The 230,686-nt window shown below is 67.6% G+C and carries 164 protein-coding genes, 2 tRNA genes, 3 rRNA genes, 2 pseudogenes and 1 riboswitch (1 of these 172 cut by a window edge); of the genes and pseudogenes, 107 read left to right on the forward strand and 64 right to left on the reverse strand.

Features of this window, described 5'->3' with window-relative positions; all coding sequences use genetic code 11:
* From NRY95_00505 to NRY95_00550, 10 genes are all read left to right on the forward strand, one after another.
* Positions 1 to 1,286, forward strand: the 3' portion of a protein-coding gene (locus NRY95_00505; protein UYC16505.1) for a TonB-dependent receptor. The gene continues 1,882 nt to the left of window position 1, outside the view; the window shows 1,286 of its 3,168 coding nt (coding positions 1,883–3,168); its start codon lies off the left edge, out of view; the stop codon is at positions 1,284 to 1,286.
* 137 nt (positions 1,287 to 1,423) lie between these two features.
* Entirely contained in the window at positions 1,424 to 2,188 is a 765-nt protein-coding gene (locus NRY95_00510) for a SapC family protein (protein UYC16506.1), read from the forward strand.
* Positions 2,189 to 2,193: 5 nt separating this feature from the next.
* The gene (locus NRY95_00515; protein UYC16507.1) at positions 2,194 to 3,213 is read left to right on the forward strand and encodes a cupin-like domain-containing protein; all 1,020 of its coding nucleotides are present in this window, start codon (positions 2,194 to 2,196) and stop codon (positions 3,211 to 3,213) included.
* Between the two features lie 34 nt (positions 3,214 to 3,247).
* The gene (locus NRY95_00520; GenBank protein UYC16508.1) at positions 3,248 to 4,771 is read left to right on the forward strand and encodes a tryptophan 7-halogenase; all 1,524 of its coding nucleotides are present in this window, start codon (positions 3,248 to 3,250) and stop codon (positions 4,769 to 4,771) included.
* Positions 4,772 to 5,063: 292 nt separating this feature from the next.
* Positions 5,064 to 6,314: a dipeptidase gene (locus NRY95_00525; GenBank protein UYC16509.1), complete on the forward strand. Its 1,251-nt coding sequence runs from the start codon at positions 5,064 to 5,066 to the stop codon at positions 6,312 to 6,314.
* Positions 6,315 to 6,466: 152 nt separating this feature from the next.
* Complete coding sequence (locus tag NRY95_00530; GenBank protein ID UYC16510.1) at positions 6,467 to 7,618, forward strand: glycerate kinase; 1,152 nt, start codon at positions 6,467 to 6,469, stop codon at positions 7,616 to 7,618.
* 231 nt (positions 7,619 to 7,849) lie between these two features.
* On the forward strand, positions 7,850 to 8,251 hold the full coding sequence (locus NRY95_00535; protein ID UYC16511.1) for a DUF2628 domain-containing protein: 402 nt from the start codon (positions 7,850 to 7,852) through the stop codon (positions 8,249 to 8,251).
* 185 nt (positions 8,252 to 8,436) lie between these two features.
* Positions 8,437 to 9,648 carry an MFS transporter gene (locus tag NRY95_00540; protein UYC16512.1) on the forward strand — a complete coding sequence of 404 codons (1,212 nt, stop codon included), beginning with the start codon at positions 8,437 to 8,439 and terminating at the stop codon, positions 9,646 to 9,648.
* Positions 9,649 to 9,789: 141 nt separating this feature from the next.
* Positions 9,790 to 10,068, forward strand: coding sequence for an antitoxin of toxin-antitoxin stability system (locus tag NRY95_00545; protein UYC16513.1), 279 nt, complete (start codon positions 9,790 to 9,792; stop codon positions 10,066 to 10,068).
* Positions 10,065 to 10,349: a type II toxin-antitoxin system RelE/ParE family toxin gene (locus tag NRY95_00550; protein UYC16514.1), complete on the forward strand. Its 285-nt coding sequence runs from the start codon at positions 10,065 to 10,067 to the stop codon at positions 10,347 to 10,349. Before NRY95_00545 ends, NRY95_00550 begins: the two co-directional genes overlap by 4 nt.
* 110 nt (positions 10,350 to 10,459) lie before the next feature.
* Here NRY95_00550 and NRY95_00555 read toward each other — a convergent pair whose 3' ends face one another.
* The 7 genes from NRY95_00555 to NRY95_00585 all read right to left on the reverse strand — a co-directional run bounded on the left by NRY95_00555 (position 10,460) and on the right by NRY95_00585 (position 16,736).
* Positions 10,460 to 11,179 (reverse strand): hypothetical protein, encoded by a 720-nt coding sequence (locus tag NRY95_00555; protein ID UYC16515.1) that lies wholly within the window; start codon positions 11,177 to 11,179, stop codon positions 10,460 to 10,462.
* The gene (locus NRY95_00560; protein UYC16516.1) at positions 11,176 to 12,600 is read right to left on the reverse strand and encodes an amino acid permease; all 1,425 of its coding nucleotides are present in this window, start codon (positions 12,598 to 12,600) and stop codon (positions 11,176 to 11,178) included. The genes NRY95_00555 and NRY95_00560 overlap by 4 nt, the downstream gene beginning before the upstream one ends.
* A gap of 142 nt (positions 12,601 to 12,742) precedes the next feature.
* Positions 12,743 to 13,354 carry a response regulator gene (locus NRY95_00565; GenBank protein UYC18673.1) on the reverse strand — a complete coding sequence of 204 codons (612 nt, stop codon included), beginning with the start codon at positions 13,352 to 13,354 and terminating at the stop codon, positions 12,743 to 12,745.
* An 8-nt stretch (positions 13,355 to 13,362) separates the two neighbouring features.
* Positions 13,363 to 14,445, reverse strand: a complete 1,083-nt coding sequence (locus NRY95_00570) for an ATP-binding protein (GenBank protein ID UYC16517.1) — start codon at positions 14,443 to 14,445, stop codon at positions 13,363 to 13,365.
* 34 nt (positions 14,446 to 14,479) lie between these two features.
* Entirely contained in the window at positions 14,480 to 15,208 is a 729-nt protein-coding gene (locus NRY95_00575; GenBank protein ID UYC16518.1) for an MgtC/SapB family protein, read from the reverse strand.
* The gene (locus tag NRY95_00580) at positions 15,208 to 15,573 is read right to left on the reverse strand and encodes a hypothetical protein (protein ID UYC16519.1); all 366 of its coding nucleotides are present in this window, start codon (positions 15,571 to 15,573) and stop codon (positions 15,208 to 15,210) included. The genes NRY95_00575 and NRY95_00580 overlap by 1 nt, the downstream gene beginning before the upstream one ends.
* A gap of 539 nt (positions 15,574 to 16,112) precedes the next feature.
* Positions 16,113 to 16,736 (reverse strand): glutathione S-transferase, encoded by a 624-nt coding sequence (locus NRY95_00585; protein ID UYC16520.1) that lies wholly within the window; start codon positions 16,734 to 16,736, stop codon positions 16,113 to 16,115.
* A gap of 198 nt (positions 16,737 to 16,934) precedes the next feature.
* Between NRY95_00585 and rmuC the strand changes: the two genes are divergently transcribed.
* From rmuC to NRY95_00600, 3 genes are all read left to right on the forward strand, one after another.
* The gene (gene rmuC, locus NRY95_00590; protein UYC16521.1) at positions 16,935 to 18,527 is read left to right on the forward strand and encodes a DNA recombination protein RmuC; all 1,593 of its coding nucleotides are present in this window, start codon (positions 16,935 to 16,937) and stop codon (positions 18,525 to 18,527) included.
* A 233-nt stretch (positions 18,528 to 18,760) separates the two neighbouring features.
* Positions 18,761 to 19,132, forward strand: a complete 372-nt coding sequence (locus NRY95_00595; protein UYC16522.1) for a hypothetical protein — start codon at positions 18,761 to 18,763, stop codon at positions 19,130 to 19,132.
* Between the two features lie 245 nt (positions 19,133 to 19,377).
* Positions 19,378 to 19,923: a glutathione peroxidase gene (locus NRY95_00600; protein UYC16523.1), complete on the forward strand. Its 546-nt coding sequence runs from the start codon at positions 19,378 to 19,380 to the stop codon at positions 19,921 to 19,923.
* A gap of 453 nt (positions 19,924 to 20,376) precedes the next feature.
* Here the strand turns inward: NRY95_00600 and NRY95_00605 are convergent, their stop codons facing one another.
* The 7 genes from NRY95_00605 to NRY95_00635 all read right to left on the reverse strand — a co-directional run bounded on the left by NRY95_00605 (position 20,377) and on the right by NRY95_00635 (position 25,120).
* Positions 20,377 to 20,643 carry a hypothetical protein gene (locus NRY95_00605; protein UYC16524.1) on the reverse strand — a complete coding sequence of 89 codons (267 nt, stop codon included), beginning with the start codon at positions 20,641 to 20,643 and terminating at the stop codon, positions 20,377 to 20,379.
* Positions 20,644 to 20,905: 262 nt separating this feature from the next.
* The gene (locus NRY95_00610) at positions 20,906 to 21,961 is read right to left on the reverse strand and encodes a VacJ family lipoprotein (protein ID UYC16525.1); all 1,056 of its coding nucleotides are present in this window, start codon (positions 21,959 to 21,961) and stop codon (positions 20,906 to 20,908) included.
* 5 nt (positions 21,962 to 21,966) lie between these two features.
* Complete coding sequence (locus NRY95_00615) at positions 21,967 to 22,281, reverse strand: STAS domain-containing protein (protein UYC16526.1); 315 nt, start codon at positions 22,279 to 22,281, stop codon at positions 21,967 to 21,969.
* Positions 22,271 to 22,933, reverse strand: a complete 663-nt coding sequence (locus NRY95_00620) for an ABC transporter substrate-binding protein (GenBank protein UYC16527.1) — start codon at positions 22,931 to 22,933, stop codon at positions 22,271 to 22,273. Before NRY95_00620 ends, NRY95_00615 begins: the two co-directional genes overlap by 11 nt.
* Positions 22,930 to 23,478 (reverse strand): outer membrane lipid asymmetry maintenance protein MlaD, encoded by a 549-nt coding sequence (gene mlaD, locus NRY95_00625; GenBank protein UYC16528.1) that lies wholly within the window; start codon positions 23,476 to 23,478, stop codon positions 22,930 to 22,932. Before mlaD ends, NRY95_00620 begins: the two co-directional genes overlap by 4 nt.
* A 101-nt stretch (positions 23,479 to 23,579) precedes the next feature.
* The gene (locus tag NRY95_00630; GenBank protein ID UYC16529.1) at positions 23,580 to 24,329 is read right to left on the reverse strand and encodes an MlaE family lipid ABC transporter permease subunit; all 750 of its coding nucleotides are present in this window, start codon (positions 24,327 to 24,329) and stop codon (positions 23,580 to 23,582) included.
* Positions 24,329 to 25,120, reverse strand: a complete 792-nt coding sequence (locus NRY95_00635; GenBank protein ID UYC16530.1) for an ATP-binding cassette domain-containing protein — start codon at positions 25,118 to 25,120, stop codon at positions 24,329 to 24,331. Before NRY95_00635 ends, NRY95_00630 begins: the two co-directional genes overlap by 1 nt.
* Before the next feature lie 405 nt (positions 25,121 to 25,525).
* On the opposite strand from NRY95_00635, the gene NRY95_00640 reads away from it, so the two are divergent.
* Positions 25,526 to 25,813: a hypothetical protein gene (locus NRY95_00640; GenBank protein UYC16531.1), complete on the forward strand. Its 288-nt coding sequence runs from the start codon at positions 25,526 to 25,528 to the stop codon at positions 25,811 to 25,813.
* Here the strand turns inward: NRY95_00640 and NRY95_00645 are convergent.
* The 4 genes from NRY95_00645 to NRY95_00660 form a co-directional block, all read right to left on the reverse strand.
* Complete coding sequence (locus NRY95_00645) at positions 25,806 to 26,378, reverse strand: GNAT family N-acetyltransferase (GenBank protein ID UYC16532.1); 573 nt, start codon at positions 26,376 to 26,378, stop codon at positions 25,806 to 25,808. The genes NRY95_00640 and NRY95_00645 overlap by 8 nt on opposite strands.
* Before the next feature lie 7 nt (positions 26,379 to 26,385).
* Entirely contained in the window at positions 26,386 to 26,922 is a 537-nt protein-coding gene (locus NRY95_00650) for a tail fiber protein (GenBank protein ID UYC16533.1), read from the reverse strand.
* Between the two features lie 60 nt (positions 26,923 to 26,982).
* Positions 26,983 to 27,510 carry a tail fiber protein gene (locus NRY95_00655; GenBank protein UYC16534.1) on the reverse strand — a complete coding sequence of 176 codons (528 nt, stop codon included), beginning with the start codon at positions 27,508 to 27,510 and terminating at the stop codon, positions 26,983 to 26,985.
* A 72-nt stretch (positions 27,511 to 27,582) separates the two neighbouring features.
* Positions 27,583 to 28,134 carry a tail fiber protein gene (locus NRY95_00660; protein ID UYC18674.1) on the reverse strand — a complete coding sequence of 184 codons (552 nt, stop codon included), beginning with the start codon at positions 28,132 to 28,134 and terminating at the stop codon, positions 27,583 to 27,585.
* Between the two features lie 300 nt (positions 28,135 to 28,434).
* Between NRY95_00660 and NRY95_00665 the strand changes: the two genes are divergently transcribed.
* From NRY95_00665 to recD, 4 genes are all read left to right on the forward strand, one after another.
* Positions 28,435 to 33,165 (forward strand): putative Ig domain-containing protein, encoded by a 4,731-nt coding sequence (locus tag NRY95_00665; protein ID UYC18675.1) that lies wholly within the window; start codon positions 28,435 to 28,437, stop codon positions 33,163 to 33,165.
* A gap of 345 nt (positions 33,166 to 33,510) precedes the next feature.
* The gene (gene recC, locus NRY95_00670; GenBank protein ID UYC16535.1) at positions 33,511 to 36,924 is read left to right on the forward strand and encodes an exodeoxyribonuclease V subunit gamma; all 3,414 of its coding nucleotides are present in this window, start codon (positions 33,511 to 33,513) and stop codon (positions 36,922 to 36,924) included.
* A complete protein-coding gene (gene recB, locus NRY95_00675; protein ID UYC16536.1) occupies positions 36,921 to 40,781 on the forward strand; it encodes an exodeoxyribonuclease V subunit beta in 3,861 nt (1,286 codons plus the stop codon). The genes recC and recB overlap by 4 nt, the downstream gene beginning before the upstream one ends.
* Positions 40,782 to 40,962: 181 nt before the next feature.
* Positions 40,963 to 42,990 (forward strand): exodeoxyribonuclease V subunit alpha, encoded by a 2,028-nt coding sequence (recD, locus tag NRY95_00680; GenBank protein ID UYC16537.1) that lies wholly within the window; start codon positions 40,963 to 40,965, stop codon positions 42,988 to 42,990.
* A gap of 74 nt (positions 42,991 to 43,064) precedes the next feature.
* On the opposite strand, the gene NRY95_00685 is transcribed toward recD, so the two are convergent.
* From NRY95_00685 to NRY95_00710, 6 genes are all read right to left on the reverse strand, one after another.
* Positions 43,065 to 43,373, reverse strand: coding sequence for a type II toxin-antitoxin system RelE/ParE family toxin (locus NRY95_00685; protein UYC16538.1), 309 nt, complete (start codon positions 43,371 to 43,373; stop codon positions 43,065 to 43,067).
* Positions 43,370 to 43,555 (reverse strand): hypothetical protein, encoded by a 186-nt coding sequence (locus NRY95_00690; protein ID UYC16539.1) that lies wholly within the window; start codon positions 43,553 to 43,555, stop codon positions 43,370 to 43,372. The genes NRY95_00685 and NRY95_00690 overlap by 4 nt, the downstream gene beginning before the upstream one ends.
* 197 nt (positions 43,556 to 43,752) lie before the next feature.
* On the reverse strand, positions 43,753 to 44,085 hold the full coding sequence (locus NRY95_00695) for a hypothetical protein (protein ID UYC16540.1): 333 nt from the start codon (positions 44,083 to 44,085) through the stop codon (positions 43,753 to 43,755).
* Between the two features lie 155 nt (positions 44,086 to 44,240).
* Complete coding sequence (locus tag NRY95_00700) at positions 44,241 to 45,524, reverse strand: type II toxin-antitoxin system HipA family toxin (protein UYC16541.1); 1,284 nt, start codon at positions 45,522 to 45,524, stop codon at positions 44,241 to 44,243.
* Positions 45,521 to 45,838: a helix-turn-helix domain-containing protein gene (locus tag NRY95_00705; protein UYC16542.1), complete on the reverse strand. Its 318-nt coding sequence runs from the start codon at positions 45,836 to 45,838 to the stop codon at positions 45,521 to 45,523. Before NRY95_00705 ends, NRY95_00700 begins: the two co-directional genes overlap by 4 nt.
* Positions 45,839 to 45,977: 139 nt before the next feature.
* Entirely contained in the window at positions 45,978 to 46,424 is a 447-nt protein-coding gene (locus tag NRY95_00710; protein ID UYC16543.1) for an HIT family protein, read from the reverse strand.
* 264 nt (positions 46,425 to 46,688) lie between these two features.
* Between NRY95_00710 and NRY95_00715 the strand changes: the two genes are divergently transcribed.
* Positions 46,689 to 47,099 carry a hypothetical protein gene (locus NRY95_00715; GenBank protein UYC16544.1) on the forward strand — a complete coding sequence of 137 codons (411 nt, stop codon included), beginning with the start codon at positions 46,689 to 46,691 and terminating at the stop codon, positions 47,097 to 47,099.
* A gap of 192 nt (positions 47,100 to 47,291) precedes the next feature.
* Here the strand turns inward: NRY95_00715 and NRY95_00720 are convergent, their stop codons facing one another.
* Positions 47,292 to 47,534: a type II toxin-antitoxin system RelE/ParE family toxin gene (locus NRY95_00720; GenBank protein ID UYC16545.1), complete on the reverse strand. Its 243-nt coding sequence runs from the start codon at positions 47,532 to 47,534 to the stop codon at positions 47,292 to 47,294.
* 62 nt (positions 47,535 to 47,596) lie between these two features.
* The gene (locus NRY95_00725) at positions 47,597 to 47,851 is read right to left on the reverse strand and encodes an antitoxin (GenBank protein ID UYC16546.1); all 255 of its coding nucleotides are present in this window, start codon (positions 47,849 to 47,851) and stop codon (positions 47,597 to 47,599) included.
* 174 nt (positions 47,852 to 48,025) lie between these two features.
* Here NRY95_00725 and NRY95_00730 point away from each other — a divergent pair, with 174 nt between their 5' ends.
* On the forward strand, positions 48,026 to 48,169 hold the full coding sequence (locus tag NRY95_00730) for a hypothetical protein (protein UYC16547.1): 144 nt from the start codon (positions 48,026 to 48,028) through the stop codon (positions 48,167 to 48,169).
* Positions 48,170 to 48,394: 225 nt separating this feature from the next.
* On the opposite strand, the gene NRY95_00735 is transcribed toward NRY95_00730, so the two are convergent.
* Positions 48,395 to 50,233 (reverse strand): hypothetical protein, encoded by a 1,839-nt coding sequence (locus NRY95_00735; protein UYC16548.1) that lies wholly within the window; start codon positions 50,231 to 50,233, stop codon positions 48,395 to 48,397.
* 131 nt (positions 50,234 to 50,364) lie between these two features.
* Positions 50,365 to 50,811, reverse strand: a complete 447-nt coding sequence (locus NRY95_00740; protein UYC16549.1) for an HIT family protein — start codon at positions 50,809 to 50,811, stop codon at positions 50,365 to 50,367.
* Between the two features lie 329 nt (positions 50,812 to 51,140).
* On the opposite strand from NRY95_00740, the gene NRY95_00745 reads away from it, so the two are divergent.
* Positions 51,141 to 52,121, forward strand: a complete 981-nt coding sequence (locus NRY95_00745; GenBank protein UYC16550.1) for a hypothetical protein — start codon at positions 51,141 to 51,143, stop codon at positions 52,119 to 52,121.
* Positions 52,122 to 52,708: 587 nt separating this feature from the next.
* Here NRY95_00745 and NRY95_00750 read toward each other — a convergent pair.
* Positions 52,709 to 54,031 (reverse strand): hypothetical protein, encoded by a 1,323-nt coding sequence (locus NRY95_00750; protein UYC16551.1) that lies wholly within the window; start codon positions 54,029 to 54,031, stop codon positions 52,709 to 52,711.
* Between the two features lie 175 nt (positions 54,032 to 54,206).
* The gene (locus NRY95_00755; protein UYC16552.1) at positions 54,207 to 55,031 is read right to left on the reverse strand and encodes a restriction endonuclease; all 825 of its coding nucleotides are present in this window, start codon (positions 55,029 to 55,031) and stop codon (positions 54,207 to 54,209) included.
* Between the two features lie 252 nt (positions 55,032 to 55,283).
* Here NRY95_00755 and NRY95_00760 point away from each other — a divergent pair, with 252 nt between their 5' ends.
* Both NRY95_00760 and NRY95_00765 read left to right on the forward strand, forming a co-directional pair.
* On the forward strand, positions 55,284 to 55,613 hold the full coding sequence (locus NRY95_00760) for a hypothetical protein (protein ID UYC16553.1): 330 nt from the start codon (positions 55,284 to 55,286) through the stop codon (positions 55,611 to 55,613).
* Positions 55,606 to 55,962, forward strand: a complete 357-nt coding sequence (locus NRY95_00765; GenBank protein UYC16554.1) for a type I toxin-antitoxin system SymE family toxin — start codon at positions 55,606 to 55,608, stop codon at positions 55,960 to 55,962. Before NRY95_00760 ends, NRY95_00765 begins: the two co-directional genes overlap by 8 nt.
* Before the next feature lie 293 nt (positions 55,963 to 56,255).
* On the opposite strand, the gene NRY95_00770 is transcribed toward NRY95_00765, so the two are convergent.
* The 4 genes from NRY95_00770 to NRY95_00785 form a co-directional block, all read right to left on the reverse strand.
* Entirely contained in the window at positions 56,256 to 57,518 is a 1,263-nt protein-coding gene (locus NRY95_00770) for an alpha/beta hydrolase (GenBank protein ID UYC16555.1), read from the reverse strand.
* Positions 57,519 to 58,243: 725 nt separating this feature from the next.
* Entirely contained in the window at positions 58,244 to 58,675 is a 432-nt protein-coding gene (locus tag NRY95_00775) for a hypothetical protein (GenBank protein ID UYC18676.1), read from the reverse strand.
* Between the two features lie 475 nt (positions 58,676 to 59,150).
* The gene (locus tag NRY95_00780) at positions 59,151 to 60,041 is read right to left on the reverse strand and encodes a type II toxin-antitoxin system RelE/ParE family toxin (protein ID UYC16556.1); all 891 of its coding nucleotides are present in this window, start codon (positions 60,039 to 60,041) and stop codon (positions 59,151 to 59,153) included.
* A gap of 420 nt (positions 60,042 to 60,461) precedes the next feature.
* A complete protein-coding gene (locus tag NRY95_00785; GenBank protein UYC16557.1) occupies positions 60,462 to 61,460 on the reverse strand; it encodes a retropepsin-like domain-containing protein in 999 nt (332 codons plus the stop codon).
* 442 nt (positions 61,461 to 61,902) lie between these two features.
* Between NRY95_00785 and NRY95_00790 the strand changes: the two genes are divergently transcribed.
* The 6 genes from NRY95_00790 to NRY95_00815 all read left to right on the forward strand — a co-directional run bounded on the left by NRY95_00790 (position 61,903) and on the right by NRY95_00815 (position 71,032).
* On the forward strand, positions 61,903 to 63,285 hold the full coding sequence (locus NRY95_00790; protein ID UYC16558.1) for an MFS transporter: 1,383 nt from the start codon (positions 61,903 to 61,905) through the stop codon (positions 63,283 to 63,285).
* 145 nt (positions 63,286 to 63,430) lie between these two features.
* Positions 63,431 to 64,033 (forward strand): GTP cyclohydrolase I FolE, encoded by a 603-nt coding sequence (gene folE / locus NRY95_00795; protein UYC16559.1) that lies wholly within the window; start codon positions 63,431 to 63,433, stop codon positions 64,031 to 64,033.
* 71 nt (positions 64,034 to 64,104) lie between these two features.
* Positions 64,105 to 65,574 (forward strand): DUF3375 domain-containing protein, encoded by a 1,470-nt coding sequence (locus tag NRY95_00800; GenBank protein UYC16560.1) that lies wholly within the window; start codon positions 64,105 to 64,107, stop codon positions 65,572 to 65,574.
* Positions 65,575 to 65,611: 37 nt separating this feature from the next.
* Positions 65,612 to 66,265: a DUF4194 domain-containing protein gene (locus NRY95_00805; GenBank protein UYC18677.1), complete on the forward strand. Its 654-nt coding sequence runs from the start codon at positions 65,612 to 65,614 to the stop codon at positions 66,263 to 66,265.
* Between the two features lie 78 nt (positions 66,266 to 66,343).
* Positions 66,344 to 69,814 (forward strand): AAA family ATPase, encoded by a 3,471-nt coding sequence (locus NRY95_00810; GenBank protein ID UYC16561.1) that lies wholly within the window; start codon positions 66,344 to 66,346, stop codon positions 69,812 to 69,814.
* Positions 69,815 to 69,841: 27 nt separating this feature from the next.
* Entirely contained in the window at positions 69,842 to 71,032 is a 1,191-nt protein-coding gene (locus tag NRY95_00815) for a DUF2220 family protein (protein UYC16562.1), read from the forward strand.
* 23 nt (positions 71,033 to 71,055) lie between these two features.
* Here NRY95_00815 and NRY95_00820 read toward each other — a convergent pair whose 3' ends face one another.
* Positions 71,056 to 71,829, reverse strand: coding sequence for a TSUP family transporter (locus NRY95_00820; protein UYC16563.1), 774 nt, complete (start codon positions 71,827 to 71,829; stop codon positions 71,056 to 71,058).
* Positions 71,830 to 71,927: 98 nt separating this feature from the next.
* Here NRY95_00820 and NRY95_00825 point away from each other — a divergent pair, with 98 nt between their 5' ends.
* From NRY95_00825 to NRY95_00850, 6 genes are all read left to right on the forward strand, one after another.
* Entirely contained in the window at positions 71,928 to 72,320 is a 393-nt protein-coding gene (locus NRY95_00825; GenBank protein UYC16564.1) for a YchJ family metal-binding protein, read from the forward strand.
* A 199-nt stretch (positions 72,321 to 72,519) separates the two neighbouring features.
* On the forward strand, positions 72,520 to 74,115 hold the full coding sequence (locus NRY95_00830) for a GGDEF domain-containing protein (GenBank protein UYC16565.1): 1,596 nt from the start codon (positions 72,520 to 72,522) through the stop codon (positions 74,113 to 74,115).
* Between the two features lie 295 nt (positions 74,116 to 74,410).
* Positions 74,411 to 76,651 carry a lytic murein transglycosylase gene (locus NRY95_00835; protein ID UYC16566.1) on the forward strand — a complete coding sequence of 747 codons (2,241 nt, stop codon included), beginning with the start codon at positions 74,411 to 74,413 and terminating at the stop codon, positions 76,649 to 76,651.
* A gap of 408 nt (positions 76,652 to 77,059) precedes the next feature.
* Positions 77,060 to 78,304: a TCR/Tet family MFS transporter gene (locus NRY95_00840; GenBank protein UYC16567.1), complete on the forward strand. Its 1,245-nt coding sequence runs from the start codon at positions 77,060 to 77,062 to the stop codon at positions 78,302 to 78,304.
* A 199-nt stretch (positions 78,305 to 78,503) separates the two neighbouring features.
* Positions 78,504 to 79,109: a biliverdin-producing heme oxygenase gene (locus tag NRY95_00845; GenBank protein UYC16568.1), complete on the forward strand. Its 606-nt coding sequence runs from the start codon at positions 78,504 to 78,506 to the stop codon at positions 79,107 to 79,109.
* Positions 79,106 to 81,010 (forward strand): GAF domain-containing protein, encoded by a 1,905-nt coding sequence (locus tag NRY95_00850; protein ID UYC16569.1) that lies wholly within the window; start codon positions 79,106 to 79,108, stop codon positions 81,008 to 81,010. The genes NRY95_00845 and NRY95_00850 overlap by 4 nt, the downstream gene beginning before the upstream one ends.
* 22 nt (positions 81,011 to 81,032) lie before the next feature.
* On the opposite strand, the gene NRY95_00855 is transcribed toward NRY95_00850, so the two are convergent.
* Complete coding sequence (locus NRY95_00855) at positions 81,033 to 82,214, reverse strand: benzoate/H(+) symporter BenE family transporter (GenBank protein ID UYC16570.1); 1,182 nt, start codon at positions 82,212 to 82,214, stop codon at positions 81,033 to 81,035.
* Between the two features lie 742 nt (positions 82,215 to 82,956).
* Here NRY95_00855 and NRY95_00860 point away from each other — a divergent pair.
* The 5 genes from NRY95_00860 to rrf all read left to right on the forward strand — a co-directional run bounded on the left by NRY95_00860 (position 82,957) and on the right by rrf (position 88,145).
* Positions 82,957 to 84,501 (forward strand): 16S ribosomal RNA (locus tag NRY95_00860).
* 86 nt (positions 84,502 to 84,587) lie between these two features.
* Positions 84,588 to 84,663, forward strand: a tRNA-Ala gene (locus NRY95_00865).
* 16 nt (positions 84,664 to 84,679) lie between these two features.
* Positions 84,680 to 84,756: transfer RNA gene (locus NRY95_00870), tRNA-Ile, on the forward strand.
* 226 nt (positions 84,757 to 84,982) lie between these two features.
* Positions 84,983 to 87,862 (forward strand): 23S ribosomal RNA (locus NRY95_00875).
* Positions 87,863 to 88,030: 168 nt separating this feature from the next.
* Positions 88,031 to 88,145, forward strand: a 5S ribosomal RNA gene (gene rrf, locus NRY95_00880).
* Together the 16S, 23S and 5S rRNA genes with 2 tRNA genes alongside form the textbook arrangement of a ribosomal RNA operon.
* Positions 88,146 to 88,780: 635 nt before the next feature.
* On the opposite strand, the gene NRY95_00885 is transcribed toward rrf, so the two are convergent.
* The 7 genes from NRY95_00885 to NRY95_00915 form a co-directional block, all read right to left on the reverse strand.
* On the reverse strand, positions 88,781 to 90,142 hold the full coding sequence (locus tag NRY95_00885; GenBank protein ID UYC16571.1) for a substrate-binding domain-containing protein: 1,362 nt from the start codon (positions 90,140 to 90,142) through the stop codon (positions 88,781 to 88,783).
* A gap of 544 nt (positions 90,143 to 90,686) precedes the next feature.
* The gene (locus NRY95_00890; GenBank protein ID UYC16572.1) at positions 90,687 to 91,565 is read right to left on the reverse strand and encodes a methylglyoxal synthase; all 879 of its coding nucleotides are present in this window, start codon (positions 91,563 to 91,565) and stop codon (positions 90,687 to 90,689) included.
* A 151-nt stretch (positions 91,566 to 91,716) separates the two neighbouring features.
* Positions 91,717 to 92,772 carry a glycoside hydrolase family 5 protein gene (locus NRY95_00895; GenBank protein ID UYC16573.1) on the reverse strand — a complete coding sequence of 352 codons (1,056 nt, stop codon included), beginning with the start codon at positions 92,770 to 92,772 and terminating at the stop codon, positions 91,717 to 91,719.
* Between the two features lie 203 nt (positions 92,773 to 92,975).
* Positions 92,976 to 93,965 (reverse strand): glycoside hydrolase family 5 protein, encoded by a 990-nt coding sequence (locus NRY95_00900; GenBank protein ID UYC18458.1) that lies wholly within the window; start codon positions 93,963 to 93,965, stop codon positions 92,976 to 92,978.
* 358 nt (positions 93,966 to 94,323) lie between these two features.
* On the reverse strand, positions 94,324 to 95,382 hold the full coding sequence (locus tag NRY95_00905; GenBank protein ID UYC16574.1) for a glycoside hydrolase family 5 protein: 1,059 nt from the start codon (positions 95,380 to 95,382) through the stop codon (positions 94,324 to 94,326).
* Between the two features lie 514 nt (positions 95,383 to 95,896).
* Entirely contained in the window at positions 95,897 to 98,569 is a 2,673-nt protein-coding gene (gene plsB, locus NRY95_00910) for a glycerol-3-phosphate 1-O-acyltransferase PlsB (protein UYC16575.1), read from the reverse strand.
* Positions 98,569 to 99,516 carry a hypothetical protein gene (locus NRY95_00915; GenBank protein UYC16576.1) on the reverse strand — a complete coding sequence of 316 codons (948 nt, stop codon included), beginning with the start codon at positions 99,514 to 99,516 and terminating at the stop codon, positions 98,569 to 98,571. Before NRY95_00915 ends, plsB begins: the two co-directional genes overlap by 1 nt.
* Positions 99,517 to 99,889: 373 nt before the next feature.
* Between NRY95_00915 and NRY95_00920 the strand changes: the two genes are divergently transcribed.
* From NRY95_00920 to NRY95_00935, 4 genes are all read left to right on the forward strand, one after another.
* Positions 99,890 to 102,955 carry a discoidin domain-containing protein gene (locus NRY95_00920; protein UYC16577.1) on the forward strand — a complete coding sequence of 1,022 codons (3,066 nt, stop codon included), beginning with the start codon at positions 99,890 to 99,892 and terminating at the stop codon, positions 102,953 to 102,955.
* Positions 102,952 to 104,013 carry a LacI family transcriptional regulator gene (locus NRY95_00925; protein ID UYC16578.1) on the forward strand — a complete coding sequence of 354 codons (1,062 nt, stop codon included), beginning with the start codon at positions 102,952 to 102,954 and terminating at the stop codon, positions 104,011 to 104,013. The genes NRY95_00920 and NRY95_00925 overlap by 4 nt, the downstream gene beginning before the upstream one ends.
* Positions 104,014 to 104,104: 91 nt before the next feature.
* Positions 104,105 to 107,152 carry a TonB-dependent receptor gene (locus NRY95_00930; GenBank protein ID UYC16579.1) on the forward strand — a complete coding sequence of 1,016 codons (3,048 nt, stop codon included), beginning with the start codon at positions 104,105 to 104,107 and terminating at the stop codon, positions 107,150 to 107,152.
* A gap of 119 nt (positions 107,153 to 107,271) precedes the next feature.
* On the forward strand, positions 107,272 to 108,789 hold the full coding sequence (locus tag NRY95_00935; GenBank protein ID UYC16580.1) for a tryptophan 7-halogenase: 1,518 nt from the start codon (positions 107,272 to 107,274) through the stop codon (positions 108,787 to 108,789).
* A gap of 201 nt (positions 108,790 to 108,990) precedes the next feature.
* On the opposite strand, the gene pyrF is transcribed toward NRY95_00935, so the two are convergent.
* Together pyrF and NRY95_00945 are read right to left on the reverse strand one after the other, a co-directional pair.
* The gene (gene pyrF / locus NRY95_00940; protein UYC16581.1) at positions 108,991 to 109,725 is read right to left on the reverse strand and encodes an orotidine-5'-phosphate decarboxylase; all 735 of its coding nucleotides are present in this window, start codon (positions 109,723 to 109,725) and stop codon (positions 108,991 to 108,993) included.
* On the reverse strand, positions 109,722 to 110,618 hold the full coding sequence (locus NRY95_00945) for a 5'-nucleotidase, lipoprotein e(P4) family (protein ID UYC16582.1): 897 nt from the start codon (positions 110,616 to 110,618) through the stop codon (positions 109,722 to 109,724). Before NRY95_00945 ends, pyrF begins: the two co-directional genes overlap by 4 nt.
* Before the next feature lie 343 nt (positions 110,619 to 110,961).
* Between NRY95_00945 and NRY95_00950 the strand changes: the two genes are divergently transcribed.
* The 16 genes and pseudogenes from NRY95_00950 (at position 110,962) to NRY95_01025 (ending at position 141,295) form a co-directional block, all read left to right on the forward strand.
* Positions 110,962 to 112,692, forward strand: a complete 1,731-nt coding sequence (locus tag NRY95_00950; GenBank protein ID UYC16583.1) for a ShlB/FhaC/HecB family hemolysin secretion/activation protein — start codon at positions 110,962 to 110,964, stop codon at positions 112,690 to 112,692.
* Positions 112,693 to 112,785: 93 nt separating this feature from the next.
* Entirely contained in the window at positions 112,786 to 127,074 is a 14,289-nt protein-coding gene (locus NRY95_00955) for a hemagglutinin repeat-containing protein (protein ID UYC16584.1), read from the forward strand.
* Between the two features lie 8 nt (positions 127,075 to 127,082).
* A complete protein-coding gene (locus NRY95_00960) occupies positions 127,083 to 127,463 on the forward strand; it encodes a hypothetical protein (GenBank protein ID UYC16585.1) in 381 nt (126 codons plus the stop codon).
* Between the two features lie 226 nt (positions 127,464 to 127,689).
* Positions 127,690 to 128,403 carry a transposase gene (locus tag NRY95_00965; protein ID UYC16586.1) on the forward strand — a complete coding sequence of 238 codons (714 nt, stop codon included), beginning with the start codon at positions 127,690 to 127,692 and terminating at the stop codon, positions 128,401 to 128,403.
* Positions 128,404 to 128,521: 118 nt separating this feature from the next.
* Entirely contained in the window at positions 128,522 to 129,733 is a 1,212-nt protein-coding gene (locus tag NRY95_00970; protein ID UYC16587.1) for an IS4 family transposase, read from the forward strand.
* A gap of 1,153 nt (positions 129,734 to 130,886) precedes the next feature.
* Positions 130,887 to 131,234 (forward strand): type I toxin-antitoxin system SymE family toxin, encoded by a 348-nt coding sequence (locus NRY95_00975; protein UYC16588.1) that lies wholly within the window; start codon positions 130,887 to 130,889, stop codon positions 131,232 to 131,234.
* Positions 131,235 to 131,272: 38 nt separating this feature from the next.
* Positions 131,273 to 131,506, forward strand: coding sequence for a hypothetical protein (locus NRY95_00980; GenBank protein ID UYC16589.1), 234 nt, complete (start codon positions 131,273 to 131,275; stop codon positions 131,504 to 131,506).
* A gap of 75 nt (positions 131,507 to 131,581) precedes the next feature.
* Positions 131,582 to 134,132 (forward strand): annotated as a pseudogene (locus NRY95_00985) (hemagglutinin repeat-containing protein).
* A gap of 105 nt (positions 134,133 to 134,237) precedes the next feature.
* Positions 134,238 to 135,098: a hypothetical protein gene (locus tag NRY95_00990; GenBank protein UYC16590.1), complete on the forward strand. Its 861-nt coding sequence runs from the start codon at positions 134,238 to 134,240 to the stop codon at positions 135,096 to 135,098.
* Positions 135,085 to 135,687: a hypothetical protein gene (locus NRY95_00995; GenBank protein ID UYC16591.1), complete on the forward strand. Its 603-nt coding sequence runs from the start codon at positions 135,085 to 135,087 to the stop codon at positions 135,685 to 135,687. Before NRY95_00990 ends, NRY95_00995 begins: the two co-directional genes overlap by 14 nt.
* Before the next feature lie 282 nt (positions 135,688 to 135,969).
* Positions 135,970 to 136,344, forward strand: coding sequence for a barstar family protein (locus tag NRY95_01000; GenBank protein UYC16592.1), 375 nt, complete (start codon positions 135,970 to 135,972; stop codon positions 136,342 to 136,344).
* Between the two features lie 208 nt (positions 136,345 to 136,552).
* A complete protein-coding gene (locus NRY95_01005; GenBank protein UYC16593.1) occupies positions 136,553 to 137,665 on the forward strand; it encodes a hypothetical protein in 1,113 nt (370 codons plus the stop codon).
* Between the two features lies 1 nt (position 137,666).
* On the forward strand, positions 137,667 to 138,197 hold the full coding sequence (locus tag NRY95_01010) for a contact-dependent growth inhibition system immunity protein (protein UYC16594.1): 531 nt from the start codon (positions 137,667 to 137,669) through the stop codon (positions 138,195 to 138,197).
* Between the two features lie 182 nt (positions 138,198 to 138,379).
* Entirely contained in the window at positions 138,380 to 139,591 is a 1,212-nt protein-coding gene (locus NRY95_01015; GenBank protein ID UYC16595.1) for an IS4 family transposase, read from the forward strand.
* A 114-nt stretch (positions 139,592 to 139,705) separates the two neighbouring features.
* A complete protein-coding gene (locus tag NRY95_01020; protein UYC16596.1) occupies positions 139,706 to 140,185 on the forward strand; it encodes a DUF2247 family protein in 480 nt (159 codons plus the stop codon).
* A 519-nt stretch (positions 140,186 to 140,704) separates the two neighbouring features.
* Positions 140,705 to 141,295 carry a hypothetical protein gene (locus tag NRY95_01025; GenBank protein ID UYC16597.1) on the forward strand — a complete coding sequence of 197 codons (591 nt, stop codon included), beginning with the start codon at positions 140,705 to 140,707 and terminating at the stop codon, positions 141,293 to 141,295.
* Between the two features lie 189 nt (positions 141,296 to 141,484).
* On the opposite strand, the gene NRY95_01030 is transcribed toward NRY95_01025, so the two are convergent.
* Positions 141,485 to 142,573, reverse strand: coding sequence for an alginate lyase family protein (locus NRY95_01030; protein ID UYC16598.1), 1,089 nt, complete (start codon positions 142,571 to 142,573; stop codon positions 141,485 to 141,487).
* Between the two features lie 248 nt (positions 142,574 to 142,821).
* Between NRY95_01030 and NRY95_01035 the strand changes: the two genes are divergently transcribed.
* The gene (locus NRY95_01035) at positions 142,822 to 143,475 is read left to right on the forward strand and encodes a DUF480 domain-containing protein (protein UYC16599.1); all 654 of its coding nucleotides are present in this window, start codon (positions 142,822 to 142,824) and stop codon (positions 143,473 to 143,475) included.
* A 191-nt stretch (positions 143,476 to 143,666) separates the two neighbouring features.
* Here NRY95_01035 and NRY95_01040 read toward each other — a convergent pair whose 3' ends face one another.
* Entirely contained in the window at positions 143,667 to 144,209 is a 543-nt protein-coding gene (locus NRY95_01040) for a DinB family protein (GenBank protein ID UYC16600.1), read from the reverse strand.
* Positions 144,210 to 144,211: 2 nt separating this feature from the next.
* Entirely contained in the window at positions 144,212 to 144,754 is a 543-nt protein-coding gene (locus tag NRY95_01045) for a GNAT family N-acetyltransferase (protein UYC16601.1), read from the reverse strand.
* 422 nt (positions 144,755 to 145,176) lie between these two features.
* Here NRY95_01045 and NRY95_01050 point away from each other — a divergent pair, with 422 nt between their 5' ends.
* The 8 genes from NRY95_01050 (at position 145,177) to NRY95_01085 (ending at position 160,527) form a co-directional block, all read left to right on the forward strand.
* Entirely contained in the window at positions 145,177 to 146,958 is a 1,782-nt protein-coding gene (locus NRY95_01050; protein UYC16602.1) for an autotransporter assembly complex protein TamA, read from the forward strand.
* Entirely contained in the window at positions 146,955 to 150,794 is a 3,840-nt protein-coding gene (locus NRY95_01055; protein UYC16603.1) for a translocation/assembly module TamB, read from the forward strand. Before NRY95_01050 ends, NRY95_01055 begins: the two co-directional genes overlap by 4 nt.
* Before the next feature lie 107 nt (positions 150,795 to 150,901).
* A complete protein-coding gene (locus NRY95_01060; protein UYC16604.1) occupies positions 150,902 to 155,110 on the forward strand; it encodes an RHS repeat protein in 4,209 nt (1,402 codons plus the stop codon).
* A 313-nt stretch (positions 155,111 to 155,423) separates the two neighbouring features.
* On the forward strand, positions 155,424 to 155,738 hold the full coding sequence (locus NRY95_01065; protein ID UYC16605.1) for a hypothetical protein: 315 nt from the start codon (positions 155,424 to 155,426) through the stop codon (positions 155,736 to 155,738).
* A 226-nt stretch (positions 155,739 to 155,964) separates the two neighbouring features.
* Positions 155,965 to 156,954, forward strand: coding sequence for a toxin C-terminal domain-containing protein (locus tag NRY95_01070; protein ID UYC16606.1), 990 nt, complete (start codon positions 155,965 to 155,967; stop codon positions 156,952 to 156,954).
* 2 nt (positions 156,955 to 156,956) lie between these two features.
* A complete protein-coding gene (locus NRY95_01075) occupies positions 156,957 to 157,151 on the forward strand; it encodes a hypothetical protein (GenBank protein UYC16607.1) in 195 nt (64 codons plus the stop codon).
* Positions 157,152 to 157,525: 374 nt separating this feature from the next.
* Positions 157,526 to 159,673, forward strand: coding sequence for a S46 family peptidase (locus NRY95_01080; protein UYC16608.1), 2,148 nt, complete (start codon positions 157,526 to 157,528; stop codon positions 159,671 to 159,673).
* A 236-nt stretch (positions 159,674 to 159,909) separates the two neighbouring features.
* Entirely contained in the window at positions 159,910 to 160,527 is a 618-nt protein-coding gene (locus NRY95_01085) for a DNA-3-methyladenine glycosylase (protein UYC16609.1), read from the forward strand.
* Between the two features lie 529 nt (positions 160,528 to 161,056).
* Here the strand turns inward: NRY95_01085 and NRY95_01090 are convergent.
* Positions 161,057 to 161,617, reverse strand: coding sequence for a gluconokinase (locus NRY95_01090; GenBank protein UYC16610.1), 561 nt, complete (start codon positions 161,615 to 161,617; stop codon positions 161,057 to 161,059).
* Positions 161,618 to 161,767: 150 nt separating this feature from the next.
* Between NRY95_01090 and NRY95_01095 the strand changes: the two genes are divergently transcribed.
* Together NRY95_01095 and NRY95_01100 are read left to right on the forward strand one after the other, a co-directional pair.
* The gene (locus tag NRY95_01095) at positions 161,768 to 163,147 is read left to right on the forward strand and encodes an MFS transporter (GenBank protein UYC16611.1); all 1,380 of its coding nucleotides are present in this window, start codon (positions 161,768 to 161,770) and stop codon (positions 163,145 to 163,147) included.
* A complete protein-coding gene (locus NRY95_01100; protein ID UYC16612.1) occupies positions 163,144 to 165,543 on the forward strand; it encodes an NdvB protein in 2,400 nt (799 codons plus the stop codon). Before NRY95_01095 ends, NRY95_01100 begins: the two co-directional genes overlap by 4 nt.
* 300 nt (positions 165,544 to 165,843) lie before the next feature.
* Here NRY95_01100 and NRY95_01105 read toward each other — a convergent pair whose 3' ends face one another.
* A complete protein-coding gene (locus tag NRY95_01105) occupies positions 165,844 to 168,270 on the reverse strand; it encodes an AAA family ATPase (GenBank protein ID UYC16613.1) in 2,427 nt (808 codons plus the stop codon).
* Positions 168,271 to 168,588: 318 nt separating this feature from the next.
* On the opposite strand from NRY95_01105, the gene NRY95_01110 reads away from it, so the two are divergent.
* The 5 genes from NRY95_01110 (at position 168,589) to NRY95_01130 (ending at position 179,145) form a co-directional block, all read left to right on the forward strand.
* Positions 168,589 to 172,029, forward strand: a complete 3,441-nt coding sequence (locus tag NRY95_01110; protein UYC16614.1) for a hybrid sensor histidine kinase/response regulator — start codon at positions 168,589 to 168,591, stop codon at positions 172,027 to 172,029.
* Positions 172,030 to 172,209: 180 nt separating this feature from the next.
* A complete protein-coding gene (locus tag NRY95_01115; GenBank protein ID UYC16615.1) occupies positions 172,210 to 174,063 on the forward strand; it encodes a sulfotransferase in 1,854 nt (617 codons plus the stop codon).
* A gap of 286 nt (positions 174,064 to 174,349) precedes the next feature.
* On the forward strand, positions 174,350 to 177,106 hold the full coding sequence (locus NRY95_01120; GenBank protein UYC16616.1) for a TonB-dependent receptor: 2,757 nt from the start codon (positions 174,350 to 174,352) through the stop codon (positions 177,104 to 177,106).
* 97 nt (positions 177,107 to 177,203) lie between these two features.
* Positions 177,204 to 178,508 (forward strand): aspartyl/asparaginyl beta-hydroxylase domain-containing protein, encoded by a 1,305-nt coding sequence (locus NRY95_01125; GenBank protein UYC16617.1) that lies wholly within the window; start codon positions 177,204 to 177,206, stop codon positions 178,506 to 178,508.
* Between the two features lie 43 nt (positions 178,509 to 178,551).
* Positions 178,552 to 179,145, forward strand: coding sequence for a 2OG-Fe(II) oxygenase (locus tag NRY95_01130; GenBank protein ID UYC16618.1), 594 nt, complete (start codon positions 178,552 to 178,554; stop codon positions 179,143 to 179,145).
* 26 nt (positions 179,146 to 179,171) lie between these two features.
* On the opposite strand, the gene mntP is transcribed toward NRY95_01130, so the two are convergent.
* The 5 genes from mntP to acs all read right to left on the reverse strand — a co-directional run bounded on the left by mntP (position 179,172) and on the right by acs (position 186,028).
* On the reverse strand, positions 179,172 to 179,747 hold the full coding sequence (gene mntP / locus NRY95_01135; GenBank protein ID UYC16619.1) for a manganese efflux pump MntP: 576 nt from the start codon (positions 179,745 to 179,747) through the stop codon (positions 179,172 to 179,174).
* A gap of 17 nt (positions 179,748 to 179,764) precedes the next feature.
* A riboswitch (yybP-ykoY riboswitch) is annotated at positions 179,765 to 179,924 on the reverse strand.
* 201 nt (positions 179,925 to 180,125) lie between these two features.
* Positions 180,126 to 181,004, reverse strand: coding sequence for a hypothetical protein (locus NRY95_01140; GenBank protein UYC16620.1), 879 nt, complete (start codon positions 181,002 to 181,004; stop codon positions 180,126 to 180,128).
* Positions 181,005 to 181,051: 47 nt separating this feature from the next.
* A complete protein-coding gene (locus NRY95_01145) occupies positions 181,052 to 183,169 on the reverse strand; it encodes a hypothetical protein (protein ID UYC16621.1) in 2,118 nt (705 codons plus the stop codon).
* 96 nt (positions 183,170 to 183,265) lie between these two features.
* Positions 183,266 to 183,931, reverse strand: a complete 666-nt coding sequence (locus tag NRY95_01150) for a response regulator transcription factor (GenBank protein UYC16622.1) — start codon at positions 183,929 to 183,931, stop codon at positions 183,266 to 183,268.
* Between the two features lie 153 nt (positions 183,932 to 184,084).
* A complete protein-coding gene (gene acs, locus NRY95_01155) occupies positions 184,085 to 186,028 on the reverse strand; it encodes an acetate--CoA ligase (GenBank protein ID UYC16623.1) in 1,944 nt (647 codons plus the stop codon).
* Between the two features lie 214 nt (positions 186,029 to 186,242).
* Between acs and NRY95_01160 the strand changes: the two genes are divergently transcribed.
* The 9 genes from NRY95_01160 (at position 186,243) to NRY95_01200 (ending at position 196,754) form a co-directional block, all read left to right on the forward strand.
* On the forward strand, positions 186,243 to 187,649 hold the full coding sequence (locus NRY95_01160) for a DcaP family trimeric outer membrane transporter (protein ID UYC16624.1): 1,407 nt from the start codon (positions 186,243 to 186,245) through the stop codon (positions 187,647 to 187,649).
* A 132-nt stretch (positions 187,650 to 187,781) separates the two neighbouring features.
* A complete protein-coding gene (locus NRY95_01165) occupies positions 187,782 to 189,440 on the forward strand; it encodes an MHS family MFS transporter (GenBank protein UYC16625.1) in 1,659 nt (552 codons plus the stop codon).
* Positions 189,441 to 189,590: 150 nt separating this feature from the next.
* Positions 189,591 to 190,274: a pyrimidine 5'-nucleotidase gene (gene yjjG / locus NRY95_01170; GenBank protein ID UYC16626.1), complete on the forward strand. Its 684-nt coding sequence runs from the start codon at positions 189,591 to 189,593 to the stop codon at positions 190,272 to 190,274.
* A gap of 502 nt (positions 190,275 to 190,776) precedes the next feature.
* Complete coding sequence (locus NRY95_01175; GenBank protein ID UYC16627.1) at positions 190,777 to 192,213, forward strand: coniferyl aldehyde dehydrogenase; 1,437 nt, start codon at positions 190,777 to 190,779, stop codon at positions 192,211 to 192,213.
* A 383-nt stretch (positions 192,214 to 192,596) separates the two neighbouring features.
* Complete coding sequence (locus tag NRY95_01180; protein ID UYC18459.1) at positions 192,597 to 193,610, forward strand: glycerophosphodiester phosphodiesterase family protein; 1,014 nt, start codon at positions 192,597 to 192,599, stop codon at positions 193,608 to 193,610.
* Between the two features lie 96 nt (positions 193,611 to 193,706).
* Positions 193,707 to 194,576: a peptidyl-prolyl cis-trans isomerase gene (locus NRY95_01185; GenBank protein ID UYC16628.1), complete on the forward strand. Its 870-nt coding sequence runs from the start codon at positions 193,707 to 193,709 to the stop codon at positions 194,574 to 194,576.
* A 58-nt stretch (positions 194,577 to 194,634) separates the two neighbouring features.
* The gene (locus NRY95_01190) at positions 194,635 to 195,459 is read left to right on the forward strand and encodes a hypothetical protein (protein ID UYC16629.1); all 825 of its coding nucleotides are present in this window, start codon (positions 194,635 to 194,637) and stop codon (positions 195,457 to 195,459) included.
* An 87-nt stretch (positions 195,460 to 195,546) separates the two neighbouring features.
* Positions 195,547 to 196,326: an exodeoxyribonuclease III gene (xth, locus tag NRY95_01195; GenBank protein UYC16630.1), complete on the forward strand. Its 780-nt coding sequence runs from the start codon at positions 195,547 to 195,549 to the stop codon at positions 196,324 to 196,326.
* Positions 196,323 to 196,754, forward strand: coding sequence for a GFA family protein (locus NRY95_01200; protein ID UYC16631.1), 432 nt, complete (start codon positions 196,323 to 196,325; stop codon positions 196,752 to 196,754). Before xth ends, NRY95_01200 begins: the two co-directional genes overlap by 4 nt.
* Before the next feature lie 66 nt (positions 196,755 to 196,820).
* On the opposite strand, the gene NRY95_01205 is transcribed toward NRY95_01200, so the two are convergent.
* A complete protein-coding gene (locus NRY95_01205; GenBank protein ID UYC16632.1) occupies positions 196,821 to 197,072 on the reverse strand; it encodes a GlsB/YeaQ/YmgE family stress response membrane protein in 252 nt (83 codons plus the stop codon).
* A gap of 129 nt (positions 197,073 to 197,201) precedes the next feature.
* On the opposite strand from NRY95_01205, the gene NRY95_01210 reads away from it, so the two are divergent.
* Positions 197,202 to 197,825 carry a 4'-phosphopantetheinyl transferase superfamily protein gene (locus NRY95_01210; GenBank protein UYC16633.1) on the forward strand — a complete coding sequence of 208 codons (624 nt, stop codon included), beginning with the start codon at positions 197,202 to 197,204 and terminating at the stop codon, positions 197,823 to 197,825.
* Positions 197,826 to 197,886: 61 nt separating this feature from the next.
* Here the strand turns inward: NRY95_01210 and NRY95_01215 are convergent, their stop codons facing one another.
* A complete protein-coding gene (locus NRY95_01215; protein UYC16634.1) occupies positions 197,887 to 199,497 on the reverse strand; it encodes an alkaline phosphatase D family protein in 1,611 nt (536 codons plus the stop codon).
* A 99-nt stretch (positions 199,498 to 199,596) separates the two neighbouring features.
* Between NRY95_01215 and rsmG the strand changes: the two genes are divergently transcribed.
* The 19 genes from rsmG (at position 199,597) to uvrD (ending at position 222,093) form a co-directional block, all read left to right on the forward strand.
* Complete coding sequence (gene rsmG, locus NRY95_01220) at positions 199,597 to 200,238, forward strand: 16S rRNA (guanine(527)-N(7))-methyltransferase RsmG (GenBank protein ID UYC16635.1); 642 nt, start codon at positions 199,597 to 199,599, stop codon at positions 200,236 to 200,238.
* A 97-nt stretch (positions 200,239 to 200,335) separates the two neighbouring features.
* A complete protein-coding gene (locus tag NRY95_01225) occupies positions 200,336 to 201,136 on the forward strand; it encodes an AAA family ATPase (protein UYC16636.1) in 801 nt (266 codons plus the stop codon).
* On the forward strand, positions 201,133 to 202,056 hold the full coding sequence (locus NRY95_01230) for a ParB/RepB/Spo0J family partition protein (GenBank protein ID UYC16637.1): 924 nt from the start codon (positions 201,133 to 201,135) through the stop codon (positions 202,054 to 202,056). The genes NRY95_01225 and NRY95_01230 overlap by 4 nt, the downstream gene beginning before the upstream one ends.
* A gap of 122 nt (positions 202,057 to 202,178) precedes the next feature.
* Positions 202,179 to 202,913 carry a suppressor of fused domain protein gene (locus NRY95_01235; GenBank protein UYC16638.1) on the forward strand — a complete coding sequence of 245 codons (735 nt, stop codon included), beginning with the start codon at positions 202,179 to 202,181 and terminating at the stop codon, positions 202,911 to 202,913.
* 40 nt (positions 202,914 to 202,953) lie between these two features.
* Positions 202,954 to 203,919, forward strand: coding sequence for an NAD-dependent epimerase/dehydratase family protein (locus tag NRY95_01240; GenBank protein UYC16639.1), 966 nt, complete (start codon positions 202,954 to 202,956; stop codon positions 203,917 to 203,919).
* A gap of 109 nt (positions 203,920 to 204,028) precedes the next feature.
* A complete protein-coding gene (locus NRY95_01245) occupies positions 204,029 to 204,751 on the forward strand; it encodes a glycosyltransferase family 2 protein (GenBank protein ID UYC16640.1) in 723 nt (240 codons plus the stop codon).
* 1 nt (position 204,752) lies between these two features.
* A complete protein-coding gene (locus NRY95_01250; protein ID UYC16641.1) occupies positions 204,753 to 205,094 on the forward strand; it encodes a lipid-A-disaccharide synthase N-terminal domain-containing protein in 342 nt (113 codons plus the stop codon).
* 198 nt (positions 205,095 to 205,292) lie between these two features.
* A complete protein-coding gene (locus tag NRY95_01255) occupies positions 205,293 to 205,808 on the forward strand; it encodes a transposase (GenBank protein ID UYC16642.1) in 516 nt (171 codons plus the stop codon).
* A gap of 430 nt (positions 205,809 to 206,238) precedes the next feature.
* Positions 206,239 to 208,068 carry a DUF885 family protein gene (locus tag NRY95_01260; GenBank protein ID UYC16643.1) on the forward strand — a complete coding sequence of 610 codons (1,830 nt, stop codon included), beginning with the start codon at positions 206,239 to 206,241 and terminating at the stop codon, positions 208,066 to 208,068.
* Positions 208,069 to 208,342: 274 nt separating this feature from the next.
* Positions 208,343 to 208,717 carry a hypothetical protein gene (locus tag NRY95_01265; protein ID UYC16644.1) on the forward strand — a complete coding sequence of 125 codons (375 nt, stop codon included), beginning with the start codon at positions 208,343 to 208,345 and terminating at the stop codon, positions 208,715 to 208,717.
* Positions 208,718 to 208,772: 55 nt separating this feature from the next.
* Complete coding sequence (locus NRY95_01270) at positions 208,773 to 210,044, forward strand: TolC family protein (GenBank protein ID UYC16645.1); 1,272 nt, start codon at positions 208,773 to 208,775, stop codon at positions 210,042 to 210,044.
* Positions 210,045 to 210,442: 398 nt separating this feature from the next.
* Positions 210,443 to 211,711: an efflux RND transporter periplasmic adaptor subunit gene (locus tag NRY95_01275; protein ID UYC16646.1), complete on the forward strand. Its 1,269-nt coding sequence runs from the start codon at positions 210,443 to 210,445 to the stop codon at positions 211,709 to 211,711.
* Between the two features lie 452 nt (positions 211,712 to 212,163).
* The gene (locus NRY95_01280) at positions 212,164 to 215,382 is read left to right on the forward strand and encodes a CusA/CzcA family heavy metal efflux RND transporter (GenBank protein UYC16647.1); all 3,219 of its coding nucleotides are present in this window, start codon (positions 212,164 to 212,166) and stop codon (positions 215,380 to 215,382) included.
* A gap of 3 nt (positions 215,383 to 215,385) precedes the next feature.
* A complete protein-coding gene (locus NRY95_01285; protein UYC16648.1) occupies positions 215,386 to 216,051 on the forward strand; it encodes a cation transporter in 666 nt (221 codons plus the stop codon).
* Between the two features lie 218 nt (positions 216,052 to 216,269).
* Positions 216,270 to 216,506: a 50S ribosomal protein L28 gene (rpmB, locus tag NRY95_01290; GenBank protein ID UYC16649.1), complete on the forward strand. Its 237-nt coding sequence runs from the start codon at positions 216,270 to 216,272 to the stop codon at positions 216,504 to 216,506.
* A gap of 10 nt (positions 216,507 to 216,516) precedes the next feature.
* Positions 216,517 to 216,684 carry a 50S ribosomal protein L33 gene (gene rpmG, locus NRY95_01295; protein UYC18460.1) on the forward strand — a complete coding sequence of 56 codons (168 nt, stop codon included), beginning with the start codon at positions 216,517 to 216,519 and terminating at the stop codon, positions 216,682 to 216,684.
* Between the two features lie 219 nt (positions 216,685 to 216,903).
* Positions 216,904 to 218,322, forward strand: coding sequence for a cardiolipin synthase (gene cls, locus NRY95_01300; protein UYC16650.1), 1,419 nt, complete (start codon positions 216,904 to 216,906; stop codon positions 218,320 to 218,322).
* Positions 218,323 to 218,437: 115 nt separating this feature from the next.
* Complete coding sequence (locus NRY95_01305; protein UYC16651.1) at positions 218,438 to 219,844, forward strand: FAD/NAD(P)-binding protein; 1,407 nt, start codon at positions 218,438 to 218,440, stop codon at positions 219,842 to 219,844.
* 47 nt (positions 219,845 to 219,891) lie between these two features.
* Entirely contained in the window at positions 219,892 to 222,093 is a 2,202-nt protein-coding gene (gene uvrD / locus NRY95_01310) for a DNA helicase II (protein UYC16652.1), read from the forward strand.
* Between the two features lie 314 nt (positions 222,094 to 222,407).
* On the opposite strand, the gene NRY95_01315 is transcribed toward uvrD, so the two are convergent.
* The 6 genes from NRY95_01315 to NRY95_01340 all read right to left on the reverse strand — a co-directional run bounded on the left by NRY95_01315 (position 222,408) and on the right by NRY95_01340 (position 228,345).
* Positions 222,408 to 222,794: a VOC family protein gene (locus NRY95_01315; GenBank protein ID UYC16653.1), complete on the reverse strand. Its 387-nt coding sequence runs from the start codon at positions 222,792 to 222,794 to the stop codon at positions 222,408 to 222,410.
* A gap of 113 nt (positions 222,795 to 222,907) precedes the next feature.
* Positions 222,908 to 223,309 (reverse strand): hypothetical protein, encoded by a 402-nt coding sequence (locus NRY95_01320; GenBank protein UYC16654.1) that lies wholly within the window; start codon positions 223,307 to 223,309, stop codon positions 222,908 to 222,910.
* A gap of 530 nt (positions 223,310 to 223,839) precedes the next feature.
* Positions 223,840 to 225,249 carry a hypothetical protein gene (locus tag NRY95_01325; protein ID UYC16655.1) on the reverse strand — a complete coding sequence of 470 codons (1,410 nt, stop codon included), beginning with the start codon at positions 225,247 to 225,249 and terminating at the stop codon, positions 223,840 to 223,842.
* A gap of 121 nt (positions 225,250 to 225,370) precedes the next feature.
* A complete protein-coding gene (locus tag NRY95_01330) occupies positions 225,371 to 225,874 on the reverse strand; it encodes a hypothetical protein (protein UYC16656.1) in 504 nt (167 codons plus the stop codon).
* A gap of 167 nt (positions 225,875 to 226,041) precedes the next feature.
* On the reverse strand, positions 226,042 to 227,979 hold the full coding sequence (locus NRY95_01335; protein ID UYC16657.1) for a peptidase M61: 1,938 nt from the start codon (positions 227,977 to 227,979) through the stop codon (positions 226,042 to 226,044).
* A gap of 150 nt (positions 227,980 to 228,129) precedes the next feature.
* Complete coding sequence (locus NRY95_01340; GenBank protein ID UYC18461.1) at positions 228,130 to 228,345, reverse strand: hypothetical protein; 216 nt, start codon at positions 228,343 to 228,345, stop codon at positions 228,130 to 228,132.
* A 268-nt stretch (positions 228,346 to 228,613) separates the two neighbouring features.
* On the opposite strand from NRY95_01340, the pseudogene NRY95_01345 reads away from it, so the two are divergent.
* A pseudogene (locus NRY95_01345) lies at positions 228,614 to 229,275 on the forward strand (sugar O-acetyltransferase).
* Entirely contained in the window at positions 229,257 to 229,703 is a 447-nt protein-coding gene (locus NRY95_01350) for a universal stress protein (GenBank protein UYC16658.1), read from the forward strand. Before NRY95_01345 ends, NRY95_01350 begins: the two are co-directional and overlap by 19 nt.
* A gap of 471 nt (positions 229,704 to 230,174) precedes the next feature.
* Here NRY95_01350 and NRY95_01355 read toward each other — a convergent pair whose 3' ends face one another.
* Positions 230,175 to 230,462: a DUF2782 domain-containing protein gene (locus NRY95_01355; GenBank protein UYC16659.1), complete on the reverse strand. Its 288-nt coding sequence runs from the start codon at positions 230,460 to 230,462 to the stop codon at positions 230,175 to 230,177.
* Positions 230,463 to 230,686: the final 224 nt, after the last annotated feature.

The following is a 230,686-nucleotide window of genomic DNA, read 5'->3' on the forward strand; positions in this document are numbered from 1 at the left end:
ACATGCAGCTGGAGTTCGACGGCGAACTGGGCGGCATGACCACCAATACCCGCATCGGCGTGCGCTACGAGAAGACCGACGTGGTCTCCACCTCGCAGGTCGCGACCCCGACCGCGCTGGAGTGGCAGGCCAACAACGACTTCCAGTTGTTGCGGTCCAGCGAAGTGCAGCCGTTCAGCGAGAAGCACAGCTACAGCTACGTGCTGCCGAACCTGGACTTCAGCGTCAACCTCACCGATGAACTGAAGGCCCGCGCCTCGTTCGGGCAGAGCATCGCGCGCGCGCCGTACAACAACCTGATCGCCGGGCCGACGCCGGGCACGCCGAGCGGCTCGATCCTGATCAATCCCTCCACGCGCGCGTCCGGCAGTGCCCAGAACCCGAGCCTGGATCCGCTGGAATCGAACAACCTGGACCTGGCGCTGGAATGGTATTTCGCCGACGCCAGCTACGTGTCGCTGACGTTCTGGGACAAGCGCGTGTCCAACTTCATCGGCACCAGCGTCACCCGCGAAAACCTCTACGGCCTGCGCGATCCCACCTCCGGGCCGGACGCGCAGGCGGCGCTGGCGTTCCTGCAGAGCGGCGCCTGCGCCGCGCAGGTCGGCGCCGCCGGCAACGACGTGGCGGCGGCCTGCTCGGCCAACGACACCTCGCTGTTCTCGGCGGTGGCGATGCTGCGCAACGCCGCGGCCACCGGCGGGCTGGGCGCCTACAACGGCAGCTCGGCGCAGACCCTGGCGCTGGAGAACGCCTACGACCTGGTCGGCGAGGCCGACGATCCGCTGTACGAGTTCGACGTGTCGCGCCCGGTCAACCAGAACAAGGCCAAGATCCACGGCTGGGAAATGGGCGGGCAGTACTTTTTCGGCGACACCGGGTTCGGCGTCTATGCCAACTACACCATCGTCAAGGGCGACGTCGGCTTCGACAACACCGTGCTGGACCGCGACCAGTTCGCGCTGCTCGGCCTCAGCGACACCGCCAACGTGATGCTGATGTACGAGAAGTACGGCTGGAGCGCGCGCCTGGCCTGGAACTGGCGCGACGAATACCTGATCGCGGCCAACCAGGACGGGTCCAACCGCAACCCGTACTACGTCGAGCCGTACCAGCAGCTGGACCTGAGCGTGAGCTACGCCATCACCGACAACCTGTCGATCGGCTTCGAGGCGATCAACATCACCAGCGAGGACGTGCGCTGGCACGGGCGCTCGAAGAAGCAGGTGATCAAGGTGCTGGACCAGAGCCCGCGCTACACGCTGGGCGTGCGTTACAACTTCTGAGCACGGCAGGCCGTGCGCGGCGGCGGCCGCGCGCGGCAGCGCACCCCACGCCGCACCGCGTCTTGCGGGCGCGGCGCTTTGCTGCAATGGTCGCGTGGCGCCCCGCCCGGTTCCGCCACCGATCCGCTGGAGTCCAGATGGCCCGATACGAATTGCTCAACAACGTGGCCCACCAGGACCTGCGCGTGATCCTGCGCTTCGGCCCGGAATTCGGCGACGCCACCGGCGTGGTGCAGGCGTTCCCGACCGAATACGCCGAGTTGCAGCGCGAGTATCCGATCCTGCTGCGCAAGGACCCGGGCGGCGGCGGTTTCCAGTCGGTGGCGCTGCTGGGCTTCGAGCAGCACGAAAATCTGTTCCTGCAGGACGCGCGCTGGAATGCGGCGTACCTGCCGGGCATCGTCGCCAAGGGCCCGTTCCTGATCGGATTCCAGGAGCGGCTCGAGGACGGCGCGTTGCGCCGCGAACCGGTGATCCACGTCGATCTCGACCATCCGCGGGTCAGTTTCAGCGAAGGCGAGCGGGTGTTCCTGCCGCAGGGCGGGCACAGCCCGTACCTGGAACACATCATCACCGTGCTGCGCGGCATCCGCGACGGCGTGGAAGGCGGCGACGCCATGTTCGCCGCGTTCGATGCGCTGGGCCTGATCCAGCCGCTGCGCATCGACGTGCAGCTGGGGCAGGCGCACAACGTGCATCTGGCCGGGCTGTACGGCATCGACCGCGAACGGCTGGCCGCGCTGGATGCGGCGTCGCTGCATGGGTTGCACCGCGCCGGCTATCTGGAAGGCGTCTACCTGCTGCTGGCCTCGCTGCACAACATGCGCCGGCTGATGGCCGAGAAGCAGCGCCGCCTGCAGCAGGCCGGCGCGAACGCGGTCGCCTCCGGGCAGGCTGCCTGAGCGGCATGGAAGCGTTGGCGGCGATTGCCGAGCGCAGCGATTGCCGGGCCGGCGCATTGCCGCTGGCCGACCTGCTCGATGCCGGCGAGCCGGTGGTGCTGCGCGGCGTGGCGCGCGACTGGGCGCTGGTCCAGGCCGGGTTGCGCGGCACGCGCGCGGCGATGGACACGCTGCGCGGGCACAGCAACGGCCGCCCGCTGCAGTATTCCTACGGTGCGCCGGAGATCGCCGGCCGGCCGTTCTACAACGACGACTTCACTGCGTTGAACTTCGAGGTGCGGCGCGGCGATCTGCACGGCCTGCTGGACGCGATCGCCGCGCACCTGGACGATCCGCAACCGCCGGCCTATTACCTGGCCTCGCTGCCGGTGGACGACAGCCTGCCGGGGTTCCGCGACGGCAACGATGTGGACTTCGCCGCGCACGGCGTCCAGGCGCGGCCGAGCATCTGGATCGGCAACCGCATCACTGCGTCCTGCCACTACGACGCGCCGAACAATCTGGCCTGCTGCGCGGTCGGCCGGCGCCGCTTCACGGTGTTCCCGCCGGAGCAGATCGGCAATCTGTATCCCGGCCCGCTGGAGCCGACGCCGGGCGGGCAGGCGATCAGCGTGGTGGATTTCGCCGCGCCCGATGTCGCGCGCTACCCGCGCTTTCGCGATGCGCTGGCGCATGGCCGCAGCGCGGTGCTGGAGCCGGGCGATGCGCTGTTCCTGCCCAGCCTTTGGTGGCACCACGTGGAGGGGCTGGAAGCGTTCAACGTGCTGGTCAACTACTGGTGGAGCAGCGCGCCGGCGTACCTGCCGGCGCCGATGCAGGCGCTGCATCACGCGCTGTGGGCGATCCGCGACCGGCCGGACGCGGAAAAACAGGCGTGGCGCGCCATCTTCGACTACTACGTGTTCGGGCCGGCCGAGCGTGCCGGCGCGCACCTGCCGGCGCAGGCGCGGCAGCTGCTCGGGCCGATCGACGACACACGGGCGCGGCAGCTGCGCGCGATGCTGCTGGCCAAGCTCAACCGCTGACGCGGCCATTCACGACCGCAGGAGAGACGAGGCAATGGGCCAGATACGCAAGGTGGTGATCGCGGGCGGCGGCACGGCGGGCTGGATCGCCGCCTGTGCGCTGGCGCACCAGTTCCGCGAGCTGCTGGACATCACCCTGATCGAGTCCGAGCAGATCGGCACGGTCGGCGTGGGCGAATCCACGGTACCGCCGATCCGCAGCTTCCACCGTTTCCTGCAGATCGACGAGCAGGACTTCCTGCGCGCCGTGGCCGGCACCTTCAAGCTGTCCATCTCGTTCGAGAACTGGCGCCGGCATGGCGAGCGCTACCTCCATCCGTTCGGCCTCACCGGACAGAGCACCCTGGTCTGCGCGTTCCACCATTTCTGGCTGGAAGCGCAGCGCCGCGGGATGCTGTCCGACCTGGGCGACTATTGCCTGGAGACGGTGGCCTCGCGCGCGGACCGTTTCGCGCTGCAACAGTCGCCGCCGGTCAACTACGCCTACCACCTCGATGCCGGGCTGTACGCGCGCCTGCTGCGCCGCCACGCCGAGCGCCATGGGCTCAAGCGCGTGGAGGGCAAGATCCAGCAGGTGCGACAGCACGCCGAGAGCGGCTTCGTCGAGGCGTTGCTGCTGGAAGACGGCACGCCGATCGAAGGCGACCTGTTCATCGACTGCACCGGCTTCCGCGGCCTGCTGATCGAGCAGACCCTGCACACCGGCTACGAGGACTGGACGCAGTGGCTGCCATGCGATCGCGCGGTGGCGGTGCAGACCGAGGCGGTGGCGGCGCCGGTGCCCTACACCCGCGCCATCGCCCATGCCGCCGGCTGGCGCTGGCACATCCCGTTGCAGCACCGCGTCGGTTGCGGACTGGTGTTCTCCAGCGCGCACCTGTCCGACGACGAGGCCCGCGCCAAGCTGCTGCACGACGCCGCTGCGCCGCCGATCAAGGACCCGTGGCTGGTGCCGTTCCGCAGCGGCCGCCGGCTCAAGGCCTGGAACAAGAACGTGGTCGCGCTGGGCCTGGCCAGCGGCTTCATCGAACCGCTGGAATCGACCAGCATCCACCTGACCATCGCCGCGGTGATGCGGCTGATCACGCTGTTCCCCACCGAGGGCATCGCCCCGGCGATGGCGGACATCTACAACGAGGTCAGCCGCGCCGAGATGGAACACGTGCGCGATTTCATCATCCTGCACTACCACGCCAACCAGCGCGACGAACCGATGTGGCAGGCCTGCCGCGAGATGGCGCTGCCCGAGTCGCTGCAGCAGCGGCTGCGCGCCTGGCGCGAGCGCGCGCATGCCTGGCAGGGCAGCGACGAACTGTTCCGGGTGGATTCGTGGATCCATGTGCTGCTCGGCCAGGGCATCGTGCCGGCGCAGCACCACCTGCTGGCACGCGCGCTGCCGGACCAGCAGTTGCAGCAGTTCCTCGACACGATCCGCCAGCCCATCGACCGCGCGGTGGCGCAGATGCCGTCGCAGGAGGCGTTCATCGCGCGCTATTGCAAGGCCGAGCCTGAGGTGTGGGCGGGACGGACCCCTGTCGCGGTGCCGGCGCCGGCATGATGCGCAGTGGCGTGCGTACCGGCGCGCATGCCGCGCCGATTGCGTCACGCGCGCACGGGATCGGTCGGTAGCGCCGGCACGGCCTGCGCTGCTGCTGGCGGGGGCCTCGCCTGGCGAGCGGGGCATGCCGGATGCGCGTGGCGGACCGGCATCGGCCAACGTTGCGCGGCTTGATCGCGCCGGGCGGCAAGCGTGGCGCCACCCCGATGCGTGCACCTACCCGCCGCGACGCGGCCCGGAGGTCGCGGCATGGCTATCATCGGCTCGACGCCCTATCCGAGAGTTCTTGCGCATGACGCTGCGAGCCCTGTGTCTTTCCCTTTCGCTGGCGCTGGCCGCGGTGCTGCCGGCGCATGCCGTCGACTTCAGCAAGGCCGAGCTGGCCCGCGCCACGGCGTTGCAGCAGCGGCTGCTGACCCTGGATTCGCACCTGGATACGCCGGCCAATTTCGAACGCGGCGATTTCGACATGATGACCGCGCATGCCGGCAATCGGCTGGCGCAGGTGGACTATCCGCGCATGGTCGCCGGCGCGCTGGACGGCGGCTTCTGGGCGATCTACACCGGCCAGGGCGACCGCAGCGCGCAGGCGCACCTGGACGACCGCGATGCCGGGCTGCAGCGCCTGATGGCGATCCACGCGCTGCTCGCGGCGCACCCGCAGCAGTTCGGCCTGGCCACCACGCCGGCCGATGCGGCGCGGATCAAGGCCGCCGGCAAGCGCGTGGTGTACCTGAGCATGGAGAACGCCAGCCCGCTGGTCGCCGATCCCACGCTGCTGCGCTTCTACCACGCGCAGGGCCTGCGGCTGATGAGCACGGCGCATTTCCTCAACAACGAATTCGCCGATTCGGCCACGGACCCGAAGGGACCGGAATGGCACGGGCTCGGTCCCGCGGGGCGCGAGCTGGTGCAGCAGGCGCAGAAGCTGGGCATCGTCATCGACCAGTCGCATGCTTCCGATGCGGTGTTCGACCAGTTGATCGCGCTGTCGCCGGTGCCGATCCTGCTCTCGCACAGCGGCGCGCGCGCGGTGCACGCGCATCCGCGCAACCTCGACGATGCGCGGCTGAAGGTGCTGGCCGCGCACGGCGGGGTGATCCAGATGAATTCCTACGGCGGCTACCTGATCGACAACGGCGCCAGCCCTGAGCGCAAGGCCGCCGAGCAGGCGTTGATCGCCAGGTACGGCGGCTGGGAGCATCTGCAACTGGCCGACGGACCCAGGCTCGGCGAGGAGATGAAGGCGCTGGATGCCAGGTACCCGGTGCGGCAGGCGACGCTGGACGACTTCTTCGCGCACCTGGACCACGTGCTGGCGCTGATCGGCCCCGAGCACGTGGGCATCGGCATGGACTGGGACGGCGGTGGCGGCGTGATCGGCATGGAGGACGTCGGCGACCTGCCCAAGATCACCGCCTGGTTGCTGCGCAAGGGCTACAGCGAGCAGCAGATCGCCGCCATCTGGAGCGGCAACGTGTTGCGGGTGATGCAGCAGGCGCAGGACTGGGCGGCCGCGCAGGCGCGCAGCGGCGCTTCCTGAGCGCTGCGCCGGCGGGGCCGTGTCGCGCTGTCGCGCTTGGGCGTGGCGCCCGGCCTGGCGCTCGCCGATGGCCGAAGACCGGCTCGGCATCGGATCGCGCAAGGCTGCACGCGCCGAACCGGCGCCGCCGCATCGGCTAGCATCGGGGCGACATGAAGATCGTCATCGCCCCGGATTCGTTCAAGGAAAGCCTGTCCGCGCTGGAGGTGGCCACGCAGATCGAAGCGGGCTTTCGCGCCGTGTTCCCGGCGTGGAGCTACCGCAAGGTGCCGGTCGCCGACGGCGGCGAGGGCACGGTCGCCGCGCTGGTCGCGGCCACCGGCGGGCGCGTCGTCGCCCGCACGGTGACCGGGCCGCTGGGCGCGCCGGTCGAGGCCTTTTTCGGCATCACTGGCGATGGCGGCACCGCGATCGTGGAGATGGCCGCGGCGAGCGGGCTGGCGCTGCTGTCGCCGGCCCGGCGCGACCCGCTCGCCGCCACCAGTTACGGCGTCGGCGAGCTGCTCCTGGCGGCGCTGGATGCCGGCGCGCGGCGCATCGTCGTCGGCATCGGCGGCAGCGCCAGCAACGATGGCGGTGCCGGCATGGCGCAGGCCCTGGGCGTGCGCCTGCTCGACGCGCAAGGCCGCGCGCTCGCCGCAGGCATCGGCGGCGGCGCGCTGGCGGCGCTCGCGCGGATCGATGCGAGCGGCCTGGATCGGCGATTGCGGCAGTGTGTGATCGAGGTCGCCTGCGATGTCGACAACCCGCTGACCGGGCCGGCGGGCGCCTCGGCGGTGTTCGGGCCGCAGAAGGGCGCCGCGCCGGCGCTGGTCGCGCAACTCGACGCCAACCTGCAGCACTACGCCGCCGTGATCGAGGCCGAGCTGGGCATCGCGGTCGCCGCGGTGCCTGGCGGCGGTGCCGGTGGCGGCCTGGGCGCGGCGCTGGTCGCCTTTCTGGGCGCGCAATTGCGCCCGGGCGCGGACATCGTTGCCGAGGCGGTGGGGCTGGACGCGCTGGTGGCCGAGGCCGATCTGGTGATCACCGGCGAGGGCCGCCTCGACAGCCAGAGTCTGCACGGCAAGACGCCGCTCGGCGTGGCGCGTATCGCCAGGCGCCACGGCAAGCCGGTGATCGCGATCGCCGGCGGGCTGGGTGCCGGCGCCGAATTGCTGCATGCGCATGGCATCGACGCGATGTTCGGCGCGGTGCAGCGCGCCGGCATGCTGGAGCAGGCGCTGGCCGAGGCGGCGGCGAACCTGCGCACCGCGGCCAGGAACGTGGCCGAGGCGATCAGGATCGGACACGGCCTGGGACGGTGACCGGAGCGTGGCGTCGCGCGCGCCTGTGGCGCACCCATGGCATCTGCCGCGTCCGCAAGCCGGGTTGCGGACGTGCACCGGCACCGATGCGGATCGGACGACCGGCTACGGCGCAGCCCGCTTCAGCGGTGAACCATGCGCGCCGCATTGGTGCCAAGCAAGGCGGCGTATGGTGCGGGGCTGGCCTGTTCAGCTACAATGAAAACGATTACAAAAAGGAATTGCGTCTACATGAACAACCAGAACCTCCCCGAGCGCGCGCCGCTCAGCCCGAAGTGGCAGTTCCGCTTCGATTTCTTCGACCGCCATGGCGGTCCGACCTCGCCCGACTTCAAGCCGGCGTTCAAGGCGCTGTCGTTCGGCGAGCGCCTGAAGATCAACATGAACTTCTTCGCGTTCTTCTTCGGCTGGATCTACTTCTTCATCCTCGGGCTGTGGCGCAAGGCGATCGTGCTGATCGGCATCTCGGTGGCGATCGGCGTGCTGTCGTTCTTCCTGCCGAAGATGGTCGTCAACGGCCTGGGCGTGGCCTATTCGCTGCTGGTCGGCATGATCGCCAACTACGCCTACTACCTGGAGCGGAAGAAGGGCAGCACCAGCTGGAACCCCTTCGAAGGCATGCGTTGGTGGTAATCGATGGGTCGCGCCGCGCCGGCTGAGTCCGCGCGGCGTGCACCCTGGGGTATCCCCCATTCCCGCGGCGATCTGCTCGGGATTGACGGCACGCCCCGCCACGGCGCAACGCTGTGTCGTGGCGGGACGGCTTGAGTCCGCCGGTGTCGGCGCCTACCGTGGCGCCTTCGCTGCCAGGCTCCCCCATGTCCCCACTCGCTTCCAAGGCCGATGCGGCACCCGCCGGCCTGTCCTCCGGCCTGATCGCGCTGTTCGCCGCCGCTTGCGGCCTGGCGGTGGCCAACATCTATTTCTCGCAACCGCTGATCGGCATCATCGCGCCGGAACTGCGCCTGCACGCGGGCCTGGCCGGGCTGATCGTGGCGCTGACCCAGCTCGGCTACGGCGCCGGCCTGCTGTTGCTGGTGCCGCTGGCCGACGTGGCCGAGAACCGGCGCCTGGCGATCGCGCTGCTGGGCGGGGTGGTGCTGGGCCTGCTCGGCATCGGCCTGTCGCAGTCGGCGGCCAGCTTCCTGGTCGGCTCGTTCGTGGTCGGGGTGTGCGCGGTGGCCACGCAGATCCTGGTGCCGTTCGCCTCGCACCTGGCCCCGGAAGCGAGCCGCGGCCGCGTGGTCGGCACGGTGATGGGCGGGCTGTTGGCCGGGATCATGCTGGCGCGGCCGTTCTCCAGCTTCGTCGCCGCCACCCTGGGCTGGCGCGCGGTGTTCTTCCTGTCCGCCGGCATGATGCTGCTGCTGATGGCGGTGCTGCGCTGGCGCCTGCCGCAGCGCCGGCCCGCGCAGCGCGCGTCCTATGCGGCGGTGCTGGCCTCGCTGCCGCGCCTGTATGCTGCCACGCCGCTGCTGCGCCGGCGCGCGTTCTACCAGGGGATGATGTTCGCCGCCTTCAACGTGTTCTGGACCGGCTCGCCGCTGCTGCTGGCGCAGTCCTTCGGCATGGACCAGCGGCACATCGCGCTGTTCGCGCTGGCCGGCGCCGCCGGGGCGTTGGTCGCGCCGCTGGCCGGGCGCATGGCCGACCGCGGCTGGACCCGCCCGGCCACCGGCTGGGCGCTGGCCGCGGCGGCGCTGTCGTTCGGCATCGGCGCCTGGGCCGCGCACGCGCATGCGCTGCTGTGGCTGGTGGTCGCCGCGCTGGTGCTGGATGCGGCGGTGCAGGTCTGCCAGGTGCTGAGCCTGCGCAGCATCTACATGCTGGCGCCGGAGCAGCGCGGTCGCCTCAACGGCCTGTTCATGACCTCGGTGTTCCTGTGCGGCGCCACCGGCTCGGTGCTGGCCGCGGCGGTGTTCGCCTATGCCGGCTGGTCGGGGCTGTCGCTGCTCGGCGCCGGCTTCGGCGTGGCCGCGCTGCTGTTCTACTTCAGCGAATTCCGGCGGGCGGCGGCGCCGGCGCGCTGAGCGCGTATAAGCGTGCGCTCGCTGATGGCTGACGGCGATGCTTTCAGTCTTGCTATGAAGCCCTTGCCCTTGCCTGCGGTGTCGCGGCTCTGGTCATGACGAGGTATATACTTTTGCAGTACCTCAGGCCGGAGATCAGCCATGTCGAAACAAGCCGTGTTCACCATGAAGCTTGAGCCCGAATTGCGCGACGAATTCGTTGCCGAGGCCGAGGCAGTGCATCGGCCGGCCTCGCAGGTGCTGCGGGAACTGATGCGTGAGTTCGTGCAACGTCAGCGCGAATCGCGCGAGTACGAAGCGTTCCTGCGCAGCAAAGTGGAGGCCGGTCGCGTCTCGATGCATGCCGGACAAGGACAGCCGAACGAGGAGGTCGAGGCCGCGTTTGCCGCGCGCCGGGCCAGCGTGACGCACAGCAGATGAGGGTCGTCTGGACGCCCGAGGCGCAGCAGGATCGCGGCGATATCTGGGAGCATATTGCGGCCGATAACCCGAAGGCGGCTGTCCGGTTGGACGAATTATTCAGCGAGGCGGCGCTTACCTTGGAGCGTCACTCCATGCTCGGTCGAGCGGGAAGGATCGCGGGCACGCGCGAACTGATCCCGCACGAGCATTATTGCCTGGTCTACGAGATAGATGGCGAAACGGTGTGGATACTGGCGTTGATCCACACTGCGCGCCTGTGGCCACCCTTACGGGATTGAGCCAGGGATTGGGAGGTGCGGCGCAGCCTCGTACCCAAACCCAGCGAGACGCTTCGCGCCGTACCCTCACCCCAACCCCTCTCCCAATGGGAGAGGGGCTAAGGCGGCTGTTACTTTTTCCAGAACTGCCATTTCGGCGCCGGCTTTTCCGCCGCCGTCGTGGGGGCTTGCTGCGGCGCCAGGCTGCCTTGTAATTGGGTCAAGCGATCCAGCGCATCGAAGGCAAGGGTGATCCGGCTGCCGCCGCGCGTGGCCACGGTCTGCCCGGGCTCGCGCCGCAGCGCATACCCCTGGTCGTCGAGAAAGCCTTCGGTCATCGCCCGATGATCGAGCGGGAACTGCGCGACCAATTGCCCGAGCAGGCTGAGCACGCGCGGATCGTCGCATGGCGCGAACACCGCGGCGGGGACGTCGTCGAGCACGAAGAACAGCGCGCCGCCGCGGTACGGGCCGCGGTAATAGCAGCGCGCACTCAGCGCGGCGGCGAGCAGGGCAATCGTATGGCCGTCGTCGTCCAGCGGCAGCGACGCGGTGGCCAGCTCGGCCAGACCGTCGCGCTCGCCGCACTCGCGCAGTGCGTTGGCCGCGACCAGCAGGTTCTCCGGCAGCTCGCTGGCGGTGTTGGCCCAGGCCCACAGCCAACTGGCGCTGTCCTCGGCGGCGCTGCCCAGCAATTGCACCGGGAAGTGCAGGTCGTCGCCGAAGTGCGCGATCCCCTCGGCCAGATCCAGGCGCCAGCCGCGTTCGCCGAGCAGGTCGGCCAGCGCCATCTGCCGGGCGAAGGCGGTGCCGATGTGGCGCGCCAGCAGGGCCTGGAAGGACGGCGTCACTGCCGCGTCTGCTCGCCTTGCAGCAGGCTGTGGCGCCGCCCGTACAGCAGGTAGGCGACCACGCCGATCGCGTTCCACAACGCGAACCACTTCTGCGTGGTGTGCGGCAGGCTCCAGAACAGGTACAGGCAGCCGCCGATCGCCAGCGGGGCGACCACCCAGGCCAGCGGCGTGCGGAACTTGCGCTCGCGGCCGGGCTCGCGCACGCGCAGCACCAGCAGGCACGCGGCCACCGCGATGAACGCGGCCAGGGTGCCGGCGTTGGCCAGCGCGGCGATTTCGTCCAGCCGCGCCACGCCGGCCAGCGCCGCGACCAAAATCGCGGTGAACAGCGTGGTCGCCACCGGCGTGCCGGTGCGCGCGCTGACCTTGGACAGGCCGCGCGGCAGCAGCCCGTCGCGCGACATCACGAAGAAGATCCGGCTCTGTCCGTACAGGAACGCCAGCAGCACCGTCGGCAGCGCGATCACCGCCGCCGCGGCGATCAGCGTAGCCGCCTTGCCCTGGCCGAGTTCGCGCAGGATCAGCGCCAGCGGCTCGGCGCTCTGGCCGAACACCGTGTAGCTCATCGCACCGACCGCCGACAGCGCCACCAGCACGTAGATCAGGGTGCAGCCGACCATCGAGCCGAGGATGCCGATCGCCAGGTCGCGCTCGGGCTTCTTGGTTTCCTCGGCGGCGGTGGAGATCGCGTCGAAGCCGTAGAAGGCGAAGAAGATGATCGCCGCGGCGGCCATCACCCCGCGCTCCACGCCGTCGGCGCCCATCGATTTGGCGAAGCCGAACGGCATGAACGGCTCCATCCGCGCGCTGTCGAAATGCGGCAGCGCGATCACCACGAACACGGTCAGGGCGACGATCTTCACCGCCACCAGCACCGCGTTGACCGTAGCGCTGGCCTGGGTGCCGAGCATCAGCATGCCGGCGACCACGAAGGTGATCAGCACCGCCGGCAGGTTGACCACGCCGCCGGCGTGCGGCCCGGCGGTCAGCCACAGCGGCAGGTCCACGCCCACGCCCTTGAGGAAGCCGACCGCATAGCCCGACCAGCCCACCGCCACCGTGCTGACCACCAGCGAGTACTCCAGGATCAGGCTCCAGCCGACCACCCAGGCGATGCTCTCGCCGAGCGCGATGTAGCTGTAGGTGTAGGCGCTGCCGGCGGCCGGCATCAGCGTCGCCATCTCCGCGTAGGCCAGCGCGGCGCAGGCGCAGATCGCCCCGGCCACCGCGAACGACAGCAGCACCGCCGGCCCGGCCAGGTGCGCGCCGACCCCGATCAGGGTGTAGATGCCGGTGCCGACGATCGCGCCGATGCCCAGCGCCACTAGGTGCGGCCAGCTCAGCGTGGGCACCAGCCGGCGCCCCGCTTCGTGGACGGTGACCAGATCGAGCGACTTGCGCCGGAACAGGAACGACATGCGGGCCTCGGGGAGCGACAGGACAAGCCGGCGAGTGTCGCCCAATGCGGTGCAGCAATGCTATGCCCGGGCATCTTGTGCGGCGCCGAGGTGGCCGCCGTTGTCGCCCTCGCGGCATGCGGCCGCCGCGCTGCGGCGGGCGCTACAGCCCGATCCGCTCGGCCAGCCGTACCAGTTCGGCGAGCGAGCCCGCTTTCATCTTGCGCATCGCCTGGCCGCGCCGCACCTTCACCGTGATCTCGCTCAGCTGCAGGCGCGCGGCGACCTGCTTGTTCAGCAGCCCCTGCACCACCAGCCGGGTCACCTCCTGCTCGCCCGCGGTCAGCGTCGCCCAGCGCCCGCGCAGGTCGGCCAGCGCGGCCTCGCGCTGGCGGCGCTCGCGGTCGCGGGCGATGCCGTGCTGGATCGCGTCGAGCAGGTCCTGGTCGCGGAACGGCTTGGTGAGGAACTCGATCGCGCCGTTCTTCATCGCTTCCACGCTCATCGCGATGTCGCCGTGGCCGGTGATGAAGATGGTCGGCAGGTTCAGTCCGGTCTCGAGCAGTTGCCGGTGGAATTCCATGCCGCTCTGCCCGGGCATGCGGATGTCCAGCACCATGCAGCTGGGCGCGTCGGCCAGCGGGTGCTGCAGGAATTCGCGGCTGGAGCCGAACGCGTGCACCTGCAGGTCGACCGAGGCGAACAGGTCTTCCAGCGCGGCGCGGATCGAGGCGTCGTCGTCGATCAGGTACACCACCGGGCGCTGTTCGGACAGCGGCAGGTTCATGGGCGTGCTCCCGGTTTTGCGATCGGCAGGCAGACGCCGAACACCGCGCCGCAGGGGCTGCGCGGCGCGGCCCAGATCCGCCCGCCGCTGGCCTCGACGATGCTGCGGCTGATGCTCAGGCCGATCCCGATGCCGTCGGGCTTGGTGGTCCAGAACGCGTCGAACAGGCGCGCCTGCGCCTCGGCCGACAGGCCGACGCCGGCATCGGCCACGGTCAGCCGCACCGAACCGGCATCCTCCTGCGCGGAGCCGATCAGGATCGACCGCGCATCGGCCGGCGTGCCCGCCATCGCCTCCATCGCGTTCAGCAACAGATTGACCACCACCTGCTGGATCTGCACCCGATCGGCCAGCACCGGCGGCAGCGCCGGCGCCAGTTCCACCCGCACCGCGATGGCGTTGCGCTCCAGCTCGCCGCGCGACAGCGCCAGCACGTCCAGCACCGCGGCGTTGAGGTCGAACGCGCGCTTGCGTGGCGCCTCGCCCTTGCTGAGGCTGCGGATCCGCGCGATCACCTCGCTGGCGCGATTGGCGTCGTCGAGGATCCGCTGCAGCGCCGCCTGCGCCCGCTCCAGGTTCGGCGGCTGCTGGCCGAGCCAGCGCTGGCAGGCGTTGCCGCTGGTGACGATGGCGGCCAGCGGCTGGTTGACCTCGTGCGCGATCGAGGCGGTCAGGCTGCCCAGGCTGCGCGCGCGCGCCAGACGCAGCAGCTGCGCCTGTGCCGCGTGTGCGGCGGCCTTGGCGCGCTCCATCTGCACCGCGATGGAGGTGGTCACCGCCACCACCACGATGCTGATCACCGAGTTGATCACGCCCACCCGGTACGCGCCGGCGGAGCTGAGCTGGAAGCTGAGCACGATCAGCACGATGCAGGCGCCGGCGAGCAGCAGCATGCCGAGGCGGGTGAGCAGCCGTACCGCGACCAGGATGACCACGGTATAGAACAGCGCGGCGGCGACCCCGTAATCGGTCAGCGTATCGGCGGCGAAGATCGCGCCCAGCGCCAGCAGCAGCACCGCCAGCGCGAGCAGGCGGCGATGCGGCGAGGGCGAGGTGAAGCAGCGGGTCATCGGCGTCATGGCGGTGGGCAGGGGCTGGTGCGGGGCCGCGCAATCAGCCTTCGGCGCCGGCGTTCCAGAACGCCTGTTGTACACCGGCTTCGCCTTCCAGGTGCTGGATCACCGCATCCAGCTCATCGGCGCGCACCGCGGTCGCGTACAGCGTCGCGGCGATCTCCACGTCGTGCTGGCCGAACGGATGCTGGTCCACCTCGCGCGCCGGGTAGTGCGCGGCCTCCAGCAACTCGATCAGCCGCTCGCGCACCTCGCCGTGCACGCCGCGGGCGCAGATCACGTAGAACACGTAGGTCGCCTCGATCGAGGATTCCTCCAGCGGGCGGCGGTTGATCCGGTTCACCACCGGGCGCAGCAGGGTGTTGCTGAGCAGCACGAACACCGCCGCCAGCACCGCCTCGGCGACCAGCCCGGCGCCGGCGCAGGCGCCGACCGCGCCGGACCCCCACAGGGTGGCGGCGGTGTTGAGCCCGGTGATGTTGGCGCCTTCCTTCATGATCGCCCCGGCGCCGAGGAAACCGATGCCGGAGACCACGTAGGCCACCACCTGCACCGCACCCTGGGTGCCGCCATGGATCTCGAACAGGCGGTCGCCGAGCGAGACGAAGATGGCTGCGCCGACCGCGACCAGGGTATTGGTGCGCAGGCCGGCGGTGCGCTGCCGCACCTGCCGCTCGAAGCCGATGAGCGCGCCCAGCGCGAAGGCGGTGGACAGGCTCACCAGGGTGTCGAGCAGCGAGGCGAGATTGAACAGGCGCAGCGCTTCCATCAGCGCGGCGACCGGGGGCGGATCGAATGGGTCATCGCAATGCCTGGGGAAATGTCGGGCGACAGGGACCGGGCATGATGCGGCAGATGCGTGGCAATCGCGCGTCGCAGCGCCGCCGCCGAATCCGACCACCACCCCAGCATCCTCTGCCGCCAGCCCGGCAGCATCGCCACGGCGGGACCGGGCTGGCACAGGCGCCGCCGCGCCGGCCGCGACAGGCGCACCAGCACGCGGATGCGGTCCTCGCCGGGCAGCAGCGACAGCGCATCGGCGAGCACGCGCCCGGGGAAGCGGGACAGGGCCTTGGCGAACGCGCGCACGCCATGGGTGGCGAGCAGCTGGCACAGGATGTCGGCGCGGTGCATGGCCACCGCCGCGCGCACGGCGCGGTGCAGGGCACGTTGGAAACGGGACGTGTACAGCAGCATGAGAACCTCCTTCCGGCGTGCTGCCGGAAGGGGCGCCTCACCCTTGCGGATGGGCGGACGTCTCCGCGGCGGGACCGGGCAAGCGTGAAAAGGACAGCGCAGGCGGGAGCGTGGCGATGGCGCCACGCGGATGCGGGTCGGGGTCCATGGCGGTCTCCGGATGAGGGCGGACGTGCGCGGTTGCGGCGTCGGCGGCGGACGCAGGCGTTGCGGGCGTGGACGCGGCGGTGGCGCTGGCGCTGCGACAAGACACGGCATCCTCACCCCGCCAACGCTGGCGGCAGTGGGGATGCACGAGGTCTTGCCGCGGTGGCCGGGCTGCAGCTTCGCGACGCGGCAAAGCTTGGCATACGTGGCCTGGCGACGGCCACCGCGCATGCGGCGCTTTTTCATGGCCATGCGCATCGCCCGCCTATACCAACGTATCGCCATGGGCAAACACAGCGCCGCGGCGGCACGCGCTGCGCGGGGAACGGTTACGGCATGCCGTTGCGCCCGTGCGCCAGAAAGCCCGGGCGTGCCGACAGCCGTTCGTAGTACGCCGCCACTGCCGGCAACGGCGGCCGCGCCATCGGCGTGGCCATCCAGCGCTGGGTGGACAGGCCGAGCACGATGTCGGCCACGGTGAAATCCGCGCCCGCCGCGTAGGCGCCGGTACGTTGCAGCTGTGCGTCGAGGATGCCCATGTGCCGGTGCCAGCCGGCCACGCCCTGTGCCAGCGCCTGCGCATCGCGATGCGCGGGGCTGTCGCGGACCAAGGCCATGAACGCGTAGCGCCACGCGTTGTTGAGTTCGCTGGCCTGCCAGTCCATCCACTGCTCGACCGTTGCCCGCGCTTGCGGCGCGGTCGGCAGCAGGTCCGCGCGCTGCTGGCGTGCCGCCAGGTAGCGGCAGATGCTGTTGGATTCCCACAGCACGAAGTCGCCGTCGCGCAGCACCGGCACCAGCGCGTTCGGGTTCAACGCGCGGAACGCCGGCGTGTCCACCGCGGCGAAGCCGGCGCCGTAGGGCAGCTGCTCGATCTGCAGGTCCAGCTCCGCGCACAGCCACAGCACCTTGCGCACGTTGATCGAGGACGACTTGCCGTAGAGGGTGAGCATGGAGCGCGGGGCCAGGCGGAGCGGCCGAGCGTGCATCAGGACGCGGCCCTGTGCAATGCAGCCGCGGAGCGGTCGCCGAGATGGCACGTCGTGTGGCGCGCCTGGCTTGCCCCAGCGGCGGGCCATCCGCGCAGGCACGGCAGTGTGCAGGTCGCCGCATGGCGCAGCGCCTGAGACGCAGCCGGCTACACTGGCGGCATGCAAACCGATTCCCATTTCCTGATCCTGGCCGGCCTGCTGTGCGCCGTCATCGTGCTGGTGCTGGCGTTGCTGCTGCGCCGGAACAACCACACGGCGCTGGAGCAGGCCCTGCGCGAGGAACAGCGCGGCGGCCGCGGCGAACTGCGCGAGCAGCTCGACAGCCTGGCGCGGCAGCAGGATGCGCGCAGCGAAGGTTTCGCCCGCCATCTCGCCGACCTGTCCACCCGCACCGACCAGCGCCTGGACCTGCTGCGCGAGGCCTTGACCGAAGACGCGCGGCGCGGCCGGGTCGAGGCCGGCGAGGCGCAGCAACGCGTGGCCGAGCTGCTCAACCAGCGCCTGGTCGAGATGCGCAGCCAGCTCGATGCGTTCGGCCAGCAGCAGGATGCGCGCATGCTGCAGTTCGGCCAGCAGCAGAGCGAGCTGATCGCGCGCATCGACGCGCACCTGACCGCGCTGCGCGAGACCCTGGTCGAGGACGCACGCAAGGGCCGCCTGGAAGGCGCCGAGTCGCAGCAGCGCTTCGCCGACACGCTCGGCCAGCGGCTCAACGAACTGATCCAGCGCAACGAGCAGCGCATCGGCGAGATGCGCAGCACCCTGGAAGAGCGCTTGAAGGAACTGCAGGCCGACAACGCGGCCAAGCTCGAGCAGATGCGCGGCACCGTCGACGAGAAGCTGCAGACCACCCTCAACACGCGCCTGGACGCCTCGTTCAAGCTGGTCTCCGAACGGCTCGAGCAGGTCCAGCGCGGGCTGGGCGAGATGCAGCAGCTGGCCACCGGCGTCGGCGATCTCAAGCGCGTGCTGAGCAACGTCAAGAACCGCGGCGGCTGGGGCGAGGTGCAGCTGGAGAACATCCTCGAGCAGACCCTGACCCAGGAGCAGTACGCGCGCGGCGTGCGGGTGCGCCCGGAGCGCAACGAGGCGGTCGATTTCGCGGTGCGCCTGCCCGGCCGCGGCCACGAGGACACGCCGGTGTGGCTGCCGATCGATGCCAAGTTCCCGCGCGAGGACTACGAGCGGCTGCTCGACGCGCAGGAACAGGGCGATGCGGACCAGGTGCTGGCGATGGGCGCGCAGCTGGAGCGCGCGATCCGGGTGCAGGCCAAGTCGATCAGCGACAAGTACATCGCCCCGCCGCACACCACCGATTTCGCGGTGATGTTCCTGCCCACCGAGGGCCTGTACGCCGAGACGCTGCGCCGGCCCGGCCTGGCCGACCTGCTGCAGCGCGAGCACCGCATCGTCATCGCCGGCCCCACCACCGTCACCGCGTTGCTCAACAGCCTGCAGATGGGCTTCCGCACGCTGGCCATCGAGAAGCGCTCCAGCGAAGTGTGGGGCGTGCTGGCCGCGGTCAAGAGCGAGTTCGGCAAGTTCGCCGGCATTCTGGAAAAGGCCGAGAAACAGATCGGCACCGTCGGCAAGAGCCTGGGCGATGCCAGCCGCAAGACCCGCACCATCGAGCGCCGCCTGCGCGGGGTGGAGACGCTGGCCGATGCGCAGTTCACGCCGCTGCTCGATCTCGAACTGCCCAGCGCCGATGCCGAGGCGGACGAGGATCCCGCGCGCGACGAGCAGGAATAGGCGGCACCGCGCACGCCATGCACCTGGCTGCGCTGCGTGCGGCGCAGAGGCTGGCCGATGTGCCGCGCGCTGTTTCGGGTTGCCGTCGCTGCTGCCGGCGACGGCGATCTCACACGCCAGGACAGGGAATCGGCGGTATCGCGCACGCCCATGCACCTGCCAGCGACGGCGCATTGCGATACTGCGCGCCGGAACCTGGCCGAATGGAGACGCCGATGTCGATGCGATGGTGCATGCCCCTGTTGTCCTGCCTGTTGCTGGCTGCCTGCAGTAGCGGTCCAAACCCGCAGGCGACCCCCGCGGCATCCGCGCCGCAGCCGGGCGGCGATGGCGCCGCTGCGGCCGATGCCGCGACGTGTAAGGCGCAAGGCGGCAGCCTGCGTCCGCTCGGCCGTCGCGGACTGCTCAAGTGCGTGGTCCCGTTCGCCGATGCCGGCAAGGCGTGCAGCGACAAAAGCCAGTGCCGCGGCGATTGCCTGGCGGTCACGCCGGTGGCCACCGGCACTGCCGCGCAGGGCGCATGCCAGCGCGACATCAGCGAGAACTACGGCTGCCGGCAGGTCGTCCAGGGCGGCGTGGGCGGATCGCAGATCTGCATCGATTGAGGGCGTGCGCTCCAGTCCCGAGCGGGGTGTGTTGGATCTGCCATCGCCAACCCGCAGGGCCGCTCCTGCGCACGTGCGGGCCGGCGTCATGATGCCGGCGTGGACGCATGTGCGCTTGCTCCCCCGTGCATGGACAGGAGCGGCGCGGCTTGCTCCGGCTGAAGGACACGCCCAGGCCGTCGCGCGATAGCCGTTGCGTGGCCATGCGCCTATGCTTGCGCTCCATCTTGTTGCAGGAGCCGCACGTGAGCCAATCGATCTATGACCTCCCGTTGACCACCATCGACGGCCAGCCCGCATCGCTGGCCGCGCATCGCGGCAAGGTGCTGCTGGTCGTCAATGTCGCCTCCAAGTGCGGCCTGACCAAGCAGTACGAAGGGCTCGAAGCGCTGTACCGCGAAAAGCGCGCCGACGGACTGGACGTGCTCGGTTTCCCGGCCAACGATTTCAAGGGCCAGGAGCCGGGCAGCGAGGCGGAGATCCAGCAGTTCTGCCAGCTCACCTACGATGTGACCTTCCCGATGTTCGCCAAGATCGCGGTCACCGGCGAGGCGACGCATCCGCTGTACCGCGCGCTGATCCAGGCGCAGCCGCACACCGAGGGCGAAGGCCCGATGCGCGAGAAGCTGGTCGGCTACGGCATCGAGCCCAATCCGGCGCCGGGCGTGCTGTGGAACTTCGAGAAGTTCCTGGTCGGCCGCGACGGCCAGGTGCTGGGCCGCTTCGCCCCGGACGTGACCGCCGAGGATCCGCGCCTGCGCACGGCGATCGAGGCGGCGCTGGCCGCCTAGCCGCCCGGGATGTCCACTGCGCGCTGGGATGCCGCAGGCGATGCAGGACTATCCGGATGCACTGCAGGAGGGGCTTCAGCCCATGCCTTTCAACGTCTTTGATGTCCCACTTTTGTAACCCGCTGATGTCCTGCTGATGGTGTTGGAAGACGCAACAGGTGTAGCGAATTGCGCTCGCGCGTCGCAGCTGTAATCAATTGATTTTTATTGGCTCTGGCCAAAGACGTTGAAAGGCATGGGCTTGAGCCCCGACAACTCGCCGAGGGCCTAACGATTCCCGGCTCCGTTCGTCGCGGTTGAAACCGCTCCTACAGGGGAGCGCGGCTGGCTTGCTGAGTGCGCGGCAGGAGGGACGCTGGTCATCGGCTCCGGCATCGGCAGAGGCCGGAGCTACTTTCGTTCGCTCATCGCGGCGGAAGGCCGAGCGCATTCGGAGTCGTTTCACGGTGGCAGTCAGGCATTTTCACGGCCAGCGATCTGATGCCAGGGCGTCCCGATGGTTGCTGCGATGGCGCGCAGTCTGCCGCGGTTCTTGCTGGCACCCTCGCCTTTGCCTTTGCTTTTGCCTTTGCAGTTGTAGTTGCTTTGGCTTTGGCTATTGCTTTTGATTTTCCGGGTTCCCTTCCGCAGCGCGCCCTCCGCGCTGCGCGCTCCGGGTCCGCAGCCCCGACGGGCATTTTTCGATGGCACATCCATGTGCCAGCGAAAAACGGCGCGCATCCTGCGCGCCGCCCTTCGGGTATTCGCCCGCCGGGGCTGCCGTGCCTAGGGGGGCCCGCTAAATCAAAAGCAAAGCAACAGCAGGAGCAACAGCAGGAGCGGGGGACTGCTGGATGCAGGGCGTCCGCCGTCATCGGGCGCGTCGCGCTACGCGGCGTGCGGCAATCCCGCTTACGATCACGGTGCAGATGGCAGGAAAAAGCCAGCCACAAAAAAACCCGGCCGAAGCCGGGTTTTTCGTACCGCCACCAACCCGCGCGATTCAGCGGTTGCCGCCGCGCCACTCCGGGATCGGCATTGCGTCCACCGGCACCGTCGGATTGGTCTCTTCCTCGCGCAGATAGTCGGGCAGGTCGTTGTCCTGGCGCTTGTTGTGGCTGCGCAGGTCGCCTTCGATCTGGTAGGCACGGCGCTGCATCCACGCGTCGCGGGTCAGCTGGTACTCGTCCGGCGCGTTGTCGCGCATGCTGTCCAGCGACAGCAGCTGCGCGCGCGTATCCACCAGCTGCAGGCCCTGCAGGCCGATGCGCACGGTGTCCTCCTCGATCTGCCGCAGCGGCGACAGCGGCGCGTCGCCGGCCAGGCCGAACACGTCGCGCACCGTGCGCGGCCCGAACAGCGGCAGCTCCACGTAACGCGAACGGCGCCAGCCCCAGGCGCCCAGGGTCTGGCCGAAGTCCTCGCTGCGCCGCGGCAGCTTGGCGTCGCTGGCCGGGTCGAAGATGCCGCCGATGCCCAGGGTACTGTTCATCACGAACCGGCCCAGGGTCTGCCCGGCCTGCAGCGGGCGGCCCTGCAGCAGCTGGTTGACCATGGTCAGCGGCGAGCTGAGGTTGTCGAAGAAGTTGGTCACGCCCAGCCGCACCGGCCGCGGCACCACGTTGACGTAGGCGCGCGCCAGCGGCCGCGCCACCGTGCGGTCGACCACGTTGTTGAACTTGTGCACCTTGCGGTTGTACTTCTCCCACGGATCGTAGCTCTGCGGCACGGCGACGCCGGCCGGCAGGGTCGGATCGGCGACCGGGTTGTACGGGTCGCTGCCGTACAGCGCGGCGTAGTCGTCTTCGGCGGCGGTGGCGGCGCCAGCGGTCGGCGGCACGCTGGCCGCGGCGGCCACCGTGTCGCCGGCGACGGGAGCCGGCGCATCGGCGGCCGGCGCCGCGTCTCCGACGGTGCCGCTATCGGCCGCGGCCGTGTCGGCAGGTGTCGCCTGCACCGCGGTCGCGGCGGGCGGCGGCGGGGTGCGCTTGGGGGCGCCGGCACAGGCGCCGAGCGCGGCGGCCAGCGCCAGGGAGGTGAGGATACGCAACACGTTCATGGGGGTCAGCTCGCCGCCGGGGGAGATTGGAAATCCAGGGTCGGCGCCAGCCGGTAGGCGGCGCTCAATTCGGTCAGGCCGGCCGGGGCGCCATGGATGGCGACCTCGGCCTGGCCTTGCGCACGCAGGCGTGCGGCCAGTTCGGCGAGCAGCGCCAGGCCGGCGCTGTCCACTTGTACGACGTCGCGCAGATCCAGCGCACGCGCGCCGGCCAGCAGCGGCAGCGCCGCCGGCCACAGCGCGGTGGCCGCGGCGCGGTCGAGCACGCCGCTCAACGCGAGCGTGTCGCCGTCGCGACGCAGGCGTGGCTCACTTGCCACTGCCGCTCGCCGGTGCGACCTGCAGCGCGCCGTTGCGCAGATCGGCCGCGACCTGCGGGATCGACTTGGTGCGCAGCGGCGTGTCGAACTGGTTGCGGAAGGTCTGCACGTACGACACGCCTTCCACCATCACGTCGAAGATCTTCCAGCTGCCGCCGACGTTGCGCACCAGGTAATCGACCGGGATCGGGTCGCCGCCGCTGCGCAGCAGCTCGGTGGACACCTTGGCGCCGCGGCCGCCCGGCAACGGGGTTTCCGACTTCACCCGCACCTGCGGCTTGCCTTCGAAGGTCAGCAGCGAGGTGCCGTAGCGCTGCATCAGGTTGTCGGCCATCGCATCGGCGAACAGCTTGACGTCGGCGTCGGAGGCGCCGCGGCCGTGCACGCCGAGCACCAGGCGCGCGGCGTAGTCGCGGTCGAAGGACTTGTCCATCTCGCTGTTGATGAACTGCTTGAGCGCGGCGTTGTTGCTCTTGAACTCGGCGCGGCGCTGTTCCAGCGTGGTCAGGATGCGGGTGCTGTTGTCGAGCACGACCTTGCTGGCCGACCCCTGCTGGGCGGCGGCGGCAGGCGCGGCCTGGGCCAGCGCGACGGCGGGGGAGGCGACGGCCAGGGCGGCGGCGAGAGCGGCGGAAAGCAGTGTGTTGGTCATGGCTTGGGTTCCGTTTCCGTAGAGGGAGTGGCGGTGTTGGCGGAGGATGCGGCAGCGGGCGTTGCGCCGGCGTTGCCGCCGCTGCCGCTGCCGCCGCCGAACATGTACTTGCCGACCAGCTGGATCAGGTCCACCGCCGGCTGGGTGAAGGCGATCTCCTGGCCGGGCTTGAGCGTGTCCGGATCGCCGCCGGGCTGCAGGCCGACGTAGCTTTCGCCGAGCAGGCCGCTGGTCAGGATGCCGGCCGAGGTGTCCGCCGGCAGGTCCTTGTAGCGGTCGTCGATGGCCAGGGTCACCACCGAGTCGAACTTGGCCGGATCCAGCTCGATCCTGGCCACCTGGCCGATGATCACCCCGCCGATCTTCACCGGCGCCTGCTGGCGCAGCTGGCCGATCTGCGAGAAGCGGGCGGTGAGCTCGTAGCGCCCGCCGCCGAAGCCCCACTGGCGGTTGGTGGAGGCGAGTGCCAGTACCAGCAGCGAGGCCAGGCCCAGCAGCAGGAAGGCGCCGACGGCGAACTCGAGACGGGGACCACGGATAGCCATAACGTGTCTACCTTGTTGATTCATCTGGGCCGCGGCGACAGTGCCGCGGCCGGTGTTGCGCAAGCGCCCGCCGCCGAGGGCGGGCTTTGGGCATGCGGTCCCTACTGGAACAGCAGCGCCGACAGGACGAAATTGAACATCAGCACCAGCAGCGAGGCGTTCACCACCGCGCGGGTGGTGGCCACCGAGGTGCCCTCGATGGTCGGCTCGGCGTGGAAGCCCACATACGAGGCCACCAGCGCCGCGGTGCCGCCGAACACCGCCGACTTCAGCATCGCCACGCCGAAGTCGTCCCAGAAATCCACGCTGCTCGACAGCGCCGACCAGAACGTGCCGCGGTCCAGGCCGAGCACGTGCACCGCTTCGAAGTAGCTGGCGCTGATCGCCAGCGAGCAGAAGATGCCGGTCAGCAGCGGCACGGTCAGCACCGCCGCCCAGAAGCGCGGCGCCACCGCCTTGGCCACCGGGTCGATCGCCATCAGCTCCAGCGCCTTGATCTGGTCGGTGGCGCGCATCAGCCCCAGTTCGGCGGCGATCGAGCTGCCGGCGCGGCCGATGAACAGCAGCGCGGTCAGCACCGGCGCCAGTTCGCGGTACAGCGACAGCCCCAGCAGCGTGGACAGCGCATCGGAGGCGCCGTAGGTCTGCAGCGTGCGGTAGCCCTGCAGGGTCAGCACCAGGCCGACGAAGGCGCCGCCGACGGCGATGATCGGCAGCGAGCGCGCGCCGACCTTGTAGATCTCGCGGACCAGTTCGGCCAGGAAATCGCGGGTCGGCAGCGAACCGCGCAGCACGGTGATCGAGAACAGCCCGGCGCGGCCCAGCGCGCGGATCGAGGCGACGGCGCCCATCAGGCGGCACTCCGCGCGCGCGGCGGCGCATCGAACGGGATCGGGCCGTCCGGACGGCCATGCAGGAACTGCTGCAGCAGCGGATCGGCGCTGGCCTGCAGCGCATCCGGGGTGCCGGCGAAGACCACGCCGCCGTTGGCGATGGCCACCGCCTGGTCGCAGATCGGCAGGGTCTCGTGGACGTGGTGGCTGACGATGATGCTGGTCAGGCCGAGGGTGTCGTTGAGGCGCTGGATCAGGCTCATGATCACCCCGGAGGCGATCGGGTCCAGGCCGGTCAGCGGTTCGTCGTAGATCATCAGCGGCGGGTCCAGGGCCAGCGCGCGGGCCAGCGCCACGCGCCGCGCCATGCCGCCGGACAGTTCGCGCGGCCAGGCCTCGGCGGCGGCGAGCAGGCCCACCGCATGCAGCTTCAGCGCCACCAGCCGTTGCAGCACCGGCTCGGGCAGGCGGGTATGGGCGCGCAGCGGCAGCGCCACGTTCTCGGCCACGCTCAGGTCGGTGAGCAGGCCGTTGCCCTGCAGCAGCACGCCGATGCTCTTGCGCGTCTCGCGCAGCGCGCGGCTGCCGCGCGGCAACGGCTGGCCGAACACCTCGACCGTGCCCGCGACCGGGACCAGCTCGCCGGTCAGCGCCGCCAGCAGGGTCGACTTGCCGCTGCCCGACGGGCCGAGCACGCCGGTGATGCTGCCGCGCGGCACCGCCAGCGAGACATCACGCAGGATCGCGCGGCCGCCACGGTCGATGCGCACCCCCGACAGCTGCACCACATTGGATTCGGAAGACGCCATCGCGGCCTTTAACGAAAAATCAACACAGGATTGAACCAGTCCGCTGAACTTAACCGAACTGGGCCGTGCAGTATTGTCGCATCCGTGAAGCCCGTGTGCGCGTGGTCTGGGAACGCCGTACATGCAACAGCGTGTATTGGACCTGGGGCTGTCCGGTTTGCCGGTGCGGGTGACACAGCGCCGGCGGCTCCGGCGCGGGTGTCCGCAGGCCGGACGATCCCGCGTCGCGGCAGGAACCGCATGGCCGTCGCCGCCGCCGCTGCGCGCGGTCCGGTGCCGCTCAAGCCAGGCCGCCTCCATCGCCGAATCGTTGGATCCGGGGGCCGTCGCGGTGCCGGTCTTGTATGCAGTGCCGGGTCGCGCCACGATGCAGGGCGGCGATGGCGCCGCGACAGGGAGTCGTGCATGGAATTGCTGACGTTGGAACATTTCGCCGGGAGCGTGAACGAGACCTTCGCGGCGGAGTTGAACGAGGGCGAGATTTCGTTCGTGCTGGTCGAGGCGCGGCCGTTGCCGGCCAAACCAGCCGCGTTGCGTGCGCCGTTCTCGCTGCTGTTCCGCAATACCTCCTCGTTCCTGTTCCCGCAGCAGACCTACCGGATGCGGCACGCGCGGCTGGGCGAACTGGGGATCTTCCTGGTGCCGGTGGCGCGCGAACGCGACGGCTTCCTGTACCAGGCGGTCTTCAACTGAGCGCCGGCGCCGCGCAGGCGGCGCGCCAATGCATCTCCAGGTGGGTGTCGCTGGCGTCGCCGGCGACGAAGCCCAGTCGCGCATACAGGCGCTGCGCGTCGGGATTGGCATGCAGCACGTGCAGCGACAGCGCGCATCCGGCCGCGGCCGCCAGCGCTTGCGCCAGCGCGATCAGCGCCGTGCCCACGCCTTGCCCGCGCCAGGCCGGCAACAGGCTGATGTCGACCAGCACGTGTTGCGCCGCGCCGCGCTGCAGGTAGAGTCGGCCCAGCGGCGCCTGCGCGGTTTCCACGATCAGGAAGTCGGCGTCGGCGAAGTGGCGCAGGTAGTGCGCGTGCTGCAGCGCGAACTGCTGGTCGAGGAACGCGCGCTTGGCCGCCTCGGGCCATGGCACTGCCGCCAGCTCCGCGCTGCGGGTGCTGGCGTACAGGTCGCGCAGCCAGGGCAGGTCCGCCGCCCGCGCCGGTCGCAGACCGAGGCCATGCGTTTGCAACGCCGCCGACGGGGCGAAGGAAACAGCGCGGTCCGGAAAGTCCGGCGCCTGCGCGGCGGCGCTAGCGCTCATTTGCGCCTCAGTTGAACGCCGGGTAGTTGCCCTGCAGCGCGATGCAGAAGTTCACGGCCAGATACGGCTGCCGGTTTTCGTGCGCCTGGCCGGTGCCGGTAGGCAACAGCATGGCCGGGGAAAATTGCTTGTCCGGCGCGCCCCCCAGGAACGGACGCTCGTTGGAGAGATTCAGTGACGATAGAGCGGCACCACTGAGAGGGGTGCCGGTCTTCTTGGTGGGGTCCGCTTGCGAGAACGCATTGACGCCGTGCTGGTGCATTGGGATCTGCGTGCTCAGCAAGCTTTCCGAGGCGGAGCCGAAGTTGCTGCCCAGCGTTTGCGGGGTCAGCCCTGGCCCTGCGCCCTGTTGGCAACCGGCGCGTGCAGTGAAGTTCGGCAATTGGAAGGTGCTGCTGCCATTGCCGCCATAGGCCACGCCGAGCAGGGAGTACAGCGTGGTGTTCTGCGCGACCGGCAGCGTGGCGCCGTTGCAGAATGCCCAGCCGTAGGGATTGTAGTCGAAGCCGAACAGCTGGATTTCGCCGATATAGGGTTCGGTCATGAGCGGATTCCTCCGATGGAGCGGATGCGTGCCGCAGCGATTCCGGCGCGGCGCATGGGATCAGGCCTGTTGTGGGAAGATGCCGGTGGTGGCGATGCAGTACTGCACCGTCAGCGTCGGCATGACATTGTCGTGCGGCTGGTTGCCGCCGGCGAACGAGGTGCTTTGCGTAGACATCGCCACCATGGTGGCGCCGGTGACGTCGCTGGCATAGAACACACTGCCGTTGACGGCACCCGGCAGCAGCCCGGCCGGCGCCGGCGCGGTCGCCGCGGCGGTGGTGGCCTGGGCGGTGTGCGTGTGCGCCGGCATCTGCAGTTCGGTCAACGTCACCGTCTCGGTGCCGGCGCGCTGGGCGAGCACGTAGTTGCTCAGGCCCGGTCCCTGACCTTGGTGGATCGGCAGGCGGCCGCGCAGATCCGGTACGCCGAAGGTGGTTTGCCCGTTGCCGCCGTAGACAGTGCCGAGCAGGACGTACAACGGTTCGTATTCGGAGATTGGCAGCAGCGAGCCGTCGCATGCCTGCCAGCCCTGGGGAGTGCGGCCGAAGCCGAACATGCGGATTTCGCCGATGAAGGGAGTACCCATGAAATTCTTCCTGGTCGATGAGGCGCCCTGCGCAAGGCTGCGTGCGCTGCGCGCGCCTGGATGCGGATGCGCCTAGCTGCGAGAAGGGAAGATGCCGGACAGCGCGATGCAGAAATTGATCGTGGTGTAAGGCTGCAGGTTCGGATGCGCCTGGCTGCCGCCGCTGTTGGCGATGGTGGACTGCGACAGGGGCACCGTCGCGCCGGGCGCGGCATACAGCGCATGCGGCGTTCCCGGACCCGGATTGACGACGTTGTTCGCGAACAAGCGACCCGCGGGCACGCGGTTGTCGCCGTTGCCGCCGCTGCAATCCATCAGGTGGGTGTGCGCGGGAAGGTTGTCGACCACCAGCGTTACCGTCTCCGCACCAGCGGCCTGGCCCATCGGCATTGCAGGCGGCTGCCAACTCGGATCGGCCGATGGCCCATAGCCCATCGGTGTGCGCCCGCGCATGTCCGGCAATGCGAAATTGGTCTTGCCGTCGCCGCCGAAGCGCGTGCTGAGCAGACTGAACAGGGCCTGGTTCTGATTGATCGGCAGCAATTGCCCGTTGCACTGCGCAAAATACTTCGGCGCAAACGCGAAACCGGTCAGCATGATCTGACCGATGAAGAACTCGCTCATGCGGATCTCCCCCCGGAGTTGGTAACGCCAGACCTCGTGTCTGACGCGGGAATACTTAAGCACGACGCTGGCGACATGCAAGCGACGATTTCGCTGAACCAGACAGACGTGACGCATTTGTTGCTTTACGTGGCGGATCACTTGTTGTTTCAATAGTCGCGCAACGCGCATGCCGATCCTTATGCGGTCGATATTCCGCGTTGTCCGAGGCACCAGGATGGCTGCCAGCGCCCATGGGGTGGCGCGTTTTGGGGGAATCGAAATATGTCTACGAAATGCACCGCGTCGAGCGGCGTGCGCCTGACCTTGCGCTGGCTGATGGCGCTGTTGTGTCTGGCGATGTCGCAAGTCTGTCTGGCTGCCGGACCGTATTGCACGACGCCTCAGACGGCGACCGTGAACTCGGGCGGCTCGGTGACCTTCGACGTCAGCGGCTGCGACGGCCCCAGTAACTTTGGCATGGCCGACGGCGCGCAGCCGTCGCATGGCACGTACTCCCTCACCGGTCAGCTCGATGTCGCCGGCACCGAACGGGTGACCTATACCAACAACGGCGATGGTGCGACCTCGGACTCGTTCTATCTATTGGACCAGGACAACGGCCAGGTAGTTTTCAACATCACCATCAACCCTGCGATCAGCGCCAGCATCGCGGTCTCGCCGTCCAGCGCCAACGAAGACAGCGGCACCGTCTTCACCTACACGGTGACCCTGAGTCAGACCAGCAGTTCGGCGACCACGGTGAACCTCACCCGCAGCGGCACCGCGACCAGCGGTACCGACTACACGGGTGCGGTGACCAGCGTCGTGGTGCCCGCCAATACCGCTTCGGTCAGCTTCAATGTCACCCCGGTCGCCGACACCACGGTGGAGGCCGACGAGACGGTCGTGTTCAATGTGGCCAGCGGCAGCGGTTATGGCATCGGCAATCCGTCCAGCGCGACCGCGACCATCCTCAACGACGACCTGCCCACCGCGTCGATCACGGTGTCGCCCTCCAGCGTGGCCGAGGACGGCGCCACCAATCTCACCTACACCGTCACGCTCGACCAGGCCGCGCAGAGCGCGGTGTCGGTGGCCTTCAGCGTCGGCGGCACCGCGACCTCGGGCACCGACTACGCGGCCGTGAGTTCGCCGCTGGTGATCGCCGCCGGCCAGACCAGCGGCACCATCACCATCAATCCGACCGCCGACAGCACCGTCGAAGACGACGAGACCGTGGTGATCAGCCTCGCCGCGGGCAGCGGCTACAGCGTGGGTTCGCCGAACAGCGCCACCGGCACCATCCTCAACGACGACCAGCCGTCGCTGTCGATCAACGACGTCTCCCTGAGCGAAGGCGACGCCGGCACCAGCAACGCGACCTTCACCGTCTCGCTGAGCCAGCCGGCCGGCGCCGGCGGCGTCAGCTTCGACATCGCCACCGCCGACGGCACCGCCACCGCGGGCGTGGACTACGTCGCCGCCAGCCTGACCGGGCAGACCATCCCCGCCGGCAGCAGCAGCGCGACCTTCACCGTGCTGGTCAACGGCGACACGCTCAACGAACCCAACGAGACCTTCTTCGTCAACGTCAGCAACGTCACCGGCGCCACCGTCGCCGATGCGCAGGGCCAGGGCACCATCGTCAACGACGATGCGCAGCCGGCGTTGTCGATCGACGACGTCAGCGTCAACGAAGGCAACAGCGGTACCACCACGGCCACCTTCACGGTGAGCCTGAGCGCGGCCAGCGGCCAGACCGTGTCGGTCAACTACGCCACCGCCGACGGCAGCGCCACCGCCGGCAGCGACTATGTCGCGCGCTCCGGGACGCTGACCTTCGCGCCGGGCGTCACCGCGCAGGGCGTTGCGATCACCGTCAACGGCGACACCGCGGTCGAGCCCAACGAAACCTTCAGCGTCGGCCTGTCCGGCGCCAGCAACGCGAGCATCGCCACGGCCACCGGCACCGGCACCATCCTCAACGACGATGCGGTGGTGACGGTCAACCCGGCCTCGCTGCCGGCGGCGACCGCAGGCAGCGCCTACAGCCAGACCCTGAGCGCCAGCGGCGGCACCGCGCCGTACAGCTTCGCCGTCAGCGCCGGTACGTTGCCGGTCGGAGTGCAGTTGAGCCCGGGCGGCGTGCTGTCCGGCACCCCGACGTCCAGCGGCAGCTTCAACTTCACCGCGACCGCCACCGACAGCGGCAGCAGCCCCACCAGCGGCAGCCGCGCCTACACGCTGACCGTGGCCAGCCCGACGATCGCCCTGCCGGCCACCACCCTGGCGGGCGGCACCGCCGGCCAGGCGTATACGGCCGCGATCAACCCGGCGACCGGCGGCATCGCGCCGTACACCTATACGCTCAGCGCCGGCGCGTTGCCGGCCGGGGTCACCGTCAACAGCGCGACCGGTGCGCTCAGCGGCACCCCCACCGTGGCCGGCAGCTTCGCCTTCACCCTGACCGCGACCGACAGCACCACCGGCACCGCCGGCCAGGCGAGCCAGAGCTACAGCCTGAGCATCGTGTCGCCGACGCTGGCCATCGCGCCGCCGACCTTGCCGGCCGGCGCCATCGGCACGGCCTACAGCCAGACCCTGAGCGCGAGCGGCGGCACCGCGCCGTACGGCTACGTGATCAGCGCCGGCGCGTTGCCGGCTGGCATGACCCTGGCCACCGGCGGGGTGCTGTCCGGCACCCCGACCGTCGCCGGCAGCTTCGCCTTCACCGTCAGCGTCACCGACGCGCACGGCTTCAGTGCCGCGCAGGCGTATACGCTGGCGATCGCCTCGCCGACGCTGACCATCGCGCCGCCGACGCTGCCGGCCGGTACCGCCGGCAGCGCCTACAGCCAGACGCTGAGCGCCAGCGGCGGCACCGCGCCCTACTCCTTCGCCGTCAGCGCCGGCGCGTTGCCGGCCGGGTTGACCCTGACCACGGGCGGCGCGCTGTCCGGCACCCCGACCGTGGCCGGCAGCTTCGCCTTCACCGTGACCACGACCGACAGCACGGCCGGCGTGGCCGCGCGGGTGAGTTACGCCTACACCTTGAGCATCGCCTCGCCGACGCTGGTCATCGCGCCGCCGACGCTGGCCGCCGGCACGGTCGGCAGCGCCTACAGCCAGACGCTGAGCGCCAGTGGCGGCACCGCGCCGTACAGCTATGCGATCAGCGCGGGCACCTTGCCGGCCGGCCTCACCCTGACCGCCGCCGGCGTGCTCGCGGGCACGCCGACCGCCGCCGGCAACGCCGCCTTCACCGTCAGCGTGAGCGACGCGCGCGGCTTCGGTGCCGCGCAGGCCTACACCCTGGCGATCGCCGCGGCGGTGCCGGCACCGGTGGCGGTGAACGACACTGGCGGTACGCTGGTCGATACCGCGCTGACGCTGGCGGTGACCGGCAACGACACCGGCAGCATCGACACGATCGCGGTGACCACCGCGCCGACCCACGGCACCGCAGTGGTCAGTGGCGTGCAGTTGGTCTACACGCCGGCGGCCGGCTATGTCGGCGCCGACACCCTGAGCTATACCGCCACCGGCGCCGGCGGCACGTCGGCGCCGGCCACGGTCACCATCACCGTCAATGCGCGCCCGGTTGCGGTTTCGGCGACGGCGCAGGCGGTACCCGGCGAAGCGCAAACGGTCGACCTGACCCGCAACGCGACCGGCGGGCCATTCGTGGCCGCCGCGCTGGTGGCGATCATGCCGGCCAATGCCGGTAGCGCGACCATCACCCGCAGCGGTGGCGCGGCGGCGGCGGGCGTTCCGACCGCGGCTGCGGCCGATGGCCCCAGCTTCATCATGACCTTCACCCCGAACCCGGCGTTCTCCGGCCAGGCCACGGTGCGCTTCACCCTGTCCAACGCGTATGCGACGTCGGCCGAAGCGGCCATCGTGTTCGTGGTCGCGCCGCGTCCGGATCCGAGCCTGGATGCGGAAGCGCGTGGGCTAATCGATGCGCAGGCCGAATCGACCCGGCGCTTCGCCAAGGCGCAGATCGACAACTTCCAGCGTCGGCTGGAGGCGACCCATCGCGGCGATCGCGGCTTCGACAACAACCTGAGCTTCCAGGCCACCTCGCAGTCGCATTGCCGTGAAGCCGAACGCGGCGTGGGCGCACAGCCGTGCAGCCAGCCGACCTGGGATGCGGATACCGACACCGGCGATGCGGCGGCGCCGCCGTCGACCGGCAAGGCCGCGGTCAACGGCGAACTCGGCCTGTGGGTGGGCGGTGCGATCCGCTCCGGCAGCCTGGACAAGCAGAGCCAGCGTGCCGGCGTGGACTTCCAGAGCGACGGCCTGAGCATGGGCGCCGACTACCGCGCGTCGGATGCGCTGGCGCTGGGTGCGGGCGTGGGCTGGGGCCGCGACGACAGCGATGTCGGCAACAACGGCAGCCGCAGCAAGGCCAGCGCCTACACGCTGGCGCTGTATGCCAGCTTCCACCCGGGCCGGCATTTCTTCTTCGACACGTTGGTCGGCTACCAGCTGCTGTCCTACGACCTGCGCCGCTACGTGACCGGCAACGGCGAACTGGCCGAAGGCCGCCGCGACGGCAGCCAGTGGATCGGCTCGGTATCCACCGGCGCCGACCTGCAGCATGGCGATTGGCAGATCACGCCGTACGCCCGTGTGGACATGGCCCGCGCCAGGCTGGACGCGTACAGCGAAGCGGCGATGGTGCCGTACGCGCTGCACTATGCGGACATGGACGTGTCCACCACCACCGGCAACCTGGGCCTGCGCCTGGAGTGGCGTCGCGAGATGAGCTGGGGCCAGTTCACCCCGCAGCTGCGCGTGGAATATCAGCGCGACTTCCAGGGCCGCGGCGACGCCACGCTGAGCTACGCCGACCTGGTCGACGGTGGCCCGCTGTACCGCACCGGGCTGAGCGTGTTCGACCGCAACCGGCTGATGCTGGGGCTGGGCGCGGTGTTCACCACCGAGCAGGGCCTGTCCACCCGCGTCGAGTACCGCGGCGTGACCGACGGCGACAGCGGCAGCGACCAGACCTGGATGTTCAACGTCGAGAAGAAGTACTGACGTATAGCCCCTCTCCCACCGGGAGAGGGGTTGGGGTGAGGGTCCGGCGCGAAGCGTCTCGCGGAGTTTGGGTACACGAGGCTGCGCCCGTACCCTCATCCGCCCCTGCGGGGCACCTTCTCCCGGTGGGAGAAGGGAGCAGCCCTAGCCCCTCTCCCCCAGGGAGAGGGGTTGGGGTGAGGGTACGGCGCGAAGCGTCTCGCGGAGTTTGGGTACACGAGGCTGCGCTCGTACCCTCATCCGCCCCTGCGGGGCACCTTCTCCCGATGGGAGAAGGAACAACCGTAGGCCACCACCATCGCACAAACGACGCCACACCCGCGCATCCGGCACAATGCCGCACGCATGCACGCCCCTTCCGCGCCCGATTTCCGCCTGTACCCGTCCAACGCGCTGGATACCCTGGCCGCCCTGCTCGCCGAGGAACTGCGCCGGCCGGTGCCGGAGCAGCCCCTGCTGGCGCCGGAGGTAGTGCTGATCCCGCAGGTGGCGATGCGGCGCTGGCTGCAGTCCACGCTGGCCGCCGCACACGGCGTCGCCGCCAATCTGGAATTCCTCACCCCCGGCGAATTCGTCGCGCGCGCGCTGGACGCCAACCTCGGCGCGGCCACCGACGATCTGGACATGGCCACCACGCAGTGGCGGCTGTACGCGGCGCTGCAGGCCGATCTCGGCAGCGACGCGGCGCTGGCGCCCTTGGCCGGCTACCTGGCCGACGGCGACGCGCTCAAGCCCTGGGCGCTGGCCGGCGAACTGGGCAACGTGTTCGAGAAATACCAGGCCTGGCGCCGCGACTGGCTGCTGCGCTGGGAAGGCGGCGCCGACGCCGACGACCCACAGGCGCGCTTGTGGCGCAGGATCGCCAGCGGCCGCCAGTACCGTGCGCGCCGCATCGGCCAGTACCTGGACCGCTACGCGCGACCCGACGGCCCGTTGCCGCAGGGCCTGCCGAAACGGCTGTTCGCCTTCGCCATCCTCAACATCTCGCCCGACGTGCTGCGCGTGCTCGCCACCCAGGCGCGGGTGGGCACGCTGCATTTCTACCTGCCCACGCCGACCCAGGGCTACTGGGGCGATCTGCAGACGCTGTGGCAGCGCCGCCGCGAGGACGGCGCGATCGACCTGTTCGCCGAACAGGTGCAGGAAAACCCGCTGCTGCAGGCCTGGGGCGCGGCCGGGCGCGACTTCATGGCGCTGGTCGGCGACTACGAAGTGGTGCATCCGCTGGCCGAGATCGCGGTCTACGCCGATCCGCTGGCCTCCGGCCAGCGCCCGCTGGCCGACGGCGGCCTCGGCGACAGCCTGCTGCGGCGCATGCAGAGCGACCTGTTCCACCGCCGCGCGCCGGCCGTGCCGGCGCCGCTGCCGCAGGTGGACCTGGCCGACCCGAGCCTGCAGGTCCACGCCTGCCATACCCGCCTGCGCGAGCTGCAGGTGCTGCACGACCAACTGCGCGCGCTGCTCGACGATCCGCGCTTCGACCCGCCGCTGCAGCCGCGCGAGATCGCGGTGCTGTCGCCGGACATCGATCCCTACGTGCCGTACCTGGACGCGGTGTTCGGCGGCCACGGCCGCGAAGACGCGCTGCCGTACGCGCTGGCCGACGCCAGCCCGCTGGCCAGCGAGCCGCTGGCCGAAGTGTTCCTGAGCCTGCTCGGCCTGCCGTTGTCGCGCTTCGGCCTGCACGAGATCCTCGACCTGCTGGCCAGCGCGCCGATCGCCGAGGCCGCCGGGCTGGACGAGACCGGGCTGGAGCGCCTGCGCGGCTGGCTGCACGCCGCCGGCGCGCGCTGGGGCCTGGATGCGGCGCACCGGTTCCACCACCAGGCGCCCGCCGACGACGCCTACACCTGGCGCTTCGCGCTGGACCGGCTGTTGCTCGGCCACGCCAGCGGCGCCGAGGACGATATCGCCGGCGTGGCGCCATGGCCGCAGCTGGAAGGCAGCGCACTGCTGGCGCTGGATACGCTGCTGCGGCTGCTGCGCGTGCTGGACCGCCACCAGGCCATGCTGGCCGAGCCGATGACCCCGGCGGAGTGGCGCGAATGCCTGCTCGGCCTGCTCGATGCGTTGATCCCGCAGGCGCCGTCGGCGCCGCGCGCGCAACGCGCGCTGGAACGGCTGCGCAGCGTGATCGACCAGTTCGCCCGCGACGCCGCGCGCGCCGAATACGCCGGCAAGGTGCCGGCCGAGGTGGTGCGCGCGCATTTCGCCGCGGTGCTGGGCGAATCGGACACGCGCGCGCCGCTGCTCACCGGCGGCATCAGCTTCGGCCGCATGGTGCCGATGCGGCTGCTGCCGTTCCGCGCGATCTGCCTGCTCGGCATGAACGACGGCGACTTCCCGCGCCGCGACCCGGCCGCCGGCCTCAACCGCCTCACCGCCGAACTGGGCAGCGAGCGCCGCCGCCACGGCGACCGCTCCACCCGCGAGGACGACCGCTTCCTGTTCCTGCAGCTGTTCGCCTCGGCGCAGGACGTGTTCTACCTCAGCTATCTCGGCGCCGATGCGCGCGACGGCAGCGTGCGCGAGCCGTCGGTGTTGGTGAGCGAACTGTTGGCCAGCGCTGCGCAGTACCACGCCGATCCCACAGCCATCAAAAAGCTCGTGGTGCGCCACCCACTGCAACCGTTCGCCGCCGCCGCGTTCGGCGCGCTCGGCGAGGACGGCGCCGATCCGCGCCGCTTCAGCTATCGCCGACAATGGCGGCCGGCGGTGGACAGTTTGGCCGGGCAGCGCCAGCCGCTGGCGCCTTGGGTGGCCGCTGCGTTGCCCGCGGACGACATGGCGCTGCCGACGAGCATTTCGATCGACGACCTGCGCCGGCTGTTCACCGATCCGGCCGGGCAGTTCCTGCGCCATCGCTTGGGGCTGCGCCTGCCCGACCCGGCCGGCGAGGACAGCGATCTGGAACCGTTGCTGGCGCCGGGCAGCGGCCTGGAACAGCACGACTTGCAGCAACAGGTGCTGGAGGCGGTGCTGAGCGGCGCCACCGATGCGCTGTATGCGCGCCTGCGCGCGCGCGCGCTGCTGCCGTCCGGGCCGCTGGGCCGGCGCCTGCTCGACGAACGCCTGCGCCAGCTGCGCCCGTACGCGCAAGCGTTCGCGCAATGGCGTGGCGACGCGCCGGCGCGATCGCAGCGGCTGCAGCTGCACCTCGATGGCACCGACCTGCATGGCCGCCTGCCCGGCTGGTACGCCAACGGCGTGGGCCGGGTGCAGGTCGGCGCGATCGGCGGCCGCGCGGCGATCCGCCACGGCCTGGAATGGCTGCTGCTGCGCGCCGCCGGCGAGCGCGCGCCGTTCGTGCGTTTCTTCGAAGGCGACGACGGCCTCGGCCCGCATCCGATGGACGCGAATGCGGCCGAACCGCTGTCGCCAGCGCAGGCGCAGGCGGCGCTGGCCGGCCTGCTGCGGCTGTACCGGCAGGGCCTGCAGGCGTCGCTGGCGTTCGCGCCCTACAGCAGCTGGAAGTATTACCAGGCCGCGCGCAACGACGACCTCGACAAGGCGATCAAGGACGCCGCCGCACAGTGGCAAGCCAGCTTCGGCTGGAGCGAAGCGGCCACGCCGGAACTGCGTCTGGTGCACCGCGGTCGCGATCCGTTCGCCGACGCGCAGCGTTTCGCCGCCTTCGCCGCCACCAGCCACACGCTGTATTCCCTGCTGGAACGCGGCAGCGCCGACAGCGCGCTCGATCCGGCGCGGCTGGCCGAAAGCTGGCGGCAGTGGCGCGGCGCGCAGGAGGACGCCGAATGAGCGCTCCCGCGCACGACCCGTACCTGAGCCTGCCGCTGCACGGCGTGCGCCTGATCGAGGCCAGCGCCGGCACCGGCAAGACCTTCACCCTGGCCACGCTGTTCACCCGGCTGGTGGTCGAGCGCGGCCTGCGCATCGGCCAGATCCTGGCGGTCACCTTCACCGAGGCCGCGACCCAGGAACTGCGCCGGCGCATCCGCGAGCGTTTGGCGCTCGCGGCGACGCTGGTGCCTGCGGCTGCTTCTGTAGGAGCGGCTTCAGCCGCGACAGAAATCGCAGAAGACCTGCTGCCGACCGCGATCGCCGACGACCCGTCGCGGCTGAAGCCACTCCTGCAGGAAGCGCCCGACGTCGTTCTCACCCGCGCCATCCTCGCCGCACACCTGGCCGCCGGCGAAGAAACCCCCGCCGCCCTGCGCCGCCGCCTGCAACAAGCGGTGGAGGAAATCGACCTCGCCGCCATCTTCACCATCCACGGCTTCTGCGCGCGCGTCCTGCGCGAGCACGCGCTGGAGAGCGGCCAGACCTTCGCCGCGCCGGAACTGCTGGCCAACGAGCGCGACCTGCTCGGCGAAGTCGCCGCCGACCTGTGGCGTCAGCGCGCCGCCGACGCAGCGATGGCCGACGACCTGGTCGCGCTGTGGCCGGGTGGACCCGACGCGCTGGCCAGCGACCTGCGCGAGCTGGTGCGGCATCCGCACCTGCTGCCGGCGGCACCGGCGCTGGCCGACGATGTCGCCGCGGCCACGCAGCAGGTGCAGGACGCGGCCGCCGCGCTCGCCGCCGCGTTCCACGCGCACGGCACCGCGTTCTTCGACGCGCTCGCCGCCGCCATCGAAGACGGCGTGTTGAGCAAGGTCAGCTACAAGCCGGAATGGCTGGCATCGCTCTGGCATTGGTGCGACGGCTTCGCCGCCGCGCCTGCGGCGGGCCTCGCGCCGCATGCCAAGCTGATCAAGCTCACGGCAGCGGAGCTGGCATCCGGCACCAACAAGAAATTCGTCGGGCGCACGCCGGCCTCGCCGATGACGCACGAGGTCGGTGGTTATCTGGCTGCGCTGGCGCGGCTGGAGGAAGCGCACGCCAGGCGCCGCATCCGCCTGCTGCACGCGCTGCGTGGCGATGCAGTGAAGCGACTGGCCTTGCTCAAGCGCCAGCGCCGCGTGCAGACCTACGACGACCTGGTCGATGGCGTCGCACACGCGTTGCGGCCCGACAGTGCGCAGGCCGAACCGCTGGCGCGGCGCTTGCGCGCGCAATACGCCATCGCGCTGGTGGACGAATTCCAGGACACCGACGACCGCCAATGGGCGATCTTCTCCAACGTGTTCGGCGAAGGCGCGCTGGCGCGCGAGGCCGGGCTGGAACCGGCGCTGTTCGTGATCGGCGATCCCAAGCAGGCCATCTACGGCTTCCGCGGCGGCGACGTGCAGACCTACCTGGCCGCGGCCGCCAACGCCGAACCGGCGCCGCCGCTCGGCCACAATTTCCGCTCGCGCCCCGCGCTGCTGGCGGCGCTCGACGCGCTGTACGCGCAGGCCGGCTATGCGCAGGCGTTCGTGACCGACGGCATCGCCTTCCATCCGGTGCAGCCCGGCAGCAAGCGCCACGACGCCGAGCTGCAGCGCGACGGCGCCACCGCCCCGGCGCTCACGCTGTGGCGCGCGCCGCAACCGCCGCCGCCGCCGGCCGCGTCTGCGGCCAAAAACACATCCGCAGGCAAGCCCAAACCGTGGAGCGCCGGCCGCGCGCGCGCGCTGTGCACCGCCGCCTGCGTCGCCGCGATCCGCGACTGGCTGGCCGGCGGCCGCGCCGGCACCGCCACGCTTGGCGGCCGCGCGGTGCAGGCCGGCGACATCGCGGTGCTGGTGCGCAGCCATGGCGAGGCCACCCGCATCCAGCAGGCGCTGGGCGCGGTCGGCATTCCCGCGGTGGCCGCCGGCCGGCAGAGCCTGTTCGCCACCGACGAAGCGCTGGAACTGCTGACCCTGCTGCAGGCGCTGCTCGACCCGGGCGACGACAGCCGCCTGCGCGCGGCGCTGGCGACGGTATTGATCGGCGAAGACGCCGCCGCGATCGCCGCGCTCGAACACAACGGCGACCGCCACCGCAGCTGGCAGCAACAGGCGCTGGACTGGCGCGAGCGCTGGCAGCGCGGCGGGCCGCTGGCGCTGATCGGCGACCTCGGCGCCGCGCACGCGCAACGCCTGCTGGCGCTGGTCGATGGCGAGCGCCGCCTGACCAACTACCTGCAGCTGGCCGAAGCGCTGCAGGAAGCCGACACCCGCGCGCTCGGCCCGCACGGCCTGGTGGATTGGCTGGCGCGGCGCATCGCCAATGCCGACGACAACGACGAAACCCAGCAGCTGCGCCTGGAATCGGACGCGCGCCGCGTACAGATCGTGACCCTGCACAAGAGCAAGGGCCTGGAGTATCCGCTGGTGTTCCTGCCCTACATCGGCATCGGCCGCAGCGAGCGCGGCGCCGGCCGCCACTGCGTCGTGCACGCGCCGCCGCTCGGCCGCCAGCTGCACTGGAACACCTCGAAGTGGGGCGGCGGCAAGGACGACCCGGCCTGGAGCGCCGTCGAAGCGGCCTGGAAACAGGAACAGCGCGCCGAGGACGCACGCCTGCTCTACGTCGGCCTGACCCGCGCCGAGCACGCGCTGTGGATCGCCACCGGTCCGTTCCACCAGCACGAGCGCAGCGCGCTGGCGGCGATGGTCGGCGACCTGGACGCGTTGCAGGCCGCCGCCGGCGAGGGCGCGATCGCCATCGACGCCACGCCGCCGCCGGCCACCCTGCCGCGCCTGCCGCTGGCCGACGCCATCCAGGTGCCGCCGGCGCGCGTGCCGCAGCGCCATGTCGCGCCGGAGTGGTGGGTGTACAGCTTCACCCAGCTGGCCAACGCCGACGCCGGCAGCGCCCCCGACCCGATGGCCAGCGCCACCGTGGTCGGCAGCGGCGGCAGCGACGAGCCGTCCACCAGCGAGGCCGTCGCGACGACGCTGGACGTGGAAGCGTTCGACCGGCGCTTCACCGGCAACCGTTTCGGCGTGGCCATGCACGACGTGTTCGAACGCTGCGACTTCGCCGCCTGGCGCGATTGGCATCCCGGCCAGCCGGCGCCGGACGGGCAGACCGCGGCGCTGATCGAAGCCCTGCAACGCGGCGGCTACGCCCAGGACGAACTGGAGGACGGCGCCGCCATGCTCACCGCCCTGGTCGGCCACACCCTGACCGTCGCGCTGCCCGAAGGCACCCGCCTGGCCGCGGTGCCCGAACCGCAGCGCCGCAACGAAATGGAATTCCACTTCGCCATGCGCCCCACCCGGGTCGATGCGCTGCTGGCGCTGCTGCACCGCTTCGGCGTGGTCGGCGAGCGCCAGGCGTTCGGCGCGCGCCAGCGCCTGGAAGGGCTGATGACCGGCCTGATCGATCTCACCTACCAGCACGCCGGGCGCTGGTACGTGCTCGACTACAAATCCAACCGCCTGCCCAGCTACGACCCCGACGCGCTGGCGCGGGCGATGGCGCACAGCGAATACGAACTGCAGGCGCTGATCTACACCGTCGCGCTGCACCGCTGGCTGCGTTTCCGCCTGGGCGAAGCCTACGACTACGCCCGCGACTTCGGCGGCGTGCGCTACCTGTTCTGCCGCGGCCTGGACGCCACCCGCGACCCCTCGCCGGGCGTCCACGCCTGGCGTTTCGACCCCGACCTGGTCGCGTCCGTCGACGCCCTCTTCGCCGGCGCCCCGCTCGAGCCCCTCTCCCCTCGGCGACCGCAGGAAGTCCCCGTGGGAGAGAGGGGTTGGGGTGAGGGTCCGTCCGCCCACGGAGCCCCCACCCCGTGAACCAGCCCAACCTCCTGGCCGCCCTGCACCGCAACGGCACCCCGCATACCCTCGACCACGCCTTCGCCCAGCGCCAGGTCGAAGCCGCGGACACTCAGTTCGCCGGCGCTCCGCTTGAGCCCCTCTCCCCCCGGGAGAGGGGTTGGGGTGAGGGTCCGTCCGCCCACGGAGCCCCCACCCCGTGAACCAGCCCAACCTCCTGGCCGCCCTGCACCGCAGCGGCACCCTGCGCACCCTCGACCACGCCTTCGCCCAAACCCTGAGCCGCCTGGACGCAGAAACCCCCGACCTGGTCCTGGCCGGCGCCGCCCTGGCGTCCCTGGCCGTCGCCAGCGGCCACGCCGGCCTCGACCCGGCGCGCGGCAACGTCCTGCTCGACCCGCGCGACGGCCCACCGCCCACGCTGCCCGATCCGGCCGACTGGCAACGCGCCCTGGCCGCTTCGCGCTGGATCGCCCAGCCCGCGCCCGAGGCGCCGGCCGCCGCCGACTGCCCCCTGGTCCTGGAACACGGCCTGCTCTACCTGCGGCGCTACCGCGAATACGAGCGCCGCCTGGCGCAAGGCCTGCGCCGCCTCGCCGCGCAACCGCTGCCGCCCTTCGACGTCGCCGCACTCGCCCCACTGTTCGCCCAGTTGTTCCCGAAGGCAGGCGCTTCCCCTCTCCCATCGGCGACTGAAGGAAGTCCCCGTGGGAGAGAGGGTGCCCGAAGGGCGGGTGAGGGTACGTCCGCGCTCGACCCACCCACCGACCGCCAAGCCCAGGCCGCGGCGTTGGCCCTGCGCCGCGCCCTGCTGCTGGTCACTGGCGGCCCCGGCACCGGCAAGACCACCACCATCGCGCGCCTGCTGCTGCTGCGCATCGCGCAAGTGCAGGCCACCGCGACCGCCGCCCCGCGTATCGCCCTGGCCGCCCCCACAGGCCGCGCCGCCGAACGCATGGCCGAGAGCCTGCGCGCGGCGGTGACACGCGCGCTCGACAACGGCATCGACCCGGCCCTGGCCGCCGCATTGCCGGCCGGCGCCAGCACCCTGCACCGCCTACTCGGCGTCATCCCCGACCTGCCGCGCTTCCGTCACGACGCCGACAACCCGCTGCCGTTCGACCTGATCGTGGTCGACGAAGCCTCCATGGTCGACCTGCCGCTGATGTGCAAACTGGTCGAAGCGGTGGCCGACGGCACCCAACTGATCCTGCTCGGCGACGCCGACCAGCTGCCCTCGGTCGAAGCCGGCGACGTGCTCGCCGCCATCCTGCAGGCCGCCGGCCCCGGCGACGCCCTGCAGCCGGACGACGCGCAAGCGCTGCACCCGCTGCTCGGCCACACCTCCAGCGACACGCACAGCGGCGGCCTCGCCGGCCACCGCGTGCACCTGCTGCGCGGCTACCGCCAGGCGCAGGGCTTCGAACTCGCGCCGCTGGCCGACGCCGTACGCGCCGGCGATGCCGACACCGCCCTGGCCCTGCTGCGCAGCGGCGAACTGGCCGGCGTGCACTTCCACGAAGACAGCGAGGACCCGCTCGCCATCCGCCGCGACGCCCTGCTCGCGCACTGGCGCGCCCTGGCCGACGCCGAAGATCCGGCGGCCGCCCTGCGCGCCGCCGCGCGCCTGCGCCTGCTCACCGCCGTGCGCGCCGGCGCGCAGGGCGCGCGCGGCCTCAACGCCCGCATCGAACAACTGCTGGCCGACAGCGGCGCCGGCGCGCGCCGCCTCGGCGCGGCCTCGCCCTGGTTCCACGGCCGCCTGCTGCTGGTCACCGAGAACAGCTACCGCCACGGCCTGTTCAACGGCGACGTCGGCATCTGCCTCAGAGAGAAGCAGGGCGCCCTGGTCGCCTGGTTCGAAGGCGAGGGCGACGGCCAGGTCCGCGGCTTCCACCCCGCCGCGCTGCCCGCGCACGAAAGCGCCTTCGCCATGACCGTGCACAAGGCGCAGGGCAGCGAGTTCGACGAGGTCTGGCTGCAACTGCCCAACCGCGACGCCCGCGTACTCAGCCGCGAGCTGGTCTACACCGGCATCACCCGCGCGCGGCAGAGCCTGCACTTGGCCGCCAGCGAAACCGTGCTGCGCGCCGCGTTGGCAAGGCACGCCGCGCGGATCTCGGGATTGGCGTGGCGGTTGGGTAGGGTGGAACAGGTTTCTGCACCGCCGTCGTTAACACTTCAAACAGAAGGCCAGCCGTTCCCCGTCCAAGGCGCATTGTTCTAACCTATTCGGGTGAGCCACAACGTTGATCTGATCCGCGTGCCGCAAGAGTTATGGAAACACTCTCATCGCACAGATCAGCCGGCTTCCCACGGCGGACGGGGCATCAGCGACAGGTCGCGCGCGCCATGCACGATGGCGAGAATTTCGACAACTGCCGCGTGCGAGCGATAGATGATGCGGTAACTCTGGAAAAGCAACTCGCGCACTGCAGGATTACCGGCCTCAGGCACTTCTCGGCCGCGCTCGGGGAACGCCTGCAGCGACTCCGCTGCGTCGATGAGGCGATTGACGAAGAGGTCGGCGTAGAAAACGCTGTCGTGGGCGACATAGTCGCGAATGGCTTGCAGGGAATCGACGGCAGGTTCGGTCCAGACGATGTTCATCGGTCGAGAGCGAAGCGCCTTCTGACTTCATCATGCGGGACTACACGACCTTCTTCGGCTGCACGCAAGCCTTGTTCGATCTTCTGGCGAACGTAGATTTCGTACATCAGGTCGTCCCAACTGGCCTGCTCCGGCAGGCTGCGCACCAGTTGTTCGGCTTCGGTTTTCATGCTGTTGGGCATGGGTGTGCTCCGTTATAGGGACAGGCCTACTTTAGCGAAGAACGGGAGAGGGGAGAAATGGAGCCCCGGCGCAGTTAGCCGCATTACCCGAGGCACGCCCGTTGCACGGTGCTCCATCGCGACGCGTGGAGCCGCCGCGCCGGCCCGAGAGGCAGCGGCGCGGCGTTCCTTCCAGACCTAGTGCCCGGGCGACGCGCTCACTTGGCCGGAATGCGCTGGTACTCGTCGCTGCCGGTGCGCAGGTGGCCATTGGCCTGGTCGATGGCGAAGTTCACCGTTTCGCCGTCGTTGGAGACCTGCAGCACGTCGTCCTTGTAGATGGCCGGGTAGCTCTCGGTCTTGGGCTTGCGGCTGAAGAACCGCGGCGTGGTGTTGCGCACCATGAAGGACTCGCCGTTGCGCTCGATGTCCATCGTGTCGTCCTGCGATTCCACATTGACCCAGTGGCCGACGAACTTCTCGCCCTCCACCTTGGCGCAACCGGCCATCAGCATCGCCGCGGCCAGCGCGGCACCCATCCACTTCGTCATCTCCAGCGCTCCGGTGTTGAAGTCCGGGCAAGGATGAGGCGTTGCGGATGTATGGAAGGTCAAGAGTCCAGGGGGCACGCCGTCAGCGCTCGTAGAGAGCATCGGTGACGGCCGAGCCGGCGAGGAAGGGTGGAAGTGCATGCTTGCGTGGCATCTCAGCGTTCCGTGTCGATGACCGCGTCCATCGCCGCGATCTCCGCGCCGCGCGCGCCGCAGCGCCGGGCCTCCGCTTTCCAGCCGCGCACGGCCGTGCGGACCTGCTCGATGATTTCGCCCGCCTGCGTCTTGCGCAGGCGGTAGTACGCGCAGGTGTCCAGCAGCAGCCGCAGGTCGGGGGTCGGATCGTCCAGGCCGATGCCCAGCACGTGGGCGTCCTTGTTCGGATTGGGGTTCACGTCGAAGGCCGGCGACAGCCGCCAGCCGCCCGGTTCGCGCAGGAATCCGTGGTTGCGCAGGTGGTCGTCGCGGTTGCCGACCAGCACATTGAACGCCACGCGGCGGAACAGCTGCCGCAAGTCGTCGGCGATCGCCGAGGCCACGCCGTGGTTCTCGATGGCATGGGCAAGATCGGCGTAGCTGCTGCCCTCGCTGTCGTCCACGTCCAGCAGGGTGAAGGCGGACGCGTAGGCGCGGCGCTCGGTGCCGGCCCGGTCGAAGCGCTGTACCGCGTACGTGGTGCCAAGCGCGGACAGGGCGAGCTGGCGTGCGGCAGGCATGGCGATCCCGGCCGCCAGCGACAGCCGGTAGGTCACGAATTCCCACAGGCCCACGTCGTGGCGATCGTCGCTGGAGGGGAACTTGGCCAGCCACAGCGTGCCATCGGTGTCGCGCACGCTGGCCTTCGGCCTGGCGCCGCCCAGCGATGCGCCGGGCGCCACCAGTTGCTTGATCCATCGGATGTCATGGTCGCTGTCGTCGATGTCGCCGCGTTCCACGCGCACCGCAATGGCCTCCAGCGCGCGCAGCTCGGTCATCGGCGGCGCGCCCAGCGCATGGTCGTCGAGATAACGCCCGTCGCGCGAGCGCAGGCGCAGCGCGCCCATCCGGGACGCATCGTTGACGCCGATCAGGTAGTCCCACGGGCGCAGCGCGCGCACCCGGCGATTGTGCTCGCGCGCATCGATGACTTCGCGGCGGTCCATCAGGCGCTTGCCCCAGCGATCGGGCGAGCAGTCCACGAACGCGCCGGTCAACGCGCTGGCGTCGTCGCGCGCGACCAACGGGCGGCGGTGCAGCGGCAGCTGCGGGTCCAGCGCAAAGGCGCGGATCGGCGCGGCCTGGTCCACCCAACTGTCGGTGTAGTGGAACTGGAGCGTGTCGCCCGTGCGGCTTTGCCGGCGGCTCAGGTGGCCGACCAGGGCGCGGCCGCCGAGTGCGGCGTCGTCCAGCCAGACCTCGACCTGGCCGAGGTCCTGTACCTCATTGGCAGCGCGGCTCACGGCGTGGGCTCCCGCTTCGTGTTCGTGCGCCGCAGCTGGCTGTCCTGCAACTGGCGGCCCACTTCATCGTCCCGGGCCAGCAGGTCGATGTCCTTGTCCAGGCCCAGCGCGGTCAGCACGCGCAACATGGTGGACAGGCTGAGGGCCGGATCGCCGCGCTCGAGTTTGCCCACGGTGGGCACGCTCACGCCCACCCGGGCAGCGAGGTCGGCCTGGGTCATCTGCCGGCGCAGGCGCGCGGCGCGCAGGCGCTCGCCCAGCTCGCGGATCTGGCGCTGGGCACGGGGCATGGTAGGTGGGGTGCGCTTGGCCATGGAAGATTAAATTACATTTCCCGAGCGGAAATGCAAATTTATTTACTATTCGGCCGCGCGGCCGTCAGCCTTTGCGCCTCGATGCAGCGCGGCAGGGCGGCAGCCAGATTGGGGAATGCAGCCGGTGCCTAAAGCGCGCTTACGGCAACGCGGCCCGAAGACGGGCGGCAAGCGCAATGCGCTGCTCGGGGGCGTAGGGCACCTTCTGCCCCGCATGCAGCCCGTCGTTCGCGTAGCGCGGGAACACGTGCAGGTGGTAGTGCCACACATCCTGATTGCCGGCCGGCCCGTTGTGCTGGCGCGTGGAGATGCCCTCGCAGCCGAAGGCCGCCAGCATCGCGTGCGCCAGGCGCCGCGTGGCGCGGAAGACCTCGCGGCCCAGGTCGTCGGGCATGTCCAGCACGTTCTCGTAGTGGCCACGCGGGATCACCAGGCAGTTGCCTTGGATGCCGGCGTAGTGGTGCGTGGGCACCAAGGCGAACACGTTGGCATCCATCAGCACAACGGCCGATTCCGGCGCAGGCGAGGGCAGCGTGGCGGCAATACCGCAGAACGGACAGTCGTAGCCAGGGGGAGCGTGCTGCATGAGGCGCAACGGCGAAGCGAACCCACTGTGGGGCGGGAGCGGATTCTGTGGTGCGCTCTGGCGACGCGTCAATCGGACAACGTAATTGGTGGGCTGGCGCCGATCGCCATACCGCTCGGGCAGTGGATGGCGGCCGGGAGAAATGCGCGCTGACCTCAAGCTTCGTCTTACCATCCGCCTGTCGCGTCCGCTCTCTGACTTGAGCGCCGATAGCACACCCACACCAGCCACCCTGCGGAAAGGATCGCTCAGATGGTATCCGGCATGCGTAAGTTCATCGTCCTCCCCGCGCTGTTCGCTGTCGCGACAGGCTGCGCCGTCTTTGCCGCCCCGAAACACGGGGTCATCACCTTCGTCGAGTCGTCGGACAAGGGACAGGTGCGGACGCTGAAAATCGGTCTTACCGATACGCCGGCAAAAACGTGTCTCTCCGGAGACTGGAGGGTGGCCAAGGTACTGGAAGACCCCTCCGGGTATACCCGCAAGCCTGCGTACGAGCTCCAAGGCAACAACCTGGAACTTCTGCTGGTCAATGGAGTCTGCGACGGCTACGACTCCTATATTGGGAAACTCGAAGGCACGGCGTTCAAGGGGGAGCACGTTGCCTACGGCCTCGGCCACAATCGGACACTTGGCGCCGTCTCGGGAACGTATGCAGGGGCAGAAGCGCGCTAGAGGCTTCTGTCATCCGCCACCGCGATGCCACTTGGCAAGTCGCCCCAAATCCTGGCTGCAGCGCATGTGCATGGCTGCTGGTAGACACGGCGAGAAGTCGGCCGGCGGCCGCAAATGTCGGCCCGGTTCGGGCGATGGGGCACGGGCTAAGCGGAGCGGATTGGATGGCCCGACGGTGGCTCGGAAGTGGAACTACAGCCTGTCGGCCAGGCGAGCCATCAAGTCCATGCGTTCGTGAAAGATCGCCACGATCAACGCCGGGGCGTTCTCACGTGGCAAGCAGAAGACGTAGTGGTGTGCGCAGTGCGCCACCCGCAGCGCCGGGTAAAGCGCGCCTAGCTCCTTAAAAGGTCCTTCACCCTCTGCGAGGCGAGCAATGCCCTGTTCCAGGTCTGCGATGTACCGGCGAACCTGTGGTTCTCCCCAGCGTTGCATCGTGTAGCGGACGACCCCGCGCAGATCGGCCTCCGCCGCCTAGGTGAGGACGTAGCGCTTGGTCAAACGCGGCGACCCCCGGCCAGTTCTTCATCGAGAATGTCGCCAATGCTCTTGGCGGACACCTTGCCCGCAAGTCCCTCGTCAATGCGCCCTCCCAACACGGCTTTCAATTCCTGCCACGTCCGATCGGCGTCAACATCGCCGGGGAACAAGCGTTCGAGCGCGTATTGCTTGATGGTCTTGCCCTGCAACGCGGCCAGCGCCTTGAGGCTCTGGTGCTGCTGATCGCTGAGATCGATGGTCAACCGACTCATGGAGGCCTCCAAAAACACACAAACCCACATTAGCACATGGGGATTGACTGCCAGAGATGGAGGCGTCAATCGCTACGGTTCGCATGGCGCAGGGCCGTGTTCAACGCCATGCCGGTAGGCGAGGCGGACCTAGCTAGGCTACGGCGCGTGCCAGCAAATACAGAGCCAGGGGAAATGCTTTCAAACAGATACTTCCTCTGGCCCCGTTGTTGGTGGCAGCTGATCAGCCTGGCGCCGGTCGCAGGCATCCTGGTCCTTCTCTACCTGCTGACCTATCCGACCAAGCAGGGCGAACCAGGCAAGGCGGTGACGAACTGAGCCGGTATCGCCGGCAGAGGGGCATCGCCACGTCGTGACCCGGGCGAGGTCGGCTGGTGGCGGGCGGTGAACCTGGCCGGGCGTCGTCCCATCATCGCCCGATGCGTCCCGCGGGAATGGCGACCCCATGAGCCAGGCCGCGGATGGCTGGCAAGTTGGCGCCGATGGATCGCCATCGGCGCGCGGAGGAATGGCCTGCGTTTCCGTTGCACCAGCGCGGCACCTTCACTGCGGGGCTTGCTGGCGCGCCTCGATCAATTGCGGGCGTTCGGGGCGATCCGCGTGCTGCGCCATGGCCAGCAGCTTCTGGAAATAGGCGTGGGCCTTCGCACCGTCGCCCGCCTGCCTGGCCGACGCGGCCGCGCCGTACAGCGACCAGAAGCGGTTGGGCTCCTGCACCAGCGAGGCTTCGAACGCCGTCAGCGCGTCGGCCGGTTGGCTGTGTGCCAACAGCATCTCGCCCAGCATTTCCCGGGCCGGCGCCAGCGGCCCGGGCGTGACCGAGGCCAACTGGGTCTTGTCTTCCAGGTCGGCGGCCTGACGCATGCCCGTCAGCGCGTCGGCGACATGCCCTTCCTGCAGCGCCAGGAGCGCGGCCACTTCCCGTCGCTGAATATCCGTCTGCTCAGCCCAATAGTCCTCGCCCTGCTTGGCCAACGTGGCGTGGAGTTTGTCCAGCGATGCGATCGCCGCGCGTGCGCCGTCGCCGTCGTGCAGATGCGCCGCGCCCAGGCCGCGGGCGAAATAGGTGATCGAATCGGCATAGGGAAAGCGGCTGGGCACGGGTGCGAGTTTGGCCGCCTGCGCCCAATCGCGGCGCTCCAGCGCGTAGCGCGCCGGAATCGCGGCGCGGGCGTAATAGGCGGCCGAGGCCGGCGCCGCGCCGTTCGCCTTGGTCGGATCGAACCGCGCGAAGACCTGCGCCGACGCCTCGGCCAATTGCCCCGCGGCCTTGTCCTGCCCGGTCTGCAGATAGCCGTAGATCATGTAGTCGCTGGCATGCAGTTCGTCGGCCGGCTGGCCTGCGGCCCGCGCCGACGCGGCCGAGGCCAGGTTGGTGTCGATGGACGCCTGCCAGTCGCCGATCCGCGTGAAGGTATGCGAGGGCATGTGCAGCGCGTGCGGCGTGGAGGGCGCGATCGCGCCGTAGCGCTTCGCGGCGGCGGCGGCGCGCGATGCCAGGGCCGGCTCGTCGTAGGCGTGGATGATGTAGTGGGCCAGGCCGGGATGATCGGGATACTTGGCGAACAGCGTCTCCAGGATTGCGCCGGCCTTCAGCTGTTTCGCATAGGTCTTGTCGGTGGGATCGGCGGCCGCGGCCAGCGCCAACGCGTAGAAAATGCGCGCTTCGATGTCCTTGGGGTAGGCGGCGGCCAGCCGCGCCATCGCCTGCTCGTAGGCGAGGGCGCGCGTGTCCTGGTCCAGAAGGTCGGCGTCCACATACAGATGCGCCACCGCCTCCAGATAGGCCTGCTCGCGCGGGGTCTTGGCCTTCAGCGCCCGCCCCGCGTTGACCGCTTTCAACCCCTGCTGCAGTTGCGCGGGAGATTTGAACCCGGCGAACGGATTGCTCCAGCTACTCAACGCGATGCCCCAATAGGCGATGGCGCAGCTGGGGTCGGCCTCCAGCACCGCGCGATAGCCCTCGATGGCCGGGCCGAACTGGAAGGAGTGCATCAACGCCACAGCACGATCGAACCGCGGCTGCGCCGCCGCATTGCACGAGGTCGCAAAGCTGACGCTGCCCAGCCGCTCCATCGCGGCATGGTCGTGCATGGGGTCGTGGGCCGATGCATCGGCCGCAACCACGATGGCCAGGAGGTATGCGACAACAAAGCGTTTGGCGCTCATGACACCTGGCCGTTGAGAGACGGAGCTCGCTGCATCTTTCCCCTGTCCTGTTCGAAAGTCCATCGCGATGCGCCTGGCAGGCAGCAGCGCCGACCCCGCAGTGCGCACATCGGGGGCGGAGCACCGGAGCGCGCGCAAAACCCGCTCCTGGCGCATTGCCATCACGTCGAAACTGGCGGCAACCGGCCACGGGAAGAGCGCGGTGCGGGACACGTGGCCCGCCGGTTACCGAGGAGGCACGCCCTGCGCGGCGTCAGCCGGCGAGCGGCGTCATCGCGTAGCCATGATGTTCCAGCACGCGCCGGCACAGCGACACGAAGTCCGGCATCACCAGGGCGGGCACGCTACGGCAAAGCAGCCCGGAGACGTGCGGCCAGCGCAATGCGTTGCTCGGTGGCGTAGCGCACTTTCTGCCCCCCATACAGCCCGTCGTTCGTGTAGCGCGGGAACACGTGCAGATGGTAGTGCCACACATCCTGATTGCCGGCCGGCCCGTTGTGTTGGCGCGTGGAGATGCCTTCGCAGCCGAAGGCCGCCAGCATCGCGTGCGCCAGGCGCCGCGTGGCGCGGAAGACCTCGCGGCCCAGGTCGTCGGGCATGTCCAGCACGTTCTCGTAGTGGCCACGCGGGATCACCAGACAGTTGCCTTGGATACCGGCGTAATGGTGCGTCGGCACCAAGGCGTACACGTTGGCATCCACCAGGACAACGGCCGATTCCGGCGCAGGCGAGGGCAGCGTGGCGGCGATACCGCAGAACGGACAGTCGTACCCGGTGGGAGCGTGCTGCATGAGGCGCAACGGCGAAGAGAACCCACTGTGGGGCGGGAACGGATTCTGTGGTGCGCCCCTGCGACTCGTCAATCGGACAACACAGCTGGTGGGCTGGAGCTGACATCCATGCCGTCAAGCGATGGTGGCTGGGAAGAAGTGCACTCTGACCCTGGTTTCCCAGGAAAAACCTCCGGTAGCGGGGTCAGGTTCACTTGGCGGCGGCCGTGGTGGATTGCATGGCCGGTGCGCATGACCCACACCCGTCGCCATGGGCATGGCGCAATGCGTCCTATGCCATTGGGCCTCTATGCATTGGGCCATTAGGAGGTGAAGGCTAGAATCGCCAGATGGTCACATCGCATCAGCTTCTCCAGCCCGAGATTGCGCATCCGTTCGTCTGGCGTCCTGGCGACGGGCTGAATTCCGGCTGTGTCCAACGCATGCGCCATCAGGTGCGCCGCCCAGCACATCCGATGGGCGAAGCGTGGTTCATGGGTGAAGATCGGCGCATGTTCGACTTCCTGCTCGCTGATCTTGAGGGCTTTTCGCTCGAGGAGCTGCGCGTACCGCTTGAGGAAATCGCTTCCGGAAATTCCAGTTTCGGCCCCATGGACGAGTGGACCAATTGGTATCGCTACTTGTTGGCTCAGCTCGTTCCCCGCCACCTGGAACAGTCGTTCGACAGCCTGTATCAGCACCTCGTCACGGCGTTCATGGCCGTGCATCCGCGCGGTATCGATGAGCCATACCCTGGGTTCGCAGATGATGCGAGGCAGACGTTGGGCCGCTGCCTGATGGACCCCTCTCGCTGGGCCGGAGAGCGGCTGGCGGTCTCTGCGCCGGAGGATCCGTTCACGGGTGGGGAGCGCACGGCGTGGAGCGTGGCGTGTGGCGATTTCTCGGCGGGCATGTTCTTCTGTGCGAAGTACCTGACCAACCACGAACTCGCTGACTGGCTCGATTCGGTATTCGCCATCCGTTGTCCGCTATGGACTACGCAGTTGTATGGCTGGTTGCTAGCCGCCCAACCTTTGCTGTCGGGGCGTGTGGTGGAACTGGCCGACCTCGATGCCGATACGCCAGCAGAGGTTCTGTGGCATGGAGCGCACACGTTGAAGGGCGATTTCTCTGGCGTCTACGAGCCAGAGTCGCCGCCACTGCCATTCCTGTCACCGGATCGTTGTCAGGCGGTCCTGGCCAGCGTGCGCAGGCACGTGTCGGAGGCAAGCTATTTCACCTGGCTCGATGCGATCAAGCCCTACGTCTATCTGGAGGCGCTGCTTGGCAGCATGCCGAGTCGCTTTGCCGACACTTTCGATATCGACTAGAAGCTCCGCTTCTGTCCGAAGCGGAGTGAGGTAACGGGGTCGGGCAGTAGGAAATGAACCTGACCCCTTTTTTGGGCACCGGCCATCGCATTGCTGATCGACGTGTGCATCCGCGGCTTCCAGCGGCACTATCTGAATCCGTTCCATCAACCCGTGATGCGGGGCGGCAGTTGGTTCGGCAGCATCAGCGTGCGACTCGATCTGCATAGCAGTCGGGCAGCTGAAAGTGATGGGGGCGTCTGCTTAAGTGCACTCTGACCCAGTTTTTCGTCTGCGTAAGTGCACTCTGACCCCTGTTTTTGCCGATTCCGGCGCAGGCGAGGGCAGCGTGGCGGCGATGCCGCAGAACGGGCAGGCGTACCCAGGGGGAGCTTGCTGCATGAGGCGCAACGGCGAAGAGAGCCCACTGTTGGGGGGATTCTGTGGCGCGCTTCGGCTAGCCGTCAATTGGACACGCGGGTGGTGGGCTGGAGCCCCGTCCATGCCGCCAGGCTATAGTGGTATGAAAGAAGTGCACTCTGACCCTGGTTTCCACTAAAGAAGTGCACTCTGATCCCGGTTTCCACTAAATTTTGGCATTAGGCTCTTCAAGGCCTCTGTTTAACAGCGGTTTCTGCAATCTTGACAATTGGGTCGCGCAACTCCTTTAGGAGCTCAATAACTTCCTTCTTTGTCAGTGAATTATCTGCATGCCCCCTTATCGGATTCATGTGAATCTCTGATAGAACATTTTTTATGTAATGAGAATGATCTTCCCCTTTTCCGTCTCCGCCTGACACCTGCTCAGAGAATCCAACCATTGAGCGAACTAACACACTTTTATAGGCATATTCTTCCGCAAGATTTCTTTGTTTTATGTATTGAGATGCAGAAAACCAAGCTGCTCCGATCAATATGGGGATGAGTGAAATTCGGCCTATGACGAGTTCGATTGCAGTTCCTGAGTCAATTGTGACCCATATGCCAATACCAATTGCGCCTAAAATAAAAATTGCCGCTGCGAAAATCCATCTGATAGTGGTCTTGTCAGATTCTGCTTTAATCTGCTTCTCGGTAAATGCTGCACTTAGTCCTTGTGCTGTCTTATAGCCGAGGGCGACTCTTGCGCTGTTGATAAGCGACTTCGCTTCGTCGAGAAGTACGACTCTCTCGGATGTGAATTCATCTAATAACGCCCTATATTCGTCTGATTTTGCATTTTGATTATCAATTTGAAGTTCGCGCGAAGAGATTTTCTTGAAGAAATCTTCTATTCCAGCCGTGAGATTTCTAACATCGTTTTTACTCTTTTCTATTCCAGTGTATGAGTCTTCGCAATCTTTCTTAATAGAGCTTATCAATTCTAGTGCGCTGGTTGATTCCTTTAGGTTTTGAGATATCGAATCTTTCGACGAGCTTATTTTTTCTATAGTATTTCGCGCATCAGTGAGAGTGAGCTTCATTTCCTCTAGCGCAGATTCCGTTGCTTCCTTTGTTGATCTTAGATTTTCAATTTCTATCGACAATTCAAGGGATTTCTTTTGAAGAGTGTCTATGTGATCTTCAAATGCGATTCTTCTCTCATCTAAATCGCGGACACCATAAGATCGAATGATGGGCTTTATTTGTTCTAAAATATTTCCTGCGCTTGTCAAGTCTAAGTTATTGCAGTAGGTGACAAGGCTACCTAGGTTGGAGCTAATTAAGGTTCTTTCTGCGCTAGTTGATTTCTTTAGAAATTTTGTCGGCGCAGAATAGAGGGTATGCAAGTCAATCAAAATTGACTCGATTCCTGCGATTATCGACTTGTCTGAATACTCAGATTCATTGCCAAACCGGAGACCCGCGAAATCATGAGATTTAACTTTTTTTAAAGATTTCTTTATTTCGGAAGATTGATCTTTAATTTGCTTTATGGACGGGGTTTCCATTTTTGGTCAGTTCCATTTCTAGGCGATAATTTTAGTGTAGTAAAGGCGAATCTTGACGCTGATAATGTCGCGAGTGGACTGCATTTGAAAACTGGATCGTTCAAGTCAAATTTCGAATGCCTGGAGTCTCTGCATTTTAGGGATTATATGGCTGAAGTAACGGGGTCAGGCTCACTTACCCGGTTCCTTGGCAATGCGGAAACTGGCTGCAGCCAAGAAATACCTTACCCGTGCGCTTGTTGGTCCGCTGTACGAGTACGCTTCCGCACCGTCGGCAGGTTGGTGATTGAGAGGGAGTTTCGATCGCCGAGCCGAGCGCCGGTTCGATACGGGAATCGAGAGGTATTCCAATAGCGCTACCACGTTGCGCCGTTTGGATCATGTCCAGTAACTGTTCTCCGCCGATCAGCTTGATCGGCTTACCAAACGCAAACCGTGCTGCATCGGCCGTGTATCCACCCACACAAACGATCTTCACCGCATCCGCCTGGTGATGCGCCAGCAGCCCATACATTTCGCGTACGACGCTGACGCCGACCTGTTGCCGCTTCCATTGCTTGCACTGCACCAGCGTGCGATGGCCGTCCTTGCGCAGGATCAGGTCGATGCCGCCGTCGGCGCCGCCTAGGCCGGTTTCTTCCACGCTGTAGCCCTGGCGGCGGAAGGCTTCGCCGACGAGCAGTTCGAATTGGCGCCAGCCACCGGCGGCAAGGCTTTCCAGGGTGGTACGAGTATCCAGTAGGCGGCGACGATGGCGTGCGCCGAGGAAGGAGAAGAGCGCAGCGATCCAACAGACGATCAGCACGATCCACGCAAGCGGTGCGAGCGTGCTGTCCGAGTGCTGCGCGATGCCTTGAGCCAGCATGCCGCCGTGCTGGGAGAGCCACCAGGCGAGTCCATAGCGCACGGCAAGAAAGCCAGCGATGCCCATGGCTAGCCCAAGCGGCCACGGCAACGCAGCCAGCGCGTCAAAACCGGTATTTCCCCGTTTGCGTCCCATGCGACCCCCGTCCCAGAACCAAACATAGCGCCAGAATCGGCAGCTGTCCGCCTGGCGATTGCGTCGTCTACGAAACGAGACATGAGGTGCTTCAGGGCAGCGGTCGAGCAGACGGCACCGGCCCGAAGTTATGGGTACGACTGTCGTTGCGCGGCTGAAGCTCTCAGTGAATATCTGATTTTTGGATATCAAAAAGAGCGCGCTACGTTGGCTGCGCGGACACCCCGTCCGCCCACGTCGAGGACGGATGCCATGACGACTTCGAAAGCCCGCACCACCGCCGCCGCGCGGCACACCGCGCCAACGGCCACGCTACAAACGCAGGAAGAGCCCTTCACCTTCGGCGTCACCCTGCAACAACTCGACCAGTTCCACGCGCTGTTACGCACCATCACCGCGCAGAGCGACATGGTGGCGGTGTGCAGCGGGGCGCCGCTGGACGACAAGAGCGTGTCGATCCTGGGCGAGAGCATCTTCACGGCCGCCCGCGCGGTGCGCGGGATCGTGGACGAGATCCACGCACAGCGGCTGGGCGGCGATGGTCTGGCGCCGGTGTCGCACGGGGAGCCGCGCCATGCGTAAGCCGCCTTCCCGTCCCGCTGCCACCTCGCGCAAGCGTGCGCCGCGCCAGACAGCGCAGTTCCGCGACTGGACCATCGTGGAGCCGACGCTCACGCCGATGCTGACGCCCGAGCAGATCGCCGCCGAGCTTGCCGCCGAGGCAGCCCGCACGCCGCGCGCGCCCCGTCGCCGGCGCCCGCCGCAGCGCTGCAAGATGGGCTACGGCTATTACCCGGCCAGCAACCAGGTGGTGCCGGCGCTACGCCTGCGCGGGCGCTGGCTGGAACAGCTGGGTTTCGCCATCGGCAGCACGCTGCGCATCGAGGTGCGCGCGGGTGAACTGGTGGTGCGCGTGGCCGGCGCGGACTGAGGCCTGGGGCGCGGTGCGGTGCGGCCGCGCCGATGGATGGAGCCGTTGCAGGGCACGCAGGATGCGGCGCGGTGGTGCGTTCGGGTGCTTCCCGACCACCAGCGGCCGGATGCCGGTGGCGGCATCGATGCCGGCGCAGGCGGAAGCCGGCGTATGGGGTGCCGGCACCGTGGCGGTGCGCCTGGGCAAGGTGATTTACCGGCGCGGCCGCGCCTGTTGCCAGGCACGGCCGCGGTGGGGCTGACGATCGTAGCGGCGCCGTAGCGGGCGCCGCGCGATCGCGTTGCCGGCGCTTAGCGGTACTTGTCCAGGAACTGCTGGCGCACGGCGACGGCGCAGGCGTCCTCGGTCAGCAGATGCTCGACGGCGCTGTTGTCGCTCGGATCGCCGGAGCCCAGGTCGAGTACGGCCACCTGGTTGCTGCCGCGACGCTTGAAGGCGGCGATGGCGGTGTGGGCGTTCTTCAGCGGCACGGTAGCGTCGTTGTCGGAGCCGCACAGCAGGGTGGGGGTGCGCGGGGCCCAGCTGAGCAGGTCGTTGCGCTCCAGGTCGCGCAGGAACGGGTCGTTGGGGTTGTTGCCGAAATCGTTATAGAACCCGGGCTGGAAGTAGCGGCGGATCTTGTCGACGCCCGGCAAGGTAGTGCCGGTCGCCAGATCCTCCACGTCGTGGGTGCCCGGGAACAGGGACTCGACCTTGCCGGCCCACGGATCCTGGAAGACCTGCGAGGGAGCCAGATAGATGTTGTGGTAGGTCCGCTGCATCGCGATCACGGCGTAGCTGGCCAGCACGATGTCGAAGGTGCTTTCGCCCACGCTGTTGCGACCGCTGCGGCTGTCCAGGAAGGTCTGGCTCAACGCATACGGCCCGGAGACCGGGGCGCTGGCGACCAGGTTGAACTCGTCCGACAAATGCGCTTCGATCTCGCGCTGGGTGGCCATTGCAGCATGTCCGCCCTGCGAGAAGCCGGTCAGCATGACCTTGCCCGACAGCGGCGTGTTCAAGCGCTGCAGCAGCTGACGCGCTGCGCGCATGGCATCGATGGTGGCGCTGGCCTCTGACGCGCTGTGCAGGAACGGGTGGAAGGGATAGTTGGACTGGCCCAGGCCCAGATAGTCGGGGCTGACCACGACATAGCCCTGGCTGGCAAGGTGGGTGACCATGGTGTCGTCGCCCTTGTCGTCGCGGATCTCCTTCGCCTGCTCGGCGCGGCGCAGCGTCTCGGTGCCCTGGTCGTAGCTCAGCAAGGGGTAAGGGCCGGCGCAGTCCTTGCCGCCGGGGACGAGCAGCACGCCGGACGCGGTCGCCGGTTCGCCGTTCACTCCAACCGTCGCATACGCGAACTCGGCGACGCGAACGTCGCACTTGGCCTGCTCGCTGGGTTGCTCTTCGGCCATCAAGGCGGTGATCGCCTCGCGGGTGTAGCTGGACAACACCGCGCTCTTGAGCAGGGTGCCGCGCGCCGGGGTCGCGGTGGCTGCCATGGGCAGCAAGGCGCCGGCCACGCCGAGCAGGGAGACCAGTTGAAACGCCAGTGTGTTGCGGATCGTGACCATGAAACGTCCTCGCATGTCGTACGCCCGTCGCCGGGTGTGGGGTGGGTGGGGCGCAAACACTACTATGGCAGCGAGGACATTTCTGCGAAAAAGATTCGATATGTTTATCTGCGGTAGTTATTGGGTCCGCTGCGTCCTGAATAACGCGATCGGCTGCGCCGTTGCAACGTGCTGCATATCGCTGCGCGTTCGTGAGCAAAACGGATTTTGTGCGGAAATCAGCTTGGAAAAGCGGTTTTTTCGATTATTCGCGTCGTTTCCGACGGGCGCACGAGGCGAGGGTGCGGAATGTTTCCGGGCAGAATTTTTATCCGCATGCTCTCAATTTGCAGATATTAAATAATTGAAATATCCGCAACTGAAGATAATCGTGGCCGCACGCGATCCTATATGGGGGCGCGTGCGCGGCGCTGGAGGATATGGCGGGGTGGCGCTGATGGCGTCGGCGGCCATGCGCGGTATTCGCTGCCGATCGCGGTGCCGCGGTCAGGCTGCGGCATGGTCGGCGGGTAGGCACGCTGGTCGGCGTGCACACGCGGGCCGCGTGGTCGGCTGCCTGGCGTTGCGCCCGGCGGCGGGCGCAACCCGGCCGGCCGCCGGGCGGCGCAGGTCAGCGCGGGGAATGCGCGGCGGCGTGGACGCGGCGCCGGGCGTGACGCAGGCGCGGCGCCGCAGGGCAACCGGGCAGCGCCAACGCGGCCTGGCCTGCCCGGGAATCGATGACGCTAGCGGACCTTGTACAACACCGCCGCGCCGGGCTTGGGTTCGAACATGGGCACGGTCTGCTGCTTGAGCGCGGTGCCCTTGGCGTCCCACACCAGGGTCTCGGCGGGGTATTCCTCGTTGCGGGTCATGGTGTCGATCTGCTTGACGATCACCGTCGAGCCGGCCTTCACTTCGGGATTCCAGGCGAACACGCCGAGCCTGCCGTAGAACACGGCCGGCGCGTCGGCATCGAGGCGGCGGTCGGGGCACATGACCAGGCCGCGGTCGAGCATCACGCGCAGCGCGCCGACGGGCACGGCTTTCACGGTGGGCGCGGTGCGGTCGGTGCTGTGGCCGGGGCAGACATTGGCCGAGCGCAGCAGCATGTCGTCGACCACTTGCCGGTCGGACTGGGCGAAGGCCGGCAGGGCGGCGGCGGACAGGGCGAGCATTGCGACAGTGGACTTCCAGTGCACGTGACACCTCCTATTGAATGAATTGCTCCGGCGTCGCGGTCGGCCACGTTGCACAGGTGGGCCGTCCGCCAGGGACGCGCGGCGACTCTATCAACAAGGCCGATGGGCAATTGCAAATGGAGCGTGATGGCGTGCGCCCTCGTGCACGCTTCCATTCACGTTGCATGTGCCGATCGATGGCGGTGGCGAAAAGGCGTTTGCCCAGTGGCGGTAGGCATGCGGGGAGCGCGGCGACACGCTCGTGCGCATTGCCTGGCGCGCTCACGTGTCGGCATCGCTGCGGAGGGTGAGCGAACGTTTCGAGCTGCTGCACTGCGCATCGGGGTAGAAGCGCTGTCGTCTCTGTGCAGCAACGCCGGATGCAGGGACGGCGCAGCCTTGCGCACCCAACTCCGCGAGTCGCTTTCGCGCCGGACCCTCACCCCAACCCCTCTCCCGGGGGGAGAGGGGCTTACTTGTACGGCCCCGGGCCGCGCCAGACCAGTTCGCCCTGCTTGTAGACCTGCAGCATGGTGATGACTTCGCGGGCGTCGCCGATCGCCTTCAGTTCCGGGGAGTCCGGTGGCAGCGCGCGGCATTTGCCGGAGCCGCGCTTCATCGCGATCTCCAGCGGGCAGGCCATGCGGTACTGGGTGCCGGGCAGCAGGATGAAGAATTCCTTCATGCCCTGGTCCATCCACGCGCGCAGCAGGGTTTCGCTGCGCAGGTCGTAATAGACCAGGTAGCCGCCCAGTTCCATGCTGGGGCCGGCGTCGCTGGGGTCGCTGCGGCGGCCACCGCGGCCGGCGCCGTCGCGGACCAGCCCCGCTTCGTTGGCACCGATGTCCTGGTCGATGGCGCCCGGCGGCCGCCCGGTCCAGGTCTCGCGGCGCTGGGTCGGTTCGGGTTCGCTGGCGGCGGCCTGGGCCTGCTGTTGCGCGGCGGGGTCCGGTTGCGGCGGGGCCGGTCGCTCGGCGGGCGTGGGCGCGGGCGGCGCCGGGATGCTGGCCGTGGCGGCCGGATCGGGCGGCGGCACCGGATGGTCGGACTGCGCGACCAGGGTGGACTGTACCGGCGAGGTGGCGCGCCGTTTCTTGGCCGCGACCGGCTTGTGCGCGGGGGTGGGGCTGGGCGGTGTCTTGGCCGGATGCACGGGCTGGCGCGTGGCGCCGACGAAGTCCACCTTGGTCCGGCCGCCGCTGGCGGCGCCTTGCGGCGTGCTCATGGTGGGCGGGTCGGCCAGCAGCAACAGCAGCACCATCAGCAGATGCAGCAGGGCGCTGACGAGGGCGGCAATCCAGGGCTCGAGGCGTTCGTCCCAGGTGTTGGCCCGGGGGGCCGCGCGATGCGACGCGTTGCTCATGCCGCCGCGGCTGCGTCGGGAGTGCGGGCCTTCATGGGGGGTCTGCAGGGTGCGGCCAGTGGGGGCGCCATCGTAACGCGTGCAGGGCTCCATTCATTTGCTGGGTCGCCGCATGCTTAGGGTCTGTTGGTGTTGGCGGGACAGGGGGCGGCCAAGCCGCGCCTGCGCGCGGCTGGCGCGTTCGCCGCGATCGGAAGAACGCAGTGGATGGGCACGGCCCGCTCGGCAGGGCGCTCGCGGCTTGGCCGGGACAACACGCAGGCGGGCAGTGCCATCTTCCGTGTCCCTGTCCCAGGCCATCGCCAGGATCCGCTTCGAGCGCGGCCGCAGCGGCCGGTGCGGCCGAAGGCGGCGGTCCTGGTCCTGCCGGCCGAAGCGAGCGCCAAGCTGCCGCCGCGGGCCTGCGCCCAGCCCTGGTCGTCAGCGCTGCTTCGCGGGCGTCTTCGGCCTGGTGAAGAGCAGCCCCGATCCGAAATCGATGACGGCGTCGTTGGCGCGCATGAAATCGCAACCCAGATACCCATCGACGACTTCGGACGCCTCGGAAGGCCGTTCGGTGCCGTCGTACGCGTACAGGTCGTAGCTTTGCGCCTTGATCGATTGCAGCGGCTGGCCATCCACCACGATCGCGAACGGTTCGGCGGTCTCGCGCTCATCGCCGGTGGCCCCGGTTGGCCCGCCGTAGTGGTCCACGACCGGCCCCAGCCCGACGGCGGCCCGCGACGCGAATGCGGTATCCATCGAGATCGACGCCACGGTGGACACCGCAAACCTGGACTTGACGCCGTTCACCGTGGGGAAGACGTAGTAGCGATCTTCCTTGGCGTCCCAGGTCATCGGATGGGCGGTGTAGCCTTGCTGGCGCAGGCGGCGGTGCTCGGCGGCCACGTCCTGGTCGCTTTCCGGAAGCACCAGCCGATCGTGGCGGTAGTCGACCAGGACCTTGGAAGCCTTGAGCCACTCGATTCCGATCATCCCGTCGACAGGGGGCGTCTGCGGGATCTCGAACACCAGGATGCGCAGGTCCTTGTCGCTGCGGCCGCCGACCACGAATCGTTTCGCGACCGCCTTGGCGCTGCCGAGCTCGCTCACTTTGCCCGGCTCGGTGATGCCATAGGCGCCGAGCGGCACCAGATTGCCGATGCCCGCTTTCTTCGCATTGGCATGCGTGGTCATGGCGGAGAAGCTGGCGTTGGCATGGACCATGAAAAGGAGCCTGGTGCCGTTCAGTTCGACCGGGACGTAGGGCCGCGTGCCCGAGGTCTGGCGATAGGTGAACGGCGCATAGTGGGTTTTCGCCTCGCTGGCGGGGACGGCGCCGGCAAGCAGCAGGCACGCGAACAGCGCCGAGCGCGATCTGGACCAGGGGCCCGCGCTGGCGCGTTCGCGGATGGACGTGGGACGGGCGGCAGTGGTCATGGTGGTCACTGGATCTGGAGGGGCAGCGGTGGCCATGACGCGGATGGCGTCGCACGGCGGCATCGCCGGTGCGAAAGCATGTTTGAAAACGGCAGGCGAGTAAAGAAGAACCCGCCGCCTCTCCTGGGTCGACTGCAGCCGTGTTCCGGCGCGGGGGCTGCCCGACATGGCGACGGGCCGCCCGCGGTCTGCGCCGGGACACGCCGCCGGCACGCAGTGCTATCGTCCGCGCCATGTCCAAGGCCTCCGCGCCAGCATCCGCTTCAAGGCGACGTTGCGGCGGCCTGGACCTTCCTGCTGCTGCCTGCCGCGGCCAGCGCCTGCGACATGCTCGCCGTCTCGCCGCGGGCAAGCGCCGCGCGCCGCCGTTCGCGACAGCGTCCTCGCAAACCGCCACCTGTACTCTTACTCTGGCGGTGTCCATCTGCTGAAGGGTCATCGCATGAGCGCACCCGCATCCCCGATCGCTGCCGGTTCCGGCGCCGCACCTGGCAGCCTTCGCCGCTCGGTGTCCAATACGCTCAAGGGCTCGGCCGGCAATCTGGTCGAATGGTACGACGTCTACGTCTACTCGGTGTTCGCCACCTACTTCGAATCGCAGTTCTTCTCCAAGGAAGACAAGAACGCCACGATGTTCGTGTGGGCGATCTTCGCGATGACCTTCCTGATGCGGCCGATCGGCGCGTGGTACTTCGGCCGCTTCGCCGACCGCTACGGCCGCCGCCTGGCGCTGACCATCTCGGTGTCGCTGATGGCGCTGTGTTCGTTCGTCATCGCGGTCGCGCCGACGGTGCACACCATCGGCATCGCCGCGCCGATCGTGCTGCTGCTGGCGCGGCTGCTGCAGGGCTTCGCCACCGGCGGCGAGTACGGCACCAGCGCCACCTACATGTCCGAGGCGGCGATCCCGGGCCGGCGCGGCTTCCTGTCCTCGTTCCACTACGTGACCCTGGTCGGTGGCCACGTGCTGGCGCAGGCGACCTTGCTTGTGATGCTGCATTTCTTCGATACCTCGCAGGTCTCCGCGTGGGGTTGGCGCGTGGCGTTCGGCCTGGGCGGCATCGGGGCGCTGGTGGTGTTCTGGCTGCGCCGGTCGATGGACGAGTCGCTGGGCTCGGACGCCATCGCCGAGGCCAAGCAGGGCGGGGCGCGTTCGGCCGGTTCGCTGCACGAGCTGTTCGTGCACCAGTGGCGGCCGCTGCTGCTGTGCTTCCTGGTCACCGCGGGCGGCACCATCGCCTTCTACACCTACTCGGTGATCGGGCCGAAGATGATCCAGAGCGCCTTCGCCGGCGACGACGTGATGGCCGGCACCATCATCAACCTGGTCGCGCTGACCGTGCTGATGCTGATGCAGCCGGTCGGCGGCTGGCTGTCGGACATCGTCGGGCGCAAGACCCTGCTGGTGTTCTTCGGCATCGGCGGCGTGCTCTACACCTGGTTCCTGGTGCTGGAGCTGCCCAGGCAGAGCGATTGGCTGACCGCGTTCGCGATCCTGACCGGCGGCTTCGTGATCCTGACCGGCTACACCTCGATCAACGCGGTGGTCAAGGCGGAGCTGTTCCCGACCCACATCCGCGCGCTGGGCGTGGGCCTGGGCTACGCGCTGGCCAACTCGGCCTTCGGCGGCACTGCGCCACTGCTGTACCAGGCCTCGCTGAAGACCGGCCACGTGACCACCTTCGTCTGGTACGCCACGGCGGTGATCGCGGTGTCGCTGGTGGTGTACATCTTCTTCCTGACCAACAAGGGCGCGAACTGGCTGGACGACGAGCGCGCGATGCGCGAGCGCAAGGCCGCGAAGGGGGCGGCCGGGCGCGGCTGAGGCCGGTGCGCCTTGCACGGGCGTGGCCTCTGGCCATACCCGTGCAAGGCGCACTGCGATCCCCGCTGGCAGGGCCGCGCCCGGGGTTCTGCGGCGCGCGTGCGACTCGGGTACCATGCAGCCCCCCTCACGGGCGTTTTCGCTTATGGCCGACTCCAAGAAGACCCACGACTCCCCTGTGACCCAGGACCAGGCCGAAGCCGCCGTGCGCACCCTGCTGCGCTGGGCCGGCGAGGACCCGGACCGCGAAGGCTTGCTGGATACCCCGCGGCGCGTGGCCGAGGCCTATGGCGACTGGTTCAGCGGCTACCAGGCCGACCCGCGCGAGTACCTGCTGCGCACCTTCGAGGAAGTGGCCGGCTACGACGAGCTGATCGTGCTGCGCGACATCGAATACGAAAGCCATTGCGAGCACCACATGGCGCCGATCATCGGCAAGGTCCATGTGGGCTACCTGCCGCGTGGCAAGGTGGTGGGCATCAGCAAGCTGGCGCGCGTGGTCGAGGCCTATGCGCGGCGCTTCCAGGTGCAGGAGAAGATGACCGCGCAGATCGCGCAGTGCATCCAGGACGTGCTGCAGCCGCTGGGCGTGGGCGTGGTGGTGGAAGGCGCGCACGAGTGCATGACCACCCGCGGCATCCACAAGCGCGGGGTCAGCATGGTCACCTCGAAGATGCTCGGCACCTTCCGCGAGGACGCGCGCACCCGCGCCGAGTTCCTGCGCTTCATCGACGGCGGCAAGCGCTGAGCGTGCCGCATGCGGTGCCGCGCTAGCATTTCCGCGTCTTCGACCCGCCGGTCGCGCCCGGCAGGATCGGCATGAAGCACCGCGCCCGCATCGCCCGCTACCGCACCCTGCGCGAGCAGCCGCTGTGGAAGCTGCTGGCCGCCGACCATGCGCCGGAAGTGATCGGCCTGCTGCAGACCCTGTTGCTGGAGTCCGAACGCCGGCTGCCGGCGGCGGTCCTGCACGAACGCCTGCAGCGCATGCTCGACGAACTCAACGCCGACCAGCTCTCGCGCGAACTGCCGCGCACCGCGCAGGCCTATGTGGCGCACTGGCTGGCGCAGGGCTGGCTGGAGCGGCGGCTGCCGGAGGGCGCGCAGCAGGAGGAATACGAACTCTCCACCCAGGCCACGCAGGCGATCCGTTTCGCCGACGGCCTGGAGCACGCGCGCGGCGCGGCCACCGAGAGCCGCCTGGCGTTGGTGATGCAGCAGCTGGCGCAGCTGGCGGCGCTGACCGAGACCAATCCCGATGCGCGGCTGTCGGCATTGCGCGACGAGCGCGACCGCATCGATGCGGAAATCGCGCGGGTGTCCAAGGGCAAGGTGGCGGCGCTGGACGGCAAGCGCGCGCTGGAGCGCGCGCGCCAGGTGATCGCGCTGGCCGACGAACTGACCGAGGATTTCCGCCGCGTCCGCGACGACTTCGAGCAGCTCAACCGCGACTTCCGCGAGCGCATCATCGACGACGAGGGCGAGCGCGGCGAGATCCTGGGCAAGCTGTTCGAAGGCGTGGACGTGATCGGCGACAGCGAGGCCGGCCGCAGTTTCCAGGCGTTCTGGGCCTTGCTCAACGATGCCGAGCAGAGCGCGCAGCTCGACGCGGCGCTGGAGACGGTGCTGGCGCGCGGCTTCGCGCGCAAGCTCGACCGCCGCGAGCGCGGCTTCCTGCGCGGGCTGACCGGCACCATGCTCGAGCGCGGTGGCCAGGTGCACGACGTGATGCAGCATTTCGCGCGCAGCCTGCGCGGTTTCGTGCAGAGCCGCGGCTATCTGGAGCAGCGCCGGCTCAACCAGCTGCTCAAGCAGGCGCAGGCCGAAGCCCTGGCGTTGCGCGACCACATTCCCGCCCAGCGTGGCATCGGCCGCGACCTCAAGCTGACCACCAGCCGCCTGCGTTCGTTGGCGCAGTGGCGGCTGCACGACCCGCGCCAGCAGCAGGTGGAGGGCGGCATCCAGCGCAACGAGGCGGCGGCGATTTCGCTGGACAGCGTCGGCGACCTGGTGGCGCAGTCGGAAATCGACTTCCGCAGCCTGCGCCGCGATCTGTTCGAGCTGCTCGGCGAGCAGCCGCAGCTGACCATCGCCCAGGTGCTGGCACAGCGCGAGGCCAGCCAGGGCCTGGGCAGCGTGATCGGATATCTGTCGCTGGGCACCCGCCATGGCGTGGTCGCTGCCGGGCAGCAGGAGATCGCGCAATGGCGCGGCGGCGACGGCCAGTGGCGCCGCGCGCGCATTCCGTTGGTGTGGTTCACCCAGGAGAAACGCCATGAACTGGCATGAACACGATCCGGATCCCGAGCAGGAACAGCGGCACGGCATGGCCGACAGCGCCGCACCCGACGCCGGCACCGGCCTGTTCCCCGGCGACAGCGGGCGCCTGCCGGTGGAGGCGCGGCGCGCGCTGTGCCAGCTGCTCAGCGGCCCCAGCGTGGACGCGCAGCGCCACAGCAAACTGTGGCCGGCACTGCTGCGCAGCGAGGCGGCGATCCGCAGCGCCCTGGCCGACCTGTTCCTGGAACTGGTGCTGGATCGCGAGGCCGGCATCGCCTTCACCCGCCAGGCCGATACCGGCGAACTGGAAGCGCCGGTGCTGCTGCGCTCCTCGCCGCTGACCTTCATCGACTCGGTGTTGCTGCTGCACCTGCGCCAGCAATTGGCCGAAGCCGATGCGCGCGGCCTGCGCGCGGTGGTGGAGGAAGCGCAGCTGGGCGAGGCGCTGGCGGTGTACGAGAAGAACCTGTCCACCGACCGCGCCGGCTTCCTGCGCCGGGTCGGCAACGCGGTGCAGAAGATGAAGGACAACCACATCCTGACCCGCCTGCGCGGCGAGGACGAACGCTACGAAGTCTCGCCGGCGCTGAAGCTGCTGTTCTCGGCCGAAGACGTCGCCGCGCTGGCGCTGGTGTACCGCCAGCTGCGCGAAGGCCCGGGCAGCGGCGAGGACGACGCCGAGCCGGCGCAGGATGCCTAGGACGCGCTTTGGCCGGCGTGGGCTGCCGCCGCTGCGCGCCGGCTTGGTTCCGCGCGTCCCCGTCCCTAGACTGTGCGGATGAAATCCTCCGCTTCCACGCCGGGCCTGTTCGCCGGCGATCTGCCCGATCCGCGTCTCCAGCAGTTCCGCATGCGCCGCCTGCAGGTGCACAACTGGGGCACGTTTTCCGGCCTGACCGAGATCCCGATCGCCGCACGCGGTTTCCTGTTCGTCGGCCGTTCCGGCTCGGGCAAGTCGACCCTGCTCGATGCGATGTCGGCGTTGCTGACTCCGCCGAGCATCGTCGATTTCAACGCCGCCGCGCGCGAGGCCGAACGCAGCGGCCGCGACCGCAACCTGGTCTCCTACGTGCGCGGCGCCTGGGCCGACCAGCAGGACAGCGAATCGGGCGAGATCGCCACCCAGTACCTGCGCAAGGGCGCCACCTGGACCGCGCTGGTGCTGGAGTACCGCAACGGCGAGGACCGCGTGGTCAGCCTGGTGCGGCTGTTCTGGATCGCCGGCAACGGCACCGCCGCGGCCGACGTGCGCAAGCACTACATGGTGGCCGAGCGCGCGTTCGACATCGCCGCCGACCTGGACGGCTTCGACCTGGACCTGCGCAAGCTCAAGCAGCGCCTGCACGACGTGCACCATTTCGACAGCTTCGCCGGCTATGCCGAACGCTTCCGCCACCAGCTCGGGATCGGCAACGAGATGGCGCTGCGGTTGCTGCACAAGACCCAGTCGGCGAAGAACCTCGGCGACCTCAACGCCTTCCTGCGCGGCTTCATGCTCGAGGAGCCGAAGACCTTCGACGCCGCCGAGCGCCTGGTCGGCGATTTCGCCGAACTGGACGGCGCGCATCAGGCGGTGGTGACCGCGCGCCGCCAGGTCGAGACCCTGCTGCCGGCGCGCGGGCACCACGCCGAGCTGATGGCGGTGCGCCGCCAGCGCAGCGAACTGGACGAACTCAAGCTCGGCATCGACAGCTACCGCGAGCAGCGCCGGCTGGCGTTGCTGGATGCGCGGCTGCAGGAACTGGATACGCAGGATCGCGGCCTGGCCGGCGAGGAAGGGCAACGCCGCGCCGCGCTGGAGAACCATCAGCGGCGCCTGGACGACCTGGAAGCGCAGCGCCGCGCGCAGGGCGGCGAGCGCATCGATGCGCTGGAACGCGAGCGCGGCCAGCAGGAAGCCGAGCGCGACCGCCGCGCCGGCAAGCGCACCCGGGCCGAGCAGGCCTGCCGCCAGCTGGAGCAGGTGCTGGCCGGCAGCGCGCAAGGCTTCGCCGAGCAGGCCGCACAGGCACGCGCGGCGCTGGAAGACGGCACGCGCGCGGCCGCCGAACTCGACGAAGCGATCGGCCAGCGCATCGCGGGCAAGGCCGAGGACGCCAAGCGCTTCGCCGAGGTGCGCGCCGAGATCGATGCGCTCAAGCGCAACCCGTCCAGTATCCCGGCGCCGCTGCAGGCGCTGCGCGCGCGCCTGAGCGCCGACACCGGCGTGCCCGAGGCCGCCTTGCCGTTCGTTGGCGAGCTGCTGCAGGTGCGCAGCGAGGACTCGGACTGGCGCGGCGCCATCGAGCGCGTGCTGCACGGCTTCGCGCAATCGCTGCTGGTGGACGAACGCCACTACGCGGACGTGGCCGACTGGGTCAACCGCACCCATCTGGGCATCCGCCTGGTCTATTACCGGGTGCGCGACAACGAGCACGCCCTGCCCGGGCGCGCGCCGGCCGCCGGCTCGCTGCTGCACAAGCTGGAACTGCGCGAGCACGCCTTCGCCGGCTGGCTGCGCCGCGAACTGGGCAAGCGCTTCGACTACGACTGCGTGGACAACGCCAAGGCGCTGCGCCATGCCGAGCGTGCGATCACCCGCGAAGGCCAGGTCAAGCATCCCGGCGAGCGCTACGAGAAGGACGACCGCCATGCGGTGAACGATCGCCGGCGCTGGCTGCTGGGCTTCGACAACCGCGACAAGCTGGCCCTGTTCGAAGAGGAGGGCCTGGCGCTGGCGCAGCGCATCGCCGCCTGCGACGCCGACGTGGCCGCGCTGCGCGCGCGCCGCGAACGCGACGGCGCGCGGCGCCTGGCCCAGCACACCCTGGCCAACCTGGCCTGGGACGAGATCGACGTGGCCGCGCCGCTGCAGCGCCTGGACGATATCGCCACGGCGCTGCGCCAGTTGCGCGAGGGCGATGCCAACCTGCGCGCGTTGGGCGAGGCGATCGACTTGGCGCGCGGCAACGTCGAACAGGCCGAGCGCACCTATGAAGGCGTGCGCAAGGAGCGCGCGAAGCTGGAGGGCGAGCGCGAACGCTGGGAGAAGGTCAGGGTCGGATGCGCCGACGCCGGCGCACGCATCCTGACTCCGCTGCAGGAGCGCGGCCTGGGCGAGCGGGTGCAGGGCCTGGGCGTGCTGAGCCTGGAAAACCTGGACGCGCATTTCCGCGAGATCACCAAGGTGCTGGAGGAGCAGCGCACCGAGTTGATCACCGCACAGAACCGCATCGAGCAACTGCTGCTGGAGTGCTTCAAGCGCTACTGCCGGGCTTGGCCCGAAGACAGCGGCGACTTCACCGTCAGCGTGGACAGCGCCGAGGACTTCCTCGCCCGCCTGCAGCGCCTGGAGCGTGACGGCCTGCCGCAGCACGAGGCGCGCTTCTTCGACCTGCTGCAGAGCCAGAGCAAGAACAACCTGCTGGCGCTGCAACGGCATACCGCCGAGGCGCGCAAGTCCATCGCCCAGCGCCTGGACGAGGTCAATGCCAGCCTGGAGCAGGTGCCGTTCAACCGCGGCACCTTGCTGACCATCGAGTTGGGCGACCGCCGCCTGCCGGAAGTGATCGAGTTCCACCAGCGCCTGCGCGACGTGCTCGGCCACCACCAGACCGAGCAGCGCGAACTGGCCGAGCAGCAATTTGCGGTGTTGCGCGAGCTGGTGCGCCGGCTCGGGTCGCAGGACGGCGAGGACAAGCGCTGGCGCGAGCTGGTGCTGGACGTGCGCCTGCACGTGGAGTTCGTCGGCGTCGAGCTGGATGCCGCCACCCGCCAGCAGGTGGAGATCTACCGCAGCGGCGCCGGCAAGTCCGGCGGCCAGCGGCAGAAGCTGGCCACCACCTGCCTGGCCGCGGCGCTGCGCTACCAGCTCGGCGGCGAGGACGGCGAACTGCCGCGTTACTGCGCGGTGGTGCTGGACGAAGCCTTCGACAAGGCCGACAACGAGTTCACCGCGCTGGCGATGAACATCTTCGAGAACTTCGGTTTCCAGATGGTGGTGGCCACGCCGCTGAAATCGGTGATGACCCTGGAGCCGTTCATCGGCGGCGCCTGCTTCGTCGAGATCAGCGGCCGCCACGATTCGGGCGTGCTGCTGATCGAGTACGACGAGCAGGCGCGTCGGCTCAAGTTGCCTGAGCGCGAGCGGGGCGGCGCGGTGCCGCCCGAGTCCGCGTCGGAATCAACACCTGCCGAACCCGCCCGTGCGCTCACCGAGAAGGCGCCAGCCCCGGCAGTGCGGCGACAGCCCGCTCGCCGCAAGCGCTGAGTCCTCGCCGTGGCCCGTCGCGCGTCCATGCTCGTCCCCGATGCCGCACGCGCGGAGCTGCGGGCGACATGGACGCGCCAGCGCGGGAACTGGCTGGCCGGGAATGGCGATTGGCCACGGAAAGTGTCGCTGCATCCACCGACCGAGGCGCATGCCGCTGCCGAATGGGAGGACTTCAGCCGCTGGCTCAAGCAATGGCGCGATGTCGGCGAGCCGGGACGCGTGGAGCCACTCGCACGCCGGTGGCCGCGCCTGGGTGTGCAGACGCTGCCGTGGCGCTGGTGGCTGGATACTCCGGCCGATGTGGCTGAGGCGATCGGAGAAGGGTCGGGCTGGACACGCGCCACCCACCGCGCACGGGATTTGCTGACGCGCTGGCCGCACATGGCGGCCGTGGCCGCGCGTCTGCGCCGCAACTATCGCGCACTGGCCGACTGGCCGCAGACCGAGTTCCAACGCCTCGTCGACGTCGTGGCCTGGTTGCAAGAACACCCGGACAGTGGCCTCTACCTACGCCAGTTGCCGATCGCCGGCATCGACAGCAAGTGGATCGAGAAACGGCGCGGCGTCGTGGCGGATCTATTATCGGGCGTTCTTGGATTTGCCGGCAGGCATGGATTGGAGGATCTAGTCGCGCTGCGCACCGCGCCGGACAGGGTACGTCTGCGCCTGCTCGACTCGGCGCTGCGGGCCGCGCTCGATGGGCTGGAGGACCTGACCGTGCCGGTGACCCAGGTCGCGGCGATGCAACTGCCGGTGCGGCAGGTGCTGATCGTGGAGAATCGGGAAACGGGCTTGGCCAGCGAGGATCTGCCGGGCACCCTGGTGCTGATGGCGCGTGGCTATGCGGTGTCCTACGTCGAGCGCATTCCCTGGCTGCAGCCGTTGCCGCTTTACTACTGGGGCGATATCGACACCCACGGCCTGGCCATTCTGGATCGCCTACGTCGCCATGCCCCGAAGGTCGTCTCGCTGTTGATGGACGAGCAGACCTTGCATGCAACGCCGCGCGATCTGTGGGCCAGCGAGGCCAAGCCTCACGACGCCGACGCCGAGGAGCTCGATGCCCTGACCGACGCCGAGCGCGACTTCTACGCCCGCCTGCGCAGCGGCCGTTTCGGACCCGCCCCGCGCCTGGAGCAGGAGCGCATCGCCTGGGACTACGCGTGGCCGCGCATCCGCGCCGCGCTGGCGGAGAACGCATCCAGCCCGGCGTGATCGCACGTTGCCGCCGCCGCGCCTCAGCGCAGCAGATCCCAGCCCATCTTGCCGATCAGCACCACCACCAGCACCAGGAACAGCTGCCGGATCAGCGGCGTGCCGCCGCGCAGCGCCAGCCGCGTGCCGGCCACCGCGCCGGCGATGTTGGCCGCGGCCATCGGCACCGCCACCGCCAGCAGCACCTGCCCGCTGGGCACGAAGAAGCACAGTGCGGCCAGGTTGGTGGCCAGGTTGACCACCTTGGAGGCGGCCGAGGCGCGCAGGAAGTCCAGGCCGAAGAAGCGGATGAACAGGAAGATCAGGAAGCTGCCGGTGCCGGGGCCGAAGAAGCCGTCGTAGAAACCGATCGCCGCGCCCATCGCCAGCGCGATGGCCAGTTCGCGGCGGCCGACGTGGCGCGGCCGGTGCAGCGCGCCGAAGTCCTTCTTGACCAGCGTATAGACCAGCATCGCGATCAGCAGCGCCAGGATCAGCGGCCGCACCGCCTGTTTCGGCAGCAGGCTGACCGCGGTGGCGCCGAGGAAGGAGAACGCGAACGCCGCCGCGGTGGCGTACAGCACCGGCCGCCACGGGAAGCGCACGTTGCGCGCATAGCGCCAGGCCGCCGCGCCGGTGCCGGCCATCGCGCTGAACTTGTTGGTGCCCAGCAGCACCGCCGGCGCCTGCTGCGGCAGGGTCGCGAACAGCCCCGGCAACTGGATCAGGCCGCCGCCGCCCACCGCCGCATCCACCAGCCCGGCGACGAAGGCGATGCACAGCAGCCAGGGCAGTTCGGTCGGGATCAGCTCCAGCAAGGCGGCGCTCCGGGCGATGGGCGCGCAAGCATAGCCGGGGCCGCCGCGCACGGCAGCGCCGGCGTGCGCCGCGCCGCCGCAGCCGGCACAATCGGCGCATGTCTCCGTCCGCCCCGCGCCTCGCCGATCCCTGTCCCTGCGGCCGCCCGCGCGATTACGCGCAGTGCTGCGGGCGCTACCACGCCGGCGCCGCCGCGCCCGACGCCGAAACGCTGATGCGCGCGCGCTACAGCGCCTACGTGCGCCGCGATGCCGACTACCTGCGCGCCAGCTGGCACCCGTCCACGCGCCCGGCGGAACTGGAACTGGATACGCACACCGCCTGGCTCGGCCTGACCGTGCAGCGGGTCGTCGCCAGCGGCGCCGACAGCGCCGAGGTCGCCTTCCTGGCGCGCTATCGCATCGGCGGCGGCAGCGCCGTGCGCATGACCGAGCACAGCCGCTTCGTGCGCGAGGACGGCCGCTGGTACTACCTGGATGCGCTGGACTGAACCGATGGGCAGGGGCCGGCATCAGGGTTGCGCGGCGCTGGCCGACGACGTCGCCGTGTCCGCCGTCCCCGCAGTCGCGATGTCCTTCGTGATCACCGCGCTCCTGGCCCGGTTGCGTCGCTGGCGCCGCTGTGGCCCGGTATTGCTGTCGTGCTGGCTTGTGCTCGCCTGCGCCATCGCCGTGGCAGCGCCCGCGCCCATGCCGGCGTTGCAAGGCGCCTGGCGCCCGATCGCCGCCGCCGACCGCGGGGTGCCGCCTTCGCGCGCCGATCCGGCGCTGCAGCGTTTCGATCCGAACCGGATGACCCAGCTGCACGGCGGCGACGCCGGCGCCTGGGTGCTGTTGTGGCCGGCGCAGGGGCAGTGGCCGCTGGCGCCGTGGGTGCTGGAAGTACCCAGTCCTGCGTTGCAGCGGGTCACCCTGCTGGCGCCGGTCGCCGGCGCGGCACCGCAGCAGCGCGGGCTGATGCGCGACGACCCGCAGGCGCTGCCCGGCAACGGCCGCCTCGGTTTCCGCATCGATGCCGCACCGGCCGCCGGGCAGCCGCTGCGGCTGTGGGTGGATCAGCGCGGGGTCATGGCCGCTTCGCTGCGCTTCCAGCTGCGCAGCGAGTCCGACTACCTGCGCCAGGACAGCCGTTGGCTGGTGGTCGCCAGCCTGAGCTTCGCGATCATGCTGAGCATGGCGGCGATGGCGCTGGTGTTCGCCTGGCGGCTGCGCGAGGCGACGTTCCTGTACTACGCCGTCTACGTGCTCGGCTACGGCCTGGTGATGGCGCTGGAGACTGGCTACGTGGTGCATCCGCTGGGCCTGGAAGCGATCGGCCAGGCCGCGCGGTTCTGGGGCCGCCTGGGCGTCACCACGTCGATCGTGGCCGCGGTGCTGTTCCTGGAACGCTTCGCCGACCTGGCGCAGTACCTGCCGCGCGCGCGGCGCTGGCTGCGCGGCTATGCGCTGCTGGTCGCGTTGATCGCGCTGCCGGCGCTGCTGCCGCTGCCGTGGCTGGACGCGCTCGGCCGGGCGCTGGTCAACCCGCTGCTGATCCTCGGCGGGCCGCTGCTGATCGGCATCGCCGTGGTGGCGGCATGGCGCGGCTCGCGCTATGCCGGGCTGTTCCTGCTGGGCTGGACGCCGCTGCTGCTGGTCACCGCGCTCAGCAGCCTGCAAGGCTTCGGCATGGTGGCGCACTGGACGTGGAGCGAAGAGGCGGCACTGGCCGCCGGCGCGTTCGAGGCGCTGGTGCTGTCGCTGGGCCTGGCCGAGCGCAGCACCGCGCTGCGCCGCGACCGCGACCAGGCGCGGCAGCTGGCCGATTTGGATCCGCTGACCGGGCTGCTCAACCGCCGCGCCTGGCACGAGCGCCTGAGCCCGCTGAAGCAGGCCATGCGGCGGCGGCGCCAGCCGCTGGCGCTGATGTTCCTGGACGTGGACCATTTCAAGCGGCTCAACGACCGCTACGGCCACCGCGCCGGCGACGACGGCCTGCGCATGCTGGCGCAGGCGTTGCGCGAGGAGCTGCGCAACGACGACCTGGTCGGCCGCTATGGCGGCGAGGAATTCGTGATCGCGCTGCCCGGCACCGACGCGGCGCAGGCCACCCCGATCGCCGAACGCATCCGCGAACGCTTCCGCGCGCAGGCCGCGCTCGTCTTTCCAGGGCTGCAGCCGACCTTGAGCATCGGCGTGGTCCAGCTGCGCCCCGGCGACGACGCCAACGGCCTGGTGCAGCGCGCCGACGAAGCGCTGTACGCGGCCAAGAGCGGCGGCCGCAACCGCGTGGTCGCGGTGCATTGAGAGATGGGCGCCGTGCGGCAGCGGATCGGCGCAGCCACCGCGATTCCCTGTGGGAGCGACTGAAGGGCACCTCTAATAACCTCGATTCTAAAAATTTCGCACTATGCGCATCAATGACTTGCGAGCGTTTTAGTCGAGTTTTTTGGGGTTATTAGCGGTGCCCTGAAGTCGCTCCCACAACAGCTCAGTCACCCTGCAAGACCGCCACCGCGCGGCCACCGCCCCACCCCGTGAGCGGCCCATTGCCCCCGGTTGTTTATGATGTCCAGCCTGCTGTCGGCGAGGAAATTCGATGATGCGTTTCGCCTGGGCCCTGCTGCTGGCCGCGCCCTGCGCCGCCGCGCAGACCCTGCCCGCGCCGCCCGTGGCGCCGGACCCCGCCTTCGTCGGTTGCCTGTCCACGCTGCGCACCGCCGCCGCCAAGAGCGGCGTGGCCGCCACCGCGTTCGACCGCTTCACCGCCGGCGTGCAGCCGGACATGAGCGTGCTGCCGCTGCTCGACGCGCAGCCGGAGTTCACCACGCCGATCTGGGACTACCTGGCCGGGCTGGTGGACACCCAGCGCGTCGCCGACGGCCGCGCGATGCTGGTCACCCACCGCGCGTTGCTGGCCCGGGTGGCGCAGCACTACGGTGTGGACGCGGAAACGGTGGTCGCGGTGTGGGGCGTGGAGAGCGACTACGGCCGCGTCTCCGGCAAGCGCCCATTGCTGGTGTCGCTGCTGACCCTGTCGTGCAACGGCCGCCGCCAGCCGTTCTTCCGCGGCGAACTGTTCGAGCTGCTGAAACTGCTGCAGGCCGGCGACCTGCAGCCCGACGGCCTGAGCGGCTCCTGGGCCGGCGCCTTCGGCCACACCCAGTTCATGCCCAGCACCTATGCCCGCGTCGCCGTGGACGGCGATGGCGACGGCCGCCGCGACCTGGTCGCCAGCATTCCCGATGCGCTGGCCTCCACCGCCAACTACCTGAAGCTGGCCGGCTGGCAGAGCGGGCAGCCGTGGGGCATGGAAGTGAAACTGCCGGCCGGTTTCGACCCGGCCCTGGCCGGGCGTACCCAGCGCCGGCCGCTGTCCGACTGGCGCGCGCGCGGCCTCACCGCGACCGACGGCGGCGCGCTCGAGCTGCCCGCGCTGGCGCCGCAGACCCCGGCCGCGGTGCTGATCCCGGCCGGCACGCAAGGCCCGGCGTTCCTGGTGTTCCGCAACTACGACGCGATCTACGCCTACAACGCCGCCGAAAGCTATGCGCTGGCGATCGCGCTGCTGTCCGACCAGCTGCGCGGCAAGCCCGGCCTGGTCACCGCCTGGCCCACCGACGATCCCGGCCTGGGCCGTCCGGAGCGGCGCGAACTGCAGACCCTGCTGCTGGCGCGCGGCCACGACATCGGCCAGGCCGACGGCATGATCGGCAGCGCCAGCCGCCGCGCGATCCAGGCCGAGCAGCTGCGCCTGGGCCTGCAGCCGGCCGACGGCCGCGCCGGGCAGCGCATCCTCGATGCGCTGCGCCGCGAGGCGTCCGGCGCACCCGCCGCTGCACCCGCCACGCCGCCCGCGCCTGTACCGGCACCCGTACCCGCCACGCCGTTCGGCGGCAAGCCCGCCACCGCGTTCCGCGTGCCGGCGCGCTACCCGGCCTTCGTCCAATCCCCCGCGCCACGGAGCATCACCCCCATGTCCGAGATCCCCGGCCTGAGCACAGGCGATTTCCACGGCTATCCCTCACTGCTGGTGGAGACCCCGCACTCCACCGCCGCGATCAGCCTGTTCGGCGGCCAGTTGCTGTCGTTCGTGCCCAAGGGCGGCAGCGAGGTGATGTGGCTGTCGCCGAGCGCGCAGCCCACGCCCACCCCGATCCGCGGCGGCACCCCGGTGTGCTGGCCGTACTTCGGCCGCCAGGACCAGAGCGCCGACGTGCCGGCGCACGGCTTCGTGCGCACCGTGCCGTGGCAGCTGCAGGACGCGCGCCGCGAGGCGGACGGCAGCATGCTGCTGACCCTGGCGCCGCCGGACTTCGACGACCTGCCGCTGCGCCTGCGCATGCAGCTGCGCATCGGCGCGACCCTGGAGCAGCGCCTGATCACCGACAACGTCGGCCGCGAACCGGCGCGCTTCACCCAGGCGCTGCACAACTACTTCCACGTCGCCGACGCCACCCAGGTGCGCGTGCAGGGCCTGGACGGACTCGACTACCTGGACAAGTTCGAAGGCTACGCCACGCCGCATCGCCAGCACGGCGACTGGAGCCTGCAGGACCCGCGCGATCCCGGCCGCAGCGACCGCATCTACACCGGCGCCGGCGGGCGCTACACGCTGCTCGACCCGGGCCTGCAGCGTCGCATCGAGATCGCCACCGTCGGCAGCCGCACCCTGGTGGCCTGGAATCCGGGCGAAGCCGGCGCGCAGAAGATGGTCGACGTCGGCGCCCACTGGCGCCAGTTCGTGTGCCTGGAAGCGGCCAACGCCGGCCCCGAGGTGATCGAACTGGCCGCCGGCGCGCAGCACGTGCTGCAGCAGACCATCGCCGTCGCGCCGCTCTGACGGCGGCGGGCTGCAGCGACCGTTCGGCCCTTACAGGCAGGGGCGCCGGTGGCCTCAGGCCATCGGCCCCAAGGTTTTCTCGACCAGGCATCAGGCCGACGCGAGCCCCCGTGGGAGGGACTCCAGTCCCGACGCGCCCTGCCGGCAAAGCGTCGGGACCCCATCTTCCCGCGGCGAGTGCCCCCTCCGCACGGATGCCTTGCGGGGCAGACGCCATCAATGGCGGATACCGATCCGGCGCGCTCTGGCCTTGCGCCATCGGCCCCGATCCACGGTTCTGGCGCCGGACCAGCGGCCGTTTCCCGGTCGCCACCGCAGCCATTTCCACGACCGCCGCCGCGAGCTCAACCCCACCCCGAAACCCCACGCCTGCCGATTACACTGCCGCCTCCATCGGGAGACCATGCCGTGCATTCCTCGCCCCCTGCCGCGCGCACCCGTCGCGCCGCGCTGGTGTTCATCTTCATCACCCTGCTGATCGACGTGCTGGCCTTCGGCGTCATCATCCCGGTGCTGCCCGGTCTGGTGCGCGGCTTCACCGGCGGCGATTTCGCCGCGGCCGCCAAGTGGGTCGGCTGGTTCGGCTTCCTGTTCGCCGCGCTGCAGTTCGTCAGCTCGCCGCTGCAGGGCGCGCTGTCCGACCGCTACGGCCGGCGCCCGGTGATCCTGGCCTCGTGCCTGGGCCTGGGCGTGGACTTCGTGGTGATGGCGCTGGCGCAGAGCCTGCCGTTGCTGCTGCTGGCGCGGGTGGTGTCGGGCGTGTTCTCGGCCAGCTTCACCACCGCCAACGCCTACATCGCCGACATCACCACGCCGGACAGGCGCGCCCAGGCCTACGGCATGATCGGCGCCGCGTTCGGGCTCGGCTTCGTGATCGGGCCGCTGCTCGGCGGCTGGCTCGGCAGCTACCACCTGCGCGCGCCGTTCTGGTTCGCCGCGGCGCTGGCGCTGCTCAACGTCCTCTACGGTTTATGGGTGCTGCCCGAATCGCTGGCGCCGGAGCGGCGCACCCCGCGCCTGGACTGGAAGCACGCCAATCCGTTCGGCGCGCTGCGGCTGCTGCGCAGCTACCCGCAGGTGTTCGCCCTGGCCGCGGTGATCTTCCTGGCCAACCTGGCCCACTACGTCTATCCGAGCATCTTCGTGCTGTTCGCCGAGTACCAGTACCAGTGGGGACCGAAGCAGGTCAGCTGGGTGCTGGCCCTGGTCGGGGTGTGCAGCATCGTGGTCAACGCCTTGCTGGTCGCGCGCGTGGTGCGCCGGCTCGGCGAACGCGGCGCGCTGCTGTTCGGGCTGGGCTGCGGTGTGGCCGGCTTCGCCATCTACAGCGTCGCCGGCAGCGGCGCGATGTTCCTGCTCGGGGTGCCGGTCAGCGCGCTGTGGGCGGTGGCCTCGCCGTCCGCACAGGCCATCGTCACCCGCCACGTCGGCGCCGATGCGCAAGGCCGCGTGCAGGGCGCGCTGATGAGCCTGGTCAGCCTGGCCGGCATCGTCGGGCCGCTGCTGTACACCTGGGTGTTCGCGCTGTTCATCGGCAAGCACGCACCGGCGCATCTGCCCGGCGCGCCGTGGCTGCTGGCCGCGCTGTTGCTGGCTGCCGGCTGGGTCGTGGCCTGGCGCCGCGCGCGCCTGCCCGACAGCGCCACCGCGTAGCACGCCTGACCACGTTGCGGCGGACCGTTGCCGCATGGGCGGCGTGGTGCCGCGGGCGGCGGATGAATTGCTCAGCTTTGAGCCGGCGCGGCGTGCTGCGCGGCCGCCGCCGCGCCGGGCGCTGTGCATCCACGATGCTACGCTGTGCGACCTCTCCGCTGTCGCGGCCGGTCCGGCTGCTGTAGACCGCACGCCCTTCATGATGTCGCCCCCCGACGGTTCCGCCGTGCCCCTCACCGCCTCGCGCCTGTTGCGCGAAGCCACCGTGCAACAGCATCTGGCCGTCGAACAATTGCCGGCGATGCGCGCGCTGATGCGCGAGCGCCTGTCGGTGGGCGATTACGTCCAGGTGCTGCGCCGCCATCACGCGGTGCTGGCCGGCTGGGAGCAGCGCGAAGCGGCCTGGCTGCACGCCAGCGGCGATGTCCACTGGCGCTACCAGCCGCGCAGTCCGCTGCTGGAACAGGATCTGGCCGCGCTGCGGGCGACGTCGCCGCTGCCGGCACCGGCGCCGCTGCCGGTGGCGCATGCGAACGGCAGCCGCTGGGGCATGCTCTACGTGGTCGAGGGCTCGCGCCTGGGCGGGCGGGTGATCGCCCGGCAGCTGCGGCAGACGCTGCCTGGCGTCGCCCCGGCACTGGCCTACTTCGAGCTCGGCGATGCCGATCCGGCCAGTTGGCGGCGTTTCCAGCAACGCCTGGAGCAGGCCCTGCCGACGCCGCAATCGCGGCAGGCCGCCGTCGACGGCGCACGCGCGATGTTCGCGCACTTCCACACCCACTTTGCCCTGGAGACAGTCGCATGAGCGAGACCGCCGTGCCCCTGGACATGGACGCCTGCGCGCGCGAGCCGATCCATATTCCCGGATCGATCCAGCCGCACGGCGCGCTGCTGGTGATCGACCCCGGCGATGGCCGCATCGTGCAGGCCAGCACCAGCGCCGCCGACCTGCTCGGCGTGCCGCTGGCGGAGCTGCTCGGACAGCGCTACGACGCGCTGCTGACGCTGCAGGAACCGCGCCTGTCGGCGGACGCCTCCGAACGCACCCAGCTCGCGTACGTCGACGTCGGTTTCCCGCGCCGCGCCACGGCTCCGCGCCAGCGCTGGGTCGGCGCCTGGCATCTGTACCCGGAGCAGTGGCTGCTGGAACTGGAGCCGCGCGATGCGCCGCTGGCCGACGCCACCTTGCGCGAGGCCTTGCCGTTGCTGCGCCGGCTCGAGACCGACAACAGCATCGACGAAGCCTGCCAGCGCGCGGCCAAGAGCCTGCGCACGCTGATCGGCTACGACCGGGTGATGATCTACCGCTTCGACGACGAGTGGAACGGCGACGTCGTGGCCGAGGCGCGTACGCCCGAGCTGGAGTCCTATCTGGGCCTGCACTATCCGGCCAGCGACATCCCGGTGCAGGCGCGCACGCTGTACCTGCGCAACCGCGTGCGCCAGATCGCCGACGTCGGCTATGTTCCCTCGCCGATCGAGCCGACCCTGCATCCGCGACTGCGCGCGCCGGTGGACCTGAGCGACGTCAGCCTGCGCAGCGTCTCCCCGGTGCACCTGGAATACCTGGCCAACATGGGCGTCACCGCGACCCTGGTGGCCTCGATCGTGGTCAACGACGCGCTGTGGGGGCTGATCGCCTGCCACCACTACCGCCCGTACTTCTGCAACCACGAGATGCGCGACGTCACCGACGCGGTCAGCCGCGCCCTGGCCGGGCGCATCGGCGCGCTGACCGCGGTGTCGCGCGCGCGCGTGGAAACGGTGCTGCTGACCGTGCGCGAGAAGCTGATCACCAACTTCAACGAAGCCGAGACGCTGACCGGCGACATGCTCGACGACATGGCCTCGGACCTGCTCGACGTGGTCGATGCCGACGGCGTGGCGGTGTTCCACGGCGACCACGTCACCCGCCACGGCATGGTGCCGGCGGCCGCCGACCTGGCGCGGATCCGCGAACAGATCGAGTCCAGCCATCACGAAGCGCTGCGCCACGACGCGGTCGGCGCCTTGCATACCGACCAGATCGGCGCGACCTTCCCGGAACTGGCCGACCTGGCGCCGCTGGCCGCCGGCTTCATCTTCGTGCCGCTGATGCCGCAGGCGCGCAGCGCGCTGCTGTGGACCCGGCGCGAGCAGGTGCGCACGGTCAACTGGGCCGGCAACCCGCAGCTGTCCAAGCTGCAGGACATCCCCAACTCGCGCCTGTCGCCGCGCAAGAGCTTCGACCTGTGGCAGGAAACCGTGCGCGGCCGCGCGCGGCCCTGGTCGCCGCTGAGCCTGGAATCGGCGCGCAGCCTGCGGGTGCTGATCGAGCTGATGGAGCGCAAGCGCTTCCAGCACGATTTCGCGCTGCTGGAAGCCTCGTTGTCGCGGCTGCGCGAACCGGTGGCGATCATCGAACGCGGCAGCGACGGCCGCCCCAGCCGGCTGGCGTTCGTCAACGACGCCTTCGCGGTGCTGTACCAGCGCGAGATCGCCGAGCTGATCGGCTGCGAACTGGACCAGCTGTACGCCAGCGACGCCGCGCCCGCCGAAATCCAGCGCATCGCCACCTTGCTGCGCCAGGGCCGCGCCGCCTACGTGACCTTGCCGCTGCGCATCGAAGCCGCCGCGCCGGTGCATCGCCAGTTCGATTTCGAACCCTTGCCCAGCCCGTCCGGCGTCTCCACCCACTGGCTGCTGCAGCTGCGCGACCCGCGCTGAGGAAACCCGTGGCGGCGCACGCTCAGCGCGTGCGCCGCCACAGCAGCGACGTCGCCGCGCCGGCCAGCAGGCCCCAGAACGCGGCACCGATGCCGAACAGCGACAGGCCCGAGGCGGTGACCAGGAAGGTGATCAGCGCCGGCTCGCGCTCGCCCTCGTCCTTCAGCGCCATCGCCAGGCTGTTGCCGATGGTGCCGAACAGCGCGATGCCGGCGATCGCCATCACCAGCTCCTTCGGGAACGCGGCGAACAGCGCGGCCACGGTCGCGCCGAACAGGCCGATCAGCAGATAGAACAGGCCGGCGAACACCGCGGCCATGTAGCGCCGCTGCGGATCCTCCTGCGCCTCGCGGCCCATGCAGATCGCCGCGGTGATCGCCGCCAGGTTCAGGCCATAGGCGCCGAACGGCGCCAGCAGCGTATTGACCACGCCGATCCAGCCGAGCGTCGGCGAGATCGGCACGGCATAGCCGGACGCGCGGATCACCGCCACCCCGGGCAGGTTCTGCGAGGCCATCGTCACCACGAACAACGGCAGCGCGATGCCGAACAGCGCCTGCCACGACAGCGTCGGCCACACCAACACCGGCCGCGCCAGGCTCAGCTGCGCGGTCTCCAGATGCAGCGTGCCGCTGCCGGCGGCGATCGCGATGCCCACCGCCAGCGTCGCGATCACCGCATAGCGCGGGAACGCGCGGCGTCCCAGCAGATAGACCGCGAACATCGCCAGCACCATGCCCAGCCGGCTCTGCATCGCCACGAACACGTCCAGGCCGAAGCGCAGCAGCACCCCGGCCAGCATCGCCGACGCCAGCGACACCGGGATGCGCCGGATCATCCGCTCGAAGATGCCGGAGAATCCGGCTGCGGTGCCGAGCAGCGCCGCCACCACGAACGCGCCGATCGCATCGGACAGCGGCAAGCCGCCGCCGCTGCTGATCAGCATCGCCGCACCGGGCGTGGACCAGGCCGTCACCACCGGCATCCGGTAGCGCAGCGACAGGCCGATGCAGGTGACGCCCATGCCCAGCCCCAGCGCCCACATCCATGAGGCGATCTCCGCCTGCGAGGCGCCCAGCGTGCGCGCCGCCTGGAACACGATCACCGCCGAACTGGCGAAGCCGACCAGGACAGTGACGAAGCCGGCGACCAGCGCCGGCAGCGAGGCGTCGCGCCACAGGGAGCGTCCGGCAGTGGAGGGCATTGCGCGGTCCTGCAGGGGGTGAACCCGCATTCTCGACGAAGCGGCCGCCAACGGCAGCAGCGGTGTGCGGCCGTCACGTCCCCGCGCGGGTGGCGCGCACGCGCGTTCTACTGATGGGAACGCTGCCGGGGCGCGCCTGCCGATGCTTCATGCAGGCCAAGCGCAAGAAAGCGGTTGACGTTTTTTTCTGGCCCGGTAGACTGCGCGGCCCGCTACGCAGTTGCCGCTCTTCGGCGCGACAGCAGCAGAACGGGGCCGGAAATACCTAGCGAACATCGGGTGTTGACGGCGTGAAAAAAACGGCTAATATGGCCAGCTCGCTTCGACAAAAAGACCTCCGGGTCCTCATCAAGAAGCGGCGTCAACCTCCTGATAAATCAGGGTATTGACGGCAACAAAAAAGCCGCTATGATGGGCGGCTCGGTTCGGCAGAAAGCCTTCGGGCTTGAGCGGAGCCGGCGTCAACCACCTCGAAACGAGGTGTTGACGGCAAGAAAAAGCCCGCTATAATGGGCGGCTCGCTACGACGGAAACGTCGCAAGCGAAACGGGAAAGGCGCTGAGGCCGGCCCCAATGTTCTTTGACAGTGTGCGCAGGTAACTTGTGAGGGCGCCTGCAGGTGGAAGTATGTCCATCTTGCAGACGTTCGAATCAAGAGCAACAAATCAATTGCTAAGCAAGCGATACGTAAGCTTGGTTTGAACTCTGCATATCAAAGTATTGACCTTCGGGTCTGTAATTTTAAGTGAAGAGTTTGATCCTGGCTCAGAGTGAACGCTGGCGGCAGGCCTAACACATGCAAGTCGAACGGCAGCACAGTGGTAGCAATACCATGGGTGGCGAGTGGCGGACGGGTGAGGAATACATCGGAATCTACCTTTTCGTGGGGGATAACGTAGGGAAACTTACGCTAATACCGCATACGACCTTAGGGTGAAAGCGGAGGACCTTCGGGCTTCGCGCGGATAGATGAGCCGATGTCGGATTAGCTAGTTGGCGGGGTAAAGGCCCACCAAGGCGACGATCCGTAGCTGGTCTGAGAGGATGATCAGCCACACTGGAACTGAGACACGGTCCAGACTCCTACGGGAGGCAGCAGTGGGGAATATTGGACAATGGGCGCAAGCCTGATCCAGCCATGCCGCGTGGGTGAAGAAGGCCTTCGGGTTGTAAAGCCCTTTTGTTGGGAAAGAAAAGCAGTCGGTTAATACCCGATTGTTCTGACGGTACCCAAAGAATAAGCACCGGCTAACTTCGTGCCAGCAGCCGCGGTAATACGAAGGGTGCAAGCGTTACTCGGAATTACTGGGCGTAAAGCGTGCGTAGGTGGTTGTTTAAGTCCGTTGTGAAAGCCCTGGGCTCAACCTGGGAATTGCAGTGGATACTGGGCAACTAGAGTGTGGTAGAGGATGGCGGAATTCCCGGTGTAGCAGTGAAATGCGTAGAGATCGGGAGGAACATCTGTGGCGAAGGCGGCCATCTGGACCAACACTGACACTGAGGCACGAAAGCGTGGGGAGCAAACAGGATTAGATACCCTGGTAGTCCACGCCCTAAACGATGCGAACTGGATGTTGGGTGCAACTTGGCACGCAGTATCGAAGCTAACGCGTTAAGTTCGCCGCCTGGGGAGTACGGTCGCAAGACTGAAACTCAAAGGAATTGACGGGGGCCCGCACAAGCGGTGGAGTATGTGGTTTAATTCGATGCAACGCGAAGAACCTTACCTGGTCTTGACATCCACGGAACTTTCCAGAGATGGATTGGTGCCTTCGGGAACCGTGAGACAGGTGCTGCATGGCTGTCGTCAGCTCGTGTCGTGAGATGTTGGGTTAAGTCCCGCAACGAGCGCAACCCTTGTCCTTAGTTGCCAGCACGTCATGGTGGGAACTCTAAGGAGACCGCCGGTGACAAACCGGAGGAAGGTGGGGATGACGTCAAGTCATCATGGCCCTTACGACCAGGGCTACACACGTACTACAATGGTCAGGACAGAGGGCTGCAAGCTCGCGAGAGTAAGCCAATCCCAGAAACCTGATCTCAGTCCGGATTGGAGTCTGCAACTCGACTCCATGAAGTCGGAATCGCTAGTAATCGCAGATCAGCATTGCTGCGGTGAATACGTTCCCGGGCCTTGTACACACCGCCCGTCACACCATGGGAGTTTGTTGCACCAGAAGCAGGTAGCTTAACCTTCGGGAGGGCGCTTGCCACGGTGTGGCCGATGACTGGGGTGAAGTCGTAACAAGGTAGCCGTATCGGAAGGTGCGGCTGGATCACCTCCTTTTGAGCATGACAGCTACGCCTGTCAGGCGTCCTCACAAGTCACCTGCATTCAGAGAGTTCCGCCACAGGGCGGGGCACCCCGATTTCGGGGCCATAGCTCAGCTGGGAGAGCACCTGCTTTGCAAGCAGGGGGTCGTCGGTTCGATCCCGACTGGCTCCACCACTGAACTGAAGACTTTGGGTCTGTAGCTCAGGTGGTTAGAGCGCACCCCTGATAAGGGTGAGGTCGGTGGTTCGAGTCCTCCCAGACCCACCACTCTGAATGTATGAGCACACTAAGAATTTAAGATGCGCCAGCACTGAGGCTGGGGTATGTTCTTTTAAAATTTGTGACGTAGCGAGCGTTTGAGATCAAACTATCTTGACGTGTCGTTGTGGCTAAGGCGGGGACTTCGAGTCCCTAGAAATTGAGTCGTTATAGTTCGCGTCCGGGCGTTGTACCCCCGGACTCAGCATGACCTCGAGGCAACTTGAGGTTATATGGTCAAGCGAATAAGCGCACACGGTGGATGCCTTGGCGGTCAGAGGCGATGAAGGACGTGGCAGCCTGCGAAAAGTGTCGGGGAGCTGGCAACAAGCTTTGATCCGGCAATGTCCGAATGGGGAAACCCACTGCTTCGGCAGTATCCTGCAGTGAATACATAGCTGCTGGAAGCGAACCCGGTGAACTGAAATATCTAAGTAACCGGAGGAAAAGAAATCAACCGAGATTCCCTAAGTAGTGACGAGCGAACGGGGACTAGCCCTTAAGCTGGTATGGTTCTAGAAAAACAACCTGGAAAGGTTGGCCATAGAAGGTGACAGCCCTGTATTTAAAAGGGCCATTCCAGTGAAGACGAGTAGGGCGGGGCACGTGAAACCCTGTCTGAATATGGGGGGACCATCCTCCAAGGCTAAATACTCCTGACCGACCGATAGTGAACCAGTACCGTGAGGGAAAGGCGAAAAGAACCCCGGAGAGGGGAGTGAAATAGATCCTGAAACCGTGTGCGTACAAGCAGTAGGAGCTCGCAAGAGTGACTGCGTACCTTTTGTATAATGGGTCAGCGACTTACTGTTCGTGGCAAGCTTAACCGTATAGGGGAGGCGAAGGGAAACCGAGTCTGATAAGGGCGCATAGTCGCGGGCAGTAGACCCGAAACCGGGTGATCTAGTCATGCCCAGGGTGAAGGTCAGGTAACACTGACTGGAGGCCCGAACCCACTCCCGTTGCAAAGGTAGGGGATGAGGTGTGATTAGGAGTGAAAAGCTAATCGAACCCGGAGATAGCTGGTTCTCCTCGAAAGCTATTTAGGTAGCGCCTCGGACGAATACTGCTGGGGGTAGAGCACTGTTATGGCTAGGGGGTCATCGCGACTTACCAAACCATTGCAAACTCCGAATACCAGTACGTACTATCCGGGAGACACACGGCGGGTGCTAACGTCCGTCGTGAAAAGGGAAACAACCCAGACCCACAGCTAAGGTCCCAAATTCACTGCTAAGTGGAAAACGATGTGGAAAGGCACAGACAGCCAGGAGGTTGGCTTAGAAGCAGCCACCCTTTAAAGAAAGCGTAATAGCTCACTGGTCGAGTCGGTCTGCGCGGAAGATTTAACGGGGCTAAGCAGTGAACCGAAGCTTGGGGTGCATCGCGATAAGCGATGCGCGGTAGAGGAGCGTTCCGTAAGCCGTTGAAGGTGGATTGAGAAGTCTGCTGGAGGTATCGGAAGTGCGAATGCTGACATGAGTAACGATAATGCGGGTGAAAAACCCGCACGCCGAAAGCCCAAGGTTTCCTTGCGCAACGTTAATCGGCGCAGGGTGAGTCGGCCCCTAAGGCGAGGGCGAAAGCCGTAGTCGATGGGAAGCAGGTTAATATTCCTGCACCTCGCGTAAGTGCGATGGAGGGACGGAGAAGGTTAGGTGTACCGGGCGTTGGTTGTCCCGGGGAAAGGCGGTAGGTTTGGATCTTTGGCAAATCCGGGATCCTTTAAGACCGAGCACCGAGACGAGTCTTTTAGACGAAGTCACTGATACCACGCTTCCAGGAAAAGCTCCTAAGCTTCAGCTTACGCAGACCGTACCGTAAACCGACACAGGTGGGTAGGATGAGAATTCTCAGGCGCTTGAGAGAACTCGGGTGAAGGAACTAGGCAACATGGCACCGTAACTTCGGGAGAAGGTGCACCCTTTTTGGTGGCTCATGCGAGCTAGAGCTGAAGAGGGTCGCAGAAACCAGGCCGCTGCGACTGTTTATCAAAAACACAGCACTCTGCAAACACGAAAGTGGACGTATAGGGTGTGACGCCTGCCCGGTGCTGGAAGGTTAATTGATGGGGTCAGCCGCAAGGCGAAGCTCTTGATCGAAGCCCCAGTAAACGGCGGCCGTAACTATAACGGTCCTAAGGTAGCGAAATTCCTTGTCGGGTAAGTTCCGACCTGCACGAATGGCGTAACGACAGCGGCGCTGTCTCCACCCGAGACTCAGTGAAATTGAAATCGCTGTGAAGATGCAGCGTTCCCGTGGCAAGACGGAAAGACCCCGTGAACCTTTACTATAGCTTTACACTGAACGTTGAGTTCGTCTGTGTAGGATAGGTGGGAGGCTATGAAACTGTGGCGCTAGCTGCAGGGGAGCCATCCTTGAAATACCACCCTGTCGTGCTTGACGTTCTAACCTAGGTCCGTAATCCGGATCGGGGACCGTGTATGGTGGGTAGTTTGACTGGGGCGGTCTCCTCCTAAAGAGTAACGGAGGAGCACGAAGGTACGCTCAGCGCGGTCGGACATCGCGCACTGTGTGCAAAGGCATAAGCGTGCTTGACTGCAAGATCGACGGATCAAGCAGGTACGAAAGTAGGTCTTAGTGATCCGGTGGTTCTGTATGGAAGGGCCATCGCTCAACGGATAAAAGGTACTCCGGGGATAACAGGCTGATACCGCCCAAGAGTTCATATCGACGGCGGTGTTTGGCACCTCGATGTCGGCTCATCACATCCTGGGGCTGTAGTCGGTCCCAAGGGTATGGCTGTTCGCCATTTAAAGTGGTACGCGAGCTGGGTTCAGAACGTCGTGAGACAGTTCGGTCCCTATCTGCCATGGGCGTTGGAAGTTTGAGAGGGGCTGCTCCTAGTACGAGAGGACCGGAGTGGACGAACCTCTGGTGTTCCGGTTGTCACGCCAGTGGCATTGCCGGGTAGCTATGTTCGGAAGCGATAACCGCTGAAAGCATCTAAGCGGGAAGCGCGCCTCAAGATGAGACTTCCCGGGGCACAAGCCCCCTTAAGGAACCATGTAGACTACGTGGTTGATAGGTCAGGTGTGTAAGTGCAGCAATGCATTGAGCTAACTGATACTAATGATCCGTGCGGCTTGACCATATAACCTCAAGGTGCTTCCAGGCATCCCTTAGCACGACACACGTCGATGGCTATCCAAACGTTCGCTACGTCACACCCTATGAGAGGCTGGCGCCAGGTGCCGTCCTTCCCACACCGCACACCCGTGCGCTGTCCGAAGACGCAACCCGGCGACACTCCAACCGTCTCCCTGGTGAAATTAGCGCTGTGGAACCACCCGATCCCATCCCGAACTCGGAAGTGAAACGCAGCTGCGCCGATGGTAGTGTGGCTCAAGCCATGCGAGAGTAGGTCATCGCCAGGGGCTTTACCCCAAATCCCCGTCCCACAAGGACGGGGATTTTTTATTGGCCGAAAAAAGACAGCACCTCAGTCAACCAACTCCTCCGTCCCACTCCGCGCTCACCACGCTCCCGTCCAACGGATCCGCGTAACCTCCTGCCGATCGCCCGTGGCACTGTGCGCCTGCGCTTCCCACGACCCGTCGTCGTACTTCAGGTCGTGGACCAGCGAGTAACCCCGCTGCCGTCAGCGCCACCCGTATCTCCGCCTCGCTCAGCTTCGACGGTACCCCTTCCGCGTAAATGCGACCTCTGTGTGCACCCACGCGCACATCGCCGCGCTTGCCGTCGCCGCTGGCGGCTTCGGCCTTCCAGAGACCGTCTTCGAATTTCAGCCTGTCCAGCTTGGTGCCGCCCTGCTCGCTCAGCAGGGCTCTACCTGCGACTGGGTCAGTGCCACGCCACCCCACCCGGCGCTTGCGCATGGGCATTGCCGACGGCCAGCGCGAGCGAAAGCGACATGGCCAGCAGCGGCCGCGACAGGATCTCGTGGTGGCGTTCATGCCGTTCTCCGCTTGAGCAGAATCGTCATGCGCCCAACGGAGGGTTCTGCCACGAGTGAACGCGCTCGCGCCGCGCTCAGCTTGCGCCGTGTCCGTCAGCGCCCGGTATCCAGCAACCAGATTTCGACCCGCTCGTTGCGCGCCTTGGCCGCCGCATCCTCGCCGCCGACCAGGGGGCGGGCGGCGCCCAGTCCACGCGCGCGTTTGACCACGATGCCGCGCTGGGACAGATAGGCGGCGACCACGTCGGCGCGGTCGTTGCTGGCGATGGTCGGATACAGGCGGTTGGCCGTGTCGGGCGTGGCGAAGCCGATGACGCCCAAGGCACGGCCGCGCATGGCCGGCTGATGCAGGTAGGCGACCAGCCGGTCCAGGTCCTGCGCGCTGCGCGCCTCGAACATCGAGTTCAGCGACTGCAGGCTGAAACGCAAGGTGGTGGTCAGACGCTGCGCGCCAGCGCCGGCCTGCAGGTAGGCATCGGTCTGCTGCGTGTCGGGACCCGCGTGGGTCGACCGGGTCGGGTCGGGCGCGATGGTCATCGGGATCGGCCCGATCCGGCGCACCACCTGCTGCGCCTGCGCACCGACCGAGTACAGCGCCAGGCTGCGGCCGAGCGCCGACATCATCTGCCCGCCGTACAGGCTGTAGCGCTGCACCAGCGGATAGTCCTCGCCACGGACGCTGGCCGGCGTGGGCAGCACGGCGATGCCGCCGTCGGCGATGGCGAGCGCGCGGGTGCCGGCCGGCAGCGGCGTGGTCAGCGCGACGATCGCCAGCGCCGCCGGGTGTCCAGCCACGGCCTGCGCCGCTTCGACCAGGCTGGGATGGATCTGTTGCGAGGCGGCCCGCGCGGTTGCCGGCAGCGGCAGGCGTTCGCGCAGGAAGTCGCCCAATCCGCTGCGTTCCGCATTGCGCTGCACCTCGATCGGCAGGTCGGCGCCGCCGAGTTGCGACCAGCGCGTCAGCCGCCCGCTGAGGATGTCGCGCAATTGCGCGACGCTGAGCGAGGCCAGCGGATTGTCGGCGGTGACCAGGACGCGCGCGCCTTCCAGGGCGAGGACGAAGTTCTGGTCCGGCGAGGACAGATCGCCAAGCTGCCAGGCGGCCTCGCGTTCGCGCGCGTCGGGGACCCGCGCCAGCATCGCCAGCTCGGCGTCACCGCGGACCAGATCGGCGAAGCCGGCGGCCGAACCGGCGCTGCCGATCTCCACCACCAGCGGTGCTTCGTCGCGCAGTGCGGAGATTTCCAGCGTCGCCGCATCGACGCGGCGGCGCTGGATCTGCCGATAGCCGATGCTGCGCAACCAGGATTCGACCAGTGCCGGCATCAGCTGCGCACCGACGCTGTTGGAGCCATGCACGCGCAGGCGTTCGGCCTGCTGCTGCGCGGCGGCGGACGGGATGGAGCACAGCACTGCGGCACCGACCAACAGCAGGTGCAGGATGAAACGCGACATCGGATCCCCCCAGGATCTGGACAGGCGGCAGTGTTGGCGACAGGCGTGACATGGCAGTGACTGTGAGCGCAGTCACGCGATGTGTGCGGGGCAGATGAAGTGTGGCGATCGCGCGTGCGGATCTTTTCGCGGCTATGACCGGCGTTGCTGGCTGCGGTGGCCTAGCGGGTCACGGAACGGAGCATGCAGATGGGTCATCCAGTCTGCACAAACCTGCTGCCATCACGTGTGCTCGAGAGCGAAGCGAGGGGGCAAGAAGAAGTGCGCAGGTCAGCACGGAAAGAAAGCACTTGGCAAAGGTGACTGCGAACGGCAGAACCCAGCGCGGCACAGACGATCTCTTCCTGGAGCCGGGCACCCGACCCGGAGCCCGGCGACGTCCGGATCCCGCCGGGAACATTTCGACTTGAAGACGGCAATGGTGGGAGCGACTCCGGATGTCGTCGCGCCAAAGTCGCGACGGGCGTTCCCGGTACCGCGCGTCGCGACTGAAGTCGCTCCCACAAGGTGCCAATGGCGCGGAGAAACCGCTCGCACGCGCCGCTCAGGCCGGCGGTGCGGCCCGCTTCGCCGCCGCCTGCGCCCAGCGTGCGGCGACCAGCGGCGAGGTGATGCACACCGCGCTGTCGGTCACCGTGGTCACCGCGCGCTCCAGCAGCTGGATGTCCGCCTCGTGCTGGCGCGCCACGTGCGGATCCTCGAAGAAGATCGCGCGTTGGCAGCGCCGTTCCAGCACGCGGTCGGCGATCTGCGCATCGCCGCCCATCGGCCCGCTCTGGTAGCGATGCACCCAGTCCTGGCCCTGCGGCCAACCGCGGCTCCAGGCCAGTTCGTTGAGCCGCTGGCCGGTGGTGCCGGTGGCCACGCGCTCGGCGAAGCGCGACAACAGGTCGAAATGTTCGCTGGCGAAGGCCAGCATCTGCGGCTTCATTGCATCGTGCGCGATCAGCGCCAGGGTGTGCCGCTCCAGCGCGTGCAGGTCGTCGGCACCGGCATCGGCGGCCAACCCGGCGTGCACGCGCTCCATCTCGATCCAGTCGCGGGCGCTGGCCACGGTGGAGATGAAGGGCTTGCCGTGGATCACGCACTGGCGCTTGAGCGCGATCGCTTCGGGAAAGATCGAGGACGGATCGACCGGATCGATGAAGTAGATCGCCCCGTCGAGCGTGCGTTCGGCGCCTTCCAGGCCCACCACTTCGGCAACCAGTTTCATCAGCCCGCCTTCGCGGCCGAACGGATAGCGCTTGAGTTCCGCGTAGCCCGGCAGCCAGCCGGCGCGCGCGATCGCCTCGTGGGTGCGGCCGACCGCGTGCAGCCCGAGCTGCAATTCGCGGATGCCGGCCTCGCAGGCGCGCAGCCAGCGGAACAGGGCGGCGTCCTTGCCCTGGTGGTGCAGTCGGTTGGCGGCCAGGCCCAGGCGCATACGTCGATCCGTGCGGAAGAGGAACGACAGTCTGCGCCGGATCGCGGTACGGACTCAATCGCCTGCTATCGCAACCGCCCGACGTTCGACGCCGCCGAACCCAGCCGTCCCGCGCTCCACCAATCCCGACATCCCGAATCCCGAATCCCGGCTACTGAACGATCTCCCGCGCCCGCGCCGACAGCACGCTCATCTGCGGCTTGTCGGTGCCGTCCTGGTTCGGTTGCAGGTTGAAGGCGTAATCGGTCTTCCACCAGGCGCCGGCGGCCCACGCGGTCCAGCCCAGCCACACGTCGGCGTTGTCGTGCACGTAGCCGAGCATGTCGTCGAGCGCAGCCATGCAGGTGGCGTTGCTGCTGGCGCCGAATTCGCCGAGGAAGCCCTTGTAGCCGTTGGCCCGCAGCCACTGGGTGAAGCCCTGCAGTTTCTCCGAGCCGATCGTGGCGCTGACGCAGTCGGCACTGGTGCCGCTGTAGTCCTGGTCCAGGTACTGGTGGACTTCGAACACCAGGTTTTCGACGGGATCCTCGATCGACACCAGCGATGCCGCGTTGGACACGCCGTACCAGGTGCTGTTCCAGCTGTGCGCCCCGGTATACGCGGTGCCCGGCACCATGATCAGGTTGTAGGCGCCGGCGCCGCGGATCGCATCGATCGCCAGTTGCGCGGCGGCGGTCCAGTCGCCGGAGGAAATGCCGTTGGGCTCGTTCATCAGCCCGAAGATCACCGCGTCGTCGTTGCCGAAGACGATCGCCAGGCGCCGCCACAGGTCGGCCAGCACGCTGGCGGGCGTGCCGTCGCTGCCGATCCGCACGCCGTCGTACTTGGCGTAGTTGTGCAGGTCCAGGATCACGCGCAGCTTGTGGCTTTTGGCGCGGCTCACCGCGGTCTGCAGATAGCCGAGCTGGGTGGCGTCCAATTCGCCGTCGGCGGTGGGCTGCAGGCGTTCCCACAGGAACGGCAGGCGCACGATGTTCATGCCTTGCGCGGCGACGTAGGCATAGTCGCTGTCGCGGGGATAGAGGTAGTCCTTGAAGACCACGCCCGGTTTCCTGGCCGAATTGAATTCTGCGCCGGCCAGGTTGAGGCCGGCGTAGTGCACGCCGTCCTGGGCGAGAGCGGTGGACGTACCGGTGGCCAGCAGCAGGCACAGCGCTGCGCGCAGCAGCCAACGTGAGGAAGCAAGCAGGAGAGAATGGCGTTGCATGGGATTGCCTTCTTCGTGGGGGAAGAGCGAATGGGCGCCGCCGCGCACCAGGTGTGTGGCGCGGGCTGTCCCCATCCGTTGCAATCGGCATGCCAGCGGTGCGCGCGGGTGGCGCCGGAGCGTCGACAAGACGCATGCCGTGGCCGCCGCTCAGGCTTCGTTCGGCCCGCGCTGCGATGTTCTCTCTCGCAGGAAACGCGGTGTCAGCGCGCGATGCGCTTCGCCCTGGCCGACAGGATCGACATCTGCGGTTTGTCGCGGCCGTCCGCACCGGGTTGCACGTTGAATGGATAGTCCGCGTTCCACCAGGCGCCTCCGGCCCAATAGCTCCAGCCCAGCCACACCGCGCGGTGCTGCTCGATGTAGCCGAGCATGCCGTCCAGCGCCTGCCGGCATGCGGCATTGTCGGCCGCGCCGAACTCGCCGAGGAAGCCGATGTGTCCGGTCGTGCGCAACCAGTCGGTGAAGCCGGCCAGGCGCTCGGCACCGATGCTGCCGCTCACGCAGGTGGCGCTGGTGCCGCTGGAATCGACGTCCAGATACTGATGCACTTCGATGGCGCTGCGCCGCAGCGGGTCGTACAGCGCTGCCAGCGCGGTGGCGTTGGATTCGCCGGCCACGGTCGAATACCAGCTGTGCGCGCCGCTCCACAGCGCGCCCGGCACCAGGATCAGGTTGCGCGCGCCGGTGACGCGGATCGCATCGACCGCGGCCTGCGCGGCAGCGGCCCACAACCCGGGCGCGATGTTGTTCGGCTCGTTCATCAGGCCGAAGACCACGGCGTTGTCGTCCTTGAACTCCAGCGCCAGGCGCTGCCACAGATCGCTGAAGGTCTTGATCGGCACGCTCGCGCTGCCGATCTTGTTGCCGTAGTAGCTGGCGTAGTTGTGGATGTCCACGATCAGGTGCATACGCTGCGCCTTGGCCTGTTTCGCGGCTGCCTTGATCAGCGCCAACTGCGCCGCATCCAGCCGGCCCTGCGGGGTAGGCTGCAGCCGTTCCCACAGCACCGGCAGGCGCACGATGTTCATGCCCTTTCCGGCGAAATAGGCATAGTCGGCATCGCGCGGATAGAAGTAGTCGACGTTGAGCACGCCGGGCTTCTTACTGGAGCTGATTTCCGCGCCGGACAGATTGACGCCGGCGAATTTGAGCACGCCTTGCGCATGCCCCTGCGGCAGCACCGCGAGCAGGATCAGCAACAGCGTCAGACGCAGCGCACGCAGGCGCGGCGACGCTTGAACCATGGGGAGCCTCCTTCTGCATCAGCGGGGGAGACTCGACCAGGCGGATCGCGGGCTGGCCGAGCTGATGACAAACGGTGTGCTTGCTTGCACCGTAATGCATTCCCGGTTCCGCCACACGCTCGGCATGCGTGCATGCGCGAATCTGTGCGTGGCTTGGCATTGCCAACGCGCACTGGTTCTCTGTCGGCCATCGCCGCCGCAATGCATGCGGCGGCGTATGCGATGCGGTAAGGCTTTTCTGCGCGACCGCGAACACGCTTGCAGGAATGGCGCGCCGGGCGATCGCCCGGCGGCGCCTGCGCGCCTACTTCCCGGTCACCTTGCGCGCGTGCTTGGACAGGATCGACATCTGCGGCTTGTCGCTGCCGTCCTTGTTCGGTTGCACGTTGAACGGATAGTCGTTCTTCCACCACGCGCCGGCCGCCCACCAGGTCCAGCCGACGATCACGTCGTTGTTCTGCTCGATGTAACTGAGCAGGCCTTCCAGCGCCTGGTTGCAGACGGGGGTATCGGCGGTGGCGAACTCGCCGATGAAGCCGACCTTCTTGTTCTCGCGCAGCCAGCTGACGAAGCCGGCCAGTTTCTCGGCGCCGGCGGTGGCGCTGACGCATTCGCCCTTGGTGCCGCTGTTGTCCTTGTCGAAGTACTGGTGCGCTTCGAAGGCCATGCGGTTGCCCGGATCCGTCAGCGGCTGCAGCGCCACCGCGTTGGAGGTGCCGTAGTAGGTGCTGCGCCAGCTGTGCGCGCCGGTGTAGGCGGTGCCTGGGACCAGCACCAGGTTCTTGGCCCCGGCCTTGCGGATGGCATTGATCGCCGCTTGCGCGGCCGCGGCCCAATCGGTGGAGGAGACGGCGTTGGGCTCGTTCATCAGGCCGAAGATCACCGTGTCGTCGTCCTTGAACTCGCTCGCCAGGCGCCGCCACAGATCGGCGAACACGTCGGCCGGCGCACCGTCGCTGCCGATCAGCGCGCCGTTGTACTTGGCGTAGTTGTGCGGGTCCAGGATCAGGTGCAGGTGGTTGACCTTGGCCTGTGCCACCGCCTTCTTGATCTGCGCCAGCTGCGCCGGGTCGAACTCGCCCTTGGCGGTGGGCTGCAGGCGTTCCCACAGGAACGGCAGGCGCACGACGTTCATGCCCTTGCCGGCGAAGTAGCTGTAGTCCGCCGGGCCCGGATAGGTGTAGTCCTTGTACAGCGTGCCCGGCTTCTTGCCGGAATTGAATTCGGCACCGGACAGGTTGACGCCGGCGTACTTGAGTACGCCTTTGCCGTTCTGGGCGGATGCGCCGAAGGCAAGGGCGAGCAGGAACACGGCGGGAGCGACGGGGCGCAGCCGCGACGACCAGAAAGAGGAAAGCGACATGGGGAGCGTCCTTGGGGGAGGGGAGGATGCCGTTTTGCCATCGGGGAAGCAGCCGGCGGTGCAAGGGTGCGCGGATCGCAGCCGCGCGGCCAGCCTAGGCGCTCGTGCGTTAGCGCCCCATTCACTCGCGCGAAAAACGGCGTTGCGCGCGTGGCGGCTCAGAAAAGATTGCTGCTGCGTGGCGTATGGGTGGTCGGCGTAGTCTGGGTTGCTTACGAGAGCGGCCGAGGCACCCTGGGCGCTTTTGTAGGACGGACTTCAGCCCCATGACGGCGCAATGTCTTTGGCCGGACCCAATAAAAATCAATTGGTTACAGCTGCGACGCGCCAGCGCAATCGCGATACCGTGTTGCGTCTTCCAATACGGTTTCCAACACGATCGGCAGGAAATCAGCCGGTTCCCCAAGCGGGGCATCGAAGACGTTGAAAGGCATGGGCTTCAGCCCCGACAGAGGGCCGAAGCCGCATGGTTTCCGACTACGCTCGTCGCGCCTGAAGTCGCTACAGCTCTGTTTCAATCCTGCGGCGCCACCGGCTCTTCCGGCTTCGCCGCTTCCGGGCTGACCCGCTCGATGGTGTGGCGCAACTCGCGGCCAAGAATGAACTTGGCGTCTTTCGCCCACGCATCCAGGCGCTCGTCGAACATCAGCTTGCTGTTCTCGTCCGGCCACACCAGCTTCAATTCGCGCAACTTCTGGATGAAGCCGCGGAACAGGGTCTTGTCGAAGAATTCCGGCGCGGCCGGGGCGTACAGCAGGCTCAGGCGCTGCGCGGCCTGTTGGCACAGGCTTTCCAGTTCGCCGGCGCCGAGCTTGCCGGGGCCGTTCTTGACCAGCACCGAAATGGCGATGTAGTAGCGCTCGAACGCCTGCTGCAGCGAATGCCCGATCGCGCGCAGGCGGAACACCTCGTCGGTCTGTCCGGTGTTGCGCGCCAGCACGCCGCCGTCGTCGTCGTTGACCTGCAGCAGCAAGCCTTCGCGCACGAATACCTCGATGGTGCGCTCGATGCGTTCGGCGAACTGGTCCTCGCTCCAGGGCAGGAACAGTTCGGCCTGCAGGAACGGGTACACGGTGCGGCCCAGCCGCAGCAGGCCGGAGCGGCTCATGCGCCGGTTGTTCTGGAAGCAGCACGCCACCCACGAGGAGGCGGTGAACAGGTGCAGCACGTTGTTGCGGAAGTAGCTCAGCAGCACCGCGTTGTCGCCGTTGACGCTGAGCACATCGCCGAGCGGATGCGGCGTGCGGGTCAGCACGTTGATCTCCTCGGCGTGGGCGATGATGCGCTCGGGCGAATGCGGGGTGACGGTGACCCGGTCCGAGTACGGCAGTTCGGCCAGCAGTTTCTTGCACAGTTCGATCTGCGCGATCAGGTCGGCCTCGCCCATCGCGTGCTTGGGCGTGGACAGCAGCGCCAGCGCCAGCAGGTTGACCGGATTGACGTCGGCGGCGGCGTTGACGTGCACCTGGATCTGCTGCGCCAGCGCATCGACGGTGCCGTTCAACCAGCTCGGTTTCTCGTCCTCGCCCAGCGGCTGGCCGTCCCAGTCCGGCGCGCGCTGCGCCAGCACCTGGCTCAGCGCGATCGGCTCGCCGAAGTTCACCACCACCTGGCCGTAGTTCTGCTTGAGCACCTTGGGGATGCTCCACAGCAGGCCCCAGATCGACTCCTTCTCCTTGGGCCGGCCGCTGAGTTCGTCGAGGTAGCTGTTGCCTTCCATCAGCTTCTCGTAGCCGACGTAGATCGGCTGGAACAGCACCGGCTTGCGCGGCTGGCGCAGGAACGCGCGCAGGGTCATCGCGATCATGCCGCCCTTGGGCTGCAGCAGGCGGCCGGTGCGCGAGCGGCCGCCCTCGACGAAGTATTCGATCGAGTAGCCGCCGGCCACCAGCTGCGCCACGTATTCGCTGAGCACCGCCGAATACAGCGCGTTGCCCTTGATCGAGCGGCGGATGAAGAACGCGCCGCCCTTGCGCAGCAGGGTGCCGACCACCGGCAGGTTGAGGTTGATGCCGGCCACGATGTGCGGCGGCACGATGCCGCGTTCGTACAGCAGGTAGGACAGCAGCAGGTAGTCCATGTGGCTGCGGTGGCTGGGCACGTAGATCACTTCGTGTCCGGGCGCGGCCTCCTTCAGCTTGTCCAGGTGGTGCACCAGCACGCCGGCATAGATGCGGTTCCACACGTGGCTGAGCAGGAAGCTGGCCGAACGCACCACCGGGCTGGAGTAGTCGGCGGCGATCTCCCAGGCGTAGGCGTGGGCCTTGCGCCAGGCGTCCACCGGCTTGCTGTTGTCGCGCTTGGCCTGCGCGGCGATGGCCTCGCGCACCGGCTCGGCGGCCAGCACCTGGTCCACCAGCAGCCGGCGGGTGGACAGGTCCGGGCCGATCACCGCCTCGCGGATGCGCCGGAAATGGGTGCGCAGCACGCGCTGCAGCTTGCGTACGGTGCGTTCCGGCGGCAGCCCTTCCTCGATGGTCAGCCGCATCGACACCGGCGGGGCGAAGCGCACGATGGTGCTGCGGCCGTTGAGCAGCACGCCGAGCAGGCGGCGGAAGCTGCCGACCAGCGCCCAGTTTTCCGAGAACAGCACCGCGAACCAGCCGCTCTGCTTGTCCGGGGCGCGGCCGACGAAGATCGACACCGGCACCAGATGGATGTCCAGGTCCGGGCGTTCGCGGTGCGCCTGCAGCAGCTTGGCCAGCGAGTCGGAGTGGGTCTTGGCGCCGCGCTGCTCGGGGATCAGCGCGTTGTTGCTGCTGCGCCGCGACAGCGCCAGGTAGGCGCGCTTGCGCCCCAGCGGGTCGCCGGGCAGCGGCACCAGCGGCGACGGCAGGCCGGCCTCGCGGCAGGCCTTGTCCAGGATCAGCGCGTTGGACAGGCCGTAGTCCTCCAGCACGTAGACCACCGGGCGGCCGTCGTCGTACTGGCCGGGTTCGGCCGGTTCGATGTTCAGGCCCAGCCACGGATCGGCCACGCGCCCGAGCAGGCGCGCCCACAGCGGCCGCTTGGCGGTGCGCGCGGCGAGCGCCGGGCTCGGCAGCGCTGCAGCGCCGGCGGCCGGCGGCACGCTGCCGGTGGCAGCGCCGCTGGCCGCAGAGGCGGGCGCGTGCGCCGGGTCCGAGGCGCGCGCAGCCGCGGCGTCGTCGGGGAAGGGGAGTGGGTTTTGTTCTGGCATCGGCGTCATTATCGCTTAGCCGGCGGTGCGGGGGCGGCGGCAGGCGCCGTCGCGGTCTCGGCCGGGGCGGTGAGCGGTGCCGCGGCGGCGGCCAGCACCATGTCCACTTCGTGCAGGGTCTCGCGCAGGTACCAGTGGCCCTGGCGGCGCACCAGGACCGCGGTGGTGTCGATCTGCGCGCTGCCCAGCGGGTACTGGATGCGCACCACCGCCTGATCGCCCTGCTGGCTGACCAGCCCGGTGCGCAGTTCGCGCGCGCTGGCGTCCAGGTCCAGGCCGTAGCCGGCCAGCACCGTCTTCAGCTCGCCCAGGAACGGCCCGAGCCGTTGCAGGCTCTGCTCCATGCCCAGGCCGTGCAGGTCGGCGTCGCTGCGCAGGCCGGTGCGGCGCGCGGCGGTGCTGAGCTGGGCGATCGCCGCCTGCGCGCGCTTGCGCTCGGCCAGCGGCGCGTGTTCGGCCCAACCGCTCAGCGCCTGCACCAGCTGCACGTAGTGGCCACGCTGCTGCGGGGTGTAGTCGCCCTGGTTGCGCAGGTATTGCACGCCGAACAGGCCCAGCGAGTGCGCGGCCTGGCGCAGGCTGGCGGTCTGCCCGCCGAACTGCGCGTCGAAGGCCCGCTGCAGCTGGCGCTCGGCGTCCGCCGCGGACAGGGTGTCGAGCACTTCGGGCAGGCGTTCGGCCAGCGGCAGCTGGGTCAGCGGCCAGCGGCTGCGGTCCTCGCTCCAGGCCTGCTGCAGCCGTTGATAGTACGCGGGCGGCACCGCGGCGCGGGCATAGCCGGCCAGGTCGTTGCGCTGCAGCGTATGCGCCAGTTCGCGCACGGCCGCGGCCGGTTCGGCGCTGGCGCCGGGCAGTTCGGCGGGGCTGCGCTTGCACCCGGACAGGGCCAGCGCGGCCAGCAGCAGCGCGGGAACGACATGCAAGGGCGTGAGCCGGGTCGGACGTGGCGGCGACATACTCAATTCGGCTCGTTCCCCAAAACGTTCCGCATCTTGCTGGGCGCGCGCGATTCGGGCAAGCCGCGCGCCCGCGGCGGCGCGGCGCCGGGCGCCCATGTCACGCCGGGACAATTCCTGGCCCGATCAGGGCTGTCGAGACAACGATGTCGCCGCCATGTTGGTGGATCGCACAGTGTGCCGCCACATTGTGCAATGTTGCGTCGCATCATGTAACCGCTTGCAGTTGCTGTTACCGTCCGCCCACCTTGCCTCGAGGCGGTACTGGACGGGGGTCCCAGTGCGCTACATATCCGAAATCTTCCGCGCACTGCGTCACGCTGACATCGGCCGCGGCGGATCGGCCCTGGCCGGCATCCTGTGTGGCCTGGTCATGACGCTGCCCGCACAGGCGCAGGACGGCCGGTTGCCGCCGCGCGAGGCATGGCATGCCTCCAGTTCCTCCAGCCAGGTCAAGGCGCAGGCGATCGGCTACCTGATCGACGGCGATGCCAGCACCCGCACTGGCGGCGCGTTCAGCCCCGGCCACTGGTTCCAGGTCGACTTGGGCCGCGAGGCGCGGATCGGCGGCGTGCGCCTGCAATGGGACAGCGCCAATCCGGAGGGTTTCCTGCTGCAGACCTCGCACGACGGCCAGCGCTGGGACACGGTCTACACCATGGCCGATTCGATGGGCGGCACCGAGACGCTGTTCTTCGCGCCGCGTAGCGCGCGCTACCTGCGCCTGGCCAGTCCCGAGCGTACCGCCGACTGGGGCATCTCGATCTACGAGATGGAGCCGCTGGGCGCAGCGGACAGCGCGCGGCTGCGCGGCGTGCCGGCGGATGCGGCGGCGGCGCTGTGGCAAGGCGGTACGACGCTGACCCTGCCCGGCAAGGGCGCGCAGGCGCGGCAGCTGGACATCGCGTTCCCGCGCGCCTTCGCCAGCGCCGGGCTGATCGTCGAATTCGCCGGTGCGCATGGCGCGGCGCGGCTGCAGGCGCAGGACGCCGCGGGCCGTTGGCGCACGCTGGCCGAGGATCCGCAGGCCGGGCAGAGCTACAGCGCCTATCTGGCCGGTACCGCGCCGGTCGAGGCGCGCGCGCTGCGGCTGAGCGTGGATGCCGTGCCGGGCGCGGCCGCACCGGCGCTGCGCCGCCTGCGCCTGCTCGGGCCGAAGGCGGTGATGACGCCGATGAAGCGCTACCAGATCGCCGCGCAACGCGGCCAGGGCGCGCTGTTCCCGGCCTCGCTGCACATGCAGCAGACCTACTGGACCGCGGTCGGCATCCATGCCGGGCGGCAGAAATCGATCTTCGACGAATACGGCAACCTGGAAGCGTGGAAGGGCGCGCCGCTGGTGCAGCCGCTGTGGCGCGACGCCTCCGGCACCGCTGCCGGTGCCGACGGCCACGCGCTGACGCATGCGCTGCGCGATGGCTGGAAGCCGATGCCGTCGCTGAGCTGGTCGCCGCAGCCGGGGCTGGAACTGCGCAGCGAGACCTTCACCCTCGAACACGGCGGCCAGCCGGTGACGTTGCTGCGCCATCGCCTGCGCAACACCGGCAGCAGCCCGGTCAGCGGCACGCTGTCGCTGCTGGTGCGGCCGATGCAGATGAACCCGCCGTGGCAGAACGGCGGCCTGTCGCCGATCCACGACGTGGCCGTCGAGGACGCCGCGGTGCGGGTCAACGGCCGCCTGCTGCTGGAATCGCTGAGCGCGCCCAGCGGCGCCGGCGCCGAGGCGTTCGGCGCGCACGGCGAAACCGAGATCACCCGCCACGTCGCCGCCGGCACGTTGCCGGCGCAACGCCAGGCGCACGACGCCGACGGCCTGGCCGCGGCGATGCTGGATTACGCGGTGACGCTGGCGCCGGGCGCGCAGCAGGACGTGGTGCTGGCATTCCCGCTCGGCACCGCCGGCGCCGATGCGCAGGGCCGGCTGCCGCCTGCACCGGCGCTGGATCGCGCCGCGCTGCTCGGCGCCGAGGCGCGCGACCCGGGCCGCCGCTTCGATGCGCTGGCCGAGCGGGTGTCCGCGGATTGGCAACGGCGGCTGGGCAATGTCGGCCTGAGCCTGCCCGACGCCAGCCTGGTCGACATGCTGCGCGCGCAGGCCGCGTACATGCTGATCAACCAGACCGGCCCGGCGATGCAGCCCGGTCCGCGCAACTACAACCGCTCCTTCATCCGCGACGGCATGGCCACCTCGGCGATCCTGCTGCGCATGGGCCAGGCGCAGGTCGCGCGCGACTACCTGCAGTGGTACAGCGACCACGCGGTGCACCCGAACGGGCTGGTGTCGCCGATCCTCAACGACGACGGCAGCGTCAACGACGGCTTCGGCTCGGACCTGGAGTACGACAGCCAGGGCGAATACATCACCCTGGTCGCCGACGTGGCGCGCCTGGACGGCGGCCCCGACAGCGTGCGTGCCTACCTGCCGAAGGTGAAGCTGGCGATGCAGTTCATGCAGGAACTGCGCGAGCGCACCCTGGTGCCCGGCTACATGGGCGAGCAGCCGGCACCGGAACGCTTCCGTGGCATCCTGGCGCCGTCGATCAGCCACGAAGGCTATTCCAGCCCCACCCACAGCTACTGGGACGACTACTGGGCGCTGAAGGGCTGGCACGACGGCGCGTGGCTGGCCGAGTCGCTGGGCGACGCGGCGACCGCGGCCTGGGCGCGCGAACAGTACGCCGCGCTGCGCACCTCGCTGGCCGCCTCGATCCGCGCCACGATGGCGTGGAAGGGCGCCGACTTCATCCCCGCCGCGGCCGACCTGGGCGATGGCGATCCGAGCAGCGTGTCGATCGCGCTGGATCCCACCGGCCAGCAGGACCTGCTGCCGGAGCAGGCGCTGCGCACCACCTTCGCGCGCTATCTGGACGACGTGCGCAAGCGCAAGCAGCCCAATGCGCTGTGGGCGTATTCGCCGTACGAGATGCGCAACGTGCTGACCTACGTGCACCTGGACCAGCCGCAGGTCGCCGACGAACTGCTGCAGGACATGCTGCGCGACCGCCGCCCGTTCGAATGGCAGGTGCTGGCCGAAGTGGTGCATTCGCGGCCGCGTTTCCCGCGCTATCTCGGCGACATGCCGCATACCTGGATCGGCGCCGAGTACGCGCGCACCGTGTTCGGCATGCTGATGCACGAGGACGACGACGGCCTGGCGCTGCTGCCCGGCACGCCGCCGGCCTGGGTCGAGGGCGAGGGCCTGGCGGTGCAGCGCCTGCCGACCGCCTATGGCCAGTTGAGCATGCGCGCGCGCCAGCGCGGCGACGTGCTGCGGATCGATCTCGGCAGCGGCTTGCGCGCGGGCACCGCGGTGCGCGTGGCCTGGCCCTCGCGCACGCGGCCGACCCAGGTGCGCGTGGACGGGCGGCGCATCGACGCCTACGACGCCGCCGGTGTGGTGCTGGCCAAGCCGTTCCGGACCCTGGAGGCACGCTGGTGAATCCGCGCAGCGCACACGCGCCGGAACAGCGCGCCAGCATCACCATCAAGGACGTGGCGCGCCTGGCCAACGTCTCGGTGGCGACGGTGTCGCGCACCATGAACGGCCACCAGCACGTGGCCGAGCCGGTGCGCGCGCGCGTGCTGGAAGCCGCGCGCACCCTGCACTACGTGCCGCACCATGCCGCGCGCAGCCTCAGCAGCCGCCGCACCCACACCATCGGCGTGGTGCTGCCCGACCTGCACGGCGAATTCTTCTCCGAACTGATCCGCGGCATCGACACGGTCGCACGCGAGCGCGGCCTGCACCTGCTGGTGTCCAGCTATCACGGCGAGCCGGAGGAGCAGCGGCTGGCGGTGCGGCGCATGCCCGGGCGCGTGGACGGGCTGCTGCTCATGTCGCCGTACCTGAGCACCGACGCCGGCGATGCCGCCGACATGCTGCCCGGCACGCTGCCGGCGGTGCTGATGAACTGCGCCGAGCGCATCGCCGACGCGCAGGTGCTCAACGTGGACAACTACGGCGGCGCGCGGGCGATGACCCGCCACCTGCTCGACAGCGGCCACCGCCGCATCGCCTTCATCGCCGGGCCGGACGACAACTTCGACGCGCGCGAACGCCTGCGCGGCTATCGCGACGAACTGCGCGAGCGCTGCCCGCAGGTGCCGCCGCGGGTGCTGCCCGGCGACTTCGACGAAGCCTCCGGCTACCGCGCCGGGCAGGCGCTGTTGCAGCAGGGCCAGCGTCCGGACGTGGTGTTCGCGGCCAACGACATGATGGCGCTGGGCTGCCTGTTCGCCTTCACCCATGCCGGTCTGCGCGTGCCCGACGACATCGCCCTGGCCGGCTTCGACGACGTGCCGATGGCGCGCTACGTGCACCCGGCGCTGACCACCATGCGCGTGGACATCGCCGGCTTCGGCGCGCGCGCGATGCAGCTGCTGCTCGCCGCGCTGGAGCCGCAGACCGCGAGCGTGGATGCGCCGCTTTCCACCGATATCGCTCCGCAATTGATCGTCCGTGCGTCCAGTGCCCAGCGAGGAACCGCCATGGACTGACACCGCCCGTCGTGCTCCGCCTTCACCGTCTGCATCCAACTAGAAGAAACAACGAATGAACCCGTTTACTGCCCTGGGAGGGGTTTCTGTCATGAAGAGAAAGCGTTCCGCTTCCACTATGCCCGCACGCAGCCTGCTGTGCTGCGCCCTGGCGACCAGCCTGTTCGCGGCGATGCCGGCGATGGCGCAGACCAGCACCGCGATCCTGCGCGGCCAGGCCCAGGCCGGCGCCGAAGTGGTCGTCACCAATACCGCCACCGGTTCGGTGCGACGCACGCCGGTCGGGCCCAACGGCAACTACACCGTGATCGGCCTGCCGCCTGGCACCTATACGGTCGAGGCCAACGGCGTCAAGCGCAGCGTGACGCTGCAGGTCGCCTCTTCGTCCACGGTCGATCTCGATGCCGGCACGGCCGCCGCGCCGGGCGGCGCGGCGACCACGCTGGACACGGTCACCGTGACCGCGCCGATGCTCAAGGACGTCAAGACCTCCGAGGTCGGCAACATCGTCTCGCTGCACCAGATCCAGCAGCTGCCGCAGGCCACGCGCAACTTCCTGGAGTTCGCCGACACCGTGCCGGGCATGGTGTTCCAGATCGACGGCAACGGCAACACCAAGCTGCGCGGCGGCGCCTCCAACGCCAGCGCCGGCAACCTGTACATCGACGGCGTCGGCCAGAAGAGCTACGTCAAGGGCGGCGGCATCGCCGGCCAGAGCGATACCCAGGGCAATCCGTTCCCGCAGCTGGCGATCGGCGAATACAAGGTCATCACCTCCAACTACAAGGCCGAGTACGGCCAGATCAGCGGCGCGGCGATCACCGCGGCGACCAAGTCCGGCACCAACGAGTTCCACGGCGAGGCGTTCTACCGCTATACCGACCAGGATCTGCGCGACAAGCGTCCGGATGAAGAGGCCAACGGCAAGATCGATTCGCAGACCAAGGAATACGGCTTCGCCCTGGGCGGCCCGATCATCCAGGACCGCATGCACTTCTTCGTTGCCTACGAGGGCAAGGACAACATCGCGCCCAAGAGCATCCAGGCCGATGCGAATGCGGGTTCCTACACGGGTTTCCTGCCTTCCAACCTGAGCAGCCAGTACGGCGCGGCGAACATGCCGTTCTCGGAAGACCTGTATTTCGGCAAGATCGATTTCGAGCCGACCGATCGCGACCGCATCGAGCTGAGCGGCCAGTACCGCGACGAAACCCAGGTCGCCAACGTCGGCGGTACCAGCGCCACCGACCATGGCACCAACAAGATCAACAAGGACAAGCGCGCCAGCCTGCGCTGGCAGCACAGCGCCGACAACTGGTTCAACGAGCTGATCGTCGGCACCGAGAACTCGGAGAACAATCCCACGCCGATGAGCATCGGCAACGGCATCGCCTACAAGTACCTCAACTACAACGACCCGAACATCGGCGAGTACACCTTCCTCGAAACCGGTTCGGCCGGCGGCTTGAACGTGCAGCGCAAGAGCCAGAAGGGTTGGTCCCTGCAGGACGACCTGACCTTCACCAGCTTCCAGTGGCACGGCGAGCACACCATCAAGATGGGCGTGAGCTACAAGGACATCAAGCTGACCTCGCAGGACGCGGCCGCGCTCAATCCGCAGTTCAGCTACTCGGTCGATGCCAATGGCATCGCCTCCATCCCTTATCGCGTGGATTTCGTCGCGCCGTACACCACGCCCGGGCAGAAGGCCACGGTGGAGTCGCCGTCCAAGCAGTACGGCATCTACCTCCAGGACGACTGGGCCGCGACCGACAAGCTGATGATCAACGTCGGCGTGCGCTGGGACTACGAGAAGAACCCGGCCTACACCGACTTCGTCACCTCGCAGGACTTCGTCAATGCGCTGTACGCCGACGATCCGGAGAACCCGGGCCATCCGTGGGCCGACCGCCTGCTGCCGAGCGGCATCAACGTGGCCGACTACATCAGCACCGGCAACAACCGCAAGAACTTCAAGGATGCGTGGGCGCCGCGCCTGGGCTTCTCCTACGATTTCTTCGGCGACGAGAGCGCGGTACTGCACGGCGGCGCCGGCCGTTCCTACGACCGCAACCTGTTCGAGCAACTGGCGCTGGAGACCAGCAAGGCGGCGCTGTCGCCGGTGGTGGTGTACTTCAAGGATTCGGCCACCAGCTCGTGCTACAAGGCCGACCGTACTTGCGCCGTGTGGGATCCGAAGTATCTGCAGGGCGTGGATCAGCTCAATACCATTCCCGGCGTCAGCGGCAGCGCCGAATTGTTCATGTTCAACAACAAGATCAAGACCCCGTACAGCGACCAGTACAGCATCGGCATCAGCAATCAGGTCGGCGACTGGCTGACCGATGTGACCTTCCAGCGCATCCTCAGCTACGACGGCTTCGCCATGTCGCTGATCAACCGCTATCCGGACGGTTCGTATTTCGATGCCAGCGGCAGCGCACCGTGGGGCGAGCCGGTGCCCGGCTACCAGAACACGATCCTGGGCAGCAACGGCCTGGAGCAGCGCAGCAGCCAGGTACTGTTGTCGGCGGAGAAGCCGTACACCAAGGAATCGGGCTGGGGCCTGACCCTGTCGTACACCCACACCAGCGCACGCCAGAACCGCAACATCGACGAGCCGTACGCGTTCGACAAGGCGACCATCCACGACTATCCGTTCGTGAAGTCCGATGCTGCGGCATCGCACCGCTTCGTCGCCTCCGGTTCGATCGACGGGCCGTGGGGCATCACCTTCGGCGCCAAGGTGGTGCTGGCCACCCCGGAGCCGGTCAACACCATCGCCTGCTTCGGCCACACCGATGCGGATGGTGCCACCTGCCAGCAAATCGGCTTCGTGCCGCCGGGTAGCGGCAAGTTCCTGGTCGGCGGCAAGATCTGGGGCTACCGCACGGTGGACTTCCAGGCCACCAAGGACTTCACCGTGTACAACGACTTCAAGCTGTCGGCGCGCATCAACTTGCTCAACGCCTTCAACTTCAAGAACTACTCGAGCTACATCTATGGTGGTCCGGACGGATCGGGCAACTACTTCGGAACCGATGGGCGGTTGGACACCAGCTACGTGGGCTTGAACACCACCGGCGACATCAACTACGTGCCGCGCACCGTGACCTTCGAGATCGGCGCCAAGTTCTGATCCACTGCAAAGGCCCACGCGCGTGCCCGACCGGCGCGCGTGGGGTTTTTCCGGACGGGGCCGCTTGGCCCCGTTCGCGTCTCGGATACTCCCTTCTCTCCGCACAGGACCGCGCACGCATGATCGCCGCCCCTCTCCGCAACCTGGTCATCGTCGGCGGCGGCACCGCCGGCTGGATGGCCGCCGCCGCGCTGGCGCGCGTGCTGGGCCCGGACTACCGCATCACCCTGATCGAGTCGGAACAGATCGGCATCGTCGGCGTCGGCGAGGCCACCGTGCCGCACATCAAGGCCTTCAACAATCTGCTCGGCATCAACGAGGCCGAGTTCGTGCGCCAGACCCAGGGCAGCTTCAAGCTCGGCATCGAGTTCGTCGACTGGCACCGGCCGGGCACCTCCTACCTCCACGGCTTCGGCAGCGAGATCGGGCATTCGCTCGGGCTGCTGCCGTTCCAGCAGTACTGGTTCAAGCAGGCGCTGGCCGGCAAGGCCAAGCCGCTGGGCGCCTACACGCTCAACACCGTGGCCGCCAAGCGCGGCAAGTTCATGACCTCGGCCAGCGACGCGCCGCCCAATTCGCCGCTGGCCAACATCGCCTACGCCTACCATTTCGACGCCTCGCTGTACGCGGCGTTCCTGCGCCGCTTCTCCGAGCAGCGCGGGGTGACGCGGCGCGAGGGCATCGTCGAGCAGGTGCAGCTGCATCCGGAATCGGGCGACGTGCTCTCGGTGCGGCTGGCCTCCGGCGAGGTGATCGCCGGCGACCTGTTCATCGACTGCTCCGGTTTCCGCGGCCTGCTGATCGAACAGGCGCTGCACACCGGCTATCACGATTTCACCCACTGGCTGCCGTGCGACCGCGCGCTGGCGGTGCCCTGCGCCAAGGTCGGCCCGCCGGCGCCGTACACCCGCGCCACCGCGCGCGCAGCCGGCTGGCAGTGGCGCATCCCGCTGCAGCACCGCACCGGCAACGGCTACGTGTATTCCAGCGCGCACCTCAGCGACGACGAAGCCGCGGCCACGCTGCTGGCCAACCTGGATGGCGCGGCGCTGGCCGATCCGCGCCCGCTGCGCTTCCTTACCGGCCGCCGCAAACAGGTGTGGAACCGCAACGTGATCGCGCTGGGCCTGGCCAGCGGCTTCATGGAGCCGCTGGAATCCACCAGCATCCACCTGATCCAGTCCGGCATCTCCAAGCTGCTGGAGCTGTTCCCGCGCGAGGGCATCAGCCCGGTGCTGGTGCAGCGCTACAACGACCGCATCGCCTTCGAGTTCGACCGCATCCGCGATTTCCTGGTGCTGCACTACACCGCCACCGAGCGCGACGACAGCGACTTCTGGCGGCAGTGCCGCCACATGGCGATCACCCCGGAGCTGCAGGCGACGCTGGACCTGTTCGCCGACAGCGGCCGCTTCTACCGCAACGGCGAGGAGATGTTCGCCGAGATCAGCTGGGTGCAGGTGATGGTCGGGCAGGGCATCCTGCCGCGCGCCTACCACCCGCTGGTGGACCAGGTGCCGGCCGCGGACATCGAACGCTTCGTCGCCAGCATCGAGCAGACCATCGGCCATTGCGTGGACGCGATGCCGCCGCACCAGGCCTTCATCGACCGCTACTGCGCCGCCGCGCCGCGCTGAGCGGGCTGCCCGGATCGCGTGCCGGGCAAAAAAAGAGGCCTCGCGCACCAAGGCGCGGGCCTCTTCAAAATCCGACCGAAGCCGGAGAACGGTTTGTGGCGCATCTCCGGCAAGGCCGGACGCTGCGCATGCTACCGGCAGTGCGCAGCTAATGCAATGGTTTAAGTTTTATTGGCTAAGTTATTGATATTTATTGATCGATCAGCGCGCCGCCGCATGCGCCAGGGTGGCGGCGATCTCGCCCTGGATCGCTTCGGCCGCGGCGCGCGGGTCGGCGGCCTGGCGGATCGGGCGGCCGACCACGATCGCATCGGCGCCATCGGCGAAGGCCTGGGCCACGCCGACGGTGCGCTGCTGGTCGTCGCCGACCGGGCCGCCGGGGCGGATGCCCGGACACACGATCGAGAAGCCGGCGCCGGTGGCGCGGCGGATCGGCGCCGCTTCCTGGCCGGAGGCGATCACCCCGTCGATGCCGGCGGCCTGCGCGACCAGCGCACGTTCCACCACGACCTCCTGCGGGTCGCGGTCGATGCCCATCGACGCCAGGTCGGCGCGGCCCATCGAGGTCAGCACGGTCACCGCCAGCAGGCGCATGTCGCCGCCGTTGGCGGCGGCCGCGGCCTGCATCATCGCCGGGTGCCAGCCGTGGATCGTGCAGTAGTCCACCGGCCACTGCGCCAGGCGCCGGATCACCCCGCCGACGGTGGCCGGGATGTCGAAGAACTTCAGGTCCACGAACACGCGCTTGCCGCGTGCGGCCAGCGTCTCCAGCACGTCGAAGTACTCGCCGGAGGCCAGCAGCTCCATGCCGATCTTGTAGAACGCCACCGCGTCGTCGAGCCGCTCGATCCACGCGATCGCCTCGGCGCGGCTGGGCACGTCCAGGGCGAAGATCAGCCGTTCGCGCGCCTCCAGCGCCAGCGGCGCGCGGCTCACTGCGCCAGCTCCAGCGCGTCGCGCTTGGCCTGGTGGCGCGCGGCCCGCGGCTGCGCGAAGTCGTTGTTGAACAGCGCCGGTTCCCAGGAGCCGTAGCTGGGGTTGGGCAGCATCCACCAGCGCTCGCCGAACCAGTCGTGGTACTGCTGCAGCAGCTGTGCGCGGCCGTCCGGGGTATTGGCCACGACCTGCACGAAATCGCCGAGCTGGTCGCCGAACTGCATCAGCACGCGGTACTGCTGGCCGACCAGCTTGCGCCGGCAGTTCTTCTCCGAGCCGTTCTGCTCGCAGTCCTTGACCACCGTGCCCAGGCCCAGCAGCACGCTGTTGTCGGCCACCGGCAGGCCGGCGCTGCGCAGGTTGGCCAGGGTCGCGTCGGTCAGGTGCACCGCGCGGTTGGACACGTACAGCACGGTGATGCCCTTGGCGGTGGCCGCCTTGGCGAAATCGACCACGCCCGGGATCGGCCTGGCCTTCTTCTCGGCCACCCACTGGTCCCAGCTGACCTCGTCGTATTCCTTGCCGTTGCGGATCAGCCGCGCCTGGTACGGCGAGTTGTCCAGCACCGTCTCGTCCACGTCCATCACCACCGCCGGCTTCAGCCCGGCGGCGGCATTGCCGCGCTCCTCCGGCACCAGCGCGTCCCAGTTCGGCGCCTTCAGCGCGGCATCCAGGCGGTCGGCGGCGGCGCGATAGGTCTGCTCGGCGACGGCGCGGTACTCGGCCGAGCGCTGCATCCACAGCACCGCGTTGAGGTTGTCGTCGCCGGCCAAGGCGGCGTCGGCGGTCTTGGCGGCCGGCGGCGCCGCGGCATCGGTGGCCGGCGCCTGCGGCTTGCAGGCGGACAGGGCGAGCACGGCGCAGGCCAGTGCGGTGCGGGCGATCGGGGTCATCGGGCGCGGGAACCTAGGCGGGGAATCGGCCGATTTTAGCGGGTCGCGGCCGTTGCCGTGGCGGGACGGACACGCCCGCGCGGCGTTCGGGCCAACGCGCCCACGCCCCGCCACGGGCGTACACAACCGTAGACAAATATGGCCAACGGAGACACGGTTCCGAATCGAACGCGGTCTGCGTCACGCAACGCGGCAGGCGTTAGGGGATTTCCCGACATCCTGTAGGGGAAACCCGGATTCTCCAGCCATGTGGTGTCCACCACAGTTCGCCCCGCATGCACGCGAGGTGCAGCGCCAGTCGGAAGGATGCGATCGACGCCCTGCGCAGGCAGGGAGACGCCGGATGCGTAACAGGGGAACTACCGTGGTGTCGTTGAGAAAGGGAACCGTCCTTGCCGCGTTGGCGGTGTGCGCCTGCGCAGGCCGCGCGTTGCCGGCGCAGGCCCAGGACCTGCCGACCACGCTGGACCGCCAGGAACAGCTGCGCCAGGCCGAACAGGTGCAGCGCAAGCAGGAACAGGACCGGCAGGCGCCGTTCGCCGGCCCGCGCGAGCCCGTGGCGCCGGCCGACATGCGCAGTACCGCGCTGCCCACCGAAACCCTGTGCTTCCCGATCCAGCGCATTCACCTGAGCGGCGCCGGCGCCGATGGCGCGCGCTTCGCCTGGCTGTGGCTGTCCCTGCGCCAGTACCAGGGGCGCTGCATCGGCCGCGAGGGCATCGATCTGATCCGCCGCCGCGCGCTCGACCAGCTGGTCGCACGCGGCCTGGTCACCACCCGCATCGGCGTGCCCGAGCAGGACCTGTCCAGCGGCCGCCTGCGCCTGGAGCTGATGCCCGGCCGCTTGCGCCAGGTCCGCGTGGAATCTGCCGATGGGCGTGCGTTCTGGCGCAGCGCCTTGCCGCTGCGGCCGGGCGACCTGGTCGATCTGCGCGCGATCGAGCAGGCCGTGGAGCAGTTCAAGCGGGTGCCCTCGCAGGACGCCAAGATCGACATCGCCCCGGGCGAGCAGCCCGGCGAATCGGACCTGGTGATCACCCTGCAGCACAGCCGGCGCTGGCGCAGCGTGCTCAACGCCGACGACTCCGGCGTGCGCGCCACCGGCCGCGCGCAGGGCGGCATCGACGTCGCGCTGGACGCGCCGCTGGGCATCAACGACCTGCTGTCGATCGGCTACAACCACGACCTCGTGGACAACGGCGCCGAGCGCGGCACCCGCGGCAACAGCCTCAGCTACAGCGTGCCGTGGGGCTGGTGGACGTTCGCGCTGTCGCTGTCGTCCTACCGCTACCACCAGCGCGTGGACGGCTACCTGCAGAGCTTCCAGTCCAGTGGCGAATCCAACAGCGCCCAGCTCGACCTGCAGCGGGTCATCCACCGCAACGGCAGCAGCAAGACCACCGCCGGCGTGGTCGTGGCCAAGCGCGAGGCGCGCAGCTACCTGGACGGCATCGAGATCGGCATCCAGCGCCGCCACACCACCAGCGCCGAGGCCTACCTCAGCCATCGCCGTTACCTGGGGCCGATGCAGCTGGACCTGCGCCTGGCGCACCGCCGCGGCACGCCCTGGTTCGACGGGCAATGGAGCGGTTACGACCCGGCAGTGGGTTTCCCCAGCTTCCGCTACGGCGTCACCACGCTGGACGTGAGCACCGGGCTGCCGTTCAAGCTCGGCGGCATCGCCGCCAGCTGGGACAGCAGCCTGCATGCGCAGACTGCCTCGCAGCTGTTGCTCGGCTCGGAGTTCATCAGCATCGGCGGGCGCTACAGCGTGCGCGGCTTCGATGGCGAACGCACCCTCGGTGCCGAACGCGGCGCCTACTGGCGCAACACGCTGAATCTGCCGGTGCAGCGCCTGGGCATCGTCCCGTACCTGGGCGTGGATGCCGGCCGCATCGGCGGGCCCAGCGCCAGCGGGCAGGACGGACGCAGCCTGGTCGGCGCCTTCGTCGGCGTGCGCGGCGCGCGCGGCGGACTCACCTGGGACGGCTTCGCCGGCTGGGATCTGCACGCGCCACGCGATTTCGATACCGCGCAGCCGGCCTACGGCGTGCGTGTGACCTATCAGTTCTGACCCTGGGCCGCCGCTGGGCGGACCGGGTTTTTGTTTTTTGAGCGCCCATGGCGCGACGAGAGAGAAATGGCGATGGACAAGGATTCCGCTGGGATGCGCACCACGATGGCCGACCGCTTCAAGCGCGGCGTGGCGATGCTGTTGTGCTGCACCGTCACCTGGACCTCGCTCCCCCTCTACGCGCAGGTCGTGCCGGTCGCCAATCCAGGCGGGCAACAGCCGGGCCAGCAGGCGGCGGCCAACGGCGTGCCGGTGGTCGACATCGTCGCCCCGAACGCGCGCGGCGTCTCGCACAACCGCTATTCGCGCTTCGATGTCGGCGCCAACGGCCTGATCCTCAACAACAGCGGCAACATTTCCAAGACCGAACTCGGCGGCTATATCGCCGGCAACGACAACCTGAAGAACAGCGGCGCGGCCACGCTGATCCTCAACGAAGTCACCTCCAGCGCCAGCCGCCTGCAGGGCTATACCGAAATCGCCGGGGCCAGGGCGCAACTGGTGATCGCCAACCCGAACGGCATCAGCTGCGACGGCTGCGGCTTCCTCAACGCCGCGCGGGTCACCCTGGCCACCGGCACGCCGCAGCTCGGCAGCGACGGTGCGTTGAACGGTTTCGGCATCACCGGCGGCGTGCTCAGCATCGGCAGCAACGGCCTGGACGCGTACAACGTCGATCGCCTGGATCTGCTGTCGCGGCAGCTCAGCGTGGACGGCGCGGTGTGGGCCAAGGACCTGCTCGCCAGCACCGGCACGCAGCGCATCGGCTACGACGGCATGCTGCTGGAGCTGCTGCCGGCCAGCGATGGCGCGGTGCCGTCGATCGGCATCGACGTGGCCTACCTCGGCGGCATGTACGCCGACCGCATCCGCCTGATCGCCACCGAAGCCGGCGTCGGCGTGGTCAGCCGCGGCACCCTGGCCGCGCAGAGCGGCAGCCTGCAGATCGACAGCGCCGGCCAGCTCAGTCTCAGCGGCACCACGGTTGCCCGCGACGACGTGGACCTGCATGCCGCAGGCGCGTTGACCCAACAGGGCACGCTCGGCTCGCAGCAGGCCGGCGTGCGCCTGCGCGCCGCGCAGCTGAGCCTGAGCGGCGACACCGTCGCCAGCGGCCTGCTCGACGCGCGCGCCAGCGGCAGCTTCGACCACAGCGGGCGCAGCAGTGCCGGCGCGATCAGCCTGTTCGGCTCCGAACTCGATGCCGGCGGCACGCTGTACAGCAGCGGCGCGTTGAGCCTGGACGCGAGCGGCAACCTGCGCAACAGCGGTGTCGCCTACGCCGGCGCCGCGCTGGCGTTGCATGCCGGCGGCAGCTGGCTGCAGAGCGCCGGGACCTTGCAGAGCGGTGGCGCGATGAGCGTGCAGGCGGCGCGGATCGATGCCGCAGGAACGCTCGATGCGGGCACTGGCCTGGACTTGCGCAGCGACGGCGACACGCGTCTGTCCGGGTTGGTCCAGTCCTGGCAGGATGCCGCGCTGCAGGCCGGCGGCCGCCTCGACAACGCCGGCCAGCTCAGCGCCGGCGGCCGCGTGGACATCGCTGCGGCGGCGATCGGCAACAGCGCCAACGGCGTGCTGTCCGCCAGCGGCGACGTTGCCCTGGCGACCGCCGGCACGCTGGACAATGCCGGCACCGTGTACGCCGGGCGCGATCTGCGGATCGACGCGGCGGCCTTCGCCAACGACGGCAGCAGCTATGCCGGCCGCAACGCGGACATCGCCAGCAGCGGCGCCACCCGCAGCGGCGGCAGCCTGGTCGCCGGCGACGCGCTGCGCGTGGACGCGGCGCAGATCGCCAGCAGCGGCGAACTCGGCAGCCAGCGCGGCACCACCAGCCTGTACAGCCGCGGCGATCTCGCGCTCGACGGCGCCGTGGCGGCGAGGGGGGCGCTGACGGCGCAGGCCGCGGGCGACCTGCACCAGTCCGGCACGCTCAGCGCGGCCAGCGCACAGCTGCAGGCCGGCGGCGACGCGCTGCTGGACGGTACGCTGAAGACCGACGGCGCACTGCAACTGAGCGCCGACGGGCAGCTGCGCAGTTCCGCCACGATCGCCGCGGGCGGCGACGCCGATTTGCGTGCGCAAGGCACGCTGCTGCAGGCCGGACAGATCCAGTCCGGCGGCGCGCTGCGGCTGCAGGGCGCGGACATCGACCAGTCCGGCGTGCTCGATGCGGGCGCCACGCTGTCCCTGCGCAGCGCCAACGCCATGCGCCTGGCCGGCACGCTGCAGGCGCGCGGCGACGTCGCGCTGGACAGCGCCGCAACGCTGCAGAACCAGGCGCAGGTGATCGCCGGCGGCAACCTGGCGGTGGCCGCCGGCAGCCTGGACAACGCCAGCGGCGCGGCATTGTCGGCGAGCGGCGATGCCGCCATCGCCAGCGTCGCCGCGCTGCGCAACGCCGGCAGCCTGCATGCCGATGGCGCCCTGCGCCTGAGCGCCGGCAGCTTCGCCCAGGCCGAGACCGGCAAGGCCTATGGCGGCGCAAGCCTCGACCTCGCTGCGGCCGATGCGGTGGACAACCGCGGCGATCTGGTCGGCGGTGGCGACGTGCGCATCGCCGCCGGCAGCATCGCCAGCAATGGCCAGCTCGGCAGCCAGCGCGGCGAGCTCGCGCTCGACAGCCGCGGCGATCTCAACCTGGACGGCGTCGTGGTCGCGGCCGGTGCGTTGCGCGCCGCTGCGTTCGGCGACTTGCAACAGCGCGGCAGTCTGCAGGCGCAATCGGCGCAGTTGCAGGCCGGCCGCGATCTGACCCTGGCCGGCGCCCTGCGCAGCGCGACGACGCTGCAACTGCAGGCGCAGCGCGCGTTGAACATGGACGGCCAGGCCGTCGCCGGCGGCGATCTGGGCATGCGCGGCGCCAGCATCGCGCTCGGCCAGGACGCGGTGGCGCAGACCGTCACGGCGCTGCAGGTGGACGCCGGCATGATCGACAGCCGCGGCGCGCTGGATGCCGGCACCGATCTGAGCCTGCGCAGCAGCGGCGCCCTCTCTCTGTCGGGCATCGCCCAGGGCGGGCGCGATGTCGCGCTGCAGGCGGATCAGGCGTTGGACAACCAGGCCCGCGTCTTCGCCGGGCGCGATCTGAACTTGAGCGCGGCCACTGCGACCAACCGGGCGCAGGGCGAACTCTCGGCGCAGGCGGTGCTCGACGCCAACGTACAGGGCGCACTCGACAACGCCGGCACGCTGCGGGCCGGGCAGGCGCTGAGCCTGAGCGCAGGCAGCCTGCAGCAGAGCGGCCGCGCCTACGCCGGCGACACGCTGACCGTGCAGGTCGATGGCGCCCTCGACAACCGCGGCGACCTGATCGCCAAGCGCGATGTGCACGTGGCGGCCGGCAGCGTCGCCAGCAGCGGCCAGCTCGGCAGCCAGGATGGACAGCTGCTGGTCGATAGCCGTGGCGACGTACAGCTCGACGGCAGTCAGATCGCGGCGACCGCGCTGCGCGTGCAGGCCGTGGGCGATCTGCAACAGCGCGGCATCACCAAGGCGCAGTCGCTGCAGTTGAGCGCCGGGCGTGACCTGGGCGTCGCCGGTTCGCTGCAAAGCGCAGCGGACCTGCAAGTGCAGGCGCAGCGCGCGTTGCGCCTGGATGGCCAGGCCGTGGCCGGCGGCGCTGCCCAATTGAGCGCGGCGAGCATCGCCACCGGCGGCAACGCCGTGTTGCAGAGCGCCGCGGCGATCACGCTCGACGGCGCGACGATCGACAGCCGCGGCGCACTCGATGCCGGCACCGATCTGCGCCTGCGCAGCCAGGGCCAGCTGACCCTGGCCGGCATCGCCCAAGGCGGTGGCGATGTCGTGCTGGACGCCGGCGCTGCGCTGGACAACAGCGCCCAGGTCGTCGCCGGTCGCGATCTGCAGCTGAGCGCTGCCAGTGCGGTCAACCGCGCCACCGGCACGCTGGCCGCGGCGGGCACGCTCGACCTGCGCGTCGCCGGCCTTTTCGACAACGCCGGCCGCCTGCGCGGGCAGACCTCCCTTCTGTTGCAGGCCGGCAGCTTCCAGCACAGCGGCGAGCTGTACGCGGGCCAGTCGCTGGATCTGCACAGCGCCGGCGCGCTGGACAACCGCGGCACGCTGATCGCTGGTGGCGACCTGCGCATCGATGCCGGCAGCCTCAGCAGCAGCGGCCAGCTCGGCAGCGAGACCGGAAACGTGTCGCTGGCCAGCCAGGGCGACATGCAACTGGGCGGCAGCGTCATCGCCGCGCAGGCGCTGAGCGCCAGCGCGCTGGGCGATCTGCAGGTGGATGGCGCGCTCAAGGCGCAGTCGGCCACGCTCGCCGCCGGCCGCGACCTGAGCGTCGCCGGTGGCGCACAGACCGCTGCCGCGCTGGAGCTGCAGGCACAGCGTGCGCTGCGCGTCGATGGCCAGGCATTGGCCGACGGCGATCTGCGCCTGCGCGGCGCCAGCATCGCCACCGGTACGGCCGCGGTGCTGCAAGGCGCGGCGGCCGTGACCCTGCAAGGCGGCGCCATCGACAGCCGCGGCACGCTCGATGCCGGCACCGACCTGACCTTGCGCAGCGACGGCGCGCTGGCGATCGCCGGCGTGGCACAGGCCAGGCGCGACATCGCGCTCGATGCCGGTGCAGCGCTGAGCAATGCCGGCCAGATCGTGGCCGGCCGCGACCTGAACGTCGCCGCGCAGAGCATCGACAACGCCGCCAGCGGCACGCTGGCCGCGCAGGGCGCGCTGCAACTCGCCACGCCTGGTACGGTCAGCAACGCCGGCAGCCTGCAAGCCGGCCAGGCCATGACTCTGGAAGTGGGCGCGCTGCAACACAGCGGCCAGGCCTACGCGGGCGATCGCCTGACGTTGCGCGCCAACGGCGCGGTGGACAACCAGGGCGAACTGATCGCCAAACATGATCTGCAGGTGGACGCGGCCAGCATCGCCAGCAGCGGCCAGCTCGGCAGCGAGACCGGCCAGGTCGCGCTGACCAGCCAGGGCGACCTGCGTCTGGGCGGCACCGTCGCCGCGGCGACGCAGCTGAAGGCGCAGGCGCAAGGCGATCTGCTGCAGTCGGGCACGCTCAGCGCGCAAGTGCTGGACCTGCACGCCGGGCGCGATATCGCCATGACCGGCCAGATCACGGCCATGCAGTCGCTACAGATCCAGGCGCAGCGTGACCTGCGCGTGGACGGCCAAGCCAACGCCGGCCAGGCCGCGTCGCTGGGCGCGGGCGCCGCATTGAGCACCGGCAGCCAGGCCGTGCTGCACAGTGCCGGCGCGCTCGCGCTGACCGGCGCACGCATCGACAGCCAGGGCACGCTGGATGCCGGCACCACGCTGGCGCTGACCAGCAGCGGCGATCTCGCGCTCGCCGGCATCGCCCAGTCGGCGACCACCTTGAACCTGAGCGCAGGCGGTGCGCTCAGCAACGCCGCCCAGGTCGTGGCCGGCACCGACCTGACGCTGACCGCGGCCAGCGTCGACACCGCCGCCAACAGCCTGCTCGCCGCGCAGGGCGATGCGACGCTGACCGTGAGCGGCGCGCTGACCAACGCCGGTGCGCTGCGCGCGCGCCAGCGCCTGCAACTGGACGTCGGCTCGCTGCAGCAGACCGGGCAGAGCTACGGCCTGCAGCGCCTGGGCCTGACCGCCAGCGGCGCCGTCGACAACCGCGGCGACCTGATCGCCGGCAGCGCGCTGCGCGTGGAAGCGGCCAGCGTCGCCAGCAGCGGCCAGCTCGGCAGCGAAAGCGGCGATGTCGCGCTGGTCAGCCATGGCGATCTCGCGCTGGGCGGCACGCTGGCCGCGGCCGGCGCATTCAGCGCCCAAGCCGGCGGCGCACTGTCGCAGAGCGGCGCGCTCAGCGCCGCGAGCACGCTGCAACTGCAGTCGCACGGCGACCTGACCGTGGCCGGCACGCTGTCGGCCAACCAGCTCACCCTGACCAGCGACGCCGCGCTGCTCCAGCGCGGCACCGTCAACGGCAGCGACGTCGCCTTGCAGGCGCAGCGCATCGACAACGCCGGGCAGACCCTGTCCAGCGGCAACCTGAGTCTGCGCGGCGGCGACATCGCCATCGGCGGCGTCGCTGCGGCCGGCGTGCGCAGCGACGGCAGCCTCGGCAGCAGCGGCGCGCTGGATCTGCATGCGGACCGCACCCTGAGCGCCAGCGGCAAGCTGATCGCCGCCGGCAACCTCACCGCGCAGGCCACCCAACTCAACCTGGCCGGCAGCACCGCCCGGGTCGGCGGCGATACCAGCCTGACCGCGAGCAACGGCCTCGATCATCGCGGCGCCGATCTGCTCGCCGGCGGCCTGCTGACCGTGCGCGCCGGCGGCAGCCTCGACAACGGCACGCTCAACGGCGTCGGCGGGCAGATGCAGGCCGCGCGCCTGGATCTGGGCGCAGCGTCGTTGCGCAACACCGGCGGCACCCTGGTGCAGAGCGGCGGCGGGCAGACCCGCATCGCCATCACCGGCGCGTTCGACAACGGCAACGGCAAGCTGGCCACGAACGGGCAGGATCTCAACCTCAGCGCCGCGTCGCTGAACAATGCGCAGGGGCGCATCGAACACGCCGGCACCGGCACCGCTGCGCTGAGCATCGGCGGCGCCGTCGCCAATGCCGGCGGCCGCCTCCTGACCCAGGGCCAGCTGCAACTCGGCGCCACTGCCGGCATCGACAACCAGAACGGCGCGATCGCCGCCGCCGGCGATGCCACGTTGACCGCGGCCAACCTGAGCAATGTCGGCGGCAGCGTGTCGGCACGCGGGGTGAACACCCAGCTCGGCGGCGCGCTCGACAACCGCAGCGGCGTGCTGCAGGCCGCCGGCGGCACCCTGACCGTCCGCGCCGACAGCCTCGACAACCGCAGCGGCACGCTGCAGGCGGTCGCCAGCGGCGGCGCCGGCGGCGACCTGCGTGCCGACATCGCCCACACCTTGAACAACGACGGTGGCCTGCTAGGCGCCAGCAACGACGCCACCATCGGCGCCGAGAACCTCAGCAACAGCGCCGGCACCGTGCAGGCCGGACGCGACCTGGCGCTGACCGCGCGCGGCCAGCTCGACAACCACCAGGGCGGCCGCATCGGCGGCGGTCGCGATCTCACTGTCGCGGTCACCGGCGCACTGCTCAACAGCGGCGGCCAGCTCGACAGCGGCAATGCCATGACCGTCTCCGGCGGCCGCATCGACAACAGCCAGGGCAGCATCGCCAACAACGGCGGCGGCCTGACCCAGCTCACCACCGGCGGCGAACTGCGCAATGCCGGCGGCAGCCTGGGCGGACGCGGCAGCGTCGTGCTCAACGCCGCCAGCGTGGTCAACAGCGACGGCCAACTGGTGGCTGGCGGCGACCTGGTCGCCAACACCAACAGTTTCGACAACCAGCGCGGCAACGTCTACGCCGGCAACAGCTTCCTGTTGCAGCGCTCCGGCGCCACGCTCGACAACCGCAGCGGCACCATCAAGGCCGAGCAGGCGGTGCGCCTGAACCTGCAGAGCCTGAGCAACAGCGGCGGTCGCATCGGCGCCGGCAGCACGGCCGGCGGTGCCGGCGACGTGGTCATCGACACGGTTGGCTTCGACGGCAGCGGCAACATCCTCGCGCAGAACCTGCTCGACCTGACCGTGCGCAGCGACTACACCCACACTGCTGGCGCCGACATCACCAGCAACGGCGATTTCCGCCTCAGTGTTGGCGGCAACATGACCAACGCCTCCGCGCTCAAGGCCGGGCGCAGCCTGAGCGTGACCGCCAACAACATCAGCAACGGCGCCGGCGCGACGATGCAGGCGGGCACCATCCAGTTGAATGCCGGCGGGACCATCGACAACGCCGGCGACATTTCCGCCAGCAACAATCTGCAGCTCACGGCCGGCAGCGTCACCAACACCGGCAGCCTGGTCGGCGGCAACGTACTGGTGGACACCGGCACCCTGGTCAACGGCGCCGACCTGGGCAGCGCCACCGACAACGCCGCCTACGGCTCGGCGCTGATCGGCGCTACCAACGGCATGACCCTGCTGGTCCGCGACCAACTGCTCAACCGCGACGCCAATATCTTCAGCCTCGGCAACATCGCCATCGGCGGCGCGCGCGACGGCGGTGGCACGCTCACCTCGCGCACCGGCGTGGTCAACAACCTGTCCGGCAGCATCGAGGCCGATGGCAGCATCCTGATTGCGGCCAATCAGCTCAATAACCAGCGGCGGGTGCTGAGCACCAAGACAGGGCCACTATCGGATGCAGAGAAGGCCGCGGCGAATGCGTCGATGCCAAGCGAATTGATAGAGAGTCGAGGCATCACCTATCCAAACGTGTCCTACTACATTCGCGTCCCATACAAAGGCGAAAGCCCAGGTGTCTATCGTGAATATTCGGTCGAAGAACGCGAGAGCCTGATTGCCGCCAGTGCCGAGGGCCGTATTGCCGCAGGTGGCAACATAGCCCTGTCCGGGAGCGTGACCAACAATGCATCGACAATCGCGGCAGCAGGCGGATTGTGGATCAATCAACGGGGCGTTGCCGGGCTTTCTGATGCAATCATCACCAACAGCGAGGTTGTATCGAACCAAGCGTTGGCGTTGAATCAGAAAGTGATCCAGCGCGATGTTGAACACAAAGTCATCGCTTACGTCGATGACTGCGCCGCCATCACTGTCTCAGGTCCGAACGCACGCAAGAAGCCGATATGCGGGTATGACAATGAGACCAATGTTCTCTCCAGTACCACGGTAGATTCCAGCTACATCGCCCTGGCCGCCAACATGACCGGCGGCCAAGGCGTGTCGATCAACGGCGCCACCATCAGCAACGGGGCCGTCGGCAGCGATGGCCGCAGCATCGGCGGCGCGGCGTTCAACGCTACGCAGGGTACGGCACTGAACCGCCGCAGCACGCAGAGCGCCAGCGGCGTCGGCAATAAAGCCGTGCAGGCGCAGACCGGCACGGCCGCAGGCGGTGCAACGGTCAGCAACCGCATCGTCAGCGCCAGCATCGGCCCGATCCGCATCGCCGACGGCCAGGGCTCGCTGGTGAAAAGTGTCGAGACATCCGCGGTCGATGTTCAGGCGCAAGGCGTACAGGCAGCGCTCGCCGGCAGCGGCGATGCCACCCGCAGCCAGATCCAGGCCGGCGGCGCACAGGCCGTGTTGACCGGCGGCAACGTCGCCGGCCAGCGCCAGCAGATCGACCCAGGCACCGGCAGCGTGCCGCAAGTGGTCGGCGGCATAGGCGCCCCGCTCGGCAACATCACCCTGCCCATCGGCGGTCTGTACCGCCTGGTCGGCGCCAACGGCGCCAGCGTCAACGCGCTCGGTCGCGCCGCCAACGGCCTGGGTGGCGTCAACGCCAACCGCAGTGCCGGCCCCGGCCGCCGCTACCTGATCGAGACCGATCCGCGCTTCGTCAACTACGACAACTTCATCAGCAGCGATTACCTGCTCGACAAGCTCGGCGTGGACCCGCAGTGGACCCAGACCCGCCTGGGCGACGGCTTCTACGAACAGCGCCTGGTGCTGGACCAGATCACCCAGCTCACCGGCCGCCGCTACCTGGGCAACTACGACGACGGCGTGGCGCAGTACCGCGCCCTGCTGGACGGCGCCGTGGCCGAGGCCGGCGCGCTGCACCTGGATGTCGGCGTCGCGCTGACTGCCGAACAGGTCGCCGCGCTGACCCACGACATCGTGTGGATGGTCGAACAGGAGTACCAGGGCCAGAAGGTGCTGGTGCCGGTGGTGTACCTGTCGTCCAGCACCGCGCTGACCCTGCGCAGCGACGGCGCCCTGCTCGCCAGCGACAACGGCAACGTCTCGCTCAACGCCACTGCTGGCCTGAGCAACAGCGGCACGATCAGTGGCGTCAACGTCAGCGCCACCGCCGGCACCCTGCTCAACCAGGGCCGCATCGCCGGCACCGGCACGGTGGCATTGCAGGCGAAGCAGGACCTGCTCAATCTCGGTGGCCAGATCGCCGGGCGTGACGTGCTGCTGAGCGCCGGTAACGATTTGCTCAGCACCACCCGTGATGCGGTGGCCGGGGGCGACCTCCGCTCCGGCATCAGCGCCGACAACAACCTGCTGATGAACGCCGGCCACGATCTGACCCTCACCGGCACCGCCGTGCGGGCCGGCGGCAGCGCCGCGCTGCAGGCGGGCAACGACCTGGTGCTGCAGCCCACCGCGTTGCGCAACGAGAGCGGGCTCACTCGCGGCGGCGACGCCACCAGCCTGACGGTGGGTCGGGACCTGTCGCTGCTCGCCGGCAACGACCTGCAACTGCACGGCGTAGCCATCACCGCCGGCGGCGACGCCACGCTGCAGGCGGGCCACGACCTGTCGCTGACGCCGGTCACCGATGCCAGCGGCAAGGCCACGGTGCGCACCAGCATCGTCACCGACGGCAGCCTGCAACTGGCGGCCGGCAACGACATCACCATCCGCCAGGCGGAAGTGAAGGCCGGTGGCGACTTGATCGCTGCGGCCGGTCACGACCTCAACGTGACCTCGGTGCTGGGCGAGAGCACCACCACCACCGACCACACCCGCCAGGGCAAGACCAAGGTCACCACGACCACCACCACCCAGGACCTCGACCAGCAGGCACTGGCGGCCGGCGGCAACCTGATCCTCAGCGCCGGCAACGACGTCAACCTGGTGGCGGCCAAGCTCGACGCAGGCAAGGGCCTGGCGGTGGTCGCCGGCAACGACATCAACAGCACCACGCTGACCACGGTGGACAGCAGCGACACGCTGGAAACGCGCAAGCGCTTCAAGCAGACCACCAGCACCACCGACGAGACCGTGCACGGTACCGAGTTCACGGCCGGCAGCGACATCGCCCTGCAGGCCGGCCACGACGTGAACCTCACCGCGGCCAAGGTCTACACCGACGCCGGTGCAGTGAGCGTGGCCGCCGGCAACGACGTCAACCTGCTCGCCGCCCAGGAGCAGCACGACGCCGAACAGGACATGCAGAAGAAGAAAAAGGGCTTCCTGTCCAGCAAGACCACGACCACGCATGACGAGTGGCACGACAGCACGGCGGTGGTCACCACGCTCAGCGGCGACAGCGTGCAGATCGCCGCCGGCCACGACCTGTTGTCGCAAGGCGCGCAGGTTGCAGCGACGAACGATGTGGTGATTGCCGCAGGCAACGACCTGACCCTGGAGACCGCGCAGAACGAGCACAGCGAAGAGCACGAGAAGAAGACCAAGAAGTCCGGCATGTTCGGTAGCGGCGGTATCGGCGTGACCTTCGGCACGCAGAAGATCCAGAACAATGCCGACACCACCGACGTCACGCATCTTGGCAGCATGATCGGGAGCGTTGAGGGCGACGTCACGCTGGTCGCAGGCAATCGCTACGCGCAGACGGGTAGCGATGTCCTGGCGACTGCCGGCGACATCACGGTGAAGGCCAAGGACATCGCCATCACCGAAGTCCACGACACCACCGATGCCGAACAGCGCAGCAAGTTCAGCCAAGGCGGCCTGTCGATCACGCTCAGCTCCGCAGCGCTGAGCCTGGCACAGTCCGCTTACGACACGGGCAAGGCTGGCTCGAAGGTCGGTGGCGATGCCCGCATGCAGGCACTAGCGGCCGGCTCTGCGGCCTACAGCGCCTATGGCGCTGCTAGTTCGTTGAGCCAGACCGGAAGCGCGCTGGCCAGCGGCGACGCCGCAAGCGCTGCGCAAGGCGCGAACATCAGCATCGCGGTGACGGTGGGCGGTAGCAAGAGCGAGAGCAAGAGCACCCAGACGGCAGACCAGGCCAAGGGCTCGAAGGTACAAGCCGGTGGCGACGTCACCCTGATCGCGACCGGCGGTGGCGACGCGAGCGATCTGCTGATACGTGGCAGCGATGTCACCGCAGGACACGACCTTCTGCTGGCGGCCGATCATGACGTCACGATCGAGGCGGCGAAGAACACGGCCGAACAGCACAGCACCAGCAAGAGCAGCAGCGCTGCGGTCGGCGTTGCGATCACCTATGGCGCTGATGGGTTCGCCGCGGGCGTGACGTTGAGCGCCAGCGGGGCGCATGGCAAGGCCAATGGCGAGGATGTCAGCTACACCAACAGCCATGTGGCTGCGGGCAACAACGCCACGATCATCAGCGGCAACGACACCACGCTGAAGGGCGCGCAGGTCTCCGCGGACAAGGTGATCGCCGACGTCGGCGGCAACCTCAACATCCAGAGCCTGCAGGACACCAGCACCTACGCCAGCAAGGACAAGTCGGTCGGTGGCAGCGTCACCTTCGGCATGGGGTTCAGCGCCAGCGCCAGCTACAGCAGCAACAAGGTCAACGGCGACTATGCCAGCGTCACCGAGCAGAGCGGCATCCAGGCCGGCAACGGCGGCTTCGACATCACGGTGGGCGGCAACACCGACCTGAAGGGTGCGGTGATCGCCAGCAGCCAGGACGCGATCGACCAAGGCAAGAACCGCCTGAGCACAGGGACACTGACCTATAGCGACATCGCCAACAGCAGCAGCTACGACGCCAAGGGCATCAGTCTGTCGGGTGGCTACAGCTATGGCGGTGCGGGGGGCGATGGCAAAGCTAAGGGCACGGACGGACAGACGGCCCCGACGACCAACAACGGCAGCAACTGGTCCTGGCAGAACTTCCAGACTGGCAGCAGCGGCACCGCAGCCGGCTACGGCCATGAGAGTGGCGACGCCACTTCCACTACGCGCAGTGGCATCAGTGGTGGAACGTTGGTCATCACGGACGAATCAGGGCAGCAAGCCAAGACGGGCAACAGCGTCGCCGACACGCCCGCGGCCCTGAAGCGCGATGTCGTCACCGGCGATGACGCGAATGGTCTGACCAAGCAATGGGACGCGCAGCAACTGCATGATCGGGTTGCGGCGCAGGCGCAGATCACCGCGACGTTCGGGCAGCAGGCGACAAAGGCGGTTGGCGACTACGCACAGCACAAGACGGATGAGGCTGCAGCATTGCGGTTGCAGGCCGACGCGACGAGCGATCCAGAACAGAAGGCGCAACTCACGGCGCAGGCCGAGCAATTGGAAAGCCAATGGGGCGCCAATGGCACGCTGCGGGTGCTGGCGCATACCGTGGTCGGAGGGCTAACGGGCGGCCTGGATGGCGCGACGGGTGCCATTGCCGGCACGCTGACAGCACCGGCAGTGGCAGCGGTGCTGAGGGACGCAGGCGTTACGGGTCCGCTGGCGGATGCGCTGACGGCATTGGCATCGACAGCGGCTGGTGCGATGACTGGCGGCACATCGGGTGCTGCGACGGCCAGCAACGAGGTGGCTAACAACTATCTCAGCCATCCGCAACGTGATGAGAAGGCGCGTGAATTGAGGGAGTGCGCTACCGAAGAATGCCGAGAGAACGTCGAGCAGAAGTGGGATGACGTGAGTCTTGCGCAGAGTCGCGAGATGAAGGACCGGTACTTCGGTGCCTTGACTCCAGAGCAGCAATCGCAGCTGCTTAATCTCAAGCCAGGCACGCAAGAATATGACGCGATACTGGCGGCTGGCGTCATGCAGGCTGCTTCAAAAAGCCTGGCTGGAATTGGATCACTCTACAGTGGTGACCATCAACTGTTGACCGAGACGGATTGGCAAGGGCAACAAGCCAATTGGCTGACTGGCATGTCGCTGGGAGACCGTAATCGCTTGGAAACGGCGCTGTTGGGGCCCGTGTTTGGATGGGGAGCTGGCGTTACCAAGATTCTTGGCGGAAGTGATCAGCAGGTGGCAGCGGCTAACCAAGCGGGGGCTATTGTCTCGGACATGCTCGGAGCTGTTGAGGTGTTGGGGCCAGCCAGTACAAGGGCCGGAAAGGGGTCAACTGTATACGAGTCCTCTGGCGGCTCACCTAAGGGTGGCGTTTCAACTCTGGATACAATTAATGTCGTAGCTGAGAAGCCAAAATCTAACTCCGTTGATGTGACGGAGACATTTAACTACTCCGCTTCATTCCCTGGGCCGGACGGTTATGGTATTGCTTCTATAAGAACTGTTGGCTCTTTGAAAGGTGATCCAGAATTGCCTCCAAGGAACGCAAATCAAGATATGGTTAGATCTATCGCTAGACAGAATGAGGCAGCAACGGTCATTGCTCAGTTAGGGTACGATGTAGAGTACTTGCCAAATACAGGAAAGAAAGGTCCAAATCCAGATTTACGTATAAATGGTGAGTATGCCGATGTGGCGTCCCCAACAACGGGTAGCGTAAACTCTGTTGTTCTAACGATAAAAAACAAAGTGGATAGACAGGCGGACAATGTCGTGATTAATCTGGATGATTCTCCGCTAGAAATTGGTCAGTTAGAAGATGCTCTAAGGCGAAGTCCGGTTGAGGGGTTAGGTAAAATATTTATTATTAAAGGCAAGGGAATGGTTGTAATTGAGGTGACTAAATGACAACAATGATGAATTTGGAAATTGAAGAAAAAGCAAGCGGCGACTGCATTCTGCTGGCCCTGGATAATGTTTGCGCAACCTATACTGCTGAAAATGGGGAAATTTTTGGAAACTTGGGAAAATCAAACGCTTACTTTGTATTTTCGACGTGTATTTCTGATGATCAAGTGATGGCCGAAGGTTTTAGTGATTCATGGAAAGCAGGGGTGCGTGCGGCTTTTCATTGCCCCAACAATAGGCTTGCGGAAAGTTGGGAGGAAATAAAGAGCTATATGTTCGCTCTTATGAAGGAGTGTGATTGCAAATTTGTTCTTTCATTTCAATATGAAAAAATATACGCTATAAGAAATGAGGGTGAAATAAATTTCATCAATCAGATGACTTTTTGATATATGCGTTGATTAATGCGAGTCGTGTAAATCAGCCCTTCTATAAGCACTGCCATTAGATGGACCCGGGCACCGGCCAAGTGCCACAGTTTGATGGAGGCGGAAACCGGGGTCAGGGAAACCGGGGTCAGAGTGCACTTTCCCGACCCAAGCTCAGGCGCTTACCCGATGGGACAGCTCGTTCGGATAAACGACGCTGGTTCCACCGCAGAGCGAAGGACGGGACATGCCACGCCACCCCCGACTGGATCTCCCCAGTGTCTCCCAGCATATCGTGCAGCGGGGCAATGACCGGCAGCCATGCTTCTTTAGCGACATCGATCGGATACGCTACCTGCAGGATTTGCACAAACTGTCGCTCAAGCTGGGCGTCGCCGTGCATGCTTACATGTTGATGACCAACCGTGTGCACTTGCTGCTCACCAGCCGGCAAGCCGGCGCGACGTCAACGCTGATGCAGTCGCTCGGTCGCCGCTACGTGCGCTACATCAACACTCAATACCGTCGCACCGTCATCTTGTTGGAAGGCCGCTACAAATCGTGCCCGGTGCAGGATGAATTCTATTTGCTCCGCCGCTACCGCTACATAGAACTCAATCCATTGCGTGCTGGCATGGTCGTTGATCCGGCGGACTATCGGTGGTCGAGCCATTCCTGCAACGTACACGGCCAGGCTAACGCGCTGGTGCAGCCACATGAAAGCTATTTAGCCATTGCCCCAGCCAGCGAACGCGCAGACCACTATCGCCGCTTCGTCCTGGATGCCATCGACCCGGACGAGATCGCCGCCATCCGTCTCAACCTGCGGCGCCAACATGCGCTAGGCAACGACCGCTTTCGTGCGGCCATTGAGCACCAGCTTGGCCGTCGCGCCGGACCCGCTACGCGGATGGGTCGGCCGCCGAAGGTTAAACTAACAGGAAATGAAAGTGCACTCTGACCCTGAGGTTTCCCCAGCTTTAATTCTTAGCACTCAAGAGTTTGCAGCGACTTTGGTTTGCAAAAGCGCGCGCATGGCGCGATCTTCGCGGTTACCACACCAATGAGGATCGCAGACCATGCGCGCGAGCCAAGTATTGCAAAGATGCCTGGAGTCGGCACTGTCGCCGATGCATGCACTACGCCGGCAGACGCTGCTGCTGGCGGTCGAGTCGCTGCTGGCGTGTCGCCGCCTGGTGCTGATCGATCTGGCCCGCAGCTGGTTGGACGCCGAACGTATCCGTGCGCCGCTGAAGCGACTGGATCGGTTGCTGAGCAACCCACGCCTGCACGCCGAACGTGAGCGCCTGTATGGCGGCATGGTGCGCTGGCTGGTGCGCTCGCCCACGCCGGTGATCGCGGTCGATGGGTGCCGCTTGAAGGGCGATGGCCGCTGGCATCTGTTGCGCGCCGCGGTGCCAGTGGGCGGACGAACCTTGACGTTGCTGGAGCAGGTGTTCCCGGAACGGGAACTGGCGTCGCCAAAGGTAGAGCGTCGCTTCCTTGAACGCCTCAAAACACTGTTGCCCGAGCACAGCCGTCCGATCCTGATCACCGACGCAGGCTTCCGGGCGCCGTGGTGCCGGACGGTGGAGCGGCTGGGATGGCAGTGGATCACGCGCCTGCGGCATCGCACCCAGGTCAAACCTATCGAGATCCCCGACCAGGCCGATCAGTGGGTACCGTGCCGCGCTCTGTACGCGTTGACCCTGACGGGCAAGTCACGCGATCTGGGCGTGTTCGACGTGGTGCGCAACGAGCCGATTCAGGCGCGCCTGGTCCTGCATGCGGATAGGCCGCGGGGACGGCGGCACACGACGCTCAAGGGCGAGCGCCGCCGCGGCAAGCAAAGCCGGCAGCATGCACAGCGCGAGGCCGAACCCTGGTTGTTGATGGCGTGCAAGGAGATGGCTCACGTCAGCGCCGGGCAGGTGGTGGCGATCTATCGCCGGCGGATGCAGATCGAACTCGGGTTCCGCGATCTGAAATCGCATCGCTACGGCCAGGCCTTCGAGGACAGCCTGACCCGCAAGCGCGAGCGGATCGAGACGTTGTTGCTGCTGCACGCATTGGCGATGTTCGTGTCCTGGCTGGCAGGCATGGCGGCCGAAGCGATCGAGGCACAGGACAAGCTCAACCCTTATCCGACCGCACGCAGGCTCTACTGCCTGGTGCGATTGGGTCAGGAAGCCTTACAGCGAGGATGGTTGGAACGACCGCTCCACGCCATGCTTCACGCGCTACGTCAGCTGTCACCGGAGGCCAGTCAGAACATGCGGTTCGTAACATGAAAAAGTGGGGAAACCTCAGACTCTGACCCCTGTTTTCAGATGCAAAGGATGAGGATAAGCAGAAGTCAATTCTTGTCGAAGCGGCAAGCGGAAGAGGCGGCACAGTTGGCTTGGTGAACTCCCCGGTTGCCGGCTGCCGCCTTTTAGAAAATTGCTCTCCAAAAACGCCTAACAATACTGCCAACCCAGTCATAAACAGTATATTCGATCAGTACGAGCATACGTCTCCCAAAAATGTTAAAATTGATTGGGGAAATATCTTCAAATGGAAAAAATTAAAAATTTAAGAGCAGGAAAAATGGTTAGCTCATTCCTGGTTAGATCTACTTTCCCGTTGGTCGGGTGGGCTATTATATTTTCGTATTGGCTGATTGTATCTGTAAGCAGAATATATGATAGATTATTCTATCTATATAAATTTTTCACGGACAGGTATTATCAGGCTTGGAATTTAATTGCTGTTTTGGCGCTAATTTTTCCTGTGCTGCTAACTTTCTATTTTGCGGCAAATAACTTTAAGTTAAGAAAAATTAAGGGTGTTAACTATGCCGAATTATTTCTTCTCGTGTGCTCATGGGCCTTGATTTTTTATAACTTTTCTTTTCTAACAAGTTCTTGATGAATATTTTTAGGATCGATTCTCGGGTTGGACCCTTAGTTCTAGCCACTTAGTCTTTGTAGCGCTCTACTCAACAAGCTATATCCGACACCGAGCGTTTCTCCGGCTATCACACCAAGAAGCACCGCGACGACAACGCCACGGTGACGCAAGTGGCCAGCAGCGTGGGCAGCCTGGGCAGCAACGTCAGCCTGACGGCGGGCGGCGCCTACACCCAGTCCGCCGATAGCAGGGTCAGGTTCACTTAAAAACGCATCTTCGCTTTGCAGCCCAAACCAGTTGACATCCCCAAAATCCAGTAGCACCATCCCTCCAAGGAGCGTAGAAACTCCTCACGTAGCGGCACCCACCTCCGTCAAGCCGGTGGGTTTTTTGTGCCTGTCGCAGGCACACTCCGACGCGCTGTCTGCGTCGGGAGGGCGGCGAATACAACACCCTTCGGGGAAATAAGCCCGCCGGCTACGTGCGGTTTCTAACCTCCCGACATCCCGTCGCCGTTCGGCGCGGGTTCCTGTCTGCCAAGGAGGCTGTGCCATGCGTCAACCGTCACCCCGCCCCACCACTCCCCGCAAGCGTGCACCGCGCAAGCCCCACTGCAGGTGCTGGACGATCGCCGAGTCGACGCTCATCCCCATGCTCACGCCCGAACAGATCGCCGCCGCCGATGCCGCCGATCTCGCCCGCGCATCGCGCGCGCCCCGCCGCACACGCCCGCCGCAGACGTGCACCGTCGGCTGCGGCCACTCCGCCAGTGGCAAGCGCACGCCCGCGCTGCGCCTGGGCGGCCGCTGGATGGAGGAACTGGGCTTTGCCATCGGCAGCACGCTGCGCGTGCAGGTGCGCGACGGCGAACTTGTGGTGAGCGTGGCTAGCAAAGACTGACGCGGCCATCGCCCACCACGCACCGGAGGATCGCTGAGATGGCGTCTAACCGCTTTGTCTTCGGCATTACGCTCAACCAGGCCGATGCACTCGACGGTCTGATCCGCACCATCACCGCGCATGGCGACATCCTCGCCGCCGGCACGGCGCCCTATCTGGATCCACGCACGCTGCCCGTGCTGGGAGAGGCCATCTACACCGCCGGCCGCGCGGCGCGCGGCATCCTGGATGATGTGGGCGCGCAAGCGCTCCAGGACATGGCCGCCCAGTAGTCGCTGCACCACGGGGCTAATGGAAGCGGATCCTTGTGGCGCGGGGTCCGCTCCCTCGCCGGCGGCGACGCCGCGCTGCAGGCCGGCCACGACGTAAACCTCACCGCGGCCAAGGTCTACACCGACACCGGTGCAGTCAGCGTGTCCGCCGGCAACGACGTCAACCTGCTCGCCGCGCAGGAGCAGCACGACGCCGAACAGGACATGCAGAAGAAGAAAAAGGGCTTTCTGTCCAGCAAGACCACGACGACGCACGACGAGTGGCACGACAGCACCGCGGTCGTCACCACCCTCAGCGGCGACAGCGTGCAGATCGCCGCGGGCAACAACCTGTTGGCGCAAGGCGCGCAGATCGCCGGCACCGGCGACGTGGTGCTGGCCGCCGGCAACAACCTGACCCTGGAGACCGCACAGAACGAGCACAGCGAAGAGCACGACAAAAAGGTCAAGAAGACCCGCTTGTACAGCGGCGGCGGCTTCAGCGTCACGCTCGGTGCCAGCAAGAAGACAGACACGCTCGACGCCACCGAGATCACCAACAGCGGCAGCCTGGTCGGCAGCACCGACGGCTCGGTGACGATGACCGCCGGCAACGCGGTCTCGATCACCGGCAGCCACGTGCTGAGCAAGACCGGTACGGCCATCGTCGGCAAGGAAGTCACCATCGCCGCGGCCGAGAACCGCGTGGACACGGTGCAGACCTCCAAGCAGCAGAGCGCGGGGATCTCGCTGGGTTTGAGTGGTGGCTTGGTCGATGCGGTACAAACCGCGTACAGCGCGGTCGAGCGTGGCTCCGAGGTCGAAGATGATCGGCTCAAGGCGCTATACGCGGTCAAAGCCGGTTACTCGATCAGCGACGCTGCCGGTTTGGCCAGCAATGGGTTGAAGGGGCTACAACGGCGAAGCTGTTGCTGGAAATACAACGAAGACCGGCACGGCGTCCGCAGATGGTGCTCAGGGAGCAGCCAATGCCACAGGCGTGAGCTTGCGCATCGGCATCGGTGCCAGTAGCTCCTCGAGCAAGACCACCACGCACGAGGAGACCACAGGCGGCAGCCGCATCCTCAGCGACGGCAATGTCACCATCGCGGCCACCGGCGGTGATCTCAACGTCGTTGGCAGCAAGATCGCCGGCGACAACGTGGCATTGGCGGCGGCCAACAACCTCAACCTGCTGAGCCAGCAGGAAAACAACACGACGAAGTCGGAGAACAAGAACGCTGGCGGCGAGATCGGCTTCAGCGTCGGTGCAACGACGGGCTATTACCTGACCGTCTCGGCCGGCAAGGGTAGCGCCAAGGGCAACAGCGACCTGCATACGGAGAGTGTGGTCACCGCCAACGACACTCTGACCCTGGCCAGCGGCAACGACACCACGATCAAGGGCGCGCAGGCGGTTGGCGACAAGGTGCTGGCCAATGTCGGCGGCAACCTGCTGATCCAGAGCGAGCAGGACACCAACGACTACCAGAGCAAGCAACAGCAGGCGGGCATCAAGCTGGTCTACGGCTACAGCACCGGCGGCAACGTCAGCGGCTCGTATAGCCAGCAGAAGGTCAACAGCAGCTACACCAGCGTCGCCGAACAGAGCGGCATCCAGGCTGGGAACGGTGGGTTCGATGTCACCGTGGGCGGCAACAGTCACCTGATTGGTGGGGCGATTGCCAGTACGGCCGATGCGAGCCTGAACTATCTCTCGACCGGCAGCCTGACGGTCGAAGAGCTGAAGAACGAGGCCGAATACAAGGCAAGTAGTGTGGGCGTCAGCACCGATATGGCATCCAGTGCCAAAAGCGCTGCTTTAGGAGCCGCGGCCAATGCATTGGGTAACAAGGGCGATAGCTCGGGGAGCACTACCAAAAGCGATATAGCCGAAGGGACGGTCGTTATCCGCAACGGCGACGAGTCGGCCCTTAACGGACTGGAGCGAAGCGCGACCGAACTTCAGCAGAGCGGACTGAAGGCTATCTATGACGAAAAGAAAGTGGCCGACCAACTGGAAATGGCCCAGGTTGCAGGAGAAGTGGGGTTCAGGACCGCGGGCGCCATCGGTGAGTTGCTGACCAAGAAGTATCACGATGCCGAACTCACGGCGACCGCCGCCACGGCAACCTTGGCCACTCTGGAAAAAGAGGGAGCTAGTGAGGAAGAGAAGGCACCTTACCGTGCATTGGTGTCCGGCTCTCAAGCCACGATGGCCGAATATCAAGAGCAATACGACATTTGGAAAGATGGAGGGACCGGGAAGACTCTACTTCATGCTTTGACCGGCGCCATTGTAAGTGGCTTGAGCGGCGGTAACGCTCTAGATGGCGCGCTCGGTGCAGGCGCCGCCGAGCTTGCAAGGCCGCTAACGCAAGGCGAGTCGAAGCTCGTCCGCGATCTGGTCAGCATTGCTATCGGTGGCGCTTTGGGTGGCTCAGAAGGCGCGTCCAATGCACTGGCAGGAGAAAACTACAATCGCGATCTCCATCAGGCAGAGATTGATCGAATCAAGGAGTTGGCTGGGGACGACCCGGAAAAGCAGCTGCGTTTGACCATAGCTGGCTGTGCATTGGTCAAGTGTTCGGAGGGCTATACGCCGGGAACGAGTGAATACAATCTCTACTCGGCTTTGGAACTTTAGGGTGGCAAGGCTGAATATGCATCGGAGAGAAGCCTCTTAAACAATCAAGCGCTGACAAAACTCGCCACTGATGAGCGTGGTATATCTTCGTCGTATCAAGTGCCCATGTTTACTTATTCGGGCCTAGATGGGATACAGGATGCGGTCAGCAATTGGAATACTCGCAATGGCAATGCTATCCAAAGACTAGGTGGAGCGGGCCAGGCAGCTGGCGGTGCTGCGGCAGTTGCCCTTGGTACGTTCGGCTGTCCAGAAAGTATGGGAGCCGGATGTCTGCTAGCAATCTGGGGCGCTGACCAGCTACAGGCGGGAAATCGTACGCTGGAGTCTGGTCAACAGCAGGCGACGGTTGGCGGGTACTTGATCAGCAAGACAGGGATTTCGCCCGAATATTCGGAAGCGCTCTATTCCTTGATTGGTTTTGTGCCTGCAGGAGGGGCCTCTGCTGTGGGCAGAGCATCAAGTGGCTTGACCATCAAAAATGTAGATGTCGTCAATGCAGTTATTGACCCCGTTGACGACCTGAGTCGCCTAAAACCAACAACAACCTATTTTAGGGTTGAAGGGGGAGGTGTAGGTTCCGCTACAAGTCAAAACAGGATCACCGTTAATGCTGACAGGACAATTAGCATAAATCCTGGATGTTCAGGACAGCTTTGCGTGAGTGTTGGCAATGCCGACCACGCCGTCTACTATCTGACCAACAAGCGTCCGGATGGCTCTGTAGTTGTTTTTGAAGTTGATGCTAGTCTTCACAATGAAATTATGAGCAGGGCTGTACCACAACAACCTGTCCCCGGCGCATTTAGGGATCCATCTGCTCCAAAAGTAGTAGACCCAACGACACCCGGTACTTCGTTGGAGCTTCCAAAAATGTGGGAGTCTTTACTTGAGAAGCATTCAAGTGGGGCCTGTGTCTATTCTCAGTCTGAATTTTTGAAGGAATTTGGAAATGGTTCTAAATAAATTCATGCGCGATGCGCTGTGGAATGGGGAATTAAGCGTCTGCCTTTTCATTCTGGGTGGTAGCAATTTTTGGGTTATAGACGACAAAGTCAATTTTTCTTTGGACGCAGAAAAAAATTATAAAGCATATCTTGATAGGGGATATATAGATAAATATCAATACGAGGCGGCATGCAGGGAATTTCGGGGCGGAGTTCTGAGGTTAAATTCAGATAATTTTAAGCAGTATTTAGCCAGTAGCTCGGCAAAAATTTTTTCAAGAGGCGAGCTTGAGGAGTTTTTTTTCGATTCTGACGATTCTCGCGATGAACTGCTTGATGAGCTTGAAATGCACTACATGTCAGGCGCTGAAATCTCCAGTGATTGCATTAGAGATGTAAATTTACTTTCGTCTATGCTCCCTAGCTTTTATGTAAATTTTGATAGAAGAATCTATATGCATATGGATGGCACTAGATCGCATGAAGAGCTTGCATATAGTGATTGGATCGCCAAAAATGGAGATTTCTCCTTCTTGATTCCGGATTTGCAAAGATATTGGTTGCGAAGGTCCAGAGACTATTGGAAGGTAAAATTTCTTTCGTCTTAGGCGGTTCTTTCGTCTTAGATGGTCTGATTTTCCACGTGATTCAAGTCTCAAGTACGCGGTGCGTCAATTAAGTGCCCGCAAACAAATAACGCTGTCGCCACATTGAATCGCGATGGAGATTTGCCGGCGAAGCCACTTGGCTGTTACACGGAATATGTGCATCCAACTCCTGGCGTATCAGGTCCCGGGCCTCAGCGAATAGTTGTAGGGAAGGGCGGAGAAATGTATTACACGCCATATCATTACAAGACGTTTATTCCAATCAACAACTGAGGTCTCGAAATGTCGCCATTTAAATTTTCAGATATCGCGCCGTCTTATGATGCGGCAGAAGTCTTCTATGTGCGCATTGACCCGGAGATATGTTTATCTGAAGAGTTGTTAAAATCACTGTACTACAGCCTTTGGTTTCCGGGGTACTTTGGTTTTAACTGGAATGCTCTTTATGATTTTTTAACAGATCTTGGGTGGATTCCCTGTCACAAGATTGTTCTTGTACACGATGCGTTGCCAAATTTGCCTGAAAAAGATTTGAAGGTTTATCTAGACGTGTTGCATGATTCAGTTTCTGGTTGGAGTGGAAATGTAGAGCATGAGTTAGAAGTTTTCTTTCGTTCGATGGAAAAGACGAAAGTGGAAAATATTTTAAATGGATAATTTATATATGAATCGCAAAATTTTGGATCTGCGCCTATAGATAATCTAAGAATCAATTTGTTTTATTATTTGATCTCGGTCATTTATTTAGAAGCAAGATCGCTTTATTAACTGCCATTGCATCGGAGACAGCTGCAACTGCCTGCCGGTAATAGGCATCAACATCGATGCCAGCCAAGCTAACGCGGCACTGGATCTGATCGACATATTGACGGCCAACGACACGCACTCCGAACAAAGGGGCCAGAGGAAATATCTATTTCAATCGGATATTTCCTCTGGCCCCTTTGTTCCAGAGCAGCAAGCAGAGCTGCTTAATCTCAAGCCGGGCACGCATGAATACGACGCGATACTCGCGGTAGGGGTGGTGCAGACGGCCTCAAAAGGCATGGCTGGAGTTGGATCCCTCTACGATCTCGACCATCAGTTGTTGACCGAGACGGATTGGCAAGGACCGCAAGTCAAGAATCTGATTGGTGGCATGTCGCTTGAAAGCCGAAATAGGCTGGAAATAGCGTATCTAGGGCCGCTCTTCGGTGCACCGGGAGCTTGGACAGCAACCGTATTCGATGGAAGCCCAGAGCAGGTTGCTGGAGCAAATCAATTTGGCGTCAACGTATTCGATGTGGCGAGCACAATTGAGTTTTTGGGGCCGCGCAGCACGCGATCAGGGAAGGGTTCATCTGTATACGATTCCTATGTCGGCTCGGCTAAGGGTGACATTCCGACTCTGGATGCAATTAATTTCGTAGCTGAGAAGCCTAGGTCTGACGCTGTTGATACGATGGGGGAATTCAGCTATTCCTCCACTTTCCTGGCTCCAGTGGGGTACACTGTCCCAGCATTAGAAAGTGTGGGGTCTGTAAGCGGTGTAAGGTCGATTGGTGGGACAGTAGATCGTGCTGCTACTGGGATTGAGTGGGGTAGGGGTATCCAAGGTCAAGGAATGCCTTGGGAGGACTACCTTGTGGCGCAACTGCCAACTGATTCCCGACTACCCGCGAACTTCAAGACGTTTGACTTTTTTGATGAAAATACCGGTGTTGCGATCAGTGCAAAAACACTTGATACGACTACTGTGGCTAGAATCGCTAATCCAGTTCAGGTTTATTCATCGCTCAAGGGAAATGTTGATGCCGCCGCAGGTTTTACTGGGTACACGTTGAAGGGCGTAACAGTATCCTCTGGTCAAATTACTGATCGTGTATTGGAAGTGGCAGTTCCAAAAGCTACGACGAGTGCTCAGTGGGATCAAATTAATAGAGCTGTTGAGTATGGGAAGAGCAAAGGCGTCACGGTAAAAATCACCAGAGTAGATTAATATGGGCGATGTCGTAAAAACAGCTTGGGCGGACGCGAAAATAAATAATGATTTTATTTCCGTGAAAACTTTTTCCGGCTATCGGAGTAGTCGAGCAGATCCACAAGGTGTTGAGTATTTCTTGAACACTGACGTTGCCGATGAAGAGCTAGGGTTTGCCGTGCTTGACGCCTTGGCGCATAGTCGATTTGTGCTTTCCGAGCCGCGAGAGGATGTTTGGATTCATCCTGAAGTTACTTTTGATAGAGAGTTATACAACTACGACCTGACCAATCAACGATATGATCAATGGGTTGGCGGTATTTTGGAGCAGTATGGCTACAAGACTAAGCGTGCATTGTTTAAAGATATGAAGAACTGCAGTATCGAAAGTAAATGTGGTCAGATCACTATTCGTCCCAGCCATCATGAAAAGTTAGAAGCCTGGAGTGGCAAGGGAATAGGTGAAGGTGACCATGTCATTATTCCAAGCGGTAGCAGTCCTTCTGACGTGGGTGCGGCTTTGCGCTTGGCCTTTAGTCGATGCACTTAATACATGTGGTTTTCGAACAAAGGGGCCAGAGGAAATATCTATTTCAATCGGATATTTCCTCTGACCCTGAGGTTTCCCCAGCTTTAGTTCTTAGCAATCAAGAGTTTGCAGCGGCTTTGGTTTGCAAAAGCGCGCGCATGGCGCGATCTTCGCGGTTACCACACCAATGAGGATCGCAGACCATGCGCGCGAGCCAAGTATTGCAAAGATGCCTGGAGTCGGCACTGTCGCCGATGCATGCACTACGCCGGCAGACGCTGCTGCTGGCGGTCGAGTCGCTGCTGGCGGGTCGCCGCCTGGTGCTGATCGATCTGGCCCGCAGCTGGTTGGACGCCGAACGTATCCGTGCGCCGCTGAAGCGACTGGATCGGTTGCTGAGCAACCCACGCCTGCACGCCGAACGTGAGCGCCTGTATGGCGGCATGGTGCGCTGGCTGGTGCGCTCGCCCACGCCGGTGATCGCGGTCGATTGGTGCCGCTTGAAGGGCGATGGCCGCTGGCATCTGTTGCGCGCCGCGGTGCCAGTGGGCGGACGAACCTTGACGTTGCTGGAGCAGGTGTTCCCGGAACGGGAACTGGCGTCGCCAAAGGTAGAGCGTCGCTTCCTTGAACGCCTCAAAACACTGTTGCCCGAGCACAGCCGTCCGATCCTGATCACCGACGCAGGCTTCCGGGCGCCGTGGTGCCGGACGGTGGAGCGGCTGGGATGGCAGTGGATCACGCGCCTGCGGCATCGCACCCAGGTCAAACCTATCGAGATCCCCGACCAGGCCGATCAGTGGGTACCGTGCCGCGCTCTGTACGCGTTGACCCTGACGGGCAAGTCACGCGATCTGGGCGTGTTCGACGTGGTGCGCAACGAGCCGATTCAGGCGCGCCTGGTCCTGCATGCGGATAGGCCGCGGGGACGGCGGCACACGACGCTCAAGGGCGAGCGCCGCCGCGGCAAGCAAAGCCGGCAGCATGCACAGTGCGAGGCCGAACCCTGGTTGTTGATGACGTGCAAGGAGATGGCTCACGTCAGCGCCGGGCAGGTGGTGGCGATCTATCGCCGGCGGATGCAGATCGAACTCGGGTTCCGCGATCTGAAATCGCATCGCTACGGCCAGGCCTTCGAGGACAGCCTGACCCGCAAGCGCGAGCGGATCGAGACGTTGTTGCTGCTGCACGCATTGGCGATGTTCGTGTCCTGGCTGGCAGGCATGGCGGCCGAAGCGATCGAGGCACAGGACAAGCTCAACCCTTACCCGACCGCACGCAGGCTCTACTGCCTGGTGCGATTGGGTCAGGAAGCCTTACAGCGAGGATGGTTGGAACGACCGCTCCACGCCATGCTTCACGCGCTACGTCAGCTGTCACCGGAGGCCAGTCAGAACATGCGGTTCGTAACATGAAAAAGTGGGGAAACCTCAGCCTCTGACCCCTTTGTTTCCTCACAGGAGGTTTATTCCGGGAGGGAAGGTGACGGGTTATCCTAATCAGAGGCCTAATCAAGGGAAGGGCAAGCAATGAAAATTTGCGAGTTAAATACGCTACGAAATCTCGGATTGCTAAGCTGGGGGTCGTTGATAGTTGGAAAAGAAAATGGTTGGATCAGTAAGCGAGAAATAATTGAGTGTTGCGATTATATTTTGGGTGGCAGCATGGATCAAAATTTAATTGATGTAATCATTTTGGCGGATTCGTCTGATAATGATTTTATGGCTGCGGCGTATAAAAATGCTGGTCAATTTGAAAGGCCCATTGAGTTGGATAAGTGGCGTCTTGCATTTTTGTTATGTATTTTTAATTCTCCTGAAGGCTCAGTGGATAAGATAAATAAGCTTCAGCTGGTTTATTCTGATTTTGATTATCCGGAAGACATGGAGGGGTGTAGTATTTATTCAGGGATAATTGTTGATCCTTTAGTTTCCATGAAAGGCGTTATATTGAGTATTGCTAGAAGGCTAGGCGTTAAAAATATTGAACAAGGCGCAATACAAAAGTAACAATAAAGCGGGGATTTTAAATCTTACGCCGGCGTCAACGCGCTGGAGCGTGCCGCCAACTGCCTGGGCGGCGTCAACGCCAACCGCAACGCCGGCCCCGGCCGTCGCTACCTGATCGAGACCGATCCGCGCTTCGTCAATTACGACAACTTCATCAGCAGCGACTACCTGCTCGACAAGCTCGGCGTGGATCCGGAGTGGGCCCAGACCCACCCGGGCAACGGCTTCTACGAACAACGCCTGGTGCTAGAGCAGATCACCCAGCTCATTGGCCGCCGCTACTTGGGCAACTACGACGACGGCGTGCGTGCATGGTCGTCAGTCCCTTTTTGATTTAGTTACCTCGAAGACTGCGCCATGCGCACGCTCACTACCAGTCGGATCTCCTGTAAGTCGCTAATCTGTCAACGCAAAACGTGGGCCAACTCAGACTCTGATCCCGTTTTCGCCGACAATCAAACAGCTTCAGAATCTCAGCCGGCAACCGCTATCACCACCTCAAGTCACGATGAGGCCAGAATGGAACTCCTCCCCAAGCTTCTTCTGCTGACCGCATTTTTCGCTGTGGCTTGTCCAGCCGCGGCCATAACAGGCGACGACGAGGACGAGCAGGCACGGGTCAACCCCGACAACGAGGCGCGGATCCGCTTTTTCGGGCAGGCCGTGATTGGCCTGGAGTTCTATCGCAACACCATGTGCTACGGCGGTGATGCTGAAAGCGAAACGCCTTCCAGCAGCGGCTTCGGCGGTGCCTTCGGCAGCAAGAAGAACATTTCCCTGGGAATGCCGGTCACCCCCAATGTCACCAACCTCAAACAGCGCAACGGCATCCTGGCCAAGGCGTTTTATCGCGAATACGCCATCACCGCAGGCGAGCCGATCGCCATCCACGCCTCGTATTATGAAACTACGGGGCCAAGCGGCATTTCGCGCGGCTGCGACGATTTCGGCGCGTCCTTCGTCCCCGAAAAAGGCCAGGACTACGAGGTCGCCCTGGATTTCTCGCGCCAGTACTGCCATCTCACCATCTCCAGGATCAGCGAAACCAGCGACGGCGTAGCGCTGGCTCCGGTCGAATCCAAAGACGCGCAGGAATGTAGCGACGAATAGGGCCGCTTTGCTGCCGGGTGTGCCAACCGGCATGCGCGAACGCCGGCCTTGGTTTCTGCCTGGAACAGGCTACGGGGTGAATTGGCCCGCGAAGTGTCTGTTCAAAAAGGACCGCAGATGGACGGCACCACGGTGCAGACAAGCAATAACACAGCAGTGCTTCGATGGCATCGCGATCGACCAGCCTCTCTAGTTGGCACTCGACAGCGGCCGCCCCGGCAGCAAGCTAAAAGCCAGGCGCAGGTCCGCGGTGCTGCCACCAAGCTGCATCGCCAAGCGGGCGCTGTCAGGATCGTAGGCAGCCGTCAGCGACAGCAACGGTAGTGCATCGCGAGGCGCATATGCGCTGCCGATCACATGGCCCGCTTCGCCGTTGCGCGAGCGGGCCTTGTCGAAGGCGACGTCGCTGCCGACGAATTCGGCATGGGTCTTGTCGCCGCGTAGGTAGGGCAGCAGCCATTGCACGCTGTGCGCGAGCGAGGCGCCGTTGCGCGCCTGCCAGTGATACAGGTCGTCGCCACGCTCGGAGAACGCCAAGGCGAGCGTCACCAAGGGGCGCAGGTCATAGACATGGTAGGACAGCGCATCGCGCTCGATGAAGTCGATGCCCTGGCCGTCCGGTCGCAGGTTGTCGCCGATCTGTTGCTTGAATCCCTCCCTGGCGTAGGCGATCAATGCGTCGTCGTCCAGCGCGATGCCGATCAGGCCGACGGTCTTCAGGCGATGGCTCTGCCAGTTGTTGGTGGCGGTCTTGCGCTTGGGATCGCGCGACGCGATCTCGGCGCGCGCAATGCGCCGCATCCAGTCGTCGACGTCATCGCGGGTACCGGTCGGCAGCGACTTCCTGACGATGCGATAGGCAAAGATTGCCGGCTCCAGGCCGGTCTCGTCGATGGGTTGACCGGTAGGCTGGTTCACTGCAGCCCATCGGCCGAGATAGTCGCCGGCTTTCGTCGCATAGCGCTCCTCGCCGGTCAGGGCATAGGCCACGGCCAGCGCCTGGATCTTGCGCATGTCGCCCAGGCTCGCTTCGGTGCTTGCCTTGACGGGGTCGCCTTTCAGCCGGCCGGCGGTGCTCAGCACCGCGATGGGGTGCGCGGTATCGCGCAGCGCCGCGTCGGCCAGGCGCAGTTGTGCGACAGCCGCCTCGCTGCCGGTGCCGAGTTGGCGCCATTGCTGCTGGGTCGGCCAGAGGCGCTGCATTGCATCGGCCGGCGTAAATACTGAAAGTGCGAGGACGGCGATGGCGAGGCTTACTCGCAACGCGGCGAACGACATGTGGGGCACTCCTTGCAGCTGCGGCGACTCGCGACGTGGGCGAATCTATGCCGCACGCCATGAACCGGGCATGGCTCCAGGCAAGAGGATGGGAGGCGGTGACTGTCGCTGCATCTGCCAGGCAGTGCGCTACAACCTGACCGCAAGATGGTGCTGCAAGCGCTGCCTGCATGGCAGGGTGACAGGGAAATCCCAGTTGATGCCGTATGCCGGGCTATCCTAGCCACCCCTGCCGCTGGTATCCCACGATGACGACCGATGCGCCGCCACCCCCCGTTCTCTCCGCCGTCGAGGCCCGTGCGCTGGGCTGCCTGATCGAAAAAGAGGCCACCACGCCGGATGCGTATCCGCTCACGGTCAACGCGACGGTGGTGGCCGCCAACCAGAAGACCTCGCGCGAGCCGGTGCTGTCGCTGAGTCCGGGCGATGTGCAGCATGCGCTGCGCCAGTTGGAAGGGCACGGGCTGGCGCGGCAGCAGTTCTCTTCGCGTGCGGTGCGCTACGAGCACCGGTTGGCCGCGGCGTTGGACCTGACCCAGCAGCAGGTGATCCTGATCGGGCTGCTGTTGCTGCGCGGCCCCCAGACGGCGAACGAGTTGCTGGCGCGGGCCGAGCGCATGGCGCGGTTCGCCGATGCCGAGGACGTGCGGCACCAGTTGGAGCGCCTGGCGCAGCGCCAGTTGGTAGTGCAGTTGCCGCGCGCCAGCGGCCAGCGCGAGGACCGCTACATGCATCTGCTCGGCGGGCCGATCGATGCGGAGGCGCTGGCGGCATCGTTCAAGGCGCGCCCGGCCGCGTCCGGCAACGACGAGTTGGAAGCGCGGGTGCAGGCGCTGGAAGCCGAGGTGGCGGAGCTGCGCGAGATCGTCGCGGGGCTGCAGGCGCAGGGCGGTACGCCGTAGCGCCGACGTTACGCAGGGAGGCTGCGGCGCGTCGCTCGCGCGTCTTCGGCATCATTGCCAGGCTTACAGACTCGCCGACGGCGATGCGGCGAGTGGTGTCTGCCAGCCGCGCGGCGCCGCCGAGCGCGCGGATCCCGTTGTCTCCATCGTCGCTGGCGCGGGCTGCTCGCGCGCGCCGCCGGCGTCGATCCTTACTCCAGCTCCATCTGCGGAATCAACGCCAGCAGATCGGTCACCCCCACCTCCGCGCCGGCCTGGTTGAGCAAGGTGGTGGCCTGGCCGCGGTGGTGGGTCTGGTGATTGAAGAAATGCAGCAGCAGGTCGCCGAAACGCCGGCGATACGTGTCGCCGCGGGTATTGCGGTAATGCAGGGCGACATCCAGGTCCGCCGCGCTCACCTGCGCCATCCAGGCGGCGATGGTCGCGTCCAGCGCCTGGCGTTGCGCCAGCAGCGCAGGCAGGGTCGCGGCTTGCACGGCGTCCAGCGCGGCGGGCGTTGGCGCGGCGGCGATCGCCGCCAGTGCCGGGTACTGCGCCGGATGCTTGGCGAAACGCTGCAGCCAGATCGTATCGGCCACCACCAGGTGGTTGAGCGTGCCCAGCAGCGAGCCGAAGAAGGCGCCGCGGTCCTGCGCGACGGCGTGTTCCGGCAGCGTCGCTGCCGCGGCGTACAAGCGCTCGTTCATCCACTGGTTGTAGCGCGCGAGCAGTTGCAGCGATTCCAGGCTGTCCACGTTCAAGCTTCCGATGGCACGACGCGGGAAGACAGCTCGAGGATGTACAGTTCCACCTCGTGCGCATCGGCCGCGATCCGCGTACGGCCCTGCGCAGCGAAGCCCAGCGCCTCCAGCAGCCGGCTCGAGCGCGCGTTGTCCGGCGCCACGATCGCGCACAGGCGCGGCAGTGCCAGGGTGTCTTGTGCGTACGCCAGGACCGCTTGCGCGGCTTCGCTGGCATAGCCGTGGCCTGCGTAAGGCTGCAACAGGGCGTAGCCCAGGTCCGGACAGGGCAGGGCGGGGCGCAGCACCAGGCCGGCGACGCCGAGCCAGGCGCCGTCGTCGCGGCGTTCCACGGCATACAGGCCGAAGCCGTTCTGGGCGTAGCTGAGCACTGCGCCGTCGGCGAGGTAGCGGCGCGCCTGGGCTTCGTCGTGCACGCCGCGGTCGCCGATGTGGGCCAGGAAGCCAGGGTCGTTGAGCAACGCCAGCATCGCGACGGCGTCGCGGTCCGGCTCCAGCAAGCGTAAGCGCAGGCGCGCGGTTTCGATCACGGTGGACACTGCACTTCCTCGCAGGAATGACGATCGCACCAGCGTGGCGCGGCCCGTGCGGATTGGCAAGCCGCAGAGGGGGGCCGCCGGAGCTGCGCCGCTTGCTGGGCTTCGCCGCGCGAGGGAGCGTTGTCTGCTGCGCCGCCCGGGGGGCCACGGCGCGCCATCGCACGCGCCACCGACGCGCGAGGAGGCGGCGAGTAAGCGCTCCTGCTGCCGCGCAGGATGGCGTCCGGCAGCGCATGCGGCCCACCTCGGCACGCGTCCCACCCCCGCGCTGCACCGACGCGGACGCGCGGCCGTTGCAGCCGCCGTTGCCGCAAAGGCATGCGGCATCGGCAACCTTGCCAACCGCTTACGCGACCTTGCCGGCAGATGCAAGCCAACGTCTAGTTAACAGCTTCACACGGTGTGTCGGTATTCTGGCGCCCATGCGATCCATCCCCCGCCTCGCCCTGCTCTTGTCCTTGCTGTCGCTGGCCGGCCTCGTCCAGGCGCGCGGCACGATCGAAAAAGTCCAGATACAAGGCCTCGACAAGGACGACGATGCGGCGATGATCGAGAACATCCAGGTCTCGCTGTCGCTGTACCAGGCCATCGGCAAGGTCCAGGGCGAATCGCGCCTGGAGTACCTGCTGAGCCAGGCCGAACGGCAGACCCGGCGGGCGCTGGAGCCGTTCGGCTACTATACCCCGACCATCACCGTCGACGCGCCGCGCAACGACGACAAGCTGACGGTCACCCTGCACGTGAACAAGGGCGAGCCGGTGCGGGTGCGCAACTTCCATGTGGGCATCACCGGGCCGGCCGAGGACGACAGCTACCTGGGCGAGGACCTGCAGAAGTTCCACCCCAAGGCCGACGAGGTCTTCGACCACACCACCTACGAGACCAGCAAGGTCGCCATCACCCGGCGCCTGGCCGAGCGCGGCTACTTCGATGCCGACTTCACCCAGCGCCGGGTCGAGGTGACCCGCGCCGACCATGCCGCCGACATCGACCTGAGCTGGGACAGCGGCCGCCGCTACAACATGGGTGCGATCCGCTTCCACCAGGACTATTTCAATCAGGACCTGTTCGATCCGCTGGTGTACTGGGACGAAGGCAGCTACTACCACGAGGGCAAGCTCGACCGGCTGCGCGAGTCGCTGGTCAAGCTGGACTATTTCAGCACCGTCGACATCCAGCCCAAGCCCGAAGAGGCCGACGCCGACGGCAACGTGCCGGTCGACGTGAACCTGACCCGCGCCAAGCGCAGCATCTACACCAGCGGCATCAGCTACGGCAGCGAGAGCGGCGCCGGCGTGCGCCTGGGCGTGGACCGCCGCTACGTCAATGCGCGCGGGCACAAGCTCAGCACCCAGCTGGACTACGCGCAGAAGCGCAAGAGCCTGATCACCAGCTACCGGGTGCCGGCGTTCCGCTGGCTCGACGGCTGGTACACCGCCTCGATGCGCGCCTACGACGAGCAGACCGACTACATCGACCTGCGCAACCTCAAGCTCACCGGCAGCCGCAGCGGCGAGATCAACGAGCACTGGACCGCGATCGCCTCGCTCAATGCGCTGCGCGAGCGCTGGCGCTACGCCACCGACGAGGTGTTCGACAACGCGCTGTACCAGTATTCCACGCTGGTCTATCCGCAGATCGAAGCCGACTACGTGGGCGTGGACGACAAGGTATTCCCGCGCAAGGGCTTCAGCGGCAACCTCAGCCTGCGTGCCGGCGCCGAAGGGCTGGGCTCGGACGCCAGCTTCACCCAGGCGCACATGCGCCTGAGCTGGTTCCAGGGACTGGGCGACAACAGCCGCCTGCTCCTGCGCGGCGAAGCCGGCAGCACCTGGACCAACGCGCTGGTGGCGATGCCGCCGAGCCTGCGCTTCTTCGCCGGCGGCGACAACAGCATCCGCGGCTACGCGTTCCGCGAGGTCGGCCCGCGCACCGCCGCACCGGACCGCTTCGCGCTCGGCGCCAAGCACGTGCTCACCGGCAGCGCCGAGTACGAGCACTACTTCAAGGGCGGCCCATGGGGCGGTGCGGTGTTCGTCGACAGCGGCAGCGCCTTCGACGATACCCCGGACTGGCACACCGGCGTCGGCTTCGGCGTGCGCTGGCGCTCGCCGGTGGGACCGGTGCGGGTTGACATCGCGCATGGCCTAAACGATCCGGACTCGCAGTTCCAGCTCTATCTCAACATCGGAGCCAACCTGTGAGCGCGACCGGCCCCGCCACGCCCGCGCCGCCGCCGCCGCGGCGCCCGCGCTTCTACCGGCGCAAGCGCTTCTGGTGGGGCTCGGGACTGACCATCGCCGGGCTGGGTTTGCTGGCCTTGCTGGCGGTGTACTGGCTGCTGCAGACGGTGGCCGGACGCGATGTGCTGCTGGCGCAGATCGTGGCGCGGTTGCCCGCCGGATCCTCGCTCACCTGGGAGCGCGCCGAGGGCCCGCTGGCCGGCCCGCTGATCCTGTACAACCTGGATTTCCGCTACGACCAGATCCACTTCACCGCCGAGCGCGCCTACCTGGATCCGGACATCCGCCCGCTGCTCGGGCGCAAGCTGCAACTCGACACGCTGCAGCTGAAGAACGCCACGCTCAACCTGGCCAAGAGCGACGAACCGTTCGCACTGCCGAGTTGGCCGCAGTCGCTGCCGCAGATCGAAGTGCCGCTGGCGCTGCAGGCCGATCGCATCCTGATCAACGGGCTGCGCATCACCCAGGCGCAGCAACCGATGATCGATATCCACACGCTGAGTGGCGGCATCGAAGTGGCCAACGGCGAATTTCGCGCGAAGCGCTTGGTCATGACCAGTGACCGCGGCGACTTCCGCGTCGATGGCGATTACGTGCCGGCGCAGGACTACAAGGCCAACCTCACCGCCAGCGCGGTGTTCCCGGCTGCGCGCGGACGCACGCCGGCGCGGCTGGGCTTGATCGCGCGCGGCAACCTGGACAAGATGGAAGTGGCGATCGCCGGCAACGCGCCGGCGCCGTTGCGCACCACCCTGGTATTCACCGGCCGCAACGATCCCACCTGGCAGTTCGCCGCCAGCAGCAAGGCGCTGGACCCGTCGCTGTTCGTGCCGCCCGGCGATGCCGCGGCCGCCGCCAGCGAACCGATCGCGTTCGACCTGAGCGCTTCCGGCAAGGGCGGCGACGCCAAGCTGCAGGGCCAGCTCGCATACGGCGCGCAGAAGCTGACGCTGGACCCGTCCAACGTGCGCCTGGACAACCAGGTGCTCACCGTCGCGCCGCTGCAACTGCGCGCCTTCGATGGCCAGGCGCGGCTGCGCGGCACCGCCGACTTCCGCGATCCGGACAACGCCACCTTTCGCTTCTCGGTCAACGCCAGCGGCCTGAATTTCGCCACCGCCCCGGATCCGTCCACGCCGGACGCGCCGGCCGTGCCGATCAAGCTGGTCGACGCCAATCTCGGCCTGGCCGGCACGCTGAAACAGTGGGCCACCTACGGCGAAGCCACCGTCTCGCGCGGCAAGGACAGCGCCGAACTGCACCTCGATGTGCGCGGCGACGACCAGCGCGCGCAGCTCAAGCAGGTGCAGGCGAAGATGCCCAGCGGCACGCTCGACCTCGGCGGCGAAGTGGCCTGGGTACCGGAATTGAGTTGGGAGGTGAACGCCAAGCTGGCCGGCTTCGATCCCGGTTATTTCGCGCCGGGCTGGGACGGCAACCTGTCCGGCCAGTTCGCCTCCAAGGGCAAACAGCTGCCGGCGCATGCCGACGGCAGCGCCGCCGGCTACCAGGCCAGCCTCGACGTGCCACGCTTGAACGGCAAGCTGCGCAGCCGCCCGCTCGATGCCAACGGCACCTTCGCGCTGCAGGGCGAGCAGGGCGAAGGCAAGCTGCAACTGGCGCTGGGCGACAGCCGCGTGCAGGCGCAGGGCAAAGTCGGCGACCAGCTCGACATCGATGCGCAACTTCAGCCGCTGCAACTGGCCGACCTGCTGCCCGGTGCCACCGGCAGCCTGCGCGGCAGCGTGCAGGTCAAGGGCCGCCGCGATGCGCCCGATCTCACCGCCGATCTCACCGGCAATGGTTTGAAGTGGGACAGCTACGGCGCCGACAGCGTCAGCCTGCGCGGGCGCCTGCCGTGGCGCGGCAGCGGCGGCGAACTGGCGCTGCGCGGCAGCGCGATCAGTGCCGGCGTGGTACTTGAGACAGTGCGCGTGGACGCGCGCGGCGCGGTGGAAAACCTGCAGCTCGATGCCGACACCCACAACGACATGGGTGCGCTCGCCTTCGCCGGGCAACTGCGCCGCGACGGCGCGCGCTGGCAGGGTGGGTTGAATACGCTGCGGGTGGCGCCGGCCAAGGGCGAACCCTGGCAACTGCGGCAACCGGCCACGTTCGCCATCGCCGGCAGCGCCTTCACCCTGTCCGACACCTGTCTCGGCGCGAACGGTGGTGGCGCGCTGTGCGTGGCCGCCAACTGGCCCAAGCAGGGCCTGACCGTGCGCGGCGACGCGTTGCCGCTGTCGCTGGTGCAACCGTGGCTGCCACCCAACAGCGGCCGCAAGATGTACCTGCGCGGCGAACTCACCCTCGACGGCAGCTTCAAGCCGGCAGGCAACGCCTGGCAGGGATCGCTGCGGCTGGCCTCGCCGGAAGGCGGCCTGCGCCTGGGCGACAACGCGCGCGGCGAACTGGTGCGCTACGACCAGTTCAGTTTCGTCACCGATTTCACCGCCCAGCACATCCACTCCAAGCTCGGCGTCGGCTTCAAGGGCGATGGCTTCATCGACGCCACCGTGGACACCGGCTGGGACGCGTACGCGCCGCTCACCGGCGAGATATACATGAACATGTCGCGGCTGTACTGGATGGAGCTGTTCTCGCCCGATCTGGTACGGCCCAAGGGCCTGGTCGAAGGCCACGTCAGCCTGCGCGGCACGCGCTCGCAGCCGTCGATGGGCGGCAACGCCACGCTCAGCGACTTCACCGGCGAACTGCCGGCGCTCGGCCTGACCCTGAGCGAAGGCAAGGGCCGCTTCGACGCGCAGCCGGACGGCTCGGCGCGCATCGTCGCCTCGGTCAAATCCGGCGAAGGCACGCTCAACGTCGACGGCGGCCTGTCGTGGTACGGCGACACCACGCCGCTGCAGTTGAATATCCGCGGCAGCAACGTGCTGGTGTCCAATACCGCCGAACTGCGCGCGGTGGCCAACCCCGACCTGCAGTTCGGCATCGCCAACAAGACCATGAAATTGAATGGCCAGGTCACCGTGCCGTCGGCGGACATCGACCTGGAGCGGCTGGACCGCGGCACTTCGGTGTCCGAAGACGTGGTGGTGCTGGATCCGGCCGACCCCGAAGAAGCGCCGAGCTCGCCGCTGGAGATGGACCTGCGCGTGGTGCTCGGCGACCAGGTCAAGATGGCCGGCTTCGGCCTGAAGGGCGCGCTGACCGGCGCCATGCAGGTGCGCTCGCGCCAGGGCCGCGAGATGACCGCCACCGGCGGCCTGGACGTCAGCGGCCAGTACAAGGCCTACGGCCAGGACCTGACCATCACCCGCGGCCAGCTGACCTGGAGCAACAACATCGTCTCCGACCCGCGCATCAACATGCGCGCGCAACGCAAGGTCGGCGACGTCACCGCCGGCATCGACGTCACCGGCCGTGCCACCGCCCCGCACGCCGACGTGTGGTCGGATCCATCGATGTCGCAATCCGAAGCGATGGCGTACCTGGTGCTGGGCCGCAGCCTCAGCAACGCCAGCAGCGACGAAGCCGACCAGGTCACCGCCGCGGCCAGCGCGCTATCGGCCGGCAGCGGCATCCTCGCCTCGCAACTCGGCGCCAAACTCGGCTTCGACGACGCCGGCGTCAGCCAGTCGCGCACCCTCGGCGGCTCGGTGGTCGGCTTCGGCAAATATCTCTCGCCGAAACTCTACGTGAGTTACGGCGTGTCGCTGATCGGCAGCGGTTCGGTCTTGACCTTGAAATATCTACTCGGCCGCGGTTTCGACGCTGAGGTGGAATCGAGCACGGTGGAGAATCGTGGGTCGCTTAATTGGCGGAAGGAGAAGTAGTCGAAAATCAGCGTGATCAGAGCCAAAAATCTTCTTGACAAGGTCTTCACGCATTTGAGAGATTGACGCCTCTGTCAGCGCAACGCTGGCAGCCAAAGGGGCGAAGGATGTTCACTCAGTGGCAGGGACGGCGCAGCGTCGTCCTATTGTTGTTTTTGTCTTTATTGGGCCTGGAACAGGCAACGGCAGTAACGCCAGAGGACGAATTCGATAAGCGAATTCGGACGTCGCAGAATATCCAGCCGCTTGGTGAGAATCCTTTTGGCGAGAACATCAGTCTCTACAATGGAGCTCTGACTTTCAGGCAAGTGGATATCGATCAGCCTGGGACCGGGCTGCCGATCCAGTTGGTTCGCACATTCGACCCTTCCGACTCAAGTCCAAGGGAAGGCGCTGCCCGCGCGTTTTCTGACTGGCGACTGGAAGTTCCGAATATTCAAACATTGACGACTAGCCAAAATAGTTCTTTTTTTGCTGGTAATCGTTGCAGCAATTTTGGTTCAGCACCCTCTTTAGTTTTTAACCTGGGACGTCCGGCGCCTGTTATCTACAACGCAGAGCAATGGTGGGGCGGGTACCAGTTGATCATTCCTGGGATTGGTCGCCAAGACCTATTACGTCGAGATGCCTCCAACACACTCTCGCCGCAGATGACGGACTCCACTGGCGCGCAGCTGACGTTTCCCATAGTGACGCGTCAGCACTGGATGGTGACTTGTCTCGCTCAAACATCGAATGGACAGGGAGGGCAAGGATTTCTAGCGATTTCACCGGAAGGCACTAAATATTGGATGGACTGGCTGATCTATCGCGGTTACGACAATGTCGGTTTTGCGCAACCTGGCTTTGGTGGCGTCGATCGGCAAATGGCCATGATGATGGTGTCTCGCGTCGAGGACCGCTTCGGTAATAGCCTTCTCTATCAGTACGATGGTTCGGGCAACTTGCTCAAAATCCAGGCAAGTGATGGAAGGGTGCTAGATTTAACCTATGAAGCATGGCAGGGCGTCAACACCTCAGTGCCAAGCAGTAGAATTACTGCCGCAACTTTGCAAGCGAATGATGCATCTCCTAGAAAGTGGACCTATTCCTACGGAACGCTTTCAGATAATAGAGCTCACCTGACTGTCGTCACTCAGCCTGACGGTAGTTCATGGGGGATGGATTTCTCAGGTCTCTTCAACTTCAGTGGTATATCATATGTAACCTATGACCCCTATGATGGTTGCACGTTCAAAGTTTCGCAGAGTTCAGGCAGCACCAATCTCTCGCTGCGACACCCTTCAGGACTGGTAGGAAATTTTAGCGTAGGAACCTTGATTCGTGGTAGATCCTATGTTCCTTATCTGTGCGACTCCAGTTTTTCAGGAAATCGAAGCCTGGAAATTCCTAGTGTTTACAAGAATATTAATATATTAAGTAAGCGTGTTTCCGGGCCGGGGGTGCCAGAGCAGACGTGGACATATTCCTATTCTGGGCCAAACAACAGCTGGAGCAAAGATTGCAGTGCCGGTTGCGCTACAACAGTATGGACAGATGCAAAAAATCCGGCGGGATCGGTAACGCGCTATATCTTTAGTAATCGTTACGACTTTACCGAAAGTCAGCTGCTGCGAACTGAAGGCTACTCAGGTGCAGTAGGTTCCACATTATTACGCAGTGAAGATTCTGGCTATGCGGCACCTACGACAGGTCCTTGGCCGAAGCTGATAGGCGACGTGTTGCTGGGCAATATCAATAATGCTCAGGTTGGTACACTCTCACCCCTCTCCAGTAAGGTCATATCCCAAGAGAATACGCTTTACACGTATAGCGTCAGCAGCTTCGATGTCTTTGGCCGGGCCACGGTATTCGCGCGCTACAGTCCATGGCAGCGCAGCAGTGGTAGTTTGGACTATAGCGACAACACATCGAAGTGGGTGCTTGGCCAGGTGGCAAGGAAAACGAATGCTGAAACCGGCTTGGTCGAGTCACAAGTCGAGTACGACGCGACTAGCGCTTTGCCTACGAGGTCCTACGCATTTGGTAAGTTGCAGCAGACTATTGCCTACAATGCAGACGGAACTTTGGTGACAGTTACAGATGGTAAAAATAGCACCACCATGCTTTCCAATTGGAAGCGTGGTGTGCCGCAATTAATTCGCTTTGCCGACAATACCTCAATATCGGCAAGCGTTAACGACCATGGATGGATCACCGCGGTAACCGACGAAAATGGCTATGACACCAGCTACGGCTACGACCCAATGGGGCGAATGGTAAGCGTTGCCTATCCTGGCGGTGATAGTGTGGCTTGGAACGTCACAACGCAGACGTTTGAGCAGGTGGCGGCAGCAGAATATGGGCTGCCTGCAGGTCATTGGCGACAGACTGTCGCTACTGGCAACGCGCGCAAGGTAACCTATTTCGATGCATTTTGGCGGCCGTCTGTTACTTATGAGTTCGATGCGGGTAATCAGGATGCAAGTCGACGTTACCAGCGTTTCTCCTACGACTACGCGGGACGCACGACCTTCAGCTCATATCCTGGCTACACGGATGTGCTGAGCACCGGCATTTGGAGCAATTACGACGCATTGGGACGGAAAACTTCGGTGTCGCAAGACTCGGAGCTGGGCACGTTGACCGCGGTGACTGAGTACTTGCCGGGCAACCAGACACGGGTCACCGATCCGCGTGGTAACAAAACACTCACTGGCTACCAAGTCTTCGACCAACCCGCCTATGATGCACCGGTCTGGATCCAGCGTCCGGAAGGTGCGACCACCGAGATCGCGCGCGACGTTTTTGGTAAGCCGACGTCGATCCGGCGTCGCGATGCCGGCAGTAGCGTGTCGCTGACTCGCAGTTACGTGTATGACGGCTATCAACAACTGTGCAAGACGATCGAGCCGGAAACCGGTGCGAGCGCAACCGGCTACGACGCGGCAGGCAACATCGTATGGACTGCAAGTGGTCTATCGCTACCTAGCACGACGTCCTGCGATGCTGATGCAGCCTTCGCGTCCGGTCGCCGCGTCGATCGCAGCTACGACGCCCGTAACCGGATCAATGCACTGACCTTTCCGGACGGCAACGGCAACCAGCGCTGGACCTATTGGCCAGATGGTGAGGTCAAGCAGATCACCACGGGCAACAACGGCATCTCGACCTACAACAGCTTCGCCTACAACAAGCGTCGCCTGATTGTGGGGGAAAGCCAGGGTCAGGCCGATGGCGAGACCTGGGCGATTGGCTATGGCTACAACGCCAATGGCCATCTGGCAGCGCATCGTTATCCGTCGGGGCAGACCATCGACTATGCACCCAACGCCTTGGGGCAACCCACGCAGGCAGGTAGCTACGCGACCGGAGTGAGCTACTACCCCAACGGCGCGATCAAGCAGTTCACCTACGGCAACGGCATCGTGCATACGCTGACCCAGAATGCGCGCCAGCTGCCGGACAGCAGCCAGGATGCCTACGGCGGCACGACCTTCCTGAGCGACGGCTACGACTACGATGCCAACGGCAACGTAGCCGCCATCAGCGACGGCGCGACCGGCCGCAACCAGCGCGGCAACCGCACCATGGCCTACGATGGCCTGGATCGCCTGACCTCGGCGGTCTCGCCGATGTTCGGTACCGCAACCTACGGCTACGACATCCTCGACAACCTGACCCACGTCGTGGCACCGGGCCGGGACCACTACTATTGCTACGACGGCTACTGGCAACTGACCAATGTCAAGACAGGCAACTGCAGCGGCAGCACCGTCATCGGCATGAGCTATGACGTGCAGGGCAATCTGAAGAACAAGAACGGCCAAGCATTCGCGTTCGACTACGGCAACCGCCTGCGCGAAGCGACAGGCAAGGAAACCTATCGCTACGACGGCTATGGTCGCCGTACCCTAGCGATGCAAAGTGGCGGGGCCATCGGCTCGATGTACGACCAGGCAGGAGCATTGCGCTACCAGAAGAACCAACGTCAGGCGAAGGCGACCGACTACATCATGCTGGGTGGAAGCCTCGTGGCCGAAGCCGACTGGCCGTTCGGGCAGACCGCGGCAGTCAAGGACTACGTAAACTGGACAGCGGTTGGTGGCGCTACTCGCTATGTGGTGGAAGAGAGCGTTGACGGCGTCACGTGGACATCTGTCTATGAAGGCACCGATCCCAGCTGGACCTCGCTTGCTAGGCCCTCAGGTACTTATTCGTATAGCGTGACGGCCTGCATGTCCGACGGAACGTGTAGCGCTGCTTCCAATGTGGCGCATGTCCAGCACTTGGCGGTCGATATCGTACCGATGCTGTATCAGCTGCTATTGAATTGATAAGAAACGTCCTGCTTGAATCAGCTATACAGAAGCCAATTCGTAAAACGGAATAATTTTTACCGGGATGTGGCGAACATGTGTAATTGTCTGTATATGAAAATTATTATCGCCGATGTCTGCCAGCAATTGGGCGGTAGTGTTGCACGCCACTACCGCGTCTGGCGCTCGAGTGAATTGAATTCCTGATAGGTTTTACTGTCAGCGTAGCCCTAAATATCATCGAGTCGATTAAGTGGTTAGATGGTGCATGAAGTTTGGCCAATTGAATTCTATAAAAGGAAGGGTTATGAGCATAAATCGCATAATATTGATGATCGTTTTAATCTTGGGGTTTTCTGGTGAAGCTTTCGGTAACGTGGTGGTGGGGCGGGGAAAAATCAACTATGTTGAGAACGGCTGGTTTGGCGAAGGTCTTGTTATTCATTTCTCCCAAAATGGCCCTCCAGGATGCTCGGCTTCACTTAATGATCTTGCAATAGATAAAAATCACGCCGCCTACAAGGAACTTGTGGCTATGGCTATTGCGGCATATACCTCTGATTCAAATGTGGAGCTCATGGTGGAGGATGGAACGTGCCTTTTTGGCGGACGAACCAAGATCCTCTCTATTAGGCTGGTTAAATAAAATAGTAAATGGGCTGGGTAGGGAAGCAGATTTTGACCCCCGGCCCTCTGGTTTAACAGGGGGAAAGTCGATGCTTGCGGTCTTGGTGTCGGCTCTGGTCAATAAATGCAAGATGGACGTGCAAGCTAGCGGGTGCAGTATTTTCGAGATCTATCTGAAATAGCGAAGTTGCGTGGCGAATTGTCGTAGCGATACAGCATGCTTCTAACTGGAAGCGCTGTTAATCGTGCGCATTCTGATGCTTCTAGTGAATGAAATCAATCACTCAAAAGTGCAAGGACGAGTCATGTTGAAAATCCGGGTGGTCAAGGCAATGCTGCACGTCACCACCGCAGTGGCCATTTCATTACTCGTCGCACTCAGCGCCTCGGCGCAGACGGTTCGGTATGTTCATACGGATGGGCTGGGTTCGGTCGTACTGACGACGGACAAAGACCGGAATATTATCGAACGTAGCGAGTACGAGCCGTATGGCAGCCTGTTGAACCGCGCGCTGGCGGATGGTCCTGGTTATACGGGCCATGTCATGGATGCTGCTACCGGCTTGACGTATATGCAACAAAGATACTATGAATCTGATATTGGGACCTTCCTCTCTGTCGATCCTGTGACAGCTTACGAAAAGCCAATAACGAACTTCAATCGCTACGTCTACGGTCTCAATAATCCTTACAAATTCACTGATCCAGATGGGCGTCAAACCGTCGGTGAAATGATTGATGATAATGCTATGTCTGCAGCCTCACGTGGTGAAGTTGCTACAACTTATGGATGGGCATTTGCTGCGGGGTTCTGGAAGTATCTGGGAGCTGAGAATGTCAGTAAAATTACGGATAAAGGATTTACTGATGCCAGCACGTCAGATAAAGTCGGCGCGGGCATGGAGGTCTTGGCTGCCCTGCCTCCAGTTAAAATTGTTGGCGAAGCTGCCGCCATCGGGAAAGAGGCCGTCACTGCGGCAAGGGCCACTGAAGGTGCTATATTTGCGACGACAAAAGAAGCAACTTCAGCAGCAAAATCTATGGGTTTTACCCGTATAAATGGTGAAGTGCATGGACAGGCTGTATATAAGCGCGGCAAGGACTATATAACCAGAGATGCAGATGGCCACAATGGTGGAGCATGGAAGATGGCGGACTCTGTAAAGGGACTTTTTAGTAAAGAAACCCGCGCCGGAACATACTCGGCTGATTTAAAAAAGCGCGTTGGAGATTAATCATGTCTAATTCATATCCGGATTGGGTTATTCGCGGGAAAAGCATCAAAGAATTGATTGATGACTTGTCCAGCTTCGAAAATCAGGAAATGCAAGTTAGAATCTCGTTGGATGGCGGAAAAACAAGCAAGCCAATCAGCATTGTAAAAAAATCAAATGGCTTATGTATTATAGCAAACTCTGAAATTTTTGAATAAAATTGATAATTTTCTTGCGGTATTTTAAAATCATAGAATTTAACAGGAATTATTATGGCGTCAATATAATTCATGCATGGCTCTAAAAATAAAATTGAGGCGTAAGGCTGAGTGTTTCCATGGAATATATGTTCTACTGAATGGCCAATAAATAATGGATTGTGGGCAACGGGGTCAGGTTCACTTATTCAATAGCAGGCATCTGTGTATCGGGTCGTAGGAAGTGATCTGACCCTGCGTTCGCTTTTTGTCGGGAGCATTCTCGATCTTTCTTGGTAAAGGCCACATCCATCGATGAATGGATTGGTATCTTGGTTGCTGCGACCGCATTGGCCGGCTAAGGTTGCGGTTACGTTCTTTGCCTAGATCTCCGCATGCCCGTGCCCTGTCCTCTTGCCGCTTCGCTCACCCTAAGCCTTGCCCTCACTGCCACAGCCCATGCCGACGAAGGCATGTGGATGCCATCGCAATTGCCGGAACTGGCAAAGCCGTTGCGTGAGGCCGGGTTCCGTGGGAATCCAAGTGATCTAGCAGCGGTGACGCAGCCGCCGCTGAGTGCTGTGGTGAAGGTCGGGGGCGGGACCGGGGCGTTCGTGTCGGGCGAGGGCTTGCTGCTGACCAACCACCATGTGGCCTATGGGGTGATCCAGTACAACACCTCGGGCAAGGACAACTTGATCGAACAGGGCTTCATCGCCAGGGATCGCGGCGACGAGCGCGCGGCCAATCCGGATTTCCGGGTGCTGGTGACGGTGGGTTTCGACAAGGTCACCGATGCCGTGTTGGGGCCGGCCAAGGGCAAGACCGGGCGGGCGTACTACGATGCGGTGGATGCGGCGAGCAAGCGCATCGTGGCCGATTGCGAACGCGAGGGCGGGGTGCGCTGCAGTATCGCCAACATGTACTACGGCACGGACTTCTACCGGATCCGCCAGCTGGAGCTGCGCGACGTGCGCCTGGTGTATGCGCCGCCGCGGGCGATCGGCAACTACGGTGACGAGATCGATAATTTCATGTGGCCGCGGCACAGCGGCGATTTCACCTTGCTGCGCGCCTATGTCGGCAAGGACGGCAAGCCGGCCGACTATAGCGCCGACAACGTGCCGTACCAGCCGCCGGCGCTTCTGCAGATCGCCACGCAGGGGCCGAAGGCCGGGGACTTCGCGATGTTGGCCGGCTATCCGGGCATCACCTATCGGCATCGCACGGCGGCGGAGTTCGACGAGCAGGTGAACGGGGCGTTGCCGCAGCGGGTGGCGGTGTTCGACCAGATGATCGGAGTCATCGAAGCGGCGGGCAAGGTAGATGCGGAGGCACGCACGCGCTATGCGGCGCAGCTGCAGTCGCTGAAGAACAATCGCAAGCGTGCGGCCGGCGAGCTGGAAGGGATGCAGCGCAGCGATGCAGTACGGCTGCGCAGCGAGGACGAGCGCGGCATGCTCGCCGCCACGCAGGGCGACGATGCGCGCGACATCGCGGCCTTGCAGGCGTTGTTGGCCGAGGCGTCGACGCTGCGCGAGCGTGATCTGCTGCTGGCGTTGATCGGGACACAGACCCAGTTGCTGCGTTCGGCATTGACGCTGGAACGGTTGCGGCTGGAGTCGGCCAAACCCGACGAGCAGCGCGAGAGCGGCTACCAGCAGCGCGACCAGGCGCTGATCGAGGGCACGCTGAAGCAGGTGCAGCGGCGCTATTCGCCGGTGGTGGAAAGGGCGCTGCTGAGCGCGCTGCTGGCCCGTTACCAGCAGTTGCCCGATGCGCAGCGCGTGCCGGAATTCGACGCGGCGTTCGGGCGAACGCCGGCGCAGTTGCAGCAGGCCTTGGACGAGCTCTATGCAGGGACCAAGCTGGGCGAGGAAGCCGAGCGCTTGTCGCGCTTCGCTGCCGCGCGCGAGGCCAAGCCGGTGGCGGCCGATCCGCTGACGACGCTGGCCGCGGCACTGGTGCAGGCGCAGCTGCGCCTGGAGAACGAACGCAAGACGCGCGAGGGCGAGCAGCTGCGCCTGCGTCCGGCCTACATGCGTGCGCTGTTCGCCTGGCGCAAGCAGCAGGGACGGGCGGTGTATCCGGATGCCAACAGCACGCTACGCATCAGCTATGGCCGGGTCGAGCCGCTGGCGCCGCGCGATGCGGTGAGCTTCGCGCCGGTGACCACGGTGGCCGGCATCGTCGAGAAGAACACCGGGCAGGCGCCGTTCGATGCACCCAAGCCGCTGCTCGCGGCGATCGCCAAGGGCGATTTCGGCAGCACCGCAGATGCGCAGCTGAAGACGCAGCCAGTGAATTTCCTGACCAACCTGGACACGACCGGCGGCAATTCGGGGTCGCCGGTACTCAACGCGCGCGGCGAGCTGATCGGGCTGAACTTCGACAGCAACTGGGAGGCGGTCAGCGCCAGCTGGTGGTACGACCCGCGCTACAAGCGGGCGATCCATGTGGACATGCGCTACCTGCGTTGGCTGCTGGCGAAGGTGTATCTGGCGCCGCAGTTGCTGCAGGAAATGCGGTTGCCTGCGGAATGAGCAACGCCGTACCCGCACGTTACCGGGCTTGGTGCTCCACAGTGATACCGGCGGCCGGAGTGCGGCGCACGGCATTTGGATGGAGCCGCATGTATCCGGGGGCGGCGCCATGCGTGGTGGTCCGTCGCCGGCCAGGCGGTGCCGTGGTGCGCGCGCTACGATCCGCGTGTTTCGGCGCGCATGATGATCTGCACGTATCGCATCGTTCTTCGCGGGCGCCCCACTAAGCTGTGGCGATGTTGCCGACACCGCTGCCGCGCACGTTCTACGCCCGCGACGCGCGCCTGGTGGCGCCAGAGTTGTTGAACAAGTTGCTGGTCACCGGCGACGGCCGCTGCGGTCGCATCGTCGAGGTGGAGGCCTATTGCGGTGCCGAGGATCCGGCGGCACATTCGTTCCGCGGCATGACCCCGCGCACGCAGGTGATGTTCGGGCCGCCCGGCCATCTGTATGTCTATTTCATCTACGGCATGCATTGGGCGCTCAACGCGGTGTGCGGCGGCGCGTCCGGGCATGCGGTGCTGATTCGGGCGTTGGCGCCGGTCGCAGGAATCGAGGCGATGCAGTTGGCGCGCGGCGTGGGACGTATCGCCGATCTCACCCGCGGGCCCGGCCGGCTGGCCAAGGCGCTTGGTGCTTCGGGTGCGGACAATGGACTGGATCTGACACAGGCCAGCTCGCGCCTGTGGCTGGGCGAGGATGGCACGCCGCCGCCTGCGGATCCGGTCGCCACGCCGCGTATCGGCATCAGCAAGGCCACGGAGGCGCTGTGGCGCTGGTACGTGCCTTGGGATCCGAACGTGTCGGGGCCTGCGCTGCCGGGAGCGAAGCGCAGGACCATGCGCGCGAACTGACGGGTTGCGTTGGGTCCACACATCCTGGCGCATCGTGTGTCCGGATCGCCGGGGCCGGGAAGGCGTCGGGACTGAAGTCCCTCCCACAGTGCACCCATCGAGTTGGCGGCGAGTGCCCTTGTGGGAGCGGCTTCAGCCGCGACGAGCGAAGCGGTGGGGGTTGCCGCGACCGGAAGGTGCCGGGACTGAAGTCCCTCCCACAATGCACCCATCGAGTTGGCGGCGAGTGCCCTTGTGGGAGCGGCTTCAGCCGCGACGAGCGAAGCGGTTGGGGTTGCCGCGACCGGAATGTGTCGGGACTGAAGTCACTCCCACAGTGCACCCATCGAGTTGGCGGCGAGTGCCCTTGTGGGAGCGGCTTCAGCCGCGACGAGCGAAGCGGTGGGGTTGCCGCGACCGGAAGGCGTCGGGACTGAAGTCCCTCCTACAGTGCACCCATCGAGTTGGCCGCAAGCCACCATGGGAGCAGCTCGAGCCGCAACGAACGAAACGACTCGATAGCGACCGTCAGAATGAGGCGAAAGACGCGCTAGACCGCGCCGACGCTTGCACGAGATGTGGCATCCAACTGCGCGATCGCATCCGCCACCACCGCATCGAACGGCGCATCGACGTCCACCGAAAGCACGTCCGGCTCCTCCAACGGCAGCTCCAGCGTCTCGATCTGGCTCTGCAACAGGGCCGGCGGCATGAAGTGGCCGCTGCGCCGCGCCAGGCGTTCGGCGATCACATGCGCGGCCGCATGCAGGAACACGAAACGCATCGGTACGCCGCTGTCGCGTAGCTGCTGCCGATGGACGCGCCGCAATCCGGAGAAAGCCAGCACGACGCTTTGGCCGGCATCGACCGACTGGCGCAGGCGTAGCGCCAGCGCCGCCACCCAGGGCACGCGCTGCGCATCGGTGAGCGGCACGCCGCGCGCCATCTGCGCCTTGGCCTCGGCGCTGTGGACATCGTCCGCGTCCAGGAACGCGAGGCCGTAGTGCGCGGCCAGCGCCTGCGCGACGCTGGTCTTGCCGCTGCCGGAAATGCCCATCACGACGATGGCTTCGCTGCGCTGCGGCAAGGAATTCTGGGATGTTGCGTCCATCACGAGCGGTTATACCTTGCACGGGGTTTGGCATGATGCGCGAGTCGGCGTTGGCGATGCGCGCAGCGTGGTGTAGCGTCGGCACGCCACGATCGGCGCAACGTGCCTGGCGCCGTTCCATCATCGCATGACCACCCGACAGGATCGCCGATGCCCACACCGCCGCAACGCGCCGATGCACCGCTGCGCTGGACAGAAAAGGTCGGCTACGGCGTCGGCGACATGGGCTTCAATTTCTACTGGGCCAACATCTCCGCGTTCCTGCTGATCTTCTACACCGACACCATGGGCCTGCCCGCGGCGGCGGTGGGCACGATGATCCTGCTGACCAAGGTGGTCGATGCGGTCACCGATCCGCTGATGGGGGCGATCGCCGACCGCACCCGCTCGCGTTGGGGCAAGTTCCGGCCGTACCTGCTGTTCGCCGCGCTGCCGATGGCCGCCAGCGGCGTGCTGGCCTACACCACGCCGGACCTGGGCCAGGGCGGGCGGCTGGTCTGGGCCTACGTCACCTTCGGCTTGATGATGCTGATGTACACGGTGATCAGCATTCCGTATTCGGCGCTGTCGGGGGTGATCACCGCCGACAGCCAGCAGCGCACCACGCTGATCAGCTTCCGCTTCATCGCCGCCTTCGCCGGCACCACGCTGGTCAACTACGCCACGCTGGACATGGTGCGCTGGTTCGGCAATGGCGACGATGCGCAGGGCTGGCAACGCACCATGCTGGTCTACGGCATCGCCGCGGCGGCGCTGTTCGCGACCGTGTTCGCGACCACGCGCGAGCGGGTGCAGCCGCTGCCGCAGCCGCGCGCGCCGGTGCTGCAGGACATCGGCAATCTGCTGCGCAATCCGCCATGGCGGGTGCTGTTCGCGCTGGCGCTGATCATCATGATCACCATCGTCATGCGCGCCGGCGCCGGCGTGTACTACTTCAAGTACTACGTCGGCCGCCCGGACCTGACCGGCTGGTTCCTGGGCAGCTATTCGGTGGCCTTGGCGGTGGGCGCGGCGGCCACGCCGCTGCTGACCCGGCTGTACGACAAGCGCCGGCTGATGATGGGGCTGATGGCGCTGGTCGGTATGCTCAGTTGCGCGATGTTCTTCATCCCGCGCGAGGCGATCTGGGCGCTGTTCGGCATCAATCTGCTGATCGGCCTGGCGCTGGGGCCGAAATCGCCGCTGGCGTTCTCGATGTATGCCGACACCGCCGACTACACCGAATGGAAGACCGGGCGCCGCGCCACTGCGATGACGTTCTCGGCGGCGACGTTCTCGCAGAAGCTCGGCGGCGCGCTGGCCTCGGCCTGCATCGCCTGGATGCTGGCCGGCATGGGCTATGTGGCCAACCAGGCGCAGAGCGATGCGTCGCAGCTGGGCATCGTGCTGCTGCTGACGGTGATCCCCGGTGCGGTCGCGTTCCTGGCGGCGTGGACGATGCGCTTCTATCCGCTCGACGATGCCGCGCTGCTGCGCATCCAGCAGGAACTGGCCGCGCGCAAGCGCGCCGCGGAGGAAGCGAGCGCATGAGCGTTGGCAATGACGCATTTCGCGAGGTAACCGAGCTGCTGGCGCCCAGCGCCGATGGCGAACGCTACGAACTGCACAGCCCGACGGCGCTGCCCAACGCCGGCGGCTTCCTGTGGAACCGGCGGATGATGATCCAGGTCACCTGCCGCGGTTACGCCACCGCGCAGTTCATGCAGCCGGAGCCGGCCAAGTACGCGCACGCGCCAAACCTGGAGGCCAGGACCTTCATGCAGCCGGAGCAGCCGTATTACGCGCATCATCCGGGGCGCTTCTTCTATCTCAAGGACGAGGACAGCGGCGCGATCTATTCGGTGCCGTACGAGCCGGTGCGGGCGACGCCGCAGGCATTCCGCTTTTCGGTCGGCAAGCGCGACATCGCGTGGTGCGTGCGTTACACCGAGATCGAGGTGGAAGTACGCCTGCAGTTGCCGGTCGAGGATACGGTCGAGCTGTGGCAATGCCAGGTCCGCAATCTGGACGGGCGCGTGCGCCGGATCGCGCTGTATGCGTATTTCCCGGTCGGCTACATGTCGTGGATGCACCAGAGCGGCGAGTACCGCGCCGACCTGGGCGGCATCGTCTGCCGCAGCGTCACGCCATACCAGAAGGTCGAGGACTACTTCCGCAACCGCGACTTCAAGGACTGCACCTTCCTGCTGCACGAGCAGGCGCCCGATGCGTGGGATGCGCGGCAATCGGCATTCGAGGGCGAGGGCGGCCTGCACGCGCCGAGCGCGGTGCTGCAGCCGCGACTGGGCGGCAGCGATGCGCGCTACGAAACGCCGACCGCGGCCTTGCAGTACTGCCTGACGCTGCAGCCGCAGCAGGAACAGACGTTGCGTTTCCTGTTCGGCCCGGCACGCGACGATGCGGAGATCGCGGCGCTGCGGCAGCGCTATCTGTCCGCGGCCGGCTTCGCCGAAGCGGCGGCCGAGTACAGCGATTATCTGGCCGAGGCGGCCGGCTGCCTGCACATCGCCACGCCCGATCGGTGCCTGGACAACCTGGTCAACCACTGGCTGCCGCGGCAGGTGTTCTATCACGGCGACGTCAACCGCCTGACCACCGATCCGCAGACGCGCAATTTCCTGCAGGACCATATGGGGATGAGCTTCCTGCGCCCGCAGACGGCGCGCGCGGCGCTGCTGCATGCGCTGTCGCAGCAGGACGCCAGCGGCGCGATGCCGGACGGCATCCTGCTGATCGAAGGCGCGGAGCTGAAGTACATCAACCAGGTGCCGCATACCGACCATTGCGTGTGGCTGCCGGTGTTCCTGTCGGCGTACCTGGACGAGACCGGCGATGCGGCGCTGCTCGACGCCATCGTGATCGGCGCCGATGGCGGCAGCGCCAGCGTCGCCGAGCGCCTGGACGCGGCCATGCGCTGGCTGCTCGGCGCGCGCGATGCGCGTGGGCTGAGCTACATCGCGCAGGGCGATTGGTGCGACCCGATGAACATGGTCGGTTACCGTGGCCGCGGCGTGTCCGGCTGGCTGTCGGTGGCCACGGCGTACGCATTGCAGTTATGGGCCACGATCTGCGAACGCCACGGCCGCGACACGCAGGCGGCTGCATTCCGTGCCGGTGCCGCCGAGGTCAACGGTGCGGTCAATCGCGAGCTGTGGGACGGCGATTGGTACGCGCGCGGCATCACCGACGACGGCGTGCGCTTCGGCATCAAGGACGATGCGGAGGGCCGCATCTATCTCAATCCGCAGAGCTGGGCGCTGCTCGCGGGTACGGCGGATGCGGAGCAGCGCAAGCGTTTGCTGCAGGCGGTCGATGCGCAGCTGGACACGCCGTACGGGCCGACCATGCTGGCGCCGCCGTACACCGCGATGCGCGAGGACGTGGGCCGCCTCACCCAGAAACATCCCGGCTCGGCGGAGAACGGTTCGGTCTACAACCACGCCGCCGCGTTCTATCTGCATGCGCTGTACGCGATCGGCGATGCCGACCGCGCCTGGCGCGTGCTGCGCGCGATGATCCCGGGGCCGGACCTGGCCGACTACCTGCAACGCGGGCAGTTGCCGGTATTCGTGCCGAACTACTACCGCGGCGCCTGGCGCGAACTGCCGCGCACCGCCGGCCGCTCCAGCCAGCTGTTCAATACCGGCACCGCGGCGTGGCTGTACCGCTGCCTGATCGAGGGTTTGTTCGGGCTGAAAGGCGAGGGCGAGGCGCTGGGCGTGCGTCCGCAGCTGCCGTCGCACTGGACGCAGGCGACGGTGCAGCGCCGCTTTCGCGGGGCGGTGTTCGAGGTGCGCATGCAGCGCGTTGCGGGGTGCGTTGCGCCGCGGGTCAGTGTGGATGGGCAGGTGCTGGACGTGGCGCGGATCGAGGATATCGAGAGCGGCCGCCGTTATCGGGTCGAGGTGATGTTGCCGGAGGCGTGACGGGGCGTTCGGAACTCCCAATCCAGATGGTTGCGCTCGCGGTGAGCGACCGCCTGGGCACGTTAGCGCCAGGTTGCTGAAGTAGTGGGCCTGTCGGGTGGCTGCAGTCGGGACTGAAGTCCCTCCCACAAAAGTCTGCGTGCCCGGCGAGGCGCCACAGGGTCGAAGCCATGGCGACAAGTTTGTTGCGCAAGATGCCTTCGCTTCACAGGCGTTCGTAGGCAACGGCTGGGTGCACGGTGGGAGGGGCTTCAGCCCCGACGCCTTATCGGTGAAGCGAGCGCCAGGCCTGAAGCCTTTCTACAACGGCAATGCACTCGCAGTTTCGATCAGGTCTTCCCATTGCAGCCGGGTGCTTGCCGCATCGTCGCTTTCCAGCAGCGCGCGGCGGGCGGCGCGGCGCATGGCGCGGCTGATCCAGGTTTGCAGGTCGCGGCCGGAGCGGCCTGCGCTGCGTTCGGCCAGCCAGCTGGCCGCTTCCGCCGCGTCGAACGCCAGCGGCTTGCCGTGCAGCAGGCGCGCGACGATCGCGCTGCGTGCGGCGGCGTCGGGCAGGCCGATCTCGATCTGCCGGTCCAGCCGCGACAGCAGCGCCGGATCGATCGCCGCGGCATGGTTGCTAGCGGCCAGCAGGAACACCTGCCCGGCCTGGCTGGCGACGCCGTCCAGTTCCTGCAGCAGCTGGCCGACGATCTCGCGGGTCAGCGCGTCGTCGCCGTCGATTCCGCGCGCTGGCGCGACGATGTCGATCTCGTCGACGAACACGATGCACGGCGCCTGCGCGCGGGCGCGCTCGAACGCGGCCTGCACGCGTTGGCCGGACTGGCCCAGGTAGGCGGCCTTGAGGTCGGCGCCGGTCAGGGCGATGAAGGCCAGCCCCGACTGGCTGGCCAGGATCCGCGCCAGTTGGGTCTTGCCGGTGCCGGGCGGGCCGTACATCAGGATCCCGCGCGGCACCGGCACGCCCAGCGTGGCCAGGGTCTCGGCGTTGCGCAGTTCCTTGCCCAGGCCGACGAATTCCTCGATCACCGCCGCCGGCAGCACGATGTCGTTCCAGTCCAGCGGCGTCACCCGGGTCGAGCCCTTGCCGCGCAGCAAGCGCAATTGCGCCAGCAGCGCGTCGCCATCGAGTTCGCCGTCCATGCACTCGGCAGCGACCCGCGCCACCAGGGTGTGCAGATCGCGGCCGGACAGGCCGCTGCTGTCGGCGACCACGCGCGGGTCCAGCGCCAGCGCGAAGCCGGCGCGTTCCAGCTCGCCGCCGAGGATGCGCGCGCGTGCCGCCGCATCGGGCAGGCCGATGCCGATGCTGGCGGTGAAGCGCGACATCACCGCGTCGTCGAGCAACTCGGGGCGGTTGGTCGCGCCGATCACCAGCACCTGGCCGCGCGCTTCGTGGAAGCCGTCCCATTCGGCGAGAAAGGTCTGCACCAGTTCGGCGCCGAAGCTGTCGCTGTCCACGCCGCCGCGGCGCGCGAACACGCTTTCGCATTCGTCGATGAACAGGATCGCTGGCGCCTTGGCGCGGCAGCGCTGCCAGATCGCCTGCACCTTGGGGCCGGTGTGGCCGACGTGCGCGGCCTTCAGGTCGGCCACGCCCAACGCTTCGAAATGGCAGCCCGCATGGCGCGCCAGCTTGCGCGCGATCAGGGTCTTGCCGGTGCCCGGCGGCCCGTGCAGCAGCATGCCCTTGGGCGCCGGCGTGCGCCCGGACACGAACAGGTCCACCAGCTTGAGGATCTGGTCCAGGGTGGTGTCGGGCAGCGCCACGTCGGCCCAGTGGCGGTGGATGGCGTCGGTGCTGTGCAGACGCTGCTGCAGCATGCGCTGTTGGCTGCGCGCGTCCATCCAGGCATCCACATGCCGGTGCAGCTCGGCGATCGGCTGCGCCTCGGCGGCTGCGCTGGCCGCCACCGCCAGCGCCAGGTCGCGTAGCTGCGCCTGCGCTTCGGTGTCGAACGCCGTGCCGATCGGGATCAGCGCGGCGGCGCGGCCAGCGTCTGGCAGCAGCAGCAGCGCCTGCACCTGCGGTTCCGGCTCGGCGCCGTCGTGCAGCGCCAGCATGCGCGCGCCGGCCAGGTCGCCGTGCGCCGCGGCGATCTGCCAGCGGCCCTGCAGTTCGCGCTGCGGCCATGGCGCGCGGGTGACGCGGTACGGATAGGTCGCATCGTGGTGGCTGTCGCGGGCGAACTGCATCAGCGCCAGCGGCCGCTGCGCGAAACCGTGCAACAGTGCGCGCTCGTCGCGGCTGACATGCCGGGCCAGCAGGTGCGCGCCGCCGATGACCAGCAGCGCATAGATCAGCAGCGACGGCAGCGCGCGTTGCAGCAGCTGCAGCGTGTCGCGCTGCATGCCCAGATGGCGCCACCAGTCCAGATAGCCGCGCGCGTCGCCGAGCCAGTGCCCGCTCATCCACGGCAGCGCCAGCAGCAGGAACGCGAGCAGCGCCAGCCGCCAGCGCCAGTCCGGCAGCAGCGGGCGCAGCAGCAGCGCCGGCCACCACGCGCGGCGGTATTCGCGGCGCAGCACCGCGGCGGCGGCCTGCGCCGCCTGCGCGACGAAGTCGCGGCGGATCGCGGCCACGGCGTGTTCCACCGCCGGCAGGTGCCGTTCGACCTCGGCTTCGGCGGTGGCCTGCCGCACCTGTGCCTGCTGCAATTGCGTCTGCAGCCGCAGCCGTTGCTGCTGCAGATAGCTCGCCCGCGACTCGGTCGGCACGGAAGACATCAGCGTGGGCGGGCGTGGGCGTTCACTGCGCGAATCTTAGCCTGCCGCTTGCATGTCGTGCCGTAGGCGGCCTGTCCGCTGCTGGCCTGCCGCCTGCGCGGCCGGTCGCAGGCCCAGGCCCCATCGTGTCGATGCCGGACACGGCAAGACCATGTGCCGTACAAGGGCGTGCGCGGCGCGGCATCATCATGCGGTCGCCTGGCCGCAGCACCTGGGCCTGGATCCTCGGTTGCCCCGTGCGCGGACAAGCACGCCGTGGCCTATCCCAAGCGCCTCGGCAGGCCCTAGACTGCAACGATCGTCGCGGGGATTTCGCCCTTGGTCTCTAGCTGGATCCTGCTGCTGGTGTCGGTCGGCTACGCGGCGCTGCTGTTCGCGGTGGCGTGGTGGGGCGACCGGCGGCCGCTGTACCCGGAGCGGCCCTGGCTGCGCCCGGCGGTGTACAGCCTGGCGCTGGCGGTGTATTGCTCGTCGTGGACGTTCTACGGCGCGGTCGGCAGCGCGGTGCGCAACGGTGCCGGCTACCTGCCGATCTATCTGGGGCCGCTGCTGCTGCTGCTGTTCGGCTGGCGCATCATCGAGCGGCTGGCGCTGATCGCGCGCAGCGAGAACACGGTGTCCATCGCCGACTTCATCTCCTCGCGCTACGGCCGCTCGCGGCGGCTGGCGGCGCTGGTGGCGGTGATCGCGCTGGTCGGCGTGGTGCCGTACCTGGCGCTGCAGTACAAGGCGGTGGCGATGAGCCTGCAGGTGCTCAGCGGCCAGTCCAGCGCCGGGGCGCCGTTCTACGCCGATCCGGCGCTGTACGTGGCGCTGCTGATGGCGCTGTTCGCGACCTTGTTCGGCACCCGCCAGGTCGATGCCACCGAACACCACCACGGCATGATGCTGGCGATCGCGCTGGAATCGGTGGTCAAGCTGCTGGCGATGGTCGCGGTGGGCGTGTTCGCCTACGTGTGGCTGAGCGGCCGCGACGGACGCGTGCTGCAGTCGGCGCATACCTTGTTCCAGAACACGCCGCCGGTCGGCTTCATCTCGCAGACCCTGCTCAGCTTCCTGGCCATCGTGTGCCTGCCGCGGCAGTTCCACGTGGCGGTGGTGGAGTGCAGCGACATCGGCGACATCCGCAAGGCGCGCTGGCTGTTCGGCCTGTACCTGGTGCTGATCTCGGCGATGGTGGTGCCGATCGCCGCGGCCGGCATCGCCCTGTTCGGCCAGTCCGGCGAGGTGGCCCGCGACAGCATCGTGCTGGCGTTGCCGCTGGCCGAGGGCCGTACCGCGCTGGCGCTGGTCGCCTACGTGGGCGGCTTTTCCGCCGCCACCGGCATGGTCATCGTCTCCAGCATCGCGCTGGCGACGATGATCAGCAACGACCTGGTGATGCCGGTGCTGCTGCGCCGCCGCGGGCACCAGGCGGCCGGCGCCGACGTCGCCTCGCGGGTGCTGTGGATCCGGCGCCTGGCGATCCTGCTGCTGGCGCTGATCGCCTACGGCTACTACCGCAGCAGCAGCAACGACAGCAGCCTGGCCTCGTACGGGCTGATGGCCTTCGCCGCGGTGGCGCAGTTCGCGCCGGGCGTGATCGGCGGGCTGTACTGGCGCGGCGCCAGCCGCAAGGGCGTGGAGACCGGCATGGTGCTGGGCTTCGGCACCTGGATCTACACCCTGTTGCTGCCGGCGCTGACCCAGGCCGGCTGGCTGGCGCCGGGGTGGCTGCGCGACGGGCCGTTCGGCATCTCCTGGCTGCGCCCGCAGCAGCTGTTCGGGATGAGCGGTTGGGATCCGCTGGCGCATGGCACGTTCTGGTCGCTGCTGCTCAACGTCGGCACGATGATGCTGGTGTCGGCGCGCTGGCGCCCGGGCCTGGACGAGCGCTTGCGCGCCGCGCCGTTCCTGGAGCCGTATTCGCAGCGGCCGGCGGTGGCCGGCGACTGGCTCGGGCATGTGCACGTGGTCGACCTGCAGGCACTGGCCGAGCGCATGGTCGGCGAGCGCCATGCGCGCCGCGCCTTCGCCGAACAGGCGCAACTGCTCGGCCGCGAGCCGCAGCCCACCGCGGTGGCCGACCGCGTCTGGGTGCAGTTCACCGAACGCCTGCTCGCCGCCTCGATCGGCGCGGCCTCGGCGCGGCTGGTGCTGACCAGCCTGCTGCGCGGCTCGGGCATGGACCTGGGCGAGGTGGTGGCGGTGCTCGACGAGGCCGGGCAGGAACTGCGCTTCAACCGCGAGATCCTGTCCACCACGCTGGAGAACATCAGCGCCGGGGTCAGCGTGGTCGATCCGGCGATGCGCCTGACCGCGTGGAACCGGCGCTACCAGCAGATGTTCGGCTACCCCGACGGCATGCTCTACGTCGGCCGCCCGGTCGCCGACCTGATCCGCTACAACGCCGAGCGCGGCGAACTGGGCGAGGGCCGGATCGAGGACCAGATCAGCCGCCGCATCGCGCACCTGCGCGCCGGCACTTCGCACGTGTTCGAGCGTACCCGCAGCGACGGCAAGGTGATCGAGATGCGCGGCCAGCCGCTGCCCGGCGGCGGCTACGTGACCAGCTACAACGACATCACCGACTACAAGCGCGCCGAGCAGGCGCTGCTGGAAGCCAACGAGACGCTGGAGCAGCGCGTGGCCGACCGCTCGCGCGAGGCCGAACTGGCGCAGCAGTCCAAGACCCGGTTCCTGGCCGCGATCAGCCACGACGTGCTGCAGCCGCTCAACGCGGCGCGGCTGTTCGCTTCCGCCCTGCGCGAAGCGCACCAGAACGAGGAGCAGCGGCACCTGGCCGAGCGCGTGGACGCCTCGCTGCGCGCGGCCGAGGAGCTGCTCGACGGCCTGCTCGACGTGTCGCGGCTGGACGCCGGCGGGCTGCGCCCGACCATCGAGGACTTCGACGCCAGCGTGCTGCTGCGCGAACTGGCCGCGCAGTACACCCCGGTCGCGGCCGGCCGCGGCCTGCGCATGCACGTGTTCGCGCGGCCGATCTGGGTGCGCAGCGATCGCCGCCTGTTGCGCCGCGTGCTGCAGAACTTCCTCGCCAATGCGCTGCGCTACACCCGCCAGGGCCGCATCGTGCTGGGCATGCGCGGCCGCGGCGCGGCGCTGGAACTGCAGGTGTGGGACACCGGTCCGGGCATTCCCAAGCACCACATGCAGCAGATCTTCGAGGAGTTCCAGCGCTACCAGCAGCCGTTCGACTGGGGCGAGCAGGGGCTGGGATTGGGCCTGTCGATCTGCCAGCGCATCTCGCGCCTGCTCGGCCACGACCTGGACGCGCGCAGCGCGGTCGGCCGCGGCAGCATGTTCTCGATCGCCGTGCCGCGGGTCGCGCCGATGCCGCAGAAGCAGCAGCGCCAGCAGCGCAGCGTCGCCAGCAGCGACTCGCTGGCCGGGCTGCGCGTGCTGTGCGTGGACAACGACCAGGAAATCCTCGACGGCATGCGCGCGCTGCTCGGCCGCTGGCAGGTGGAGGTGATCTGCGCCAGCACCGTGGACGAAGCGCTGCCGCTGGCCACGCGCGCGCCCAACGTGATGCTGGTGGACTACCACCTGCACGACCGCCTGGACGGGCTGGACACGCTGGACGCGCTGCGCGAGGCGATGGTCGGCCCGGTCGCCGGTGCGCTGCTCACCGCCGACGGTCGCGACGAACTGAAACTGCAGGCCCGCGAACGCGGCTACCGGCTGCTGACCAAGCCGGTCAAGCCGGCTTCGCTGCGCGCCTTCCTCACCGCTTACCACGATCCGATCAAGAGCGATTGACGCCCGTCGGCGCGATCGGCCGGGCGCGCCGCGGGCAATGCCGTCGCGTCGGCGTAGCGGGCGCGTATCTTCAATGTATGCATTTCTTGCCATGGGCGGGAACGGGCTGCGTTGCGACCCGCGATCCAGCCCGGCTATGGTGGCAGCCCTTTCCGCCTGCCCCCTGTGGACCGCCAGCGCATGAGCCCTTCGGAAGACACCGCGATCCCGTCACTCCCCGCGCTGCTGGCGTCCCTGGAGGCGGGACAGGCGCAGGCGCTGGAACAGGGCGCGCGCCGCTACCTGCGGCATGCGCCTGGCGATGTGCTGGCGAGCAGCCTGCTGGCGATGAGTCTGCAGATGCAGGGCGACGCGGCGCAGGCGGCCGTGCTGTACCGCGCGCTGGCCGAGCGCCAGCCGCAGGACGTGGCGCACTGGAACAACCTGGGCACCGCGTTGCGCGAGACGCGCCGTTTCGGCGAGGCGCGGCAGGCCTATGCGCAGGCGTGCGCGCTGGCGCCGGACGATCCGATGCTGCACCACAATCTGGGCCTGCTGGCGATGGACGAAGGCGACTACGGCGCCGCCCGCGGGCACCTGCTGGACGCGCACGCATTGGCGCCGGCGTCCGTGCAATTGAGCGTCCACGCCGCGATGGCCTGCCACGAATGCGGCGACTTCCAGCGCGTGGAGGCGTTGATCGCCGACTGGCGGCAATGGCCGGCGCCAGACCCGGAGACCCGGCTGGAACTGGCATGGCTGCTGTCGCAGGCGGGGCAAACCGATGCGGCGTGCGAGATGCTGCGCGCCTGCGCCGACGCGATGGCGCAGCCGGAGCGTGCCTGGTCGCGGCTGGTGCTGGTGCTCGAACGCGTCAACCAACTCGACGAGGCGCGGCGGGCGGCCGCACACCTGCCGCCGCCGGAGCGGATCGAGGACGTGGACGCGCGCCACGATGCGATCAACGCGCTGGCGGTGCTGGCGATGCGCGACGGACGATGGGACGACGCGTACCACCTGCTGCGCGGCCTGCTGCCCGCCGCCGCGGCCACCGACACGCGCAAGCAGAGCAACCTGTTCTTCGCGCTGGCCCGCGTCTGCGACCGCCTGGGGCGCCACGACGAGGCGCTGGCCGCATGCGCGCAAGGGCACGCCGGGCAGGTCGAGGGCGTGGCGTCGCTGGTCCCGGAACTGGCCGCCGTGGACGCGCCGCCGCTGCCGGTGGCGCGGCGGCGCTGGGATCGGGCGCGCTACGCCGCGGCGTTGCCGGTGGCCGCGCCGCCGCGCGAGGCGGCGCCGGTGTTCGTGGTCGGTTTCCCGCGCTCGGGCACCACCCTGCTGGAACAGATGCTCGATGCCCATCCGCAGCTATGCGCGATGGACGAACGCCCGTTCCTGCAGGGGCTGGCCGAGCGCATCGAGCGCCGCGGCCTGGCCTGGCCCGACGGCCTGGGCCAGCTGGACGACGCCGACTGCGCCGCATTGCGTGCCGAGTACTGGCAGTCGGTGCGCGGCGTGGTGCAGTTGCAACCAGGGCAGCGCCTGGTCGACAAGAATCCGCTGAACCTGCTGCGCCTGCCGCTGATCCGGCGGCTGTTCCCGGAGGCGCACGTGATCCTGGCGCTGCGCCATCCCTGCGACGTGCTGCTGAGCTGCTACATGCAGGCGTTTCGCTCCCCCGCCTTCGCCGTGCTGTGTTCCAGCGCGCAACGCCTGGCGCAGGGCTACGCCGATGCGATGGCGTTCTGGCTCTACCACGTCGACCTGCTGCAGCCGCACGCGCTGGAGCTGCGCTACGAGGACCTGGTCGCCGACCCGCAGGCGCAGGTCGCGCGGCTGGGGAGCTTTCTGGAACTTGAACAGCCGGCGCGGCTGCTCGATTTCCAGCGCCATGCGCGCGCCAAGGGCTTCATCAGCACGCCCAGCTATGCGCAGGTGGTCGAAGGCATCAACCGCAAGGGCCTGGACCGCTGGCGCCCGTATCGCGGGTTCTTCGAGCCGGTGCTGCCGCTGCTGCAGCCCTATCTGCAGCGCTGGGACTACCGTGTCGACTGACGCCGGCCCCTGCCGCGCCTACCGCAGCGGCCTGTGGCAGCGCCGCCATTCAGCTGCGTGAAACGGCCATGTTTTTGGATGATGTGGCGTTTGTGCCATCTGTTGACGCAAAACGGCACATGAAAACAACACTTTTCTTATAAAAAACTAACAAGTGCTTGACGGTCCCGGTCGGACCGCAAGTCCGAAGCCTTCAACGAAGACGTCGCGCCAGGCGCGATCCGAATCGGTCCACGTGCGCGTGGACCGCTGGCGTTCTGTTGCTCATCACATGAGGTTTTCCCCAATGTCCGCACCAAAGAACAGACTCGCCCAGGCCATTTGCCTGGGATTGGCGACACTCCCCGCCTCGCTCTACGCACAGAGCGCCGATACCGCCACCGCGTCCTCCGACAAGGGCGCTGTCGACCTGGACCGCGTCACCGTCACCGGCTCGCTGGTGCGCCGCGTGGACGTGGAGACCGCCAGCCCGGTCACCGTGGTCGATCGCCAGCAGATCCAGCAGAGCGGCAAGCAGACCCTGGGTGACCTGGTGCAGTCGCTGCCCGGCATCGCCGGCGCCGCGACCAACCCGCAGGTCAACAACGGCGGCGGCGACGGCGCCTCGACCGTGTCGCTGCGCGGCCTCGGCGACCAGCGCACGCTGATCCTGGTCGACGGCCACCGCATCCTCAACAACGACATCAATTCCATCCCCGCCAGCATGATCGACCACGTCGAAGTGCTGAAGGTCGGCGCCTCGGCGCTGTACGGCTCCGACGCCATCGGCGGCGTGGTCAACTTCATCCTGCGCAAGAACTACGAAGGCGGCGAATTCGTCGCCAACTACGGCCAGTCCAGCCGCGGCGACGGCGCCCGCCAGGGCGGCACCTTCACCTTCGGCAAGACCTGGGACCGCGGCAACATCGTGGTCGGCATCGACTACAACAAGCAGAAAGAGATCTCCTCGGCCAATCGCGCGTTCTCCAAGGACGCGATGTACCTGTCCAGCGGCAGCGTCTACAAGGGCGGTTCCAGCCGTACCCCGACCGGCTACTACAAGCTGCCGGCGAGCACGCTGACCGCCAACGGCTGCAGCGCCGGCGGCGCCATGACCAGCGACGGCAGCGGCGGCTACAAGTGCTATTCCTCCTCGTCCGACGCCTACAACTACCAGGCGCAGAACCTGCTGATGACCCCGCAGCAGCGCGTCAACAGCTTCGTGCTCGGCACCTTCAACGTGACCGACAACGTGCAGGCCTACGCCAACGCCTACCACAACCACACGATGTCGCACTACGCGATCGCGCCGCTGCCGTTCGACGCGCAGAGCGACGGAATCACCATCGCCGCCGACAACGCGTACAACCCGTTCGGCGTCGAATTCGGTCCCGACGGCTACGAATACCGATCGCGCTTCACCTCGCTGGGCCAGCGCGAAGGCTTCTACGACACCACCACCGACCAGGACGTGCTCGGCCTGAAGGGCAGCATCGGCGACACCAGCTGGGTGTGGGACGCCAACTTCAACTACGGCCACTACAAGCAGCGCAGCTGGAACCACGGCTATGTGGACTACGCCGCACTGCAGGACGCGATCACCGCGGGCGAGATCAACATCTTCGACCAGACCGATGCCAACACCATCGCCTGGATGAAGAGCCACGAGTCGATCCCGCGCTATGAGACCACCACCATCAGCCGGCAGTGGGAAGCCAGTGCCAACGGCAGCGTGTGGGAGTTGCCCGCCGGCAGCGCGCAGCTGGCGGTCGGCGCGCTGTACCGCAAGGAGAGCCTGGACTACACCGTCTCCAGCAATGCGGTGATCAACAGCGACAACACCTGCGACATCTCCTCCGAAGCCTGCTCCTCGCCGTTGAGCGGTTCCTTCAGCGTCAAGGAAGCCTACGCGCAGCTGTTCATCCCGGTGCTGGCGCAGTCCTCGCCGATCGGCGCGTTGAACGTCACCCTGAGCGATCGTTTCTCCGACTACAGCAGCGTCAGCTCGACCAACAACAGCGCCTCGTTCCAGCTGGAATGGCGTCCGATCCACGACCTGATGGTGCGCGGCACCGTGGCTCAGGTGTTCCGTGCGCCGACCATCACCGACCTGTACCAGGGTCCGACCGCGAACTCGCCGACCTTCACCGATCCGTGCATCGGCTACAGCGGCAGCGGCCACGAGAACGCCTGCGAAGGCGTGACCACCGGCTGGACCGGCTCGGGCCTGTCGCAGACCAACGCGATCGTGTCGGGTTCGACCTACGCCGGCTACGACCTGAAGCCGGAGAAGGGCACCTCCTACGACTACGGCATCGTCTACAGCCCGGAGTTCGTGCAGGGCCTGTCGTTCAACCTGGACTGGTGGAAGGTCAAGCTCGACGACCTGATCCAGTCGATCTCCGCGCAGACCGTGGTCGATCTCTGCTACAACGACAACAGCAGCCCGTACTGCAGCTACATCCACCGCTATGCGTCGGGGACCGCCAGCGCCGGCAACATCGACTACATCGAGACCCCGGTGGTCAACATCGGCAAGCTGGACACGCAGGGCATCGACTTCGGCGCCAATTACGCCCTGCCGGAGACCGCGTTCGGCAAGTTCACCCTGGCCCTGGACAGCACCTACCTGCAGCGCTACGACATCGACACCGGCGACTCGGTGGTGCACATGGCCGGCAAGTACAACTCGTCCTATGGCAACTACGCGCGCTGGCGCGCGCGCGGCCAGATCGGCTGGAAGCTGGGCAACTGGGACGCGACCTGGACCACGCGCTGGATCGGCAAGATCCAGGTCGGCAGCACCGACCTGTCGGAGAACATGTCCGCCGACGCCTCGGAAAAGGGCGTGGTGCTGAACTACGGCAGCTACATGTACCACGCGCTGCAGCTGGGCTACGACATGAGCGACGTCAACATCCGCTTCGACCTGGGCGTGGACAACCTGTTCAACAAGCAGCCGCCGGTGCTGTACCAGAACAATGTATTGAACGCGAACACCGACGTGAGCACCTACGACACGGTCGGCCGCTACTACTGGATGCGCGCCACCTATCGGTTCTGAGGGCTGTCGGCCAGCGTCGCTTGCGTTCGCAGGCATGTCGGCTCGTGACACGCGGCGCGCCCAACCGGGCGCGCCGTTTTTCGTTGAGGGGATATCGATGACAGCGAGACGGGACGATCCATCGGCGCGGCTGCAGGCACTGTGGCGTGGCTTCGAACAGGGGCAGCTTGCGCAGGTGCAGGCGGCGGCCGCGGCCTGGCAGGCACAGGGCGACGTACCGCCGGCGTTGGATCTGCTGCTGGCCGCGCTGGCGCAGGAGGCGGGACGGTGGACCCATGCCACCGATCTGTACCGGGGCCTGGTGCAGCGAGGTGGCGCGCTCGAAGCGCCGGCGCGGATGGGCTGGGCGGCGCTGTTGTCGGCGCAAGGCGATGCCGCGGGCGCCGAAGCGGTGCTGCAAGACTTGCTGCGCGGCCAACCCGACCATTACATCGCACATCTGCGGCTGGGCGAACTGCGTGCGGCACGCGGTGCCGCGCACGCTGCCGTGGGCAGCTACTACGCCGCCGTCGTGCATGCCCAGCGGCAAGGCCGCTGGCTGAGCGAGGACAGCACCGCACCGGCATTGCGCGGACGCGTGCGCAGCGCGATGGCCGCGCTCGACGCCGGCCGCCGCGACCTGTTCCTTGGGCTGCTGCAGCCATTGCGGCGCGACTACGGCGCCGATGCGCTGGACCGGGTCGAACGCGGCCTGCTGGCCTATCTCGGCCTGTTGCCGGCGCAGTACGCCGATCCGCAGCAACGGCCGACCTTCTTCCACGTGCCCGACGTGCCGGCCGCCGCGTATCCGCCGCTGCAGCTGTTCCCCTGGTTGCAGGAGTTGGAACAGGCCACCGCGGCGATCCGCACCGAGATGCTGGCCACGCGCGAGCACGCCGGTGCCTATGCGCCGTTCCTCGGTGCGCCCAGCGCCCAGCTGCCGCCGGGATTGCTCGCTGGCGAGCGCGGCAATCCCGCGTGGGATGCGTATTTCTTCTACCGCCACGGGCAGCGCGACGACGCGCATGCGCGGCAGTGCGCACAGACCACGGCCGCGCTGGAGCGCACGCCGTTGGTGCGCATCCGCGCGCACGCGCCGGAGATCTGTTTCTCGGTATTGGCGCCGGGCACCCACATCCTGCCGCATCGCGGCGTCACCAACACCCGTCTGACCGTGCACCTGCCGCTGCTGGTGCACGGCGATTGCGCGCTGCGCGCCGGCGGCCGGCTGCATGTGTGGCAGGAAGGCCGGGCGATGGTGTTCGACGATACCTTCGAACACGAGGCCTGGAACCGCAGCGACCGCCCCCGCGTGATCCTGCTGATGGACACCTGGAACCCGCACCTGCAGCCGGTCGAACGCGAGGCGGTGACGCGCCTGGTCGAAGGCATCGGCGATTTCAACGCGCAGGTGGCGCAGTGACCCGCAACCGACAGCGCAACGCGAGACAAAGGGACCGACCCGCATGAAGCACGCCGATCTTCGCCACTATGTCCGCGTCTACGACGCTGCGCTGGATGCCGGCTTCTGCAGCCAGCTGGTCGCGCAGTTCGAACGCACGTCGGCGCAGCACCATCACAACGGCGCCGGTGCGCGTGCCGGCCTGGACGACAGCGCCTGGACCGAACTCAACGTGACCCGGGCGGCCGATCCTGCCTTCCAGGGCTTCTTCATCGAACAGGTGCGCGCGGCGCTGGCGCGCTACAACGCCGATCTGGGCCTGTCCGCGCCGGTGCCGTGGCGCCCGCGCCTGGCCGACCTGCGGATCAAGCGCTACCGCGCCAGCGCCGGCGAGCGCTTCCAGCCGCATTTCGACGCCTGCGACGAGGAAACCGGCCGCTACCTGGTGCTGCTGTGGTATCTCAACGACGTGGCCGAGGGCGGGCAGACCCGCTTCGTCGACCTGGACCTGGAGGTCGCGCCGCGCGCCGGGCGCCTGCTGATGTTCCCGCCGTACTGGATGTACATGCACGCCGCCCTGCCGCCGCGCAGCGGCGACAAGTACATCCTCTCCACCTACCTGGAATTCACCGCCAAGCCGGCGCCGCCACAGGGCTGAGCCGGCAGCGGCGGGGCGTGCGCGGATCAGCCCGCGCCGTGCAGGTGTTCGAACAGGATGGTGCTGCCGATGGCGATCAGCAGCGCGCCGCCGACGATCTCCGCGCGCTTGCCGGCCAGGGTGCCGAGCACGCGGCCGAGCATGATGCCCAGGGTCACCATGGTCAGCGTGCACAGACCGATGACCACGGCGACCTCGATGATGTTCACCTCGAGGAAGGCCAGGCCGACGCCGACCGCCATCGCGTCGATGCTGGTGGCCAGGCCGGTCGCGGCCAGGTTCCAGAAGCCGTGGCGCCTGGGCGCTTCGACGGCGTCCTCCGGCGCATCGGGCTTGAGCCCGGCGACGATCATGTGCGCGCCGAGCGCGCCGAGCAGGCCGAACGCGATCCAGTGGTCGAACGCCACCACGTACTTGGAGGCGGCCTGGCCCAGCACCCAGCCCAGCACCGGGGTCAGCGCCTCGATGCAGCCGAAGATCAGGCCGGCGCGCAGCGCGTCGCGCCACAAGGGTTTGTGCATGGCCGCGCCCTTGCCGACCGCCGCGGCGAAGGCGTCGGTGGACATGGCGATGCCGAGCAACAGAATGGAAAGAAACGACATGTGAGGGGGGACCGCGCCGGGGCAGGAGACGAACGACGAGCGCGCGCGCCCGGCTTTCGCCACGCAAGCTCGCCGCTGGTCTCGCCTACCGAGCTGGTTACCCGCACCATGGCGCAATGGCCAAGTGTGTTGATGCGGGCTCTGTCCGGACGCGCCGGACAGCAGGCTACTCCCCAAGGGACGCGCAGTCTAACAGCGGCAAATGCCGGCGAATACGCTTCGAACGCACGCGAACCTGCAGCTGATTTTCTTAGCACGCGCTATATCGACATGCGCGCAGCCAACGCACGCGCAGCGCGATCCGTGCATTGGCCCAGCGTGTCTGCGCGTGCGGATGGTCGCGCCGCAGAAATTGCAGGCTGCCCGCATTGCCGCGGCTCAGCGGTAATCCGGATAGTCCCGGCGCACCCGTTCCTCCACCGCCACGGCGAGCGGATGCGGCGGGCACTCGGGCAGGTTGCGCAGGACGGCCCAGGGCGTGTCGATCAGCAGGTGGCCGGTGTCGATGTGCGGCAGGCCTTCACGCTGGCGCAGGGCCTGGATGGCGAGCAGTTCGGCCGGGTAGACGCGGTATAGGTCATCCTCGAATTCGTACTTGTTCCGCTCGGTGCCGTCCTTGCTGCGCGTGATGTGCCAATCCGCGGCGGCCTGCATCGCGGCCTGGAACACAGCCGCGTCGGTGCTGCGCCAATGGTCGAGTACGGCCTGGTACTCGGGAATCAGCGGATTGGCAGGTTGGTAGTGAGTCGGGATATCGAAGACCTGCGCGAACAGGAAGATCAGGAAGGCATCGTTGGTGCCCTTGCCCCAGCCCTCGCGGCGCCACTCCTCTGGATTCAGTGCCTGGTCCTTGTGCGCGACCTGGATCAGGAAGCGGGCGCCCGCTTCGGTCGCCTCCCAATCCGACAGCATTGCCGTGGCCGCCACGATCGGACTGGTCCATAACGAGATCAATGGTTGCCGGCCGGTCGTCCAGGCCAGACTGACCGCAGCCTCGAAGCGGAACGCGATCGAGCGCATCGCCACTGCCCAGCGCAGCGGCTGTGCCAGTTCATCGAGTCGGCCTTGGCCGCTGAGGGCACAGGCTTGCATGGCATAGGTGTGACCAGCCTGATCCAAGTCCAGCCAGACCTCGCCCTTTAACGGTCCGTGTTGCGCTAGGCACTGCTCGATACATTCCAGATATTTGGTTGGCCTGCGATTCGTCGTAAACGCCCATTCGACCCATTTGTCGCAGGATCTGAACAGCTTATTCAACGAAGGATGCCACGCCGGCAGGTGTCGGTTGCGCTTACCACTTGCCATCAACTCATCCTCGGGCCGCGTTGGGCCAGGTTCTGCTGCTCGGTTTCCTGGGCCATTGCCTGTTGCTGGTTGAGTTGCTGGACCTGGGCGAAGCTTTCGGCGGCTGGGCGCTGCGCGGCTTGGTTGGCTTCGACGTGGACATGGAAGTCCGGGCTCTTGTCGCCATGCGGCGAACTGACCGCGAAGATGCGCGGCGTCTCGGCGTTGCCGCCGATGCGCACCGAGTCCAGGCTCTTGCACAGTGGATCGGCCTTGTACTCGTGCAGCAAGTTGGCGGCGATGTTGCGACTCTGCGCCTCGGTCCAGCGGCCGTCGCCCTGCACGGTGCGCAGGATCGTCGTGAACGCGGCATGGTCGGGGTGGCCGCCATCGCCCGGGGTGAGCATGGCCTGCGTCGGCACAGGTTTGACCCAAGGTTCCACCGTGCGCTCGATCTGCAGGCGCGGCGAGTCCGGTGTACGGCTCAGGTTGAGTTGCACCCATTTGGCGTTGATGTTCTCGGCCTCCGGACCGATCTCCCTTCTTATACCGTTAGCGATGTCGTCAAGCCCAGGAATCGTATTCTTCGGGTTCCAGTGACCTTGTGCGCCAATCGCACGCCGCAATCGTTCCGCCACAAACGCCTGCGGATCCCCCCGCTGCGCAGGCGCCATCCCCTTGGCCGAGGTCTTGATCTCGAAGAACTCCAGATCGCCGTCGGGGGTGCGGCCGACCAGGTCGATGCCGTGGCCGGAGCGGTTCTTGATCGCGACGATGTTGCTGTAGCCTTGCTTGACCAGTGCGTGGGTCTGGATGGCTTCGCCGATGTCGCCGAGCTGGCGCGTGGTGAGCCGGGTCAGGTCCACGCCCTGGGTGCTGTGGCCCAGCGCCGTCGGGAAGTCGATCCGGCCGTCGAAGACATCTGGGCTGCGCTTGAGGATGGCGGTGAGTTCGCGCGGCGCCAGTTCGCCGCTGCGCAGCAGGCCTTCGACGTTGTCGGTGGCGCGCGCGGCGCGGACCAGGTCGTCGAGGTGGCCGTCCTGGCGGGCCTGGCCGACCAGCCCGCGCAGCAGTTGCCGTGCGCCTTCGCCGGCCTCACCGCCACGCCGGGCGGCCTGGCCGGCTGCTTCCAGCGCCTCGGCGTAGGCGCCGGCGCGGCCCGGCAAGCCCGCGTGGCGCTCGGGTGCATGCTCGGCGCCGTCGTGCGCGCGCGCGCCAGCGCGTTCGGCGCGGGCGGCATCGGCCAGGCCTTCGCCGGCCTCGGCGGCGGCGCGCGGGGCGATCTCCTCCATGAGCTGCGCGGCCTTGCCGAGCTTGCTCACTTTGCTCGCCGGCACCAGGGTGGCCAGGATCTCCACCCCGGCCGCACCTTCGGCGCTGCCGATGTACTGGCGCTCGCGCCCATCGCGCTGCGCCTGCGCCAATCCCTGTTCCCAGTGCTGCCACGCCTGCGTGGCGGCGCTGCGGGCCTGGTCGATCGGCTTGTGCGGGTCGGCGGCCACCTCGGCCGCATAGATGCGGGCCATGCCGACCACCAGGTCGCGGTAGTTCGGGTCGGTGACCAGGCGCGTGCCCATGCGCGCCAGATCGACGGTCTCGCCGAGCGTGGTCAGCGCGTGCGCGGCGCCGCCGGTAACGAAACCGTAGCCTTGCTGCGCCTCGCCGATCACGTTGTTGCCAGCCTTCGCCGCGGCGCGCAGCGCGGGCGAGGCGCCGGGATCGGCGGCGGTGTCGCGGCTGCTGCGCTGCGCGGCGGCCAAGCCGTCGCTGACCTGGCTGTTGGCCCGGCGCACCGCGTTGCGCGCCGCGTCGTAGGCCTGTCCGCCGGCCTGGGCGGCCTGCTCGCCCAGCCGTTCGAGCCAGCCGTCGCTGAGGTTGGCCTGGTCCAGCGCCTCGGCAAAGCGCTGCCGTTCCTGTGGCGTGTCCAGACGCTGGTCGATGGCGGAAAAGAACGCGCGACGGTCGAACGCGGCGAATCCCGGCGAGGCCGGCAGCGCGCGTACCAGCGCGGCGGCATCCACGCTGCCCAGGCCCTGGTGTTGCAGGATCAGCCGTTGCGCCTCGTAGGCCAGCGGATCGACCCGGCCCTGCGCATCGGTGGCGGCCAGCAGCGCGGCGATCTCGGTGGTGCTGGTCATGTGTGGCCTCCTGGCGTCTGTACTGCGCATGCTCCCCTGGGGGCCGGGTTCTAGCGCGACTGCGCCGGTATGGCAAGTCCTAACCTGGCGACTGGCTCAGTCCTCTTCCAGCGGCAGCACGATGGCGTCGCTGTCGATGGCCAGCTTGCCGGCCATCAATACCGCCTGGGTGCGGTTGGTGACGCCGAGCTTGCGCAGGATCGCGGTGACGTGGGCCTTGATGGTGGCTTCGGACACGCCCAGGTCGTAGGCGATCTGCTTGTTGAGGCGGCCGGCGCCGAGCATCTGCAGCACGCGGAACTGCTGCGGGGTCAGCTCGCGCAGGCGCTGGCCGACCTCGCGTTCGGCGCGGTCGGTGGGCGGCACGGTGTGCGCTTCCGGCGGCGCCCAGCGCTCCCCGTCCAGCACCGTGCCCAGCGCCAGGCCGATGGTGTCCGAATCGGCCGACTTGGGAATGAAGCCGAACGCGCCGTGGTCCAGCGCGCGGCGCATCACCGTCGGTTCCTCGCGCGCGGACACCACCACCACCGGCAGCTGCGGATGCAGCGCGCGCATGTGCACCAGCGCGCTGAACCCCTGCGCGCCGGGCATGTTGAGATCCATCAGCAACAGGTCGGCATCGGCGTGGTGGTCGGCCAGCGCGTACAGCGCCTCGACGCTGTCGGCCTCGTACAGCTGCACCCCCGGCATCACCCGCTGCACCGCACCGCGCAGCGCCTCGCGGAACAGGGGGTGGTCGTCGGCGATCAGCAGGGTGGTCATTGTGGGGCCGGGAGTGGGGAATCGGGAATGGGGAATCGCAACGGCAAAAAGCAACAGCAGGACTTCTGGTGTCTAAGGTGGTGAAGCGATCAGGGAATGGCTTTTCCCATTCCCCATTCTCGATTCCCCATTCCCGAACGAACGACCAGCGCGTCAGCGCGCCAGTCGTTCGTTGACCAGCGAATCGACCACCGACGGATCGGCCAGGGTCGAGGTATCGCCGAGCTGGTCGGGCGCGTTCTCGGCGATCTTGCGCAGGATGCGGCGCATGATCTTGCCCGAGCGGGTCTTGGGCAGGCCCGGCGCCCATTGCAGATGGTCGGGCGCGGCGATCGGGCCGATCTCCTTGCGGACCCAGGCCACCAGTTCCTTGTGCAGGGCGTCGCTCGGCTGCTCGTCGGCCACCAGGGTCACGTAGGCGTAGATGCCCTGGCCCTTGATGTCGTGCGGGAAGCCGACCACCGCGGCTTCGGCCACCTTCGGATGCGAGACCAGCGCGCTCTCCACCTCGGCGGTGCCGATGCGGTGGCCGGAGACGTTGATGACGTCGTCCACGCGGCCGGTGATCCAGTAGTAGCCGTCTTCGTCGCGGCGGCAACCGTCGCCGGTGAAGTAGCTGCCCGGGTAGGTGCGGAAATAGGTGTCGATGAAGCGCTGGTGGTCGCCGTAGACGGTGCGCATCTGCCCCGGCCACGAGTCGCGCAGCACCAGGTTGCCTTCGGTGGCGCCTTCCAGGAGTTCGCCGTCGGCATTGACCAGGGCCGGCTGCACGCCGAAGAACGGCAGCGTCGCCGAGCCGGGCTTGAGGTCGATCGCGCCGGCCAGCGGGGTGATCAGGATGCCGCCGGTCTCGGTCTGCCACCAGGTGTCCACGATCGGGCAGCGGCCGTCGCCGACCACATCGTAGTACCAGCGCCAGGCTTCGGGATTGATCGGCTCGCCGACGCTGCCGAGCAGGCGCAGCGACGCGCGCGAGGTGCGCTTGACCGGCGCCTCGCCCTCGCGCATCAGCGCGCGGATCGCGGTCGGCGCGGTGTAGAAGATCGTGACCTTGTGCTTGTCGATGACCTCCCAGAAGCGCGACACGTTCGGGTAGTTGGGCACGCCTTCGAACATCAGCGCGGTGGCGCCGTTGGCCAGCGGCCCGTAGACGATGTAGCTGTGGCCGGTGACCCAGCCGACGTCGGCGGTGCACCAGTAGATGTCGTCCTCGCGCAGGTCGAACACGGTCTCGTGGGTGTAGGCCGCGTACAGCAGGTAGCCGGCGGTGGTGTGCAGCACGCCCTTGGGCTTGCCGGTGGAGCCGGAGGTGTAGAGGATGAACAGAGGATCCTCGGCGTTCATGCGCTCGGGTTCGCACTCGGCCGGCTGGCTGTCGACCACGTCGTGGAACCAGCGGTCGCGCGGGGCCTGCATGTCCACCGCGCCGCCGGTGTGGCGCACCACCAGCACGGTTTCCACGCTGGTGGTGCCGGGCAGCTTCAGCGCCGCGTCGACGTTGCCCTTGAGCGGGATCTTCTTGCCGCCGCGCAGGCCTTCGTCGGCGGTGATGATCAGCTTGCTGCCGCAGTCGATCACCCGGTCGGCGATCGAGTTGGGCGCGAAACCGCCGAACACCACCGAGTGGATCGCGCCGATGCGCGCGCAGGCCAGCATCGCCACCGCCGCATCGGGAATCATCGGCAGGTAGATGGTGACGCGGTCGCCCTTCTTGACCCCGAGCGCGCGCAGCGCATTGCCCAGGCGGCACACGCGTTCGTACAGCTCACGGTAGCTGACGGTGTAGGACGGCGCGTCCGCGCTGTCCGGCTCGAACAGCAGCGCGGTCTTGTCGCCGCGCGTGGCCAGCTGCCGGTCCAGGCAGTTGACGCTGGCGTTGAGCTCGCCGTCGTCGAACCAGCGGATATGGAAATCGTCCAGGGCGAAGTTCACGTCCTTGATCCGGGTCGGCTTCTTGAACCAGTCCAGGCGCTCGGCGGCCTGGCCCCAGAACGCCTCCGGCTGTTCCACCGATTGCCGGTACAGAGTCTGGTACTGGGTCTTGTCGACCCGCGCCCGGGCGGCGAACTGCGGATCGACGGGGTAGATATCGGCCATGGTGCCCTCTGCAATGAACGGGGCGCCGCATGCGGCGGCGCGTCATGGCGCAGTTTGCCGCATCCACCGTTAAGCGCGCACGCGCCGGGCTTAGACGATGGTCGTAAACGCGTCCCCGTTCGACTAATGGCCAATAGGCGCGACCGGCCGCGGCGCGCACTGTGCACCCAGCCGTGCCTGCGCGCGGCGGACATCCATTATTCGGGAGGGAGTAATGAGCAACCACATCGCATCCTTGGCGAGGCGCCCGTTGGCCGCCGCGCTGTTCGTCGCGCTGATCGCCCCGGGCGCGGCCTTCGCCCAGAGCGGCAAGACCCCGTCGGCGCGCGAACAGGCGCTGGAAGCCCGCGTGGCCGAGCTGGAGCGGCAGGTGCAGCTGCTGCTGTCCTCGCAGCAACAGCAGCAGGGCCAGATCGCGCAGACCCAGACCGAGGTGGCCGCCGTGAAGTCGAGCCAGGCCGCGCCACCGGCGCTGCCGGCCGGCAAGGCGCCGATCCAGGTGACCACGATCACCCCCGGCGCCGCGCCCGGCACCACGTTCAAGGTCGGCGGCTTCATCAAGGCCGATTTCCTGGCCACCCGCACCGGCGACGGCCAGCTCGCCGACGACGCCACCGGCCGCGCGCTGTACCTGCCCGGGCAGACCCCGGTCGGCGGCGGCAAGTCCGGCACCGACTACAACGCGCACGCCAAGTTCTCGCGCATCAACTTCGGCGTGGACAGCGTCACCGACGCCGGCAACAAGGCCGGCGCCTTGGTGGAACTGGACTTCTTCGGCAACGCGCTGGGCAACCAGACCGCCACCAACACCTACGGCGCCACCCTGCGCCACGCCTACATGTACTGGAACCACTGGCTGGCCGGCCAGACCTGGTCCAACTTCATGGACCCGGCGGCGCTGCCGGAAGCGGCCGACTTCATCGGCCCCACCGACGGCGTGATCTTCGTGCGCCAGGCGCAGCTGCGCTACACCAACGGCGGCTTCAGCATCGCCCTGGAGAACCCGGAAACCACCGTGTACAACCGCAGCGCGAGCGGCGTGATCACCAGCGCCAGCTCCGACCGCGGCGCGCTGCCGGACCTGACCGTGCGCTACGGCTGGAAGGGCGACTGGGGCAGCTTCGGCATCGGCGGCCTGCTCGGCCAGCTGAAGGTGGACAACCGCGCCACCGGCGCCGACGCCAGCAAGGCCGCCGGCGGCCTGACCCTGGGCGGCAAGTGGGTGGCCAGCGACAGCGACAGCCTGTTCTACCAGCTCAGCGGCGGCGAGGGCATCGGCCGCTACATCGGCCTGGGCATCGCCCAGGACGCGGTCTACGACGCGGCCGACCGCGACCTGGACACGGTCGGCGTGGTCGCCGGCTACATCGGCTGGCGCCACGCGTTCTCGCCGAAATTGCGCACCAACCTGATCTACGCGCGCAGCGACTACGACAACGACACCGCGCTGACCGGGCTGGGCGTGACCAGGAACGTGCAGAGCATCCGCGGCAACATCTTCTACACGCCGATGCCCAAGGTCGATGTCGGCGCCGAGCTGATGGTCGGCAAGCGCGAGATCGAAAGCGGCGCCAAGGGCGACATCACCCGCCTGCAGTTCACCACCAAGTACAGCTTCTGAGGCTGCGCCGGCGCGGCGCCCGGGAGGGCGCGCCGCGTCGGCGCGGACTCGCCATGCATCCGCGATGGATCGCGCCACCCGACCATCCTGACCGCCACCGCCACACCACCCGCTTCGGAGGGGAAGCTTCCTATGTCCAGCACCGCCATCAACCCGTCGGGTCAGCCGCTGACCCAAGGTCACAAGAAGGTGATCTTCGCCTCCAGCCTGGGCACCGTCTTCGAGTGGTACGACTTCTATCTGTACGGCTCGCTCGCCGCGATCATCGCCAAGCAGTTCTTCAGCGGGGTCAACGAGACCACCGGCTTCATCTTCGCGCTGCTGGCCTTCGCCGCCGGTTTCGCGGTACGCCCGTTCGGCGCCGCGTTCTTCGGCAGCCTGGGCGATCGCATCGGCCGCAAGTACACCTTCCTGGTCACCATCGTGCTGATGGGCCTGTCCACCTTCATCGTCGGCATCCTGCCCAACTACGCCAGCATCGGCATGGCCGCGCCGATCATCCTGATCGTGTTGCGGCTGGTGCAGGGCCTGGCGTTGGGCGGCGAGTACGGCGGCGCGGCGACCTACGTGGCCGAGCACGCGCCGCCGGGCAAGCGCGGCCTGTACACCAGTTTCATCCAGACCACCGCCACGCTGGGCCTGTTCCTGTCGCTGCTGGTGATCCTGGGCACGCGCATGACCCTGGGCACCGAAGTGTTCGAAGACTGGGGCTGGCGCATTCCGTTCATGGTCTCGATCGTGCTGCTCGGCGTGTCGGTGTGGATCCGCCTGCAGCTGAGCGAGTCGCCGCTGTTCCAGCAGATGAAGTCCGAGGGCAAGGGCTCCAAGCAGCCGTTCCGCGACAGTCTCAAGGACGGCAACTTCCGCCTGATGCTGCTGGTGCTGCTCGGCGCTACCGCCGGCCAGGCCGTGGTCTGGTACGGCGGCCAGTTCTACTCGCTGTTCTTCCTGACCCAGACGCTGAAGGTCGACGGCACCACCGCCAACCTGCTGATCGCCGCGGCGCTGGCGCTGGCCACGCCGTTCTTCGTGATCTTCGGCTGGCTGTCGGACAAGATCGGGCGCAAGAAGATCATCCTGGCCGGCTGCCTGTTGGCGGCGATCACCTATTTCCCGATCTTCAAGGGCCTGACCCACTTCGCCAACCCGGCGGTCGAGGAAGCCCGGCAGAGCGCGCCGGCCGCGGTGGTCGCCGATCCGGCGACCTGCAGCTTCCAGTTCGATCCGATCGGCAAGGCCAAGTTCACCAACTCCTGCGATGTCGCCGCCGCGGCACTGGCCAAGGCCGGCGTGCCTTACGAGATCAAGCCGGCGGCGGCGGGCTCGCTGGCGCAGGTCAGCATCGGCGGCACCCAGGTGCCCGCGTACGAGGCCGCCGGGCTGGGCAAGGACGAGGCCAAGGCCAAGTCCGATGCGTTCGGCAAGCAGCTGAAGGGCGCGCTGACTGCCGCCGGCTATCCGGAGAAGGCCGACCCGGCGCGCATCAACAAGCCGATGACGCTGCTGCTGCTGTGGCTCCTGGTGATCTACGTGACCATGGTCTACGGCCCGATCGCCGCTTACCTGGTCGAGCTGTTCCCGACCCGGATCCGCTACACCTCGATGTCGCTGCCTTACCACATCGGCAACGGTTGGTTCGGCGGCTTCCTGCCGACCATCTCCTTCGCCCTGGTCGCGGCGACCGGCAACATGTACTACGGCCTGTGGTACCCGATCGGCATCGCCTTGATGACGGTCGTCGTCGGCCTGTTCTTCCTGCGCGAGACCAAGGACGTGGACATCACCAAGTAAGGGCTGGTCCCTTGCGCCGGGTGCTCCCGGCACTGCGACGCCGGCCTTGTGCCGGCGTCGTCGTGTGCGGCGCGCGTCGCCTGGCGCGCACAGCCGCACGAGCCCGGCCAGCGCTTACCATGCGCGCTTGTCTCTACCCGGGGCCGCCGCATGCAGTACCGCTGGATCCTGTTCGACGCCGACGACACCCTGTTCCGCTTCGATGCCTATGCCGGCCTGCAGCGCATGTTCGCCGGCTACGGCGTGGCCTTCGCCGAGCAGGATTACGCCGACTACAACGCGTTGAATCGTCCGTTGTGGGTGGAGTACCAGAACGGCGCGATCACCGCGCTGCAGCTGCAGCAGCGCCGCTTCGCCGGCTGGGCGCAGCGCCTGCAGACCGCGCCGGACATCTTGAACGCTGCGTTCCTGGCGGCGATGGCGGAACTGTGCGAACCGCTGGACGGCGCGGTGGCGCTGCTCGACGCGCTGCGCGGGCGCGCGCGGCTGGGCCTGATCACCAATGGCTTCACCGCCCTGCAGCAGGCGCGGCTGCAGCGCACCGGCCTGCACGACCGCTTCGAGGTCGTCGCCATCTCCGAGCAGGTCGGCCACGCCAAGCCGCATCCACGCATCTTCGATCACGCGCTGGCGCAACTGGGCGATCCACCGCGCGCGCAGGTGCTGATGGTCGGCGACAACCCGCACGCCGACATCGCCGGCGGCCTGGCCGCCGGCCTGCATACCTGCTGGTTCAACGCGCATGGCCTGCCCGCGCCGGACGGCATCGTGCCGCACTACGAAGTGGCGACGCTGGCGCAGTTGCAGGACTTGCTGCTGGAAGAGACGGCGTAGCCACGCGGCGACCTGAAGGCTGTCGCGTCGGGGCTGAAATCCCTCGCGCAAAGAGCAGCGTTGCTGATCGCCAGTCGGTGGGAGCGGTGCCAGCGGGGGGGCTTGGCCATTCGTTGCGACCATCGCGTCATGTGGAGCGCTGGCCGCGATGGGCGAGATCGCGGCCGCGTGCGGTGATCCAGCTGCCGCCGCGTCTCGGCTGCAGCCCCTTGCGCAGGGACAGCGCATCGATCGGCCCGTTGTGGGAGCGACTTCAGGGCACCTCTAATAACCCCAAAAACTCGACTAAAACGTTCGCAAGTCATTGATGCGCATAGTGCGAAATTTTTAGAATCGAGGTTATTAGAGGTGCCCTTCAGTCGCGACGCGGCAACCCCTCGGGCGCCTGCGCCAAACGATCTCCGGCTGGCTTGCCGCGATGGCCGCGACCATGCCCGGCCCACGTCGCCGCGTGTCCTGCAGTGCCCGCATCAGGCCATGTGCCGCATCGTATAGTGCGCGCATGTCCATTTCCGACCCGACCTCCCGCGCCACCGACACGCCGCTCGCCGACCTGCCGGTCGCCCTGCAGCGGCTGCGCGCGGCCTGGCAGGCGGCCAAGCCCGACCAGGCGCAACGCCGCGACGACCTGCAGCGGCTGCGCGCGGCACTGAAGCGGCGCCTGCCGGAGATGGCCGATGCCATCGCCGCCGATTTCGGCCATCGCTCGCGCCACGAATCGCTGCTCGCCGACGGCATGACCGTGCTCGGCGAAATCGATCACCTGCTGCGCCACCTCAAGCGCTGGATGCGGCCGCAGCGCGTCGGCGCCGGCTGGCGGCTGTGGCCGGCGCGCGCCGAAGTGCGGCCGGTGCCGGTCGGCGTGGTCGGGGTGATCGCGCCATGGAACTACCCGGTCAACCTGGCGCTGATCCCGCTGGCCACCGCCATCGCCGCCGGCAACCACGTCTACCTGAAGCCGTCCGAGCACACCCCGCGCACCGCGCAGTTCCTGCAGTCGCTGCTGGCCGACGTGTTCCCGCCGCAACGGGTGGCGGTGGCGCTGGGCGCGGCCGAGGTGGCCGGCGCCTTCGCCGCGCTGCCGCTGGACCACCTGGTGTTCACCGGCTCCACCGCGGTCGGGCGCAAGGTGATGGCGGCCGCGGCGCCGAACCTGACCCCGCTGACCCTGGAACTGGGCGGCAAGTCGCCGGCCATCGTCTGCGCCGACTACCCGCTCGCGCAGGCCGCCGCGCGCCTGGCCACCGGCAAGTGGTTCAACGCCGGGCAGACCTGCATCGCGCCGGACTACGTGCTGATCGATGCCGGCCGCAGCGCGGCGCTGGTGCAGGCGCTGCGCGCGCAGGTGCTGGCGCGCTACGGCGACTTCGCGCGGGCCGACGACTACACCCGCATCGTCAACGAGCGCCAGTACCGGCGCCTGCGCGGTTACCTGGACGACGCGCGCGCGCGCGGCCTGGAAGTGATCGAACTGGCCAGCGTCGAGCCCGAGCGCGCCGAGCGCGAACGCCTGATCGTGCCGACCGTGGTGCTGCAGCCCGGCGACGACGCGCTGCTGATGCAGGACGAGATCTTCGGCCCGATCCTGCCCGTGCGCAGCTACCGCACGCTGGACGAGGCGATCGCGCTGGTCAACGGCCGCGACCGGCCGTTGGCGCTGTATCCCTTCAGCCACGACCGCGCGCAGGTGGAGGCGATCCTGCACGCCACCGTCGCCGGCGGCGTCACCGTCAACGACAGCCTGCTGCATTTCGCCGCCAACGCGCTGCCGTTCGGCGGCATCGGCGCCAGCGGCATGGGCGCCTACCACGGCCGTGCCGGCTTCGACGCCTTCAGCAAGGCGCTGCCGATCCTGTGGCAGTCGCGCCGGGCCGCCAGCGACTGGCTCAAGCCGCCGTACGCGAAGATCGCGCGCCTGATCGCCCTGTTGCTGCGCTGATCGCGCAGGCGCCCTTGGGGCGGGCACGCGCGCCGCCGGCGACGCAATGCCGTCACGGTGCGCGCCAGGCCCGGCAGGCGCCTGCGGCGGGGTGGTGTCGCGGAAATAATTAATTCATAGTTAGTAATTAAACTGCAGGCCCGACGCCACCGCCGATCACGGTCGGCTTCGGCCTTTGCGCGGCCCATCGCCGCGTTCGGAACGGCACCCAGCGAGCCCGCCGCAGCGTCGACCTGCCGGCAATCGGCCCGTGCGTTGCCATTTTTTTCCTTTTTTGAATTGGGATAGAGACAATGAAAACCAAGCTCGCTCTTCATCCGCTGGCCCGCGCCTGCCGCGTGCTGGCAGTCCTCACCACCCTGGCGGCGTTGCCGCAGCTGGCATTGGCTTCCTGTTACGAGGACGCCGCCACCAAGATGAGCCACATCCTGTTCAAGGACGGCACCGGCAAGAGCGTGGTGCTGGCGCATCGCGGCCTGTGGGGCAGGTATTCGGGCATCGGCGACCTGCCGGAGAATTCGCGCGGCGCATTGCAGGCTGCCAACGACCAATGCATGGATGGCGTCGAACTGGACGTCAAGATGACCAGCGACGGCGTGCCGGTGGTCCTGCACGACTACAACCTGGGTCGCACCACCAACGTGTGGACCGCGTTCCGCGGCGGCACCAAGTACAACCCGGCCAACAACATCGGTACCAATCCGGCGGTGAGCACGGTGCCGTGGTCCACGGTCGCGAAGCTGCTCCTGCTCACCCCCGACCGCCGCACCACCACCGGCTACCACGTGCCGCGCGTGGACGACTTGTTCGCCTACTACAAGGCGCACCGCCTGAGGACACCGATGGTGTTCGACATCAAGGACGCCGCCGCGGTACGCGCAGTGCGAAACGCCGCCGCCGGCGCGTTCCTGATCGCCGAAGGCAACTACGTCGCAGCCAAGGTCAATGCGACGCTGTATCCGACCCGGGCGGCCTTCCGTGCCGATGGCGTTGGCATCGTCGCCATCCCGGTGTTCACCACCAACATGCTGACCAAGATCAACGTTGCCGACTCGATCCGGGCCTGGAGCGGAGAACGCAAGTCGATGGAGGTCAATGTCAAGCAGCTTGGCGGCCTGCTGCAGCGCGACGCCGACGGCTTGCGCGAGAGCGGGGCCCGCGTCGGCGTGTTCCAGGCGATCCCCGACGGTCCCGGCGGCGGGCTGTTCTACAGAAACACCGGCGCCTGCTGCTATCGCCTGTCGGACCTGTATTTCGCCTATGCCGGCGGCCGCGACACCGCCGACAACCGTGGCGACCTCAACTACATCGTCAACCAGCAGGCCTTCGACCTGATCACCACCGACGATCCGAAGACGGCGATCGCCTACCTGCGCGCGCGGCGCAAGCACGACTGAGCCATTGCGTTCGCGCGGCCGGCCCTGACGGGCCGGCCGTTTCCGCCGCCGGCGCGCCTCCCGCGCCGTCCGCGCCCCCATTTCCAGGAATCGAATATGTCCCTGTCCTTCGCCAAGCATGGCGCCGCCGTCGCCTGCCTGCTGGCGGCCTGCCATATCGCCGCCGTGTCCGCCGCCGATCGCACCGGTGCCGATCCGGTGGTGCTGCGTGTGGGCGCCTTGCAGTTCACCGCCAGCCAATACCGCGCCCTGGCCGGCAACGACGCGGCAGCCGCCGCCGGCAGCGACGACCCCGCCGCGCTGCGCGAATTCGCCGACCGCGTGATCCTGCTCGAGCAGGCCCGCCAGCACCGTCTCGAACGCGATCCGGTGGTTGCCGCGCGCCTGCGCCAGGCCAAGGACGCGATCCTGGTCGAAGCGGCGATGGCCGCGCTGGCCAGCAACGCACGCATCGACGAGGCGCAGGTGCAACAGCAGTTCAAGGCCCACCCCGGCGACTACGACGAATACCACCTCAGCCACATCTTCGTGGCCTTGCATCCGCAGGCCGACGCGCGCCGCGACCACGACCTGTCCGAGGCGCAGGCGCTGCAGCGCGCGCAAGCGCTCAAGCGGCAACTGGACGCCGGCGCCGATTTCGCGGCGCTGGCGCTGCGCGAATCGGACGACGGCGCCACCGCCGCGGACGGCGGGCAGCTTTCGGCCACGTTCGGCCGCTACCTGGCCGATCCGTTCGTCGCACCGGTACAGCAGTTGGCGCTGAATCAGGTCTCCGCACCGGTACGCGGCGCCGACGGCTACCACCTGATCCGCCTGGACGCCAAGACCCAGGCCCGCTTCGACGCGGTGCGCGGGCAGATCGAAGTGCAGCTGCGCGAACAGGCCGCCGCGCAGGCGCTGCAGCAGTTGCGCCAGACCCATCCGCTGCGCTTCGACCACGCGGCGTATGCCGCCGCAGCGCACTGAGCGCGGCCGGCGCACGATGCCAGGGGCTGGCTCGCCGCCGAGCGCCGCGCGCGCGCGCTTGTGCGTTGCCACCGTGGCGGCGGCGTGCGTGGTGCTGGCCATTGCGCTGTTGCGGCCGCCGGCGCCGGCAACGCGCGCCGGTTCCCCGGCGCCTCACGCCGTCGCCGCGGTGACGCGCGCGCCGCCGCAGACGCCGCCCGCCGTGGTCGCGGCAACCGCCAGGCAGCCGCCTTCGGCCTGGACCGCGGGCGTGGACGCGCAGCGCATGTACGCCATCGCCATGCAGTACGAGGCGTGTCTGCAGCGCGCGCAGGCGCCGCTGCCCAGCGCGGTGCTGCCGCTCGGGATCGACGAGATGGACCGCGCGGCGGCGGCCGCGCAACGCGCCGCCGAGCGCCAGCGCGGCGACGCCTGTGCCGGCATCGGCCGTGCGCAGTACGCGCAGATCGACACGATCCTGCGCAGCGCCGCCGCGCAGGGCGACGCGGATGCGCAGCGCACGCTGCTGGCGCGCGACATGCGCAGCCTGCTGGAGCGCACCAGCGCCGGCCAGCGCCCCGGCGAACCGATCGCGCTGTCGGCGGCAGACCAGCGCGCGGCCGAGGCTGTCGTCGCCGGTCTGGAAACGCTGGCGTTGCGCGGCGACCGGCCGTCGATCGAGGCGCTGGCGCAAGTGCTGCAGTCGCCGCTGCCGGCCGTCGCCGACCCGGTCTACGCGGCGGCCTGGCGGCTGGCCGCGCGGCAGGCGCCGGGGCAGCCGTTTCCGCCGCCGGAGCGGCTGGCCGGCCGCGAGGAACTGCTCGACGGGCTGGATCCCACGCAGCAGCAGCAGGTGCTGGCACTGGCCCCGGACCTGTACGCGCAATGCTGTGCGCGGCGCTGAGCGGACCATGTCGCGGCCGGACCGGGTTGGCCGTCACCGCGGGCAGCGGTCAGAATACCGGCCGGCCGCCCCGTCACGGAATTCGCCTTGAAGATCGCCTCCTGGAACGTCAATTCGCTCAACGTGCGCCTGCCGCACCTGCAACAGTGGCTGGCGGCGTTCGCGCCGGACGTGGTCGGCATCCAGGAAACCAAGCTGGAGGACCACAAGTTCCCGGATGCGGCGCTGGCCGCGGCCGGCTACCGCAGCGTGTTCGCCGGGCAGAAGACCTACAACGGCGTGGCGATCCTGTCGCGCATGCCGCTCAGCGACGTGCAGATCGGTGTGCCCGGGCTGGACGATGCGCAGCAGCGGGTCATCGCCGCCACCATCGGCGACCTGCGCATCGTCAACCTGTACGTGGTCAACGGCCAGGACGTGGGCACCGACAAGTACGCCTACAAGCTGCGCTGGCTCGAGGCGGTGCACGACTGGCTCGCCGCCGAACTGCAGCGCCACCCGCGCATGCTGGTGCTGGGCGATTTCAACATCGCCCCGGACGCGCGCGACGTGCACGATCCGCTGGTGTGGAGCGACAACCACATCCTCACCTCCACCGCCGAGCGCGGCGCGCTGCACAGGCTGCAGGCGCTGGGCCTGCACGACGGCTTCCGCCTGCACCACGACGACGGCGGCATCTTCAGCTGGTGGGACTACCGCCAGGCCGGCTTCCGCCGCGACCTCGGCCTGCGCATCGACCTGACCCTGGTCTCCGACGCGCTGAAGGCACAGACGCGCGCGGCCGGCATCGACCGCGAACCGCGGACCTGGGACCGCCCCAGCGACCACGCGCCGGCCTGGATCGAACTGGAGGAGGGCGGCGCGTGAACGAACGTCATCCGCGCCGCTGGATCGACAAGGTCGGCGACACCGCGATCGCGCCGCTGCACCGGCTCAGCTGCCACTGCGGCGCGGTGCAGATCGACCTGGAACTGCCGCACGGCATCGTCGAGCCGCGCCGCTGCAACTGTTCGCTGTGCCGCCGCCGCGGCGCGATCGTCGCCTCGGTGCCGCTGGCCGCACTGCACGTGCGCGAGGGGGCCGACGCGTTGCGCCTGTACCGCTTCAACACCCATACCGCGCAACATTATTTTTGCGGCGTGTGCGGGATCTACACGCATCACCAGCGCCGCTCCGATCCCAGCGAATACGGCTACAACGTCGGCTGCCTGGACGGCGTGGATCCGTATGCGCTGGCCATCGCGGTGCCGGTCAGCGACGGCGTGCAGCATCCCGCCGACCGCGCCGCCCGGTGAGCGGCGCCGCAAAAGCAAACGCCCGGCGGACCGGGCGTTTGCACAGACCTGCGGAGGCGTTTGCGCCTAGCGCGCGCGGCCGCGGGTGAACAGGTTGACGATGGCCAGCAGGATTACCGCGCCGATCAACGAGTACAGGAACGTCCACAGCGTGATCGCCTGGTTGATGCCGCCGCCGAACAGCCAGCCGGCGATCAACGCGCCGACGATGCCGACGACGATATTCAGGATGATGCCCTGCTGTGCGTCACGGCGCATGATGATGCTGGCCAGCCAGCCCACGATGCCGCCGACGATCAACCAGATGATGATGCCCATGGGTAAGACTCCTCGGTTCTGCCCGCACCGGGAGCGGTGTGGCGTGCGCCATTTAAGGAGCGCTGCCGTGAAGCGCCCGTGTACCCAGGCATGGCTGGCGCAGCGGCCATTGTGCGTTGTGGACGCTGCGTGAGCGGACCTGCCGAAGCGCCGTTGCGCCCGGATCCCCCCGATTGGCGGTTCGGCCCGGTGGCGCTGTGGTTGCGCACGCATCCGCCGCGCACGCCCGGCGAGGCGCAGGCGCGGCGGCTGCTGTCCGTCGAACTGGCCACGCCGGAGGCGCAACTGCCGCTGCGCCGCGACGAACGCGGCCGGCCGTGGCTGCATGCGCCGTTGGCGCACGTGGGTGCCGGCTGGAGCCACAGCGGCGACTATCTGCTGGTGGCGATCGGCGCGCATGTGCGGCTGGGCGTGGACATCGAACACCAGCGCGCGCGGCCGCGGTTGCTGGAGCTGGCGCAGCGGTTCTTCCATCCCGAGGAGGTTGCGGCGTTGCATGCGCTGGCCGAGCCGGCGCGCGAAGCACTGTTCTTTCGTCTGTGGTGCGCCAAGGAGGCGCTGCTCAAGGCGCACGGCCACGGCTTGTCGTTCGGGTTGCACCGGCTGCGCTTCGCCGAAGACGCCTCCGGCGTGCTGCAGCTGGCCTGGTGCGACCCGGCGCTGGGCGTGGCCGCGCGCTGGCAGGTGCACGAATGGATACCGGCGCCGGGCTATCGCGCCGCGCTGGCGTGGTATCCGCTGGAGCCGGCGTAGCGCTGGCAGGCCCTTGGCCAGAGCGCGTTCTGTGGGTCGCGCCGATTGCCGCTGCCGCCGCTCACGCCTCCACCGCACCCGCGCGGCCGTCCTCGACCACGAAGCGCTTCAGCGTGGACACCGTGGCCAGGCGCTCGCGGCGTTCGGAAATGGCCTGCAGCCGGGTTTCCATCCGCGCCTGGCTCAGCGATACCGACACGTAGCCGCGCTGGCGGCTCTCGAAGTAGCGCACGTGCGGGTTGCGCGGCAGCATCTGCGCGATCGCCTCGTAAGGCGGGCCGTTGGAGGTCACCGAGGTGCCGACGAATTCGGTGGCCAGGGTCCGCGACTGCGGATCGGCGGCATCGGCCTTCAGGTCGGTGACCCAGTACGAATGGATGTCGCCGCCCCAGAACACCGGGTTGCGCAGCTTGCTGTCGGCGATCGCGCGCAGCATGCGCTCGCGCGTGGCCGGATAGCCGTCCCAGCCGTCGGTCCAGTGGCCGAGGTGGCCGTCCCTGGGGTCGCGCTGCAGCATCGGCGCGACCAGCAGGTCCTGCGCGATCACGTTCCAGCGCGCATCCGAGCGGGCGAAGCCGGCGTGCAGCCAGCGTTCCTGCGCCGCGCCGAGCATGCTGCGCGCGGGGTCGTCGATGTCGGTGCAGCCGGGCGCGGCGATATGCCCGCCGCGCCAGCCGTTGGGCAGGATGCACGGCTGCTCGTTGCGGTACTGGCGGCCATCGAGCACGAAGAAGCGGGCCAGCGCGCCGTACTGCAACGCGCGGTACAGGCGCATGTCGGCGCCGTGCGGGCGGTTGCGCGCGCGCAGCGGGAAGTGCTCGTACATCGCCTGGTAGGCGGCCGCGCGGCGGCGCAGGAACTGTGCGGTGGGGATCTTCGGATCCTGCGACCAGCGGTTGGCGTAGTCGTTCTGCACCTCGTGGTCGTCCCAGGTCGCCACGCAGGCGGCCGCGGCGTGCAGCGCCTGCAGGTCCGGGTCGGTGCGGTACAGCGCATAGCGGTTGCGGTAGCCGGCCAGGTCCAGGCACTCGCCGCTGCCGTGCGCGCGCACGATCTGCGCGGCGGCCTCGCCCTTGCTGCTGTATTCGTAGATGTAGTCGCCCAGGAAGAACACCAGGTCCGGCTGCTCGGCGGCCAGGTGCCGGTAGGCGCTGAAATAGCCCTGTTCCCAGTGCGAGCAGGAGACGAAGCCGAAGCGCGCCTCGGCCAGGCTGCCCGCTGCCGGGGCGGTGCGGGCGCAGCCCAGCGGACTCTGCGCGCCCAGCGCTTCGAACCGGTACCAGTACGGCCGGCCCGGCTGCAGTCCGCTCACCTCCACGTGCACCGCGTGGCCCCAGCGCGGATGCGCCGTCGCCACGCCGCGCTGCACCACCTGCGCCATGCCCGGGTCGGTGGCCACGCTCCAGCGCACCGGCACCGGCTCGCGCAGGCCGCCCAGGCCGTCGGCCGCCAGCGGCTGCGGCGCGAGCCGGGTCCACAACACCATGCCGTCGGCCAGCGGATCGCCGGCGGCCACGCCCAGGGTGAACGGATCGTCGAACCCGCGCGCCCGCGCGAACGGGCTCAGCAGCGGCGTGGCGGCCAGCAGGCCGAGCCCGGCCAGGACCCGGCGCCGGCCATGATCGGGTGGCGCGCCGGTGCTGGCCGCTGGGGTTTTCTGGAGATCCGACATGCCGCTGCACCACGCCTGCAATGAACCGCTGCGCAGCATAGGCCGCAATGATGTCGGCTACATGGCGGTGACGGTGGCGGCACCTGCGATAATCGGGTGATGAACGACGCTTCCCTTCCCGACTCCGTCCGCGCCGCGCTCGACCAGGGCCTGCGCGCGCAAGGCCTGGACGCCACCGCGCTGGCGCCGCCGCTGCTGGCCTACCTGGCGCTGCTGGCGCGCTGGAACCGCACCTACAACCTCACCGCGGTCCGCGACCCGCACGAGATGGTGACCCGCCACCTGCTCGATTCGCTGGCGATGCAGCCGTTCGTGGAAGCCGGCAGGCTGGCCGACCTGGGCACCGGCCCAGGGCTGCCCGGGATCCCGCTGGCGATTGCCCGGCCGCAGCTGCAGGTGACCCTGGTCGAGAGCAACGGCAAGAAGGCGCGGTTCCTGCGCGAGGCGGTGCGCCAGCTGCGCCTGGACAACGCGCGCGTGGCCGAATCGCGCGCCGAGGCCGTGGACGAACCCGGTGCCTACGATGTCCTGACCGCGCGCGCGCTGGACACGCTGGCCGGCATCGTCGCCGTCGGCGGCCACCTGCTGCGCCCGGGCGGGCGGCTGCTGGCGATGAAGGGGGTGCGCCCGGACGAGGAGATCGCCGCGCTGCCGCCGGGCTGGGTGGCGCAGGCGGTGCACCCGCTGCAGGTGCCGGGGCTGGGCGCGGACCGCCATCTGGTGGTGGTCGGGCGCGGCTGAGCCGCCGGGCGGGGCCGGCGCGCCGACGCCGATTTCCGCCCCGGGGGGGTGTGCCCGCATAATGCCCGGTCCCACCCATCGCCGACGAGGCTCCCGCATGGCCCGCATCATCGCCATCGCCAACCAGAAAGGCGGCGTCGGCAAGACCACCACGGCGGTCAACCTGGCGGCGGCGCTCGCGCGCCAGCCGCAGCGCGTGCTGCTGGTGGACCTGGATTCGCAGGGCAACGCGACGATGGGCAGCGGCATCGACAAGCGCGAGCTGGCCGCCTCCACCTGCGACGTGCTGCTGGGCGAAAGCAGCGCCGCGCAGATCCGGGTGACCGCGCCGGAAGGCTTCGACCTGCTGCCCGGCAACATCGACCTGACCGCCGCCGAGATCCAGCTGATGGACCAGCCGGCGCGCGAGCAGCGGCTGAAGACCGCGCTGGCGCCGCTGCGCGCCGAGTACGACTTCATCCTGATCGACTGCCCGCCGGCGCTGTCGCTGCTGACCCTGAACGCGCTGACCGCGGCCGACTCGATCATCGTGCCGATGCAGTGCGAGTACTACGCGCTGGAAGGGCTGACCGCGTTGCTGGAGACCATCGAGGCGCTGCGCGCCAACCTCAATCCGACGCTGGAGATCGAAGGCGTGCTGCGCACCATGTTCGACGTGCGCAACAACCTGGCCAACGCGGTGTCGGCGGAGCTGACCAACCATTTCGGCGACAAGGTGTTCCGCACCATCGTGCCGCGCAACGTGCGCCTGGCCGAGGCGCCCAGCCATGGCCAGAGCATCGTCGGCTACGACCGCACCTCGCGCGGCGGCGTCGCCTACCTGGGCCTGGCCGGCGAGATCGTGCGCCGAAACAACGAACGCAAGAGGGCCGCACCGGCCATGGAGACCGTCCGATGACCGCCAAGCCCCCCGCCCTCGGCGCGAAGAAGCGCGGCCTGGGCCGCGGCCTGGAAGCGCTGCTGGGACCGAAGGGCGGCGCGGCCGCGCCGGCGCCCAACGACGCAGCGCAGCCCGGCGAGAGCCTGCGCCAGTTGCCGGTCGGGCAGCTGCAGCCGGGCAAGTACCAGCCGCGCCAGGAAATGGACGAGGGCAAGCTGCAGGAGCTGGCCGAGTCGATCAAGGCGCAGGGCGTGATCCAGCCGATCGTCGCCCGCGAGCTGGCGCCGGGTAGGTTCGAGATCGTCGCCGGCGAACGCCGCTGGCGCGCCTCGCAGCTGGCCGGGCTGAGCGAAGTGCCGGTGGTGGTGCGCGAGCTCGACGACCGCACCGTCATCGCCATGGCACTGATCGAGAACATCCAGCGCGAGGATCTCAACCCGCTGGAGGAAGCGCAGGCGCTGCAGCGGCTGATCGACGAATTCGCGCTGACCCACGCCGAGGCCGCCGAAGCGGTGGGCCGCTCGCGCGCCTCGGTGTCCAACCTGCTGCGCCTGCTGGAGCTGCCGCCGGCGATCCGCGCGCTGCTCGAGGCCGGGCGCCTGGAAATGGGCCATGCGCGCGCGCTGCTGACGCTGTCGCCGGACCTGGCCAGCCGCCTGGCCTCCGATGCCGCCGACCAGGGCTGGTCGGTGCGCGAGGTCGAGCACCGCGCGCAGCAGTTCGCGGCCGGCAAGGTGCCCAGCAACCGCAAGGCCAAGCCCGGCCGCGTCGCCCCGCAGGCCGATATCGCCTCGCTGGAGACCGAGCTGTCCGAGTCGCTCGGCACCAAGGTGTCCATCGCCCATGGCCGCGGCGGCAAGGGCAAGCTGGTGATCCACTACACCGACCTGGACACGCTCGACGGCGTGCTCGAGAAGCTGCGCCCGCGCCAGGGCTGAGGCCGTGCCGGTGGCACGCGCAGGCGGCCACCGTGGGCAAGGCGCGGCGAAGCACGCCGGTCGCGATAATCGGCACCGTTGCCTCGCGGCGCGACGGCGTTCACTCAACAAGGAGCCAGTGCATGAACGGCGAACACGACGACCACGACGACATCAGCCCGGGCGGCAGCCCGATCCTGCGCCACACGCAGGAGAAGCCCTTCGCGCCGGCGCGCGGCGAGGACAGCATCGAGCAGATCAGCGCGCACATCGAACGGCACCTGGGGCCGATCTCCAATGTCCTGCACGAAATCATTTCCGACACCGTGCATCTGGACGTGCACGTGGTGCCGGCCACCGAGGACACCCCGTACCTGCGGCTGGTGACCTCGGGCATGAGCGATCTGCCGATGACCCTGCCCGACGGCGTGGACGCGCCGCGCTTCATGGAACTGATGCTGACCCTGCCGCCGGACTGGCCGCTCACCCAGGCGGACTTCGAGGACGAGCGCAACTACTGGCCGGTGCGCCTGCTCAAGAGCCTGGCGCGGTTGCCGCACAAATACGACACCTGGCTGGGCTACGGCCACACCGTGCCCAATGGCGACCCGGCCGAGCCGTATGCGCCGGGCGTGGGCTTCGACGGGGTGATCGTGCTGGCCCCGGTGAGCACCCCGGAAGCCTTCGAGGAGCTGGTCGTCGACGCCGACAAGACCATCGCCTTCATGACCCTGGTGCCGCTGTATCCGGAAGAGATGGCGCTCAAGCTGAAGAAGGGCACCGAGGCCCTGCTGGATCGGTTCGACGCCAAGGGCGTTCAGGACGTGATCGATCCGGGGCGTCCCAACGTGGCCAGGAAGCGCTTCGGCCTGTTCTGAACGCCGCGCCGCGTTCCCCGGATTTCCCAGGACTCTTGCCATGACCATTCTCGTGACCGGCGCGGCCGGCTTCGTCGGCGCCTACACCTGCCGCGCGCTGGCCGCGCGCGGCGAGACCGTGGTGGGGCTGGACAACTACAACGACTACTACGATCCCCAGCTCAAGCGCGACCGCGTCGCGGCGCTGTGCCCGCAGGTCGATCTCCGCCGGCTCGACCTCGCCGACCGCGACGGCCTGACCGCGCTGTTCGACGAGATCCGGCCCGAGCGCGTGGTGCACCTGGCGGCGCAGGCCGGCGTGCGCTATTCGCTGCAGAACCCGTATGCCTACGTCGACAGCAACCTGGTCGGCTTCGTCAACGTGCTGGAACTGTGCCGCCACCGCGGCGTGCAGCACCTGGCCTACGCGTCGAGCAGTTCGGTGTACGGCGATTCGGCGACGCCGCCGTTCTCCGAGGACCAGCGCATCGACCAGCCGCGCTCGCTGTACGCGGCGACCAAGGCGGCCAACGAACTGATGGCCTACACCTACGCGCAGCTGTACGGCCTGCGCGCGACCGGGCTGCGCTTCTTCACCGTGTACGGCCCGTGGGGGCGGCCGGACATGGCGCCGCTGCTGTTCAGCCGCGCGGTGCTGGCCGGGCGCCCGATCGAGGTGTTCAACCACGGGCGCATGCGCCGCGACTTCACCTTCGTCGCCGACATCGTCGCCGGCGTGCTCGGCGCGCTCGACCACCCGTCCACCGACCCGGTGCCGCACCGGGTGTTCAACCTGGGCAACCACACCCCGGTGGAGCTGGAGCGCTTCATCGGCGTGATCGAGGCCGCCGCCGGCCGGCCTGCCGAGAAGGTGTACAAGCCGATGCAGCCAGGCGACATGGTCGAGACGATGGCCGATACTGCTCGCGCGCATGCCGCCTTCGGCTTCGATCCGGCCACGCCGATCGAGGTCGGGCTGCCGCAGGTGGTCGCGTGGTGCCGCGCGTACTTCGGCGCGGCGGCCTGAGGCTTCAGCCCCGGGTCACCGGCCTGGGGCACAATGCGCGGTCTTTTTTGCGTCGCCGCCGCCGTTTCCCGCGTCTCCCCCTTGCGTTGCCGTCGAGCCCAGTCGAGCCATGAGCCAGCCTTCCCTTTCCGTCGTCGTCCCGGTGTTCAACGAGCACGACAACGTGCCGCCGCTGGTGGCCGAGATCGTCGCCGCGCTGCGCGGCGTGACCGATTTCGAGATCGTCTATGTCGACGACCATTCGCGCGACGACACCCTGGCGGTGCTGGAAGGGCTGAAGGCGAGCACTCCGGAACTGCGGGTGTTGCACCACGTCACCCAGAGCGGGCAGAGCACCGCGGTGCGCAACGGGGTCAAGGCCGCGCGCGGCGCGTGGATCGCCACCCTCGACGGCGACGGCCAGAACGACCCGGCCGACATCCCCAAGCTGCTCGCCGCGCGCGCCGCCGCCGACCCGCTGGTCAAGCTGTTCGCCGGCTGGCGCGTGTCGCGGCAGGACTCGGGCAGCAAGCGCTGGGCGTCGAAGTGGGCCAATGCGATCCGCGCGCGCATGCTGCGCGACGACACCCCGGACACCGGCTGCGGCATCAAGCTGTTCGAGCGCGCGGCGTTCCTGGACCTGCCGTATTTCGACCACATGCACCGCTACCTGCCGGCGCTGATGCAGCGCGCCGGCTGGCGCACCGTGAGCGTGCCGGTGAACCACCGCCACCGCACCTCCGGCGTGTCCAAGTACAACAACCTCAACCGCGCCCTGGTCGGCATCCGCGACCTGCGCGGCGTGGCCTGGCTGATCGCGCGCAGCCGCCGCACCATGGTGCAGGAACGCTGAGATGGAAACGCACTTCCTCAACGAACCGATCCAGGCGCTGTACTGGACCGGGTTGCACGTCACCGGCTGGAAGCTGATCGGCTACATCGGCGCGCTGATGTTCGGCGGCCGCTGGCTGGTGCAGTTCGTGGCCTCCAAGCGCGCCGGCAAGCCGGTGATCCCGCGCCTGTTCTGGTACATGAGCGTGGTCGGCAGCCTGATGACGCTGAGCTACTTCCTGTTCTCGGCCAAGCAGGACTCGGTCGGCGTGCTGCAGAACCTGTTTCCCGCCTTCACCGCCTTCTACAGCCTGTACCTGGACATCAAGCACCGCGGCTGGCACCGCGACCGCGCGTCGCATTGAGGCGACGGCGATCGCTATCGAGGGCAGTCTGAAGCCGAGGCGAGGCTGAAGCTCCCGGCATGGCGCCTCTTGTGGGAGGGACTTCAGTCCCGACGCCTTGCGGGCTCGGCCATCGCGCTCGGTGCATTTTCCGACAGCGCCTCGGGTCGATCCCCGATGGCGCCGCCATGTCCCAGCGACGACGCTGGCGGCATGCACATGCAAGCTCCCCGCGGCTCTCGCGCGTTGCGCGCAGGGCGCTGCACCGAATCGGGCCGCCTCTACCTGGTGACGGCGGTAACCTGCGAACGCCAGCGCCTGTTCGAGGACTGGCGCTGCGCCTGGGCTGCGGCCGCCTGTCTTGCCGATCCCGCCACTTGGAACTGCGCACGGTTGCTGTGCTGGGTATTGATGCCCGATCACTGGCACGGATTGCTCCTGCTCGATGGGGCGAGCCCACTGTCGGCCGTCATGCAGAACGCCAAGGGCAGGGCGGCCAGGGCGGTGAATCTGGCCCGGGGCCGCGGCGGGTCGGTGTGGATGCCGGGCTTTCACGACCATGCGCTGCGCCACGAGCGAGACATCCTGCCCAGTGCGCGCTACATCGTCGCCAATCCGTTGCGTGCGGGCCTGGTGGACCGGCTTGGCGGATATCCATATTGGGATGCGGTCTGGCTGGAGGCGGCGAAGGAGTGTCTGCCGCGACGCCATGATCCGGATGAGGCACACAGATGAATTGCGGGAATTTGGATGGCGTCCGGCCGTCGGTTCCGACGTCCAGCGAGGCGGCGATGTTGTCCTGCTCCGTTCGTCGCGACTGAAGGGCACCTCTGATAACCCCAAAAACTCGACCAAAGCACTCGCAAGTCATTGATGCGCATAGCGCGGAATTTTTGCAATCGAGGTTATTAGAGGTGCCCTGAAGTCGCTCCCACAGTGACTCGCCGGCAGCGGGAGTGCGCTGTGGCAGAAACTTCAGCCCCAATGCCAGCGGCAGCTGCCGGCCAGAGCTGTTTCGGCCCGATTGGTTGCGGCGAAGCGCAGCGCGTCGCCGCTTTCAGCGTCGTCGTCTCCGGCCAGCCGCGTGCCAGGACTTCCGGCCCACCCCCCACCGCGCCCGGAGTGCGATCATCGGGATCCTGTTCCCATCTGCCCGTTGCCGCCCATGCCGATCGCCAAGACCCCGCTGGCCGCTTCCCTGTTGCTCGCGCTCGCACTCGCCACGCCGGCGCTGGCTGCAGCGCCGGCCGTCCCGCCGGCGGCGGCGTCCGCCTCCGCTGCCGATGCCCGCTTCCAGGCCATCTACGAAAAGGAGTGGAAGTGGCGGCAGGCGCAGGTCGGGCAGGCCGACGAGGACAGCGACAGCAGCGGCGACAACCAGCAGCTGCCCGATGTCGACGCGGCGGCGCAGGCGGCGCGGCTGAAGGTGTGGGACGACGTGCTGCGCCAGCTCGATGCGCTCGATCCGGCGCAGCTGTCGGCCGACAACCGGGTCAACCTGGCGGTGTACCGCCCGCAGATCGAGAACCTCGCCGCCGCGGTGCGCCTGCGCGCCTACGAGATGCCGTTCAACTCCGACAGCTCGTTCTGGTCGGACCTGGGCTTCATGGCGCGGCGCACGCTGCGCACGCCGGCCGAGTACCGCGCCTACATCGCGCGGCTAAACGACGTGCCGCGCTACTTCGCGCAGCAGACCGACAACATGCGCGCCGGGCTCAAGCGCGGCTTCAGCGTACCGCGCGCGGTGCTGGAGGGGCGCGACGGTTCGATCGCCGGCGTCGCCGAGCTCAAGGATCCCACCGCCGCGGCGCTGTACGCGCCGTTCAAGCAACTGCCGGCGCAGATCCCGGCCGCCGAGCAGCAGGCGCTGCGCGAGCAGGCGCAGGCGGCGATCCGCGACAAGGTGATCCCGGCGTACGCGCAGCTGCTGCGCTTCTATCGCGAAGAGTACGTGCCGCAGGCGCGCACCACGCTCGCCGCCGAGGCGCTGCCCGACGGCAAGGCCTACTACCAGCAGCAGATCCGCGAATACACCACGCTGGAGATGCGCCCGGAGCAGATCCACCAGCTGGGCCTGCAGGAAGTGGCGCGGATCCAGAAGGAGATGGATGCGATCATCCGGCAGGTCGGCTTCAAGCCGCCGGCCGGGCAGCAGACCTTTCCGGCGTTCCTGCAGTTCCTGCGCACCGACCCGCAGTTCTACGTCAAGACGCCGCAGGAACTGCTCGATCGCGCGGCGTGGATCGCCAAGCGCGTGGATGGCGAAGTCGGCAAGTTCATCGGCACGCTGCCGCGCGGACGCTTCACCATCGTGCCGGTGCCGCCGGAGATCGCGCCGTTCTGGACCGCCGGCCGTGGCGGCGTCGGCACCTATTGGCTCAACACCTACAACCTGCCGTCGCGCCCGCTGTACAACCTGCCGGCGCTGACCCTGCACGAATCCTCGCCGGGCCACTCGCTGCAGGGCGCGCTGGCCGAAGAGCAGGGTGCGCAGCCGGCGTTCCGCCGCGAGAACTACATCTCCGCCTACGGTGAGGGCTGGGCGCTGTACACCGAGAAGCTGGGCAAGGAGATGGGCATCTACGAAACCCCGTACGAGGACTTCGGCCGGCTCAGCTACGAAATGTGGCGCGCCTGCCGGCTGGTGATCGACACCGGCGTGCACCACAAGGGCTGGACCCGCGAGCAGGCGCTGGCCTACCTGCGCGAGCACACCGCGCTCAGCGAGCACGAGGTCACCACCGAGGTCGACCGCTACATCTCCTGGCCGGGGCAGGCGCTGAGCTACAAGCTCGGCGAGATCGCCATCCTCAAGCTGCGCGCCGAGGCCGAGCAGGCGCTGGGCGCGGACTTCGACATCAAGGCCTTCCACGACGCGGTGCTGAAGCAGGGCTCGGTGCCGCTGCCGGTCTTGCAGCAGCAGGTGCGCGCGTTCATCGCCGAGAGCAAGCAGCAGGCCGCCACCCGCAAGTCCGCCGCGGCCAAGCCCGAATAGCCGCCGGCGCGCTCCCTTCTCCCCTCGGGAGAAGGTGGCGCGCAGCGCCGGATGAGGGTACGACCGCTCGCGCAGCGTGGGGTGCAAGAACCCGCGCCGGATGAGGGTACGACTGCCAGGCATCGGACGAGGGCAAGCCCGTCAGCAGCGCATCAAGGCACGACCTTCAGCCCGGATGAAGATCCTGCCGCCAGCGTCAGATGAAAGACCCTCGCCGTCGCGATCCGCGCCGCCTGCGATTGTGTAACCCCACCGGCATCGCTAGGCTGGCGCCATGTCCATCCGCCGTGCCCGCCTGCTCCACCCCTTGCTGCGCCTGATGGCGCTGGCGATGCTGGCGCTGGGCGTGCTGGTGGCGCCGGTGGCCTGCGCGCTGGGCGATGTGCATGCCTTGGCGCACGACCAGGCGCACGTGGACGAAGAAGCGCCACACCGCGGTGATGGCGATGGCGCCGGAGAACGCGATGGCGCCGGCCTGCTGCACGCGCTGATGCACAGCGGCTACTGCCACGGGCAGAGCCCGGCGTTGCTGTCGTCGCTGATCTGGCAGGGCTTGCCGTTGGCCGCGCAGCCGCGCCCGGTCGCGGGACACCAGCACTACCGCTCGCACCTGCTGGACACCCCGCTGCGGCCTCCGATCGCGGCTTGATGCACCGCCGGCGCCTGCCGGCCCGTCCATCGATCCCCGACTCCGGAGACATCCCATGTGGTTGCGACTGGCGGCTGTTGCCGCCTTCGCGGTCGCGCCCTGCGCGTGGGCGCAGGCCGTGCCGCCCGATGCTGTGCTCACCCTGGACGACGCCTTCGCCCGCGTCGCCCGGACCCATCCCGACCTGCGCCTGGCCGACGGCCAGCGCCGCGTGCTCGCCGCCGAGGCCGAGCGCGAGGCGCTGCGTCCGCCGCTGCGCCTGGGCGCCGAACTGGAGAATGCCTTCGGTAGCGGCCCCGCACGCGGCCTGGACCAGGCCGAACTGACCGTCAGCCTGGCCGGCATGCTCGAACGCGGCGGCAAGCTCGACGCGCGTCGCACGCTGGCGCAGGCGCGCATCGACGCGCTGGCGCCGCAGCGCGAACTGGCGCGGCTGGACCTGCTCGCCGAGGTCGCGCGCCGCTACCTGGCGATCGCCGCTGCCGCGCAGCGCCAGACCATCGCCGCCGCCGACCTGGCGCAGCGCCAGCGCACGGTGGCCGCGGCGCGGCAGCGGCTGCAGGCCGGCGCCTCGCCCGAATCGGTGCTGCTGACCGCGCAGGCGCTGCAGGCGCGTGCGGAACTGGAGCGCGACCGCGCGCAGCAGGAGCACGCCGCCGCGCGCCGCCATCTGGCGGTGCTGTGGGGCGAACGCGATCCCGGCTTCGCGCAGGTGACCGGCGATCCCCTGGCGTTGCCGGCAGTGCCGGACTTCGACCTGCTGGCCGCGCTGCTCGATGCCACCCCGGAGCTGGCCCGCTTCGGCGGGCAGGCGCGCGTGCGCGAGGCGCGACTACGGCTGGCGCGCAGCCAGGCGCGGCCGGACCTGGACTGGCAGTTCGGCGTGCGCCGGCTGCAGGACGGCGACGCCACCGCGCTGCTGGCCGGGATCTCGCTGCCGTTGGGCAGCGCGGCGCGCGCGCAGCCGGAGATCCGCGCCGCCGAGGCCGAGCGCGACCTGCTCGGCGTGGAGCGCGAAACCCAGGCGCTGGCGCTGTACTCCACGCTCGCCGACGCGCACGGCCGCTACCGCGCCGCGCAACTGGAAGTGGCGCGCATGCACGACGACGTGCTGCCGAAACTGGCGCGCGCCGAGGCCGCCGCCGAGCGCGCCTATCGCGGCGGTGCGATCAGCTATCTGGAATGGGCGCAGCTGCAGGCCCAGCACGGCGATGCGCGGCGGCAGCAGCTGGCCGCGGCGATCGAGGCGCAGACCGCGCTGATCGAGATCCAGCGCCTGACCGGGCAGCCATTCGTGCTCGCGCCCGCGGCGCAGGTGGCGCGATGAGCCGTCCGCTGCTGTTGCGCATCCGTCGTGCGCCGGCGTGCGCCGCCGTCGCACCGTCGCCCGGACATCCACCGTCGCCGCACGCACGGCAGATGATCGGCGGCGCCGCCGGTGTTTGCTGCCACCGCTTGCCGACCGGCGCGACCGTGCTTGGGGAATCGGCGTTACTGCACCGGTCGCTGCGCCTGCGTCACGCGCAGCATGCGCTGCTGCCGCGATGCGTGGCGCCGGGCAATTCCATGCGCGGTGCAGGCACGGAGGTTGCCGCGACCGAGTGCAGCGATCCGCCGCTGGCATTGCCGCCGTGCGCGCCGCGCACTGTTTCGCGCGCCATGACCCGCGATCCCCTTCTTCCGACGCCTGGCGCCTGTCGCCGGCGTCTCTCAGGACTGCCTACGATGAAATTCGACTCTGCCGCGCTGCTCGCGCCGCTGCTGCTTGCGCTGCTGCTCGGCGCTTGCTCCAGCGGCGACGACGCCAGCCACGACGACACCGACGCGCATGGCGCCGCCGGCCAAGCCCATGCCGAGGAAGCGCGCAAGGGCGCGCATGGCGGCCGCCTGCTCGAACAGGACGGCGTCGCGGTCGAACTGGCGATCGCCGAGGACGGCACGCCGCCGACCTACCGGGCCTGGCTGTACCGCGACGGCAAGCCGTTGCCGCCTGGCGCCGGCAGCGTCGAGGTGCAACTCAAGCGCCTGGGTGGCGTCGCCGAGACCTACCGCCTGCGCGCGCGCGACGACGGCAGCCTGCTGGCCGACAGCGTGGTGCGCGAGCCGCATTCGTTCGACGTCGAGGTGCGCGCCACGGTGCAGGGCAAGGCGCTGCGCTGGACCTATCCCAGCTACGAAGGCCGCACCGGGATCGCGGCGAAGATCGCTGCCGATGCGGGCATCCGCGTGGCCCCGGTCGGCCCCGGCAGCATCGCCGACGAGCACGAGGTGCAGGGTCTGCTGACCCCGGCCGAAGGCGCCCAGGCGCAGGCCACCGCGCGCTTCCCCGGCCCGGTGCGCAGCCTGCGCGCCAATGTCGGCGACCGCGTGCGCGCCGGGCAGGCGCTGGCCACGGTGGAAAGCAACCTGAGCCTGACCACCTACACGATCAGCGCGCCGATCGCCGGCACGGTGCTGGCGCGCAACGCCAGCGTCGGCAGCAGCGCCGCCGAGGGCCAGGCGCTGTTCGAGATCGCCGACCTGTCCACGCTGTGGGTGGACCTGCACATCTTCGGCGCCGATGCTGGCCACATCGCCGCCGGCGCGCCGGTGACGGTGACCCGGATCAGCGACGGCGCGGTCGCGCAGACCACGCTGGAACGCGTGTTGCCGGGGACCGCCACGGCCAGCCAGAGCACGGTGGCGCGGGCGGTGCTGCGCAACGCAGATGGCTTGTGGCGGCCGGGCTCGGCGGTGAAGGCGCGGGTCACGGTGGCGCAGCAGCCGGCGGACCTGGTGGTGCCGGTGACCGCCTTGCAGACCTTCCGCGACTGGGACGTGGCGTTCGTGCGCGTCGGCGAGACCTACGAGGCGCGGCCGCTGCGGCTCGGCGCGCGCGATGCGCACCAGGTGCAGGTGCTGTCCGGACTGCAGGCCGGCGACGAGGTGGTGGTGGAGCAGAGCTACCTGGTCAAGGCGGACATCGACAAGTCGGGGGCGGCGCATGAGCATTGATCGCTTGTCCTGTTTTTCGATGGCTTCTTTTTCCACGTCGTACGTGGTGCTTGGTTTTCCGTTGCTTGAAACGGGGGCGGAAGGGACCGGGCTTCGGCAACGAGAACAACAGCTCTCTCGCCCTTGCGGGCGCGAGTCACTTTTCTTTGCTTGGGCAAAGAAAGCGCTACAGCAGCCGCAGGCTGATCAAAGTAACCAAAAGACAGCACAGCCTGCGGTGTGCCCGCGCGACGCGCGGGTCCGCGCAGGCACGAGGCATTTTTCGCAGGCACATCGCTGTGCCTGCGAAAAACGGCGCGCAGCCTGCGCGCCACCCTTCGGGTTTTTGCCTCGTGCCCGCGCCACACCGAAGGGGTCCGGCAAGGCAGAAGCAAGAAGCAACAGCCAAGGCAACACCGTCACCGGCATGACGGTTCCAAAGGCAGCGTCCTCGACCAACGGAGGCCGCCGCCATGCTCGCTAAGCTGATCCGCTTCGCCATCGCGCAGCGCTGGCTGATGCTGGCGCTGACCGGGGTGTTGATCGCCATCGGCGCATGGAGTTTCTCGCGCCTGCCGATCGACGCCACGCCGGACATCACCAACGTGCAGGTGCAGGTCAACACTGCTGCGCCCGGCTACTCGCCGCTGGAGGCCGAGCAGCGCGTCACCTTCCCGCTGGAGACGGTGCTGGCCGGCTTGCCCGGGCTCGAATCCACCCGCTCGCTGTCGCGCTACGGGCTGTCGCAGGTCACCGCGGTGTTCGCCGACGGCACCGACCTGTACTTCGCGCGACAGCAGGTGGCCGAGCGCCTGCAGCAGGTCAAATCGCAGTTGCCGCCGGCGCTGGAACCGCAGCTGGGGCCGATCGCCACCGGCCTGGGCGAGATCTTCATGTACACGGTCGAGGCCAGGCCGAACGCGCGCAAGCCCGACGGCACGGCGTGGACCGCCACCGACCTGCGCACGCTGCAGGACTGGGTGGTGCGGCCGCAGCTGCGCAACGTGCCGGGCGTGACCGAGGTCAACACCATCGGCGGCCATGCGCGGCAGATCCACATCACCCCGGATCCGGCGCGGCTGGTCGCGCTCGGGTTCACCCTGGACGACGTGGCGCGCGCGGTCGAGGCCAACAACCGCAACGTCGGCGCCGGCTACATCGAACGCAACGGCCAGCAGTTCCTGGTGCGGGTGCCGGGGCAGGTCAGCGGCATCGCCGAGATCGGCGCGATCGTGCTGGACCGGCGCGAAGGCGTGCCGATCCGGGTGCGCGACGTGGCCGAGGTCGGCGAGGGACCGGAGCTGCGCACCGGCGCCGCCACCCAGGACGGCAGCGAGGTGGTGCTGGGCACGGTGTTCATGCTGGTCGGCGCCAACAGCCGCGCGGTGGCGCAGGCCTCGGCGGCCCGGCTCGAGCAGGCCAACCGCAGCCTGCCGCCGGGCGTGCAGGCGGTGCCGGTGTACGACCGCACCGCGCTGGTCGACCGCACCATCGCCACCGTGGCCAGGAACCTGGTCGAGGGCGCGCTGCTGGTGATCGCGGTGCTGTTCCTGCTGCTGGGCAATTTCCGCGCCGCGCTGATCACCGCGGCGGTGATCCCGCTGGCGATGCTGTTCACCCTCACCGGCATGGTCCGCGGCGGCGTGTCCGGCAACCTGATGAGCCTGGGCGCGCTGGATTTCGGGCTGATCGTCGATGGCGCGGTGATCATCGTGGAGAACTGCCTGAGCCGCTTCGGCCAGGCGCAGCAGCGCCTGGGCCGGGTGCTCGGCGCCGCCGAACGTTTCGAGCTGACCGCGCAGGCCACCGCCGAGGTGATCCGCCCCAGCCTGTTCGGCGTGGGCATCATCGCCGCGGTGTACCTGCCGGTGTTCGCGCTGACCGGCATCGAAGGCAAGATGTTCCACCCGATGGCGATCACCGTGGTGCTGGCGCTGACCGGGGCGATGCTGCTGTCGCTGACCTTCGTGCCGGCGGCGATCGCGCTGACCCTGGGCGGCAAGGTCGCCGAGCACGAGAACCGCGCGATGCGCTGGGCACGGCAGGCGTATGCGCCGCTGCTGGACGGCGCGCTGCGCCACGCGCGCTGGATCGGCGCCGGCGCGCTGGCGCTGGTGCTGCTGTGCGGCGTGCTGGCCACGCGGCTGGGCACCGAGTTCATCCCCAACCTCGACGAAGGCGACATCGCCCTGCATGCGCTGCGCATCCCCGGCACCAGCCTGGAACAGGCGATCGCCATGCAGTCCACGCTGGAGCGGCGGATCAAGCGGTTCCCGGAAGTGGCGCACGTGTTCGGCAAGCTCGGCACCGCCGAGGTCGCCACCGACCCGATGCCGCCGTCGGTGGCCGACACCTTCCTGATCATGAAGCCGCGCGCGCAATGGCCCGATCCGCGCAAGCCCAAGGCGCAGCTGCTGGCCGAGATCGAGGCGGCGGTGCGGCAGCTGCCCGGCAACAACTACGAGTTCACCCAGCCGATCCAGATGCGCATGAACGAGCTGATCTCCGGCGTGCGCGCGGACGTGGCGATCAAGCTCTACGGCGACGACCTGGACACGCTGGTGGAGGTCGGCCGGCGCATCGAGGAGGTCGCCCGCGACGTGCCCGGCGCGGCCGACGTCAAGCTCGAGCAGGCCACCGGCCTGCCGATGCTGACCGTGGTCCCGGACCGCACCGCGCTGGCCGGCTACGGCCTCAATCCCGGCGTGGTGCAGGACACGGTGGCGGCCGCGGTGGGCGGGCAGGACGCCGGGCAGCTGTTCGAGGGCGACCGCCGCTTCGCCATCGTGGTGCGCCTGCCCGAAGCGCTGCGCCGGGACCCGGCGGCACTGGCCGACCTGCCGATCCCCTTGCGCGGCGACGGCGAGCGTGGCGATGCCGACGAATCCAGCCGCGCTCCCGGCTGGCGCAGCGGCGCGCCGATCGCCGTGCCGCTGCGCGAGGTGGCGAAAGTCGAAACGGTGCTGGGGCCGAACCAGATCAACCGCGAGGACGGCAAGCGCCGCATCGTGGTCACCGCCAACGTGCGCGACCGCGACCTCGGCGGTTTCGTCGCCGAGCTGCAGCGCCGCGTCGCTGCCGAGGTCGCCCTGCCGAGCGGTTACTGGATCGGCTACGGCGGCACCTTCGAGCAGTTGATCTCGGCCGGGCAGCGCCTGGCCTGGGTGGTGCCGGCCACGCTGCTGCTGATCTTCGCGCTGCTGTACTGGTCGTTCGGCTCGCTGCGCGACGCGGCGATCGTGTTCAGCGGCGTACCGCTGGCGCTGACCGGCGGCGTGGTCGCGCTGGCGCTGCGCGGCATCCCGCTGTCGATCTCCGCCGGGGTCGGCTTCATCGCGCTGTCCGGGGTGGCGGTGCTCAACGGGCTGGTGATGATCGCCTTCGTGCGCAAGCTGCGCGAGGACGGCCTGGCGCTGGCGCTGGCGCAGGCGTTGCGCGAAGGCGCCCTGGCGCGGCTGCGGCCGGTGCTGATGACCGCGCTGGTGGCGGCGCTGGGCTTCGTGCCGATGGCGTTCAACGTCGGCGCCGGCGCGGAGGTGCAGCGGCCGCTGGCCACGGTGGTGATCGGCGGCATCGTCTCCTCCACGCTGCTGACCCTGCTGGTGCTGCCGGTGCTGTACCGCTGGCTGCACCGGCGCGACAATGCCGCATCGGCGTCCGCAGCGGCGGCCGCCCCGACCCTTGCGAGGTGATCCATGGCCGACAGTTGCTGCGGGTGCGGCAAGACCCTGGACGTGGCGGCGCTGCAGGCGCGCCAGCGGCAGGTGCTGTGGTGGGTGCTGGCGATCAACGCCGGCACCTTCGCGATGCTGCTGGGCAGCGCCTGGCATAGCGGTTCTGCCTCGCTGCTGTCCGGCAGCCTGGACAACCTCGGCGATGCGCTGACCTATGCGCTGAGCCTGGCCGTGGTCGGCGCCAGCCTGGCGGCGAAGGCGCGGGTGGCGCTGCTCAAGGCCGCGCTGATCCTGGCCGCGGCGCTGGCGGTGGCCGCCGGCATCGGCTGGAAGCTGCTGCACCCGCAGCTGCCGCTGTTCGAGAGCATGGGCGTGGCCGCGGCGTTGAACCTGGCCGCCAACCTGCTGTGCCTGCGCCTGCTGTGGCCGTACCGCCGCGGCGACATCAACCTGGCCTCGGCCTGGGCGTGCTCGCTCAACGACGTCTACGAGGGCGTGGCGGTGATCGCGGCCAGCGTCGCGGTCTGGGCCTTCGGCGCCGGCTGGCCGGACCTGCTGATCGCCGCGGCGTTGCTGCTGCTGTTCCTGCGCTCGGCCTGGCAGGTGGCGCGGCGCGCCTGGGCGGAACTGCGCCAGGCCCGCGCGGCGCCGGTAAGTGCTTGCGATACAAGGGAAAGCCGTGCATAATGCGCGGCTCGCTGTGCCCGGCTGCTGTCGGGCCGGCGGCCGGACACGCGATCTCCGGCCGGCCTCTCCCAGCGTAACCGCTTGATTTCCCACGTCGCGTGGCGGCCGCAAGGCTGCCGGGGCCGTCGTCTCCCAGGCTATGGGCGACACCAATTGCGGATCCGTCCGCAAGAGCCCGGCCATCCATGGCCGGACTTCCTAACTTATCGAGGTGCGTAATGTCCCGCGTATGCCAAGTGTCCGGCAAGCGTGTGCAGACGGGTAACAACGTCTCCCACGCCAACAACAGAACCCGTCGCCGCTTCCTGCCCAACCTGCACGAGCGCCGCTTCTGGGTCGCCAGCGAGAACCGCTGGATCAAGCTCCGTGTCTCCGCGCATGCGTTGCGCACCATCGACAAGAACGGGATCGATGCCGTTCTGAAAGAGCTGCGCGCGCGCGGCGAAAAGGTCTGAGGAGTAAACAATCATGGCAGGCAAGCGTGACAAGATCCGTATGATTTCCTCGGCCGCCACCGGCCACTTCTACACCACGGACAAGAACAAGAAGAACACTCCGGGGAAGATGGAAATGATGAAGTACGACCCGGTCGTGCGTAAGCACGTGCTGTACAAGGAAGGCAAGATCAAGTGATCGGCTGATCGCTGGATCGCCTTTCGAGGTCGACACGGAACCCGCCGCAAGGCGGGTTTCGTGCGTCTGGGGTCCGCGCATTCTGTGCCGGCTGCAGGCCGGCGCCGTGGCGCCAGGCAGGCGCCCGGCGCGCGCCGCCAGCCGCGGCACGGCACGCAATGGTTGCGTTTGCCGCCGCAGCCCGCAGAATCGGGCGACTTGGCGTGCGAAAGGGTCGCGATGCTGCCGTTCTGGTTGGAAGGCACCTGGCTGCTGGCGCTGGACTGGCTGATCCGGCTGGTGGCGTTGTTGTGGATTCCTGCGCGCACCACGCCCGGGGCGGCGCGCAGCTGGCTGCTGCTGGTGGGCTTCGTGCCGGTGCTCGGCCTGCCGCTGTACCTGCTGCTGGGCCACCCGTGGCTGTCGCGCGAGCGCATCCAGCGCCAGGCGCAGGCCTCGCAGGTGATCCGCGAGCAGCAGGTGCCGATGACCGCGCTGCGCTGGACCCCGCCCGCCGACACCGCGATCGCCGAGGTGGTGCCGCTGATCGAGCGCCAGGGCGACTTCATGCCCACCCACGGCAACACCGTGGAATTGCTGGATCGCTATGAGGACTCGTTGCAGGCGCTGCTCGACGACATCGACGCGGCGGTGGAGCGTGTGCACCTGCTGTACTACCTGATGTTCGACGATGCGGTCGGCGATGCGGTCGTGGCCGCGTTGCTGCGTGCCGCCGCGCGCGGCGTGCGCTGCCGCCTGCTGCTCGATGCGCGCGGCGGCAAGCGCGGCCTGCGCCGCTACCGCAAGCGGCTGCGCGCCGCAGGCATCGAGGTGCAGGCGCTGCTGCCGGGCGGGCTGCGCTGGCGCCGCAGCGGGCGCATGGACCTGCGCAACCACCGCAAGATCGCGGTGATCGACAACCGCGTCGGCTACACCGGTTCGCAGAACCTGGCCGCGGCCGACTTCGTGCGCGGCCACCCCAACCGCGAACTGGTGGTGCGCCTGCAGGGGCCGGTGGTCGGGCACCTGGAGGCGGTGTTCGCCAGCGACTGGTTCATCGAGACCGGGCAGCGCCTGCGCGTGGCCGACGGCACCGCGGTGCACGGCGCCGACACCGCCACGCAACTGCTGCCCAGCGGCCCGGCGTATCCGTTCGAGAACGCGCGCGATGCGGTCAATGCGCTGATCCACCTGGCGCGGCGGCGGATCGTGATGGTCACGCCGTACTTCGTGCCCGACGAGGCCACGCTCAGCGCGCTGCGCATCGCCGCGCTGTCCGGGGTGGACGTGCAGCTGATCCTGTCGGAGAGCAGCAACCAGCGGCTCACCGCCTGGGCGCAGGAGGCCTACTACGACGAACTGCTGCGCAGCGGGGTCAAGATCGCGCTGTACCGGCCGTGCTTCCTGCATGCCAAGCACCTGAGCGTGGACGAGGGCATCGCCCTGGTCGGCTCGATCAACCTGGACATCCGCTCCTTCGCGCTGAACGCGGAGATCGGCGTGCTGTGCTACTGCGCCGAGGTGGTGCAGCGGCTGCGCGCGGTGGAGGCCGATTATCTGGCCGATGCGCGCGCGCTGTCGCTGCAGGACTGGCGCAAGCGGCCCACCTGGCGGCGCAGCCGCGAAGGCATCGCCCGCCTGGCCGATGCGTTGATGTGAATGCGCGCGCACATGACAGCATGATGTCGCCGCCATGCGCGATGTTCGCGCCGACATGAGCGATGGTTCTTAGCCGCGGGCGGAGCCGGCGGGGGCATCCCTTACAATCGCCGGTATGAGCGACCTCTTGCCCACCGCATCCGATGGCGACTGCGACTGCGATATCGCCATCGTCGGCGGCGGCGCGGCCGGCACGCTGGTGGCGCTGCACCTGCTGCGGCAGGCCACGCAGGCGCTGCGGCTGCAGCTGATCGAACCGCAGGCGGCGCTGGCGCAGGGCGTGGCCTATGCGACGCCGTGCGCGGAGCACCTGCTGAACGTGCCGGCCGGGCGCATGAGCGCCTTCGCCGAGCTGCCCGACGACTTCCTCGACTGGCTGCAGCAGCAGGGGCTGTATCCGGCGCTGCAACGCGACGCGCTGGCGCAGGCCTACGTGCAGCGCCGCCATTACGCCGACTACCTGCGCGCGCGGCTGGCGCAGGCGCAGGCCGCAAGCCTGGCGCACTTGCAGTGGCGGCAGCAGCGGGTGGTGGCATTGGACCGGGACGCGCGCGGCCAGGCGTTGCACCTGCAGGATGGGGCGACGCTGCGCGCGCAGGCGACGGTGCTGGCGCTGGGCAACAGCCTGCGCCCGTTGCCGGCGCGCGGTGCGGCCAGCCTGCCCGCGCACGTGCGCGTGGACGCCTGGCACTACGAACAGCTGCGCGCGATCCCGCGCGAGTCCACGGTGTGCATCGTCGGCGCCGGCCTGAGCATGGCCGACAGCGTGCTGACCCTGCTCGCCAATGCGCACCGCGGCCCGGTGCACGTGATCTCGCGGCACGCAATATTGCCGCTGCCGCATGCCGGGCATGCCGGCCACGCCGCGGCCGACTTCGACCCGCAGCCGTTGCTGGCGCTGCCGTTGCGCCAGCGCCTGCGCGCGCTGCGCCGGCATGCGGCCGCGGCGCAGGCGCGCGGCCTGCCCTGGCAGGGCGTGATGGAGCGGCTGCGGCCGCTGGGCCAGACGCTGTGGCAGTCGCTGTCGGCCACCGACCAGCGGCGCTTCCTGCGCCATGCCGTGCGCTACTGGGACGCGCACCGGCACCGCATCGCCGCACCGGTGTTCGCGCAATTGCAGGCGATGCGCCGGGTCGGCCAGTTGCGCGTGCACCGCGCGCGGCTGGACACGGTGTTCCCGGTCGGTGCCTGCGTGCAGGTCAACGCGGTCGGTCCCGATGGCCTGGCGCTGCAACTGGACGCGCATTACCTGGTCAACGCCACCGGCGTGGAACTGCGCGCGCAGACCATGCGCAACCCGCTGCTGCACCAGCTGCTGGGCTGCGGCCACGCCGCGCCCGGCCCGCACGGCATCGGCGTGGCCACCGCACCCGATGGCGCGCTGCTCGATGCCGACGGCCATGTCGATGCGCGCATCCGCGTGCTCGGCAGCCTGCGCATCGGCAGCCTGTGGGAAAGCCTGGCGATCCCGGAACTGCGCGTGCAGGCGCAGCAGCAGGCGCAGGCGTTGCTGGCGTCGTAGGGGGCCAGGGCCGGTCCCGGCTCCCGCACATGGCGTAAAATGCCCGGGTGGATGTCTCCCATTTGCTCGATGATCTGAACCCCGCCCAGCGCGAGGCCGTCTCCGCCCCGTCCGGCCATTACCTGGTCCTGGCCGGCGCCGGGTCCGGCAAGACGCGCGTGCTCACCCACCGCATCGCCTGGCTCAACGAAGTCCACGGCGTGCCGGTGCACGGCATCTTTGCGGTCACCTTCACCAACAAGGCGGCTGGCGAGATGCGCCACCGCACCGACCTGCAGCTGCGCAACGGCAGCCGCGGCATGTGGATCGGCACCTTCCACGGCCTGGCGCACCGCCTGCTGCGCCTGCACTGGACCGACGCCAAGCTGCCGGAAAGCTTCCAGGTGCTGGATTCGGACGACCAGCTGCGGCTGGTCAAGCGCGTGGTGCAGCAGCTGGAACTGGACGAGGGCAAGTTCCCGCCCAAGCAGATTGTGTGGTGGATCAACCAGCAGAAGGACGAGGGCCGGCGCGCGCAGCACATCCAGCCCGAGCCGCGCGACGAGTGGACCACCACCTTGCGCAGCGCCTACGCGCTGTACCAGGAGCGTTGCGATCGCGCCGGCCTGGTCGATTTCGCCGAGCTGCTGCTGCGCGCGCACGAACTGCTGCGCGACAATCCGGCATTGCTGGCGCATTACCGCAGCCGCTTCAGCGAGATCCTGGTCGACGAGTTCCAGGACACCAACGCGATCCAGTATGCGTTCGTGCGCGTGCTCGCCGGCGAGACCGGGCGCGTGTTCGTGGTCGGCGACGACGACCAGGCGATCTACGGCTGGCGCGGCGCCAAGGTCGAGAACGTGCAGCGCTTCCTGAAGGATTTCCCGAACGCGCAGACCATCCGCCTGGAGCAGAACTACCGTTCCAGCGCCAACATCCTCAACGCCGCCAACGCGGTGATCGCGCACAACCCGGACCGCATCGGCAAGCAGCTGTGGACCGATTCGGGCGACGGCGACCCGATCGACCTGTATGCGGCCTACAACGAGATCGACGAGGCGCGCTACGTGGTCGAGCGCGTGCGCCAGTGGGTGCGCGACGGCGGCAGCTACAGCGAGGCGGCGGTGCTCTACCGCAGCAACGCGCAGTCGCGCGCGTTCGAAGAATCGCTGATCGCCGAGCAGGTGCCGTACCGCGTCTACGGCGGCATGCGCTTCTTCGAGCGCGCCGAAATCAAGGACACCCTGGCCTACCTGCGCATGGTCGCCAACCGCGCCGACGACGCGGCGTTCGAGCGCGCGGTGAACACGCCCACGCGCGGCATCGGCGACCGCACCCTGGACGAAGTGCGGCGCCTGGCGCGCGCGCAGTCGCTGTCGCTGTGGGCCGCCGCGCAACAGGCCGCGCAAGCGGGCGGCGACCTGGCGGCGCGCGCGCGCAATGCGCTGGCGCAGTTCCTGGGGCTGATCGAGCAATTGTCCGCCGAAGTGGCCGAGCTGCCGCTGCCCGAGCAGATCGACCAGGTGCTGGCGCGTTCGGCGCTGCGCGAGCACTGGAGCAAGGAAAGCCGCGGCGGGCTGGATTCGGAATCGCGCACCGACAACCTCGACGAACTGGTCTCGGTCGCCTCGCGCTTCGTGCGCGCCGACAACGACGCCGACGCCGACGAAGGCCGCCAGGCAATGACCGAACTGGTCGCGTTCCTGGCCTACGCCTCGCTGGAGGCCGGCGAAGGTCAGGCCCAGGCCGGCGAAGAGGGCGTGCAGCTGATGACGCTGCATTCGGCCAAAGGGCTGGAGTTCCCGCTGGTGTTCCTGGTCGGCATGGAGGATGGCCTGTTCCCCAGCGCGCGTTCGCTGGAAGAGAGCGGGCGGCTGGAGGAAGAGCGGCGCCTGGCCTACGTCGGCATCACCCGCGCCCGCCACAAGCTGGTGCTCAGCTATGCCGAATCGCGGCGCATCCATGGCCAGGACAACTATAACGTGCCTTCGCGCTTCCTGCGCGAGATCCCGCGCGAGCTGCTGCACGAAGTGCGGCCGAAGGTGCAGGTCTCGCGCAGCGCCTCGCTGGGCGCGCCGCGCAATCCCGGCCACAGTGTCATCGAAGCCCCGGCGATCCGGCTCGGCGCCAACGTGCAGCACCCCAAGTTCGGCGGCGGCGTGGTCATCGACTACGAAGGCAACGGCGCGCACGCGCGGGTGCAGGTGCAGTTCGACGAGGTCGGCGCGAAGTGGCTGGTGATGGCGTACGCGAACCTGACGGTGATCTGACGGGGCGTGCGCGGTGTTGAGTCCACCCTAGGTCGGAAATAGCGGGGCGCAAGCCCGTCCTGCAAGGCACCCGGCCAGCCCGCCAAGCCTCTGTAGGAGGCTTCAGCCGCGACCAACGAAGCCACGACGCTTCCGGCGCCGGAAGCCGCCACGGCGGACGTCCCTCCGCGGCGCGCCCGGTCAGCCACCGCGGCGCAAGTCCTTTGCGGGAGCGGCTTGCGTTGCGACGAAGGAAGCCCCGCTGCCCTCAGCCTATCCGGAATAACTCGCCGCAAGCCCAGGTGAGCGGCGCGACAGGGCGCAGGGACGTGCGCTCACTGCCCCGCCGGCGGCTGCCAGAGCTCCACCTTGTTGCCTTCCGGGTCGATCACCCAGGCGAATTTCCCGTATTCGGAATCGTCCACGCGATCGAGCACGTTGCAGCCTTCTTCGCGCAATACCCTGACCAGCGCATGCAGATCGTCCACGCGGTAATTGATCATGAAAGGCGCCGTGCTTGGCGCGAACGCGTCGTCTTGTGCCGAGCCGATCGACCAGATGGTGGTGCCGGCGACCGGCGCGCCTGTGCCGTCGGTCCAGGCGAACGCAGTGCCGCCCCATTCCTGCACGTCGATGCCCAGATGGCGCCGGTACCAGGCCTGCAGCGCCGCAGCGTCGCGGGCCTGGAAGACGATGCCGCCGATTCCCGTGACACGCTTCATGCGACGTTCCAGAAACGGGGAGTGAGCGGGATGGTTTCGCGTCCTGGTCGCCGGGTCAAGCCGTACCGCGAGCCGGTATCAACCGCCAGCCGTGCGTGCCCGAGGAAACGCGCTCATTCCCAGAAGCTGTACTTGCGCGCCAGCGCCAGTTGCTCGCCGCCGACGAAATGCCCGGTCAGTTGCTTGAAGCCGACCGTGCCGATGAAGGTGGAGGACGGGCAGCCCGGAGGTGCGTGCGACGGCAACGCGATGCGCAGCTGGTCGGCGGTCATCGTCACCAGGCCGATCGACGGCGGGCCGGCCTTGCCGTCGGCGCACTGCACGACCGCGTAATAGTCCTGTCCTGCACCTCCACCTGCGCCGCGGTCGGCCTTGACGATGAAGATCTCGTAGCCGTACAGCAGGCCGTTCTTGTCCAGCTCCAGGGTCGAGAACATCCCGGTCTGGCGCGGCTGGCAGCCGCTCAGCGCGAGCAGCGCCAGCATCAGCACGATGGCGCGCGCGACCGGGCGCATGCATCGTGCAGGCGCCGATGCGGGCTGCCGCGGCACGGACCGGAGCGCGGCTTCCGGCGGCGCATGCCGATCCGAGGAATGCGCCGAAAGCGCAGCTTGCATGATCGCTGCGGTCTGCGCGTTCCCGCCTTGCGCGACTGTCGCGGGAGCCGAGCGGAGTTTCTGCGTCTTGAACCGATCGAACATGAGGTCTCCTGTGAAACCCAGGCCGGGAATCGCAACCCACCGCAGCGCCTTGGGTGCGGTGCAATGGCGGCTGGCAAGGCCTGCATTTCGGCTTAAATATTGATTTGCATCTAATTTAATGTGTGAATCTTGACACATTTACTGTCTGCCAGACAATGCGTCATGGTCCCGCTCAGTGCCTGGACGCGCGCTGCCGGCAACGACCGACGGCCAGTGCATTTTCCCTCATCGCCAGGCCCACGACCGGCGATCGGATCGATCGCCGATGCGTCGCCGCCGGCAGGCCGCGCCAGTCGCCTCGGCTGGCCGGCGCGTTGGGGGCTGCGGTGTCGAGAAGGGCATCGTCATCGTTGCAGCAGCGACGGCGCGGACCGCGGCACCACCACTGCCCGGCCGCCGCATACCGTCCGTGCCGACGGCAACGCCTGTAACTGCTGCAGCGTCTGCGCTGCGAGGTGATGGGTCATCACTACGGTGATGCCATTGTCCGGATGGATGTCGCGCCAGCGCCGGTTGCTGATCCAGCGGCGCTTGTGCAGCGATTCGTTGACCTGCCAGAGGTTGTAGCGGCGGTGCGACGATTCGAAGACCATCTTTGCCGGCCAGTATTCGGCCATGATGGTCGAGCCGGGAGGCGCCACCGCGTTGAGGCATGCGGTTTCCTGCCGATAGTCGTCCAGCAGCGGCGCTTGCAGCCGTATGCCGCAATACCCGACCAGCCCCACGCTGGCGAGCAGCATGACCAGCACTCGCGTCGTGCCCGACATCTGCAGCAGCGCATAGGTATAGGCCAGGATCGAGACCGCGTAGGCGATGACCACATAGCGGAAGCCGCCGACGTCCTTGATCAGCCCGGCGCCGCCGACCAGCAGCAAGGTCACCAGCAGCGCGGCATAGAGGCAAGCCAGCGTCGCCGGCAATTTGCGCCGGTGAGCCAGCCAGGCCAGTGGAATCGCCGGCACCAGCAGCAGTGACCAGGCGTGGCGCATCGCGTGATACGTTTCGGCGCCGCTCGGCAGTGAACCCCTGACCTGTTCGCGCAACGATCCATTGACCAGATAGGAAATCACGAACATCAGGATCGATATCAGCCCGAACGGCACGGCGATGCCCAGCCATGGCCGCCACTGCCGCGGACGCGCGCTGACCAGCAGGAGTGCGCCGAAATACAGCGAGAAATAGAAGTCCGACAGCGTCAGCAACACCAAGGCCGCAAAGCTCAGCGCCCAGTGCCGGCGCAACAGGGCGAAGCAGTCATCGTGCGCATACAGGTACAGCGCGATCGCGCCGAGCGCGGCGGTACCGTGATGCACCAGGACGAAGCTCGCATCGACCGTGCAGAAGAACTCCGGCGGCAGCAGCGCGATGCCGGCCAGCGCCAACGCCGCCGTGGCGGCGACACCGGCAACGAACCCGTCGCCGAAACGCACCTGCGCGGTCCTGCGCAAGTACAGGGCGATCAGGAGCAGGAACGGCAGCAGCTGGATCGGCGCGGCCGCCAGGTAGAACGCCTGCGGATCGCCGGTCGCCGCGGCGATGGGCAGCGCCAGCAGCACGTCCGGCACGACGAACGGGGCGGCCGAGAACCTCCAGCCATCCAGCGTGCCGAACTGCAGCAGATCCATCGCCTGCGAATATGGGTAGAGCGCGTCAGAGTTGTAGTCGCCGTTCAGGGCGATCGCAATGGCAGTGACGATCAGGCAGGCGACGCCGAGCGAAAGCAGCGCGAGGTGGCGAGACGTCGTTGAGTTCATGTGTCGGCGGAATCGGCGGCAGGGAAGGAGTGCGTTACACGCGTATGGTCAACGCTGCCCGGCCGCACTGTGTGTCGCCGCATGCGATGCGCCGACATGCGCGCGCAGTGCACGCGACCGTTCAGCCGCGTGGCCACCAGGTCCTGCCCTGCGCCAGCTCAGATGCCGAGCGATCGCGGCATCGGCTGCCGATGCGCTCGGCACTGCACGTACATCCTGCCGTGCCCCTGCTGCCGGTCCATGGGGGGGGCACGAACGCATACTGGCAGCTGCAGATGACACAGCCAAGCAACGGCGCTTCTGCGCGGTCGGCCGGGGTGGGCCGCATTGTCTTGATCAGTGCCAGGCGCACCAGGTTGTGCATGCCGCGGAAGATCTCGAACGGCGGAATCTTCGAGCTGCCGTAACCGCGCTCGCGGAAATGGATCGGCACTTCGGTCATGCGCGCCCCGCGCCGTGCCAGCTCGACCACGGTGGTCAGGAAGAACGAATAGCCCTCCACCGTCAGATCGGCAAAGGCCAGGCGCTTGAGCATCTGCACCTTGAACGCGCGGAAGGACGTGGTGAACTCGTACAACTTGATGCCCAGCAACATGCGCGCGCCGAGATTGGCCACCTGGCTCACGCGCAACCGATAGCCGGAATAATCGCAAGCACCGCCGCGCACATAGCAGAACGCCAGCACGTGCGCGGTGCCGAGCCTGACCTTGCGTCAGGCCATGGATGCACGGACATGCCACTGCGTGTCCGTGCATCGACCATGGCTGCCGTCGTGTTCCGGCTACCGATGCTTCAGCGGCGTGCCGCGATGATCTGGCTCAAGCTGTCCGGCGTGCCGTCCACCCGCACCAGATGCGGATACTGCAGGCCATCGTGGTAGTTCACGTCCACGCTGCGCACGCCGCCCTGGAACTTCAGCGTCAGCACGATCGGCGCGGTGCCGCCCTTGGCGTCGGCGATGGCCTGCTTGAGCGTCTCGCGCGTGTAGTCCTGGCCATTGACCGCCAGCAGCGTGGCGCCGCTGCTGACCCCTGCCTTGAACGCGGGCCCGTCCCACACCACGTCGTTGATGCTGGCATCGTCGTTCATCACCAGGCCCAGCGACCAGGCGAAGTTGTAGCGGTGGCGCGCCGACTGGTGGCGGCTGTCGTACTGCTTCTCGAACGCGCTCGGCTGGTCGCTATAGACCAGCTTCCAGCCGCTGGCCTGCAGCCCTTCCAGCAGCGGCGGGTTCACCGCATCCACGCGGGGTGCGAGGTAGCCGGCCCAGTCGAACGCGGCCACGCCATCGAGTGCGGCGACCACGTCGTCGAAGGTGTAGGTTTTGACCGTGTGGCTGCCATCGTCCACGCCGAAGAAGGCCTTGGCGAAATCGTCCAGCGACTTGCGGCCGTGGCTGAGCGCACGCAGCTTGGCATCCACCGCCAGCCACAGCATCTGCCCGCCGCTGTAGTAGTCCTCGCTCATCTGCCAGCTGCGGTAGGGCAGCGGCGCGCGATGCGCGGCGGTGGGGTCGTTGGTGGTGTCCTCCAGCGAGCGCCACTGGAAACCCTCGCGGTTGCGGTCGTAGTTGGCCGCGGTCATCGCCAGCGCATCGCGGAACTGTTCCGGCGTCCACATCCCGGCGCGCGCGGTGAGCACATAGCCCCAGTACTGGGTCTGCCCTTCGTAGACCCACAGCAGCGAATCGCCCATCGGCACGTTGAAGGTGGGCGTCCACAGATCGGCCGGACGGCGGAACTTGCCGTTCCAGGAGTGCGTGTACTCGTGCGCCAGCAGATCGCGGTCGGGTGCGTTGTCGGCCCAGGCGCTGAAGTAGTCCGCCTCCAGCCCGTTCTCGCTGGACTGGTGGTGTTCCAGGCCGTTGCCGCCCAGCACATCGGACAGCGAGAACAGGAAATCGTAGTGGTCGTAGTGGTGCGAGCCGAACAGCTTCAGTGCCTGCACCGCGAGGTTGCGATGCGCCTGCAGCTGCGCGGGCGTGATCTCCAGGAACGTCGGCGTATCGGCAACGACATCCAGGTGCACCGGCGCGCTGCCCGGCGGGGTGAGATCCACGCGCTTGAAATGGCGTCCGGCGTAGATCGGCGAATCGACCAGCGTCTCGAAATCGACCGGCTTGAAGGTGGTGCTGGCGCCGGACTGCGTGGCGGTCTGCAGCGCCGTGCCGAACTGCCACCCGGTCGGCAGGGTCACGCTGGGGACAACGGTGATGCCATGCGAGTAGTGCCCGGCCGGATACAGCGCCAGCTTGTTCCACTCCAGCTGCAGCATCTTGTCGGTCATCTCGAAGCCATCGTCGCGCGGCGACAGGTACTGGAAGCGGGCCTCGATCGCGGACACACCCGGCGGCACGTCCACGTGAAAGGTATAGACATCGAAGGTGTCGCGGCGCCACGCCAGCGGCGCGCCGTTGGCGGTGAGCGTCAGCCCGGCCAGCATCGCCACCGGCCCGCTCGGCGAATGGTCGCCGGGGATCCACTGCGGATACTGCAGCGTCAGCCGCCCGGGCGCGACGGGAATGGACTCGCGCACCCGGTAGATGCCCTGGCGCACGTCGCCGGCATCCACCTGCAGCGCGATGCTGCCCGGATACGGCGTGTCCTGCGGTGGCGGCACATCGGGCGTGCGCACGGTCTGCGCACCTGCCGCGCCGGCCAGCGCCAGGGAAAGGCCCAGGGCCAGCGCCAGGCGCGCGCGGCGGGGGAGGGAAAGGATAGCGGCGGGCATGGCGGGGCTCCGGGATCTGGATCGGGTTGAGTCAAGCGCGCGACATTAGCACCCCAGGGGACGGCCCAGTGCGGCAGATGGATCGGCCCGTGGCGGCGGCGCGCGATCGTGGCCGGTGCCTAGCGCGGTCGCTTCGCCACGCTCCATTTCCTAGCTGAAGGTGGATTCGATGCGCTTGCTTCCGATCGACAGTGTCGACGTATTGGCATGCACCACCAGCGTGAAGGGAGGCACGCACTGGTCGCGGCCGCTGTAGATGAGCAGCAGCTCTTTGCGCTTGGTGTCGAAGGTCTTTACCTGGAAGCTTTGGCGCAATACGACGCCCTTGGTGTCGCCCGGTTCGTAGAAATGGATACTGGCGATCAACGGACGATCGGTGTGGCCGATCTCGAACGTCATGCTGTAGCCGCCGCCTTCGAACGCAAGCGTCGACGTGGCATGGGTCGGCGTGCTGAACGACATCGCGAGGAGAGTGGCCAGGCAGAAAAGGCGAAGTTTCACGCGATCACCCAATGACGATCAGGTCGCCGGTCTGCGGCAGTGCAGAACGTATTGCCCATGCGGCGAGGACATCACAACGCAGGTGCCGCGGTCGATGCGATCATGCGCCTTCCACACCGCCTGGGAGGGCAGAATGCGTAGCGAGAAAGACAAGATGCTGGCCGGCGAGCCGTATCGCCCTGGCGATGCCCAGTTGCAGGCCGAGCAGGCCGTGGCCAAGGCATGGATGGTGCGCTACGACGCGGCGCTGGCCGACCCCCCGGCGACGTGGCGTGCGTTGCTGGCCGAGCAGTTGGGTGCGGTCGGGCGCGGGGCGGTGGTGCGGCCGCCGTTGCATTGCGACTACGGCGACAACATCCATCTGGGCGAGGACGTGTTCCTCAACCGCAACTGCGTGATCCTGGACGTGTGCAAGGTCGGCATCGGCGACGGCACGCAGATCGGGCCGGCGGTGCAGCTGTATGCGGCCGACCATCCGCGCGATGCGGCGCAGCGTGCGGCCGGGCTGGAATTCGGCGGCCGCTGACGATCGGCCGCCATGTGTGGATCGGCGGCGGGGCGATCGTGCTGCCCGGGGTGACGATCGGCGACGATGCGGTGATCGGCGCCGGCAGCGTGGTCACCCGCGAGGTGCCTGCCGGTGCGCGCGTGGCCGGCAATCCCGCGCGCGCTGGCGCCGCCACCGTCGGGCAATTGATCCGGGTCAAGGCGCGGCGTCCACGCCGGGTGTCCAATGCTGCCCATGCCGCTGCGAGCGGCGTTACCGGAGCACGCATATGTACCAGCGCATTCTGATCGCGATCGATGGGTCCGAGTTGTCCGCCAAGGGGCTGCAGCAGGGCCTGGCGCTGGCCGCCCGGCTCGGTGCGGACGTGGATGTGGTCACCGTGTCCGAGCCCTGGGCGATGGGCATGTACGACGCGATGGGGTGGAGCGTGGGCTACGAGGCCACGCCCGAATACCGGCAGGATCGGGAGGAGGGGGCGCAGAAGATCCTGGCGCCGGCGCTCGCCGCCGCCGAGGCCACCGGCGTGATCGCGCATGGCTGCCACGTGCTCGACCGCTATGCGGCCGAGGGCATCATCGACATCGCCACGGCGCACCGCTGCGATCTGATCGTGATGACCTCGCACGGCCGCCGTGGCATGAGCCGGGTGCTGCTCGGCAGCCAGACCGCCGAGGTGCTGGCGCGCAGCCAGGTGCCGGTGCTGGTGATTCGCTGAGGGCAAGGGTTCTTCGGGAAGGGGAAGCGGCCGGCGCCAGCGCATCGCCGCACGACGGGGCGCGCCGACGGCGGAGGCCATCAGGATCGCGTCTTCGTTCGTCGCGGTTGAAACCCCCTCCTACAGGGAGCCTGGCGTGCTGGCTGGGTGCGCTGCAGGAGGGGCTTTAGCCCCATGCCTTTCAACGTTGTTGGCCGGACCCGATAAAAATCAATTGGTTACAACTGCGACGCGCGAGCGCAATTCGCTACACGCTGTTGCCTCTTGCAACACGATCAGCGGGAAATCAGCCGGTTGCAAAAGCGGGCCAGCAAAGACGTTGAAAGGCATGGGCTTCAGCCCCGACCGCGCGGAGCATCCGCCTGTCCACCAGGCCTGCGTTCGCGGCCGATGGCCCAAGGGCCACCCAACGCCGCCCGCCAAAGGCGGTGTTCGGGACTGGATCGCGAATCCCCAGCCCCAATCCCCGCGTCACCAGCTATACAACTTCCAGTACACCGGCGACACGTTGTCCTTGTTGCCGTCCATGTGCCCGTCGCCGTTCTGGTCGTACAGGTAGTAGGCCGGAGCGTTGGCCGGAGTCACCTTGACCGCGCGCAGCTGGCCGGAGACCCGGTATTCGTCCACGCTGTCGCCGTTGTCCATCGTGCGGTGGGTCACGTCCGCGCCGCGGACGTCCACCGGTGGGCCGTCGGGGCCGATCCCGGTCGAGGCGCAGCCCGCCAGCAGCAACAGCGGAACCAGCATCAGGGCTTTCATCGCAGCATTCTCCACAGCCGAAGTCGTCGCCGCCGATTATGCGCCGCGCGGCCGCATTCGGTGCGCCAAGGGCGCAGCCGCGTGCTCCCAATTCCGCCAGACGCTTCGCGCCGGACCCTCACCCCAACCCCTCTCCCGAGGGGAGAGGGGCTAGGCTGTTCCTTCTCCCACCGGGACCATGGCCCCCTTTTCGGGGGAAGGTGCCCCGCAGGGGCGGATGAGGG

The organism is Xanthomonas campestris pv. phormiicola (genome assembly GCA_025666215.1).
Taxonomy (GTDB): Bacteria; Pseudomonadota; Gammaproteobacteria; order Xanthomonadales; family Xanthomonadaceae; genus Xanthomonas_A; species Xanthomonas_A campestris_A.

Coding starts and splice junctions, on each gene's coding strand:
- NRY95_01060 (UYC16604.1), top strand. CDS start 150,902: ATGTTCACTCAGTGGCAGGGACGGCGCAGCGTCGTCCTATTGTTGTTT.
- NRY95_01160 (UYC16624.1), top strand. CDS start 186,243: ATGAGCAACCACATCGCATCCTTGGCGAGGCGCCCGTTGGCCGCCGCG.
- NRY95_01115 (UYC16615.1), top strand. CDS start 172,210: ATGAGCCCTTCGGAAGACACCGCGATCCCGTCACTCCCCGCGCTGCTG.
- NRY95_01355 (UYC16659.1), bottom strand. CDS start 230,462: ATGAAAGCCCTGATGCTGGTTCCGCTGTTGCTGCTGGCGGGCTGCGCC.
- NRY95_01025 (UYC16597.1), top strand. CDS start 140,705: ATGGAACTCCTCCCCAAGCTTCTTCTGCTGACCGCATTTTTCGCTGTG.
- NRY95_01225 (UYC16636.1), top strand. CDS start 200,336: ATGGCCCGCATCATCGCCATCGCCAACCAGAAAGGCGGCGTCGGCAAG.
- NRY95_01325 (UYC16655.1), bottom strand. CDS start 225,249: ATGAACTCAACGACGTCTCGCCACCTCGCGCTGCTTTCGCTCGGCGTC.
- NRY95_01305 (UYC16651.1), top strand. CDS start 218,438: ATGAGCGACCTCTTGCCCACCGCATCCGATGGCGACTGCGACTGCGAT.
- NRY95_01230 (UYC16637.1), top strand. CDS start 201,133: ATGACCGCCAAGCCCCCCGCCCTCGGCGCGAAGAAGCGCGGCCTGGGC.
- NRY95_00835 (UYC16566.1), top strand. CDS start 74,411: ATGCGTTTCGCCTGGGCCCTGCTGCTGGCCGCGCCCTGCGCCGCCGCG.
- NRY95_01235 (UYC16638.1), top strand. CDS start 202,179: ATGAACGGCGAACACGACGACCACGACGACATCAGCCCGGGCGGCAGC.
- NRY95_01100 (UYC16612.1), top strand. CDS start 163,144: ATGAGCGTTGGCAATGACGCATTTCGCGAGGTAACCGAGCTGCTGGCG.
- NRY95_00950 (UYC16583.1), top strand. CDS start 110,962: ATGCGTAACAGGGGAACTACCGTGGTGTCGTTGAGAAAGGGAACCGTC.
- NRY95_00520 (UYC16508.1), top strand. CDS start 3,248: ATGGGCCAGATACGCAAGGTGGTGATCGCGGGCGGCGGCACGGCGGGC.
- NRY95_00540 (UYC16512.1), top strand. CDS start 8,437: ATGTCCCCACTCGCTTCCAAGGCCGATGCGGCACCCGCCGGCCTGTCC.
- NRY95_00930 (UYC16579.1), top strand. CDS start 104,105: ATGAAGAGAAAGCGTTCCGCTTCCACTATGCCCGCACGCAGCCTGCTG.
- NRY95_00660 (UYC18674.1), bottom strand. CDS start 28,134: ATGAGCGAGTTCTTCATCGGTCAGATCATGCTGACCGGTTTCGCGTTT.
- NRY95_00605 (UYC16524.1), bottom strand. CDS start 20,643: ATGCGCGCCGTTTTTCGCTGGCACATGGATGTGCCATCGAAAAATGCC.
- NRY95_00965 (UYC16586.1), top strand. CDS start 127,690: ATGCCACGCCACCCCCGACTGGATCTCCCCAGTGTCTCCCAGCATATC.
- NRY95_01335 (UYC16657.1), bottom strand. CDS start 227,979: ATGCCCGCCGCTATCCTTTCCCTCCCCCGCCGCGCGCGCCTGGCGCTG.
- NRY95_01080 (UYC16608.1), top strand. CDS start 157,526: ATGCCCGTGCCCTGTCCTCTTGCCGCTTCGCTCACCCTAAGCCTTGCC.
- NRY95_00765 (UYC16554.1), top strand. CDS start 55,606: ATGCGTAAGCCGCCTTCCCGTCCCGCTGCCACCTCGCGCAAGCGTGCG.
- NRY95_00545 (UYC16513.1), top strand. CDS start 9,790: ATGTCGAAACAAGCCGTGTTCACCATGAAGCTTGAGCCCGAATTGCGC.
- NRY95_00980 (UYC16589.1), top strand. CDS start 131,273: ATGGCGTCTAACCGCTTTGTCTTCGGCATTACGCTCAACCAGGCCGAT.
- NRY95_00885 (UYC16571.1), bottom strand. CDS start 90,142: ATGTCGCGTTTCATCCTGCACCTGCTGTTGGTCGGTGCCGCAGTGCTG.
- NRY95_00690 (UYC16539.1), bottom strand. CDS start 43,555: ATGCCCAACAGCATGAAAACCGAAGCCGAACAACTGGTGCGCAGCCTG.
- NRY95_00725 (UYC16546.1), bottom strand. CDS start 47,851: ATGAGTCGGTTGACCATCGATCTCAGCGATCAGCAGCACCAGAGCCTC.
- NRY95_00710 (UYC16543.1), bottom strand. CDS start 46,424: ATGCAGCACGCTCCCCCTGGCTACGACTGTCCGTTCTGCGGTATTGCC.
- NRY95_01185 (UYC16628.1), top strand. CDS start 193,707: ATGTCCCTGTCCTTCGCCAAGCATGGCGCCGCCGTCGCCTGCCTGCTG.
- NRY95_00935 (UYC16580.1), top strand. CDS start 107,272: ATGATCGCCGCCCCTCTCCGCAACCTGGTCATCGTCGGCGGCGGCACC.
- NRY95_00755 (UYC16552.1), bottom strand. CDS start 55,031: ATGGGACGCAAACGGGGAAATACCGGTTTTGACGCGCTGGCTGCGTTG.
- plsB (UYC16575.1), bottom strand. CDS start 98,569: ATGACGCCGATGCCAGAACAAAACCCACTCCCCTTCCCCGACGACGCC.
- rmuC (UYC16521.1), top strand. CDS start 16,935: ATGCAAACCGATTCCCATTTCCTGATCCTGGCCGGCCTGCTGTGCGCC.
- NRY95_00510 (UYC16506.1), top strand. CDS start 1,424: ATGGCCCGATACGAATTGCTCAACAACGTGGCCCACCAGGACCTGCGC.
- NRY95_00550 (UYC16514.1), top strand. CDS start 10,065: ATGAGGGTCGTCTGGACGCCCGAGGCGCAGCAGGATCGCGGCGATATC.
- NRY95_00895 (UYC16573.1), bottom strand. CDS start 92,772: ATGCAACGCCATTCTCTCCTGCTTGCTTCCTCACGTTGGCTGCTGCGC.
- NRY95_01240 (UYC16639.1), top strand. CDS start 202,954: ATGACCATTCTCGTGACCGGCGCGGCCGGCTTCGTCGGCGCCTACACC.
- NRY95_00650 (UYC16533.1), bottom strand. CDS start 26,922: ATGACCGAACCCTATATCGGCGAAATCCAGCTGTTCGGCTTCGACTAC.
- yjjG (UYC16626.1), top strand. CDS start 189,591: ATGCAGTACCGCTGGATCCTGTTCGACGCCGACGACACCCTGTTCCGC.
- NRY95_01015 (UYC16595.1), top strand. CDS start 138,380: ATGCGCGCGAGCCAAGTATTGCAAAGATGCCTGGAGTCGGCACTGTCG.
- NRY95_00620 (UYC16527.1), bottom strand. CDS start 22,933: ATGACCAACACACTGCTTTCCGCCGCTCTCGCCGCCGCCCTGGCCGTC.
- NRY95_00830 (UYC16565.1), top strand. CDS start 72,520: ATGCCGGCGTTGCAAGGCGCCTGGCGCCCGATCGCCGCCGCCGACCGC.
- NRY95_00530 (UYC16510.1), top strand. CDS start 6,467: ATGAAGATCGTCATCGCCCCGGATTCGTTCAAGGAAAGCCTGTCCGCG.
- NRY95_00515 (UYC16507.1), top strand. CDS start 2,194: ATGGAAGCGTTGGCGGCGATTGCCGAGCGCAGCGATTGCCGGGCCGGC.
- NRY95_00645 (UYC16532.1), bottom strand. CDS start 26,378: ATGAGCGCTAGCGCCGCCGCGCAGGCGCCGGACTTTCCGGACCGCGCT.
- NRY95_01090 (UYC16610.1), bottom strand. CDS start 161,617: ATGGACGCAACATCCCAGAATTCCTTGCCGCAGCGCAGCGAAGCCATC.
- NRY95_01030 (UYC16598.1), bottom strand. CDS start 142,573: ATGTCGTTCGCCGCGTTGCGAGTAAGCCTCGCCATCGCCGTCCTCGCA.
- NRY95_00740 (UYC16549.1), bottom strand. CDS start 50,811: ATGCAGCACGCTCCCACCGGGTACGACTGTCCGTTCTGCGGTATCGCC.
- NRY95_01245 (UYC16640.1), top strand. CDS start 204,029: ATGAGCCAGCCTTCCCTTTCCGTCGTCGTCCCGGTGTTCAACGAGCAC.
- NRY95_01265 (UYC16644.1), top strand. CDS start 208,343: ATGTCCATCCGCCGTGCCCGCCTGCTCCACCCCTTGCTGCGCCTGATG.
- NRY95_00635 (UYC16530.1), bottom strand. CDS start 25,120: ATGGCGTCTTCCGAATCCAATGTGGTGCAGCTGTCGGGGGTGCGCATC.
- NRY95_00610 (UYC16525.1), bottom strand. CDS start 21,961: ATGAACGTGTTGCGTATCCTCACCTCCCTGGCGCTGGCCGCCGCGCTC.
- NRY95_00580 (UYC16519.1), bottom strand. CDS start 15,573: ATGCACCGCGCCGACATCCTGTGCCAGCTGCTCGCCACCCATGGCGTG.
- NRY95_01260 (UYC16643.1), top strand. CDS start 206,239: ATGCCGATCGCCAAGACCCCGCTGGCCGCTTCCCTGTTGCTCGCGCTC.
- NRY95_00760 (UYC16553.1), top strand. CDS start 55,284: ATGACGACTTCGAAAGCCCGCACCACCGCCGCCGCGCGGCACACCGCG.
- NRY95_01250 (UYC16641.1), top strand. CDS start 204,753: ATGGAAACGCACTTCCTCAACGAACCGATCCAGGCGCTGTACTGGACC.
- acs (UYC16623.1), bottom strand. CDS start 186,028: ATGGCCGATATCTACCCCGTCGATCCGCAGTTCGCCGCCCGGGCGCGG.
- NRY95_00805 (UYC18677.1), top strand. CDS start 65,612: ATGGCCGACAGCGCCGCACCCGACGCCGGCACCGGCCTGTTCCCCGGC.
- NRY95_01280 (UYC16647.1), top strand. CDS start 212,164: ATGCTCGCTAAGCTGATCCGCTTCGCCATCGCGCAGCGCTGGCTGATG.
- NRY95_01125 (UYC16617.1), top strand. CDS start 177,204: ATGACAGCGAGACGGGACGATCCATCGGCGCGGCTGCAGGCACTGTGG.
- NRY95_00720 (UYC16545.1), bottom strand. CDS start 47,534: ATGCAACGCTGGGGAGAACCACAGGTTCGCCGGTACATCGCAGACCTG.
- NRY95_00990 (UYC16590.1), top strand. CDS start 134,238: ATGTTTACTTATTCGGGCCTAGATGGGATACAGGATGCGGTCAGCAAT.
- NRY95_01065 (UYC16605.1), top strand. CDS start 155,424: ATGATCGTTTTAATCTTGGGGTTTTCTGGTGAAGCTTTCGGTAACGTG.
- mntP (UYC16619.1), bottom strand. CDS start 179,747: ATGTCGTTTCTTTCCATTCTGTTGCTCGGCATCGCCATGTCCACCGAC.
- NRY95_00695 (UYC16540.1), bottom strand. CDS start 44,085: ATGACGAAGTGGATGGGTGCCGCGCTGGCCGCGGCGATGCTGATGGCC.
- NRY95_01035 (UYC16599.1), top strand. CDS start 142,822: ATGACGACCGATGCGCCGCCACCCCCCGTTCTCTCCGCCGTCGAGGCC.
- NRY95_00915 (UYC16576.1), bottom strand. CDS start 99,516: ATGTCGCCGCCACGTCCGACCCGGCTCACGCCCTTGCATGTCGTTCCC.
- NRY95_01000 (UYC16592.1), top strand. CDS start 135,970: ATGTCGCCATTTAAATTTTCAGATATCGCGCCGTCTTATGATGCGGCA.
- NRY95_00975 (UYC16588.1), top strand. CDS start 130,887: ATGCGTCAACCGTCACCCCGCCCCACCACTCCCCGCAAGCGTGCACCG.
- NRY95_00785 (UYC16557.1), bottom strand. CDS start 61,460: ATGACCACTGCCGCCCGTCCCACGTCCATCCGCGAACGCGCCAGCGCG.
- NRY95_00640 (UYC16531.1), top strand. CDS start 25,526: ATGGAATTGCTGACGTTGGAACATTTCGCCGGGAGCGTGAACGAGACC.
- NRY95_01320 (UYC16654.1), bottom strand. CDS start 223,309: ATGCGCCCGGTCGCGCGCGCCATCGTGCTGATGCTGGCGCTGCTCGCG.
- NRY95_01270 (UYC16645.1), top strand. CDS start 208,773: ATGTGGTTGCGACTGGCGGCTGTTGCCGCCTTCGCGGTCGCGCCCTGC.
- NRY95_01130 (UYC16618.1), top strand. CDS start 178,552: ATGAAGCACGCCGATCTTCGCCACTATGTCCGCGTCTACGACGCTGCG.
- NRY95_00845 (UYC16568.1), top strand. CDS start 78,504: ATGATGTCGCCCCCCGACGGTTCCGCCGTGCCCCTCACCGCCTCGCGC.
- NRY95_00705 (UYC16542.1), bottom strand. CDS start 45,838: ATGGCCAAGCGCACCCCACCTACCATGCCCCGTGCCCAGCGCCAGATC.
- folE (UYC16559.1), top strand. CDS start 63,431: ATGGCCGACTCCAAGAAGACCCACGACTCCCCTGTGACCCAGGACCAG.
- NRY95_01215 (UYC16634.1), bottom strand. CDS start 199,497: ATGTCGGATCTCCAGAAAACCCCAGCGGCCAGCACCGGCGCGCCACCC.
- NRY95_00585 (UYC16520.1), bottom strand. CDS start 16,736: ATGCTCACCCTCTACGGCAAGTCGTCCTCGATCAACGTGCGCAAGGTG.
- NRY95_00780 (UYC16556.1), bottom strand. CDS start 60,041: ATGAGCAACGCGTCGCATCGCGCGGCCCCCCGGGCCAACACCTGGGAC.
- NRY95_00960 (UYC16585.1), top strand. CDS start 127,083: ATGAATTTGGAAATTGAAGAAAAAGCAAGCGGCGACTGCATTCTGCTG.
- NRY95_00575 (UYC16518.1), bottom strand. CDS start 15,208: ATGGAAGCGCTGCGCCTGTTCAATCTCGCCTCGCTGCTCGACACCCTG.
- NRY95_00745 (UYC16550.1), top strand. CDS start 51,141: ATGGTCACATCGCATCAGCTTCTCCAGCCCGAGATTGCGCATCCGTTC.
- NRY95_01145 (UYC16621.1), bottom strand. CDS start 183,169: ATGACCAGCACCACCGAGATCGCCGCGCTGCTGGCCGCCACCGATGCG.
- NRY95_01175 (UYC16627.1), top strand. CDS start 190,777: ATGTCCATTTCCGACCCGACCTCCCGCGCCACCGACACGCCGCTCGCC.
- NRY95_00595 (UYC16522.1), top strand. CDS start 18,761: ATGCCCCTGTTGTCCTGCCTGTTGCTGGCTGCCTGCAGTAGCGGTCCA.
- NRY95_00770 (UYC16555.1), bottom strand. CDS start 57,518: ATGGTCACGATCCGCAACACACTGGCGTTTCAACTGGTCTCCCTGCTC.
- NRY95_01150 (UYC16622.1), bottom strand. CDS start 183,931: ATGACCACCCTGCTGATCGCCGACGACCACCCCCTGTTCCGCGAGGCG.
- NRY95_00905 (UYC16574.1), bottom strand. CDS start 95,382: ATGTCGCTTTCCTCTTTCTGGTCGTCGCGGCTGCGCCCCGTCGCTCCC.
- NRY95_01255 (UYC16642.1), top strand. CDS start 205,293: ATGCAAGCTCCCCGCGGCTCTCGCGCGTTGCGCGCAGGGCGCTGCACC.
- rpmB (UYC16649.1), top strand. CDS start 216,270: ATGTCCCGCGTATGCCAAGTGTCCGGCAAGCGTGTGCAGACGGGTAAC.
- NRY95_00715 (UYC16544.1), top strand. CDS start 46,689: ATGCGTAAGTTCATCGTCCTCCCCGCGCTGTTCGCTGTCGCGACAGGC.
- recC (UYC16535.1), top strand. CDS start 33,511: ATGCACGCCCCTTCCGCGCCCGATTTCCGCCTGTACCCGTCCAACGCG.
- NRY95_01120 (UYC16616.1), top strand. CDS start 174,350: ATGTCCGCACCAAAGAACAGACTCGCCCAGGCCATTTGCCTGGGATTG.
- NRY95_00535 (UYC16511.1), top strand. CDS start 7,850: ATGAACAACCAGAACCTCCCCGAGCGCGCGCCGCTCAGCCCGAAGTGG.
- recB (UYC16536.1), top strand. CDS start 36,921: ATGAGCGCTCCCGCGCACGACCCGTACCTGAGCCTGCCGCTGCACGGC.
- NRY95_00775 (UYC18676.1), bottom strand. CDS start 58,675: ATGCTCGCCCTGTCCGCCGCCGCCCTGCCGGCCTTCGCCCAGTCCGAC.
- NRY95_01075 (UYC16607.1), top strand. CDS start 156,957: ATGTCTAATTCATATCCGGATTGGGTTATTCGCGGGAAAAGCATCAAA.
- NRY95_01020 (UYC16596.1), top strand. CDS start 139,706: ATGAAAATTTGCGAGTTAAATACGCTACGAAATCTCGGATTGCTAAGC.
- NRY95_01350 (UYC16658.1), top strand. CDS start 229,257: ATGTACCAGCGCATTCTGATCGCGATCGATGGGTCCGAGTTGTCCGCC.
- NRY95_00955 (UYC16584.1), top strand. CDS start 112,786: ATGCGCACCACGATGGCCGACCGCTTCAAGCGCGGCGTGGCGATGCTG.
- NRY95_01275 (UYC16646.1), top strand. CDS start 210,443: ATGAAATTCGACTCTGCCGCGCTGCTCGCGCCGCTGCTGCTTGCGCTG.
- NRY95_00790 (UYC16558.1), top strand. CDS start 61,903: ATGAGCGCACCCGCATCCCCGATCGCTGCCGGTTCCGGCGCCGCACCT.
- NRY95_00855 (UYC16570.1), bottom strand. CDS start 82,214: ATGCCCTCCACTGCCGGACGCTCCCTGTGGCGCGACGCCTCGCTGCCG.
- NRY95_01205 (UYC16632.1), bottom strand. CDS start 197,072: ATGGGCATCATCATCTGGTTGATCGTCGGCGGCATCGTGGGCTGGCTG.
- NRY95_00890 (UYC16572.1), bottom strand. CDS start 91,565: ATGCGCCTGGGCCTGGCCGCCAACCGACTGCACCACCAGGGCAAGGAC.
- NRY95_01315 (UYC16653.1), bottom strand. CDS start 222,794: ATGAAGCGTGTCACGGGAATCGGCGGCATCGTCTTCCAGGCCCGCGAC.
- NRY95_00995 (UYC16591.1), top strand. CDS start 135,085: ATGGTTCTAAATAAATTCATGCGCGATGCGCTGTGGAATGGGGAATTA.
- NRY95_00920 (UYC16577.1), top strand. CDS start 99,890: ATGACGCTGCCCGCACAGGCGCAGGACGGCCGGTTGCCGCCGCGCGAG.
- NRY95_01285 (UYC16648.1), top strand. CDS start 215,386: ATGGCCGACAGTTGCTGCGGGTGCGGCAAGACCCTGGACGTGGCGGCG.
- NRY95_00945 (UYC16582.1), bottom strand. CDS start 110,618: ATGACCCCGATCGCCCGCACCGCACTGGCCTGCGCCGTGCTCGCCCTG.
- rsmG (UYC16635.1), top strand. CDS start 199,597: ATGAACGACGCTTCCCTTCCCGACTCCGTCCGCGCCGCGCTCGACCAG.
- NRY95_00570 (UYC16517.1), bottom strand. CDS start 14,445: ATGACGCCGATGACCCGCTGCTTCACCTCGCCCTCGCCGCATCGCCGC.
- NRY95_00815 (UYC16562.1), top strand. CDS start 69,842: ATGCTCGTCCCCGATGCCGCACGCGCGGAGCTGCGGGCGACATGGACG.
- NRY95_00750 (UYC16551.1), bottom strand. CDS start 54,031: ATGGAAACCCCGTCCATAAAGCAAATTAAAGATCAATCTTCCGAAATA.
- mlaD (UYC16528.1), bottom strand. CDS start 23,478: ATGGCTATCCGTGGTCCCCGTCTCGAGTTCGCCGTCGGCGCCTTCCTG.
- NRY95_00810 (UYC16561.1), top strand. CDS start 66,344: ATGAAATCCTCCGCTTCCACGCCGGGCCTGTTCGCCGGCGATCTGCCC.
- NRY95_00850 (UYC16569.1), top strand. CDS start 79,106: ATGAGCGAGACCGCCGTGCCCCTGGACATGGACGCCTGCGCGCGCGAG.
- NRY95_01095 (UYC16611.1), top strand. CDS start 161,768: ATGCCCACACCGCCGCAACGCGCCGATGCACCGCTGCGCTGGACAGAA.
- cls (UYC16650.1), top strand. CDS start 216,904: ATGCTGCCGTTCTGGTTGGAAGGCACCTGGCTGCTGGCGCTGGACTGG.
- NRY95_00800 (UYC16560.1), top strand. CDS start 64,105: ATGAAGCACCGCGCCCGCATCGCCCGCTACCGCACCCTGCGCGAGCAG.
- NRY95_01085 (UYC16609.1), top strand. CDS start 159,910: ATGTTGCCGACACCGCTGCCGCGCACGTTCTACGCCCGCGACGCGCGC.
- NRY95_01050 (UYC16602.1), top strand. CDS start 145,177: ATGCGATCCATCCCCCGCCTCGCCCTGCTCTTGTCCTTGCTGTCGCTG.
- NRY95_00970 (UYC16587.1), top strand. CDS start 128,522: ATGCGCGCGAGCCAAGTATTGCAAAGATGCCTGGAGTCGGCACTGTCG.
- NRY95_00685 (UYC16538.1), bottom strand. CDS start 43,373: ATGAACATCGTCTGGACCGAACCTGCCGTCGATTCCCTGCAAGCCATT.
- NRY95_00630 (UYC16529.1), bottom strand. CDS start 24,329: ATGGGCGCCGTCGCCTCGATCCGCGCGCTGGGCCGCGCCGGGCTGTTC.
- NRY95_00525 (UYC16509.1), top strand. CDS start 5,064: ATGACGCTGCGAGCCCTGTGTCTTTCCCTTTCGCTGGCGCTGGCCGCG.
- NRY95_01165 (UYC16625.1), top strand. CDS start 187,782: ATGTCCAGCACCGCCATCAACCCGTCGGGTCAGCCGCTGACCCAAGGT.
- NRY95_00825 (UYC16564.1), top strand. CDS start 71,928: ATGTCTCCGTCCGCCCCGCGCCTCGCCGATCCCTGTCCCTGCGGCCGC.
- NRY95_00730 (UYC16547.1), top strand. CDS start 48,026: ATGCTTTCAAACAGATACTTCCTCTGGCCCCGTTGTTGGTGGCAGCTG.
- NRY95_00655 (UYC16534.1), bottom strand. CDS start 27,510: ATGGGTACTCCCTTCATCGGCGAAATCCGCATGTTCGGCTTCGGCCGC.
- NRY95_01105 (UYC16613.1), bottom strand. CDS start 168,270: ATGTCTTCCGTGCCGACCGAGTCGCGGGCGAGCTATCTGCAGCAGCAA.
- NRY95_01010 (UYC16594.1), top strand. CDS start 137,667: ATGGGCGATGTCGTAAAAACAGCTTGGGCGGACGCGAAAATAAATAAT.
- NRY95_00560 (UYC16516.1), bottom strand. CDS start 12,600: ATGTCGTTCCTGTTCCGGCGCAAGTCGCTCGATCTGGTCACCGTCCAC.